The sequence below is a fragment of the Burkholderia sp. AU30198 genome, assembly GCF_020419825.1.
Lineage (GTDB): Bacteria > Pseudomonadota > Gammaproteobacteria > Burkholderiales > Burkholderiaceae > Burkholderia.
Window position 1 is genome coordinate 451725 of the sequence record NZ_JAIZSA010000002.1, and the last position, 230686, is coordinate 682410.

The following is a 230686-nucleotide window of genomic DNA, read 5'->3' on the forward strand; positions in this document are numbered from 1 at the left end:
CTGCGCGCCAACAACGACCTCGCGATCGCGGCGATCCGCGTGTACCGCGCGCAACTGCAGGCCGGCCTCGCGGATACGAACCTGACGCCCAGCGTGTCGCTCGGCGCGAACGGCGCCGTGTCGCGCACGCTCGATACGCACCAGATGAGCCGGTCGAGCGGCATAACCGGTTCGCTCAGCTATGAAATCGACCTGTGGGGCCGGCTGGCCGCGCTGCGCGACGCCGCGCGCTGGGAAGCCGACGCGACGGCCGCCGATCTCGAAGCCGCGCGGCTGTCGTTGATCGGCACGACCGCATCGCTGTACTGGCAGATCGGCTATCTGAACCGTCAGATCGCGCTCGGCGACGCGAACATCGCGTATGCGGTACGCACGCTCGCGGTCGTCCGGTCACGACACACGGCCGGTGCCGTGTCGGGGCTCGACCTGGCGCAAGCCGAACAGAGCCTCGCCGCGCAACGCGCCGCCCAGACCCGCCTGATCCAGCAACGCACCGAGAACCGTCACGCCCTCGCGATCCTGTTCGACCGGCCGCCGCAGCAACTCGTGGCCGAACCGTCGGCGCTGCCCGTCGCGGCACCGCCGGAAGTGGCGGCCGGCCTGCCGGCCAGCCTGCTCGGCCGGCGCCCCGACCTGCGTGCGGCGGAATTCCGGCTGCGCGAATCGCTCGCGAACGTCGACGCGACACGCACGAGCTTCTACCCGACCTTCACGCTGACCGGTCAGGCCGGCACGTCGAGCACGAGCCTCGAGCGCGTGCTGATGAATCCGGTCGGCACGCTCGGGCTCGGCCTTGCCCTGCCGTTCATCCAGTGGAACACGATGCAGTTGCAGATCAAGGTGTCGAAAACGCAGTACGAGGAAGCGGTCGTCGGGTTCCGCCAGAAGCTCTACACGGCACTCGCGGAAGTCGAGAACGCGCTGTCGGCACGCGTGCAGCTCGAACGCGAAGCCGAACAGCGCGCGCTGTCGCTGGCCCAGGCGCAGCGCGCCGAGCGGCTGGCCGCCACGCGGTTCGCGGCCGGCGCGACCGCCGTGCAGCCGTGGCTCGACCAGCAGCAGCGGCTGCGCGACGCGCAAAGCGCCGACGAACAGACGCGGCTGGACCGGCTCAACAACCAGATGACGCTGTACCGCGCGCTCGGCGGCGGGATGTCCTGACTGGCGCGCGTGCAGGGCCGGCCACGCCAGCCGCACCGGCCACGCACGCCGTCATTCGCACACGGGCGCCCTGCGCCGCGCCGGCGCAAACGCCACCACGCTCGCCGTCGCGAGCACGGCCACGCCTGCCGCGCCGTACACCATCACCCAACCGAACCCGTGCACGAGCGCCGCATGCAGCGCCGCGCCGGTCGGGTCGGCCTGCGCGAGCGCCGGGGCGATCTCGTGCAGCCCGTCGGTCCGCCCGGATGCAATCTCCTGCGCAAGCCGGCGCAGCGCCGCGTCGCCGATCGTGCCCGCGACACCGGCCTTCAGGCTCGCGACGATCCCCGCGACCAGCACGAAGCCCATCGCCGCGATGTTCAGCGCAAGCGAGATCATCCGCGCGCTCATGTCGATGCCCGACGCCATCCCGGCCCGCGAGCTCGGCACCGCGCCCGTCGTCGTGTTGGTCACGGGCGTGTTCGTGAGCCCGAGCCCGATGCCGGCGATCACGCAGCCGGGCAGCATCGTGATCCAGCTCGCATGGTCGGCCGCGCTGCCGATCCGCATCAGCGCGAAACCCGCCGCGATCGTGAACAGGCCGCCGGGAATCACGACGCCCGGCCCGTAGCGCAGCGCGAGCCGTTCGCCGAACGGCGGCGCGACCAGCGTCGGCAACGTGTACGCGAGCAACGCGAGGCCGGCCGTCACGCTGTCGTAGCCAAGCGCGACCTGGAACCAGATCGGCAGATAGATCATGAACGGCCAGAAGCTGAAGTTCATCCCCATCGAGCCGAAGATCGCGCCGGTGAACGCGCGGATCCGGAACACCGAGAAGTCGAACATCGGCCGTGCGCTGGCGCGTTCCGCGACGACGAAGCCGACCAGCGCCAACACAGTCGCCCCGAGCACGCCGAGGCCGGCGGCGCTGGTCAGCCCGAGTTCCGCGCTTTGCGTGATGTAGAACGCCAGGCCGAGCACCGCCAGCGACAGCGTGACGATGCCCGCCACGTCGAGCGAGCCCGCGTGCGGATCGCGCGACTCCTGCACCGCGCCGCCGATCAGCACGAGCGCGACGGCCGCGAGCGGCGCATGGACGAGGAACACCCACGGCCAGCTTGCCAGCGCGACGATCGCGCCGCCGACGATCGGCCCGAACCCGAGCCCGATGCCAAACACGATTCCCCAGATCCCGAACGCGCGGCCGCGCTCGCGGCCCTCGCGGAACTGGTGCGACAGCACGGCAATCTGGCAGATCAGCATCGCGCCGCCGCTCGCGCCCTGCAGCAGCCGGCCCGCGACGAGCACCGGCACGTTCGGCGCGAGCCCGCACAGCAGCGACGTCGCGCCGAACAGCACGGTGCCGATCACATACACGCGCTTGCGACCGAACCGGTCGGCGAGCGTGCCGGCCGCCATCAGCACGGTCGTGCACGCGATCGTGTATGCATTCATGATCCACTGCATGCCGTTGAAATCGCCGTGCAGCACGTGTTCGAGCGTCGGCAGGATCACCGGCACGCTCGAGATTTCGAGGCCGAACATCAGCGACGTGAGACAGACGGCCGCGAGCGCGACCGCATTCCTGCGGGAGTCGGATAGCGTCATGCGTATTGCGCCGCGGCCCGGCAACGGGCCGTGCGCCTCCAGATGAGAAGGATTCGCCGCGTGCGGCCGGCGACGCACGCTGGACGGGAATCGGTACTATAGTGAGAATTCCCATCCCCATTGACGCACGCATTTCTCCAGACTGGGGAACTGCAGGACTCAATCACCCCACCCTCCCATGACCGACAGACTCGACGGCGTGACGACCTTCGTCCAGGTAGTGGAATCGGGCAGCTTCGCGCTCGCCGCGGAGCGGCTCGACATGACGCGTTCGGCCGTCGGCAAGGCGGTCGCGCGGCTCGAGAAGCGGCTCGGCGCGCGGCTGCTGCAGCGCACGACGCGCAGCCAGAGCCTGACCGACGACGGCCAGGCGTACTACGACCGCTGCGTGCGCGCGCTCGCGGAACTGGACGCGGCGGAAGCCGACCTCGACTGCGGCCGCAACGAGCCGCGCGGCAAGCTGCGCCTGAGCGTGCCGCTCGCGTTCGGGCACCACTGCGTGACGCCCATCGTGCTCGACCTCGCGCGCACCTATCCGCATCTGCGGATCGACGTGTCGATCACCGACCGCTTCGTCGATCTCGTCGAGGAAGGCATCGACCTCGCGGTGCGGATCGGCACGCTTGCGGACAGCACGAGCCTCGCGGTGCGGCGGCTCGGCACGCAATACGGCAGCCTCGGCGCGGCGCCGTCGTATCTCGCCCGCTACGGGATGCCGAAGACGCTCGACGATCTGAAGCACCACCGGACAATCGCGTATTCCCGCTCGGGTGTGGTTCACCCGTGGGACTTGCGCGCGCCGGACGGGTCGACGGTACGGATCGACATGCCGCACCAGCTCAGTTTCGACGACGTGCAGGCGATCGCGACGGCCGGCGCATCGGGGTTCGGGATCGCGTGGCTGCCGAGCTGGCTGCTCGATCATTACGTGACGCGCGGCGAGATGACGGTCGTGCTCGACCGTTGCTTCGTCTGCGAAGGCGACATCCACGCGATCTGGCCGAAGACGCGCTACCTGCCGCGCAAGACGCGCTGCGTGATCGACGCGTTCGCGCAGGCGATTCCGCCGATGATCGAGCGGTAGGCGGGACGGCGCACGGCGCCGGGGATCGCGCCGCGCCCGCACGGGCGCGGGCGACATGTCCGCCCTGTCCGCGCTATTTCGCGTCGCCGCCGTCGATCGCCAGCATCCGCCGGCGGCGCGCGCGGGCGAGTGCCGCCGGCGCGAAATGCAGCACGACCAGCCGCGTCAGATGATGAGACAGGACGAACACGACGTTCAAGCCGCCGCCGTAGGCGACGATCGTGATCGTCTCGATGGCGCCAGGCGCATACGAGAGCCACAGCGGCAGCACCCCGTAGCCGGACAGCCGCGCCATCCCCCACGCGAACGCACCGGCCACCATCAGCATCAGCGCGATGCATGCAACGCCGGTTCGGCCGTATCGCAGCCCGTCCGCCAGCGTGATCTGCCTGAACTGCGCGCCGATCAGCGCGCCCAGGATGACCGACGCCGCATCGACACACCACGCCGGCACCTCGACGTCAGGCAGCCACCCCGCTCGCACGAACACGCCGGTCAGCACGATGGCCGTGATCATGAACGGTGCCGGAATACCGAATCCGAGCAACGTCCGCCCGACCAGCACGCTCAGCGCCACCAGCCCCGTGAGCGCCAGCACCGTCGCGACCGGCAGCGCAGCGACGGCAACTTGCTGCGGCGCGCCCACCTGCGCCGGAATGAAACAACTGACCAGCACCGTGATCGACACGAGCCGCACGAGATGCACGACGATCACCTTGGCCGACGCACGCTCGGATTCCAGCAGGTCGAATACTGCGGCGAGTGCGCCGGGATAGACGGCCAGCAGTGCATCGGCCCGGTTCCAGCGCGAGACGCGGGACAGCCAGAGACTGCCGACCACGATCTGCGCGGCCAGGCACAAGAGCAGGACGCCCAGGCTCGGCACGATCGCGACGACCATCTGCGTGTCCCACGACCTGAACATCAAGCCGGTCGCCGTGCCGAGCACGATCTGCACGAACTCGAGGCCGAAGCGCAACCTGGGCGCGAAACCGAACCGGCTGGTCGCGATCGTTGCGGCGAGAATCGCGCCGAGCAGCAGGCCATGCGGAACGCCCGCATACCGCAGCACCAGCCCGACCGCGGTCAGGCCGGCAAGATACGCGAGTGTCTTCATCGGGCAGCGCCCCGACCGTCTGCCACGCTCCGGCCAATCCACATGGAAATGTAATTAGAAGGAGTTGAAATGAAATGTCAAACTCAAAAACAGAACATTCGATTATTTCAGATTCAATCATCCATCATTCACGCATCCAATCAAGACGCGACGAAACACATGTCAACTCACGCTGAAACACCGGATGCGTAACGAATTCTTCTGAAAATGCAGTTGAAGCACGACTGCCGCCAATCGAGCAGCAGCCACGCGCCCGGACGCAAACCGACGCCCTGACCGATGGCCGAACGCCTGATTCATCTCGCGGAATCCGCGCAACCGGCACGACTCAGCAAGCCAACCCGTGCACCATGGACGGGCGGCCACGGTGGCGTTGCCAGTACGCCCCATTGGAACGTCCAGTCGCAGGCAACACTGCACCCTGCCCGGAATAGTCCCTTTGCCCCATGCTTGCCTCGGATTTTTATCGAATAGCGGCATTTTCATACGCGCTTTCGATAAGGCGACTTTAAATTATCGAACCGGCAATCAAATTTTGTTTGATGATATTAAAGGTTTTGCCGATTCCATGGCAAGCAGAAACCCTCGTCCGTCGCCCTTGAATCCGGAAATTATTATTGAGATTTTCATCCAATCCCGACGATTGTGATTTAGCGCGGCTGATGGTAATGCGTGTTCTCGCATGTCCGGCACTGGATGCGTGCCGACCTCGAAACAAAAAAGCGGCGCAGCCGAAGCATGCGCCGCCTTGCAGGTTGCTGGCCGCGTGCCGGCCGTTCAATCCGCGCCCAGCGCCGCGAGCGGATGCGCGAACAGCTTCCACGGCGACGTGAGGAAATGCCGCACGCGTTCGGCGCGCAGCTCGACGAGCGACGCGGGCGCCCAGCGCGGCTTGCGATCCTTGTCGACGAGATGCGCGCGCACGCCTTCGCAGAAGTCGCCCTCCTCGATCGCGCGCGCGACGATGCCGAGCTCCATCCGGAACGATTCGGCCAGCGTCATCTGGCGGCCACGCAGCAGCGCCTCACGCGTCACGTACAGCATCGTCGGCGAATGGCCGGTGAGCGCATCGAGCGTCGCCTGCAGCCATTGCCGGTGCTCGCGCGACAGTTCCTCGCGTGCGAGATCCTGCGTGAGCGTCGCGACGATCCGCTCGACGGTCGAGCGCTTGTCGAAGTGACGCACGATCCACGGCATCTGGCTGTCGAGCGCCGCATGCGGCACGACGTTGCACGGCGGCTCGAACACCTTGCGCAGCAGCGGCAACGCATCGCCTTCCCACTTGACGCTTTCGATGCGCGTCTCGAACGTGTCGAGCCACGCGGACGGCACGCACAGATCCGCGAGCTTCGCGGTCAGTGCATCGGCGCCCGACAGCATCGCACCGGTCAGCCCGACGTACAGTTCGAGTTCGACCGGCATACGCGACAGGAAATGCGTCGCGCCAACGTCGGGCACGAGGCCGATGCGCGTCTCCGGCATCGCGATCTTGCTGCGCTCGGTCGCGACGCGCAGCGCCGTGCCCTGTGCGAGGCCCATGCCGCCGCCCATCGTCACGCCGTCCATCAGCGCGACCACCGGCTTCGGGAACGTGTGGATCGCGTAGTCGAGCCGGTATTCGTCGACGAAGAACGGCAGCCAGGTTTCGCGCTGCGCGACCATCCTGTACAGCGCGCGCACGTCGCCGCCCGCGCAGAAGCCCTTCTCGCCGGCACCGCGCAGCACGACCGCGACGATCTGATCGTCGTGGCGGCAGCGCTCGAGGAGCGCGGCCAGCTCGCCGATCATCGCGTACGACAACGCATTGAGCGCGGCCGGCCGGTTCAGCGTGATCAGCGCCACGCGATTCACCACGCGGAACAGCACCTCGGGTGCATGCTCCGCGAATGCGTCGTGATTCATGACCGGCGTGCTCATCGTTGCGACTCTCCATCGGTGTACCACTGCGGCGCGCGCTTGCCGAGGAACGCGGCCACGCCTTCGCGCGGGTCATTCGTCTCGAACAGGTCGACGAAGCGCTCGCGTTCGACCGCGAGCGCCGCGCTGCGCGGCACGCCGCGGCGTGCGAGGCCGATCAGCTCCTTGCTGTACGCGACCGCGTGCGGGCTCTGCCGCACGACGTTGCGTGCCAGAGCCAGCGCCGCATCGCGCGCCGCGCCCGACTCCACGACGTCCTCGACGAGGCCGATCCGCAGCGCCGTGGCCGCATCGACACGCGCACCGGTCAGGATGATCTTCTTCGCCCAGCCTTCGCCGACGAGCCAGGGCAGCGTCTGCGTGCCGAGCCCGCACGGCAGCAGGCCGACCGACGGCTCGGGCAGCGCCATCTGCGCATGCGTCTCCGCGATCCGCAGGTCGCACGCGAGCGCGCATTCGAGACCGCCGCCCATCGCGTAGCCGTTGATCGCCGCAATGGTCACGACGCGCGCGTCGTGCAGCGCCTCGAACGCCGCGCCGAAGCGCGACGCCATCGCGCGTGCAACCGCGCGGTCGCCTTCGGCGAACGTGTTGAGATCGGCACCCGCGCTGAAGAACTTCGGGCCGTCGCCGGTGATCACCAGCGCACGCACGCGCGGGTTCGCATTCAGTTCGGCGACGGTTTCCTGCAATTGCTTCAGCCCGTCGGCGGTAAAGGCGTTCGCGGGCGGACGCTTGAGCGTCGCGCACGCGATCGCGCCGTCGTCGACGTAGTCCAGTTCGATCATCATGCGTCCTTCTTCGTTGCCGGTTGGTACAGGCGGATCACCGCCGAGAAATCGAGCTGGCCGTCGCCACGGCTGCTCATCGTCTGGTACAGCTGCTGCGCGAGCGCGCCGAGATAGACGGGCTGGCGGGCCTGCTTCGCGGCGTCGTTCGCGAGGCCGAGATCCTTCAGCATCAGGTCGGTGCCGAAGCCGCCCGAGTAGCCGCGCGACGACGGCGCGGTGTCGATCACGCCCGGATACGGGTTATAGGTATCCGAGCTCCAGCAGCGGCCCGTCGACGTGTTGACGATGCCGGCCAGCACCTTCGGGTCGATGCCGAGCGCGACGCCGAGCGACATCGCCTCCGACACGGCTGCCATCGAGATGCCGAGCACGAGGTTGTTGCAGACCTTCGCGACCTGCCCCATGCCCGTCGCGCCGCAATGGACGATGTTCTTGCCCATGCCGGCGAGCACGGGCTTCACGCGCTCGAAATCCGCGTCGCTGCCGCCGACCATGAAGGTCAGCGTGCCGGCCGCCGCGCCGCCGGTGCCGCCCGACACGGGCGCATCGACGAACGCGCCGCCGTGCTCGCGCACCAGCGCGCCGAACGCCTGCGCGCTCGCCGGGTCGATCGTGCTCGAATCGATCACGGTCGCGCCCGCGCCGAGGCCGGCGAGCACGCCGTTCTCGCCGGACAGCACCGAGCGCACGTGCGGTGCGGCCGGCAGCATCGTGATGACGAACGTCGCGCCCGATGCGGCATCGCGCGGCGATGCGGCCACCTGCGCACCGGCGTCCTGCAGCGCGCGCAATGCGTCGGCGCTCAGGTCGAACGCATGTACTTCATGGCCTGCTTTCAGCAGGTTCAGCGCCATCGGCGCGCCCATGTGGCCGAGGCCGATAAAACCGATTTTCATGTTCGTGTCCTCCGCCGCTCAATGCAGCCGGATCGTCGTATTCACCGGGCCGGCCGTCGTGTCGTCGTCGAACCAGCGTGCGGTGACCGTCTTGGTCTGCGTGTAGAACTGCACGACCTGCTTGCCGTACGGGCCGAGATCGCCGAGCTTCGAGCCGCGCGAACCCGTGAAGCTGAAGAACGGCACGGGCACCGGGATCGGGATGTTGATGCCGACCTGGCCGATGTCGATCTCGCTCTGGAACTTGCGTGCGGCCGCGCCGCTCTGCGTGAACAGGCCGACGCCGTTGCCGAACGGGTTCGCGTTGACGAGCGCGATCGCGTCGTCGAGCGTGTCGGCTTCCATCACGACCAGCACGGGCCCGAAGATTTCATGCGTATAGACCGACATGTTCGTCTTCACGCCCGAGAAGATCGTCGGGCCGACGAAGTTGCCCTGCTCGTAGCCGGTCACCTGCACGTCGCGGCCGTCGAGTTCGAGCTTCGCGCCTTCCTTCACGCCCGCGTCGATCAGCGACAGGATGCGCTCCTTCGCGGCCTTCGACACGACCGGCCCGACGTCCGTACCGGCTTCCGCGCCCGCATTGACCTTCAGCGCCTTCGCCTTCGCCACGATGTCCGGCAGCCAGTCGCGCGCGTTGCCGACGAGCACCGCGACCGACGTCGCCATGCAGCGCTGGCCTGCCGCGCCGAAGCCCGCGCCGACGAGCGCGTTGATCGCCTGCTCGCGGTTCGCGTCGGGCAGCACGACGGCGTGGTTCTTCGCGCCCATCATCGACTGCACGCGCTTGCCGTTCGCGCTGCCGAGGTTGTACACGTGCGTGCCGACCGCCGTCGAACCGACGAACGAGATCGCCTTCACGAGCGGATGCGTGCAGATCGCGTCGACGACTTCCTTGCCGCCGTGCACGACGTTCAGTACCCCTTTCGGTACGCCGGCCTCGATGGCGAGTTCGACGAGCTGCATCGTGGACAGCGGGTCCTGCTCCGACGGCTTCAGCACGAACGTGTTGCCGCACACGATCGCCATCGGGAACATCCACAGCGGAATCATCGCGGGGAAATTGAACGGCGTGATGCCCGCGCACACGCCGAGCGGCTGGCGCAGCGTGTAGGTATCGACGCCACCCGCGACGTTCTCCGCGAATTCGCCGAGCTGCAGCGAACCGATCGAGCATGCGTGCTCGACCACTTCGAGGCCGCGGAAGATGTCGCCTTCGGCGTCGGGAATCGTCTTGCCCTGCTCGGCCGTCAGCGTCTTCGCGATGCGCTGCTGGTTCGTGCGCACGAGATCCTGGAACTTCAGCATGATGCGCATGCGCGCGGCGATCGGCGTGTTCTTCCACGTCGCGTAGGCGGTGTGCGCAGCCTGCACGGCCGCGTCGACTTCCGCGACCGTCGCGAACGGCACGCGCGCGAGCACCTGCTGCGTCGCCGGGTTGACGATGTCGCGCCACTCGTTCGTGGCGGACTCGACGAAGTCGCCGTCGATCAGCAGCTTGACCGTCGGCACGTCTTTCGAATTCGCGTTCATCGATCCTTGCTCCTTGCAGAGGGCCGCGAAGCGCGATATCGCCGCGCGGCCGGTTCAATTCGGCTGCGGGCAGCGGCCGCGACATGCGGCGCGCGCGGCCCGCGGTCACGTCACTTCAATTCAGCGGCGAAATCTTCTTCCCAGTATTCGCCGGGCATCCGTTCACTTGCATCGTCGCCGCGCTCGATCTCGCGGCGGCGCAGCTCGACGCGGCGGATCTTCCCCGAGATCGTCTTCGGCAGCTCCGCGAACTGCAGGCGGCGGATCCGCTTGTACGGCGCGAGCTTCTCGCGCGAGAAACGGAAGATCTCCAGGGCCAGCGCCGGACTTTCCTCATAGCCCTGCCGCAGCATGATGAAGGTCTTCGGCACCGCCAGCCGCACGGGGTCGGGGCTCGGCACGACGGCCGCCTCGGCGATCGCCGGATGCTCGATCAGCACGCTCTCGAGTTCGAACGGGCTCAGCCGGTAGTCGGACGACTTGAACACGTCGTCCGCGCGGCCGATGTACACGTAGTAACCGTCGTCGCCACGCATCGCGATGTCCGACGTGCGGTAGTGGCCGTCGCGCATCGCGTAGGCCGTCGCGTCGGGATTGTTCGCATAGCCTTTCATCAGCCCGACCGGGCGCGCGACGTCGGCGCCGATCGGCAGCGCGACCTCGCCTTCGGTCACGGGCATGCCGTCCGGGTCGAGCAGCGCGATCCGGTAGCCGGGCAGCGGCCGGCCCATCGAGCCCGCGACGACCGGCTGGCCCGGCGAGTTGCCGATCAGGCAGGTCGTCTCGGTCTGGCCGTAGCCGTCACGGATCGCGATGCCCCACGCCTTCTTCACGCGCTCGATGATCTCGGGATTCAGCGGCTCGCCCGCGCCGACGATCTCGCGCAGCTTCACGTCGAACGACGCGAGCGGCTGCTGCACGAGCATGCGCCACACGGTCGGCGGCGCGCACAGCGTCGTCACCTGGTATTTGACGAGCGCATCGAGCACGACCTTCGGCTCGAAGCGCGCGTAGTTGAATGCGAACACGCACGCCTGCGCATTCCACGGCGCGAAGAAGCAGCTCCACGCGTGCTTCGCCCAGCCCGGCGAGCTGATGTTCCAGTGGATGTCGCCCGGCTGCAGGCCGACCCAGTACATCGTCGACAGATGGCCGACCGGATAGGTGCGATGCGTATGCTCGACGAGCTTCGGCTTCGACGTCGTGCCCGACGTGAAGTACAGCAGCATCGGATCGTTCGCGTGCGTGACCGCGTCCGGCTCGAACGCGGCGCTCGCCGCATAGCCGTCGTTCATGGCGAGCCAGCCCGCGCGTGGCGCGCCGGCGACGATCTTCTGCGCGAGGCCGAGATCGGGCTGTTCGAATTTCGCGGTTTCGTTCTCGTCGACGATCGCGTATTTCGCGCCGCCAATCTGCACGCGGTCGCGCACGTCGTCGGGCGACAGTTGCGTGGTGGCAGGCAGCACGATCGCGCCGAGCTTCATCGCGGCGAGCATCGCATCCCACAGCTCGACGCGGTTCGGCAGCATCAGCAGGATCCGGTCGCCACGCACGACGCCGATCGAACGCAGCCAGTTCGCGATCCGCGACGAGCGCTCGGACATCTGCGCGAACGAATACGGATCGCCCGTGCCGGTCGCCGCGTCGACGATCCACAGCGCGGGCTGGTCATTGCCGCGCGCCATCGGGTCGAAGTAGTCGAGCGCCCAGTTGAACGCATCGAGCACCGGCCATTCGAACTCGCGGTAAGCGGTTTCGTAGTCGGTGCGGTGGCGCAGCAGAAAGTCGCGTGCGTCCAGGAATGCCTGTACCGTCATCGTGTCTTCTCCAGTCTCCATGCCTCGCGGTCAACCGGCGCATGCGCTGCAGCCCATGCCCGGTTCCCTGTTGCGCGGCGCATGGTCACGTCGTTGCGTGCCGCGTTCACCGCGCTGCCCTCGTGTCCTGCGTGATGCTTCAAACGGGGCGACCGTCGCGGCTCAAAGCTGCCGCGCGATCACCATCCGCTGCACTTCGCTGGTGCCTTCGTAGATCTGCGTGATGCGCGCGTCGCGATAGTGACGCTCGACTTCGTAATCGACCAGGTAACCGTAGCCGCCGTGGATCTGGATCGCGTCCGAACACACGCGCTCGGCCATCTCCGACGCGAACAGCTTCGCCTGCGACGCTTCCGACAGGCACGGCAGCCCGGCCGTGCGCAGCTTCGCCGCGTGATGCACGAGCAGGCGCGCGGCGTTGATCTGCACGGCCATGTCGGCGAGCTTCTGCTGGATCGCCTGGTGCTCGGCGATCGGCTTGCCGAACTGCACGCGCTCGCCCGCATAGCGGCGCGCCTTGTCGAACGCGGCGCGCGCGATGCCGAGCGCCTGCGCGGCGATGCCGATGCGGCCGCCCTCGAGGTTCGACAAAGCGATCTTCAGCCCTTCGCCGCGATTGCCGAGCAGGTTCTCTTCCGGAATCGCGCAGTTCTCGAACGTGATCGGGCACGTATCCGACGCGCGGATGCCCATCTTCTTCTCGGGTTTGCCGACGATGAAGCCCGGCGTATCGGTCGGCACCAGGAACGCGGAAATGCCGCGCTTGCCGGCTTCCGGGTCGGTCATGGCAAAAACGATCGCGACACCCGCGCGCTGGCCGTTGGTCACGAACTGCTTCGCGCCGTTCAGCACCCATTTGCCGTCGCGCAGTTCCGCACGCGTGCGCAGGTTGTTCGCCTCGGAGCCGGCATGCGGCTCGGTCAGGCAGAACGCGCCGATCACGCGGCCGGCCGCCATGTCGGCCAGCCAGCGATCCTTCTGCGCCGGCGTGCCGAAGCCGAGGATCGGCCCGCAGCCGACCGAGTTGTGCACGCTCATCATCGTCGCGCACGCGGCGTCGCCGGCGGCGACCTCTTCCATCGCCAGCGCGTAGGCCACGTAGTCCGTATACGAGCCGCCCAGCTCCTGCGGCACGATCATCCCGAGCAGGCCGAGTTCGCCGAGCTGCGCGACGATCGCGTCGGGCAGGTGCGCGTCGTGGTCCCATTGCGCCGCGTTCGGTGCCAGCATCTCGGTGGCAAACGCGCGTGCGGCATCGCGGATCATCCGTTGGTCTTCGGTGTAAAGCTCGTCCATGGTGCTGCTGTCTCCCGCGGCCGCCGGGCGCGACCGTCCTTGCGTTTCGATGCAACAAGTGTAGGCAAGCAGGCGCGACTGTTCGATGCTCGCGTCGCTCATTTACACTGAGCGTTTTTGCCACACCGGCGGCACGGATGAAGCAGGAAGACAAGGGAACCGTCGCGATCAGCCTCGTCGCTTACAGCGTCGCGCTCGCCACCCGGCGCGGCGTCGCCGCCGACCCGCTGCTCGCGCAGGCCGGCATTACGCCCGCGCTGCTCGGGCAGCCGCGCGCACGCGTATCCGCGCAGCAATACGGTGCGCTGTGGAACGCAATCGCGCGCACGATGGACGACGAGTTTTTCGGGCAGGATCGCCACCCGATGCGCAGCGGCAGCTTCATCGCAATGAGCCAGGCGGCACTGTCCGCGCGCGACGGGCTGCACGCGATGGCGCGCGCGGTGAACTTCATGCACTGCGTGCTCGACGACCTGCACGCGGAACTCGACGCGAACCCGCAGCGCGTGCGGCTGCGCTTCGTGCACCGCAACAACGGCGCGACGCCCGCGATGTTCACGTACGCGACCTATTTCATCATCGTGTACGGGCTCACCTGCTGGCTGATCGGGCGGCGCATCCCGCTGCTGCACGCGAGCTTCCGCTGCGACACGCCGCCCGCCGACCACGAATACCCGTCGATGTTCTGCGACGACATGCGGTTCAACGAACCCGATTCGTATGTCGATTTCGATCCCGAATTCGCGACGCTGCCGGTCGTACAGAACGCGAAGACGCTGAAGACGTTCCTGCGCAACGCGCCGGCCAGCTTCATCGTCAAGTACCGCAACCCGAACGCGCTCGCGCAGCGGGTGCGCGCGGTGCTGCGCGGGATGCCGCCCGCCGCATGGCCGGGCGCGGGCGGAATGGCCGCGCGGCTGCACGTGGCCGAGGCGACGCTGCGCCGCAAGCTGCACCAGGAAGGCCACGCGTACCAGTCGATCAAGGACACGCTGCGGCGCGATCTCGCGTTCGAGGCGCTGGCGGACCCCGCGCGCACGATCGCCGACGTCGCGGCTGCCACCGGTTTCGCGGAACCGAGCGCGTTCTACCGCGCGTTCCGCAAATGGAGCGGACGCAGCCCGGCCGACTATCGCGACGAAGTGCTCGCGCGGGGCGGCAGCGCGGGCTGACGCCGGCCGGCACGGTCGTCGCTTCGCGCTTTCCGCTGAAACCGCCTAATCTTTAAGCATCGGGCTCACGCCCTTTCCGCCAGCCGGACGGCACGCGGCCGCGCGCCGCCCGGACGTCTCGATGCACTTTCACCGTCACGGGCCGTCGCCGGCGCCTGCCACGCCCGGCGGCCACCCTCGTCACCCGCTGTCCGCGCGGGTCGCGCGCGCCGCGCTGTTCGCGGCGCTGCTCGTCGTGTGTGCCGCGGTCGCCGCGCCGCCGCCCGCCGAAGCACCCGCCGCCGCCCGCCCGGTCGTCGTGATCCCGATCAACGGCGCGATCGGCCCGGCCAGCGCCGATTTCATCGTGCGCTCGCTCGACCGCGCGGCACGCCAGCACGCGCCACTCGCGATCCTGCAGCTCGACACGCCCGGCGGCCTCGACACGTCGATGCGACAGATCATCAAGGCCATCCTCGGCTCGCCCGTGCCGGTCGCCGCGTTCGTCGCGCCGGGCGGCGCGCGGGCCGCGAGCGCGGGCACCTACATCGTCTATGCAAGCCACTTCGCGGCGATGGCGCCCGGCACCAATCTCGGCGCGGCGTCGCCCGTGCAGTTCGGTATCGGCGGCGCCACGCCGCCGGGCGGGAACCCCGCCGCACCGCGGCCGCCGGCCGGCACCCCGGGGGCGTCAGGGGCGTCCGACGCGGCCGCCACGGCGACCGCGCTGCCGACCGATACGCAATCGACCGAAATCCGCAAGGCGATGCAGGACGCTTCCGCGTATATCCGCGGCCTCGCGCAGCTGCGCGGGCGCAATGCCGCCTGGGGCGAGCGCGCGGTGCGCGAAGCTGTCAGCCTGTCGGCAAACGAGGCGCGCGCGCAGCATGTGGTCGACCTGATCGCGCTGGACCCGGCCGACCTCGCTCGCCAGCTCGACGGCCACACCGCGACCACCACCGCCGGCACCGTGCGGCTCTCGACCGCGCATGCGCCGCTCGTCGTGCTCGAGCCCGACTGGCGCAGCCGCTTCCTGGCGATCATCGCCGACCCGAACGTCGCGCTGATCCTGCTGACGATCGGCATCTACGGCCTCTTCTTCGAATTCGCGAACCCTGGCTTCGTGCTGCCGGGCGTCGTCGGCACGATCTGCCTGCTGGTCGGGCTGTTCGCGATGCAGTTGCTGCCGATCAGCTATGCGGGCCTCGGCCTCGTGCTGCTCGGTCTCGGTTGCCTGGTCGCCGAGGCGTTCCTGCCGACCTTCGGCGTGCTCGGGTTCGGCGGGATCGTGTCGTTCACGATCGGCGCGCTGATGCTGATCGACACCGACGTGCCCGGCTACGGGATTCCGTGGCCCGTGATCGCGAGCCTCGCGCTCGGCGGCGGGCTGCTCGTGGCGGGTGTGTCGAGCGTCGCGCTGCGCGCGCGGCGCCGCCCGGTCGTGACGGGTGCCGAGGCGATGGTCGGCAGCATCGGCGAGGTGCTCGACGACGGCCTGCTGGCCGACCAGCCGCACGGTGCGGCCGGCGCCGCGCCGTCCGCCGCCGGCTGGGCGCGCGTGCGCGGCGAGCGCTGGCGCGTGGCCAGCAGTGCGCCGCTCGCCGCGGGCTGCCGCGTGCGCGTCACCGGCCGCCACGGGCTGCTGCTCACCGTCGCCCCGCTCTACGACATGCCGGGGCAAGAACAACACCAAGGAGAACCGTCATGATCGGTTACACGTTCGGCTTCAGCAGCGTCCTGATCGTCTTTGCCGTCGTGCTCGTCGCGTCGTCGATCCGCGTCTTCCGCGAGTACGAGCGCGGCGTGGTGTTCATGCTCGGCCGCTTCTGGAAGGTCAAGGGGCCGGGGCTCGTGCTGATCATCCCGATCGTCCAGCAGGTCGTGCGGATCGACCTGCGTACCGTCGTGTTCGACGTGCCCGCGCAGGACGTGATCACACGCGACAACGTGTCGGTAAAGGTCAATGCGGTCGTGTATTTCCGCGTGGTCGATCCGGAGAAGGCCGTGATCCAGGTGGCGCGCTTCTTCGAGGCGACGAGCCAGCTCGCGCAGACGACGCTGCGCGCGGTGCTCGGCAAGCACGAACTCGACGCACTGCTCGCCGAGCGCGAGCAGCTGAACGCCGACATCCAGAAGACGCTCGACGCGCAGACCGATGCGTGGGGGATCAAGGTATCGACGGTGGAGATCAAGCACGTCGACCTGAACGAGACGATGATCCGCGCGATCGCGCGGCAGGCCGAGGCCGAGCGCGAGCGGCGCGCGAAGGTGATCCATGCGGAAGGCGAACTGCAGGCGTCGGAGAAGCTGCTGCAGGCCGCGCAACGGCTCGCGCTGCAGCCGCAGGCGATGCAGCTGCGCTATCTGCAGACGCTGACGACGATCGCGGCGGACAAGAACTCGACGATCGTGTTTCCGCTGCCGGTCGATCTGCTGGGGGCGTTGCTGGAGCGGTTGGGAGGGAAGCGGGAGGGGTGAGCTGGCCGATCGAATGGCACACCGCTTCCGGCAGTCGCGGCATCTGCCAAATGGGATAAACGACACCACTGTCGATGCGATGCGCGTATATATAAGGGCCCCATCCGCATCGCAGTCTTCCGTTTTCCAACGCAAACCGGCGAGCTGTCCATCCCCCTCTCGGCGGGAACCGACGGCGAGCGGCCGTTGAAATTCGGAGCACGCGCCCCTCGACATGCATGAAGCGCCTACCTCCGAATCCATCTACCGCGAAACGCTGCACGACCTCGTCAAGCTGCTGGAACAAGGCCGACAAGCGGCGGCACGCAGCGTCAACACACTGATGACGGCAACTTACTGGCGGATCGGACAGCGCATCGTCGAATCGGAACAACGCGGCGAAGCTCGTGCGACCTACGGCACGGCGTTGCTGCGGCGCCTCGCGCAGGACCTGACCGACCGCTTTGGCCGCGGCTTCGGCGTCGACAATCTCGAATTGATGCGGCTGTTCTACGTCGCTTATCCCTCGATCGAGATTTCCGAGTCACCGATTCGGAAATTGCCGCGTACCGACCAGCCTCAAAAATCCGATTCAACAACTCGGATTTCGCTACCGCAACTGGCTGAACGTTTTCCGTTGTCATGGACACACTATGTCCACCTGATACGGCGAACTCGCTCACCGGAAGAGCGGCGTTTCTACGAAACGGAAGCATTGCGCGGCGGCTGGAGCGTGCGTCAGCTCGACCGGCAGATCGGCAGTCAGTTCTACGCGCGCACCCTGATGTCCACTGACAAGCGCGCGATGCGCGAACAGGGCCCCGAGCCACTACCGGACAAGGATGGCGTGACTCCGGAAGCCGCCATCAAGGATCCGTACGTACTCGAATTCCTAGACTTGAAGGACGCGTACTCGGAAACACAGCTCGAGGAAGCCCTGATCCACCGTCTCGAAGATTTCCTGCTCGAGCTCGGCCGAGATTTTGCGTTCGTCGGGCGGCAACGGCGCCTGCGGATTGGCGACAGCTGGTTCCGGGTCGACCTGCTCTTCTTCCATCGCCGCCTCCGATGCCTCGTCATCATCGACCTCAAGCTGACCGAACTCACGCATGCCGACGTCGGGCAAATGCACATGTATTGCAACTACGCGAAAGAACACTGGACGCTCGAGGACGAAAACCCGCCAGTGGGGCTGATCCTGTGCGCCCGTACCAACGCCGCGATCGCGCGATACGCACTCGACGGCCTGCCCAACAAGGTCCTCGCGGCCGAATATCACATGCTGCTTCCAGACGAAGCAGTCCTGGCCGAAGAGCTGGCGAAAACACGTCGGGAATGGGAGGCGCAACGACCGCGCAAGCCCACCCCCGATCGCCCTGAGCGCTAGACCGCAGCGAACGGCGCTGCAGCGGCGCCATCTAGAGCCCTTTCTCGGTTATCCCCTTCCATTAGGACAAATCCTCACTCCCCGGCATCCGGAACCGCCTATGATCATTACATCGCACAATGACACATTAAATGCTGACTGAATAACCCGCGACGGTGACGCCGGCGGACGCATTCCGGATCAGCGCCCCTTTGGAGACGCATCATGGCCGACCACCATCCGCTGCCGGAAGTCCACCTCGACGAGCTGCCGCAATTCCGCGCGGTCCAGCAACTGGCGTACCGCTGCGTCGAAACCGTCGGCGCGATGCTCTACCCCGGCATCACCGAGAAGGAAGCCGCGCGCCTGCTGACCGAATGGCTGCAGGACAACGGCGTGCACGACTGGCTGCACAAGCCGTTCGCGTGGTTCGGCGACCGCACCGCATTCGAGGGCTTCTCGGGCCTCAAGCACATGGGCGGCTTCAATCTCGCGTTCTTCCCGAGCAACCGGCAGCTCGAGACCGACATGCCGGTGATCCTCGACGTCGCGCCGGTGCTCGACGGCATCGTCGCCGACGTCGGCTACGCGCACTGCCTCGGCCACAACCCGATCCTCGAACAGCTGCAGGACGACCTGATGGACCATCGCGACATGATCGTGCGGCTCGTGAAGGAGCGTCGCTCGATGGCCGAAGTCGCGCAGGAGGTCGACGCGCTGTGCCGCCGCCAGGGCGTCGAGCCGCGCCACAAGGCCTATCCGTTCAAGGTGCTCGCGCACCGCGTCGCGAAGATCCACAAGCTGTCGAAGCCGCGTTTCGTCGCGCGCTTCGGGCTGAATGCGACGCGCAACCTGCTGCTCGACCAGGGCCGCGCGGCGAAACAGCAAGGCTGGTCGCCGCTGTGGTCGATCGACCGTCGCTCCGAGCATGCACCGGTGCCCGGCCTGTGGGCCGTCGAGCCGCATCTCGGCTTCTCTGGCGTCGGCGCGAAATTCGAAGAGCTGCTGGTCATCACCGAAGACGACGCGTACTGGCTCGACGAAGACCTGCCGCACGTGCGCCGCTGGCAGCGCCGCCAGGCCGAGCGGACGCAGGCCGTCGCGACCGTGCCGGCCGCCGCCTGAAGAAAACGCGCCCCTCCTCCCGAATCCCTGAACGACGGACTCACGATGCAGCCTCTTTCCGACGAAGCGCCGCTGGCCCTGTTCGAATCGGTTCATAGCGAAACGGCGGTCGCCTCCGGCGACCTGACGCTCGCGGTCAAGACCTGGGGCGACCCGGCCCGCTCGCCGGTCGTGCTCGTGCACGGCTATCCCGACGACAGCAACGTCTGGCAGCACGTCGCGCCGCTGCTCGCGCGCAAGCACTACGTGATCGCGTACGACGTGCGCGGCGCGGGCCTGTCCGGCGTGCCGAAGCGCACGGCCGACTACCACCTCGCGAAGCTGACCGACGATTTCGTCGCGGTGATCGACGCGCTCTGCCCCGGCCGCGCCGTCCACCTGATCGCGCACGACTGGGGCTCGATCCAGGGCTGGGAATTCGTCACCGATCCGCGCCTCGCCGGCCGCATCGCGTCATACACGTCGTGCTCGGGGCCGTGCCTCGACCACGTCGGCTTCTGGCTGCGCGAACGCGTGCTGCGCCCGACGCCCGCGTCGCTCGCGAAGCTCGGCGGCCAGCTCGTGCGCTCGTGGTATGTGTACCTGTTCCACCTGCCGTTCATCCCCGAGCTCGGCTGGCGGCTGTGGCTCGGCCGCGCATGGCCGCGCCTGCTGCGCCGGCTCGAGAAGACGCCCGCCGCACCGCGCCCGACGCAGGCCGACGACGGCGCGCGCGGCGTGCGCCTCTACCGCGCGAACTTCATCCGCTGCCTGTTCGCGCCGCGCGAACGCTACGCGCATGCGCCGGTGCAGACGATCGTGCCGCTCGGCGACAAATACGTGAGCCCCGCGCTGTCCGAGAACCTGTCGCGCTGGGTGCCGCAGTACTACCGCCGCGAAGTCGCGGCCGGCCACTGGCTGCCGCTCGCCGATCCGGCGCGCTTCGCCGATCTCGCCGGGCAACTGATCGACGCGGTCGAAGCGGGCAACGAACCGCCCGCGCTCGCGAACGCGCGCCGCCGCGCAACGAGCGGCCGTTTCAGCGGCAAGGTAGCGGTGGTAACCGGCGCGGGCAGCGGCATCGGCCGCTGCGCGGCGCTCGCGTTCGCCCGCGAAGGCGCGACGATCGTTGCGTGCGACATCGATCTCGCGAGCGCCGAACGCACCGCGCTGCTGATCGGGCTGACCGGTGCGCAGGCCCATGCGAAACGCGTCGACGTCGGGTCCGCCGACGACATGGAAGCGCTCGCGACGTGGGTCGGCAGCGAACTCGGCGGCGCGGACGTCGTGATCAACAACGCCGGGATCGGCATGGCCGGCGGCATCCTCGACACCAGCACGCGGCACTGGGAGCGCATCCTGCACGTGAACCTGTGGGGCGTGATCCACGGCTCGCGGCTGTTCGCGCAGCAGATGGCCGCGCGCGGCACCGGCGGGCACATCGTCAACACCGCGTCGGCCGCCGCGTTCGGGCCGTCGCGCGACCTGCCCGCGTATGCAACCACGAAGGCCGCCGTGCTGATGCTCAGCGAATGCATGCGCGCGGAACTCGCGGAGCAAGGCATCGGCGTAACGGCCGTGTGCCCCGGCTTCGCGGAAACCGGAATCATGGCGTCGACGCAATACGCGGGCGCCAACGCGCAGGACGAAGCGCGGCTGCGCAAGCGCGCGACCAAGCTGTACCAGATGCGCGGCCTGAAGCCCGAGACCGTCGCACAGGCGATGGTCGACGGCGTGCTGCGCAATCGCCCCGTCGTCGCGGTCGGCGGCGAGGCGCACGCGATGCGCTTCGTCGGCCGCTTCATGCCGTGGCTCGGCCGGATGATCGCCCGCGTCAGCATGGCATCGCATTGACGGCGCACGACGCCGCACAGGGAGACAAAGATGACCGATACCGCCGACTATCACAAGATCAAGGCCCGGCACGTGAAGTTCGACTTCAGCGACACCCCGATTACCTGGGTGCCGAACGATCCGGCCAGCACGCACATCATCAACACGCTGAACCTGCTGTTCCCGGAAGGCGAGCTGTGGTTCTGCCGCGTCTACAACAAGGCATTGCCGCTGATCACCGATGCGCGCCTGCGCGACGAGGCCGAAGGCTTCCTGCGGCAGGAAGCCGTGCATTCGCGCTCGCACGGCGGCGTGCTCAAGCACTACTACGACCGGCACGGGATCGACACGAAGCCGTTCACGCAGAAGCTCAACCGCCTGTTCACGCGCGTGCTCGGCGAACAGCCGCTCGGGCTGAAGATCGGCCACACGCGGTTCTGGCTGCGGCAGCAGCTCGCGGTGATCGCGTCGCTCGAGCATTTCTTCGGCTATCTCGGCAACTGGGTGCTCAACGCGCACGGGCTCGACGAAGGGAAAGCCGACCCGACGATGGTCGACCTGCTGCGCTGGCACGGCGCGGAGGAAGTCGAGCATCGCACGGTCGCGTTCGACATCTACCGGCACATGGGCGGCACCTATCCGGAACGCTGCGTGCACATGGCGTTCGTGATCCTGCTGCTGCTCTACTACATCACGACGGGTGCGAAGTTCATGTACCGGCGCGACCCGGACGCCGGCCGCTACCCGGGCTTCGTGCGCGCGTGGTGGCACGGCTCGCGGCGCGGGCACCTGCCGTCGTTCTGGAAGGTGATCGGCGCGGCGCTGCGCTATTTCAAGCCGGGCTATACGCCGCACCACGAAGGCTCGACCGAACAGGCGCTCGCCTACCTCGCCCGCTCGCCGGCCGCGCAGGCGGCCGCGCACGGCGGCAACTGGGGCACGGCGAAGGGCGCCTGACCGGGTTTCCTGCCGGTTCGGCGGGCGGCGCCCGCCGAAATGCGTACAATCGCGGCTTCATTTCCCGGAGGTGCCGCGATGGCCATGAAGAAAACCGATCTCGAAAAGAACAAGGCGCTCAAGCTGACGCACGCGCTGAAGCAATCCAGCTCTGCGCGTTTCGGCAAGGGTGCCGACGACGCAGCCAAGCTCGACCGCCGCGCGCAGCGCAAGCTCGACCAGGAACAGGGCCTCGTGCCGTTCGCCTGCAAGCTGAACGCCGATCTCGTCGAACAGCTGAAGGCACGTGCGGCCACGCACCCGGAAGGGATGACGGGCCTGCTGTCCGAGCTGCTCGTGAACGGGCTCGCGCAACGCGACGCGTGACCGCCACGTATCTCGAAATTTCCGTTGACATTGCCGTGCGGCGACGACACACTCGTTCGCATGCCTACGCTCAAGCCCGCCGCCATCGCGCATAAAACACCAGTGAACGCCCATACGTGGCGATCACCGGGGGCGCTTGTGCGTTAGCATCGAGATTCAGTTGCGCATGTCACAAGGCCTCGCCGGAAACGGATGAGGCCTTTTTGTTTTGGTGCGCGTCATCCCGCCCGGCTCAACGGATGGAGATGACGATGGACCAAGCAAGCCGGCTGGTTGTCTGCCCCGATCGGTGCCGCCGCGATGCGATTGCATTGCCGCGGGTCGTGATGCAATTCACGGTCGCGCCGCGCAAGACGCTGACATGGCGCGCGCAACACGACGCCGAGATCCGCGTGCACGACGCGACGCTGTGGGTCACGCGGCTGGGCAGCGTCGACGATTACTGGATACGCACCGGCGACGTGCTGCGCGTGCAGCGCGGCGATCGCATCTGGATGAGCACCGACGACGACCGTCCGGCCGAAGCATCGATCACGACCGCGTACGCGATGACACGCGGCGCGTGGCTGGCGCGTGCGCTCGTGCGAATACGCAGCGTGCTGCGCGAGCGATGTCGAAGTCGATCTTGACGAAAGCGCCGCTGCGCACTGCATACGGGTACGCAGCGGCGCCACGAAATTCCGCGCGCGCACGTCGAGGTATCACGCTCGCCTATCCCGAAAATTGTCGTTGACAACGCCGTTCCACGCAGACAAACTCGTTCGCATGCCTACGTACACGCTCGTCGCCGTCGCGATTCATCGATCGATGAACCTTCGAAAGAATGGTTCACGGGAGGCGCGTGTGCGTTAGCAATCGAGCAGTACCGCATGTCACACAAGGCCTCACCGGAAACGGATGAGGCCTTTTTGTTCTGGTGCGCGTCATCCGTCCGGCTCACTGAATGGAGAAGACGATGGACCAGGCAAGCCCGTTGTTTGACCGTCCCGATCGGTGCCGCGCCGGCACGATCGCGTTACCGACTGTCGTGATCCGCTTCGCGATCGCGCCGCACGCGACGCTGACATGGCGCGCGCCGCAGGACGCGGAACTCCGCGTGTATGGCGCGGCGCTGTGGGTCACGCGCCCGCCGAACGTCGACGATTGCCGCGTGCAGCCCGGTGACGTGTTGCGCATCGCACGCGGCGAGCGCATCTGGCTCGGCACCGATGCCGATCGGTCGGTCGAAGCGACGATCACGACCGCGTACGTGCGGCGCGGCGAACGCTTCAAGCGCACGCTCGCACTCGTGCAACGTTTGCTCTTCGGGGCAGGGAGAAGGAGCGGATGAGCGACGCGCCGTCAGGCGCGCGAGACGTGAAACGGTCGCGACCGGAAACGGACGCACCTGCGGCGTAACGCGCCGCAGGTGCGCATCGAATGACGCGGCACGCCGGTGCGTGCCGCGCGCGATCGCGCGCCGTGCGCAGCGACGGGATGCAACAGGGGCATCAGGTGCTGGCGGCGAGACGCGGGCCCGTGCTTCGGGGAGTGGAATCAAGGTCGGGGCGTAGCGCTGCCTGCGAGGTCACCCACGGATCGATGCCCTGCTTCTGCACCTCCTCGAGGAATGACACACGTGCGCGCCAGTAATCCGCTTGTAATTTCGCGTCGATGACGCGCTGTTCGGCAGAGAACAGTTCCATGCGCGCCGTCACGAGCATCGACGCAGCGGTTTTTTCCGGCGTGGGGGCGTGTCGCATCGCCCAACGGCTGATCCAGTTCAACATGCTGACCTCCGTGATTTACGGACGAACCCGCATCGGGCAATCGCAATCGGCCGTGCCTGCCCGAACGCGCAACGGCCTTGACCGCACTTCACCGCCCGGCCTGCACGGACTGCGACTCCCCCGCGTCGGCAATTACCGGCCGGCGTGTGCATGCGCGGTGTATCTATCCTAGAAAGACTTGCCGGTTTACGCGATGGGGTCTTGCAATCTTTTACACAGAAACCACAGTCGCCCCCGCATCGAAAAATGACAGTTGCGGGCGGGACGGCTTCGGCGCACGATAGCCCGATATCTGCAACCGCTTGGACTGACGAATGGCCGCTGCACGCCGCTGCCGGGCATCCGCACCGGCCGCGCAGGTGCGTTTGCGCGCACGCGCCGCCCACCCCGCATTCGTGCAGCATGCGGGCGCTCCGTTTCAGTTGGATGTCATCCCGCAACCGCCACGCGCGATCCGCCGTGCGTGCCGTGTTGCATGCCGTTGCGCACGCATCGGCCGGCCTCGTTCGCGTGTCCCGCTCCCGTTTCCGCCATTTCTTCCGGTTCGCTCCGCCCGAACCGGTAAAATGCGCGCCTTCGCCGCGCGGCCGGGCTGCCAGACCGTTCGCGCGCAGGCAGCCCATCGATCGTGCGATCGTGCCCTCCAACTATATCGTCCGAGCTATCCGCGCTATTACAATCCGCCGATAGCCGGGCAATAGTGGCTGGGTACAGTAAGCCGGCCGCGCGCTGCCTTTACAACAATTCGGCACAACAAGCAACACGACAACCCGACCGGAGAAACGCCTTCATGGAATCCATCAAGCGGTATTTCGGCTTCGCTGAAGCCGGCACCGACTTCCGCACCGAAATACTCGCGGGCGTCACCACGTTCCTGACGATGGCCTACATCATCTTCGTCAACCCCGCGATCCTCGGCGATGCCGGCATGCCGAAGGAATCCGTGTTCGTCGCGACCTGCCTCGTCGCGGCACTGGCATCGCTCATCATGGGGCTGTACGCGAACTACCCGATCGCGTGCGCACCCGGCATGGGCCTGAACGCGTATTTCGCGTACACGGTCGTCAAGGGAATGGGCTTCCCGTGGCAGGCCGCGCTCGGCGCGGTGTTCATTTCCGGCTGCCTGTTCCTGCTCGTCACGCTGTTCCGCGTGCGCGAGGCGATCGTCAACGGCATTCCGAAATCGTTGCGGATCTCGATCACCGCGGGTATCGGCCTGTTCCTCGGCATCATCTCGCTGAAGACGTCGGGCGTGATCGTCGGCAACCCGGCCACGCTCGTCACGCTGGGCGACCTGCACAAGCACGACACGATCCTCGCGATCATCGGCTTCTTCACGATCGTCACACTCGACCACCTGCGCGTGCGCGGCGCGATCCTGATCGGCATCATCGGCGTCACGGTCCTGTCGTTCTTCTTCGGCGACAACCAGTTCCACGGCGTGTTCTCCGCGCCCCCGTCGATCGACGCGACGCTGTTCAAGCTCGACATCGGCGCCGCGCTGTCGACCGGCATCATCAACGTGATCCTCGTGTTCTTCCTCGTCGAGCTGTTCGACGCGACGGGCACGCTGATGGGCGTCGCGAACCGCGCGGGCCTGCTCGTCGAAGGCAAGATGAACCGGCTGAACAAGGCGCTGCTCGCCGACAGCACGGCGATCGTCGCAGGCTCGGTGCTCGGCACGTCGTCGACCACCGCGTATATCGAAAGCGCATCGGGCGTGCAGGCCGGCGGCCGCACGGGCGTGACGGCCATCACCGTCGCGGTGCTGTTCCTCGCCTGCCTGTTCATCGCGCCGCTCGCCGGCGTCGTGCCGGCATACGCCACGGCACCGGCACTGCTGTACGTGTCGTGCCTGATGCTGCGCGAGATGGTCGACGTACCGTGGGACGACGCAACGGAAGCCGTGCCGGCCGCGCTGACCGCGCTGCTGATGCCGTTCACGTACTCGATCGCGAACGGTGTTGCGTTCGGCTTCATCGCTTATGGCGGCCTCAAGCTGCTGACGGGCCAGGCCCGCACGGTCAAGCCGATCGTGTGGGTCATCGCGGCCGTGTTCCTGTTCCGCTTCTTCTATCTCGGCAGCGAATGACGGTGGCGCTTCGGCGCGATGCACGATGAAAAAACGCCACCTTCGGGTGGCGTTTTTGCTGTGCGTGACATGCCGCCTTGTCCGCGCGGACTACGGTGTCGCGACGCCCTTGAGCTCCTCGTCGTACAGCCGCTGCGCCAGCGTCGGATCGAGCGTCTTGACGCGGCGATACAACTGCACCGCGTCATCGACCCGCCCGGTGCGGCGATAAGCGACCGCCAGGTTGGCAATGACTTGCGCGTCGCCGGGATACGTGCGATTCAATTCCTCGAAGATCCCGACCGCCGCGTCGGGCCGCTTGCCGCGAATCGCCGCGATGCCCATCGCCTCCCGCGCCAACCGGTTCGATGGATCAAGTTTCAATGCATGCGCAGCCGCGGCCGACGCTTCGTCGGGCTGCCCGACCTGGTTCAGCTCGCCCGCGAGCACCACCCACCCGGCCGCCAGCGATTCGTCCAGCGCAACCGCGCGCCGGAACGACGCGACGGCCTGCGCATGCTGGCCCAGTTGCGCCAGCGTCACGCCGTGCATCCGCCATGCCCTCGCGTCGCCGTCGTTCAGCTTGATGGATCGGTCGAGCGCGCTCAATGCATCGACGTAGTTCGACTGCGTCATGTACAGCGCGCCGAGCCGCAACCAGTATTCGGCATTGTCCGGCGCCGCTTCAACCGCACTGTGCATCGCACTGGACGCGTTGCCGGACTGGCCTTGCAGCGCATATGCCTGGGTTAGCGCGCCCTGGATGAGCGCGGTCGCGGCGGGATCGCCGCCCTTCTGCGCGCTCAGCGCGTGCTGGTAACTGGCGATCGCGTCCGCCAGGTGGCCGAGATCGTATTGCGCACGGCCGAGTGCGTACCAAAGCCGCGCATCGTCGGGAAAGGCCTTCAACCCGTCGTGCAGCACGCCGATGGTGGCCTGCGCATCCGGCTGCGTCGAAGCCAGCAGACTCCACGCATCGGCCTGGCGCGAACCGGACAGCGCATGTACGCCCCGTTCGAACAACGGTCGCGCATCGGCCTTGTCGCCGCGCCGCAAATACGCGATGCCGAGATTCATCGGCAGCATCGCGTCCGACGGATCGGCACGCATGCCGGCATGAAACGCGTCGAGTGCGCGATCCATCTGCCCCAGCTCGGCATAGGTGTTGCCGAGCGAAGTCCATCCAAATGCGTATGACGGATCGCTTTCGACCGAACGTAGATAGGCGGCCAGGCTGAGCGCGCCGCGATCGGGTAGCCGGCTCGTACGATAGGCATTGCCGAGGTTGTTCCACGCCCAGGCGCTTTGCGGTCGCGCTGCCGTCCATGCAAGGTCATGGCGAATCAGTCCGTCGACATCGTTCGCGACCGCGTATGCGCGCGCCTGGCTCATCCAGGCGGTCGCTTCGAGCGGCAGGTCGACGGCCGGCATCCGCGCCGCCACGGTCGCAATCCACTCGACCGGCAGCACCATGTAGAGCGACGCGGCGTTGTCCGCGCGGGCGCCCACCATGCCGATCAGATTGCCCTGCTCGTCGTAGACGCCGGCCCCTGGTTCGGGCGGCGGCGCCGGAATCGCCGACGCGAGCACACCGGAATGGATGCCGCCGTCCGCCGCCCAGGCATGGCAGCACACGCGCAGCGCAACGGGATCATGACGGCCGAATCGCGCGCCCGCCAGATAGGCGGTCGTGGCCGATTCCGGACTTCGCGCCGTCAACGGCACGGCGGCGACGTCGAGATCCGTCGCTTCGACGATGCAGATGTCCCGATCCTGGTTGCCCGCGACGAGACGCGCGGGACGACGGCGGCCATCGGCCGATGCGATGTCGAATGCCGGCCGGCCTGCGAGCCGATGACACGGCGTCGCAACGCGACCCGGTGCCACGACGATGCCGCCGGTCGTGACGTCGCCCGCGACAATGTTGACCTCACCTGGCGCGCTCTGGCCGATCGCATCGTCATCCGATCGAACCGCCGCATCAGCCATCGACATGCCGGCTGCAAGCAACCATGCGCCTGCCAGCAGGCGGCGCGCCTTCCCCCATCCCGAACGAGTATCCACGTGCGGTGCCCTCTTTTTATTGTGTTGGTATTCGAATGATTTTCTCTGCGATCCTGACGAATCGAGACGCCGGTTCGTGTCGGCACACTAGCAGCCGCGCCGGTGCAGCAGCAATCCGGTGCGGCCCGCATACGAAAATGCCGCCCGGCCCGCCGAACGGCATTGCGTGAAAGGCAACGTCTTCGCGTGCGCAGCGTTCAGCGCCGCGCGCTGCAAGACGAGCGTCGTGTCATCCGCGCCAGTTGGCCTCGTAGAAGCGTACGTAGCCGCTGCGCAGCGTCACGCATTGCGCGCGCGTCTCCGACAGCAGGCGCCGTGCGGCCGCCTCGATACGATCGCGGTGCTGGTCGAATGCGCCGACCATGTCCTCGAAGCGCGGCGACGCCGCGCCGAAGTGATCTTCCAGCGCCTCGGCGGTGATCTGACATTGAACGCGCTCGCCATTGACCAACGCCGTGAACGCAAGCATCAGGTCGCGCCCCGAATATTCGGGCTTCTCGTTCGTGAAATGAATCTGCATGGGAGCCGCCTCGACCGGTAGAAAACGAATGACCGCGTCCGTCGTCCGCTACCGGCCGGACGAAATGTACGCGGGCTCGCCGACGGAGGCACGGCCCGCGGGGATAGGCGCGGACAATGCATGCCGGTTGATTTCCACTTTAGACGGTTTCGCGCAGGAGACAAATTTTCCGGCGTGCGTCGTTCCGACGCGCATTTCATCTGATCAGCGCGGCATCCGGCACCGTTTCGGAAACCGGCGTCAGTGCGGATCGGTCGGCCAGACGTTGAGCGTGATTGCAGCCGTCGTGGCGCCCACCGCAATCGCGGCCGCCCCGTATCGCACCGCATCGGTCAGATCGAACAGCAGCCCGTGGATCGCCACGGCGATGCCGCCCAGCATGATGAAGGTGGCGATGGCCGCCAGCACGACTCTCAGTTCCGTCCGAACCATGATGCGTCTCCCGAACGGATGCATGTCGCGTCGCATGCATGTTGCAATGCGGAACACGGCGCGTGCGTGCTCCATTTCCATCATTGCAGGCGGCCGTTTAAAAGCAAGTGGATTTTGTTCGCGGTCGCACATCGTACGCGGCGCTTGTATGATGATGCGTACCCGGATGGCCGGCGTTCGCACATCGATGGTGCGCCGCACGCGGAGGTGGGGATCGGTAGCGGAATTCCGCGAGAGTGCGTGCGCCGGATCGGCCAATTTCGAAGAGCATCAGGGCTGGGTGAGCGTTGAAGTGCTAACTGGGGTCGACCGCGAAGGATAGGGGCCGAGTAAGCACTAAAGCGCTAACCGGAGCCGACCGCGAAGCATGGGGCTTGAGTAAGCGCTAAAGCGCTAACCGGGCCGACCGCGAAGCATGGGGCTTGAGTAAGTGCTAAAGCGCTAACCGGAGCCAACCGCGAAGCATGGAGCCCGAGTAAGCGCTAAAGCGCCAACTCAGGCCGACCGCGAAGCATGGGGCCCGAGTAAGCGCCAAAGCGCCAACTCAGGCCGACCGCGAAGCATGGAGCCCGAGTAAGCGCTAAAGCGATAACTCAGGCCGACCGCGAAGCATGGGGCCCGAGTAAGCGCTAAAGCGCTAACTCGGGCCGACAGGAGACAAGTCATGCCGCAACCCTTCGTGCTGCCCGCCACCGCGGGTCGCACCGACCTGCTCGCACAGGCGCATGCGCGTTCGACCGCGGTCGGCCTGCGCGCGCACGAACGCCCCGATTTCTCGCCGCTGTCGCGCATCGCGCTGCGTGAACTGCTCGACACGAATCACGCGCTGTTCTCGCACGCCCGCCCGGTGATGGAGAACCTCCACGCGCAAATCGCCGACACGCAAAGCCTCGTGCTGCTGACCGACGCCGACGGCGTGATCCTGCACAGCATCGGCGACCCGGACTTCATCGAGAAAGCCAACCGCGTCGCGCTGTGTACGGGCGTCTCGTGGGCGGAAGGCGCGCGCGGCACCAACGCGATCGGCACCGCACTCGCATCGGGCCAGGCCGTCGCCGTGCACGGCGACGAACATTTCCTGCACGCCAACCATATCCTCACCTGCTCGTGCGCGCCGATCTTCGATCCGTTCGGCCGCACGCTCGGCACGCTCGACGTCAGCGGCGATCCGCGCGGCTCGAGCCCGCATACGCTCGCGCTCGTGCGGATGTCCGCACAACTGATCGAGAACCACCTGTTCGCGAACCAGTGCGCGGAAGCCTTACGGCTGCGCTTTCATGCGCACGAGGAATGCGTCGATTCGCTGTTCGCCGGGCTCGTCGCATTCGGCCCCGACGGCGGGCTGATCGCCGCGAACCGCAGCGCACAATTCCAGCTCGGCGCGACGTTCGACGCACTGCAGCATCAGGCCAGCGACGCACTGTTCGGCATGCGCTTCGGCCAGCTCGCGCAGCAGGCGGCACGCGCCCCCGGCGCGATGTTCCGCCTCACGCTGTCGACCGGCGTACGCGTGCTGGCGCGCTGCGAATTCGCGGAAGCGCACAAGACCACCGTCGCCGTCACGCCGCCCGCACCCGCCGCACGCGTGCGCACGCCGGATCCCGACGCGATCACGTTCGCGACGCTCGACACGGGCGACGCGCGCATGGCCGCCGTGCTCGAACGCGTCGCGAAGATCCGCGGGCGCGACCTGCCGCTGCTGATCCTCGGCCAGACCGGCACCGGCAAGGAATGGCTCGCCCGTGCACTGCACCAGGCATCGCCGCGCGCGGACGGCCCGTTCGTCGCGGTCAACTGCGCGGCGCTGCCCGATTCGCTGATCGAGGCCGAGCTGTTCGGCTACGAGGACGGCGCGTTCACGGGCGCGCGCAAGCGCGGCAGCCCCGGCAAGATCGTGCAGGCCGACGGCGGCACGCTGTTTCTCGACGAAATCGGCGACATGCCGCTCGCGCAGCAGGTCAGGCTGATGCGCGTGCTGCAGGAACGCGCGGTGATGCCGCTCGGCGGCGCGCGTGCCGTGCCGGTCGACGTGCGCGTGGTCTGCGCGACCCATCGCGACCTGCGCGCGATGATCGCGGAAGGCACGTTCCGCGAAGACCTGTTCTACCGGATCAACGGGCTCGCGGTCACGCTGCCGGCGCTTGCCGCACGCACCGACCTGCCCGCGCTCGTCGAGCGGATTCTCGCGCGGCTCGCGCGCAGCGAACCGATGCCGTGCCGCATCGCCACCGACGTGCTCGACGCGTTCACGCGCCACCGCTGGCCCGGCAACCTGCGCCAGATGACCAACGTGCTGCGCACGGCCGGCATGCTGGCCGAAGACGAAGCGGAAATCACGCTCGCCCATTTGCCCGACGATTTCTGGCTCGACTGCGAGGACGCACCGGCGGCACCCGCGGCGCCGGCCACCGCAGCGCCAGCCGCATCGGCCGGCGCGCGCAAAGGCACGACGCTGCAAAGCCATCAGGCCGCAGTGATCGATGCCGCGCTCGCGCGGCATGGCGGCAACGTATCGGCGGCCGCGCGCGAGCTCGGTCTCGCCCGCAATACCGTGTACCGGCACCTGCGCCGCCATTGACGCCAGCGGCCGGCCGGCGCCGGCCGCCCGCCCGTTCGGGTATGCTTGGCGCGTTGCCGCCGAACCGCCGCCCGCCTCTGCCTCCGCCATGACCGATCCGGAACACCCTCCCCTCGTGCGCATCGAGCCGCTCGGCGCGACCTTCGATGCGCCCGATTCGCTGACGCTGCTCGAAGCCGCCGCGTTCGCGCGCGTGTCGCTGCCGCGTTCGTGCCGCAACGGCACGTGCCGCAGTTGCCTTTGCCGGATCGTCAGCGGCAGCGTACGCTACACGATCGAATGGCCGGGGCTGAGCCGCGAGGAAAAAGCCGACGGCTATACGCTGCCGTGCGTGGCTGTCGCGACGTCGGACCTCGTGCTCGACGTGCCCGACGCGGTCATGCTCGACTAGACGCGGCGCGCGCTCGCGCGTGCCGTCCTGCCAAGGTTGATCCTGTGTGGAGAACGTCATGACCCAGCAAACCGATCGCATCGAAAAGCAGGCCCTGCTCAATGCATCGCCCGACCGCGTGTGGGAAGCCGTCAGCAACTCCGGCGAATTCGGCCAGTGGTTCGGCGTCACGTTCGACGGACCGTTCGCGGCCGGCCAGCCGCTGTTCGGCCGCATCACGCCGACCCGCGTCGACGATGACGTCGCCAAGGCACAAGAGCCCTATGCGGGCACCGTGTTCGAAATCGTCGTCGATCGCGTCGAGCCGAAGCACCTGTTCTCGTTTCGCTGGCATCCGTTCGCGATCGACCCGAATTTTGACTACACGTCCGAGCCGATGACGCTCGTCACGTTCGCGCTCGCCGCACAGGCCGGCGGCACGCTGCTCACGGTCACCGAAACGGGCTTCGATCAGTTGATCGAAGCGCGCCGCGCGAAGGCGCGCGAGATGAACGATCACGGCTGGGCCGCGCAGATGACGCTGATCACGAAATACCTGGCGAAGCACGCGTAGCGCGCCGCCACGCCGCATGTCCGTGTCGACATGCGAATCGACGTGCGTGGCATAATCCGCTCCATCGTCGTCCAACCGTCGCCGCGCATCGCATGCTGAGTCGTCGCCTCCGAAAGATCGGCAGTCTGATCGGGATGCTCGCCATCCTGATGACGGCGCTCGCGCCGACGATCTCGCAGGCACTGACGACGCAGCAGCGCGTCGATACGCTGCTGGCCGGCTACTGCACGGCCGCGCCGGCCACCGGCGAGCACGCCGCCGATTCGGCGCAGAAGAGCCTGACGGCCCACCTCCAGGCATGCGGCTATTGCAGCCTGCTTGCCCATACACCCGCACTGCCCGCGCCCGAACTGACGTTCGCGGCCAACGTGCACGTCATTCAGCATCGCGAAGCGACCCGCTTCGAAAGCCTGCGCCGCGCGCTGCCGCTCACGGCCGCGCAACCGCGCGCCCCTCCGTTCGCGTCCTGATTCGTCGTCAACGCCCGTGATGCCATAACGCATCGCGTGGTTCGCGCGCGCCACCCGCGCGCGTGACGTGTCACGTTTCGAAGGACGATCATGTCTCACCGTGTTGCGCGCGGCATCGTGCCGTGCGTGCGGCTGGCTGCTTCCGGCCCGGACTGTCGCGCCGACATTCGCTCGCGGGCGAACGTCCGGCCGCGCATGTTCGCGCCGGCATCAGCCGCCATCGGTGCTGCCGCGAGGGTGCGCGTGCATCCGTCCGTCGAATCCGTGTTGCGCCATCCGATTCACCACTCGCACATTCGACCATGAACACCACTACTTTCGTTCGCGGCGCGCTCGCCGCACTCGGCTTCGTCGTCATCCAGGCCGCCCACGCCCACGCGCTCCCGAAGACGCAGGAGCCGGCCCCCGACGCCACGCTTTCGACCGCGCCGCACGCCGTCACGATCGGCTTCAGCGAAGCGCTCGAGCCCGCTTTCAGCTCGATCGCCGTCACCGACAGCCACGGGCAGTCGGTCGTCGACGGGAAATCGTCCGTCGATGCCGGCAACCGGAAACGCATGCAGGTCGCGCTAACCAGCCTGACGGCCGGCACGTATAAGGTCGCGTGGATCGCGGTGGCCAGCGACGGCCATCGCACGCACGGCCACTACGCGTTCACGCTGAAATGAGGTTCGCGATGCGTATCGGCGTGCCGCGCCGGTCGCGTCGCGGCCTATACCCTGCATCCACTGCATACACCCATAAGGAGAACCAACCATGAAACGCTCGATTCCGACCGCCCTGCTGTTCGCGCTGCTGGCGCTGCAAACCCCCGCCACCTTCGCGGCGCCGGCCGTGCAGGCAGAAAACTGCTGGATCCGCGCGATGCCGGCGACCGTGCCGTCGTCCGGCTACTTCACGCTGAAGAACGACGGCGACGCCCCCGTGACGCTGACGGGCCTCGACACGCCCGCGTACGGGATGGCGATGCTGCATGAGACGCAGACGAACGGCAGCACCGCGAAGATGGTTCACGTCGACGCCGTCGAAGTCCCCGCGCACGGCACGGTGACCTTCAAGCCGAAGAGCTATCACGTGATGCTGGAGCAACCGCGCCAGGCCGTCGCACCCGGCGCGAAAGTGCCGTTCCGGCTGCATTTCGCGGACGGCTCGACGGTGTCCGTGACCTGCGACGCGAAGGCACCGGCTTACGCCGGCCAGTAACGCCATCCTCCCCCGATCGAAGGAGACGCACATGAAACACCGCCTGCCGCTGGCCGACCTGATCGTCCGCTACCGGACGCCGCTGAACGTCGCCGTGCTGATCGTCTGCGGGATGTGGGCCGGGTGGATCGCGTGGATGACGCGACCCGCCGCGATCGATACACCACCGTCGATCCCGGCGTACTGCATGCGCGACGCAAACTGACACACGCGACGGCACGGTTCCGGCGCAAGCCTGCGTCAATTATTGGCGTGGCATCATCGCTTCATCCCGACCGCCGGAACCGCCTCTCGGAGCGCCGCATGTCCCTTCAGACCTGGATGCTGTTTGCCGCAGCCTATCTCGCCACGACGCTGTCGCCGGGGCCCAACGTGCTGCTCGTCATCCGCAACACGGTGCGCTACGGCACGCACGGCACGGCCGCGACGATCGCGGGCAACCTCGTCGCGCAGGGCGTGGTCGTGCTGCTCGTCGCGCTTGGCGTCGGCGCGGTGCTGGCCGCGATGCCGCCGCTGTTCGTCGCAATGAAGGTGGTCGGCGCCGCGTACCTGATATTCCTCGGTGTCCGGCAACTGCGCGGCGACCGCAAGGCCGCCGCTTCGACCGGGGCGGCGGAGATCGCCGTGCCCGACCGCAGGAAACTGTTCCGCGAAGCGCTGTTCGTCTCGGGCAGCAATCCGAAGACGATGATCTTCCTGTCGGCGTTCATGCCGCAGTTCATCGTGCACGACCGCCCGCTCGCGCTGCAGTTCGTCGTGATGTACGCGACGATCGCGTGCACCGTCGTGGTCGTTCACAGCGTCTATTCGGCCGGCGTGCGCCGGTTCCATCGCGGCTTCGGCATGAGCCGCGCGGTGCGTGCGCTCAAGCGTGCCAGCGGGCTGCTGTTCGTCGGGCTCGGGATCAAGCTGCTGACTGCGCGGCAGGCGTAAGAAGCCGCGCGCCGGTCAGCGTGCGTGCGCGGCCAGCTCGGCCGCGATCTCGCCGAACGACGGCCGCGCATCGATGTCTTCGTTCAGGCAGGCCACCGCGAGCGCATCGAGCGCGTTCCTGCCGGCCCACGTGCGCGGCTCGCATCGCTCGAGCAACTCGCCGAGCAGATGGCCGAACGCCCGCACCTCGAGCCGTTCGAACCCTGCGCCGCGCGTGCGATCGTTCGCATCGTAGAGCGACGCTGCGCCGAAATCCCCGAGCAGCGCGCCACCTTCGCCATCGTGCAGGATGTTGTGCGCGTACAGGTCGCCATGCATGATGCCGCGTGCGTGCAGATGGCCCGCCACCGACGCGATGCCGTGCGCGATCCGCATCGCTGCCGCCGGCTCGAATCTCGCGTCGGCCGCATACACGTCGCGCGTGCACGACGCGAAGCTCGGCGGCCCGGCGAGGTTCGTGAGCGCGGGATCGACCAGTTCCATCACGAGGCCGTGCGTGCCGTCGGGATGCCCGCTCACCTTGCCGATCACCGGGATCATGTTCGGGTGGCGGCCGGCGTGCAGGCACGCGGCCATTTCGCAATCGGGCAGGCCATCACTCGTCACCGCGCCCTTGAACAGCTTGACCGCGACCGCCCGTGGCGGATGCCCGTCCACGCGCCACTGCGCGCGGTAAATGACGCCCGACGCGCCCTCGCCCAGCTTCTGCTCGCAGGCCAGCGACGCCCAGTCGATATCCACGACCTCGGGCCCGGCCGACGCCGCGGCTTCCGGCGCGGCACCGAACGGGTTGCCTGCGGTGGCGAGCCACGCGAGGCGCGGCAGGCGCAGCAGCCAGTCGGGCAGTTCGTCCAGCCGGTTCGCCGACAGCCGCACCAGTTCGAGTGCGCGGCACGCGGCCATTTCCGCCGGCAGCGCGCGCAACCGGTTGCCCGCGAGCATCAGCTTCTGCAGCCGCGAGCAATCGCCGATGTCGGCGGGCAATGCGTCGAGTGCGTTGTCGGTAAGGATCAGCCAGCGCAGCGCGCGCGGCAGCGATCCGCGCGGCACCGTTTGAATCCGGTTCGCCTTGAAGCCGATCATGTCGAGCTGCTCGCACGCGCCCAGCACGCCGGGGAACGCGGTGAAGCGGTTGCCGGACGCGAACAGGATGCGCAGGCGGCGCAGCCGCGGCAGGTCGTCCGGCAGCGCGGACAGCGCATTGCCGGTCAAATCGAGCACTTCGAGCGTATCGGCAAGATCGAAGATCGCGCGCGGGAATTCCGTCAACCCGCATGCGAGCTTGAGTTGCCGTGCGCCGGCGAGTTGCCCGGCCTGCAGTTGTTCGAGGGTGTCTGTCACGCGGAGAAAACAGGTGGCGGTTGCGACGATCGTCGGGTCGATCGCCCGAATTCTACCGGGATCGCCCGCGCGCAACCGTCGATCGTGTCATACCCCCTTCACAAACGCGCAACGTCGCGCTAGAATTGCGCCCCTTGCAGTGCCGACGTGGTGAAATTGGTAGACACGCTATCTTGAGGGGGTAGTGGCGAAAGCTGTGCGAGTTCGAGTCTCGCCGTCGGCACCAAATGATGCGCTCCAGCCCGTAAAACACGGGCCGGCAACGCGCCATCCCTTCCGCAGTATTCTGTTGCACACTCCCGTTCGCTGGACTCTCGACAGATTCCGCAGGACTTGCTCCAGCGGGAAATTGACGCAGTCGCGACCTCGCCTCCAGCCGTACCCGTTCTCGAACACCTCGATTGCGCGAAACACCGCGTGGCGGACGAGAAAGTCGTGCACCGCGAGCACCTTCCTTCGCCAACGTCTCTCCCGCCCCCAACGCGATCGCATCAGTCTTCGCGCGCACGCCACCCCGATCGCGCTGCGCGCCTACTGCATATACTGCTCGTTACCCATCAAACCGATCTTCGTCGCGCCCACGCGCTGCGCGGACGCCAGCACGGCGGCGACGTCGCGATACGGCGCCTGCCGGTCCGGCCGAAGCCTGATCTCGGCCTGCACCGGTTCGGCCGCGACCTGCGCGAGCTTCGCTTCGAGCGTCGCGCGATCGGGCAGCCGTGCGCCGTTCCACGACGCCGCACCGTCGGCGGCCACGTCGATCTGCACGATCTCCGGCTGCGTGGCCGGTGGCGCGTCGCCCACCGGCAGATTCATCTTGACCGCATGCATCTGGATCGGAATGGTGATGATCAACATGATCAGCAGGACCAGCATCACGTCGATCAGCGGCGTCGTGTTGATGTCCACCATCACGTCCGGCTCGGTGCCCGACGAAACGTTCATGCCCATGACTGTCTCCTAGCTGCCGCGCGCGGGCGGCTCCGTGATGAACGACACCTTCTCGATGCCCGCCCGTTCGCACGCCACGATCACACGCCCGACGAATTCGTAACGCGTGCTTTCATCACCGCGCACGTGCACGTCCGGCTGCGGCGATTGCCCTGCCACGCCTTTCAGGCGCACGAGCAACGTCGGCGCATCGACCGGCACCGCGTTCCAGAAGAACGCGCCGCGCCGATCGACCGCGATTTCGATACTCGCGGGCTTGCTCTGCAACGGCTGCACGGTCTCCTTCGGCAGATCCACCGGAATCGTGTGCGTCACCACCGGAATCGTGATCAGAAAAATGATGAGCAATACCAACATCACGTCGACGAGCGGCGTCGTGTTGATCTGCGCGATGACCTCGTCGTCATCGTCCTGACGGACACTGATGCCCATGGCCGCCCCCGCTCAGTCGACCAGCGACGGCACGCGCGCACCGTCGCGCTGGGGCCGTTTGCCACTAGCCAGCACCACGACGTGGAGCTGCGCGCCGAATGCGCGCACCCGCTCCATCACCGCCTTGTTACGACGCACCAGGAAGTTGTAGCCGAGCACTGCGGGTACGGCCACCGCCAGGCCGATCGCCGTCATGATGAGCGCCTCCCCCACCGGCCCCGCGACCTTGTCGATCGACGCCTGGCCCGCGACGCCGATCGCGGTCAGCGCATGGTAGATGCCCCACACCGTGCCGAACAGGCCCACGAAAGGCGCGGTCGACCCCACCGTGCCGAGAAACGCGAGACCATCCTGCAGGCGGTTCGACACGTTGGTCACCGCCCGCTCGACCGACGTGTCGATCCACGTATTGCGGTCGACCGCTTCGAGCAGCACCTCGTCGTGATGCTCGCCGGCCTCGATCGCCGTCTCGGCAATGAAGCGGAACGGCGACGACGGGTCGAGCTGCTGCACGCCCTCCGCGAGTGACGGCGCGGCCCACAGCTGCGCATCCGCCCGTTTCGCGCGTCGGTTCGCACGATACTGCTCGAAGAACTTGGTCACCATGATGTACCAGCTGCCCATCGACATCACGACCAGCAGGATCAGCACGAAACGCGCGACGAAGTCGCCGCCGCGCCACAACGCATCGAGTCCATAGGGATTGGTTGCGGCAGGCGCCGCCTGCGGCGCGGCACCGGCGACGGCCGGGGCGGTTGGCGCTGCCGGCGGCCCGGCGACGGCGCTCGCGACCGGTGCCGCCACGGTGCTCGTCTCGGCCCGCGCGTCCTGCGGCGCGACGAGGACCCCTGCCGTGCCGACGGCAATCATCATGCTGGCCGCGAAAGCGGCGATAACTTGCTTCGTCATGTCTGCTCCATTGATCGATCTGATTAGGCATCCGGCAGCCTGGCTGCCGGTTTTCTGGCGGCGCACCGCTCAGTTCAGGTTGAACGAGAACGGCACCTGCACGCGCACCGCCTGCCCCTGCGAAATACAACTGAATCGCCTCACCGCCGCGAGCGCGGCCCGATCGAGGATCGGGTCGGCGGACTGCGCGATGCGCTCGCCCGACACGCGGCCGTCGGCATCGACGACGAACTCCACCAGCACGTTGCCGACGATGTTGTTTTCCAGTGCCTCGCGCGGATAACGCAGCGACGCGCGCACCTGATCCGAATTCGGGCATACGACGCCCACTTCGTGGCTCGGCGCAGCCGGTGCCGCAGGTGCGGCCGGTGCCGGCGCGGAGACCACGGGTGCGGACGTGTGCGCCGGCGTCGGCTGCGACTGCGCCTGAACCGGCACCTCCGGCGGCGGCACGAACATCCGCGCCGGCGGCGCGACCTTCGACGGCAACGCCTTCACGATCGGCTTCGGCGGCGGAGGGGGCGGAGGGGGCGGCGGCGGCGGCTTGACCGGCTCGATGATCCGTACGTCGACCGGATGCTGGACGATCTCCGTCACGCGATTGGCAAGACCGTTCAGCAACGCGTAGATCAGCGCCGCGTGCAGCAGCAGGACGGCCGCGATACCGCCGTAGCGGCGCACGGGATGGCGGCTGGTCTGCCGGAACGGGCGCGGTTGTCCGGCAAGCCTGCGGGCCGGGGCGGAATGCGCAAACATGGAAGCTCCTCGAATCGTCCGCGCGTCAGAACGGCGCGCTCAGTTGCACGCCGATCGTGCGCGGCTGGATCACCGATGCCCAGACGTTGCCGCCCAGCGGCACATAGCTCGTATTGGCGGACAGCAGCCCTTCGCGGTTGAACAGGTTCCTGACGAAGAACGACAGGCTCGCGTACCGCAGGTCCACGCCCAACTGGAGATCCGTCACCGCGTAGGCGGGCAGGATGAAATCGGGCGAGCCCGTGGCGCCCGCGAAGCTCGCATGACGCTCGCCCACGAAGCGCTCGGCGGCACTGGCCGTGGCCGACCATTGGCCGAGCGGGAAACGCCAGCTCGCACCCAGCGACGCCGCGAACTTCGCGGTGTTCGGCAGCCGGTCGCCCGTGCGCGCACCGACGCTCGGCGCCCCTTCCGTCAGGTACGCGTCGATCGCGGCAAGCGACGCATTGAACGACAGCGCCGACGTCGGCCGCACCACGCCCGATGCCTCGAGGCCCTTGATCCGCGCATTGCCCGCGTTGACGAGCTGCGCGACGCCGTCCACCGCGCCGTATTGCTGGATGTCGTGCCATTCGATGTCGTAAGCCGACAGCGCGACCGAGACGCGGTTGTCGAACAGATCCGCCTTGTAGCCGATCTCGTAGTTCCACAGCGTGTCGGGCTTGTAAGTGGGATTGCCGGCGATCAGTTGCCCAGTCACCGCGCTGACCGCCATGCTGTTGGGGCCGCCCGGGCGATAGCCGCTCGCGACGCGCGCATAGACGTTGCTGGTCGGCGTGAGCTTGTAGCTGGCGGTGAACATGTACGTCTTGCTCGTATCCGACGACGTGCCCGGCGCGGACAGCGGCGTCGGCACGAGCAGGCCGGACGTCTCCTGCCGGTAGTCCTGGCTGTTGTGGGCGATCCGCATGCCGGCCGTCAGCGCGATGCGCGACGTGGGGTTGTAGGTGACGTCGCCGTAGGCCGCGAACTCCTGGTAACTGCCCGCAAAGCCGAGCCGCTCCAGATCGCCGAGCGGGCGGCCGCCCGCCGTCGCGCGGTACACCTGCAACGTGTTGCTGTGCTCATGGTCGTAGTAGAGGCCCGCGACCCACTCCAGCGTGCGGTTGCCGGGCGAAGTCAGCCGCAGCTCCTGCGTCACCTTGTTGGTGCCGACGGTGGAACTGGGCGTGACGGTGCTGACGTCGAGTCCGCCCGCCGCCAGAATCGGCGCATAGAACGGCGTGAAATCGAGCGTCGTCGACGTGCGCAGCGACTGGTATGCGGAAATCGCATTGAGTCGCGCCCAGCCGAAATCGTATTCGGCATTTGCTGTGTAGAACTGATTGCTCTGGTGATACGGTTCCTGCGAATCCTGCAATTTGGTCAGCGCGCCGTACGCGGGCCGGCCATTCATCCCGTAGTCGACGTAGTTCTGGCCGTTGCTGTTGATGTTCTGAAGCGTGGCCGTGAAGCGGAACGTGAGCTTGCGGGTCGGCGTCACGAGCAGCGACGCACGCACGCCGGTGGTGTCGCTCCGGTTGATGCGCGTGCCGGCGGCCGCGCCCGTCGCATCGACGTAGCCGCCATCGTGGTTGTTGAAGGCGGCGATGCGCAGCGCGGCGACGTCGGATTTCAGCGGCACGTTCAGCACGACGTTGGTCGTGTTGTTGAGGCCGCCGTGCCAGGTCGACGAAAACATCGTCCCGACGCTGCCGAAAAAGCTCTCGGTATCCGGCTGGTTGGTCACGTATTTCAGCAGGCCGCCCATCGCGCCCGCGCCATACAACGTCCCTTGCGGCCCGAACAGGATCTCGATGTGGTTCAGATCGAGCAGGCCCATGTCCAGGGCCAGCGCGGCCCCGCCGCCCGACACGGTGTTCGAGCCGAGCGGCGTATCGTCGACATACACGCCCACGGTCGGCCCGACGTCCTTGCCGGCCGTCACGCCGCGCATCGAGATCGTGCCCTGGCCCGGGCCGCCGCCGCTGTTGAAACCGACCCCCGGCTGCGTCGACAGGTAATCGCTCAGCTTCGTGGCACCCGACTTCTGCAGCGCATCGCTCGACAGCGTGTCGACCTTCATCGGCACTTCGCGCGCCGGCTCGCGACGCCGGTTGGCCGTCACCTCGACGGAATTGAGCGTGATCGCCGCACCGCCTGCGCGACCTTTGGTGCCGGCATTCCCGTCGCGATCCGTCCCGGGCACCGCGCGCTCCGTGGCGGCGGCGGGCGGCGGCGTACCGGCACCGGGCTGTGCGGGCTCGGTCTGCGCGCACGCATCCGATGCGGCGAGAAACATCCGCATCACGGTCACGGCAACCAGCGTCCGCCTGAAGATCGTCGACTCCGCTGCGATCCCGCCCTTCTTGCTTGCCATCTGCGACTCCCCTTGTCTGTCTGAACGTGAGCGGCCATGTCCGTCTTCCGATGCAGTCCCGCTTGCGGACCACCCGCCCGAATGACTCCAAGGTAAGCAGCCAAATCGGCCGGTGCTTTTGCGAAACGCCGAAAAACATTGGCTACCGTCCTCGGCTGTCGACGCGCGGCAAACTGCGCGCAACGAACCCTCGGGCACGTACAACGCACCGCCGGAACACACGGTAACCAGAACGGGATGCGGGAGAAAGTTAACGACGCGCGCCTTCCGTGCGTGAGTTCGCACGGAAGGCGCGTCAGTGGCAGAAGAAATGCGCGTGGCGGCGCTAAAGCGCCTGCGCACCGACTTCGCAGTGCGGTTCGAAGCGCGTGCGGAAGGTACGCAACACGAGACCCAGCAGGATCACGCTGAAGACGGCGGCCGGCACGCCGAGCCAGACGATCCCTTTGAGCAACGCGTACGGCGCGCCGTCGAGGGCATCGGATATCGCGCCGACGGAAGGCACCGACATCGCCTGAAACGCGTAGGTGACGAGCGACGAGGTGCCGACGACGCGCCCGCGCAAATGCGGCGGCGCGATGTCCTGCAACAAGGTTGGCGTCAGTGCCGCGCCGGCGATATAGGCGGCGATGATGCCGATCATGCAGGCAAGCAGCATCGCCGTGCTCGTCGCGAACGACAGCATCAGCAGCAACAGCGCGGCCAGCAGCGCCATCGCGCAGCCGATCACGACCGGCAGCAGCCGGCCCCAGCGCGCGCGCAGGCATCGCACGGCCACCACGCTCGCCAGCAAGCCGAGTGCAGAACCACCGCCCACCGCGATGCCGCTGTACAACCCCGAGCGGGCGACGTCGACATGAAAGTCGCGGATCAGCGACACCGGCGCCCAGCCCAGGATCGCGCCCACATAGAAGGCCGCCATCGCATAGCCGACGATCAGGCACGCCAGCATCCCGCCCGAGCGCCGCCAATAATGCGCAAGCGTCTCCTGCGCACGTTCATGCTGGTCGGCCGTGCCGCCGCGCGGCGGATGCCCGACCAGCGCGAACAAGCCCGCGACGACCGGCCCGGGGATCGCGACGAGCAGGAACGCGAGCCGCCAGGGTTCGATCGACAGCGCATGCGCGAGCGGCGCGGCCACGCTGAAGATCGCGCCGGCGCCCGCGATCCCGAGCCCGGCGCCGAACAGCGCAACCGCGAAGAAGATCGTGTTCGCCGCCGTGCGCAGCGCCGGCGGAAACAGGTCCGGCAGCATGCTGTAGACGACCGGCCCGAGCCCCGCCTCGCCCACCGCGAGCGTCAGCGTGCAGAGGAACAGCATCCAGCCTTGCGTGACGAGGCCGCAGAGCGCCGTGCCCGCGCTCCACACCAGCACGCAGGCGACGAGCAGCCAGCGCCGGTCGACCCGGTCCGTGAGCCAGCCGAGCAGCGGCGACGCCAACGCGCCGAACAGGATGGGGCCGAAGCCGACGATCGCGCCCAGGCTGGTATCGCTGAGCTGGAGGTCGCGCTTGAGCGGCTCGACGGCGAGCGTCAGCATCTGACGGTCGGTGATGCCAAGTATCGCGGCCAGCGCGAGCACGGCCAGCGCGAACCACGCACGTGACAACGACGGCGATCCCCCGGTGATTTCATTACGCACGCTGCGCCTCCTGCGCTGACGATCCTGCCTGCCCGGCCGACGCCGGGCTCATTCGCGGCCGGCCGCGAAAGCCGGCCTTCAGACGATAGCCGCTCGACGGCGGCGAAACTTTCGCGGACGGCCGGAATAGTTCTGCCGGCGTCCGCGCGACTGCCCGACGAGCGGGCCGGATCAGACCGCGATTTCGTCGAACGGCCACATCGGGCGCGTCAGGCGTGCGTAATCGTCGACCCTGAAATCGAGACTCAGCGAACCCGGCGTGTCGCAGTAGTAGACCGCGCGCGCCAGCGGGCCGAACAGCGCCTGGAAATGCTGCGTCGACTTCACCACGACGGCCCGGCAACGCCGGAGGTCGACGCCGAGATCGAAAAAGCAGCTCGGGCTGTAGGTCTGCTGCCGGACGGAGTTGACCACCACGAGTACGCCGTCGACGTCCAGCACGGCGGACAGGCCCAGGCCGGGCCCCGGAAACTTGAACGTCTCGTCGTGCTGCGCCAGCCCCTCTTCGACCGCCAGGACCCGCGCGACCACGTCGAGCGGGCGGCCCGCGCGCGGGCCGCTCTTGCCGCCGAGACGCAGCTCGATCGTCGCGCCCACGCCGGCGTCGCGCGCGAACACCGCCGCGACGGGGTCCCACATCATGCCGATCGCCACCTCGCGCAGACCGCGCTCGAGGACAGCCTCGAGGATGAAGGTGGAATCGGAGCCGGCACCGCCGCCCGGGTTGTCGGCCGTGTCGGCAATCACGAACGGCCGGCCCGACGCGTCGGGCGGCGTCGCTTCGATCTCGTCGAGAATGCGTGCGATCGGCAGACGCAGCGCATGCGTCTCGTCGCGCACGGCCACGAAGCCGCGCGCCAGTTCGCGGGCATGCGCGCGGGCCGCGCCGGCATCGCCGTCGCTCACCACCAGCACGCCCGCACCGGTATCCGGGAAGTCGGACCACGGGAATCCGTGGATCAGCGACACCGACAGGACTCCGTCGCGCCCCTCCCGATCCATCGCGTCCTGGTTGAGTTGTGCCATGCGTGGTTCGGTCGTGAAGAACATGCCGAGCATCGGCACGCGTTCGAAGTGCATCGTCGGCCGGATCTCGCCACGCGCGGTGCGTTCGGCAAGATCGATCAGGTCGACCGCCCGTTCGTCGAAGTCGATGTGCGGATAGTGCTTGCACGCCAGCAGGATGTCGCAATGATCGAGCATCGCACGCGTGACGTTGGCGTGCAGGTCCAGCTCGACACCGATCACGACGTCGGGGCCGACGAGCGCGCGCGTCTTCGCCAGCAGGTCGCCCTCGCAATCGTCATACCCTTGCGCCATCTGCGCGCCGTGCAACAGATACAGCACGATGTCGACCGGCTGCGCGGCGCGCAACCCGTCCAGGATCTCGTCGCGCAGCGTTTCATAGTCCTGCTTCGAGCAGGGCGCGCCCGGTTCGGCGAACGCGAAGATCGATGCGCTCACCTCGTGGCCGCGTGCGCGCGCCTCGCGCACGAACGTGCCGTAGCCGACGAGTTCGTCCGCCTGCCCGTCGGGCACACCGCCGGCCGGCCGGTACAGCGTGCGTTCCTCGAACGAGTGCAGGCTGGTTGGAATCGGGGAAAAGCTGTTGGTTTCGTGCGCAAGCGCCGCAACGAAGATACGCATGGTTACTCCTGCTCGGGTTTGTAAGATCGGTCGACAACACGCGCTCCGACGAGCGCGTGGATTGCACGATCGCATCGACGCCGGTTGACCAGCCGTCGACACAATTTGCATAACGAAGCAATTTCGCTCCACTGGAGCTATCAGCTTGCGTGTGTCGCAGTGGAACGGTGTCCGCCCGAAGGCGCGTCAGCCCTCTCGGCGCAGATAGCGCAGGCGCGTATGCACGCCGTGCGGCCGGTCACCGTCGCCGCGGAAGGACACGAGCGCCAGCCGCCCGTTGATGCCGCACAGCTGCGCATCGGAGGTGCCTGGCGGCGCGAACAGGTCTTCGGCCAGCGGCGCCAGGTCGAGCACGTAGGTCGAGCCGCCGTCGAACGCATAGCGGGTCTCGCCGTCGCCCGTTTCCACGCCGCCGCTCGGCCACAGCATGGCCCGCCGGCTATCGGCGTCCATCTCGGTCCAGTACGCTTCGACCGAAAGCCGCTCGTTGCGCGCCTCCGATGCGAGACGCATCGGATAGTGCCGGTAACCGCCGGCATACCGGGACAGTGGCCGGCTCGACGTCCCCCGCTCGAACGGCATGACGGCCTCGTGCCCGAGATGTGCGAGCGTCGCAAGCAGTACCTGGTCGTGCAACGCGTTGGCGCCCGGGCCCGTACCGGCGGTAAATACCACGAGATCCAGTTCGGGGCAGACTGCGAAGCTCGACGTGGTGCCATACGTCGTACCGCCATGCCAGTACACGGTCACGCCGCTCACCGGCACCTTCCACCAGCCGACGCAGATCGGCGGTACACACGGGCGCCCCGCATCGAAGGTCACGGCCTGCATGGCCGCGACCGTCTCCGGCGCGAGGATCCGCGTGCCGTCGATCGCGCCGCCCGCCAGATGCATGCGCCCGTACGCGAGCATGTCGCGCACCGTCGAAATCGGGGTCGACCCGGCGCCCGCCAGCGACGGCGGCAACAGATACGCACGCGTGGCCTGCAGCTCCCCGCTCGTCGCGTTCGCGAACACGCCCACCGCATGACGATGCAGGATCGCCTGCTCGGCCGACGTGCACGACTCGTTCATTCCGCACGGACGAAACAGCGTTTCTTCAAGCACCTGGTTGTATGGCTTGCCGGACAGCACTTCGATCAGCCGCGCGGCAACCACGAAGCCGGCGTTCGAATAGTGGATCGTCTCGCCCGGTTCGAACAGCGTCCCGAAACCGGTCAGCCGCTCCACGAAATCGCGGGTCGCGCCCGCGCCGGCTTCGGTCATCGGGCTGAAGCTGTCGGCGTCGATGCCGTTCGTGTGATTGAGCAAATGCCGCACACACAGGCGCTGCGCGTGGGCCGGATCGGCCAGCGCAAACGACGGCAGATGCGCGACGACCGGATCGTCGAGGCCGATACGCCCCGCCTCGACGTAACGCATCAGCAGATGCGCCGTCATCACTTTGGTAACCGAACCGATCTGCAAGCGCGTATCGACGGTCATCTCGGCGCCCGTGTTCAGGTTCGCGATGCCGCGCGCCAGTTCGATCTGTTCGCCGCGGTGCCAGACGCCGGCGACATAGCCGGCCGTGGCCGGACCGGCCACGGCGTTCGCAAGCAGGTCGTCTAGCTGGTGCCTCAGGATTTGCATAGCCGGATTCCATGGTAAGAAGATGGGCGTCGCCGGGCGCCGCGACAGCAATCGCGGCCGGCACGCCTGTCGCCAATGTAACGGCGTTCCACCCTGCATCCTTTTGCCAGCGGCCGGAATGCTTTTGCGTGCGACTGTCGCTCGTGTGCCCGACGCACGCCGCGGCCACCGGTCGCCCGCGTTGCAGACACGCGGCGCCGAGATGCGCGACAGCGCGGAGGCACGCGACAATTCCCCGGCGGACGGCGAAAGCGCGCCATCCATGCGTCGGGTATGGTGTGAAGTCCATCGGACGGCTCGCCATCACGCGTCGCCGTTTCTTCATGTACTGGCGGAATCGGGGAATTCCAATGTTCAAATGGCTTCCGGCCTTCCTGAGCCGCGACTGGGCAGGCCTGCCCATCGCGTTCGCGATCGGTGTCGCGGGCGGCGGGCTCGCCTGCGCCGGCCTGCCCGTGCCGGGCGGCATCCTGCTCGCCGCCGGCGTCGCGCTCACGGCCGGCGCGCTCCATCACCTCGCGTTCCTGGCCCGCTTGCGTAAGGCCTGCCCGCCGCCAGGCCAGCTCGTGGACGTCGGCGGCCATCGCATCCACGTCCTCGCGGAAGGCCGCGCGGACGACCTGCCGCCGGTCGTCTGGATGTCGGGCGCGCACATGGGCGGCCTCGTCCTGCATCACCTGCATCTGGCATTGCGCGACACGACGCGCTCGATCCTGATCGACCGGCCCGGCAGCGGCTGGAGCGACGCCGGCCCGTATCCGCGCTCGACCGCGCGCGAAGCGGAGGAAGTGGCCGAAGCGTTGCACCGCGCAGGCGAACGCGGGCCGTTCGTGTTCGTAGGGCATTCGTTCGGCGGCCTGCTCGTCGCCAATCTCGTGCGTCGCCATCCGCATCTCGCCTGCGGCCTCGTGCTGCTCGACGCGACCCATCCCGACTTCTTCAACTACGCGCCGCCGTGCCTGCGCCCCACCGCCATGACGGTGGCCGGCAACCTGAGCGGCCTGCTGCATCTGTTCGGCATCCACATCGATCTCGTCGACGTGCTGGGCCGTCGCCAGCCCGCTGTCAAGCGGTTGCTCGACCTCGTCGAGAGCCGGCTCGCCGAGGCGCTGGCGCTGGGCGCCACGCGCATCGAGATGCATGCGCGTGCCGGGTTCAGCGCCGCGTCCAGCCTCGCCGAACTGGGTGTCGCGCGCAGCCCGCTCGCGGGCTTCGACACGCTGGTTCACGACGGCGAGCTCGGCGAGCTGCCGGTATTCGTCGTCACCCCGCGCGACGCGTCGGAGATGCGGCCCGAGCAGGCCACCGAGAAACACAAGCTGTATCGCCGCATGGGCGTGGACGAAGCCGGCTTCGAGCGCTATCTCGCGCTGATGACCGCATCGCGCAGCCGCTATGTGTCGACGTCGTCGCGAAGCGAGCTGATCCACGCGCCGGCCGGCGACGGGCACAATTTCCCGTACGAATCGCCGGCATTCGTGGTGCAGGTGGTCGACCGCATGCTGCGCATGCGCTCGCACGTCGCCTGACGCACGCGCATCGCCGTTCAATCGATGGTCGACACGCGGTCGGCCATCACCGCCCCGCCGCGCGCGCGCAGTTCGCGCGGCGACATGCCGAAGCGTTTCTGGATGGCGACGGAGAAGCTGCTCGGATGGTTGTAGCCCACCGCGTACGCAACGTCGGTGACCGGCACGCCCGGCTCGCGCAGGAGTCGCAGCGCCTGCTGCATACGCAGTTCGTGCGCGTATTCGTGCACGCTCTTGCCGAGCAGCGCGCGAAATCCCGCGCACAGGCTGCTGCGGCTCAATCCGACCTGGCGCGACAGCACATCGAGCGAAGGCGGCGCCGCGAAATGCTCCTGCAGCACCGTCTGCGCTTTCGACACCGCACGCCGCGTCATGCGGCTCACTTCGCCGTGGCCGGCTTCGTCGCCGGCGTGGCGCGTGGCATCGGATACCGAATCGATTGCGCGCGCCACGATCTCGAGGCTGCGCCCGTGCAGATAGATCGACCGGCTGCGGCCGTCCAGCGAGCAGTCGCCGATGTCCCGCAGGCACTCGAACAGCGCCGGTGAAATCGGCCCCGCATGCATGAACGATTCCGTCAGCGTGCCCTCGACGAAATGTCGCAACGGCACCGGCAGCGCCTCTTCCGCCCCGGCATAGAGCGCGCTGAGCGCACTGCGATGCAGGCAAATGCTCGTCACCTGATGATGTCCGCGCTCGGTCACGTCGCCCGCCGGCATGCCATCGGGTTCGGCGACCAGCACCATCGACGGGCCATCGAGGCTGATCTCGCGCCCGTTCACCGCATACGACGCCGCCCCGCTTCGACCGACGCGAATGCGCAACGTGTTCTGTCCGCGCGTGCGCCGCCGCACCACGCCCGCGAAGCGGACGTCGACGGAGGTCATCCAGAAAGCCGGCGATTGCGCGTGGAATTCGGTCTGACCGTCCGCATACGTGTTCGCGTATTCGACGCGATAGTGATGCCCGTTGCCGATCTGGCGGATCACCGTGGACGGGAAATCCGGCACCGACGGATTCGCGGGCGGCACGGCCAGATCGCGACTCAGCGAATCGTAATCGAGGTACGGGGAATAGAGGTTCTGCAACATCGGTGCGGGACTCCGGTGGCTGCCCCGCCTCCGGCCCGGAAGCGAGGCGCGATTCTCACGATCGCGACAACGCTCCCTTATATCAAGCCGGAAATACCACGCAAAGAACATGTTTACCCCCGCATCCGGCCGCTACCGGCCCGTCGGCGAAAGCGGCCAGCCGGGTCGATACGCGACGCGGAAGCCCGCCATTCAGCGCCAACGCGCCACTACGCAAGCACGTCGCCGGCCACCCCACGCTGCGCCGCCTCCCGCCGCCGCAACCGCATCGCGATCAACACGGCACACACCGCCAGTGCCGCACCGGCCAGAAACCCGCCCGTGTACCCCACCTTCGCGGTGAGCGACAAAATCGTCGACGACGCAATGAGCTCGCCGAGATCGCGCGTGCTCTGCACGGCCGTCACGTCGGTGCCGGCCTGGTCGCTGCCGCCCGCGAAGCGCATGCCGGCCGTCATGATCGACACCGACGTGATCCCGGTCGCCAGCGAACCGAGTACCGTGCACAGCCATGCCCATGACGGCGACACCGGCAACCACCCGCTAGCCTGCGCAAACCACAGCAATGCCGCCGCGCCCGCAAAGCTCACGCCGGCCGTAAACGCAGGCCACAACCCGAGCCGCCTGACGAGCCACGCGCCGCCGCCGCACCCGAGCACGACCGTCACGATGCCGCCGGCCATCCCGAGTTTCCCGATCGCGTCGAGCGTCCAGCCCGCATCGTTGAGAAACAGCTTCGACAGGCCGAAGCCCGATACGGCCGTCATCGCCGACAGCAGCGCGAGCGACAGCAGCGACCACGAACGCGGCCGCTTCGCGAAGCGCACGAGGCTCGCGTTGTGTTCGGCTTGCACGCGTGCGCGATCCGCATCGCGCGGCAGCACCCACAGCACGCACGCGAGGCTCGCGAGCGGCACGGCGGCCAGCGCGAGAAACGCGGCACGCTGGCCGAACAGGCCGATCAGCGTCAACGTGCCGGCGCCGCCGCCGAAGAAGCCGATCATCACGCCCGCGATCTGGATTGCGTTGATCTTCGCGAGCGTGTCGCCGCTGAAGTGCTCGGCGGCCATCCCGTCGTTCGCGATGTCCTGCGTCGCGCTCGCCAGCGACGCGACGGCCAGCAGGCCGACCGCCCAGCCGGCCGTCGCGACCGTCATGCCGATCTGCGCGAGGCTGCCGAGGCACAGCACGACGAGCGTCTGCATCGGCAGCATCCAGCTGCGCCGCCGGCCGATGCGCGGCGACCAGCGGTTGTCGACGACAGGCGCCCACAGGAATTTCACGACCCATGGCAAACCGACGAGCGGCAGGAACGCCAGTGCGTGAAGCGGCGCGCCGTCGTGGCGCAGCAGGGTCGGCATCGCATCCATCGCAATGCCGATCGGGATTCCCTGTGACAGGTAAAGCAGCGTGATCGTGATGACCAGGCGGCGATGTTCGAGCAGATCGCGCATCGAAGTCTCCAGTTGCATGACATTAAAAAGGTTCGACACCAGCCGGCATGCGCGCGGGCCGCATCGCATCGCGGCGCGGACGGCGCGCGGCGCGCAGCAGCAATGCGCCGAATGCGACGAGCGCCGCGTCGATCGGCCAGTACACGGGTGCGCCCGCGCCGAGCAGCGCGATCGCGCAGTGCGTAACGCCGGCCAGCGCGTATGCGGCGCCGGCCACACACATCAGCCTCCGCAGCCAGGCCGCGCGATCGGCCACACCGGCCGCAAGCGCGACCGCGCCGCCCCACACGGCCCAGAACAGCATCGCGAGCACATGGTCGACGCGCACGCCGTCAGGCAACGCTCGCCCGGCGAGCAGCAGTACGCCGCCCGCGAGCACGAGCCCGCCGCATGTGCCGACGACGACCGCGGCCAGCACGTTCGCGGAGCGATCCTGCTGCGCCCGCCGCCGCTCGATCCACAGATGCAGCCCCGTCGCGCACAGCGCGCACGCGGCGAGCCCCATCAGGAAATGCACGACACGCAGCAAGCCGCCCATCGCACCCACCCAGCCGTATTGCGCAAAGTGCAGCGGCTGCACCGCGATGAATGTGCGCAACCAGAAGCCTCGGCCGCGCGATGTGACATCCGCGAGCCATTGCCCGTCCACCGCGCGGTACAGGTGACGCTCGAACACAGCCGTACTCGGCAGGCCGGCGGTCGTACCGGCAATCTCGACGCGCGCGTTCGCATCGCCCCAGCCATGCAGCACGACGGCTTCACGCCGGAACTCCGGCATGCGTGCCGCGTCGCGCCGCAGCAGCGCATCGAGATCGGGCGCGCGTTGCCACGCGCCGCCGGCTGCGGCGGGTGGCGGCCCGCCGAGCAGGTCGGCGAACGCGCGCTGCGGCTGCCCCGGATACGCGACGCCCGCGAGCGACACCGTGCCGAGCGCGCCGAGCCCCGACAACGCGCCGGTGAACGCGAACAGCACGAGCCATGGCGAGCCCCACAGGCCGATCCATGCGTGCAGGTCGAACAGCGCGGCGCGCAACCCTTTGCCGCGCCGGATACGCGCTGCATCGGGCCAGCGCCGGTGATGCACGATCAACCCCGCAACGATGAGCACGAGCAGCACGATCCCCCACAGGCTCACGAAGATCCGCCCGGGAAAACCGGCAAACAGCGTCTTGTGCAGCGTGACGAGCAACGCCGCGCGTCCGCCGTCGGCCAGCCGCTCGCCGGTCGCCGGGTCGAGCGCCAGCGTGCACGCCTGGCGCGCGTCGCAGAAGCGGATCGCCGGATCGTCCGGCTGCGGCAGCACGATGCGCGCATCGCGCAGCGGTACGCCGAGTGCCGCCGCGCGTGCGACGAGTTCATCAAGCGGCAGCGACGGCCGCGCGACGGCGACCGGCGGCGGCCGCCACCAGCCCTGCATCGAATCGGCCGCGAGACTCCAGGTGCCGCTGAACAGCACGACGAACAGCACCACGCCGAACAGCGCACCGGCACCGCGATGCAGCGCGCGCCAGCGCGAACGCAATGAAGGGTCCATGTCAGCGCCCTCCCCAGAACATCGCGCACGGCACGAGCACCGCGAGCCACGCACCCGCCCGCCACGCGGCCTGCCGCCGCCCGGGCGCGACGAGCACCCACAGCAGCGCGGCGACGCCCGCGGCAAGCGACAGCAGCACGGCCGCATAAAGCCGGTTCAGGCCGTCAGCCGGGTAATGACGGGCCAGCGTGATAGCGAGCGCGACCGTGCCCGGCAGCACGCCGCCGATCGCAAGCGCCGCCCGCGTCCCCCAGCCGCCCGCCATCAGAACTGCCCGCGCACGGTCAGCATCACGTTGCGCGGTTCTCCGTAACGGTTGTTCCAGCCGGGCTGGCTCAGGCTCAGGTAGTACTTGCGGTCGAACAGGTTGTTGACGTTGACGGCCGCGCTCCAGTGCTTGTCATAGCGGTAGCCGAGCCGCACGCTCGTGAGCGCGTAGCCGCCCTGGCTCAGCGTCACGCCGTTCGCCTGCGCCGAGTAATTGCTCTGCACCTGTACGCCGCCACCGACGCTCCAGCGCCGTTCCTGCCACGGCAGGTCGTAGTTGGTCCACAACCGGAACAGGTGGCGCGGGTTCAGCAGCGGCGCGAACGAGCCCGCGTTTGCGAGGTTGTCCGCATAGCTCATCGTGTCGTACGTGTAGCTTGCCCACACGCTCCACCACGGCGTGATGCGGCCGTTCGCCTCGAATTCGAAGCCCTGGCTGCGCACGCTGCCGCCGTTCACGTAATAGCAGTTCGGCCCCGCGCACGGATGCGCGAGATCGACCTGCGGGTTGTTGTCGAGATCGATGCGAAACGCCGCGAGCGACACGTTCAGCTTGCCGCCCGCCAGTTCGCCCTTCACGCCCGTCTCGTAGGTGCGCCCCTTCACCGGCGTCAGGATGCCGCCGCCCCACATCGACTTGGTTTGCGGCTGGAACACTTCCGCATAGCTCGCGTACCACGACCAGTCGCGCGCGAAATCCCAGATCAGCCCGCCGTACGGCGTGAACTGGTGGCCGGTGTTGTAGTGCGCGCCGAGGCTGTCCTGGTTCCACCAGCTCATGCGGCCACCGAGCACGAGCGTGACGGGTTCCGCGAGCTTGATGCGGCCGAGCCCGTACACGCCCTTCTGCGAAACGTCGTTCTGCTGCGACTGCTGGTACGGGCCGACGCCCGGCTCGGGCACGCTGTCCGGGTTCCAGCGGTACACGTTCACCGGCGTGCCGGACACGTCGCCGAGCAGCTGCGCCGACATCTGACCGCTGCTGCTGTTCGCGTAGGTCACGCCGAACATCAGGTCGTGCGTGAGCCCGAACGCATGCACCGGGCCCTGCACGTTCGCATCGAGGCTGCGGCTGTAGGTGCTGAACCGGTACGCGCCGCCCGTCAGCGCGCCGCCCGCGCCGGTCGCCGGGTCGATCGCGCCGAACGAGCCCGCGTACTTCAGGTCGGAGCGCACGCTCTGGTATTCGCCGCTCACCTTCGCCTTCCAGCCGCCGCCAAGCTTCTGCTCGACCGAACCGAACGCGCGCGTCGTGTCCCAGTCGAAGCTGCCCCACGCGGTATCGAGGAACGTCGAGCGCGATAGGCCGAGGCTCGATCCGTCGCGCGCCATCGGCACGCCGGACATGTCGGGCACCGATCGGGTCGTCTGGTATTGCGCGCCGAACGTGAGCAGCGTGTCGCGCGTCACGTCGACTTCCGTGACGCTGTAGATCGACCGCGTATCCTGCTTGGCGTGGTCGTAGAAGAAATGGCGATCCTCATACGCGGCGACGAGCCGGCTGCGCACGGTGCCGGCCGCATTGAGCGGCCCGCCGATGTCGGCTTCCGCGCGATAGCGGTCCCAGCTGCCGACGCTCACGCTCGCATTCGCGGCGAACTGGTACTGCGGCCGCTTGCGCACGAGGTTGACCGTCGCGGCCGGGTTGCCCGAGCCGTGCAGCAGGCCGTTCGCGCCGCGCAGGATTTCCACGCGCTCGTACACCGACATGTCCTGCGGCGCGCTCGCCATGTCGCCGATCACGATCGGCACGCCGTCGAACTCGAACGAATCGACCTTGAAGCCGCGCACGAAATACGCGGTGGTGAGCAGCACGTAGGGCTGCACGGTCACGCCCGCCGATTGCTGCATCACTTCGTCAAGCGAGGACAGGTTCTGCTGGTCGATCCGCTCGCGCGTCGTCACGCTGACCGACTGCGGAATCTCCCTCAACGCAAGCGGCATCTTGCCGACCGTCGCGACCGACGGATCGTCGGTCACGCCGCGCGACGCGGTCACCGAAATCGCCTTCAACTCGCCCGCGGCGGGCTTCACGTCGGTCGTCCCTTCCTTCCGGACTTCTGCGCCGGCTGCCGACGCCGGCACCGGCGCCGTCTCGGCAAACACCGCCGCCGGATGCGCGGCGATCAGCAGGCCGAGATACAGCGACGGACGCCAGCGCCCTCGCCCCAAACGGGCGACGCGCGCGCCCTTCGTCCTTGATCTCCCAGGTTCCAGCACCTCGTACCGCATTCACGCCCCCGTATTTGATAATCGTTCTCATTATCAAATAGAACCGGCGGGCGATTTTTCGATCGAGGGGCTTTTCCTATCGATTCCGGGCACGCCGGATCGCATTGTTCACGTCAGTGTTCGGATTCGACCGGCCGGGCCTCCGTGTCCGTATCGGCCGGCGGTGGCGCGTCGGGCGGCCGCCCGGCCCGGGCGAACGTCGCGTACCACGTATCGCTCTCGACCAGCTGCGCATGCGTGCCGGTCGCCCGCACCCGGCCCGCGTCGAGCACGACGATCGTGTCGGCCGCCGCCGCGAGCGCCGGCTGGTGCGTGACGACGATGCGCGTGCGCTGCCCGCGCAGCGCGACGAGGCTGTCGCGCACGCGACGTGCACTCAGCTCGTCGAGGCTCGCGGTCGGCTCGTCGAACATCAGCACCGGCGCACGCGCCAGCAGCGCGCGCGCCAGGCACGCACGCTGGCGCTGCCCGCCCGACAGCAACTGGCCGCCCGGCCCCACGTCGGATTCGAGCCCGTCCGGCAAGCGCTCGGCGTCGCGCAACAGGCCGACCGCGTCCAGCGCGGCGCGCAGTTCGGCATCGGTCGCGTCCGGTCGGCCCATCCGCACGTTCCACGCGAGGCTGCCGCGAAACAGCCCGTTGTCCTGGAACACGAGGTTGCGCGTCGCGGCAAGCGTCGCCTCGCTCAGGTGCCGCACATCGGAGCGGCCGAGCAGCACCTGCCCGGCGCCCGGATCGTCGAGCCGCGCGAGCAGGCCCAGCAGCGTGCTCTTGCCAGCCCCCGTCGGGCCGACGATCGCGACGAAGTCGCCCGCCGGGCAATGCAGGTCGACGGCGTCGAGCAGCGTCGCGCCGCTGGCCGAGCGGTAGCCGACGCGCACGGCGTCGACACTCGCATCGTGTACCGGCTTGCCGCGCTCGGGGCTGTCGAAACGCGGCGCATGCAGCACCGCGAGCACCGTGTCGAGCGCGCGCCAGCCGCCACGCAGCGCCTGGTCGAGCTGCGTGAGCTGCGCGAGCGGCTCGATGAAGCGCACGAGCAGCACGAGCACCGCCACGGCCGTCGCGGCATCGAGCCGCCCGGCCGACACGGCCCACGCGCCGCCGGCCAGCATCGCGACGAACACGCCCTGCACCGCGCCCGCGAAGCCGAGCTCGATCGGCAACGAGCGCCGCATCTGCGCACGCGTGCGGCGATGCTGTTCGTCGAACGCGTGCTGCAGCGCCGCGCGCGCTTCGCCCTCCTGGCCCGCGAAGCGCAACAGCCCCTGATGCGCGGCGAAGGTCTGAAGCTGCAAGGCCATGTCGCGATCGCCTGACGCGCGAGCCTGTTCGAACGCGAGCGTACGTGTGCCCCCGCGTTCGAGCAGCGCGAACAACAACACGGCCGCGGCCGCGAGGCACAGCGCGATGCGCCAATCGATCCACGCGAGCCCCGCGACGACCGCAAGCGGCGTCACGACCGCGCCGATCAACGGCCCGAGCAGGTGCGCCGGAATCCCCATCGCCTGCATGACCGGCCCGCGCAGCAGCCCGGCCGGATGCGTGTCGCGCACGGCCTGCCATGACGCGATGCGCGGCAGGTGCCGCACGAGGCGTTCGACGAGACCGGCCGCGAGCGCGCCGCCCGCGCGATAACCGCCGCGTTGCGCAACGTACAGCACGAACGCGTGGCACAGCGTCAGCGCGCCAAGCGCGATCGTCCAGTGCAGCATGGCCGCCTGCCCGCCGGCGAACCATGCGCGGATCAATGGCACGAGCAGCAACCCGCAAGCGCCGTCGAGCAACGCGGCGGCCACCGCCCAGCCGACCCCGCGCCACAGCACGCGGCGTGTTTCCAATGGTATGCACTGCAAACGTTTGAGCGACTTCATCATCATGCGGCCTCCCCGCCTGCGGCACCGCGTTCGCTCCATAGCCGCGCATACAGCCCGCACGCGGCCAGCAGCGCCGCATGCGTGCCGCGCTCGACGATGTGGCCGCGATCCATCACGAGAATCTGGTCGGCATGCCGGATCGCGTCGAGATCATGGCTGACGATCACGCGCGTGCGCGCGTCGCCGCGCAGCGCATTGCGCAACGCGCGCCCGGTTTGCGGATCGAGCGCCGAAGCCGGTTCGTCGAGCAGCAGCACCGGTGCGGGCGCCAGCAGCGCGCGAGCAATCGCCAGGCGCTGCAGTTCGCCGCCGGACAGCCGCACGTCGCGCCCGCACACGCAGTCGTAGCCGCCCGGCAACGCATCGATGCGTTCGTCGAGGCAGGCCGCGCGCGCGGCTGCGCGAATCTCTTCACGATCGGCATCGGGCCGGTAAAGCGCGATGTTGGCGGCGATCGACGCGTCGAGTGCGGCGGCCTGCTGGAACACCATCGCCACCTGCTCGCGCCGCGTATCCGACGCGAGCAGCCGCAGCTCGGCGCCACCGAGCCACACCGTGCCGCGGTCCGGATCCATGAAGCGTGCGAGCAGCATCAGCAGCGTGCTCTTGCCCGCGCCCGACGGCCCGACGATCGCGGTGGTCGTGCCGGCCGCGATCGTCACGTCGATATCGCGCAGGATCGGCGTGCTGTCGATATCGACACTCACGCCGCTCAGTTCGATCGACGCATCGCGCGGCACCTGTGCAGCGCCATCGACTGGCTCGGGCAGGCCCGGCTGCGCGAGCAACGCATCGAGGCGTGCGGCGGCCGCGCGCGCTTCGCGCAATGCGTCGGCACCGTGGCCGAGCGCACGCACCGGCGCCGCGACCGCCCAGATCAGCAGTGCGAACGTGCATAGCTCGCCGACCGGCAAGCGGCCGGCCGTCAGCCACATCGCGCCGAACACGACCCACGCGAGCAGGAACGGCGTGCCGAGCAGCACCTGCGTGCAGGCGCCCGGCCCGCCGACGCGGCCGACCCACGCTGAAAACGCCTGTTCGAAGCGCCCGGTCGACGCCAGCGCGGCCGCCTCGATGCCGGCGCCCGGATACTGCCGCACGAGCGCCGGGTTCTGCGCGAGCTGCGCGTAATCGCCCATCAGTTGTTCGAGCGCCGCGTTGCGCGCCGCGACGGCCGGTGCGAACCGCGCCGAACGCATCCAGCGGAACAGCGCGGCGCCCGCGACGAGCGGCACGAGCGCCAATGCGAGCAACACGGGATTCAGGTAAAGCAGGCACGCGAGCGCCGCGCACGGTACGACGATGAGTTGCGTGACGTCCGCCGGCGCATGCGCGACGAGCTGGTGCAGCGCGCGCACGTCCTGGTCGACGTGACGCGCGACGCGATCGCTGCCCGCGCGCGCGAACCAGCCGAGCGGCAAGCGTTGCAGATGATCGGCGAGGCGCCTGCGCAAGCGGTCGGCGAGATCGGCGTCGACGCGGTGCGTCAGGTGCAGCGCGACCGTCTGGCCGCCCAGCCAGCCCACACCGGCCACCACGGCCGCGACGAGCCAGCCGCGCGCCGTCGCGTCGAGCTGCGCCGTCGCGCGCCACGCGTCGGCGACCCGGCCGAGCGCGAGCCACGGCACGAGCGATGCGACACCCGCCAGAGCCTGCAGCACGACCGCCGCCGCGAGCGGCACCGCGAACGGCCGCAACATCGAAAGCAACGGCCCCTTCATGCGGCACGCTCCAGCTGCATGCCGAGCGTGGCTGCGCACGCGTCGCCCGGCGGCGGCTCCGGAAACCCGAGCTGCGTGGCCAGTTGCTGCCAGACGTGCGTCACGTCGATGCTGCACGGATTGCGCGCCTGCAGCGCTTCGCCCGACACGAGCCGATCGGCCGCGCGCACGGCCGCTTGCGGCCAGCTGCGGGCGTGCAGGCACGCGAGTTCGGCCGCGCCCAGCGCATGCGCGACGCGGCTGAAGCGCGGCACGCGGACCGTTTCCGGCAAACGGGCGAGCGGCAGCGCCGCGATCATCGCGACGAACTGCGAGCGAAAGGCAATGGGAGAAAAACAGGAATGGTCGATTCTGGAATCGACAGCGGTCTGGCTCATGAGCACGCCTTGCATGGGTCGTTCGATGGCGGATCCGCGCGGTAGCGGCCACCCGTGGATGAAAATCTATCTCACCCACACCCATGAGCACGGTCGATTGTTTTAGGCTGCCGGTCAGTTGTTTTAGATTGCCGCGCGCTCCGGTTCGACGTCGTCGATCGCGTTCGACGACGCACGAATATCGCTCGGCGAAATGCCGTAGCGCTTGCGGAACGCAATCGAAAAATGCGCGGGGCTGTAGCCGACGCGGTACGCGACGGTCGACACGTTCGCGTCCTCCGCGCACAGCATCGCGTGTGCGGTCCGCAACCGGTATTCCTGCAGGTACGCATACACGCTCGCGCCAAACACCTTGCGGAAACCGGCCGTCAGCTTGCGCGAATTCATCCCGACACGGCCCGCGAGCGCGTCGAGCGTCGGCGGCTGCTGCAGCTCGCGCGTCAGGATGTCGCTCGCCGCATACACGCGCTCGACGTCCGACGACGTGACGCGCACATCGACCGGCGCGAACTGCCGCTGCGTCGCCAGCAACTGCGCGCTCAGCGCGGTCAGCTCGAAGGCCTTGGCCTTCAGGTAGTACTCGCGCACCGCGCCCTCGAACTGGCACGTCGCGATCTGCACCGCAAGCGCCTGCAGCGCCTTCGACGCCGGGCAACTGACGATGCGCGGATCGCCGCCCGTCGGCGCGAGCATCTTCTCCGGCAGCAGGCTCAGGTCGCGGTCGAGCGCGTCGATGCCGAGCTGCACGATCGTGTAACGCAACGGCACATCGCGATCGTAGATCTGGTGCGTCGTGAATTCGCCGTCGTTGGCAATCACGCACAGGCCCGGCCCCTTGATGCATTGCTCGGGCTGGCCCGGCACGCGGCAGCGCAACTGCCCGCTCTGCACGAGGACGAGCTTCAGCCCTTTTTCGAGCGGCTCCTCGTACCAGTCGCGGCTGTCCGAGCACAGCGTGCCGCTCATGAGTTTCATGCCCGCGTCGATGTGCACCACGCCCGGATGATTGCCGGGCACGAGCACCGGCGGGTGACGTCGTGACGAAGCGAAGGAGGTCGAGCTCATCGGAGATCCGTTGGTTAGGCAGCGCGCGCGGCCCGGCACGCGCCGGCGGCAACCGGCCGATTGTCCGGCCGGGCCGGCCAGGCGCCGCGCGCCCGATCAAATGAAATTGCCGCGATATCGAAAGAAACGGCGCGATCGCGGCATTTGTTGCAAATGATAATACCTCTCATTTACATTTTCTGACAACTTGCCGGAACCCAGGGTCAGCGCATGCAATCCTCCCGGCCAACGCACCCGACTGGCCCGACGACTTCGCACGCCGCTGCGCTCGACCACATCCGCGCGCATGAAGGTTTCAATCGTGGCTGGTATGCGGCGCCCGTCGGCTGGATCGACGCGCACGGCAACGGTGACTTCATCGTCGCGCTGTGCTCCGCGCTGGTCGACCGTGGCGCGTGCCGGTTGTTCGCGGGCTGCGGCATCGTCGCCGATTCCGAGCCGGTCAACGAATATCAGGAGACCGAACTCAAGTTGTCGAGCATTCAGGCGGCGATCCGCGTGCGCGATGCGGCGGCGGATGCCAATGCCCGCGGCTCGACACAGCTATCGGCTTCGTCGACGGTCGAATGATGCTTCGGCGCGACGGCCGCGCGCATCACAACAGCGGCAGCGTGAGCCGGATATGCTCGGCGAATGCCGTCGTCAGATGCGACGGCCGCTTGCGATCGAACTTCAGCGCAATGCCCACCGCCGGCAATGGCGGCAGGCGCGGATCGCCGGTGACGATCGCCAGGTCGGCCGGTACCGCTGTCTGCGTCATCACCGCGAACGCCTGCCCCGAACGCACCAGCGCGATCAGCCCCGCGAGACTGCTGCTCGCATACGCGACGCGGTAATCGCGGCCGGCACGATCCAGTGCCTCGCAGGCCGCGAGGTGATCGAGCGTGTCGCGATCGGACAGCGCCAGCGGCAACGGATCGAAATGCGCGGGTTCGAGCCCCGGATAGCCGATCCAGACCAGTTGCTCGCGGCGAATGATGTCGTCGTTCGCGACGTCGTCCGGCAATGAAATCATCGCCAGATCGACCGCGCGTTTCTCCAGCTGCTCGATGAGCCGCGGCGTCGGCCCGCATACGACTTCGACGATCGCCTGCGGATGCTGGCTCGAAAACTGCCGCAGCAGCGAAGGCAGCCAGACCTCCGCGTAATCGTCCGGGCACCCGAAGCGGATCGTCCCCGACAACCCCGTGCCGCACAGGTCGGCCATTGCCTCGTCGTGCAGCCTCAGGATGCGCTGCGCATGCACGAGCAGCCGCTCGCCCGGGTGGGTCAGCACCACGCCGCGGCCGGTGCGCTGGAACAGCGGCTGGTCGACGACCTCCTCGAGCCGCTTCATCTGCTGGCTGAGCGCGGACTGGGTCCGTCCGACACGCGCGGCCGCGCGGCTGAGCGCGCGCACTTCGGCGATCACGACGAACGAGCGCAGCAGGTCGATTTCGAGCGAAAGTCCCAAGGTATTAGCTCCTTTTCTACCTTGCATAAGAACTATTCGTTTCCATCAAACCAGACGCGCGCCTAGACTGCAAGCGCCCCCTACCCCTTGCCCCTTGCCCGGAGACGCCCGATGTCCCTGAACGACGACCCGACCTTCTGGCGCAACGCCAGGCAGCACCTGGTCCGCTACGGCGGCACGTTCGAGCCGATGATCATCGAGCGCGCGCAAGGCAGCTTCGTGTACGACGCGGACGGCCGCGCGATCCTCGATTTCACATCAGGCCAGATGAGCGCGGTGCTCGGCCACAGCCATCCGGAGATCGTCTCCGTGATCGGCGAATACGCGGGCAAGCTCGACCACCTGTTCAGCGGGATGCTGTCGCGGCCGGTCGTCGACCTCGCGACGCGCCTGGCCGACATCACGCCCGCCGGGCTCGATCGCGCGCTCTTGCTCAGCACCGGCGCGGAATCGAACGAAGCGGCGATCCGGATGGCGAAGCTCGTCACCGGCAAGTACGAGATCGTCGGCTTCGCGCAGTCGTGGCACGGGATGACGGGCGCGGCCGCGTCGGCCACGTACAGCGCCGGCCGCAAGGGCGTCGGCCCGGCGTCGGTCGGCTCGTTCGCGATTCCGGCGCCGTTCACGTACCGGCCGCGCTTCGAGCGCAACGGCACCTACGACTACCTCGCCGAACTCGACTACGCGTTCGACCTGATCGATCGCCAGTCGAGCGGCAACCTCGCAGCCTTCATCGCGGAGCCGATCCTCAGTTCGGGCGGGATCATCGAGCTGCCGGAAGGCTATATGGCGGCGCTCAAGCGCAAGTGCGAGGCACGCGGGATGCTGCTGATCCTCGACGAGGCGCAGACCGGCGTCGGGCGCACCGGCACGATGTTCGCGTGCCAGCGCGACGGCGTGACGCCCGACATCCTGACGCTGTCGAAGACGCTCGGCGCCGGGCTGCCGCTCGCGGCGATCGTCACGTCCGCGCAGATCGAGGAACGCGCGCACGAACTCGGCTACCTGTTCTACACGACGCACGTGTCGGATCCGCTGCCGGCGGCCGTCGGCCTGCGCGTGCTGGACGTGGTGCAGCGCGACGGGCTCGTCGCACGGGCGAACGTGATGGGCGACCGGCTCCGGCGCGGCCTGCTCGACCTGATGGAGCGCTTCGACTGCATCGGCGACGTGCGCGGACGCGGGCTGCTGCTCGGCGTCGAGATCGTCAAGGATCGCCGCACGAAGGAACCGGCGGACGGGCTCGGCGCGAAGATCACGCGCGAATGCATGAATCTCGGGCTCAGCATGAACATCGTGCAATTGCCCGGCATGGGCGGCGTGTTCCGGATCGCGCCGCCGCTGACCGTCAGCGAGGAAGAGATCGACCTCGGCCTGTCGCTGCTGGAGCAGGCGATCGCTCGTGCGCTGTAGCGGTGTGCGGCAGCGCGCTGCTCCGCTGCCGTACGTTCCGTCGTGCCGGTTCGACGACCGGCGAGAAGGAAACGAGATCAGGATTCCCGATCGATCGACATGCTTCGGTATCCGCGCAAATCGCGCAAGTCGCGCGTGACGCGCCGGCAGTCACGCGTCGCGCATCACGGGTACGCGCACGCCACTCAGGTACCCGTCGACGTATATTTGCGCACCCCGAACCGCCACGCGACGAAGCACGCGCCCAGGAACACGAACGCGACCGCCGGCGCGAGCGGCAGAAACCAGCTCGGCGCGCCGAGCGGATCGGGCTTGCCGAGGATCGCCAGCACCGGGAAGTACGCGACGCACGCGATCGGCACGACGAACGTCAGGAAATGACGGAGCCAGCCCGCATAAAGACTGATCGGGAACTGCGCGGCCTGAACGCCGCCGTACGTGACGACATTGACGACTTCCAGGCTCTCGACGGTCCAGAACGCGAGCGTGGCCTGCAGCACCATCAGCCCGAAGAACAGCGCGACACCACCGGCGATCGTCCACACGGCCAGCGCGATCGACGTGGCGTTCCAGTCGAAATCGAGCGCGCGCGTCGCGACGACCAGCACGACGATGCCCTGCAGCAGCCGCCCGATCACGCGCAACCGGAAGTCATGGCCGATCAGTTGCAGCGTGGCCGTGCGCGGGCGCAGCAGCAGGCGGTCGAAATCGCCCGTGCGGATGAAGTCGCTGCCGAACACGTCGAACCCGCGGCTGATGAAATCGGCGATCGCGAAGCTGACGCTGACCATTCCGAAGAACATGCAGATGTCGCCGAAGCGCCAGCCCTGCACGTCGCCGAAGCGATCGAACAGTGCCCAGATGCCGACCAGTTCAATGAGGGTCGTCAGGAACGTGCCCGCGCCGAGCATCAGGCTCGAGGCCGGATACTGGAGCTGGGCGCGGATCGAGGTGGCGAAGTAGCGGGACAGCAGGCGGGCGGCATGCATCGGGTCAACCTCCCTGCAGATGAAGCCGCGCCATCACGCGGTGCATCGCCATGCGCCCCAGCGTGACGAAGGCGACGATCCAGAACGCCTGCAGCGCGAGCCCGGCCCACGCGGCGCCCCCGTTCAGCGTGCCGATGTAGATCCGCGACGGGATGTCGAGCATCCCGGCGAACGGCTGGGCGATCAGCAGCGGCTGCAGCCAGTCCGGAAACAGGCCGAGCGGAATCAGGTTGCCCGAGAACAGGATCACGAACGCGGGCGCGAGCGTGTTGATCCCGCGATCGGTCAGCGTCGCGGCGATACACAGGTTGAGCAGCATCACGAACGCGGCGGCGAGCCCGATCATCAGCATCACGGACACGACGAACAGTGCGGCCCGCGCGGCGTCCGCCGGCGGCTGCCAGGCCCATTCGCCGAACCCGGCGAGCGGCAGCGCGATCGCCGCCGCGACGAACATCAGCAGGACCCGCGGCAGCGCCCGCGCGCTCATCCACGCCATCGCCCGCACGTACCACCACGTGTACGTATCGACCGGGCGCAACCGGTCATAGCTGACCGCGCCAGTCCGTACCGCCGCCGCGACATCGGGGTCGCCGGCCCACGGCAGCAGCGCGAACATCGCCTGCGCGATCCACGTGTAGGTCGTCACCTGCTCGAGCGTCATCGACGCATGCGCATGCGTCGCGTGACGATAGAACGCCGCATAGATCATCACCTTGAGCGCGCCCCACCAGCATTGCGTCGTGAAGCCCGCGAGGGCCGCCGCGCGATACTGGAGCAGGGTCTTGAAGCGTGCCGAGAAAGCCGCGGCGTACGGGCGCAGGACGTCCATCGGCTCAGGCTTCCGTCGCGCCATGCAGCCGGTAGAAACGCGCGATGACCTCCTCGATCGCCGGCTGCTCGACGCGGATATCCTCGACCGCATGCTCGGCCGCGATGCGCGCGACGAGCGCGGGCGCACCGATGACGCCCGGATCGAACGCGAGCTCGGCCGTGCGACCCTCGCGTCGCAGCAACTGCGTACCGGCGATGTCGAGCGCCGGTGCTTCGTCCGCGAAGTCGACCAGGATGCGGCGGTCGGACAGCACGCCGGCGCGCAGCGCGTCGAACGGCTGGTCGGCCAGCACGCGGCCATGCCCGATGACGATCACGCGCTCCGCGAGCGCCTCGATGTCGTGCATGTCGTGCGTCGTCAGCAACACGGTCACGCCGCGCTCGCGGTTCAGCGTCTTGACGAATTCGCGCACCGCGAGCTTCGACGGCGCATCGAGGCCGATGGTCGGCTCGTCGAGAAACAGGATCGGCGGCTCGTGCAGCAGCGCCGCGGCAATTTCGGCGCGCATCCGTTGCCCGAGCGACAACTGGCGTACCGGCTGGTCGAGCAGGCTGTCGAGGCGCAGCATCGCGACGAGCGCGTCGCGCGTGCGCCGATAGGCGCCGGGATCGACACGATAGATGTCGCGCAGCAGGTCGAAGCCGTCGATGACGGGCAGATCCCACCACAACTGGCTGCGCTGCCCGAACACCGCGCCGATGCGCGCGACGTGCGCGATGCGGTCGTCGAACGGCACGCGGCCGTCGATGACCACCCGGCCGGAAGTCGGCCGCAGGATGCCGGACAGGATCTTGATGGTGGTCGACTTGCCGGCCCCGTTGGGCCCGATGAAACCGAGCAGCTCGCCGTGCCGCAGGCTGAAGCTGACGTCCTTGAGCGCTTCGACTTCACGCCAGCGGCGGCGCAGCAGCCCAAGCATGCCGGGCTGCCGCTCCGCGATGCGATAAGTCTTCGCCAGGCCTTCGACGATGATCTGGGACATGCGATCCTCGCGGGTTCGTTAGCGGCCCGCGGCCGTCGGGCAGACGGTGCCGGCGCGGAAAGCGCGCGATCTTATCATGGGGCGGCGCAACGGATCGCAGCATGACCGGTTGCGTTGCAGCGGAGAGGGCTACCTGGCGTGACCCGCATCGACGCGTGTGTATCGATTCGGACGGATGGCCCAAACGCAGCCGATTTGACTACGATCGGAGCCGAATCGGCTACACACGTGCTGCAACCGGCAAGCCGCCTGCCATGCGGATGCGCTACCGGACGCGATAGCCACCCGCGAAGTGTTTCGTGCCGGCGATGCGGAGACTCTCCGACCGGTCGGGCTGGCGTCGCATGCGTGAACGCCACCTTGGCCAGTCCGGCGTGCCAGATCAGCGATGCGCGAGCACGTTGACGAGCTTGCCGAACGGATCGCGCACGTAAAACCTCCGCACGCCCCAAGGCTCGTCAGCCGGGCCGTATTCGACCGGAATCCCGGCCGCATGCACACGTGCAAGCGCTTCATCGACGTCGTCGACCTCGATCGACAGATCGGGCGTCGGCGTACCCGCCCCACCCTGCGATGCGAAGCTGATCTGCACGTCCATCTGCTCGTCGTTGCCGTAGGTCGCGATCCAGCCGTGGTCCATCAGCAGGTCGAGGCCGAAGATCCGCTGGTAGAAGCGCTTGGCGTCGTCGACTGAGCGCGTGTCGATATTGGCGACGATCCGTTTGACTTTCATCGGGTTCCTTCACGAGGCGTGACAGTACCGCGACGCTACACCGGAACCGCGCGTTCAACCAGGGGCGTCAGCGGCCGGCCGCCTCCATGTCCGCCCGCCGCGCCCGCGCGGGCCGCTCGCCGTGCTTGCCGGCCAGCCACACGCCGATCGCGACGACGACGATGCCGACATAGGTCGACACCTCGATCCGGTCGCCGAACATCCACGCGGCCCAGGTCAGCGTCACGGGCGGCTCGAGATAGACGAGGGTTGCCACGCGCGTCGCGGGCATGCGCTTGAGCAGCGCCCACAACGACAGGTAGGCGATGAAGGTCGAGAACACCGTCAGCCACACGACGGACACCCACACGTTCGGTTGGGTCGGCACATGCAGGTCACCCGTGACGACCCCGCACACCGCGAACAGCACGAGGCTCACGCAGCCCTGCACGAACAGCGGCAGGAACAGCCCGTCCTCGTTGCTGCGCGCGGCCGTCAGCGCACGACGCCGCTGATAGATCGTCGCGATCGACAGCCCCAGCGCGGACACCAGCGGCAGCAGGTACATGACGAGCCCGACCGACCCGGCCGGCAGCGCATATTGCCCGCCGATCACGATCCCCACGCCGACGAACCCGACGACGAGCCCGGCCCACTGGCGCGCCCCGCTGCGCTCGCTGCCTTCGAGCGCCGTCATCGCGGCCGTGATGAGCGGCTGCAACGCGGCGACGATCGCGGCGATGCCGGGCGGCAGGCCATGCTGAATCGCCACGTACACGCAGGCCAGATAGAGAAACTGCGACAGGAAGCCGATCACCGCGTGATAGCGGAGCTTCTCCCACGTCAGGCGCCCGAGCTGCCGGTTGAGGACGAGCGCCAGACAGAGCGTGACGAGCAGGAACCGCCAGAACAGCAGGTTGAACGCGCCGGCCGTCTCCGCGCCGAGCTTGGCGCCGATGAAGCCGGAACTCCACGACAACACGAACACGAGCTGGAGCAGGAATAGCTGCATGGGGCGACGGTTCTCAGAAGGTTACCGGGGACAGGCGCGGGTCTTCCCGATCCTCCGCGCGAATCGGTTCGAGCCCGAGGCGCCGGCGCTGCAGTTCGGCGTCATCCCTGAGGGCGCGCTGCAGTGCCAGCCAGTTGACGATGGGGCGCGCAATGCCGTCGTCCGACGCGAGATGCCAGAACCCGTTGTCGTCCTCGCGCGGGTACGGACGATGAAACGACAGCACCCGCGACATGCGACGCCCCGACTCGACCGGTGCGACGCCGCGGAACCGCTTGCTGCCGTCGATGAGCCGCGCGTCGCCCGCGCTGTCCAGGTTCGCGGTCTTCACATGCCGGCGTTCGCGATCGTGGCGGTCGAACGTTTCCGCAGTCGATTCGTAGAACAGAATGTTTCAGCCCTCGTCGTCGGCTCGATCAGACAGCACGATATCCGGCACGAAGCGGGTGCCGTCGGCGTGCCGCATGCCCAGCTGTTCCCTGCCGTTGCCTGCCTGTTGACCCGAGAATATGGGATGGCCAATAATTCCGTCAATCGACATTACCTGAATCAATGATTCGGAGAAACCAAATCATGCCGCGTACCCTGGACGTCGACCTGCTGCGCACCTTCCACGCCGTCGCGAAGCTCGGGCGCTTCAAGGATGCGGCCGTACATGTGAATCGCAGCCCGTCGTCGGTCACCGCGCAGATTCAGAAGCTCGAGGAAATGGTTGCGCAGCGCTTGTTTACGCGAAACAACCAGGCCGTCGAACTCACCCAGTTCGGCCACAAGCTGCTGAGCGACACCACCGAGTTTCTGCTGAGCCACGACCGGCTCGTCGAATCGCTGTCGCCGCAGATGCTGACCGGCAAGTTGCGGCTCGGCATCCCCGATTCGTACGCCGCGCACTTCATGGCGGAATTCCTGCCGCGCTTCGCCGCCGATCGGCCGCTGCTCGAACTGACCGTCGAAGCGCGCTCCAGCGAAGCGCTTCAGTCGCTGTTCTCCCGCGGCCAGCTGGACATCACGATCGCCGTGGTGCAGAAAGTGCCGCCGCACGGCGAGCTGCTCGGCAAGACCCATCCGGTGTGGGTGGCCGCGCGGACCTTCAAGTTCAATCCCGACGCGCCGCTGCCGATCGCCGTGCAACTGCAGGGCTGCCCGTACCGCGACACCGCGCTGAACGCGCTGAAGAAAGCGAAGATCGCGCACCGGATGCTGCTCGAGAGCGCCAGCTCGCCGGCAGTCGAAGCATGTATCGCCAACGGCCTCGCGGTCGGCCTCATCGAACACGATCGCGTGTCCGGCAACCTGACGAGCCACGTCGCCGGGATCGTGCTGCCCGATCTCCCGCCGCACCTGATCACCATCCTGACGGACGACAGCAATCGTGCCGCGCTGCATCTGCGCGACATACTGAAAAGCACGTTCAGGATCGGGGTGTGAAGACAAGGCCGGGAACCGGCCTTGCATGAGAGAGCGCAAGAGGACGCGCCGCCGGCCCGTTGCAGGCCGGCGGCATCCGGCGTCAACCGCCGAGGTACGCCTGCTTGATCCGGTCGTTCGCGAGCAGGTTCGCGCCCGTATCGGCGAGCACCACGCGCCCCGTTTCGAGCACGTAGCCGCGATCGGCCACACCGAGCGCCTTGTTCGCGTTCTGCTCGACGAGGAACACCGTGACGCCTTCGTCGCGGATCATGCGGATGATGTCGAAGATCTGCGCGATCACGAGCGGCGCGAGGCCGAGCGTCGGCTCATCGAGCAGCAGCAGGCGCGGCTTGCTCATCAGCGCACGGCCGATCGCCAGCATCTGCTGCTCGCCGCCCGACATCGTGCCGGCCCGCTGCGCCGCGCGCTCCTTCAGGCGCGGAAACAGCTTGAACACGTGCTCGATGCCTTCGTCGATCTCGTGACGGCTCGCGAAGAAGCCGCCCATCTTCAGGTTCTCGAGCACCGTCAGGCTCGGGAACACGCGCCGCCCTTCCGGCGAGATCGCCATCCCCTGCCGCATGATCTGGTGCGTCGACATCCCGGTGATGTCCTTGCCCTCGAACAGCACGCGGCCCGACGATGCGCGCGGCGTGCCGCACACGGTCATCATCAGCGTCGTCTTGCCGGCGCCGTTGCTGCCGATCAGCGTGACGATCTCGCCCTTGTTCACCTCGATCGACACGCCCGCGAGCGCCTCGACCGCGCCGTAGTGCGTATGGACCTGTTCCAGCTTCAGCATCACTCTTCCCCCAGATACGCCTTGATCACGCGCGGATCGTTACGGACCGCTTCCGGCGTGCCGATCACGATCGGCCGGCCGTGCTCCATCACGAGGATGCGGTCGGACACGCCCATCACGAGGCTCATGTCGTGTTCGATCAGCAGCACCGATACGCCGAACTCGCGGCGCAGCTTGTCGATCAGGTGCTGCAGCTCGATCTTCTCCTGCGGGTTGAGGCCGGCCGCCGGCTCGTCGAGCATCAAGAGGCGCGGCTCGGTGATCATGCAGCGCGCGATCTCCAGACGCCGCTGGTGCCCGTACGACAGCGTGCCGGCCGGCCGGTTGGCGACCGACGTCAGCCCCATCCGGTCGAGCCACACCGCCGCGCGCTCGAGCGCTTCCTTCTCGGCACGTCGATACGCGGGCGTCGAAAACAGGCCGGGCAGCAGCCCCGCCTTCACCTTGCGGTGCTGCGCGACGAGCAGGTTCTCGACGACGGTCAGCGACTTGAACAGGCGGATGTTCTGGAACGTCCGCACCAGGCCCTTCAACGCGATCTTGTGGCTCGGCAGCCCCGCGATCGCATGGCCGTCGAGCACGACGTCGCCGCCGGTCGGCTTGTAAAAGCCGCCGACGCAGTTGAACACCGTGGTCTTGCCCGCGCCGTTCGGCCCGATGATCGCGAACACTTCATCGCGACGCACGTCGAAATCGATGCCGTCGACCGCGAGCAACCCGCCGAAGCGCATCTGCAGCCCGGCGACCTTCAACAGTTCTGCATTCGCGCTCATTGCGGCAGCTCCACGTGGGGACGGCTCGCGGGCAGCAGGCCCTGCGGACGCCACATCATCATCAACACCATCACGAGACCGAAAATCAGCATCCGGTACTCGGCGAAGCCGCGCGCGACTTCCGGCAGCACGGTCAGCAGGATCGCCGCGAGAATCACGCCGAGCTGCGACCCCATCCCGCCAAGCACGACGATCGCGAGGATCAGCGCCGATTCGATGAAGGTGAACGATTCAGGATTCACGAGGCCCTGACGCGCCGCGAAGAACGCGCCGCCGATGCCCGCGAACGCGGCGCCGAGCGTGAACGCCGACAGCTTGATGCGCGTCGGGTTCAGACCCAGCGAGCGGCACGCGATCTCGTCGTCGCGCAGCGCTTCCCACGCACGCCCCATCGGCATGCGGATCAGGCGACTCGTGACGAACAGCGTGAAGCCGACCAGCACCAGCGCGATCAGGTACAGGAAGATCACCACGTGGTCGCCGCTGTATTCCAGCCCGATCAGCTCGTGGAACGTCTTCGCGCCTTCGACGCTCGCGCTGCGCGCCATCTCGTAGCCGAACACGGTCGGCTTCGGAATGCCCGAGATGCCGTCCGGGCCGCCCGTGAGGCTCGTCAGGTTGTTCGCCATCAGGCGGATGATTTCGCCGAAGCCGAGCGTGACGATCGCGAGATAGTCGCCGCGCAGCCGCAGCACCGGGAAGCCGAGCAGGAAGCCGAACGTCGCGGCCGCAATCGCGGCGAGCGGCAGGCACTCCCAGAACGTGAGCCCGAAATACTGGTTCAGCATCGCGTACGTATAGCCGCCCACCGCATAGAACCCGACATAGCCGAGATCCAGCAGCCCCGCGAAACCGACCACGATGTTCAGCCCGAGGCCGAGAATCACGTAGATCAGCGCGAGCGTCGCGACGTCCACCGCGCCGCGCGAGCCGAAGAACGGCCACACGAACCCGATCGCGAGCATCACCCATACGATCACGCGCTGCTGCTGCGCGCCCATCGCGGGCACCGCCGGCAGCTTCACGGCCGCTTTCGCGCGCACGAGCCACGGCTTGAACAACTGGAACAGGAACACGGCCGCAACCGCGATCCACACCGGTCGCCAATGCGGCGTGAGCACCACCTGATAGCCGTCGAGCTTCAGTTGCAGCCCGAGCACCGGAATCGTGAGGATCGCCGTCAGGAATGCGGCGGCCACGGCATTCTTCAGCGACTGGCCGACCGACGCGTCGGCGGCCGGGCGGCGAACGGAAATGACTTGACTCATCTGCGTCTCCCTCAAACCTTTTCGATGTCCGACTTGCCGAGCAGGCCGGTCGGGCGGAAGAGCAGGATCAGCACGAGCAGGCCGAACGCGACGACGTCCTTGTACTCGGCCGGCATGTAGCCCGCTGCGAAGGTTTCCGCGAGGCCCAGCAGCACACCGCCGAGCATCGCGCCCGGAATGCTGCCGATCCCGCCGAGCACCGCAGCGGTAAACGCCTTGATGCCCGCGACGAAGCCGATATACGGATTCAGCTTGCCGATCGTCAGCCCGATCAGCACGCCGCCGACGGCGGCCAGCATCGCGCCGAGCACGAACGTGAACGAGATCACGCGGTTCGTGTCGATGCCGAGCAGGTTCGCCATCTTCATGTCCTCGGCGCACGCGCGGCACGCACGGCCCATCCGCGAATGCGAGATGAACAGCGTGAGCGCGATCATCAGCACGACGGTCACGCAGACGATCATCAGGCGCGAATACGGAATGGTCACGTCGAAGTCGCCGCCGAGATGGATGTCGAACGCGCCGGAGATCAGCACCGGCACGGACACGTCGCGCGCACCCTGGCCGATCTGCACGTAGTTCTGCAGGAAGATCGACATGCCGATCGCGGAGATCAGCGGCACGAGGCGCGGGCCGCCGCGCAGCGGCCGATACGCGACGCGCTCGACCGCAAAGCCGTACAGCCCGGTGACGATCACCGACACGATCAGTGCGGCGCCGAGCACGAGCGGCAGCGGATAGCCGGCGGAGATGCCGATTGCGGTGAGTGTGACGAGGCCCACGTAGGCGCCGATCATGTAGATCTCGCCGTGGGCGAAGTTGATCATGCCGATGATGCCGTAGACCATCGAATAGCCGATGGCGATCAGCGCATAGATCGCACCCAGCGTCAGGCCGTTGACCAGCTGCTGGGCGAATTGCGGAAAGAAGTCAGTCATGTGCGGGAAGCTCCCGTTGGCGCCATGTCGCCTGCCGTCGCCGGATCACGGCGGGGCCGCGCGCAACGCACGGTGTCGTCTCGGGCCGCGCCGTGGCCGCGCAATGGGCAGATGCGCGGACAATACGCACCCGCCCCGTCCGGGTCGCGGACAGGGCGGGATGCGCGGGCGGGTACTCCGTATTACTTGGCGGCGGTCTTCGTCGCGTCCTTGTGCCACGTGTAGACGACGAACTTGAACGCCTTCAGGTCGCCCTGGGCGTCATACGCGACCTTGCCGATCGGCGTGTCGAACGTCGTCTTGTGCATGTACGCGGCGACCTTGGTCGGATCGGTCGACTTCGCTCCTGCGATCGAGTCGGCGATGATCTTCACCGCGGCGTATGCCGGCATCTGGAACGGGCCGTTCGGATCGCGCTTCTTGTCCGCGAATGCCTTCACGAGGCCTGCGTTGGCCGGATCGGCCGAGAAGTCGGCCGGCAGCGTGACGAGCATGCCTTCCGAGGCCGGGCCGGCGATGGCCGTCACGTCCTTGTTGCCCACGCCCTCAGGCCCCATGAACGTGGCCTTCACGCCCTGCTCGCGCGCCTGACGCATCAGCAGGCCCATTTCCGGGTGGTAGCCACCGAAGTAGACGAAGTCGACGCCTTGCGACTTCAGCTTCGTGATGATCGCCGAGTAGTCCGAATCGCCGGCATTGATGCCTTCGAACAGCACGACCGGGATCTTCGCGGCTTCGAGGTCCTTCTTCACCGACGACGCGATGCCCTGGCCGTACGACTGCTTGTCGTGCAGCACCGCGACCTTCTTCGGCTTCACGTTGTTGATGATGAAGTGCGCGGCGGCCGGGCCTTGCTGGTCGTCACGGCCGATCGTGCGGAAGATGAAGTGGCGCTTCTTGCCTTCCGTCAGTTGCGGCGCGGTGGCCGACGGCGTGACCATCACGATGCCTTCGTTCTCGTAGATGTCGGACGCGGGGATCGTCGAACCCGAGCACACGTGGCCGATCACGAACTTGATCTTCTGGCTGACGATCTTGTTGGCGACGGCGACGGCCTGCTTCGGTTCGCATGCGTCGTCCATCATCACGACTTCGAACTTGTTGCCGCCCGCACCGCCTGCAGCGTTGACCTGCTCGATCGCGGTCAGCGCGCCGGCCTTCACCATGTCGCCGTATTGGGCGACAGAACCGCTCATCGGACCAGCGATGGCGATCTTCACGGTTTCCGCTTGCGCGGCGGCGGCGCCGGCGGCGAACAGCACGGCGGCGACGGAAATGGACGTAAGACGGGACAGCGTCATCTGGGAGCTCCTCGATGTTGTTTAGTCATACGGGCAAAGGCGGCATGACTTGCGCAATCGAACAGCACCCGGGGCGAGGACATGGGACACGCCCGAGACACATAGAAGACGGAACTCCGGCGGAATGTTGCGTAGCGGGGCCCGGCTCTTGCAGTCCCCAAAGGGGACGTCTGGTTCGGAAAGACATCGTGATGCGTCTTGCATTGCGCAAGCGTTTCGCCTGCCCCGCTTGCCAACCGCTTGATCGGAGGGATGGTCCGACAGCCGTTGGCAAGGCAGTCGAAATTATATGGGCGTTTTTAAATCGTCTGTCAAAAATGCCGGTCGACCGAGGGAAAACACGGAGGTTTTCGGGAGAGGCGGTGGCGATTGGGGCGCAACCTCGCGGGGCGCGAGAACGTTTGCCTGGAGTGCAATTCGGTTGCTATGAAGTGTGTCGGTCTGGCGGGTTGCCTTGCTGCGCCTGGGGTTCAGCGAACGCCGATGCCGAACGTTGCATTTTTGGGCTACTAAGGGTCGGATTGTTCAAAATCAATCGACTGATGATTGATTGAGTGGGCACCAACTCGGGGCGTTCGGCCGAGGCGGTAAATCCTTCTGTTTACAAACAAAACTAAACATCTGGAAGCTGATTGTCATTTTCATGAAATAATACGAATTCGCTTCTGCAATCCAGCCAGCCTTCCTGTGAGTCGCGCACGCCGCGCTTCGCAGACGCTTCAGGGCCGCTTCGACGCCCGTCCGTCGCCCAGCCGCCAGCCAGTGATCTGCCGTTTTTTCTCATCGCATATCACCTGCTTCGGAACGCTGATGAATCACCCCTACCGCTTGTCTTCCGCCGCCGCGATCGCGTGCGCGCTTTCTCTTTCCTTTTCTGTTTCCACCGCCGATGCGTCGGGACGCGATTCGCTGGCCGATCGGCCGGCAGGTGCCAATGTATTTCGCTCGGAGCGGTGGGCTGCTGCTCGGGATGATGGGCATGCGGTGCTGATGACCCACCGCCGCGCGCAGTACGCTGCGCCCGCGGAACGCACGCCGTTCGATACGCCGGATACGCGGCCATTGCGTGTGTCAGGCGATGCGCTTGTGGCACCACCGCCTTTGTCCGAGCACGAGCCCGATTGGGCATTGCCCCCGAACCGCGTCGCGCTCGGCGCCGGCGGCAGCGAAAGTTTTGGTCGCGCGGTGCCTGGATATGAACAGCGCGAGCAGAACTGGAATGAATATCTCCGTGCGAACGGCTCAAGGCCAGCGGGTAATGGCGGTTCGTATGCGCCGCAGCGGCCGTACGACGCAGCGCGTGGTCCGCATGGCGCGCCGAATCCGTTCGATCCTTCGGTGCCGCAGCCGGAGACGCGGACGTTCTATGACAATGGCGCGGGGACGAAGTGCACGGCGACTGGCGGTGCGCGGACGTCGCGGTCATCCTGCAATATCGCCTGGTGATGGGTTGGGGCGGTCTGCAGCGGTTACCTTAGGTGGAAGACACGAATATTTCCCAACCGACGCAGGCTGCGACACGCGTGTGCAAGCCCGAACCTGTTCCCGTCAGCTTTGACCTGGTCGGACTCCTGGACCGGGGCAGGCTCTCGTCAGCGCTTCGTCCAGTCCTACTGCCACTGGCGCAGATGCCTCTTCAAGCCACCCACACGCCAACTGGGCAATGGCATGGGATGACGCGCCTCGAGCACCTCAAAGGTATTCCCTTTTCCTGGTCTGGATCATTTTTTTCGTGGCGTCGAAATCGTCGCCATAGATCAAAATATCCCCAAGGAACAGATGATTGACAAAAAAATCCACCAACGTCACATCGACAAGTTCATCAAACACAATCGATATCAGTGTGCATTCATGGAGAAAGCAAAGGCTTTCCCGAAACTGCAGCCTTATCTCGCGCGGACGCACAAGAACCCGCACCAACCCACCACTTTGCGCGCCCTGGCCGCCCAACTCAACCATCGGCTCGTTCAGCCGTTCGTCGTCTTCGAGGTAGACACACGTTTGAATTGAGAAATATCCATCCGCCAGCCTGAACGTGATCGCGTTCGTATCCAGCTCGTCATAGACAAAATCAACATCTATCGGACGTACCGTGAGCTCCATCACTGCCCCTTTATCTCGAACGTCGGCTTACGCATCGCCGCGTCAGCCAATTTCTGCCTGGCAGGTTTTGCCCATTGAAAAATGACACCCCCTGCCGCTCACTTAATCCTGCGGATCATAGAAATCATCCTTTTCCCGGTAATAGTTGACAGCAAAGATGATATCGGCCACAGATGCCGTAGAGTTTCGACGTCGCTCAAAATCAACTATGCCTCGAAACGTCTCCGTATCGAATAGCTGCCTCATATCTCTACTCTTTGCAATTTTTGGCAAATGAGTTCCCGGAACAACATCTTCGAGCTCATCATCTCCTTCCAGAAGGAGAATTTCCGCATGCCAAGGGTCAGCCGTCCATGCCCCCTGATCAACAAAAAGAGCCGAATCCCAATCGAGACTGTCCAGCTCACCGAGCAGGTCCTGGACCGAGCGATAAGTCTTCATATACCCCTCCCAAATCGATAGGATTTTCCGCCGGCCGTCGTTTAGCTTGCGAACTCGACGGACAAACACACCGCATCCGACGTGTTCGGACGACACACTGAGCGAGTCCGTCATCACCAAGCGCTTTAGGTGCGTGCCGGTCATTGACTCGGAGACGTACGGTCCGCGCGCCGCTTCGGAAACGAGCTCACGGGAGCTTTCGCAACGGCTTATTCACGGGTGCCTTCTGCCAGGCGAGCAATATCCCTGACTCTCCGCACGCGTTGTTCACGCCGAACAACTCCGGCTCCTTGACCGACCAGAGCCACATGCTGTTCGAAATGCTTTCCAATGATCCGCGGGACGCATCAGATCTGATCCACTCCTTCAACGAAAGATCATCGACACGGATCTCCACGTGTTCCTCGTTGAGAACATTCAGGGGATAAACCATCCTGAGCTTCCCGCGCTCGTAGCTCGCCGTTCCCGGCGATCTGCCAGGGAGATCTCTTGTAAAAAGAGACGTATTCTCAAAGGGGAAAATTCGATTCAGATTTACGCCAGTTGCATACTTGGTTGCAATCGACGCATTTTCTGCACCATAAGCGATGGCATATTTGAAGCTCATGAGCATCGCGACATTTTTCAAAAATTCGGCTACTTTTTCATCAATCTCGTGAATTGACATTCCTATCTGAACATCGATGAACGACAGGCCGCCGTACGCTGGGACATTGTAGCTAAATGAAATGGCTGAAGCGCCATCTCTTTCTCCATCGTTGTACACCTGAAATGCGGTGGCCTCTCCGACAGAAATCTTCCCCTCCAAGTCCGCCGGCAACACCTCGTGCTCGCCGACAAACCTCTCCCCGTTCCGGACGACGAATTCCCAAAAGAACGCGTTGGTTGCCTCTCTATCGAATCGGGAAAAGAGATTCCGGACAGCTGCCAGCGCGGAGGCAGCCTGGGCCGGATCGGTCCCGTAAAATACGATTCCCGTGTGCATGGGTGCTACCTCCTTCGGAGTCGCAGTTGCGCGCTCACCTGAGATCGTGGTGCTGACGCGGTTGCCAGGATCGTCGTAGGTATGTGCAAGCCAGTCAGCGCGTACTCGTCGAGTACCTCGCCGTGCGCGTCACACTTCAGGCTGCCCCGATTCTTCAGCAACGGAACGCGAGGGTCAGCGTATCCGACTCGGCACGAACGGTTGACTGTTACCACAAGGGTCCGCCCGTGCCCTCTTGTTCACACTCAACCTGGAATTTGAACAACCAGCAGCGTCTTCGTTCTGGATACCGTTACGCCGGGATCAGCCAGCGTAACGCACAGATCGATGAGTATATCCGTCGCGATAGCAAAGGCTTCAGGTTCCACTGCTTTCAACCGGTCTGAATTTGGCCAGAAGATAGCGATTCGCTCCTGCTCGATTTCATCCAGTCCCGACGACAGAGAATCAGCCAAAGCGTCCCAGCTTCGATTGCTGCACAAGGGCGGATCTAGTGGACATGTGCCACGAATCGCTTCAAAGAACTGCTCCTTGGATGCGACTCCTTCAGGCAGGAAAATAACTAGCCAATCACTGCGACCGCACGCTTCAGCAATGCGATTCGCTTCGGTCGAATCGGTCACATAAAGCCCCGGCCTATCCAGCATCATGAGTCACCCGATTTGAACAAAAACACGACCTTCTACGCCGCGCGCAATGCGCTCACTTTCAACATACTCTGTCGCAGTACGCCGCAGTGCGTCGCGCCCAAAAAATCAATATAACAATCAAATATCGAAAAACCACTCGATGAATTCATTGAATCCACTCCATCGAGCCACCATCTTTCCGCTGACAAACTCTTCCAAAGAATTCCCTAACCCAACATCAAAGACTCCACCCGCTTTCGTGTCGTAGAAATACCCTCGCCCGCCAGGGAACGCGTCCAATGGAACATACGACGCTGGAATTTTAAGAACCTCGCGCGCAACCCTCAATCTACCACCATAGTCAGAATGATTCAAAAACCAGCAGATTTGATATATCTCTCCGTTCCTGGATGTGAAAGTCGGCCCATCTTCCACATGCAAATAAAACTGCGCAAAATCCGATGATATATCAAATCCCATTTTCAAGAGGGAATTTCTATACGCCAGATCAACATCATCAAACCACCATTTCTTATCTTTACAAAAATTGATGATCGCATCTGATAGCAAAATTTCACCTCCTCATATCCGACCCGCTTTATACCTTCACTTCGCCGAGAATACTCGCCATCGACGCATCGCCTTCCCGTCCGGATCGCAGGCCTCACGGCAATACAGACAGCAAGAAAATCTGTGTGCCACCGACTCCGATCAAGTCAACCGCTCAATTAAAAAACAATTCCATTGCGAAACCATCGCCACATCTTTCCTTTCGTCAAAAGGAAGTAGAAAGCCTCGTCACTACCGATGCGAATCCCGACCGACCCGAAATCACCCGCATCTTTTTTCGCATGCGTCCGTGGAAAAGCCACTTTGCCGATCCAAACCACAAAGCTCACTCAGCGAACCGATCATAAAGACGCATCTTGACCTCGATTCAGTCAAGTTGCACCGTACGTCGACGCGGCACGATATTATTTACGAAATCCGAAAACGTTGGCGCGACAGAAACGACATCATCCACATCTCCTTCCGACTCCCACAACACATATTTCACCTCCCCCGTCCCCACATCAATCCAAAAGTCATTATCCCCAGCATCTCCAGCGAATGGAAAATGTGTCCGGCAAAACCTATCTCGCCTCTCGGAATACTTCGCCCTCAGCCCGCGAACCTTCTCTGCGGAACGGAGGTTAACTTCACTCTCATCGAAATATTTTTCACCAATATAGTAAAAACCCTCCACCTCCATCGAGTCGAAGTCGCCAGGAGCCAGATCAAAGAAAACATCCCGATAGAAATACGCCCCACCGTTAAAATATCCACCATTATTTCTTACATAGAACTCCACAAAATCATCCTTCCCGTTAAAACAAGCACCAAGCAGCACCTCCTGCACTATTGCTGCAGACACCGAAGGGCCTTGATCACAAAAATCAAAACCATCACCGCCGAATAAATTCTCAACCAGCATTTATCGACCTCAACAGTTAACGCCCTCTCTTCTCATCCTTCGTGGAGGCGTTGTTTCTCTTGGCCGCCTCTTCGATCGTGACTGCTACCACGAAGACCGGTACGTGCGTTGCTTTGCTTCCCCACACTCAACTCGACTATGCGCACACATCCCCTCCGGTACGTCGCTAGTGAGTTGACATACTCGAACACTCGCGACCATGTATCTCGCCGCGGTCAGTCTATATTCATTTCTCAACACCTCAAACGCAAACTACCCCATCGAGTCCAATTGACACCAATCTCACGTCAATCGAGCACGATCACTTGCGCAACCTTCTTATGTCCTTCATATATATAAAACGACTTATTACTTATCATTCGCTCCCCGGGAGCACCTCTAACAAGGAAATCAACCCTCCCAAGGCTAACCATCCCAACATCATCTCGAAAAGGATCCTCCAACTCAAAAACAACGCTCCATGCATTGTTTTGCCAATCAACATCTTCTGGAAATCGAGAGACCGAATAATATTTCCCGGCTATCGGAGGCTGCTTCCTTCCCCCCTCTTCTTTGGAGAGCCACACTACGCGAACGGAATGCACTTGATACCTCCAATATTAGTCTACAGCCTTGAATACTCGACTCCCTTACCCTGCAGAATCTTAGACCCAAAATCACTTAAATCTTCCAGCACGGCATATTGCACCGACCCAATGCCATCCCGACGGGAATATTTTGTATATTGTTTTCAATTTCGTCTCGCCCCACCCTAACCACTGCAAGGCGATCAACGGAATCTTTTATGGAACAGGTGATTCTCGTTAAGCTGTCTTCGCCGAGCATCAGGCCTGACTTTACCTTACTTTCACGATTCCAAAATCCGACAGCTTGAAAACCATCCAATGCGTTAATTCTCAAACAGATTTGACTAATGCCCTGCGCCCCCAGGTCGCCATTTCACTCTGCCCCGTGAACACTCACATAGACTGTTCAATCGTGACGTACTTACCAGACTTGCCTAAGAATACGTAAACATACGACGTGTCGTGACGAACTTTAGAGACATCAAGCTGACCAACAAAAATCAACGGCTCTCCATCCGAGACAGGCCAAAATTCATCCTGAATCCATTTTGGAGGCTTACTCAAGCAAACAAAACGCCGCTCCATTTCACCCTTCATAAATGAAATAAGCTCAGCGCCGGCCAATCCGGCCGCACTCTGTCGAATCTCGCCATACATCTCGTCAGAGATTCGCAACCATTTTGGCAGAACCTTACGCATTTCTCCCTTCTGGCTTTGGATCTTGTTTGATGGCATCACGCTTACCCCACGCGCGTGCAGAAACTGATGTACCGCATCTTGAGCATCCCAAATGGCACCCAAAGATCGGTAGCTACTAGATACCAAAAACAAATAGAGCCCTCCCTCTTCCGCATAAGGAGGAATCGGAGGGCTTTCGGATAATATGTCTTCCAAATTCTTATCTACACAAAGAATTTTCTCAAACTCTAGTGGGCTCATTTCTCCGGAGACAAACTTCTTCAAAACATCCATCGAGTTCATTGTCAGAAATTCCTGTATGGGCCCGTTGCCGGGGGCCACTCCCGGTCACTTCGCACACGTTTTTTACGCACTCGTGAAGCGCCATCTGACCCAAGCAGGGGCAGTCGGGCCGCGTGCGACTGGAAACTCGCGAGCGTGCCGTCGGCGATCGCCTGCCGCTTTCCAATAAGTCATTTATCAAAATCGCTCGTCAAACGGAACGGGTACACCCATGCTTCGTAAATTCCCCTCTTCAGCTCTTCACTCATCTCCTTCCCGTCACGAGCCTCAATTTCGCCCATCCTTGAAAGCACATACCTCTCGTTTTCCTTGCTACCCTTCTGGTAAAACTTGACCTCCATCTCACCGAGATCATCCGCACTAATAAGGCTTTCAAATGCCCCGTTAATTAGCGGGCTGGCTGCAAAAATATCAGCCTCCGCATCCGTGCAGGAAAATTTCAAGTACATTATTGCCTTCTTCAGAGCAATGATTTCACCTACTTTTAAAGAGACACTTTTTCTCGGCTCATCGCGATCAGTCATTTTCACCCCTCTTTCTAGAATTTATCCGACGGCCAGTCATACTCAATCGCTCCTTATATGGCATACCCGGCAAATTTCCACAAGGATTCTTCCGTACCTAGAGCGGCTCGACTTTCCGTTGTCGATGTGCTCGACCGATCCACACAATCGGCGCATAGCTGTTGGACTCGTACAAGTAGGTCCGTGCTCCTTTGCCCCTGACGGTCGTGGTACGTCTCCTGCACGAAACGCATGCCATTCCACAAGAAATCCGTACTAGCGTAGCCTCCCCATTGAGCTTACGAGGCTTTCGGCCCGCCGTATCGCATCCAAATCATTGCTTGCATCGACATCAACACCTGCCTATTCCACTCCTCAATGGTAATTTTGTCTTTCATTGCGATGCCCAGCAGAACTTGGAGATGCAGTCATATCGAAAACTACCGCTTCACCGCCTCTTGTTACTGCGCTGCCCTTTAAACCGAAGTGCGACCGCATCCGCCTTGTCATTACATGCATTTATCCCATCCACCCACCATTTCATCCCCTCCTTATCGATAATCGACTTAACCAGCCGCGAATTCCATGGCACCCCCTTATCTACATACCCAGAAAGATGCAAATTTATACGCCTAACAAGTTGCGGATTTGAGTATATCGTCATATCTTCTAGATTTCTTCGAACCCCGCTCTGCTCCGAAAATCGCTCGTCCCCTTTGTAATAGATCCCCAACTCTTCATACGACGCCCCCTCAAACTCTATCTCCGAAAAATCCGAATGACTGGGCGCATAGTCAGGATCAGCCAATAGCACTGGCCACTTCACCAAACCAAAATATTTCCCGAAATCAAAAGATGCAAGAATTGGATTGAATAGACGAGACTTTTCAGAAGAAATCCTAGATCTCACATCTTCTGTCGTTATATCGAAGTCAACACTAAAATCATCAAAAACCTCAATCCAATTGGTCACCCCAACCACAATTGCCCTAGACAGTACAAACCCCCACTCACCATTCATCTCCGACGGGATCGCAACAACATCACCGGGTTTTACTTTCAACAATGCCATATCACCACCCTCCGCAGTGACTCAGTCCGATTTCTTTACCTCGCCTCTTAAGCAGATGATTGAGGCACATAATTACTCCGCGCCACATCAGGATTACGTCAATTGCCTTCTTAAAATTACCGCCATTGGCATTCTTCGACGAGCAGCGAGTGATAGTTTGCCCTCATTTATTCCATGAATTTCCTTCGGGCACTTCTGGTTCTTCGATGTCGACACCCTGAACGACGGATCCATGAGTACCTCAAGGCACGCAATTAAAATCAATTACAAAGATTTAAACACGGTACAAGTCAATTTATAGTACGAAAAAATTTCAGCAATTTCATCTAAAATGACGTCCCAACTTCCTCCACCGAGTCCGGAGCCGATCATTGGCATTTGCACGGAAAGTCGATTGAGCAACGCGAACTCGCAAACTTGAGTGAGGCAATTCCTGAGATCAGGGCGTGAAATGCATTGAGCATCAATCACGTCATTTTCATAAATTCCATCTTGAGAAACCATGTTTGCGGCGTATATTTGCTTTCCGCCATCCACCGACAGAAACTGAACCATCCCGAGTGGAGGCCGTTGTCCTTCTAGAAACATATCGAGATAACTATCTCGTGCGACCGCGTATTTTTCCCCAAGGGAAATCTCGAAGCCACGCCCCCATTTCCCGCGATTATTTACCACGTGAGCAATGAGGGTCGAATTCTGCTGCGGCACGACTGCGTCGCCAGCCTCGTAGATGATCGATTGTCCTTGCGGAGAATTACCCACGGCAATCTTCCAGCAACTCTCGAAATCTTCCTTTTTAATTTCATCGTTTGGCGAAATATCAAGCTCATCCTTCATTCCGTCAAACAATAGAAAACCCACATCTTGATTCCAGTCCTGGACAGATGAAGATGCGTAGAACACGCCATTGTCGGGATGGTTAATCTGGCGAGTGGCCACACCGTTAATAAACTCCGTCAAAATTTCCCCCACGCCACACGGAAATTCTGTCTTGGAGTGAAAATATTCTCTTTTCACGAGCAACTCCATCGGCTTCTCTTTACGTGATCTCAAACATCAAACGTCCATGAATCGCGTGAACCAGGAGAGAATGATACTCGCAAAGGAAGCTATGCAATCGGAAGCGTTAATATGCGCCCTCGCATTTCAATACTAGCCGCCCACGCTCATTTTCCAAGTGCATCGGACAGATAATTTATTTGGACGATTTTGCTACGAAATAGGCGAGCGTGTTGTTAGTAAGATAGTTCCCTTCCGATCCGTCGAACATCACTGCTGCATCCGGCCCAGCAAAAAATCTGGTTTCCGGCTTACCTCTAACCACGCCAGTCTCACGATCAATCAAGAACGTCTTCATCGCAAATTTCTTGAATATTTTCCAAACCATCTTAACAAACTGATCCGTTGCCGCATCCAATTCTGGGTCATAGGATGCCGCCAAGCGACCATCTCGCAGGCTACCCGGTGCGTATTTAGCTTCACGTGACCGTAGAAACTGAATCGCCCCCGGCCCCTCCATAGATCCAATGTAGCCAGACCCGCTCGGATGAGGAGCAACGAATTCAGACGTATAGCGCTCCACAGTACAAATCGCTTCGTCGAGAATCACGACATCGGAGAAGGACTGCCCGCCACACTCGGACATGTTGCGATGTACAGGGGGAACGGGTGAATTCCATATGTACGAGTCGATAAATTTGACATGAGGAATATGCGTTCTCAGCAATTCAGAGAAAACTGCTTCGTCAACACGCGTCATGAAGGTTTGCAACGTCGGCATCTTAGCGATCAAAATTGCCCCCTTTCTTTCGTCGGGTAGTGGTAGTTTGGGGTGTCGTTATCGCCGTATTCAAGTCTCTCAGTCGCGAGGTCCATCCCTTAGCCTGATGACAATCGCACTCGGATCCTGTCGCGCGATGCGATTAGTGCTCGCTCACTCCCGTTGAGACGTTCAGTGCACTGACCCAGCGTCTACCGTCTGGATATGAACAGGATTGGCTTGGACATCTCTGAATGTTATGTCTATATAGAGACTGTCCTGTCACCCATTTCCGTTGAACGGTGACGAATTTGTCTCTCGATGTGCCTCGCCTGTAGGTGCGTCACGTCCCCGCACAACGTGTCGGTTAGTCGGACCACCAGCAAGATTCTGATCCCTGACGCCGTTCATGCGGTCCTTGGTCGCTTGGTTACCCAGGCACCCCTCTGTGTCTGTGAACTCTCAGCATACGCATATAGATCATGCCCACCGTTCAGGCCGATCTCATCGGGGTTGATGAAACGATCGATATCGGGATCATAGAGCCCGAGCGGGTTGTAGTGGACTCCGATTTGACGATCCGGGCATTGTAGTTGGAAGCGTAAGTTTTGCCGCCGTGGCGCGTGGACAGACGTCGCAGAAGCTAATTGCACCTCACCCCATCCTGGCACCGGCAGCTACCGAGCCTGCACGACCCGCTCCTCGTGAGCCTCGCTACCCTAAACCACTCGATGGACGTGCCAGATCGACTTGTCGTTCGCGCTGGCCAGTGCTTCCGACCATCCTTTTACGCTGTTATAAAGGTCCTGTACGTCAGCATCGCGCCACAAGCGCGCCCTGGTCATACAGACGAGCGGCACGGAGCTATCCAGCTCTCCGACTCGGGTAACATTTAAAAACGAATCAATTCCGAAAAACTAAGACTTAAATTGATCATTTTCACGATAATAATTTACCTCATCAACAAACCACTTTACATCCGACGCACTTCCGGCCTTATTTTCTAAAATATAGCCCAGCTGATTTACCAACATCCAACACCTCAAATTATACGACTCGACCGCCTTCGGCATCTCCATATCTTCATCATCCAGATAAATTTCATCATCGTCCAGATTCTGAATATATTCCCACGGGATATGGAAGAATCTCGAATCCTCTGGATTAATTTTCCAATAATCCAAGTTGACATAAATCCAGTCTCTTCCTGGCAACAATGGGATACCTTCTATCAACTCAACCAGAGAATTGTAAGATTTCATATCCTCACTCACATGAATCATCTAAAATCACTACCATTTTCAAAAATGGCACCGCGCTGCCTTAAAAATTTCGCAGCGAGCCTGTCAAACAAATTAGTCTACAGTACCACTCAGCTTATTCGACATTCTCAAATCGTCGTCGTGAAAATAGTAAACCGCATCTCATGCATTGGCGTTGCTAGCTGCGACCTTACCCTGGTCAATGCGCGCACGCGGCACATCGGATGAGGATGCGTAGATCATTGCGTTATCAGGGGGAATCTAGCGACACGCGAATCTGTCGATAAATTCCGGAGACATGTCTTTCGATTCACACGAAGACGCCGCACTGAAACAAATCTCCTTCTCAAGAGACACCTTTCGGTCCATCCCAGTATTTTGCTCCTTGATGATCCACCAGCCTTTCCAAAAAAATCTTCAATGAATCAGCCACTCGTGGCCAATTACATCTCCCATCCAAAGGCAAACTGACGTAAACAGCCCCCTCCGAATCCATCAACAACAATTCAGAATCCCCATAGAACCGAGCGAAAACAACATCACCATCCAGAAACTCCCGACCACGAATTAGCTTTTGCTTCAAAGTCGCCTCAACTGCCTCCCGAGGCGGCAATACCTCGATCCCCCATTGTCCAAACCCAACATCTTTGAACAGATCTGCGCGACCAGAAATTCGCCAAAGTGTTACAAGCTCATATGCAGAATTCGGAATATCATCGATCGCGACATCGCCTGCTATACCGTCAAATATGCAACATTTTAATAAGAATGGGCATTCCCGACCAAAGTGGATGGCCTTTCGCTCAACCGACCACTCCAACTTCATCCTCTCAAAAATGGCGTGCAAATCTTGACAGTTGGTCAAAACCCCTCCGGAATACACCGATTGCCGCATGACACACTTATTTTCAAAATGAATACACCCACAACTCATTAAAAATAAATTTCCGGTCCAGAAAGTCAGTCAACTTCTCGAAATCGTCAAATTCACCCGGCAACGGAAGACCCACTCCCTTTATGCCATCAACCTGAACGAATCCACACCATGCCATCTGCGTTTCTGTCATTTTCAACACGTCACCAACAGTCATCCCGGGCCACAATTTCCCCTGACACCTGCCCTGAAATTCCGCATTACACGCTAGATTTTCTATACACCCGCTCTCAGAGTCATGGTAGATGGTAATTACTCCGCCATCAACCTTCAAAGTATTTTCATTCAAATACTCAATCAGATGCATCTCACTCAGTCTATCTACAACTTTTTCAACCTCCTCGCCGAGAAGAATTCCTCCCAGCGATCTTCCCGGAACAATTATGTTATTCAGCATTCCCCTTCCCTCATCGTGAGCTGCGCGGTCGTATTGGCCTGAGGTCGATGATGAATCTTGCTATACCCGGTTCGTCACAGCTATCGCGGGCAAGGCAAGTCACCGGAATCTGGCGTATTTGCCGAAGCAGCCCGCTTCAACCCGGCCATGGCTTGCGCACATCGACCTAGGTTACTTGGATGATCGAGCTACAAAATACGCGAACGCGTTGTTAGTTAGATAGTTCCCGTTCGAGCCACTGAACTGCACTGCAGCATCCGGCCCGGCAAAAAACCGGGTTTCCGCGTTTTCGCTCACTGTTCCAGTGGCCCGGTCGACCAAGTATGTCTTGTAAGCAAATTTCTTGAACACTTTCCAGACCGTCTTAACAAAAACGTCCATTGCCTGCTCAGCGTTCGGGTCGTAGGATGCCGCCAGCCTGCCGTCACGTAGAGACCCAGGAGCATAGTCAGCCTTTCTCGATCGCTGAAACTGAATCATTCCCGGGCCCACGTTCCCCCCCAAATAGCTACCGCCTCCTGGATGAGGCCCAACAAACTCTCGCGCATACCGCTCGACGGTGCAGATCGTTTCGTCAATGATCACGACATTTGAGAATGGATGCCCACAACATTCCACCATGCTGTCATAAACCGGAGGGATCGGCGAACTCCAGAGAAATGAGTCGACGAACTTGACACTCGGTATGTGTACTTTCAGCAGGTCCGAGAACACCGATTCATCGACAATGGTCATGAAGATCTGCAATGTCGGCATCTTTATGGCCAAAAGCATTCTCCTTTCTCTCTTTCGTCGAGTAGCAATAGTTCCATGCTCTATCGGCGCTTTGTTCGAGGCGCCGGATTCCGAAGTAGTCCCTTTCACGGCCGTGACAGTATGCCGGCATACCCCGTCGGGTAGATGTTGGTTTCATCTGAATCGAAATTATTCGATAACCTCGACATCGAGATTTAACTTCTTAAAAATACCTATAGCCACCGATCCGATATTTGAAATCGAACGAATTCCGCACGGCTCAAATTTTTCGCAAATCACATTATTTTCATCAACATAACGCCTCCTCAATCGATCATGAAAACAATGATTCGGAAAAACATCCATATCGGAATTATCGAGACTCCCGACATTTTCGAATCCTCCCTTTGCTCTCCAGTCCATCGTCGTAACAAGCTCAGGAGGAACAATCAAGTTGCTCTTATCCAAAATAAATTTTGAACTCTTCTCATCCGAAATTTCGTTGTATAAATAAATCACACAAAGCCGCTCCGCGCCATACTTGAAATTGTCCTTTACTACGAGACCCGGTATGAATCCAACTCCCCTCATAAACATGACAAACAGGTCTCCATTTTTAGGATTCGACTTTTTCCCACCCTCCAGGAGATCAAGCACTTCCTTCATTTTCACTTTCTTCATTAGAGCAGTTCCCTATCCGTTATCCGGTAACTACCGTCAACTCCACGCTACAGCATACGCTACACAATGATCGACGCGAATCAATACCATCGCCAATACGCGAGAATTTACCGTACTTTGCGTCAGTTATCGCCTGCCCAACTGTGCTCGCTGGATTTATCGGAAGCCCTACCTCATCTGTAAACGAGCCGAGGTTGCAACCAGGATTTTGGGCTTGCCTCACAGACTTGTCTTTCGTTATCTGGAGATAATTTGGCACTTGCCTCCTTGCACATCTCAGATACACGTCAGCCTTGCCACGGCTACGCGCCATGCAATCCTCAAACGATCCGAACGTGGAGTTGCTTGAGCACGGAGACAACCCGAACGGGTCGATCCATGAGATCGGGTTGAGCGTATATTGATAGAGACTAGTTTTGTCCATCAACCAGATGGGGTCCTGGTTGATAAAGCGCCCGATGTCCGGATCATAGAACCTGACCGTGTTGTAACCCTTTCTCGCAGTTCAGGTACTGCTCCCGGAAACACGGATTGTGTGCCCGGTGCACATTAGTTGGCACTGGCGCCACTACTCGAACATCCCCCACTCCAGCGTTGGCTGCTGGCGCGCCCACGCGATCCACGCCTCCGGGAGCGTGCTGCTCCTTACTTTGTACCGGGCATGCCAGATCAGTTCGCCATCCGCGTCGGTCAGTTCGCCCGAAAGCCCCGACTCGTCATTGCGAAGATGGTCGTCCTCCAACAAACGGTCTGAGTGGGTCCCGATTAATAAATTCAAGATATCCGCACCCGAGACTCAGAAAGATTTATATTATCTAATTAATTTTTACAAGATCAACGAATATCCAGTGACAGCCATCTCAACTAAATCATTGTATTGCCCAACTGATCATCAGACGGACGATTCCCGATAAACTTACAACCAACCAAAGATCCATTATGAAATTCCGCGCCATCGAAGGTACACTCATTGAATGTACAAGCAAGGAGTACAGCCTTTTTCATGTTTGCTCGATCAAATGAGCACTTTGCGAAGAAGGCTCCTCTGGCCATCACATCGATCATGTTCGCACCGGAGAAATTGCAATTTAAAAAAGATGCCGATCCTAGAGCCGCGTTTTTCAATGACACCTTTTCAAAATCACAATCTTCAAATAAAACCCCGACAAATCTTCCGTCAAATTTAGCACCAGAAAACCTACTCCGCATGACACTACAATTATTCAACGCCCCAGCCAAAAGACAGATGGAGTGAGAAAAATCAACATCAGAAATCGCCATCCGCGAAAGCTGAACCTTTAGTGGAAAGCCACGAAAGTCGGCAAGCCCATCCTCCGTTCTATCGAACGGCGACGATGGTAGGGCGCTGTGCCTTTTCACCGCGAGCGCTATTTCTTGGTTTGTTGATTGGGATAATTTTTCATCCCACCGGAGTTGCTTCTTAATTTCGTCTCTCATGTTCACCGATCTCGAATTTTCTATGATTTTTTTCATCGATCAATTTTACCCAGCCCATCCAAAAATCACCACCCATCCAATTTAAAAATTCCTTTTCAGAACATCTCCATCAAACGATTTATTCACCGATATTTTCCTTCCCAGAATAAAATCAACATCGAGCTCACCCAGCCCAATGCCATTTTTCTTCGCTGCAAAAACGATGGTCAAAAATGGATATGAATAGTATCCGGGGTTCTCCATTACATCGCGAATCAAACCCGGCTTACCCGCCACCACATCGATCACCCTAGGCAAATAAATATTCGTCACCTTTTCGCATATCCACCGACACGTCGGCTCAACCTCCATCTCATTCCTCGGAAAATCAACTGCGCCACCGATATTAGGAGAGAACAACTTTACCGTTTCCATGGATGTATTCATCGCAAGAACGAAACCTGTCGGTATTTTTGACTTATATGGTGGATTGCTATTTTTATAAAAATCTTGTAGTTCACGAGAATCAGCGGAGGCAGAAAGGATATAGCCATTGGTATTCTTCAGAAACCGGAATCCAATACGCCCTCTACCCTCCTCTTCCTGGCCAACAAGAATCTCACCCCTCGATACTTTTACACCACTCTCGCAAATATTTTCCGTGAGAACTTCCTGCAACCTCTTTTCAAAAATTTTCTTTAACTCAACATTCATCTTACACACCCCGATATTTCAACATATGGAATATTGCGTCATAAGAAACGCCTCGGGCCCCAAGCACCTCTCCTATATCTTTATTGCCGGTTGCGTACGCAGAACTTCCCGATGCAAATCATCACGCTCGATGTCTGCAATTGCTGTACCGGTCAGCGCTAGTCAACTCCTCCGGCAACCCCGACACGTCGTTGTGGAAATAGTAGACCGCGTCCCGTGCATTGGCGTCGTTAGCAGCCGCCTTACCCTGATCGATCCGTGCCAGCGGCACGTAGCTATTCGACTCATACAAGTACGTGAGCGCTTCCTCGCCCTGACGGTCGTGGTACGTCTCCTGCACGAGCCGCATGCCGTCCCACAGGAAATCCGTACTCGCGTAACCCCCATTGAGCTTACGAATCCGCCGACCGAACGCGTCGTATTCGAAATGCGTCGTCCCGACACCAAGCCGGTCCTTCGTCACAACGGTCTTCAACTGGTTCCAATCGTCGTACTCAAGCGCCAGCTCTTTGGCCGGCCCGTGCCCACTCAACTTGCGAACCAGCCGCCCATAAACGTCGTACTCGAAGCGCTTGTCCTCGAACATCTTGAGCCGGTTGTGCTCTACGAAGCCTCCCGGGTGATCGCTCGACACCAGGTTCGCCGCCGCGTCCCAGCGAAACACTTCCGACGGCAATCCCGGCCCGGCCGCCTGTTCAATGCGATCAGTCCTTCAACGAAATCGGACCTGAGTACATATTGATAGAGAGTTATCTCTCCGTGAGTATCTTTTGGACAAGATCAAACCCACACACGTCCATCGTTGTGTATTTTGCGTAATCTGAAACAGGAATGCGCTCTATCTCTTCATCCCCATTGAATAGTCCACCCGCATAATTAAAAATCTTCATTTTCAATTTTTCATCAGATAAACCATAATTCCCGATAATTGGCCACTCGCCTTTTGCAATAAACTGATTACCAGAAAATATAACTCGGACCTCCTTCTTGAATTTCAGGAAAGTTATCGGGGGGAAGTCATCAATTCTATCGAGATTAAAATCTCGCCCCTCCTGAATTGACAAAACACAAAAAGCAAATGCTTTTTTAAATTTACCTTGAGAGGAAAAAACTATCTGGCAGACGGCAAACCTCCCATCATTCAACTCAATGGTAAAAATATCTCCCTCTTTGCATGCAACATTCATAGTCCGCGACCTTGTAAAACAGAAAGTGTATCGTTCAATATTTTCTGCCCCCATCCAGCACTATGCCCCGCGATATCACAGGTGCTCGCATTAGGATTTTGGGGGCTATACGAACGAATCTGATTAAGAAGATTCGTTAGCGGATTGGTGGATTGTGCACCACCATTCAAGTCCATAATCTTCTGCTCCAAAAATTTCGCTTCAGATTTCGTCAAATTATTATCGAAAATAGTCAACTGTGCCAACTGGGACTTACCTGGCGTATTGGCATGAATTCCCAGTCGCGAAGGCGCATCGCCTCTACCGACGTACAAGATTTTCTGTCCATCATGCAAAACATAAAGTCCCTGTCCGTCGACTCGATCATAACTAGATCCAGTACCACCGGACTTACGTGTTGACGGCAGACCACGGCAGGGCGTCAAACCCCAAGGATCAACCCAGCTTATCGGGTTGGGCGCATATTGATAGAGGTTGATCCCGCCGCGCAATGAGATTGGGTCGGGGCTGATGAACCGTCCTATGTCCGGATCATAGAACTGGAACGTGTTGTAGTGCAGCCCGGTTTCCCGATCCAGGTATTGCCCTTGGAAGCGCAAGTTCTGCGGCCGTGGCACGTGGGCACGTGTTGCAGAAGCCAGTTGCACCTCGCCCCATTCCGGCACCGACTGCTGCGGAGCCCGCGCAATCCACTACTCCTGCACCGCATTGCCCCAAACCTTGTAACCGGCCTGCCAAATCAACTCGCCCTCGGCGTTGGTCAGTTCCTCCGGCAACCCAGACACGTCGTTGTGGAAATAGTAGACAGCGTCCCGCGCATTGGCGTCATTAGCCGCCGCCTTACCCTGGTCAATCCGTGCCAGTGGCACATAGCTATTCGACTCATACAAGTACGTCAGTGCTTCCTCACCCTGACGATCGTGATACGTCTCCTGCACGAGCCGCATGCCATCCCACAGGAAGTCCGTACTCGCATAACCCCCATTGAGCTTCCGAATCCGCCGGCCGAACGCGTCGTATTCGAAATGCGTGGTCGCGACACCAAGCCGGTCCTTCGTCACGACGGTCTTGAGCTGATTCCAATCGTCGTACTCGAGAGCCAGTTCTTTGGAAGGCCCGTGACCACTCAACTTGCGAACAAGCCGCCCATAAACGTCATACTCGAAGCGCTTGTCCTCGAACATCTTGAGCCGGTTGTGCTCAACGTAGCCCCCGGGGTGATCGCTCGACACCAGGTTCGCCGCCGCGTCCCAGCGAAACACTTCCGACGGCAACCCCGGCCCGGACGCCTGTTCAATGCGCCCCGTCGGATCATATCGGTAGCTCGTCGCGCCATAGCGCAGATCCCGCTTCTGGATCACATCGCCCGCAGCGTCGTATTGCCATTGCTTCGCCAGCAACTCATCCGCCGACCGGCCTCGCTGCGCAACGTGTCGAGCACGGCGGCCAACAGCGTCATACCCGAAGTGACTCGTCAGCTTGCCTTGCGTTCGCAGAACTTCCCGATGCAGATCGTCGCGCTCGATGTCCGCAACGGCAGCACCGTCAACGCGGATCTGGTGCACGTGCCCCGAACCGTAATGCAGCCAGTCGATCGTGCGTTCGCCCGAGATCGTCGTGCTAACACGGTTACCAAGCTCATCGTAGGTATGCGCAAGCCAGCCCGTCGGCGTGTACTCCTCGACGACCTCACCGCGTGCACCGTACTTCAGGCTGACTCGATTCTTCAGCGACGGACCACGAGCTGCCAGCGTGTACAACTCCGCCAACGCGATTCGGCTCGCCTTGTCGTACAGGTACTCACAACGCTCATGCGCGGCTTGCTTCGCCGTCAACCGCCCGATCGCATCGCGCTCGTATCGCGTCTCGATCAGTCCATCGCGTACGATCGTTCCTTGACCGCACACGTCGTACTCCTAAGTGCGAATGTGGCCATCAAGCCCGATCTGCTCAGCAACCAGATCGCGACGGTCATACTGGAAGCGATACGACTCACGATTTTCGTTGGTCAAGCTCGCGAGCCGGAACGCATCGTCGTACCCGAATCGCACCACACGATCAGCAGCATCCGTACGAGACAAGAGCAGCCCACGCGGATTGAGCTCATACCGCGTGGCGCGCTGATTCGCATCAACAACTTCAACAAGACGCCCAGCCACGTCATACCGGAACGCCTGACGAGCACCATCCGCCGTCCCGATCCCCGTGACCCGCCCCATCGCATCCGATTCGTACACGGTAGACTGCCCGGCCGCATCGGTCACACGTGCGAGCGCACCACGTGCGTCATACGCAAACCGCGTAACCTTGCCGGAGCAATCCGTATACGAGATCAACTGCGCACGGCCATTCCACTCGAGGAACTTGTACGCACCCCGCGCAATTCGAACCGAACAACGATTTCTAGGCTGCGCTACACCTTGCACAGTTTGCCAGGGGGCATGCGTTCGGCGTCGATCATTAGCTCATCACACGACAGGCGAGGCGCTCGGTGGTAACCGACGTCGGCAATTCAATCCCCGTCGTAGGTGAGGTCGTGCCAGCGTTGCGAAGTACCACCACCGGACCCGAGTTGGCCTCGCGGAAATCGCTTGACGGCTATCGCATGGAGCGCTCGCTCGTCGCGCGCGGGATCACCGCAGCTACGCCGCACTTTCAGATCGCGGACGCGACCGTTTTCGTCGAGCCAAACACGGACAAGCACATTTCGGTTGGCGTCGCTCGATCGCGGGACGGCTCGAGACAACATGCGATCAATCAATGACATGGGCGTTCTCTTTGCTAGCGGACCTGATTGGACTTGTACCGGCGTTATGCGTCGATGCTATAACCAACTACAGGCCCTCGTACTTGGTCGGAGCGGCAGGAGTTGCCCGTGATCCTGATCCCAACCCCGACGCACAACCGGACTGCGCTACGCGCCGAACGATCGGACGGACACATTCAGCTCGAGCTGCCGACAGTGATTAAATAATTCCCCGACCTAAGCTCCGATTTTTTTAACAACACCTCAAAAGATGTTCCTTTTGGCGGGATAGCACTTGACAAATCACAGTCATCAAATGCCACGTATTCTCCCAATATAGCACTGGAAAAATCAACTCCTGTCATAGAATTAAATCTGGCCCCTTCCGTCAAATCATCCGTGTATCTACCCCGAAAAACGACGTCCTGCAGCTTACCCGAGAATTTACAACGCTCCAGGTAGCTCGCTTTAAAATCTACCCCCTTCCACTTGCAGTTTGAGAACGAGCACTCAATGAATTCCGGACGGAAAAACATCCCACCACGGAAATCACATTTGTCAAATTTACATTTTTCAAAAATACCACCCCTAGCCCCCAATGTTATGGTTCTCAGATCAACACCCAAGAATGAGCAATTTCGGAATACACATCCATATGTCCTGGCGTCATTCAGAATAGAACGAACGAAAACGCAATCGTTGAATTCAACGCGATCGAAAACCGGATGATTAAAATCGGTCTCCGAAAAGTCAAACCCGTCAAATTTCTCATTGGAAATAGACGTCTTAAAATCCCACCCAACCCCTTTAAATCTTTCGTCCATTTTATCGGTCCCAGAATAATCCCGACCCACCATCTCCATACTTAGCCTGGTGCATGCCCCTGCTCCAATCATTTTCCGTTGTTAGATCCCACCAGCTCCCTGTCTTTCGATTTACGACGTCGGCGCCGAACTGCCCAGACTTCGTCACTGTGAGATGCGCCAATGACGGATCGTTGGCAACTCGCATCTCAAATTCTGCGTCCATTCGCTGTCCAACATACAACCGCTCTTTTGTTGCGGCCCTCGTGAGATGGAGTGCCCTGCCTTCCTCAGTTGTAGCTGTTTTCGCTCGGTCCAACGATCTCTCTATCGACGCTAGCTGCCGGTCGGTCATGCCATTGTTCGCGCGCGCCAACACTGCACTCCTTGTATCTTGCGCGTGCTTCGTCAGTGCGGCGGTGTCCGCACATGAAAGCCCCCAAGGATCGATCCATCCGAGTGAATTCGGCGCGTACTGGAACAGGTTCGTGCCGCCGGCGAGCCCGATTGGATCCGGGTTGATGAACCGCTCGATGTCCGGATCGTAGAACCGGAAGGTGTTGTAGTGTAGCCCCGTCTCGCGGTCCAGATACTGCCCCTGGAAACGCAGGTTCTGCGGCCGCGGTACGTGCGCCGGCGCTGCCGCTGGCTGCATTTCGTCCCATACCGGCGGCGGCCGCTGCGGTGCTCGTGCGATCCATTCCTCCTGGACCGCATTGCCCCACACCTTGTAGCGCGCCTGCCAGACCAACTCGCCGTCGACGTCGGTCAGTTCTTCGGGCAGCCCCGACACGTCGTTATGGAAATAGTAGACCGTGTCACGCGCGTTGGCATCGTTCGCCGCTGGCGTCGCCTGATCGATCCGCGCGAGCGGCACGTAGCTATCCGGCTCGTATAGGTACGTCAGCGCCTCTTCGCCGAGGCGGTCGTGATAGATCTCCTGTACGAGTCGCATGCCGTCCCACAGGAAATCCGTGCTCGTGTAGCTGCCGTTGAGCTTGCGGATCCGCCGGCCGAACGCATCGTATTCGAAGTGTGTGGTCGACACACCGAGCCGGTCCTTGGTCACGACGGTCTTCAGTTGATTCCAGTCGTCGTATTCGAGCGTCTGCTCTCTGGCGGGGCCGTGGCCGCTCAGCTTGCGCACAAGCCGCCCGTACGCGTCATACTCGAAGCGCTTGTCCTCGAACATCTTGAGCCGGTTGTGTTCGACGTAGCCACCCGGGTGGCCGCTCGATACCAGGTTCGCGGCGGCATCCCAGCGGAACACCTCGGACGGCAGGCCTGGCCCCGTCGCCTGCTCAATGCGGCCGGTTGGGTCGTAACTGTAGTTCGTCGTCCCGTAGCGCTGATCGCGCTTCTGGACGACGTCGCCAGCCGCGTCGTACTGCCACTGCTTGGCCAGAAGCGCGTCCGCCGATGCACTGCGCTGCGCTGCCGCTCGCGCGCGGCGGCCGACGGCGTCGTAGCCGAACTGGCTGGTCAGCTTGCCCTGCCTGCGCAGTACCTCGCGGTGCAGATCGTCGCGCTCGATATCGGCGATCGCCGTGTCGTCGACGCGGATCTGGTGCATGTGACCGGAGCCGTAGTGCAACCAGTCGATCGTCTGCTCGCCCGAAACGGTCGTGCTGACGCGATTGCCGAGCTCGTCGTACGTCTGCGCCAGCCACCCGGCCGGTGTGTACTCCTCGAGCACCTCGCCGCGCGCGCCGTATTTCAGGGTGACGCGGTTCTTCAGTGATGGACTGCGGCCGGTCAACGCGTACAGCTCGCCCGATGCGATCCGGCCCGCCTTGTCGTACCGATATTCGCAGCGCTCGCGGGCAGCTTGCTTGGCGACAAGCTGACCGATCGCGTCGCGCTCGAACGTGGTCTGGAGCTTCCCCTCGCGCAGCGCGATGCCCAGCCCGCGCACATCGTATTCGTACGCGCGTGCGTTGCCGTCGAGCCCAACTTCCTCGACCAGCAGGTCGCGGCGATCGTAGCGAAAGCGATAGGTCTCGCGGTTCTCGTTCGTCAGGCTCGCTAGCCGGAATGCATCGTCGTAGCCGAAGCGTACGACACGATCGACCGCGTCGGTGCGCGACAGCAGCAGGCCGCGCGGATTCAGTTCATAGCGCGTGCGGCGCTGGTTCGGATCGACGACTTCGACGAGCCGGCCGGCGTCGTCGTAATGGAACATCTGGCGGGAGCCGTCGGCCGTCGTGATCGCCATGACGCGGCCCATCGCATCGGCTTCATACACGGTGGCCTGGCCGGCGGCATCGGTCACGCGCGCGAGCACACCGCGCGCGTCGTACGCGAAGCGGGTGGTCTTGCCTGAACAGTCGATATAGGCGGTCAACTGCGCACGCGCGTTCCATTGAAGGAATTTGTAGCTGCCACGAGCGTCGCGGATCGTGTGCACAAGGCCGCGCTCGTCCCGGTGATACTCGGTCGCAAAGCCAGCCGGATCGCGCGTCATCGTCAGGTTGCCGAGATCGTCGTAACGGTAAATCCAGCGCGAACTCGCCGGATCGGTTTCCGCTACAGGCAGGTCGTAGTACCCATTCCACTCGGTCCGCTCAACCTGCCCAAGGGCATCGATGCGCTGCGTCTGACGCCCGCGCTCGTCATATTCGAAGCGGGTCGTGTTCCCGGCCGGATCGGTCGTGCTGATCAACTGCCGCTTTGCGTTCCACTCCAACTGCCACACATGGCCTTCTGCATCCGTATGGCTCGTCGGCTGCCGATCCTCGTTCCACGTCCAGCGGGTAACGCGACCGAACTGTTCGGATTCAAACCCGGCGAGCGCGTCTACCTCTCCTTCGACTTTCGCTATCGCCAGATCTTCATCGGCCCAGACTTCGGATGAGCATGCGTGGCTCTTGAAGCGCAAACTAGACGAACAAAGGACCGCGGCCAGCGGTCCTTTTTCTTACATTGGATAGTCCGTTGACCCGGAGTCAACAAACTCTTCCAAATTCAATCGTTCTCTTTCAAGGAATTCATTCAAATCAGATACTGAAGAGATATCAATATAGGAACCAACCTTGTCATAGTTAGGATCGAACCCGTTATCAATATCACTCTTTAAAAAAATTGCATATCGAATCTTGAATGATGCATTTTCAGGCGCACAAACAGGCCTAAATTCTGATCCACCAAGCATTGCATTAGGCGGAGTTCTCAACGGGTAAGGCGCCTGAGAATTTTCACTTAATTTAATTTCAATCCATTTCCTTTCCAATGGATTTTCCGAGGCAAGCTCTTTAACAAGAATTTCCCCTTGCAAAAGCTTCTTGAATTTTCGAGAGTCAACGTTCATCGGCTTCACCACGGAAAGAAAATATGAATAACATCACCATCCAACTGGTGGACCTGCAAGTGCGGTAAAGCTCCATCCGGATTATCTGGACCGTGCCCCATAACTCGACCGGGGTTGTTCGGGTCCTTGACATCATCCCAATGGTAAGTTCCATTTTTCGTGGCTTTACCAGTCTGATACTCCATTATATTTTTTGTCGATGGCCCACTTTCCCCCGTCATATTCTTGTAATCATGGCCGAGGTAGCGTTCCATAAACAATTTTTGGGCTTCGGAACGAGATGAAACGGTAACCTTTTTTGCACCAGCATCTAATTCCCGGTTCGCCTGCTTTGCGCTTCCTCCGCATGCCGCCAACCCCCACGGATCAATCCACGCAAGCGGATTGCCATTGGCGTACTGATACAGGTTCAGCCCGCCCGCTAATCCGATGGGGTCCTGGCTGATATAGCGACCAATGTCGGGATCGTAATACCGATGCAGGTTGTAGTGCAACCCAGTCTCACGGTCCAGGTACTGCCCCTGGAAACGCAGATTTTGCGCCCGCGGCACATTAGCAGGCACTGGCGCCATCGCTTGCACATCACCCCATTTCGGTGTTGGCTGCTGCGGCGCCCGCGCGATCCACTCCTCCTGCACCGCGTTGCCCCACACCTTGTAGCGAGCCTGCCAGACCAGTTCGCCGTCGACGTCGGTCAGCTCTTCGGGCAACCCCGACACGTCGTTATGGAAATAGTAGGCGGTGTCGCGCGCATCGTCATCGTTCGCCGCGGGCGCCGCCTGATCGATCCGCGCCAGCGGTACGTAGCTGTTGGACTCATACAAATACGTCAGCGCTTCCTCACCCTGACGATCGTGGTACGTCTCCTGCACGAGCCGCATGCCATCCCACAGGAAGTCCGTACTCGCATAACCCCCATTGAGCTTCCGAATCCGCCGGCCGAACGCATCGTATTCGAAATGCGTCGTCGCGATGCCAAGCCGGTCCTTCGTCACGACGGTCTTGAGCTGATTCCAATCGTCGTACTCGAGAGCCAGTTCTTTGGAAGGCCCGTGACCACTCAACTTGCGAACCAGCCGCCCATATACGTCGTACTCGAAACGCTTGTCCTCGAACATCTTGAGCCGGTTGTGCTCAACGAAGCCCCCGGGGTGATCGCTCGACACCAGGTTCGCCGCCGCATCCCAACGAAACACTTCCGACGGCAACCCCGGTCCGGCCGCCTGTTCAATGCGCCCCGTCGGGTCATACCGATAGCTTGTCGTGCCATAGCGCAGATCCCGCTTCTGGATCACTTCTCCCGCAGCGTCGTATTGCCATTGCTTCGCAAGCAACTCATCCGCCGACCGGCCTCGCTGCGCAACGTGTCGAGCACGACGGCCCACCGCGTCATACCCGAAGTGACTCGTAAGGTTGCCTTGCGTCCGCAGAACTTCCCGATGCAGATCGTCGCGCTCGATGTCAGCAATTGCGGTACCGTCAACGCGGATCTGGTGCACGTGCCCCGAACCGTAATGCAGCCAATCGATCGTGCGCTCGCCCGAGATCGTGGTGCTGACGCGGTTACCAAGCTCGTCATAGGTATGCGCAAGCCAGCCCGTCGGCGTGTATTCCTCGAGCACCTCACCGCGCGCCCCGTACTTCAGGCTGACCCGATTCTTCAGCGACGGCCCACGAGCAGCCAGCGTGTACAACTCGGCCGACACGATTCGGCTTGCCTTGTCGTACAGGTATTCACATCGTTCATGCGTGGTTTGCTTCGCCGTCAGTCGTCCAATCGCATCGCGCTCGTATCGCGTCTCGATCGTTCCATCCCGCACGATCGTACCTTGGCCGCACACGTCGTATTCGTAAGTGCGCTTGTGCCCGTCGAGCCCGATCTGTGCAGCCACCAAGTCTCGACGGTCATACTGAAAGCGATACGACTCACGATTCTCATTGGTCAAGCTCGCGAGCCGGAACGCATCGTCGTAGCCGAACCGCACAACTCGATCAGCCGCATCCGTGCGAGACAACAACAATCCACGCGGATTGAGCTCATAACGCGTGCTGCGCTGATTCGCATCAACAACTTCGACGAGACGCCCAGCCACGTCATACCGGAACGTCTGACGCGCACCATCCGCCGTCCCGATCCCCGTGACCCGCCCCATTGCATCCGTTTCGTACACGGTCGACTGTCCGGCCGCATCGGTCACACGAGCGAGCGCACCACGCGCGTCATACGAAAACCGCGTGACCTTGCCGGAACAATCGGTATACGACGTCAACTGCGCGCGGCCATTCCACTCGAGGAACTTGTACCCACCCCGCGCATCGCGAATCGTATGCACCAGCCCGCGCTCGTCCCGGTGATATTCGGTCGCAAAACCCGCCGGATCGCGCGTCATCGTCAGGTTGCCGAGATCGTCGTAACGGTAAATCCAGCGCGAATTCGCCGGATCGGTTTCCGCTACAGGCAGGTCGTAGTACCCGTTCCACTCGGTCCGCTCAACCTGGCCAAGCGCGTCGATGCGCTGCGTCTGACGCCCACGCTCGTCGTATTCGAAGCGCGTCGTGCTCCCGGCCGGGTCGGTCGTGCTGACCAACTGCCGCTTTGCGTTCCACTCCAACTGCCATACATGGCCTTCGGCATCCGTATGGCTCGTCGGCTGCTGATCCTCGTTCCACGTCCAGCGCGTAACGCGACCGATCTGATCGGTAATCGTCACCGAACGCTGCGCGAGGTCCGCATCGAATGTGTACGCTTCGCCGTCGTTGGTCCAGTGGCGCACGACGCGCGCATCGCGACCAACACCCTGCCACGCATAGAAACACTGCAGGCCGCCACGCAGCGTGTGCTGGACCATCAGTCCATGCTCGTATGCAAAGCGTCGCCCGATATGGCCGCTACGATCGGTAACGGCCACCAGTTCGCCGGTATGGCTGTACGCGTACCGCACCAGCGTGTCGGGTTGTTCACCGTCAACGCCACGGGTCAATTCGATCGCGGCAATACGTTGCGGATGCAACTTGTCGTAGGACAGTGTCAGCAAGCGACCGGCGCTATCGTGCAACCGAACGGGCCGCACGACGTCATCGTGAGCTTCTTGCTCCACCTCGATCCAGTTACCGTTGCGATCCTCGAGACGCCTCAGCTTGAGCGCTTCGCTACCCGCATCGGTACGAGCACGGCCGAAATCGCGATACACACCGTCGACCGTTTCGACCACATAGTGGCCACCCTCGGTGCAGATCAGGTAAATGCCTTCAGGCACGCTGAAATGGCTCTCACCCGGCGGCACCGCCGGAAACACGATATCGCGCCCCTGCTCGTCCCAGTACGTGATCGATGCAACTTCGTCATGTTCGCGCGCGAGCCGCAACTCGACGCTGATCGGCACGCTCCATCCCGTCCCGAACAGGCTGTCGGCACGATCATCGAGGCTGCTATAGAAGCGCTGCCAAACGATCGGCAGCGGCCCGGGCAGCACGAAGTCGGTATCGTCCGTGCCATCGAGAACCTTGCTGCCGGTGATGACGTTAACCGGATGCCCCGCCGAAGGCCGCGCCAGACTACCCAGCCAGGTACCGAACGCACTCGCCGCAAAATTGACTGCAAGACACGGCACCTTGCTCTTCAGAAAGTCGCCCCAGCTCATCTTCCCGCGGCCACACACCGCGAGCGCAATACCGAGCGCCGCCCCCAGCCACCCGAGCCGCGTGGCCGACTTCACGTCCCGCACCCGCTGCGTCCCACCGCCGATGAAGACGTTGTCCGAGCCTTCGGCAATCGTCCCGTCGCACGTCGTCTTGTCGCCAACCCGCGCAGCCGGCTGATCGTTGATATAGACGCTGCCCGACCCGTCGGCAATCATCTGCGGCCCGGGATGATCGGTACACGCAACGGTATCGAGATCGCCCGGCTTCGCCGCCCGTGAAGCCGGCTTGTTGTTGACGTAAACGTTCCCCGACCCGCTCGCGATCTTGCCTTTGATCACGGGCGGCACGATCGAATTGGCCAGCGCCTTCGCGCCGTCGTCGATGGCCTCGTTCATACCGCTCGCTTCCATCAGCGCGCCGGAGCCGACCGCCACGCCCACGCCGATCGCAATCACGAGCGGTGTCGCCAGCCCCATCGTGCCGATCTCGAGCGCAGCGAGGCCGGCGAACACCAGCCCTTCCATCGCCTCCGCCACCAATGCACCGACGATGGCGCCGCCGACCACGGAGCCGACCGTGCCGACAAGCTCACCCATGAACGACGTGTGCTGGATCGGATCTTCGAAGCGAGCGGCCGCGAAGTTTTCCGCGCTCACGACGCGTCACCCGGCCCGAGCAGGGACGGCCGCGCCGCGCGCGGCTGGAAACTGGCGAGCATGCGCTCAGCGATCGCCTGCTGTTCTTCGGTCAGCGGTGCGGCGCTGGTCAACGTCATCACCAGCACGCGGCCGGCGTCGTCCGACGGAAACATCGTCTGCACCTGGTGCCAGAGCCTGCCGTCCCGTTCAAGCGTGGAATCGATCTGAATGCCGGCTCGGGAACCGACCGTCACCGGCCGACGCGCCGTCTCGGTCAACATCTTCGCGTCGCGCGACGCCACTTCCCATTCGCGCGCGACGAACGCGTCGAGATTCTCCCCGTCACGCAACCGCCCGCGGGCGATCACGAGATTGAGGCCGCCGGGGCCGGCGTTCATCATCAGGATGTTGACCGTACGGTCGAGCGCCGCGTCCGGCAGTTCGAAGGTGCCTTCGTGGATTGCGTAGTGCATGGCTGGTTTCGTTCGTTTTATTTGTTGAGATCGATGCGCTGGCCGTTGACCATCACGCCGTCGTCGGTCATCAGGATCACGGAGCCCTTGTGCTCGAGGCGAATGCCTTCCGGCGCGAGCGAGATCGAGCTGTCCATCACCTTCAGCAGGATGCCGCGTTCGGCCACGTAGACCTGCGTACCGCCGCCCCCATCCTTGGCCGGCGTCATCACCTCGACGGTGGTCGCGGTCGTGCTGCGCTTCTCGGCGATCGTCTCGGTCAGGTTGCCCTGCGGAATCTGCTTCTCTTCGCTGCCCGTCGCCACCAGCACGGTACGCATCGGCCCGAGCACCTTGTGCGTCTCGTTGTTCTCGACGACGGTGTTCATGTCCTTCTGCGCGTGCATGAAGAATTCCTGCATGCCGTTCGTGTCGGTCATGCGGATTTCGTTCGACCCCTGCCCCTTGTGCGTCTGGCTCTTGATCCCCATCGTCTGGCCGGCCGCACCGTGATACGGATTACCTTGCTCGCCGTTGAACACGCGGCCGACGATCACCGGGTTATCCGGATCGCCCTGGTTGAACGCGACCAGCACTTCCTGCTTGATCCGCGGAATCGCGGCCGCGCCCCAGCCGTCGCCCGCCCACGGTTGCGAGACGCGCACCCACATCGAATCGGAGCCATCCTTCTTGCCGCGCCGGTCCCACGGGAAGTGCACCTTCACGGCGCTCCCGTTGGTATAGATTTCCTCGCCTTTCGGCCCGACGACGATCGCCGACTGCGTGCCGTGAATCACCGGCTTCGGCGTGCCGCGCGACGCGCGATACGGCACCTTCTTCGGCAGCAACGCGAAGCTGTTGCGGTACGGCAGTTTGGCGCTGTGCTGCGTGTAGTCGTTCACCGCCTCGTGACGCACCTGCAGGATCACGTATTCCTGGTTGTTCGCGAGTACCGGGTGATTCGCCACGGTGACGGCTCCGGCCGTGGTCATGCGCCACGCATAGCCGCCGCCGGTAAAGCGATGGGCCTGCGCCTCCTCGGCCTCCATCGCGAAACGGGCGTAGCGGTTGCCGTCGTCGCCATGGTCATACAGCGACTGGTGCTCGAACCGCTCGGTCGCGTCGAGCCGCGCGTGCTTGAGGTTCTGCGACCCGGCCTCCACCAGCATCAGCGGCGACGAAGGGTTCTGGTGGTTGAAGTCGCGGAACGTGACCTTGCCGACGCCAAAGCGCCGGCCTTCGTGCAGCTGGTCAATGCCGCTGTCCTCACTCGCCTCGGTGGCCGCGAACGGCACCGTCGCGAGCCCGTCGATCGGGCGGAACAGCAGATTCGAATCGCCGATCACGAGAACGTGCCTGTCCTTCTCGTAGCGGTGCGTCCAGACCAGCCCCTCCTGCTCCATCAGCCGCGCGCAGAAGTTGTAGTAGCTCTCCTGGTACATCACGACATACTCGAGCGGCTTCTCGTTCGTCCGGATATCGAACACGAAGTCGGAAAAACCGTGCTCCTGGAAAATCTCGGTGAGGATGTCCTGCGCGGTCTTGTTCTGGAAAATCCGGCAGTCGGTCGAGCGCGTCAGGAACCAGAACCACGGCACCGCCGTGAGGTGATACTGCGTGACGTTCCCGGGATTGCCGGCCCGGTCGAACGACGCCACATAGCCGTCGAAGTACCGGTCGTTGTCGACGGCGCCCGACGCGACGACGCGCTCGAGCGTCGACAGGCGCGCCTGCTGGTCGAACCGGATCTTCACCTGCTGGCCGATCAGGTCCTCTGGGCGCAGGTCGTGGCGATGCGACAGCAGGTCGAGGTGGATCTCCGGCAACCGGTTCACGTGCTCGTCGACGACGGCCGCGCTGACCAGGAGAACGTCCGGGCCGAGCGGCGTATCGAGCGTCACGTAGCGGTTGAGCTGGGTCAGGCGCGCGGGATTGGCGGCGCCGTTGATCGCCTCGGCGATCGCGCCGGGCGTCTTGTCCATCAGCGAGAAGCCAGTCTGCGCGAGCTGCATCGCGCGCTGGACGGTGTCGACGTGCCCGGCCAGGCCCGCGAGCGGCCCGAGGCTGCCGGCGACACTCGACGCAACCGGGCCGGCGAGCCCGCCGAGCGCGCTCAACGAGCCGAACGCACTGCCGCCCAATCCAGTGGGAATACCCCCGTTCGGAGCGAAACTCATTCTTGTTCCTTCTTGTGTTCTCAGGTTCCAGATGCCGGCTGACCGGCCCGAAGCCCCGATAATGTAGGACAAAACCCGGACGCGTGAAAGACGCCCGCAAACGTTTCCGTTCGGGCCCTCGATAATACAAAAACGCGGACTGGCGGCTGGCCGACCAAACGCGGCTGCCCATGCCGAAGCACCGCGCCGGCACGCGCGGAACACGACACAATCTGCATGAGACGTGTGACAGATCCGTACGGGGCGACGCATCGCCCCCTGTCACGATGAAATTGAGCGGACTCCCGGGAAGGAACCGGGCGCACGAAGGCGCGGCGGTGCGGCGACACTCAATCGATCAACGCGTTCGATAGCGTGATTTCCGCCGCTGGCAACCGCCCGCCTCCCCGATCGAGGCAACCGCCCCGTCACCGCGGCGACACCACGATCGCCGCCCGCCGGTTCTGCGCGCGGCCTCCCGACGTCTTGTTGTCCCCGACCGGATCGCTCTTGCCCTTTCCGACGACCGCGATGCGCTTCGCATCCAGCCCGACGTCGATCAGTTCAAGGGAAACGACCTCCGCCCGCCGCCTGGACAACTCGAGGTCATACTCGTCCACGCCTTCCTCATCCGAGTAGCCATAGACCCGTACGCCGTTGATTCCGGCGGACCTGAGCGTGCGACCGATCCTTTCGACGATCCGCCGCACATCGGGCTTGAGGTTGTAGCGATCGAAATCGAACAGGATCGGCCCGGTCGAGCCGAACTCGAAACCCTGCTCGGTTTCCTGAAAGCCGGCCGACTTGAGCGCCGTGACCTGCGTCTGCGTCAACCCACGATGAAGCGGCGGCGCCTTGCAACCTCCGAGCAGCATGCACAAAAGCAGCGCGCTGCCGACGCACAAGCGCCCAATGCCCACCGGAAACATGTTGTTCATCATTGACCCCTTCGATTGCACCCGCATCGCGAGCGCTCTTTCAACCCACTGCCGCGGCCTCGCCCGCAGCGTGAAACGATGAACCTCAAGCCGCCCCCGCGACCCCTTCCGCCAGTTGCCACGAGCCTGGCCGGGCGCGCTTGGCGCGGTACATCGCGGCATCCGCCGCCCGCAGCAAGCCGCTCGCATCCGACGCGTGATCGGGATACAGCGCAACGCCGGCACTCATCATGGTGGCCACCACGCGGCCGTCGGACAGCTCGATCGACGGCGCCATGCCGGACAATATCTCGTCAGCAATACGACACACGCTACCCGCTTCGCGCACGGCCGGCAGCATCACCGCGAATTCGTCGCCGCCCAGGCGGGCGACCAGGTCGGCTTCGCGCACCTGCTTGCGCAGCCTTGACGCGATGCCGATCAGCACCGCATCGCCGGCGTCATGGCCGAGGCAGTCGTTGATTTCCTTGAAGCGGTCGCAGTCGAGATACAGGATCGCGACCCGCTGCCCCGTTACGCCGGCTTCGCCGAGGGCGAGCGCGAGCCGCGACTCGAACTGCACGCGGTTGGGCAGCCCCGTGAGCGCATCGTGCGTCGCCTTGTGTTCGAGCGATGCATTCTCGTCGCGCAGCGTGTTCTGCCAGTCTTCGAACTCGTCGAGCAGTGCATTGAAGTCGTCGCCAAGCTGGTTGAGCTCGGCAATCGCCACGGGCTCGACGCGCTGCGCGAACGCACGCTCGCGGCGCACCGCGTGGGCCACGCCGGCCAGCGCGCGCAACGGCGAAACGATGTTGCGCAGCAGGCGCTTCGAGCTGATATAGGCGCCGATCACGCTGACGGCGAGGCAGCCGAGAATGCCGCCCACGCCGCCCAGCAGGAATCCGAAGAACTGATGGCCGCGGCCGCGCACGACGACGTGCCCGACGACGATACCGTCATGCACCACCGGCGCCGTCACGGGCCCGGGCAGCGCAAGGTCGGCGACGCCGCGCTCGAGCCGCGCGATCCCGCTGCCGGCGGGCAGCTGCCACGTCGCGAACGGCTGGCCCTTGCTATCCGTGACCACGACCTGCGCGACGTCTTCATCGCTGGCGATCAGCCCGATCGCCTCGGCCGCCGCGACGCGGTCGCCAAACACGAGCGCCGCCTCGACCGTATAGCCGAGCGAGCGGGCCAGCAGGTTCAGGTTGTTGCCGGCATACGCGCGCAATGCGATCACGGCCACCACGATCAACGACACGGCGGCCATCGCGACGGCGACGAACGCGAGGCGCAGGTGCGCGCGGCGCAGTACGCTTTGCAGCGTCGGGCGCGGCACGCGCGACAGGGAAACGGGCGGGGCGTGCCGTGTCATGGTGCCCCCGGCCGCCGCGCGAGATTGAGCACGTTCGGATGCACGCGCACCCCGCTGCGGGCAACGGCGTCGAGATTGATGTCGAACGACACGCGTTCGCCGTCGACGTTGAGGCAGAACATGCCGCCCGCGGTGCAGGATGGATCGTGTTCCGAAATCGTCAGCACCGGATGGCCGGCCACCGCAGCTCTCACGCGCGCTCTCTCATCTGCGCTCAGGTTGCCGAGATAGACGACGTCGCAGGCGATACCGAGCGCGGGATCGTCGAAGCGCACACGCTGCACGTCGAGCAGCGTCGAGCCGGCCTGCAGTGTGTCGGTCAGGCCGCGCGCATAGTCGGGCCGGCCCGTGACGCACAGATGCAGGCGAACGGGTGTCGTCGGCCAGTGGGTGAAGCTGATGATGCCCAGCACGACCTGACGCACGGCCGTGTCGTGTGACGCCATGGCGGGATCAGCAGGGCTCGCGGCGGCAACGATGCGCACCGTGTCGACCGGATCGTCGGCGCCGGCGGTAGCGCCGGCGAGCATGGCCTGTGCCGCTCCCAGAACGCAAACGATTGCGATCAGCGCGTGGCGCAGCGGTGCGGTTCGGCCGGGGTGGCCGGGCGCCGCTCGCGCGGCGATTGCCGCCGCGCCCGCTGGCGTCGCTGCAGTCACGAGACTGGCAGCCGACGCGCACACTTTCGCATCCATGATGGCAACATCCGCTGGCGTCGCTCCGGCGCTGCCTCCCGCCTCCCTCCATGCGCGTGCAGGCACCGAATTACGCGCATGATGGCTTCATCTTAGGTAAAAATTCGCATGACCAACCAGTGGGAAACACCCGCGAGAAACGCTGGAAAGTATGCGGAATCGGCGCTGGGCGCGCGAACGTGTTTGCCGATGTCGATCCGGTGTCGACGTCGGGAAATTGATCAGCGGATTGGACGCTCAGGGACGCCAAACTTCATACGTTCCGTCGTGCGATGTCGCCGCCGACACATCGCATTGAAAGCGTCGGGCAGGAATGACGCGCGTCGATATACACGCACTCGCGCGGTGGGGACGTTGTTCGCGATGACTTGAAGACGCGGTGAACGACTACCGCCCGTCAGCTTCCTCGACGAAAATCTCAAACCATGCGTTCATCACGGCCCAGAAGTCCACGTGCTCAAGCTCGGTCGGACGTTCGTGCCACGCTATCCATCCCATCGGGTTGCCATCATCGGCCCCTTCACTCGAATCGACGCACAGCCAATCGCCGCTGCCGTTATGAAACACGGTCCGCACGCGATCCGGGTTCATGCCGAGCTTGCGGGTCTCGGCAGATGTCAGGTCAAGCTTGTCCGTCAGCGCCGCCTGATCGGCGAGCGGCAGCGGCCCCATCGAATTCGCGGGAAAGAACGTCCAGCCGTCATGCACGGTTTGATGGAAAAGCCGCAGCGCCTCGGGCAGTGCGGCCCAGAACGGCGCATCAACCGGCACCGGCCCACGCAAGGGCGCACGACCGATGAAGAAATTCAGGTCGTCGTGCTCGATCGTGTACGGATACAGCAGCACGACGTCGCCACCGTCGTGGCGGAACACGGCCGGACGCGCGAGCTTGTCGCGAAAGAATTGCGCGACGGCCGGCAATCGTTCGATGATGCCGGCCCACATCTGCATGAGCGTATCCGCCAGCACGTCGTCCGACGCGGCGAGTAACGCGCGCCAGGCAGGCGGCACATCGACATCGGCCGGAATCTCGTGCGCCGCGAGCCAGACGCTGCCGCTCGCACGGAAGCGCTTCAACTCCGCCGCATATACCGGTGCGGTCAACTCGATCATTGCGTGTCACCCTCGAATGCCGGAACCCGCGCATTCTACTGCCCGCGTCGTCACATCGATCGCGCATGGCCTGCGCCCGGGCCACCTGCCATGCGCAGGCCATACGCGTCTTCTTGGTGCCACACGCCACCGCGAGTATGCTTGCAGTTCGCTAACCGTCATTCACCACCACCGATGGATTTCGACGTCATCGTTCTAGGCGCAGGCATCGTCGGCGTCTCCGCAGCACTGCACCTGTAGGATCGCGGCCGCAAGGTCGCCCTCGTCGGTCGCGGCGCACCCGGCGAAGGCACGAGCTTCGGCAACGCAGGGCTGATCGAGCGCTGCATCGGCGAGCACGACGCGCTGATCGCGCGGGCCGGCGCCGGCGAGCTCATCCGCGCAAACGGCTGGCTGGAAGCGTTCCGCACGCCGGCCGCATTCGAGCGCGGCGTGGCCGACGCCGGACTCACCGCGCGCCGTCGTGGGCTCGGCATCACGCCGCTCGATGCCGCCGCGCTGCACTGGCTCGATCCGAAAAGCGTCGTCGACCCGTCGGCGCTCGTCAAAGCGTACGCGCAACTCTTCGTGCAAGGCGGCGGCACGCTGCTGACGACCGGTGTCGAAATCGCCCGCCGCGGCGTGCCGCCCACCGGCGTGCAACTCGAACGCGCGGAACGCGTCGCGCGGCCGGTGTTCGGTTTCGGCGAGCGGCTCGACCCGCAACCGTGGCTCGGCTTCCGGCCGTGCACGCCCGCCCAGTCACGGTTGCGTGCCAGACAAATCGAGCGCAGCAGCCAATTCGTCACGCAACGCAGGCCACAATTCAGCAAACACGCGCAGGCCTTCATCGCGAACGACTTGCTGCAGTCCGGCACACAGCTCGGCGAGCACGCCGTGCCCAACCGACAGGAAACCACCGCTCAGGCCGTGTAGTTCGCGTACGACGGTCTCCGCATCCTGCCCCCCCAGCGCGCGCTCGATCGACGCGAATGAAGCCAGTGTCACCTTGCGCATCGCAGCCATCATGGACGTCGGCAACGGCCGGTCATCGTGCCCGACGGGCGTCGACAGGCTCTCGCCCACCTCATCGACAACGACACGAAACGCCCGCTGCAACGCGTGCAGCGACACCGGCTTCGGCAGCAACGCGCGAATCGACGTGGCCACGCGGCGCTGCTCCTCCAGCGGCCCCGCATGCGCCGTCATCGCCAGGACAGGCAACTGCGCATCGCGCGCGTGAATCGTGGCCGCCAGCGTCCAGCCGTCCATGTCGGGCAGGCCGAGATCGGTCAACACGACGTCGAAGCCGCCGCGCGCAAGCGTGGCCAGCGCCTGCTCGCCGTTTTCGACAATCGTCACGTCAATACCGAGTTCGAGGCACTGATCGGCCAGCAGCAACCGGCTCGCGGGATGATCCTCGACGGCGAGCACGCGCAGCGGTGCGGCATCGTGCCCGACCAGCGGCGCCAACGCGTCCCGCACATCGGCCGCCGGGCCGGCTGCCGGCGGGTTGACCGTCACCGGCAACGGCAGGCCGACACGGAACGTGCTGCCCTCGCCGGCCGCGCTCGACACCGTAAGCTCGCCACCCATCGCGTCGACCAGGCGACGGCACAGCGCAAGACCAAGCCCCGTGCCGCCGAACTTGCGATGCGTCGAGTCGTCAGCCTGCCGGTACAACTCGAAAATCGCCGCATGGGCAGACGGCGGAATGCCTATTCCCGTATCGACGACACGGATCTCGACCGCATCGTCTCCGCCCGCGAACAACATCACGTTGCCGGCCTCGGTGAACTTGATCGCATTGCCGATGAGATTCGAGACGATCTGGCGTATCCGGATCGGATCGCCGACGCGGAACGGCGCAAGGTCTGACGCGATGTCGCAGCCAAGCCGCAGCCCTTTCGCCCCGGCGAGCGGCCGGAACGACTCGACGACATCGCGCAACAGTGCCGCGCAGTCGAACGGCACGGCATCGATGCGCAACTGCCCGGCTTCGACCCTCGACAGATCGAGCACGTCGTTGAGAATATGCAGCAACGCGGACGACGACGAATCGGCAATCTCCAGGCGCCTGCGCTGTGTCTCGGCGAGCGGCCCGCGCTTCATCAATTCGAGGTTGCCCATCACGGCGTTGAGCGGCGTACGGATTTCGTGGCTCATGGTGGCGAGGAACACCGACTTCGCCCGGTTCGCCTGGTCGGCCGCTTGCCTGGCCTCGACGAGCGACTGCTCGGCCAGCTTGCGCGCGGTGATGTCGTTGACGGTCGCGAGCAGCGCATTCGCGCCGCGATATTTGACGCGCGCGACGTTGACAAGCAGATGCGTGTCGTCCTCTCCGGCGCCGGCAGCTGCTAGCGTGATTTCGTGACCGCTCGCCACGTGACGGCGCGTGTTCGGACTCGCCTCCGCCGACTGCGAGAACTGCCTCCAGATGCGCCGCGACAACGGTTCGTCGGATGCGTAGCGCGCCATCGCTTCATTTCGCAGCAGCACCGCACCGTCGACTTCGCCGATCAGCGCCAGGCCGACCGGTGCGGTGCGGATCAGCGTGCGGTTGAGCCGCTCGCTTTCCTGCAGACGCGATGCACGCCGATAGGACGGCACGAGAATACGACGGTTGATCAGCACCACACCGCCGAGCAGAAATACGAAGCCGAACAACGCGGCACCGGCGATTTCGAGCAGACGGGCCGCGACGCCGCGTATCACGGCGCTGACGGGATAGACATAGAGCAGCGTCCAGTCCGTGCCCGGAATCGCATCGCTCGTCGCGAAGCGCCCGTCGCGATACGTCCGTTCGATCGCAGTCGCGCGCTGGCCCGCCAGCGAATGCGCCGCACGAGTCAGGTCGGTTTGCTGTTCCGACGACAACAGGATGCGACCGTTGCGGTCGACAACGGCGAACGCACCACCGCGGGCGCCGTCGTCAAGCGCGGCGACAAGACGCTCCGGGCGAACCGTATGGATGACCAGAGCCACCGGTCGGCGGTCTCGGTCGAACGACCAGGCTTCGACGCGCAAGGCCGGCTCGTCCGTCAATGGATCGTCGCCCGGCGGCACCCAGATCAGGTTCTCCGGCGCTTGCCCGGGGGACACCGCCGCGTCGCGCACCAGCATTGCGACATCGGGCCACGCGCGCAACAGCAATCCTGGCAACTGCTCCGCGCGTGCGCGCGATACGCGTTGCGTCGTGCCGGGTCGAAAGAGCTGCGACACCATGACGAAACGGCCGGTCGCACCGATGACGTACATCGCGCTTACCAACGGACGCGTCACCTTCACCCATTTGCCGCCCTCGCCAAGACGTTCGCCCAGCACCAGTAGTGCGCGATAGTCGGCCGCGGGATGCTTCGCGTCGACAACCCCCGCCACCGCGTAGGCGCGATCCATTTCAGGGCGCTCAAACAGAAACAGGCCCTTCTGCGCGACGAAAGCGTCCTCGAACATGCGATCGGGAAGCGCATGTTCGTCCCACGCGCCTTCCACGGTGGCCACCCCGCGCTTCAACAACTCACTGTTCTCCGACATGCGGATCAGCAGTTTCGCCCGGGTCTCCCTGAAATGCCCGCTCATCCCGGCCTGGAAATCGCCGATCTCACCGAGCGCAACCGCGCTCGCGCAAAGCAGGATAAACAGGCCGAGCACGCCGCCGCCGCCATAGAGCAGCCGGCGCTGATACGCGCGCATCCATTCGGGGTCGAACCGCTTTCGGCGAGCCGGACGATTCCGGCGACGCAGCCACCCGCGAAACGGGCTCATCCAGGTGCGACTCAATCAGCCGCGCCGGTGCCGCCGGACTTCGACGCGTCAAGCGAACCGTCGTACGTGAACAATTCGGCGTCTCGGGTAATACCGAGTTTGCGCATCGCGGCGAGCTTCTGCGCGCTGATGGTTTTCTTGCTGCGATGGAGTTTTTCGGCGATTTCGGTCACCTTGTATCCCTCGCGAAACAGTCTGACGATTTCCGATTCCCGGCTAGACAGCGCACCGCCGCCGTCGGCATCGGCCTTCTCGAGCAGCGATGCGATCGTCGGCGACAGATACTGTCCGTTCGAAAAAGCCGCATGCACGGCAGCCACCAGGTGCGACATCGGATCGGATTTGCTCGCGATGCAGTTCACGCCAAGCTGCTGAACGGCGCGAAAAACCGCGGGAGAATTCAGCATCGTCACCGTGACGATACGCAGTTGCGGATAACGCCGCCGCAGGAATGCGATCAGCGCCTGACCGTCGCCGTATTGCCCGGCCGGCATCACGTAGTCGAGCACGAGCACGTCGCACGGCGTCGCATCGAGCGCCTCGACCAGCGCGGTCGTGTCCGGAACGATGCCGACGACATCGATGGTCGGCATGCCGCCCAGCCCGTGCGCGATGCCGTGCCCCGTCACCGGATGATCGTCCGCAACGATCACCCGAACCGAAAATTCATTCATCGTACCCGCTCTCCGGAAGGCAACACCGATCAGCCTGGCACTGCGTTCATCTCGTTTCCGTTTCGAGCGAATTATATCCTTTCATCTCACAAATATGCCTTGCTTCAAGAGGCACCTTCCATGAAGGTCGATTTGCCGAATTCGACCAAACATGCAATCTCGATAAAAACGCCGCTAGTTGTAGTTGACGGTCACGGCAAGCTGGCCGTCCGCGCTTCCCGGCGTGATCTTCGCCGCGCTCTGGTAGTAGGACGCCCGCAGCGCAATCGTATGATCGGCCGCGCCCTTCGTGTCGAAGGTGTTCATCGTTTCGAGCGCGACAGGCGTGCCGTCGGCCCGCGTGACGCGGATGCCGATGCCTTTCGCGGACGAATTCGACGACAGCTTGAACACACCGTTTTTCGCATCGATCGAGCCTGCGGGAGAAACGAGCTGATAGCCGATCCGGGCGACTTCGGCGGGACAATTTCGAAACGCGAGATCGAAGCCGACGGGCGGCGTCGTATAGCCGATGCCCGTGAATTTGTCACCCCGGTTACGCGTGCCGAGATCGACTGCCACGTCGGAGGTCTGGCATGCCGCCGATCCGAATTCGACGCTTCCGGTCGCGGCTATGCGAACGAACGTGTTCCCATCGAGGACTTGCTGGGCGGTCGGCACATCCACGGAAGACACCGTCCCGGCGGAAATCGGGCCGGTCTTGACAAACGCGTACGTTACGACATACGCCGGCGATCCCCATTGAATGTTGTAGGAACTCAGCGTCCACGAGGATGGCGCGAAAACCGCCTCGCTGTAGATCGACAGCTTGACACCGACTCCCTGCACGCCGGTCGGAAAGACCTTGTCTGTCGCGGCGCCATGCGGCGTCGATACCGGCAGGAACGACGCCGGAAAACTGCTTGAACATTGCGAAAGAATACGCTCGTTCGCATCGAACCCGGTATTGAACGAGAACTTGGCGATGACGGTTCCGATCGGTGCATCGCGCGGCACGTTGAACTTGCCGGACAGGGCAACCTTCGCCTGATACGGGGAACTGTAATTGGGATTGACCCAACCGCAGCTCGCCGCACTCGCTTCCATCGAGCAGGCAACCAGCGCCAGCAGCGGCAAACATTTCAGCACGCGAAAAAAGATCTTCATGTCGCTTCCTGTTCCGGTACGCAATAGACCGGTCCTTACGGGTTGATAGGGATACGCCGTGCCCACCGAGTGCGGTGTGCGCCGGAATCACGACTTCGGGGAGACCGCCCGCGTCGACACCATCGGCGCATAGTCGGCAGCCCGCCCCGGGATGCAAGGCAGATCGAGGCGTTGCGGCGGCTGGTATTTCGCGGTGCGCTTGCGCATCGGCAGCGAATACGACAGCTTGCAGATCGCCGCGTCGTTGCCGGCTTCCCACCGCATCGTCAGTTCGCCCTGCTCGGCGAGCCCGCGGGCGAGCAGCTTGCCGCCCTGCCCGACAACGCCGACATCCTTGCCCTGCTCGTCGGCGACGGTGGCGCCGAACGGCACCGGCGAGCCGTCGGCCGTCCGCGCGTGAATCACCGCGGACCGGCCGTACGCCGTCTTGAACACGACGATCGGCACCGCACCGGCGACCGGCGCGACGCGCCGGCTCGTTTCCTTCAGCTCGACGTCCGTCGACAGCCCCTTCGGATCGATGCCGATGTCATTCAGCGCGAACGGTGTCAGGTAAGGCACGATCGCGTAGCCGCGTCCGTCGATACGCACGCCGGACATGTTGGTGATGCGCGCCCCGGCCGCATTCGGCGCCTCGACGATCGCGAAGGTTTCCGCCAGCGGCTGCGACAACGTCACGCCGCCGCGATGCGCGACGAGCGCGCCGCGTGCACCGAACGAATACTGCTGATAGTCCGTGCCAGCGCCGACACTGCCCGACAGCTCCGCGCCCCGGCCGCGGTACATGATGTTCGCGCCGCCGCTCGTCTGCGCGCCACCCGACCGGCGGCTGTGGTCGACGTTGACGCCATACGACAGATCGTTGTCGACGCCGAGCGCGCCCGACAGGCTCGTCTGCATCTGCGTCGCGCCGCGCGTGTCGTGATTGAAGCTCGTCGACACCGTCGCCGGCCGTGTCTTGCCGAGCGGAATCGATACGCCGACGAAGTAAAGCGTGCTCGACGTGCCCCATGCGTCGCGCTGCCGGGTCGCCGACACGTTGTACGACAGGTTGCGGAACGTGTTGCTGTAGCCGAACGAATAATTGACATCCGAGCCGCGCCGGTTCCAGTAGGTCGCTGCCGATGCGGTGAGGCTCAGGTTGCCGCCGCGCTCGCCGAGCCGCTGGCTCATGGTCAGCGACGCGCGGTTGCGCTGGCGGTAGAGCCCATCCGACGGAATGCGGACTTTCGCCTGATCGCGCGCGTACATTGCGTCGTTCAGCGCGAAGAACCCGTTCGTCGAATAGCGGTACGCGGCGATCGACACGTTCGTGCCGGTTTCCGCGAATGCCTTGGCGTAGCTGATCCGGAAACTCTGTCCGGAATAGCGCCGCTCGCCGGGAATCTGTGTCACGGCCTGCGTCACGTCCGCGCCGAACGCGCCCCACGACGTGTTCAGCACGCCACCGACCATCGCGGACAGATAGCCTTGCGCGAACGTCGCGCCGCCATACCCGGTCAGCAGGTTCGTGACGCCGCGTTGCCAGGTCGCCTGCGCGAAATACGGCGTCGTATTCTCGAGGTTGCGCACGACACCCGTCGTGAAGCTGTAGCGATTCTGCCCCGGGCGCAGTGACAGCGGCACCGACGCATACGGCACGGAGAACGTGTGCACCGAGCCGTCGGCTTCCTGCACTGACACCTGCAGATCGCCGCCATAGCCGGTCGGATACAGATCGTCGATCACGAACGCGCCCGGCGCGACCGTCGTCTCGTACAACCGCATGCCGTTCTGCGCGATCGTCACTTTCGCGTTGGTAGTCGCGATGCCGCGCACGATCGGCGCATAGCCGCGCTGCGACTCCGGCAGCATCCGGTCGTCGGTGAACACGCGCACGCCGCGAAACGACGTCGCATCGAACAGCTCGCCGGACGTATACGAATCTCCGACGACGAGCTGCGACGACCAGGCGCCCAGATCGCGTTGCGCATAGGTCGCGATGTTCTGGTACTGCCGACGGCCGCGGTCGTCCCAGTTGAACGCGCCGCTATGCCGGAAATGCCAGCGCCCGTAGTTGAAACCGCCGTCGACGCCGACGAAGCCTTGCGTGCTCGCCGATCCGCCGCCGATGCGCGAATGGTAGGCGTTGACGTTGTAGCCGAGCATCGCGACAGGCGCGCCCTCGGTCCATTGATCGGGGCTCACGTAGCCGCGCGCGTGGCGCACCAGCGAGATCTGCGGGATGCTCAGGTCGAGCCGCTGCTCGTTGAAGTCGAAGCCGACCGACGCCTCGGGAATCAGTTGGCCGATGCGCATGCAGGCGCCGTCGACGAGAATCTGCTTGGCGAGGTCAGCGGGCAGTTTAGCCAGGTCGACGCCCACTTTCCGCAGCAGATGCTCGTCAAAACACGGTTGGGCATCCAGGGTGTTCGGCGCGGATTTGAACGGCACCTCGGCCCGCCCGATCCAGCGGTCGCCGACATAGATATCCGGGCTGTACGTGCCGACCCGCACGACATTGCGCCGCGCGAAGCGCGATACGTCGATCGCGCCGCCCTGCTGGTTCAGAAAGCCGCCCTCGAACTCGACCTGCGCGAATTCGGTCTGCGCGAGCTGCATATACCCCGGTTCGAGCCGGGCGAGCTGCTGTGCGCCGGTTCCGATCCGTTCGACAGGCGTCGAGCCCGCATCGGCCCGCGCATCCGCATACGCATACACATGCCATCCCGCACCGATCGTGAGGAGCAGCGCGCAAATCGGCCTCAACCTCAGATGGGGTGCCATCCGCATACTCGTTTGTCGCCGCTCCAACATGCAACCTTCCCTCGTCATTGTTGATTTGATTGCAGGAACCGAAACAGCCCGGCACCGCGATGCCCTCATCCGCTCATTTGCCGACCGTTGCCTGATTGGCGTGGTTTCCGCCCCAGTCGTCGAAGCTGCTGTACACGACCGTGCCGCCCGTGATGCCTGCGCCGGCCGCGCCGGTCAGCGGAAACGACGCCGTTTCGCCGGGACGCACGAAACCCACTCCGGCTTCGAACGTCGCGCCATTCGCGCGCAGCGCCACGCCGCCGAGGTTGACGACGTAGGGCGTCGGATTGGCGGCCTTCAGCACGATCCCGTGCTTCGCATCGGCGGCGAGCGACCACACGAGTCGCCCCGGCGCATCCGTCGCATTGCCGGGCAGGCCCTCGGGCCGATACATCAGCTTCACGCGCGTGCGAAACGCGATCTGCAGGCGGTTGCGGTCGTCGTCGGCCGCTGCTTTCGGCGGAACGTCGAGCACGTTCAGCCAGAACAGCGATTCCTTGTCGGCCGGCAGCGGTTCGCCCGTGTAGAAGATCCGCAGCGTCTGCCCCCTGCCGGCCTCGAGCCGAAACACCGTCGGCGTGATCACGAACGGCACATCGATCCGGTCCGGCGACGCCAGTTCGTCGCCATGGTCGATCCAGGTCTGCACGAGCGCCGGCAGTTTCCCGTCGTTCGCGAGTTGCACCGTGACTTCCTTTTCGTTCGCCGAAAACACGACGCGCGTGCCCGACAACGTCACGCTCGCCTGCGCGCACATGCCATGCAGGACCAGCGCCGTCAGCGCAAACATTCGATACAGCGTGGCGATTTTCACGATCGTCATCTCCTTATGATTCGCAATCCGAAACGATGGCCCGCAGAACATGCCCGACCATCGTTTCAACCGACGCCTCGCAGGCGCCGGCTGCATCACTCAAAGCGGGATGTGCTCAGGGATAGATCAGCGAGTACGTGACGAACGAGTTCGCCGAACCGCCGGTCGCGGCGCCGGTCGCGACATACTCCGCCGTGTACTGAAGCGTCGCGGTGCCAGCCGTCGTATCGATGTCCGCGACCTGCGAGTTCTGTCCCGTGCTCTCCGTACCGACCTTGATCGCCTCGTACTTGTCGTTCAGGATGGCGATTTCGACGTTCTTCGCCGCATCGGCGCCCGTCAGCATCAGGCGGCCCGTTGCCAGGTTCACGCTCGACCCCGGCTCGAACGCCACCGACACCTTTTTCACGGGCGCCGGAACGACCGTCTCACCTTCGGTCTTGTCCGTCGTACATCCCGTCAGCGTCAGCTTGAACGGCGTCCGGCCTGCGGTCGCGCCGGCTTGCGTAAGCTGGTTGGACGACGCCTTCGGCAGCGTGACCGTCAGATTGTTCGTACCGCCGTTGATCTTGCAGGTCGACGCGACCACGGAACCCGTGAAGTTGATCGTACCGTCCGATGCGTGCGCGGCATTCATGGCCGCAAACGAAAGACCCGCGAGCGACAGCAACATCGTGATTTTTTTCATATCTGATTTAATTCTCATGTGACAAGTTAATGCCGTAAATTGAAATTCCGGCCATAAAGGAAAACCGATTCGGCAACCTTTGAAATATCCTCTTAAATTTATCTCTCGCATTCCCCCAATAAAATTCAGACAAAACTTCCCCCGCCCGGCCATTCGGTCGGGTCCGATTAATTCCCTTCAATCCCGCTAACAGTCGAAGCGACTCGCGCTCGATTCGTCGATCAGGTCAAGACAGGTCGCGCAGCGGATCAGCTCGATGTCGCTCTTCACCCCGAGTTTTTTCATCGCGCTCGTCTTCTGCGCGCTGATGGTCTGCTTCCCGCGCTTCAGGCGCTCGGCGATCTTGATAACGGACAGCCCGGACAGGTAGAGCCGGATCACCTCGATCTCGCGCGGGGACAGCTTCGCCGCCCGCCGGTTGCCGCTCACGTCTGCCGCTTCGAGCGACCGCGAAATCAGCGGCGACAGGTAGTTACCGCCCCCGTAGCACACGTGAATCGCGGTAACGATGTGACCAATGTCGTCGAACTTGCTGACAACGCTAGCGACGCTCCGGTCCAGGATCGAGCTGATGATCACTGGATTCTCGTGCGTCACCAGCGTGACGATGCCGATCTTCGGATAGGTGCGCCGCAGATAACCAAGCAGCGCCAACCCTTCCATCTGCCCGTTGCCGCGCATTGCGTAATCGACCACCACGACATCGCATCCCGCATGCGTAAGCGACGTGATCAATTCATCCGCGCTCCTGCACACGTAAATCAGATCGATTGCGTTGGCGTTGCCCGCGATATGCTCCATGCCCGCAAGCGACAATGGCCGGTCACTTGCAAATGCCGTCCTGATGCTGAACCGTCCCATTTGAAATTCCTGCCGATCATAAAAATGCCGTCATTCGCCTTCGACACCCAGTATTTAAATACTCGATACCATCAAGCTAGATTCCATGATTGATATTTTAAAAATTGCTTACAGAAATGAATATGAGACCAATGCCTGATCTAGAACCCCGCCATTAGGATTAGTCTTATATTTGACAAAATGTGACACTTGGACGGATGAGCGATCACGCCGGCCCCGGTTCGGCTCACGGCTTGGTACGCCGGGTCGTCCCGAGTATCCTTCGATCATGCGCGTAGCCAGCGACACGCGCCTTCCTTCTACACACGCGTACATCACCACCCATGGATTTCGACGTCATCGTTCTAGGCGCAGGCATCGTCGGCGTCTCCGCAGCACTGCACCTGCAGGATCGCGGCCGCAAGGTCGCCCTCGTCGATCGCGGCGCACCCGGCGAAGGCACGAGCTTCGGCAACGCGGGGCTGATCGAGCGCTCGTCGGTCGAACCGTATCCGTTCCCGCGCAGCCCGTTCACGCTGATGCGCTATGCGCTGAACCGCTCGACCGATCTCTACTGGCACAGCGCGTCGCTGCCCGCATTCGCGCCATGGCTTGCACGTTTCTGGTGGGAATCGGCGCCGCTGCGTCACGCGGCAGCGTCGCGCGACATGCTGCCGCTGATCGAGCGCTGCATCGTCGAGCACGACGCGCTGATCTCGCGGGCCGGCGCCGGCGAGCTCATCCGCGCAAACGGCTGGCTGGAAGCGTTCCGCACGCCGGCCGCATTCGAACGCGGCGTGGCCGACGCCGGACTCACCGCGCGCCGCCACGGGCTCGGCATCACGCCGCTCGATGCCGCCGCGCTGCGCGTGCACGAACCGAGCCTCGCGCCCGGCTTCTGTGGCGCGCTGCACTGGCTCGATCCGAAAAGTGTCGTCGACCCGTCAGCGCTCGTCAAAGCGTACGCGCAACTCTTCGTGCAAGGCGGCGGCACGCTGCTGACGGGCGACGCCGCAAGCCTCGAAGCGCGGTCGCCGGGCTGGCAGGTCAGGACGCAGGACGGCATGGCCGCCGCGCCGGCCGTGGTCGTCGCGCTCGGGCCGTGGTCCGACACGGTGTTCGGCAAGTTCGGCTACAAGATCCCGCTACGCGAGAAGCGCGGCTATCACATGCACTACGCGCCGTCCGCGCGCGGCGTGCCGTCGGCGCCGATCGTCGATCGCGAATACGGTTACGTGATCGCCCCGATGAAGCGCGGGCTGCGGCTGACGACCGGTGTCGAAATCGCCCGCCGCGGCGTGCCGCCCACCGGCGTGCAGCTCGAACGCGCGGAACGCGTCGCGCGGCCGGTGTTCGGTTTCGGCGAGCGGCTCGACCCGCAACCGTGGCTCGGCTTCCGGCCGTGCACGCCCGACATGCGCCCGGTGATCGGCCCCGCACCCGCGCATCGCGGGCTGTGGTTCGCGTTCGGGCACAACCATCACGGGCTGACACTCGGCCCCGTCACGGGCCGCCTGCTGGCCGAGATGATGACGGGCGAAGCGCCCTTCACCGATCCGGCGCCGTATCGCGCGGATCGCTTCTGACCAGACAACAGGCACCGCATCAACGCGCGCTCAGTCGAGCGCGCGGCCGAAGATGCGGATCACTTCGTCGAGATGTTCGGCCATCGCGCGGCGCGCGGCGTCCGGGTCGCGTGCGCGGATCGCGTCGAGGATCGCGCGATGTTCCTGTTCCGACCGGTGCGGCATGTCGTTCGGCATGTACAGCGACTGCAGCCGCTGGAACATCAGGTCGTACTTGTGCGCGAGCAGCTGCTTGATCATCAGCGCATACGCGGCGTTGTCGCTCGCTTCCGCGATGCGGATATGAAACAGCCGGTCGCCCGGATGCGTGAGCGAGCCGCTGCGGTTGTCTTCCTGGTTGCGCAGGAACGCCTCGTGGATCCCTTCGATCTGCTCGTCCGAGCCGTGCTTCGCAGCCAGCGACGCGGCTTCCGGCTCGATCAGCCGGCGCGCCTGCAACAGCGCGAACGGCGGGATTTCGGTATCGAGGTCGAGTGCGATGCCGAGCTCGGGATCGATCTCGATGATCGTGAACGGCGCCGCCTTCTCCGCAAGGACAGGCGCGGGTTCGGGTGCGGCGGCCGTTTCGGGGTGGCGCACCTTCACGCCGTCGCCGACGCGCACGCTCACGAGGCCGCTCACTTCGAGCGCGATCAGCGCCTCGCGCACCGACGTGCGCGACACGCCGAACTGTTCGGCCAGTTCGCGCTCGGGCGGCAGATAGCTGCCCGGCGGAAAATCGCCGGACTCGATCATCGCACTGAGCTTGTCGGCGATCTGCTGGTAGAGACGGCGGTTCTGAATCGGCTGGATGGACATACGTTGATGCAGGTGATCGGTTTCGTTCCGGACGGTCTGACGAATCGAACAGACCGTTCGCGCCTATTTTATATGCCGCGCTTCACCGCGCCCGGCGGCACCGCGTAGCAACGCGCGGCGGTACCGCCCCACAGCGCGTGGCGCTCGGCCGCCGACAGCCGCGACTCGGCCCAGCGCTCGACGATCGACGCGACTTCGTCATACGACGCGGCCAGCAGGCACACGGGCCAGTCCGACCCGAACATCAGCCGCTGCGGGCCAAACGCGTCGAGCGCCGCGTCGAGACACTGCTCGATATGTCGGACGTCCTTCCCGCGCAGGCCGCGCCGCCAGTCGGCCTCGGTCACGAGCCCCGACAGCTTGCACGCGACATGCGGCAGCGCGCCCAGCTCGCGCAACGCGGCACGCCAGCGCGCGAGTGCGGTGTCGTCGCGCTCGAAATCGGCAAGCGCGGGCTTGCCGACATGATCGAGCACGAGCCAGTGCGCGTCGTGCCGCGCGCAGAAGGCCTGCACGTCCGGCAACTGGCGCTCGAACACGAGCACGTCGTACACGTAGCCGTGCGCCTGCAGCCACGCGACGCCGCGGTTGAAGCCCGGCTCCGCGACGAACGCGCCAACATCGGCTTCGTCCTGCACCTGGTGGCGGAAGCCGCGCAGCTTCGGGCTGCGCCATTCGGCGATACGATCCGCGAGCTGCGGTGCCGCGAGATCCTCCCAGCCGACCACCGCCGCGATACGCGCATCGTCGCGTGCGAGTTCGAGCAGGAATGCCGTCTCGTCGCGCCCGGCGCGCGCCTGCACCGCGATCGACGCGCCGAGCGCCTGCGCATGCATCAGCGGCCACAGCGCGTCGGGCAGGTAGTCGCGTGCGAGCACCCCCATCCCGGCGCCGATCCACGGGTAATCGGCGGCGCGATAGCGCCAGAAGTGCTGATGCGAATCGATGCGCACTGCGCCCATGATGCCCTCGTGTCCGGTCGCGACGGCGGCGGCGGCGCGCGCCACCGCCGCTCGACGCAACGTTCAGTCGTACAACACCGCCGCGATCTTCGGATCGTCGATATTGGTCTTGTCGTACCAGTAGAAACCGGTATCGATGACCTTCGGCAGCTTCTCGCCCTTGATCGCCTTCACGGCCGCCTCGACCGTCTTGTAGCCGATCCCGATCGGGTTCTGCGTGATCGCGCCGGCCATCAGCCCGCTGCGGATCGCATCCTTCTGCTGCTTGCCGGAATCGTACCCGACGATCACGACCTTGCGCTTCATCTCGCGCACGCCGTTGACCACGCCGATCGCCGAGCCTTCATTGGTGCCGAACAGCCCCTTGAGCTTCGGATACGCCTGCAGGATCGACTTCGTCACCTCGGTCGACTTCAGCTGGTCGCCTTCACCGTATTGCACGGTCACGATCTGCACCTTCGGATGCGCCGCTTTCATCCGTTCGAGAAAACCGTCGCGGCGGTCGATCCCGGTGCGGCTCGTCTGGTCGTGCGCGACCACGGCCACCTCGCCTTCGTCGCCGATCAGCGCGGCGAGCTTGTCGGCGGCAAGCGACGCGGCGGCCTTGTTGTTGGTCGCGGCCGTCGTCACCGGGATGTCGCTGTCCACGCCCGAGTCGAACGCGATCACCGGGATCTTCTCGGCCTGCGCCTTTTTCAGGAGCGGCAGCGCAGCCTTGCTGTCGAGCGCCGCGAAGCCGAGCGCGGCCGGCTTCTTCGCGATCGCGGCCGACAGCATGTCGATCTGCTTGTCGACCATCGCCTCGGTTTCGGGGCCTTCGAACGTCACCTTCACCTTGTAGTCCTTCGCGGCCTGCATCGCGCCCGCTTTCACGGCCTGCCAGAACTGATGCTGGAAGCCCTTCGAGATTAGCGGGATGTAGGTTTCCTGCGCGTGCGCGCCGGCCGTGACGCCGACGGCGAACGTCAGCCCGACGATCGCGTTCAACACCTTGCTCCTGATCACTTCGCGTCTCCTTTTTTCGTATCGACTGGAACGACTGGAACACCGGCCGGAACCGGCTTTGAAGCGCATGCCTGCGCGGGTGCGTGTATCAGCGGCGGCGCCGGCGCAGGATATCGACGTAGACGGCCAGAATGATGATCACGCCCGTCACGACCGTCTGCCACTCCTGCGCGACCGACATGATGCGCAGGCCGTTCGTCAGCACGCTCATGATGAACGCGCCGATGATCGTGCCGACGATGCTGCCTGCGCCGCCCGACAGCGACGTGCCACCGATCACGACGGCCGCGATCGCATCGAGCTCGTAGCCCTGCCCGAGCGCGGGCTGCGCGGAATTCAGCCGCGACGCGATCAGGAGCCCGGCGATCCCGCACACTGCGCCGCTGAACGTGTAGACCGCGATCTTCCACGCATCGACGTTCACGCCCGACAGCCGCAGCGCTTCCTCGTTGCTGCCGAGCGCGAACGTGTAGCGGCCGAAGATCGTGCGGTTCAGCACGATCGACGCGCCGATCGCGACGAGGAACAGGATCAGCACCGCGTTCGGAATCGGCAGCGCGGGAATCAGGTTGCCGATCAGCGAATCCTGCGCGATCGACGTGAAGCCCGGCGTGTCGTTGAAGTAGATCGGCCGCGTGCCCGAGATCACGAGCGACAGCCCCTTGAGCAGCATCATCATGCCGAGCGTCGCGATGAACGGCGGCACCTTCATCTTCGCGATCACGAAGCCCGACACGCTGCCCGACAGCGCGCCGAAGCACAGCGCGGCCAGGATCCCGAGCGGCAGCGGCATGCCCCACTTCGTCAGCACGACGCCAGCCATCACCGCGCAGAACGTCATCAGCGTGCCGACCGACAGGTCGATGCCCGACGTGATGATCACGTAGGTACAGGCGACGGCCAGCACGCCATTCACCGCGGTGGCCTGCAGGATCGCGACGAGGTTGTCGACTTCGAGGAAGTTCGGCGACGCGAAGCTGAAGAACACGATCAGCAGTACGAGGCTCGCGAACGCGAGCAGCTTCTGGCGCGCGGCCGGGTTGAAGAAGCGCGACTTCAGGCTCGATGCACCGGCCGGCGTGTCGCCGGAAGCAAGGGGCGGGACGGGATGCGTATCGTTGGACATGATCGTAGGGGCTGAATCAGGACAATACGGTCGACTCGCGCTGCGTCGCGAGCTGCATGATCTTTTCCTGCGTGGCGTCGGCCGCGCGCAATTCGCCGGTCACGCGGCCTTCGCACATCACGAGAATCCGGTGGCTCATGCGTAGCACTTCCGGCAACTCCGACGAGATCATCACGATCGCCTTGCCGTCGGCGGCGAGCGCGTCGAGCAGCTTGTAGATCTCGCTTTTCGCGCCGACGTCGATGCCGCGCGTCGGCTCGTCGAAGAACAGGATGTCGCAGTCGCGCAGCAGCCACTTCGCGATCACGATCTTCTGCTGGTTGCCGCCCGACAGCAGCCGCGCCGGCTGCGCGACCGACGGCGTGCGGATCGCGAGCTGCCGCACGTACGACTGCGCGGTGTCGCGCAGCGCGCGCGCATCGAGAAACACGCCGCGGCGCACGAAGCGGCGCAGGCTCGACAGCGCGATGTTGTTCTGCACGTCCATCCCGACCGCGAGCCCGAAGTGCTTGCGATCTTCGGACAGGTAGCCGATGCCGTGCTTCACCGCATCGGCCGGCGTGCGGATCGTCACGGTCTTGCCGTGCACGCGGATCTCGCCCGCGTCGACCGGATCCGCGCCGAACACCGCGCGCGCGACCTCGGTGCGGCCTGCGCCCATCAGCCCCGCGAAGCCGAGGATCTCGCCGCGCCGCAGCGTGAAGCCGACATCGCGGATCGCGCGGCCGCGCGACAGCCCGCGCACTTCGAGCGCGACGTCGTTCGCGGACGTATCGGGCGGCGTGCGGGATTCGGTGGCGAGCTGGCGGCCGACCATCATCGCGATGATCGCGTCCATCGACGTGTCCGCCATCGGCACGGTCGCGACGTACTTGCCGTCGCGCATCACGGTCACACGATCGGCGATCTGGCGCAGCTCGTCCATCTTGTGCGAGATGTAGACGATGCCGACACCGTGTGCACGCAGGTCGCCGATGATGCGGAACAGCTCGGCGATCTCCGCGTTGTTGAGCGCGGCGGTCGGCTCGTCCATGATCAGCACGCGCGAGTCGAACGACAGCGCCTTCGCGATCTCGACCATCTGCTGCTTCGCCACCGTGAGCCGGCCGACCGGCGTGCGCGGGTCGAGATCGAGCCGCATCCGCGCGAAGATCGCGGCCGCGTCGCGGTTGAGTGCCGCTTCGTCGACGAACACGCCGAAGCGGCCGCGCGGCTCGCGGCCGATGAAGATGTTCTGCGCGACGCTCAGGTGGTTCATCAGGTTCAGTTCCTGATGGATGATGCCGATCCCGAGCGCCTGCGCGGCGCGCGGATCGGCGATCTCCACCGCGCGGCCGTCCATCCGGATCTCGCCTTCGTCGCGCGGGTAGACGCCCGCCAGGATCTTCATCAGCGTCGACTTGCCCGCGCCGTTCTCACCCATCAGCGCATGCACTTCGCCGGCACGCAGGTCGAAACGGCAGTCGTCGAGCGCCTGCACGCCCGGGAAGCGCTTGCCGATGCCGGTCAGCACAATCAGCGGCGGCGTATTCGGGTTCAGGTCGGGTTGCATGGATCGCCGCCCTTAGCCGATCGCGCGGTCGAGATGCGTATAGCCGCCGTCGACGAACAGCCACTGGCCCGTCGTGTGCGAGGCGCGTTCGGACAGCAGGAACACGGCCGTATCGGCAATTTCCTCGGCCGTCGTGAAGCGCTTGCCGAGCGGCACCTTGCCTGCGATGGTGGCGAGCTTCGCGTCGGGATCGTCGAAGCCGGCGAGCCAGTTCCGGTACAGCGGCGTCATCACCTCGGCCGGGATCACCGCGTTCACGCGCACGCCGTCGTCGCGCAGCGCGACCGCCCATTCGCGCGTCAACGCGAGCTGCGCGCCCTTCGATGCGCAATAGCCGCTCGTGTTGCCCTGCCCGGTCACGGCTGTCTTCGACGAAAGGTTGACGATCGCGCCGCGCGCCGCCTTCAGGTGCGGCACGCAGTAGTGCGCCATCACGTAGTAGTGGATCAGGTTGCGTTCGAGCGACGCGACGAACGCATCGCGACCGGCATCGAGCCCGATGCTGTCGTTGACGCCCGCGTTGTTGACCAGGCCGTCGAGGCGGCCGAAACGCGCGATCGCTTCCGCAACCGCGTCGCGGCACTGCGCATCGTCCTGCAATTCGACCGAGAGGCACGCGGCCTGCGGTTGCTTCTGCACGAGTGCACGCCAGAACGCATCGTCGGGCGCTTGGCGCGCGAACACCACCGGAATCGCGCCTTCGTCGGCCAGCCGCATCGAGATCGCGGCGCCGATACCCGACGCGCCGCCGGTCACGATCACGACCTTGTGTTGCAGATTCAAATCCACGTCGCGTCTCCGTCGTTCATGTTGTCGGCGCGCATGACGCGCGCCGCGTGCGGCCGTACTTCAGCCGCGGAACCGGTATTGCTCCAGCGATTCGGGCTTCATCTCGATCGAGAAACCGGGCGCCGTCGGCGGCATGTACGCCGCGCCGCGCACCACGCACGGCTCGACGAAATGCTCGTGCAGATGATCGACGTACTCGGTCACGCGCCCTTCCTTCGTGCCGGAAATGCACACGTAGTCGATCATCGACAGATGCTGCACGTACTCGCACAACCCGACGCCGCCTGCATGCGGGCACACGGGCAGCCCGTACTTCGCGGCCATCAGCATCACCGCGAGAATCTCGTTCACGCCGCCGAGCCGGCATGCATCGATCTGCACCACGTCGATCGCGCCGCGCGCGATGAACTGCTTGAACAGCACGCGGTTCTGGCACATCTCGCCGGTCGCGACCTGCACCGGCGCGATCGCGTCGCGAATCTTGCGATGCCCTTCGACGTCGTCGGGGCTGGTCGGCTCCTCGATGAACCACGGCCGCGCGAACGCCAGCTCGCGCACCCAGTCGATCGCTTCGTCGACTTCCCACACCTGGTTCGCGTCGATCATCAGCTGGCGGTCCGGGCCGATCACCTCGCGCGCGATCGTCACGCGGCGAATGTCGTCTTCCAGGTTCGCGCCGACCTTCAGCTTCACGTACTCGAACCCGGCTTCGACGGCTTCGCGGCACAGCCGCCGCAGCTTGTCGTCGCTGTAGCCGAGCCAGCCGGCCGACGTCGTGTAGCACGGGTAGCCGTCGCGCTCGAGCAGCGCGATCCGTTCGGCCTTGCCCGGCGCCTGCCGGCGCAGCAGGTCGAGCGCTTCGTCCGGCGTCAGGCAGTCGGTCAGGTAGCGGAAGTCGATCGCGCGCACCAGTTCCTCGGGGCGCATGTCGGCCACGAGCCGCCACAGCGGCTTGCGTTCGGCTTTCGCCCACAGATCCCACACCGCGTTGACGACAGCACCCGTCGCCAGATGGATCGCGCCCTTGTCGGGGCCGATCCAGCGCAACTGGCTGTCCGACGTGACGTGGCGCCAGAAGCGGCCCATGTCCGCGCGGATCCAGTCGAGGTCGAGGCCGACGACGAGGTGACGCATCGCGTCGATCGCCGCGCAGCAGATCTCGTTGCCGCGCCCGATGGTGAACGTGAGCCCGTGACCTTCGAGCCCGTCACGGTCGGTTTCGAGCACGACGTAGGCCGCCGAATAATCGGGGTCCGGATTCATCGCATCGGAGCCGTCGAGCTGGCGCGAGGTCGGGAAGCGCACGTCGAGGACGCGCATCGATCGAATGATAGGCATGGCGAACCGTCCGTTAAAGGAAATCAGGCCTGCACGGTGCGCTGGCGTTGCTCGCCGAGCCCGTCGATGCCGAGCGTGATCACCTGTCCGGCGCGCAGATAGACGGGCGGCTTCTGCCCGAGGCCGACGCCCGGCGGCGTGCCGGTCGAGATCACGTCGCCCGGCTGCAGGCTCATGAAGCGGCTCAGGTAGCTGATCAGGTGCGGCACGCGGAACACCATCGTCGCGGTCGTGCCGTTCTGGTAGCGATGGCCGTCCACGTCGAGCCACAGCCGCAGCCCATGCGGATCGGGCACGTCGTCGGCCGTCACGAGCCACGGGCCGAGCGGCCCGAACGTGTCGTTGCCCTTGCCCTTGTCCCACGTGCCGCCGCGTTCGAGCTGGAATTCGCGCTCCGACACGTCGTTCACGACGCAATAGCCGGCGACGTGCGACAGCGCGTCGGCTTCCGCGATATAGCGGCCGCCCTGGCCGATCACGACGCCGAGCTCGACTTCCCAGTCGGTCTTCTCCGAGCCGCGCGGAATCTCGACGTCGTCGTTCGGCCCCGAGATCGCACTCGTCCACTTGCCGAACACGACGGGCTCCTTCGGTACGTCCATCCCCGATTCGGCCGCGTGGTCGGAATAGTTGAGCCCGATGCAGATGAACTTGCCGACCCGGCCGACACACGCGCCGAGCCGCGGCGTGCCTTCGACCCGTGGCAGCGACGACGGCGGAATGTCGCGCAGCCGCGCGAGCGAGGCCGGCAACAGCGCGTCGCCGGCAATGTCGTCGATCACGCCGGACAGGTCGCGGATCTGGCCCTGCGCATCGAGCAGGCCCGGCTTTTCATGGTGTTTGTCGCCAAATCTGAGCAGTTTCATGTCGTCTTGAGCGGAACCGGAAAGTGAAAGGAAGGCCTGGTCAGTTTGACCAGCCGCCGTCGATCAGGTGAATCGCGCCGGTCGTGAACGACGCTTCGTCGGACGCGAGGTACAACGCGAGCGCGGCCACTTCTTCCGCGCTGCCGATGCGGCCGATCGGCTGGCGCGCGACGAACGCCTGGCGCACCTCGTCGGTCGACACGTGGCGCGTGCGCGCCTGGTCGGCGATCCGCTGCTCCAGCGACGGCGATTCGATCGTGCCCGGGCAGATCGCATTGCAGCGGATGCCCCGCTCGACGAAATCGGCGGCGACCGCCTTGGTCAGCCCGATCACGGCCGCCTTGGTCGTGCCGTACACGAAGCGGTTCGGCACGCCCTTCACGCTCGACGCGGCCGATGCCATGTTGACGATCGACGCGCCGCCGGCTTCGAGCATCGCGGGCAGCAGCGCGCGGATCAGCCGGTACATCGACGTGACGTTCAGGTTCAGCGAGAACGCCCATGCGTCGTCGTCGCAGTCGAGGATCGAGCCGTGGTGCACGAAGCCCGCGCAGTTGAACAGCACGTCGAACGCGCGTTCGCTCGCCGCAAGCGCCGCGACGTCCTGCGCATCGGTCACATCGAGCCGCCGCGTGGTCAGCCGGCCGCCCGCGCGTTCGGCGTCGGCCTCGAGCCGCACGAGCGCGGCTTCGTTGATGTCGGTCGCCAGCACGTTGGCGCCCTCGCTCGCGAACCGCAGCGCGGTCGCGCGGCCGATGCCCTGCCCGGCCGCCGTCACCAGCGCGCGTTTGCCCTGCAATCTCATGAGCAACTCCCCCGAAAAAGCCGGCCAGCCGTCGGCCGATTGGCACAAAGGACTAAAGGTCCAACCAATCATAGGAAGTGATTTCGCGTTTGTCACGGAATCGGGATTCAGTATTTACCCGGGCGGGGAAATCGGGCGGTTGAGCAGAGATTCGGCGTTCGACGGTGCCCGGGAGCGCGTCCAGGGATTCGTACAATCCCAATACCGGCGGGCTTCCTGGCCGGTTGACAGCACACGCCCGGCGCGGCAGCCCGCCAAACTGACAAAAAAGTCATGTTCTCGTCAGGGTCTCAACGGGGTGCGCACGCCATCATGACGTACCGGACTGCGCTTCCGGTCCATCGCCACCCCGCCCGCGTTCGATCCCTGCGGGCACCTCCGTCCCCCGGCGATGGGCTCCGTGACTGGGCGAGCAGACACGGCGCGCAGGCCGATTTTCCGCCCCGGACTTCGTGTCCGGGGCGTTTTTGTCTGTGGTTTCCAAAGAAAATAAGCGTGGATTGTTTCTAAATCGGCAAAAGGTAATTTGAGCCAGACAGGATGTTTTTTCCGGTCACAGACGCTTACATTTAGCGCACCACTCATGGAAACCGCTACGGATTCGCCATCGGGTAGTGACATCCACTGCCACGGCCGAACCGCACGAGCTTTAGGAAACGGCAAAATGAAGGCCTCCAAATCCCTGCCTGCGCTCGATCCCGCCGACGTCCACGTCGAAATCCTCGAACGTTCCGATACGCTGCTCGTCGTCCGCTGGGTCGAACCCGGCCGCTGTCACTACGGTGAACAGCGCTGGCGCCGCCGCTTCGCGCAACGCACCGGCACCTGCGCGCTGTCGCGCCAGGTGATCCACCGCGGCGACGAAGTGTTCCGCCCGGCCGAACGCCCGGCACCCGCGAACGCGGCCGCGATGATCTCCGCCGCCGAAGTGCTCGCGCTGGCCGGCGGCAGGTAAATCCTGCCGGCCGCGCGTCAGCGCACGCGGCACCACACGATGCGCCGGCCCTAGAAGCACCGGTCTAATTCCCCCGCTTGTCTGCCACGCCCGCGCACACTATCGTTACACCACTCAATGTAACGATTACGCGCCGCGGCCGCCCGGTCGCGCCGATGGAGGCAGACATGCATGCATGGAGCGCGCGCCACGTCCCGGCGCAAGGCGGCAAGGTTGCGGTCGTGACCGGCGCCAACAGCGGGCTCGGCTGGCAACTCGCGGAAACGCTGGCCGCGAAAGGCGCGACGGTCGTGATGGGCTGCCGCGACGCCGGCCGCGCCGCGCAGGCGGCCGACGCGATCCACCGGCTCCATCCCGATGCCCGCGTCGAAGTCGACGCGCTCGACCTCGCCGATCTCGCGTCGATCGCACGCTTCGCGGCAGACGTGGCCGAACGCCATGGCCGCGTCGACATCCTCTGCAACAACGCCGGCGTGATGTTCCTGCCGCGGCGTCAGACGCACGACGGCTTCGAGATGCAGTTCGGCACCAACCACCTCGGCCATTTCGCGCTGACCGGCCATCTGTTGCCCGCGCTGCGCGCCGCGCGCCGGGCGCGCGTCGTGACGATGTCGAGCGGCTTCAACCGCGGCGGCCGGATCCGCGTCGACGACCTGCGCGCCGAGCACCGCTACAACCGTTATCTCGCCTATTGCGACAGCAAGCTCGCGAACCTCGTGTTCGCGATCGAACTGCAGCGCCGGTTCGAGCGCGCGGCATTCGCCGGGATCAGCGTGGCCGCGCACCCCGGCTATGCGGCGACCAACCTGCAGTTCGCGGGCCCGGCGATGGACAGCTCACCGGCGCGCGCCGCACTGATGCGCGCCGCGAACCGTTATCTCGCCCAGCCGGCCGACCAGGGTGCGCTGCCCGCGATTCATGCGGCAACCGCGCCCGATCTCGCGGGCGGCGCGTATCTCGGGCCGTCCGGCTGGTTCGAGTCGCGTGGGCTGCCGGCGCCCGCGAGCGTGCCGCGTGCGGCGCGCGACGTGGCCTCGGCGGCGTTGCTGTGGGAAGCCTCGGAAGCCGCGACAGGCGTGCGTTTCCTCAGTTCGGGCGCGCCGGCCGGACGCTCACCGGGACGACCTTTCGACACGACAGCCGAGGCGCGCTGAAACACGCATCGTCCCCCGTCATAATCGTCACACTTATTACGCCAACCGAAAAGAAAGCCAGTTGAAAGCCTGATTTGACGCGCCACTGTTACCACCCAGGAAACAATCTATCGTCAAAATCAGCGTTTACCCTGAACCCTCCGATGACTAACATTTGATCAATCGCTTAAGACATGGTGTCGCGAGCGAACTCAATAAAACACCGGAGGTCATCATGAAATCGCTCGTTTCCGCAGTCGTTGCCGCTGCCGCCCTGTCCGCTTCGTTTGGCGCATTCGCCCAAAGCACCGTGACCCGCGCTCAAGTGCGCAACGAACTGGTTCAGCTCGAAAAGGCCGGCTACAAGCCGGGCCTGGCAAGCCCGTACTACCCGAACGACATCCAGAGCGCCGAAGCGCGTGTTCATGGTGCCGACACCAGCGGCTACGGCGCACAACCGGCTCCGGCCGTCCACTCGGGCGCCCCGGCTGCAACGTCGTCGAACGCTCGCGACTCGATCTTCTTCGGCCAGTAAGCCGATGCGCCCTCGGCGGGCGCCGCGCGTCGCGCGATGAAGAAATACCCGGACGAGCCCCCTTGCGGGGCTCGTCTTTTTTATGAAACGCATACCTCCGCCGCCCGGCAACGGGTGGCTTCGCCCGGGCGCCTGGCGTCCGGGCGCTTTTTCATTTGCGAGGGATGCGTGCGAGCACGATGAAGCCGCGCACGCCCGTCAGCGCGGCCCGGCCGCGGCAGGCGCCGAACGCGACAGCACGCGCCACCGCGACAGCAGCTCATCACGATCGACGTAGCAGCCCTGCAGGTGCCGGCGGCCGGTAGACGGATCGAACTCGGTGCGCGCATGCATCACGCGCCGGTTGTCGAACGCCCACATGTCGCCCGCCCGCAGCCGGCGCTGCACGCGAAAGCGCGGCTCGCGCGCGAGCGCGAGGAACCGCCGATACGCACGATAGACGGCCGCGACCGAGCCGGCCGGCGCATCGAGCGGCCCGCGCAGGAAGTTCGCGACGCGCACCTCGGTGACGTTGCCGCGCGCGTCGAGCCCGATCACCGGCGCCGAGCAGCGGTAGTCGCTGTTCGCACTCTTGTTCCAGAACTCGAACGGCGTCGACGCGAGCTGTTCAAAATCGGCCGGATGCTCGCGCCGCAGCGCATCCGCCAGCGCGAAGCCGTCGAGGAAGACGCTGTCGCCGCCGGTCGCGTCGTTCGCGAGGCAATGCAGGAATTGCACGCCCGGCTGCAATTCGCGGGTCGGCAGATCGGTATGCGGCGGCAGGTTCAGCGACGTATACGCATTGCTGTCCGGACGCGGCTTCGATTCGACGTCGAACAGCACGCCGAAATTGCTCTCGCGGATCAGGCCGATGCGGCGCGCGATCTCGTCGACGCGGCCGCGCTCGGCCGGCACGCCTTCGACGAGCGTCAGCCCCGTGCGTTGCAACGCGGCGAGCCACGCGAGCAACGCGCGGTCGTCCTCCATCACGTCGCGCCACGCGAACACGCCGATGGCCGTCGCATCGTCGCCGGCCCACACGTGCCGCCCGTGCGCGGCCTGGCGCTCCGCGCGCGACGCGTCGTCATACGCATGCGCGCGCAACCAGCCCGGCGACCATGCGCTGCGATGCCCGTCGTTCCACTCGACATGCAGCGCGCCGTCGGTTTCGACGTGCACCGTGAGCGCGGCGAGATCCTCGCGCGCGTCGGCGATCTCGAACACCTGTTCACGTGTGACGGCATGCACGCACGCGGAACACGCGCAGTTGTCGCGCAGCCAGTCGAAATGAAATGGCGATCGTCGCGTGTCGCTCCACTCGACGTCCACCGCGCCATCGGCGATCGTCGCCGCCGCAATGGCCGCGTCGGCCGAAAACGTCCGCCAGTCCTCGATACGGTGTTGCGCTGCCTGCATCGTTGCCTCCCGGAAACGCCCGCTACGCGTGTGGTGCGAGCAGAAACCTGCCGACTGTCCGGTGCATCCGCGCCGCCTGCGGGCTCGTTCCGAGCGCGCGCCAGCAGCCGTGCACCAGCCCCTCTCCCATCCAGTAGTGCGCGGCGCCGCCGGCCGCGCGAATCCGTTCGACGTACACGCGCGCGTCGTCGCGCAGCGGATCGTGTTCCGCGCCGATCGCGAGCACGGGCGGCAAGCCGTCGAAACACGCCGCCGCGAGCGGTACCGATGCGCGCAACAGCGGGTTGCCGTCCCCCAGCGCATCGAGCAAGCCACCTTCCCAGTACAGCGCGCGATAGCGATGGACGTCGTCGAGCGTCAGCATCGGTGCGTGCGCTTCCGTTTCGCGCGCGGGCGATTGCGGTTCGAACCCGAGCATCGGATAGACGAGCGCGATACCGTCGACACCGCCTTCACCCGCATCGCGCAACGCAGTGGCCACGGCCGCCGCGAGCATGCCGCCCGCGCTGTCGCCCGCGAGCGTCAGCGGCTGCACGCACGGCCCGAACGGCCAGCGCGCATCGCGCGCCGCGCGCGTGACATCCAGGCAATCTTCAAGTGCAGCCGGCGCGCGATGCTCGGGCGCCAGCCGGTAGTCGACCGCGATCACGTCGAGCCCCGTATCGGCCGCCAGTTGCGCGGTGATCAGCGCATGACTGTCGAGCGAGCCGACCACGTAGCCGCCACCATGAAAGAACAGCACCGTGCCGCGCGGCGTGCCGTGCGCGGACGTGTAGCGCCGCAGCGCGATCGCGCGGCCGTCGGGCGCATGCCAGACGGCGTCCTGCTGCACGATCCCGGGCGGCAGCGCGGCCGGAGTCCATTCCGCCGCGAAGCGGTCGTAGAGACGGCGCTGCTCGCTGGCCGAGCGTGCCGCCGCGTCGGCCGGATACCACGCGTCGACGGCTGCAACGAACGTCGCGATTTCCGGTTCGAGCATCGGGTGCGCTCCGCGGTCGAGGGTTCGCGCCGGCTAGCGGCGCGGCGGCAGCCCGATCACGCGCCCCGCATACGCGGGTGCCGCGCAATCGCGCTGCAACGCATGCAGCTCGGCCACACGTACGGCCACGTCGTCGTCGAACGGCGCCGACTTCGTGCCGTCGCGCGTATCGACGTGCAGCAGCATCTGCTCGCTCGCCGATACCGCGTCGTCGTGCCCGGCCGCGAACAGTTCGAGATACAGGTGCAGCCGCTTCGCATCGTGCGCGAGCACGCGCGCATCGACGCGTACCTGCGTGCCCTCCCTGATCTCGTGCAGGTAGTTCACATGCGCTTCGAGCGTGTAGACCGAGCGGCCCCGCTCGCGACGCGCGGTGTCATCGAGGCCGATGCGATCCAGCAGCGCATCGGTCGCGAAGCTGAAGATCAGCAGGTAGAACGCATCGCGCAGGTGGCCGTTGTAGTCGACCCATTCGGGCCGCACGACGTCACGGTATATCGTCAGCGGGGTATCGCCGGTCATCGTCTCTCGTCCTTAGTCTTCGAATCGCATTCCGTGCCGCGCCTTCACCGCGGCGATCGACTTCAGCACCTCGGTGATGCACTCGTCGCGATAACGCTCGAGCTCCTTGATGCTGCGCGTGCCCTGCTGCTCGGTCGTACCTTCGACGACGCTGTCGATCAATGCATCGGTGAGCGTGGGCGCGACCAGCTTCGTCCACGGCAGTTCGAGCGCGGGGCCGAACTGCTGCATGAAGTGTCGCATGCCCGCGTCGCCGCCGGCGAGCGTGTAGGTCAGGAACGTGCCCATGAACGACCAGCGGATGCCCGCGCCGAAGCGGATCGCATCGTCGATCTCGCCGGTCGTCGCGACGCCTTCGTTGACGAGATGCAGCGCCTCGCGCCACAACGCTTCGAGCAGGCGATCGGCGATGAAGCCCGGCACCTCCTTGCGCACGTGCAGCGGCCGCATGCCGAGCTTGCGATAGATCTCCATCGCGCCTTCGACCGCTTCCGGCGACGTGCGCGCGCCGCCGAGCACCTCGACGAGCGGCAGCAGGTAGACGGGATTGAACGGATGGCCGACCACGCAGCGCTCCGGATGCGTCGCCCGTGCGTAGAAATCCGTCGGCAGCAGGCCCGACGTCGACGACGCGATGATCGCATCGGGCTTCGCCGCGCGGCTGATCTGCTCATGCAGTTCGAGCTTCAGCGCCTCGCGCTCGGGCGCGCTTTCCTGGATGAAATCCGCGTCGGCGACGCATGCCTCGATCGTCGAGACGAAACGCAGCCGAGCAGGATCGGCGCCCGGCGCGAGGCCGACGCGTTCGAGCGCGGGCCACGCGTTCGCGACGTTTGCGCGCAACCGCTCTTCCGCGCCCGGCGCGGGGTCCCAGACGACCACGTCGAGACCGTGCGCGAGCGCGCGGGAAATCCATCCGCTGCCGATCACGCCGGTGCCGATGGCGGCGAACGTCTTGATGTCGGTCTTCACAGCCATGTCAACGCATCCTTCAAATCAGGGGGAATCGGTGGGCGGCCGCGCCTGTGCGTGCCGCCGTGTCATGTCAATCAGTCGGCGCAACCGCTCACGCGAACTCGGCGATCGCACGGCGTTCGAGCGGACGCTCGCCGCGCGCCGGCAAGCCGAGCTTGCGACGGCCTTCGGCCGGCGTCAGCACACGGGCGCCCAGTCGTTCGATGATCTCTCTCGCGCGCTCGACGAGCGTGCCGTTGGTCGCGTGCACGCCGCGATCGAGCCAGATGTTGTCTTCGAGGCCGACGCGCACGTGGCCGCCGAGCAACATCGCCTGCGCGACCATCGGCATCTGCATGCGGCCGATCCCGAAGCCGGCCCAGTGCGCGCCCGGCGGCAGGTTGTCGACCATCGCCTTCATCGTGCCCGTGTCGGCCGGCGCGCCCCACGGGATCCCGAGACAGAGCTGGAACAGCGGCGGATCGTCGAGCAGCCCTTCCTTCAGCAACTGCTTCGCGAACCACAGATGGCCCGTGTCGAAGATCTCCAGTTCCGGCTTCACGCCGAGTTCCTGGATGCGCTTCGCGCCGGCGCGCAACTGCGCGGGCGTCGACACATAGATGTAATCGCCGTCGCCGAAATTCAGCGTGCCGCAGTCGAGCGTGCAGATCTCGGGCAGCAGATCCTCGACGTGCGCGAGGCGCGTGAGGCCGCCGACCAGGTCGGTACCCTTGCCGAAACGCATCGGGTCCTCGCCCGGGCCGATCTCGAGATCGCCGCCCATGCCGGCCGTCAGGTTGATGATCACGTCGACGTCGGCCGAGCGGATGCGGTCGACCACTTCGCGATACAGGTTCGGGTCACGGCTGCCGCGCCCCGTCTGCGGATCGCGCACGTGGCAGTGCGCGACCGTCGCGCCGGCTTTCGCGGCCTCGATTGCGGCGGCTGCGATCTCCTTCGGCGTGACCGGAATCGCCGGATGCTTGCCGACCGTATCGCCCGCGCCGGTGACGGCACAGGTGATGATGACTTCATGGTTCATGCTGGTTGCCTCGCTTGAATCAGGTTGTGTCGCAATGCGGATGTTTCGTCAGGGCGCGCCGGGTACGGCGCGCAAGCCGTCACAGGCCGAGATACGCCTTCACGGCCGGCAGCCCGTCCTTGCCGTCGAACGTCTTGACGCCCGCGAGCCACGGATCGAGCACCTGCGGGTTCTTCTTCAGGTACGCCTTCGCGGCCTCGGCCGGCTTCGTCTTGTTCATCACCGACTGCATCAGCTGGTTCTCGAGCTGCGTCGAGAAGCGCAGGTTCGTGACGAGCTTGCCGGCGTTCGGGCAGCGCGAGATGAAGTCGGGCGCGGTGAGCGTGTACACGCGCGCTTCGCCGTAGTTGGGCCCGAACGACGCGTCGCCGCCAGAGAGATAGTTCATGCTGAGCTGGATGTTCATCGGATGCGGTTCCCAGCCGAGGAAGACCACCCACTTCTTCTCGCGGATCGCGCGCTCGACCGTCACCAGCATCCCGGCCTCGCTCGATTCGACCAGCTTGAAGCCGCCGAGCCCGTACTGGTTCGTGTCGATCATTTTCTGGATCGTCGCGTTGGCGCTGCTGCCCGGCTCGATCCCGTAGATCTTGCCGTCGAGTTCCGCGCGATGCTTCGCGATGTCCTCGAAGGTCTTCAGGCCGGCCTGGTATTCGTAGCTCGGCACCGCGAGCGTCGCCTTCGCGCCCGACAGGTTCGGCGGTTCGACGACGTTGATCGACTTGTTGTCGAGGAACGGCTGGAGCTGCTTCTGCTGCACGGGCCACCAGTAGCCGAGCGACACGTCGAGCTGCTTGCTCTTCAGGCCGGCGAACGAGATCGGCACCGACGCGATCGTCGTGGTCGGCTTGTAGCCAAGCGCCTCGAACACGGTCGACGCGAGCGCCGTGGTCGACGTGATGTCGGTCCAGCCGATATCCGCGAAACGCACGGTACGGCACGTAGCGGCATCCGTTTCGGCCAGCGCCGCTTGCGTGAACGCGCCGGTCGCCAGCACGGCCGCGGCAAGCGCGGCGATCTTCGTCGACTTCATGGTTCGTTTCCTCCCGGTTGGGCTCGCGGCAGCCGGTGCGCGGGGTGTGCCCGGCCTGCATCGTGGGAGTAAAAGTAACGAGCCATATTGGCCGCGAGAAGACCGGCGGCGACCTGTTCTTGACTATTTGCGACTATGAGTGGAAACCACTAGGTTTCTTGAGAGGCTTGATGGGCGGGGTTCTTACGCATATTCACGATTGAATCGGCTTGTCCGCTTGCGGCGCGATGCGTTCGATTCCGCAGGGCAGGAACCGGGTGCCGGTGCGGCGTCGGGCCCTGGGGGCGCGCGCCGCACCGACGAACGGGTGTCATGGGCGCGTGTGAAGCTGGCCCGGCCCCCAGCAGCCGAAAGCGCGTTTCGCATTGCGGAATCCACGTCGAATTCCCGCGCCGCCGCCTTTTCGTCGCTTGAAAACATGTTTTGCATTGCAAAAATCGCAACGTATCTCATTGAAAAACAAGAAAAAATAATGTCTTATGTCTTATATAAGACATCACCACAAGCCCGATGGGCGGCGTTACTATTTATCCCATGCAGTTCGCTTCGACAGACGTAGCGGGCACGCTCAACCAGTTACTCAAACGCGCTTTGCTCCCAGGAGATTGACATGGCCCAGTATCAAGACGACATCAAGGCAGTTGCCGGTTTGAAAGAAAACCACGGCAGCGCGTGGAATGCGATCAGCCCCGAGTACGCCGCCCGCATGCGTGCCCAGAACAAGTTCAAGACGGGCCTGGACATCGCCAAGTACACCGCCAAGATCATGCGTGCCGACATGGCCGCCTACGACGCCGATCCGGCCAAGTACACGCAGTCGCTGGGTTGCTGGCACGGCTTCATCGGCCAGCAGAAGATGATCTCGATCAAGAAGCACTTCAACAGCACCGAACGCCGCTACCTGTACCTGTCCGGCTGGATGGTCGCTGCGCTGCGCTCCGAGTTCGGCCCGCTGCCGGACCAGTCGATGCACGAAAAGACCTCGGTCAGCGCGCTGATCCGCGAGCTGTACACGTTCCTGCGCCAGGCCGACGCCCGTGAACTCGGCGGCCTGTTCCGCGAGCTGGACGCCGCCAAGGACGCTACCGCGAAGGCCGCGATCCAGGACAAGATCGACAACCACGTCACGCACGTCGTGCCGATCATCGCCGACATCGACGCCGGTTTCGGCAACGCGGAAGCCACGTACCTGCTGGCCAAGCAGTTCATCGAAGCAGGCGCATGCTGTATCCAGATCGAAAACCAGGTGTCCGACGAGAAGCAGTGCGGCCACCAGGACGGCAAGGTCACCGTGCCGCACGAGGACTTCCTCGCGAAGATCCGCGCGATCCGCTACGCGTTCCTGGAACTGGGCGTGGACGACGGCATCATCGTCGCCCGTACCGACTCGCTAGGCGCCGGCCTGACCAAGCAGATCGCCGTGACCAGCACGCCGGGCGACCTGGGCGACCAGTACAACGCGTTCCTCGACTGCGAAGAACTGTCGGCCGACCAACTGGGCAACGGTGACGTCGTCATCAAGCGCGACGGCAAGCTGCTGCGTCCGAAGCGCCTGCCGAGCAACCTGTTCCAGTTCCGCGCCGGCACGGGCGAAGCACGCTGCGTGCTCGACTGCATCACGTCGCTGCAGAACGGTGCCGACCTGCTGTGGATCGAAACCGAAAAACCGCATATCGCACAGATCGGCGGCATGGTCAGCGAGATCCGCAAGGTCATCCCGAACGCGAAGCTGGTGTACAACAACAGCCCGTCGTTCAACTGGACGCTGAACTTCCGTCAGCAGGCGTACGACGCGCTGAAGGCCGAGGGCAAGGACGTGTCGGCCTACGACCGTGCGCAGCTGATGAGCGTGGAATACGACGAGACGGAACTGGCCGCGATCGCCGACGAAAAGATCCGCACGTTCCAGGCCGACGCAGCCCGTGAAGCAGGCATCTTCCATCACCTGATCACGCTGCCGACGTACCACACGGCTGCACTGTCGACCGACAACCTGGCCAAGGAATACTTCGGCGACCAGGGCATGCTCGGCTACGTGGCTGGCGTGCAGCGCAAGGAAATCCGCCAGGGTATCGCCTGCGTGAAGCACCAGAACATGTCCGGCTCGGACATCGGTGACGATCACAAGGAATACTTCAGCGGCGACGCAGCGCTGAAGGCGGCAGGCAAGGACAACACGATGAACCAGTTCTGATACCGGTCATCTCCAGGCGAAAAGCCAACCCTTCGGGGTTGGCTTTTTTTTTATCCGGCGCAATCGCGCGCCGCGTGCTCGTCAAACGTCGACCTGCGCACGTCCCGCGACCACGCGCGCGAACGCGTCCGCCAGCACCGTCGGCTCGGCCGGCAACACCAGCGCGCAAAACGATTCGGCGTCTTCATCCGCAATCGGCACGAAGACGACCCCGTCGATCCCGAGGCTCGCCATCCGTTCCGGCACGATCGCGACGCCTTGCCCGGCCGCGACGAGATTCAGCATCGACGTCTTCGGCGACACGATCCGGGCGGTAGCCGGTACGAAGCCGCGCTTCAGGCAAAGATCGATCACGACGCGCGCGAGCCCGCCCCGCTCCCGATACACGGCCGACACGAACGGCTCGTGCCGCAACCGCGAGATCGCCGTGCGCTGGCGGCCCGCCAGCGGATGATCGGCCGGCACCGCCACGCACAAACGCTCGGCCGCAAGCTCGACGAAGCGCACACGCGGATCGCGGCGCAACACCGGCAAACGAACGATCCCGATATCGGCGTTGCCGTTCGCGATCTCCAGGACCTGATCCTCGGACGACGCGCGGTCGAGATCGATCCGCGCGCCCGGACATGCGCTCATGAAGCGCTCGAGCACCGGCATCAGGCTGCCGACGGGAACGGTACTGGAATGCAGGAGCCGCAATACGCCCGCTTCGCCGCGCGACAACTGCGCGCCCTCCTCGGCCGCGGCGGTCAGGGTCGCCGGAATCGACGCCACGCGATCGCGATAGATCGCGCCGGCCGGGGTGAGCCGCACACCCCTCGGTTCCCGGTCGAACAGCAGGAAGCCCAGCTCGTCTTCCAGTTGACCGATCTGCCGGCTGAGCGCCGACTGCGCGACGTGAAGCGCGCCCGCGGCCGGCGTGAAGCCGCCGAGATCGGCCACGGTCAGGAAATACTGGATTTGCCTCAGGGATGGCATGCCGAAAAGAGATGGATAAGTGTCCGATTTGATATTTGCGTTATACCGTCGCGCTTCCCAGAATGGAAGCCTGCCGTGCTGGAACCACCGTCACGGCCACCTCGCCGGAGCCTCCCTCGTCGTGACGACTCTCCTGTCCTATCTGCTGGTCGTTGCCGCCGGCGTCAGCGTGGCGTTGCAACAGGTGCTGAACGCCAACCTCCGTGCGCAGCTCGGCTCGCCGTGGTGGGCCGGGTCGGTCAGCTACCTCGTCGGCCTGGCCGCGATGCTCGCCGTCGCGCTCCTGTCCCCGCATCCGCGCGTGAGCGGCACCGTCACCGGTGCCGGGTCGTGGTTCAGCTGGACCGGCGGAGTCTTCGGCGCGCTGTTCGTCGGCATTGCGATCCTGATGGTGCCGCGACTGGGCGCCGCGACGACGCTCGCGCTGATCGTCGTCGGGCAGATGACCGGCGCGCTCGCGTTCGACCACTTCGGCGTGCTCGGCATCCAGCAGCATTCGACCAGCCCGATCCGCATGGCCGGCGCCGCGTGCCTCATTCTCGGGGTCGTGCTGGTCCGCGCGTGACGCGATCGTCACGTTCGCGGCACCCGCCGCGTCCGCGCGATCAGAAGTTGTGCTTCAACCCGGCCGTCACCGCCAGCTGCCGGCGGCTGGTCGAGTTCGGCAGGTTCGGAATCTGCGCGTAGTTCGCCGAGCCGCCCGTCACAGGATCGGTGCCGATGCCGTGCCCCGCCGCCTGCTGAAAGATGCCGACGGTATAGAGCGTCGTCTGCTTCGACAGGTTGTAGGTCATGCCCAGGTTCGCCTGATGAAACTTCGGCGAGCCGTTCGCGTCGGTCTTCATCGCGTTGTAGATATACGCGGCGCCCAGCATGAGCGCCGGCGTGACCGAGAAAGTCGCGTTGACCTCGACGATGTCGAATCGCGCGTCGGCGCCATGCGGATGCGTGGTATCGGCGAAGTACAGGCTGCCGTCGAGCGTCGTATGCGTATAGACGACGCCGACCGTCGCGGGCCCGATCGCATACGAGCCGCCTGCGCCGATCGCCCGCAACGCGCGCGCGTTCTGCAGCTGGCAATACATGGCCGCCGGATTCGAACACGTGAAATCGCCGATATAGCCTTGCGCGCCGCCCAGCGCCGCATCGAGCGGATGATTCAGGTCGAGCACGCCGACGCCGAACGAGAACGGCGCGTGGTTGTAGCTCGCCGCCAGCGCCCAGCCGCGTTGCCGCGAAAAATCCCCGGCGACGCCACCGAACGAAAACGTGCCGCTGAACGCAAACCCCGCCACGGTGGGGCTCGCGTACTGCACCGCGCTGTTCAGGTTCAGCGCCGCATTGAGGTTGTCGACGTCGCCGATATGCGCGCCATACAGCGTCGCCCACGGAATGCTCGACGCATAAGGCGCGAGCGTCGTCGTGTAGGAATCGAACTGGCGGCCGATCGTCAGCGTGCCGTAGCGATCGTTGGCCAACGCAATCCATGCATTCTGGTTGAACAGCGTGCCGGCCTGCAGGAGACTGCCGTTGTTCATCCAGAAGCTGTTCTCGAGCTTGAATGCGATCGCCGTACCGCCGCCGAGCTCCTCGTTGCCGGTCAGGCCGATGCGCGGCGGCGCGAGGTTGCCGCCCGTCACCTGAACGTTGCGGCCGCCGCGCACCGCACCATCCGCGCCCGTCGTCTGCTGGTTGTTCGTGTACGTGATGCCGGCGTCCACATCGCCATACAGCGTGACGCTGCTCAACGCATGCGCCCCCTGCGTGACGGCGAGCGCCGCCACCGCCGCCGCGATCCTGCGCGGCGTCGTCAGATCCTTCATCGGTCGTCTCCCCCTGATACGTCGTGTCCGCGTCGCGGCGCGTGCCGGAATCGGCGTGCGCCGGCCTGTCCGCATGCGTGCGTTGCCGAGATACCGGCCACGCACGCACCCGCCGCTACGCTCATGCGTAGTTCATCATCACCGACTTGCTTTCCGTGTACTGGTCGATCACCGCCCGCCCCAGCTCGCGACCGAAACCCGACTGCTTCATCCCGCCGAACGGCATCGCGTTGTCGAGCAGCGAGTGGCAGTTGACCCACACCGTGCCGGCCGTGATACGTGGAATCAGCTTGTGAATCGCGGACAGGTCGTTCGACCAGATGCTCGCGCCGAGGCCGTAAGGCGTGTCGTTGGCGAGCTGCACGGCCGTGTCGACGTCGTCGAACGGCATCGCGACGAGCACCGGCCCGAAGATCTCCTCGCGCACGACGCGCATCGCTTGCGTCGTATCGACCAGCACGGTCGGTTCGACGAAGAAACCAGGGCCGTCGATCGCGCGGCCGCCCGCGGCGGCGCGGGCGCCCTCGCCGAATCCCGAGTCGATATAGCCGCACACGCGCTGGCGCTGCTTCGCCGAGACGAGCGGGCCGATCTGTGTCGACGGATCCATCCCGGGGCCGATCTTCAGGCTCGCGGCGATCTTCGCGACGCGCTCGATCACGTCGTCGAACACCTTCGTATGGATATACGCGCGCGAGCCGGCCGTGCACACCTGCCCCTGGTTGAAGAAGATCGCGTTCGCCACACCCAGGGCGGCCTTGTCGGGATCGACGTCGGGCAGCACGATCACCGGCGACTTGCCGCCGAGTTCGAGCGACATCCGCGTCATGTTGTCGAGTGCCGAGTGGCCGATCGTCTTGCCCGTCTGCGTCGAGCCCGTGAACGCGATCTTGTCGATGCGCGGATCGCGCGACAGCGCGGCGCCGGCCGTGTGACCGTAGCCGGTGACGATATTGACGACGCCGTCCGGAAAGCCGGCCGCCTGAATCAGCTCGCCGAGCCGCAACGCGCTGAGCGGCGTATCTTCCGCGGGTTTCAACACCACGGTGCAGCCCGTGGCCAACGCGGGCGCAAGCTTCCACGCGGCCATCAGCAACGGAAAATTCCACGGAATGATCGCGCCGACCACGCCGACGGGCTCCTTGCGCGTATAGGTGAAGATCTCGCTGTCCGGCATATACGGCATGCCTGCGTCGATCACGCTGCCTTCGATCTTCGTCGCCCAGCCGGCCATGTAGCGGAAGCACTGCGCGGCCATCGCGACATCGAGCCCCTGCGCCACCATCACCGGCTTGCCGTTGTCGAGCGACTCGATCTCGGCCAGCTCGCGCGCATTCGCGTCGATCAGGTCGGCAAGCGCCAGCAGCAGACGCTCGCGGTCGGTGGTCTTCGCGGTGCGCCACGGCCCCGCGTCGAATGCGCGCCGCGCGGCGGCGACGGCCTGCTGCACGTCGTGCTCGTCCGCTTCGGGCACACGCGCGAGCACGGTGCCGTCGGCCGGGTTCACGACGTCGAGCTGGCGGCCCGACGCCGCGTCGCGCCACTCGGCACCGATCAGCATCTTCTTCGGCTTCGCGAGAAACGCGCGCGTGGCGTCGAGCAGCGGGAAAGTTTCGTTCGTCTCCATCTTCGATCTTCCTCGAATTCCTGAATGGGTCGGTCAGTAGCGATCCGTAACGCCGTCGATCCCGCGTGCCTGCAACGCGCGAACGAGGCCGGCGCGCACGGTCGCGACGTCGGAAAAGGCAGGACGGCGGTGCGCGGCGACTTCGGCGGCCGTATAAGGCTTGAAGTCGCGCGGCAGCGCGTCGTGGTTCATGGTCGTGAGTACCCAGTTGAGCACGTCGGCGAGGTCCTGGTCCGACAGCGCCGAGTTCGACGCGCCGGGCACACGCATCACGTACTCGCGCCCGGCCGGCAGATGCGTGAAATAGCCGAGCGAGTTCGCGAGCGGCGGCACCTTGCCGGGGATACCGCCGCCCGTCGCCGTGTGGCAGCCCATGCAGTTGAGTACCCAGTGCTGCCGTGCGAGCGCTGCAGCGGCGGCGCCGTCGGCATGCGCAGGTGCCGCGGTCAAACCGACGACCGCCCCGGCAAGCATCAGCAACGACGACAGGCGACGCGACACGCCGCCGAGCCACGGCGACCCCGCGCACCGCGTGAGCGATGCGGCGTCGCCAACACGGGACGCGCGGGCGAGCTTCACAGGCCGAGCCCCTTGATGACGACGTCTCGTTGCGCATGAACGGCCGTGCCATCCATCGCCTTCGCGCGCGCCGCACGGATATCGGCCGCCGTGAACGGCTTCGCGTCGCCGTGCTGCGCGTTGAGATCGAACACGACGTAGTTGAGCACGTGCGCGATATCGTCGTCGCTCGCGCTCGCAAACGACGGCATCTTGAAGTTGTAGTGCTTGTCGTGCACCTTGATCTCGCCGAACATCCCGTGCAGCAGCGTTGCGACCAGTTGCGCGCGCCCCGCCTCGGCCGTCGCGTACTTGCCCGGATACTCGGTCAGCGGCGGCGCGAGGCCGTCCTGCCCCTTGCCGCCCGCCTGGTGGCACACCGCGCACTGCGCGTCGAACACGCTCTTGCCGGCCGGGTAATGCACGACTTCCTGCGCGCCGGCCGCGCCCGCCAACGCGAAGGCGGCCACGGCCGTCATGCATGCGACGGCGATCTTTCCCGCTTGCTTCCCTTTCATTGCTTTGCCGCTCCCAGCAGAACCGAAACCGAACAGTGATAGTTCGAATTACCGTTGGCCATGCACCAGTTGATGTCGTTGTTCAACGACAGCTTGTACAGCGGCTTCTCGCGCTCGTTGCGGTTGCAGAAGCACTTGCCGCACGACGTCTTGCCGCAGCAGTCGTTGTACGACACGATGTAGTCCGAACCGTCGTGCGGGTTTCGGCACGTGCCGATCCACGTGATCGGCGAAGGCGTCGTGCCCGGCGGGCAACTGCTCGACGTGCCGCCGCAGCAACTGCACAGCCAGCCGTCGATCGCGCAGTATTTCCAGTAGTCGCAGCTCATCGGATCGTCGCTTGCACCCGATGCGGCGGCGCCTGGCGCCGCCGACGCCGCATCGGCCGCATATGCGGTGCGATCGACCGGCAGCAGCGGCAGCATCGCCGATCCCACCAGCACCTTGCCGAGCTTCGCCATCGCGCTGCGCCGCGAACTGTGCTGCGCGACGCCGCGCGCCGACCGCTCGAACCATGAATCAAACAGGCCCATGTCGTTGTTCTCCCTTGACGTTGAAAGAGGGTCGGCCGGTCATGCGTGCTGCGCGTGCGCGTCGTGGTCGTGGCTGTGATCGCCATGCACGAACTGCTGCAGCGATGCGACGCCGCGCTCCTTCGCCTCGAACAGGCTCTCGAGATGCTCACGCGTGTTGACGAGCCCCTTCGCGCGCACCGTGCCGGTTTCATCGAGCAGCACCGCATACGGCAGCTTGCCGATCTGGTATGCGAGGCCGAGCTCCTGCGACAGCACGTACGGGAAGCGCCCGAGGTCGTGCTTGCGCGCGAAGCGCGTGTGTTCGTCGACCTCGCCATCGCTCGCGAGCACGATGTTCACCGGCGTCGCCTCGCTCGCCTGCAGCGACGGCAGCAGCGGCAGCAGCTTCTTGCAGACGGGGCACGTCGGCGACAGGAAGAACAGCAGCGTCGCCTTGCCCGACGCATCGAAGCCGCCGACCTTCACCTGCGAGCCGCGAATGTCGGTCAGTTCGAACGTCGGCGCGATCGCGCCGACCGCCGGCCCCTTGTCGATCATCAAGGCACCGGCCGGCATGATGCGTTCGTACAGGATGCCGATCTGGCGCACGAGCGCGAGGCAGATCGCGCCGAGCGCGAGGACAGCCACCCACAGCAGGGCGGTGGAAACGGTGAGAGCGGTTTGCATCATGAATTCCTCAGGTGGGAAAGGCGCGGTACGTTGGCGAGCAGCACGTCGACGGTGAGCAGCGCGCAGACGATCAGCAGCACGGAGAAGAACAGCGTCAGGTAGTCGAACCACACGACCGCGCGTGCGCCCGGCTCGACGAGCGCGGTCGCGGCCAGCGCGGTGAGCAGCAGCGCGCGTCCGACATGCAGCCAGCCGATGCCGCGCGGCGCATCTGTGCGCGCGGCCGCGAAACCGGAACAGCCGCAGTCGATGTCGGTGTGGCCGCGCAGCAGATTGATCGCAATCGCGGCGGCGAACGCCAGGAGCAACGCGATCAGGCCGAGCGCGCCGGCCGTGCGCGTATCGGGAAACAGCAGCGCCGCGGCAGCGACGACTTCCGCGAGCGGAATCGCGAACGCGACGGGTGCGGTCAACGCGTCGGGCAGCAGCCGGTAGCCGGCCAGCGCCTGGCTGAACGCGGCGGGCCGGCGCATCTTCGCGACGGCGCCGAGCAGCACGACGACGGCAGCGCCGGCCTGCGCGCTGGTGGCAAGGACGGGATCGAGTGTCATCGCGGCCTCACGGGTTGACGAGCAGCGACGACGTATTGCCGATCTGCTTCTCGACGTGCTGCAGCTTGCCCGTGCGCGCATCCATCACGACGAGGTCGGACGTCGCCGTCAGCCCGTAGAACAGCGGCTTGTCATCCTCGCTGACCTGGATCGACACGAGCGGATCGATCTTCTGCTGCGCGAGATCCCAGCGCGCGACGCGCTGCTTCGACTTCAGGTCGACCACCCACACCTGCGTGCCGGGATCCTTGTGCGAGCCGTCGCCGCCCTTGTGCATCAGCACGTAGTAGCGGTTCTGCCGGGCCTGCACGGCGGTCTGCTGCATGCCGCCCGGGCGCCAGCCTTCGGCGCGCTCGGCCTCCGTCAGCAGCGGCCACGGCTTGCCGAATACCGGCTTGTCGCCGCTGAAATCCGCGCTGAGTACGTTGCCGCCGTAGGTCGCGAACAGATAGTCGCCCTTGTAGCGCGATGCATTCACGAACGCCGGATCCTTGTCGACGTCGATGAACGCATCCGACATCGCACGCTTCGTTTCCTTGCCGTTCGCATCGAGCGTGACGGTCAATGCCTTGCCGCTTTCGCACAGCGCGGTGAAGCGATCGTTGCCCGATGGATACGCGAGCACGCAGGCCGCCGTGTCGATCTCCGACAGCACCTTCTTCGACACGGCATCGATCACCGTCACCGATGCGGCCGGCGTGATGTTCGCGACGTACAGCCGCTTGCCGTCCGCGCTGAACGCCGTGTTGTACGGCGACGGCACATGCTGCGCATGCTTCGCCGGAATCACGATCTCGCCTGCGTGATCGAGCGTCGTGTTGTCGGTCATCTCGACGACGTCGGTACGCGTGCCGTGCGAGCCGCGCGAAAAGTAGGTCGTCGCGACGAAGCTCGTCCGGTGATCGGGCGAAATCGCGAAGCCGGGGCCGAAGCCGCCGTCGATCTGGCCGAGCAGCTTTTTCGCATCGGCGTCGTACGCGTAGATGCGCCCGTCGGTCATCGACGGCATCGAGATGTCGACGATATAGACCTCGTGCGGATGCCACGGCGGCATCTTCTGCACGACCAGTTCCTCCGGCTGTTCCGTCGCGTTCGCGCTGCCGATCCATGTCGTCGCGAACGCCAGCGTCGCCGCGAGCGCCGCGGTTCGTCGCCTTGTCCTCATGTCGCCTCCAGTTGGGGAATCACGTGATGTGGGGCGACTGTAGTTCGACAATAAATCCGGTCAGCACCCGGACCGGCACCGCGTGCGTGCCGATTCGGGATATTGGAAAACCGCCTGAAAGCCGCGCCGGCCGGAGGCTTCCGACCCTCTGACGAATGTGTCCGGAATAGCGCTCCCCCTTATTGCGCCGACCGCGCGGTCGGTTTAATCTTGCGCGGTCCTGATCGATGCACCTGGAGGCGCTGTGTTCGTGTTTCACGAGAGGTTCGACAACGCGGACCGGCATGCCGAGGCGCTGCAGGGCTGGAACCAGCGTTACGACCAGATCGGCTCCGGCGCGTATCGCAGCGCGATCAAGCATGCGGTGCTGGACGGCATGCAGCTGTTCCAGGAAGCCGCCAACGTTCGCATCATCCAGCGCGGACGCTTGCCGCACGACCATACGGTGTTCGGCATGCCGCTCACCGGCTCGGGTGCGTTCGCATTCGGCGGCGTGCGCATCGAACACGGCACGATGGTGATGGCGCGCGGCGGTGCACCGTTCGAGCTGCACTCGCCCGACGACATGTCGCTGATCGGCGTCGTCGCCGATGGCGAACTGATGCAGCAGGTCGAGGACGCGGCCGATGTCCACCTCGACGAAGCCACGTTGCGACGCGGTGTCGTCGACATGCCCACCGCCGTGCTGATGCGCGCGAGTGTGCAGATCGCCACGCAGCTCGAGCGCGTGCTGTCGGCACCCGATACCTACCGCGACGCACGCGCGCAGCGTGAACTGCGCGGCGAGATCGGCAACGTGCTCGTCGATCTCCTCACGTACCGGATTCCCGAACCGTCGAATCGTCTCACGCACGCCTGCCGCGCCGACATCGTGCGCCGCGTGCACGACTTCGTGATCGGCCATCCCGAAGCACCGGTCGACGTGCTGAGCCTGTGCGCGCAATTGCGCGTGAGCCGGCGCACGATGCAGAACAGTTTCCAGTCGGTCGTGCAGACCAGCCCGCTGCATTACGTGCGTTCGCTGCGCCTGTCGCAAGTGCGGCGGATGCTGCTCGATACACGGCAGGCCGACTTGCCGATCAGCGACGCGGCCGCGCGCTGGGGCTTCATCCATCTCGGCCATTTCGCGAACGCGTACAAGGCGCAGTTCGGCGAGTTGCCTTCGACCACCGCGCGCCGTTCCGTGCGCGGCGCAAAAACGCGCTGACGCCGCGCAAAACCCGCGATAATCTCCCGCTGACCGTTCGGCGCGCGCGAGCCGGCCGCAACACCTGCCCGCCTGCTCGCCACCCCGTGCGATGCGTGACGACCACCGGATTCCATCCCCTGCCCCGATGCCCGAGGATTTCCACTTCCTGCTGCTGCCCGGCTTCTCCGCGCTCGGCTTCATGTCCGCGGTCGAACCGCTGCGCGTCGCGAACCGCTTTCGCACCGAGCTTTATCGCTGGCACGTGATCAGCGCCGACGGCGCGCCCGTCGCTGCGAGCAACGGCATTCCGGTCGCCGCCGAAGCCGCCTGCGCGGATGTCGCGCAGGTCGATACGGTGTTCGTCGTCGCAGGCTTCGATCCACTGACGTGCTACACGCGCGCGATCGGCGACTGGCTGCGCCGCCAGCACCGTCATGGTGCAACGCTCGGCGGCATCGACACCGGCAGCTTCGTGCTCGCGGAAGCCGGGCTGTTCGACGCATCGCAGCCGCTCACGCTGCACTGGGAAGCGCTGGCCGCGTTCCGTGAGCGCTACCCCGGCCTGAACGCGACGCAGGAGCTGTTCGAGATCGACGAGCGGCGCATCACGTGCGCGGGCGGCACCGCGTCGATCGACATGATGCTCGACCTGATCGGGCGGCGGCACGGTGCCGATCTCGCGGCGGCGATCTCCGAGCAGTTCGTCGTCAGCCGGATCCGGCAGCGCTCCGACAGCCAGCGGCTCGAGATCGCCGCGCGCTACGGCGTGCACAACCGCAAGCTGATCCAGGTGATCGGCACGATGCAGCGTCACATGGAAAACCCGCTCGGCTCCGACGCGCTCGCGCAGGAGGTGTCGATCACGCGGCGTCAGCTCGAACGGCTGTTCAGCGCGACGCTGAACGACACGCCGACGCATTTCTACCTGAACCTGCGCCTCGATCGCGCACGTGAACTGCTGCAGCAGACCGACATGAGCATCACCTCGGTATGCGTCGCGTGCGGATTCGAATCGCCGTCGCATTTCTCGCGCACCTATCGCACGCGATTCGGGTTGAGCCCGCGCAACGACCGTCGCGCGACGCGCTGATCGTCGCGGGTTTCAAGCACAATCCGGCGCGGTATTGCGCGTTCCGGCAGCGATTCCCGCCGCTCGCTGAACAATGCCGGCGATTGATCGACGGACCGAAGCGATCATCGAAAATAAATTGGAATGTCACTGAAAATGTTCTGTAACATACCAAAAAAAGTTAGATAGGCAGCCTAACGACATGCGTGCTGCATCTCGACGCATGTCGAGCGCCGCAGGCTGCCAACCAATATCGATCCGATCCGAGGGGTATGACATGACGATGCTCGATTCGCCGTCGCCGCACCTGCCTGCCGTTCGCTTCTTCCCGCGCCTCTCCCCCTGTTCGCCCGCCTGTTTCTTTTCGACCTGACATTTAGGGTTCCTTAGTCAGTCGACACTCCCAACACCGCTTCGCCGCACCGGCTCCATCGAGCCGGCGCGCGGGCCGTGTCGTGCCTGCGCGCCACGAACGCGCGGGCGTGTCCAACCGTTGAGATGAGGATCACGTATGCAGACATCACGCAAAGCACTGCCGCTCGCCCTGGGTCTCGCGCTCGGTTTCGGCATCGTCGGCGGCACCGCAGCCGATACGAAAGTCTCGAATCCGCAAGCAACGAGCCTGCGCGAAAGCCTGACACGCGGCGTCGCGCCGCCGGCCGCCAAGGCCGATACGGCCGCCGGGCAGTTCCGCGCGGACGGCGTCGCCGTCACGCTGTACACCCCCGCGTATCGCGCGAAGAAAACCGCCACGACGCCCGCCGCCACCGCACGCGACTTCGTCGCGTCGCAGGCCACGCAGCTCGGGCTCGATGCGACCGCGCTCGCGAGCCTCGTCGTCACGTCGGAGCGCAGCGATGCCGATTTCACCGTCGTGCGCCTGCAGCAGCAGGCAGCCGGACTGCCCGTGTACGGCAGCGATATCGCGGTGACGGTCGCGAAGGACGGCCGCATCCTGTACGTTGCGAGCAACACGATCAACGGCGTGGTCGCGACGTCGCGCAAGTCGCAGGCCGTCGACCAGCAACAGGCGTTCGACCGCGCCCGCGCGTATCTCGGCGTGAGCGGCTTCACGAACCTGGATGCGCAACTCGTCGCCTTCGTCGACAAGGCCGGCACGCATACCGCGTGGAAAGTGCGCGGCCGCCCCAACGACGGCCCGAAAGGCGACTGGGAACTGCTGATCGATTCGGGCAGCGGCGAAGTGCTGCGCGCCGAGGACAAGGCGTTCTACGCGACCGACGGCACGGGCTTCGTGTTCCGGCCCGACCCGCTGTCGCCGACCAGGAGCAGCTATGGCAGCACGGGCTACAAGGACAACAACGACGCCGATTCGTCGCAGCTCACCGCTGCGCGCGTGCGCGTGACGCTGAAGGATCTCGCGCAGTCGGGCGGGCGCTACTTGCTTTCGGGCCCGTATGCGGTATGCGTCGATTTCGATGCACCGCTCGACAACGCGTGCCCCGTGCAGTCGACACCCGCGTTCGAGTTCACGCGCGGCAACCTGTATTTCGAGGCCGTGAACGCGTACTACCACATCGACACGTTCCTGCGTTACGTGAATCAGACACTGGGTATCAAGGCGATGCCGTACCAGTACACGGGTGGCGTGCAGTACGACCCGCACGGCGAATCGGGCGACGACAACTCGTCGTATTCGTCGAGCAGCGGCCGGCTGACTTTCGGGCAAGGCGGCGTCGACGATGCGGAGGATGCGGACGTCGTGATCCACGAGCTCGGGCACGGCATCCACGACTGGGTGACGAACGGCGGCCTGTCGCAGCAGGAAGGGTTGTCGGAAGGCACCGGCGACTATCTCGCCGCCGCGTACAGCCGCGATTTCAACCAGTGGAGCCCGTCGGACGCGCAGTACCACTGGGTCTACAACTGGGACGGCCATAACGAGTTCTGGGGCGGCCGCGTGACCAACTGGAACGTCGGGCGCACCTATGCGCAGGCACGCGGCGCGGAGATCCATACGGCCGGCCAGTACTGGGCCTCGTGCAACCTCGTCGCGCGTGACGCGATCGGTGCGCAGGCGATGGACAAGGCGTTCCTGAAGGGGCTGTCGATGACCAACGGCTCGACCAACCAGAAGGCCGCCGCGCAGGCCGTGCTGACGGCCGCCTCCGCGCTGGGCTACAGCAGTGCGCAGCTCACCGCGATCGGCAATGCGTACAACCAGAGCTGCACGTACGGCGTGACCGTACCGAAGAAGTCGTAACTCCGCAGCAGGCGGGGGCGCATCGCACGACCTGCGGCGCGCCCGCTTCCTCGACATCGCCATCCTCACGAGATCGAACATGCCTACTCTGAAACTGACCCGCCTGAGCATCGTGCTTGGCGGCATGCTGCTGACCGCCGCCGCGCACGCGACGCCGGTGTGGATCACGCTCGGCGACGCGGCGTTCCGCCAGTTGCAACGCATCGACGCGAGCGCCACCGCGCAATACAGTACGACGCTCGAAGCCGGCAAGACGGCCGACGGCGCCGCGCGCCGCGAAACCGTCCACGTCGTCGAAATCGACGATTCACGGCTCGGCGAACTGGCCCACGCCGTCCACCATACGCGCGGCCACGGGCCCGGCTATGTCGTGCACGATTCGTTCGACGAAGCACGCCAGGCATTGCAGCCGCTGCCGCCGACGCTCGCGAAGCAGGCCGCTGCCTCCGTGTACAAGGTCTCGAACGCGCCGCAGATCGGCACGTGGATCCAGCAACTTCAGGCCAGCAACATCGTCGGCACGATCACGTCGCTGTCCGGCTTCACCAATCGCTACTACACGACGTCGCACGGCGTCGCCGCGTCGGACTGGCTCGCGTTGCAGTGGAAGCAGCTGGCGGGTTCGCGCACCGACATCACCGTCGAGCAGTTCGCGCACACGGGCTTTCCGCAGAAATCCGTGATCCTGACGATCCGTGGCAGCGATCCGGCTGCGGGCACGATCGTGCTGGGCGGCCACCTCGATTCGACGGTCGGCCGCACGACGGAGAACACGCGCTCGCCTGGCGCGGATGACGACGCGTCCGGTATCGCCAGCCTCACCGAAGCGCTGCGCGTACTGCTGGCGAACAACTACAAACCGAAGCGGACGATCAAGTTCGTCGGGTACGCGGCCGAGGAAGCCGGCCTGCTCGGCTCGAAAGCGATCGCGAAGCAGTTCCGCACGCAGAATGCGAACGTGGTCGGCGTGCTGCAACTCGACATGACGAACTACAAAGGCGATCCGAAGGATATCTACCTGATCACCGACTACACGAACGCGTCGCAGAACACCTACCTGACGAATCTGGCGAAGACCTACCTGCCGGAACTCGCGATCGGCACGTCGCAGTGCGGGTATGCATGCTCGGATCACGCGTCGTGGAATGCGCAAGGGTACCCGGCGTCGTTCCCGTTCGAGGCCGACCAGAACGACAGTCCGTATATCCATACCGTGAACGACACGCTGGAGAATTCGGACCGCCAGGCGAATCATGCGTTGAAGTTCGGCAAGCTGGCGCTGGCCTACGCAGTCGATCTCGGTGGCGATGGCGGCACGACTGCGAAGCCCTGACGGCACGCGGCCGGGAAGGAGGCGGCTGTATGCGCTTCCTTCCCGGCGACCTCGGCCAGATTCAGACGATCTCGTCCAGCGTCCCGTAGAGACGCATGCCCACCGCCTGCGCAACTGCCGCGGAAGCCGGATTGTCGAGCTGGCACCGGTACTGCGGCTCCAGCCCTTCGCGACAGGCCGCGACACTCATCGCGCGCACGACGCCGCGCGCGTGGCCGTTGCCCCTGAATTCGGGCAGCGTCAGCACGCCCATGTCGGCCACGCAGGAATTCCACCACGCATACACGCTGCCCGCGCATACCAGCCGATCCCGCTCGAATGCCCCGAAGACGCGCCAATGGTCGAGCTCGACGCTGGCCGTATCGAGGTCCTCTGCCGGCATCGCGGCGGTGAACGCATCGAATGCCGGTCGATCTGCCGGCGTCAGCGCCCTGATCGTCGCGGGAATCGCGTGATTCGGCAGATCGGCCAGGGCCGGCGCGCAATAGTAGAAAAGATTGTCCGCGCCACACAGGCCCCCGCCCGATGCCGACAGGCGATCGACGAACGCGGCCATTGTCCACGCAGCCGTTTCGTCAACGCGCAGTGTGCGTGCAACCTTCTCCTGCACGACGATCCGGTTTTTCCCGTCGCTCGGCACGAGGATCATGCCCTGCTCGTCGTCGAGCGCAGAACTGACGGCGATCCGCAGATCGTCGCTGTCATAAACGCACCGGTCGCCTGAAAATTTCTGCTGCCAGAACGCGTTGATACATTCGTTAAACACTGCCCGCCTCTCGATTGTGTGACCAGCGGCCTCGCGATACCGCGAAACGCTCATCGCCGGCTTCGTGCGCGCGTCCGGATAGAATCATCGTTCGACCACTCTGCTACCCAGGTTCCGCCATGACCGATACCAGCCGCTCCTTCGACGATCTGTCGCCCGCTCGCGTCACGACGGCTTTCGACCTGCCCGGCCACACGACCGTCCGCTCGCTCGGCGTCGCGCAAGGCATCATCGTGCGCTCGCGCTCGATCGTCGGCTCGTTCGGCGCCTCGCTGCAGACGATCTTCGGCGGCAACATCACGCTCTATACGTCGCTGTGCGAGAAGGCACGCCAGCACGCCTTCGACAAGATGCTCGCCGATGCGCGCAAGCTCGGCGCGAATGCGATCGTCGCAATGCGCTACGACTCGACCGAGATCGGGTCGGGGGTGACCGAAGTCATTTGCTACGGCACGGCCGTCGTCGTCGAAGCGACATGATGCCCGACGCCGGCGAACCGCGTTGACCCGTTCAGCCGGACCCGCCGGCCGGGTGCCGCCCGCTGTCCCGAAATTGTTTCGGCGCATCGCCGGCAGCGCCCGATCGCACCCGGGCAACCCGCCGGCGAAGCCGCGTAAAACGCGTGCGAAGTTTTCGATTGACGCGCCGCGCGGTTCCCTCTTACCATCGCACTCGTTTTCATTCATGGAGGCTTCTGTGCCTACCGATGCGAGTTGTAGTTGGTCCTGTACCAACCTGACTGCCGCCTGAGGAAGCTTCGCAGAGCCTTGTCTTCTGCCGCATCCCGGGATAGCAGGATGCGGTGTCTTTCAGGATCGGCATGCCGTCGATCCGAAGTTCCCGTACTCGACCATTCAGTGGCCGCTCGACACCCGGGCGGCGTCCGTACGTGACCCGCGTCGCGTGCGTGTGTCCGGCCGCATGCCCGCGCGTGTGCAGCCCAGGTTCACGTACGTGTTTCGCAAATAGACAGGAGTTCGAAATGGACGACGACAGTAGCCGATTAAGCTGCGCCGGCGCGCGTTCGCACGCCATGCCGGCGAACACCCGATTCCCAGCCTCTTATCAGCCGATCGCGCCCGACGCGGCGCGGCGGGAAGCGCTCGTCCGTCGTTGACGTCATGGCGCTCCCGCCGTGTGCCTCTGGCGCCTGGAGCACCCATGACACGACTCGATATCTCCGCTCAGTCGAACCGGCAACACCGGTTCACCCACGACAGCCGCAAGGACGCTCTCCCGCGTCGCCCCCTCCTCATACGTCATTTGCGTCGCTCCGATGCCACTCCGTCACGCGCTCCGCGATGACGCCGACCGGATCGCGCACACCACGACCCGCCTTCTCATGTGCCCGCAACGCGGCAATGCCCGCCTTTCGGCACCACGCCATGTCCGATGTACCGGGAGAACACCATGCAAAACCGTATGAAACTCCATGCCAGCCGCCTGATCCGCGACAGCTACGTCTACTTCAAGATGCCGTACGCGCTGCTCATGCATTTCGAGCGGCTCGCAGCAGCCTATGACCAGCTGGATCGCAAGCAAAAGCTCGCGTTCTCGTTTCCCGACCAGACCGACGGCTTCCTGCCGTTCGGGCTCGAATACTCGCATACGCCCGACCGGCCTGATCTGTGCGACCGGTTCTGCTACTGGGTCGCACGGCGCGACGCACATCACGGCTTTGCACTGGCCAAATCCGCGTTCTATCGCGAGATGGCCGCCTACGAAGCCTGTATCCACGCAATCGCGCAGGACCTGCTCGATGCGGTATGCGAGAACCTCGGCGGTACACCGCAGGCGCCGGTCCGGCACAGCTCATACCTGCAGTTCTGCGCATACGACCCGCATCACGGCAGCCACGACCGCGCGTATCTGCAGGATCCGCACGAAGACGGCCACCTGCTGTCGTTCATCCGGCCGACCGCCCCCGGCCTGATCCTGCTACCCGACTCGTCGCCGATTTCGGCGCTGCCGCGGCCCGACGAAATGATCGTACTGGCCGGCTCGCTCCTCGAGGCGCTCACCGACGGCGAAGTACCGGCAATGCAGCATGCCGTCGAACGCCCGCGCACGCGCGCACCGCGCAAGTCGCTGATGTACTTCGTCAATCCCGACCTGTCGGCCGGGCACGCCAGCTCGATCGTCAACCAGCGGCCGCTGGACTTGCGCTCGCTCGCGGAGCGTCGACACGTCGCATTCGGCAACAGCACGCTGTGCCGCCCGTGCGCAGCCTGACCCGGCTCAGCCCTTCCACCTTTTCCCCGGAGAATCCATGCTTGGACGCTTCCTTCCCGTCGAAAACCGGTTTTTCGACCTCTTCGACACGCATGCGCAGCACATCGTGCTGGCTGCGTGTGAGGTTCAGATGCTGCTCGACAATCTCGACGATGCCGAGCTGGCCATGGCCAACGTCCAGACCACCGAACGAACCGGCGACAAGCTCGCGCACGACGCGATCGACCTGCTGCACAAGACCTTCATCACGCCGCTCGATCGTGACGAAATCCACAAGCTGGTCACGACGATGGACGACATCCTCGACCTGATGGAGGACGTCGCGACCACTGTCGTGGTCTACGACCTGAAGTCCGTCACCGAGGAGGCCAGCGAACTCGCGGATATCGTCGTGCAGTCGGCGCTGCAGGCGCAAATCGCGGTGAACCGGCTGTCCGACATGACGGAGTCGGCACAGATCCTCAAGGCTTGCGAAGAGATCGACGCGCTCGAAACCCGCGCCGACCGCGTGCTGCGATCCGCGATATCGAAACTCTTTCGCGACGACATCGACGTGAAGACGCTCATCAAGCTGAAGGGCGTCTACGACCTGCTCGAACGCATTACCGACAAATTCGAGGATGTCGCGAACATCGTCGAAGGCATCGTGCTGGAAAACGCCTGAGCGAATCAACAAGATGCATTCGATACAACTCGCCCTATGGATGGTCGCGACGCTGGTGCTCGTCGCACTCGTATTCGACTTCATGAACGGCTTTCACGACGCGGCGAACTCGATCGCCACCGTCGTGTCCACCGGGGTGCTGAAGCCCCAGCAGGCCGTCGTGTTCGCGGCGGCGTTCAACGTCATCGCGTATTTCATCTTCCACCTGAAAGTCGCGCAGACCGTCGGTAAAGGCACGATCGATCCCGAGATCGTCGACCACTACGTCGTATTCGGCGCACTGGTCGGTGCGATCGGCTGGAACGTGATCACCTGGTACTACGGGATTCCGTCGAGCTCGTCGCACGCGCTGATCGGCGGCCTCGTCGGCGCGGCGCTCGCGAAGTCCGGCTGGGGTTCGCTGAACATCGACGGGCTGCTGAAGACCATCGCGTTCATCTTCATTTCGCCGCTGCTCGGCTTCATCCTAGGCTCGCTGTTCATGCTCGGCGTGTCGTGGCTGTATTTCCGCACCGCGCCCAGCAAGGTCGACCGGCGCTTCCGCCGGCTGCAACTGCTGTCGGCCGGGCTGTACAGCCTCGGCCACGGCGGCAACGACGCGCAGAAGACCATCGGCATCATCTGGATGCTGCTGATCGCGTCGGGCTATGCGTCGGCGACGGCCGATGCGCCGCCCGCGTGGGTGATCGGCGCGTGCTACCTGTCGATGGGCCTCGGCACGCTGTTCGGCGGCTGGCGCATCGTGCGCACGATGGGCCAGAAGATCACGAAGCTCAAGCCGGTCGGCGGTTTCTGTGCGGAAACCGGCGGTGCGATGACGCTGTTCCTCGCATCGTTCCTCGGCATTCCGGTGTCGACCACGCACACGATCACCGGCGCGATCGTCGGCGTCGGCGCGACGCAAAAGCTGTCGGCCGTGCGCTGGGGCGTGGCCGGCAATATCGTGTGGGCATGGGTGCTGACGCTGCCGGCGGCCGCGCTGTTCGCGGCCGGCGGTTGGTGGCTCGGCCACCGTATCTTCTGACTGCTGCGGCGCGACCGTACGCGTGGCGCTCAGCGCTCGGCGCGTCACACGTCACGCGTCGCGCTCGAGCGACTTCATGTTCGTGAGCTGAGGAAACAACCGCATCCACGTGAGCGCGACCAGAATCGTCGCCGTACCGCCGACGACGATCGCGGCCGGCGCCCCCCACCATGCGGCCGTCACGCCCGATTCGAACTCACCAAGCTGGTTCGACGTACCGATGAACAGCGAATTGACCGCGCTCACGCGCCCAAGCATGTCGTCGGGCGTGCGTAGTTGCACGAGCGACAGCCGCACGACGACGCTGACTACGTCCGACGCGCCGAGCGCGGCCAGCGCGACGAGCGACAGCGCGAAGTGCCGCGACAACCCGAACACGATCGTCGCGATGCCGAACGCGATCACGCCGCCGAACATCGCGCGGCCCGGTCGTCCCCTCAACGGAAAGCGCGTGAGCCACAGCGTGCCCGCGAGCGCGCCGACCGCGGGCGCCGCACGCAGCGCACCGAGCCCCCACGGGCCAACCTGCAGGATGTCGCGCGCGTAGATCGGCAGCAGCGCGGTCGCGCCGCCGAACAGCACCGCGAACAGGTCGAGCGACAGCGCGCCGAGAATCGCCGGCTCGCGCCGGATGAACGCGATCCCCGAAAACACCGAGCGCAGCGTGACCGGCTCGCGGGCCGGCGGCGCACTGCGCAGCGGAATCGTGCCGCTCAGCACCGCCGCGATCGCGAATGCGACGACGCTCGTGCCGAACGCGGCGGGCGCGCCGACACCGTACAGCAGCCCGCCGAACGCGGGCCCGAGAATCTGCGCGGCCTGGTTCGCGGACGTCGACAGTGCGGTCGCGCGCGGCAGGTCGGTGCGCGGCACGACGGCCGGCAGCAGCGACGACACCGACGGCGACTCGAACGCTCGGGCCGTGCCGACGATCGCCGCGAGCGCATACACCGCCGGCGCGGCCAGCCACCCTTGCATCGCACCGAGCAGGAACACGCCAGCGGCCAGCGCCTCGACGCCCTGGCAGATCGTCGCGATGCGCCGGCGATCGTAGCGGTCGGCCACCTGCCCGACCACGAGCGTCAGCGCGAACATCGGCACGAACTGCGCGAGGCCGACGAGACCGAGCGCGAACGCGCTGTGCGTGAGTGCATAGACGTACCAGCCGATGGCAACCGACAGGATCTGGAAAGCCAGGGAAGACATGACGCGCGTGCCCCAGAAGCGCTGGAACGGGGCATGGCGGAACAGGTTGGCGGGTAACGGGGATAAAGGACTGGGGTCAGGCACGGAGTCGGTCATCGAGGTCTCGGCGGTCGGCGCTGCGCACCGGTACCGTTCGGGGAGCGACTGCACACGCCGGTGCATGCGCGCGACAACGGTGCGGGCGCGGCCAAATCGCGATGATATGCCAAGCGCGGAAAACGGACCGTGGACGTGGGTGCCGACGACTCCGGCGGCCGCGCTGGTCGCGGCCGCCGGGTGGTGGCTGGGTTAAAGGATCGTCCGATACAGGCGGCCCGCGCGCTTCACCGCGACGAGTCACCCGTATCGTTCGAGCCCGCGGCGATGCAGAACAGACGCTGGCCTTCCGGCGTGTCCTCGACTCTCCAGCCCTCGGCGCTCAACGCGGCGCGGATCCGGTCGGCTTGCGCCCAGTCCTTGTCCGCCCTCGCGCGCTCACGATCATCGAGCAACACGCGGACGTGTTCCGGAATATCGAACGCAACCGGCCTCCATTCGCGCAAACCGAGGCCAAGCACGGCGTCGAAGCTGTCCACGGTCGCTTTCAGGGTCGCAGGCGGCAGATTGCTCCTGACCAGATCCCACAGCACCGCGAGCGCCCTGGGCAGATTCAGGTCCTCGTTCACTTCGGCGTCGAATCGCGCAGCGAAATCCGCATCGACACGCCCGCCGTCCGGCCAGCCGGCATAGGCATGCCGAAGTCGGTTCAGCGCGGTGTGTGCCGCATCGAGCGACGCCCACGAGAAACGCAGCTTGCTTCGATAATGGGCCGTCAGGCACAGGTAACGGTACGCGAGCGGATCGACACCCCGGCTCTGCAAGGTCTGCAGACGGACGAAATCGCCACTCGACTTCGACATCTTCGCATCGGCATCGGCATCGGCATCGGCATCGGCATTGAGCGTCAGAAAGTGCCCGTGCATCCAGTAATTCGCGAGCTGCGTGCCGTGGGCCGCCCGCGTCTGCGCGATCTCGTTGCTGTGATGCACGGCGATGTGATCCTCGCCGCCGCAATGGATATCGAACAACGTCCCGAGATACTTCGCCGACATCGCCGAGCATTCGATATGCCAGCCCGGAAAGCCGCGCCCCCACGGGCTGTCCCATTCCATTTGCCGCTTGACGTCGGCCGGGCTGAACTTCCACAACGCAAAATCCGTGATGCTCCGCTTCTCGCCCAGCGCCACCCGCTTGCCCGCCTGCAACCCCGCGCGGTCCAGCCGCGCAAGATAACCGTAGTCATCCTGCCGGCTGGTGTCGAAGTAGAGGCCATCGTCCGTCCGATAGACGTAGCCGGCCCGGTCAAGCGTTTCGATGAACGCGATCTGTTCGGCGATGTGATCGGTGGCGCGGCACCAGACCGTCGGTTCGAGCAGGTTGAGCGCGCGCCAGTCCCGGACGAACGCCTCGGTGTAGCGCCGCGCGATGGCCCACGCCGATTCACCGGTTCGACGGCTGCCCTTCTCCATCTTGTCTTCGCCTTCGTCCGCATCCGAGGTCAGGTGGCCGACGTCGGTGATATTGACGACGTGCCGGACCTCGTAGCCGTTGCGCTCCAGCACGCGGCGGAGAAGATCCTCGAACACGTAGGTTCTCAGGTTCCCGATGTGGGCATCGTCGTAGACCGTGGGGCCGCAGCAATACATGCCGACCTGTCCGGCCCGGATTGGCGTGAACGGGCGCACGGTACGCGACCAGGTGTCATACAGCGCAAGCGACATCGAGTTTCTCCATCCCGAAGGTGTAGGCCCAAAAACAAAAAGGCCGCCTGTTTTGCATCACAGGCGGCCGGAAGGCGATTGCTTGAATGTTTAGCGAGTTCGCTAGACGCAACTTCCCCCTGGCATGTTCTGACAACATGCGCGGATGAACGAGGAGGGGGAAATGGCGCGATTCAGCATGTGGACGATGCTAGCGCCTATAGACGGCAATGGTCAATACCGTCGGGCGGCCATTCCCGGTGACGATCCCGGGATGGTAGCCGGGCGGCCGGCACTGGCCGGACGCATTTCATGCCCGCTCACCCCCGTCAAAAAAAAAGCGCGAACCTCGGTTCGCGCCAAAGAGAGACCTCTCGCTGAAGACGTCGCTGCCCCACACCACCTTGCTCAGAACGAATGCCGCATCCCGATCCGCACGTCGGCCTGCGTCTGCGTCGTCGACGGCGTGAAGCTGTAGCCGACCACCGCATCCACGCCTTGCGACGCGCGCAGGTAATCGCCGGAGAGGTACACGTCCGTGCGCTTCGACAGCATGTAGTGCAGGCCCGCCGTGCCCTGGTTCCAGTGATGACCTTCGAAGCGCGTGTGCTGGTAGCCGGCGATCAGGCTCAATGCCGGCGTGAACTGGTACGAGCCGCCGCCTTCATAGACCTGCATGTGCGACGACTGGCCGAAGCCCTTGATCGTCGTGTACGAGAAGTTGCCGTCGAGCGTCAGCTTGCCGATCGTGTAGCTCGTGCCGATACCGAAGGTGCCCTGGCTGTCGACATCCATCGGCGTGTTCGCAAACAGGTCGGTGCGTGCGCCGGTCGCCGGATCGACGGTGACGGTCTGCTGGCCGAGGAACGTATGCGTGCCGATCATCGCGTACGGGTCGAACGCATAGATGCCGTTCGGGTTGTTCAGGCGCGTGTACGCGGCACCGATCGAGAAATCGCCCTTCGTGAAGCTCGCGCCCGCGCTCCATGCGCTGTTGCGGTGGAAGTTGCCCGCGACGTTGCCGAACGAGTACATCGCGCCGAACTTGAAGCCGCTGAGGTCGTTCGACAGGAACTTCACCGAGTTCGGCAGGCGGTCGCCGTTGAAGCGGTCGAAGTCGCCCTGGTGGATCGCGTAGCCGCTGCCCCAGGCGGAGATGTTGTAGATCGATACGAGTTCGTTCGTGATGTCGAGCTGGTTACCGAACGACAGCGTGCCCCAGTCGTTCTGCAGACCGACATAAGCCTGCCGGCCGAATTCGGCGCCACCGAAGCCGAGTTGCCCGTTGCCGAGGCGGAAGCCGCTCTCGAGGGTGAACACGGCCTTCAGGCCGCCACCGAGATCTTCCGTGCCCTTGAGGCCGAAACGGTTCCCGTACGCGACGCCGTCGTCGAACTTGACCACGTGCGAGCCGCCCGTGTTGTTCACGTACGTGATGCCCGCGTCGAGAATCCCGTACAGCGTCACACTGCTCTGCGCATGCCCGATGGCGGGTACACAGGCCGCGCATGCAAGCGCGGCGGCTACGGCAACTTTCGTATGCTTCATTATCGACCACCCTCCCTGAACCGTTCGATGGAAAGAACCTCGTCCCGGCGCGCACCGCGATGCGCCGGTGGATTCGAATTCAGTACGCCCGCTGGCTTTGGTATTTCGTTTTCCGCAATAACGCAGCCATTGGCGAAAAATACAAACCCATATTTCACGTCACCCGTCTGAAGGCGACACCAAATGGTCACGATGCGACCCGGTCGGGAAAACACGTAGACGGGCGGCACGGTAAAAACCGGCCGCCACGAGGGCGGAAATCAGTGACTGTCGAGGGCTGCGCGCACGGCCGGCAGGCCCGGTGCGCCGGCCGCCGTCGTCACGCCGTCCAGCCAGCCGGCGACCAGCGCCGGGTCGGCCTTCAGCGCATGCTGCGCCGCGAGCGCGGGCGACGTCTTGTGATCGAGCATGTCGGCGATCATCCGGTTCTCGACGTCGACGGAAAACGTCATCTGCCGGAACAGCCGCGCGAGGTTCGCGCACTGGCCGGCGAACCCGGCGCGCGTGACCGTATTGACCGTCGCACCGCCGTAGTTCGGGCCGAAATACGCGTCGCCGCCCGACAGGTAGGTCAGGTGGAACTTCGTGTTCATCAGATGCGGTTCCCACGCCAGAAATACGATCCAGCGCTTGTCGCGCACCGCGCGCTCGACCTGCGTGAGCATGCCCGTCTCGCTCGATTCGACGAGCGACCAGTTCGCCGGGCCGAGCGCATGGTCGGACAGCAGCCGCTTGATGTTCTGGTTCGCGGGCGCCCCGGGCTCGATCCCGTAGATCTTGCCGCCGAAGCGGTCCGCGTAGCGTGCGAGATCGGCGAACGTGTGCACGCCGGCGGCCGCCACGTAGTCGGGCACCGCGAGCGTGAACTTCGCGCCGCTCAGGTTCGCGTGCAGCACGTCGATCGATTTCTCGTCGACGAACGGCTTCACGAGCGGCGCCTGCGCGGGCATCCAGTTACCGAGGAACACGTCGACCTGCCCTTTCTTCAGCCCCTGGTACGTGATCGGCACCGACAGGTTCGCCACGTCCTGTCGATAGCCGAGTGCCTTCAACACGACGCCCGCCATCGCGTTCGTCGCATCGATGTCGGTCCAGCCGGGCGCCGCCATCTTCACGTCGCCGCATGTCTGCGGGTCGGCCGCATGCGCGGCCTGCGTCGTCATCAGGCACGCGGCCGCGGCGAGCGCCGCACCGATCCGGATTGCTGCATTGCATTGCCGTTCCATCGTCCGCTTCCTCCGTCGTTCGTCAGTGATCGCGATGCGGGACGCTCAGCGCCCGACGCGCGGAAAACGTGCCATCGCCTCGAGCGTGTCGAGTTCGATGTGATTGCGCATGTAGCGCTGGCTCGCGTCGGTGAACGGCTGCCAGTCCCACGCGTGGATACGGCCCTGCGTCGTCGCCGCGTAATGGAAGCGCCGGCGCCGCTGGCTCGCGCGCACCTGCCGGTCCAGTTCGGGCAGGTTCCAGCGCTGTGCGGCTTGCGCGCGGAACGCGGCGAGCACGTCGGCAGCCTCCGGCGTGCCGGCGAGGTTCGTCAGCTCGCGCGGGTCGTCGGAGAGGTTGTAGAGCTGGTCGGGATCGGCCGGGCAATGCACGTACTTCCAGTCGCCGCTGCGGATCATCACGACCGGTGCGACCGCGCCTTCCGCGAGGTATTCGCCGAGCGCGACGTCGTGCGCGGGCGTGCCGTGCAGGTGCGGCACGAGACTCGCGCCGTCGACCGGGTCGGGCCAGCCGCCGGCCGGCGCGGCGCCGGCCAGGTCGACGAGTGTCGGCAGCAGGTCGACGTGCGACACGGGCCCGCGCACGCGCGCGGCATCGAAGCGGCCCGGCGCATGGACGATCAGCGGCACGCGGCAGCCGCCTTCGAAGAACGTCATCTTGTACCAGAGCCCGCGTTCGCCGAGCATGTCGCCGTGGTCGGACGTGACGATCACGATCGTGTCGTCGGTGAATCCGCACTGTTCGAGCGCGGCCAGCACGCTGCCGAACTGCGTGTCGACGTAGGACGTCGCGCCGTAGTAGGCGCGGCGCGCGGCGCGGATCTGCGCGTCGGTAGGCGGCGTGCGGTCGTTCTCGCAGACGAAGCGCAGCCGTTGCGAATGCGGGTCGCTTTCCGCCGCGTCGAGGCGCACGGCCGGCAGGTCGATCTCGTCATCGCGATAGAGATCCCAGTAGTCGCGCGTGATCGCATACGGGTCGTGCGGATGGGTCAGCGACACGACCATGCAGAACGGACGCGCATCGTGCCCGGCCGCACGCTCGCGCGCGACGTCGTACAGCTTCTGCTTCGCGGCGAACGTGACTTCGTCGTCGAAATCGAGCTGGTTCGTGCGCACGCACGGGCCGGCCTCCAGCACCGAACTCATGTTGTGATACCAGCTCGGCCGCTCGGCCGGGCTGTCCCAGTCGGGCACCCAGCCGAAATCGGCCGGATAGATGTCGGTCGTGAGTCGCTCCTCGAAGCCGTGCAGCTGGTCGGGCCCGCAGAAATGCATCTTGCCGGACAGCATCGTCCGATAGCCGCCCGCGCGCAGGTAGTGCGCGAACGTCAGCGTTTGCGCCGGCAATTCGGCGGCGTTATCGTAGGCGCCGATCCCCGACGGCAACTTGCCCGTCAGCAGCGAGAAGCGCGACGGCGCGCACAGCGGGCTCGCGCAATACGCGGCGTCGAACACCACGCCTTGCGCGGCGAGACGGTCCAGCGTCGGCGTGCGCGCGACGCCATTGCCGTAGGCCGGCAGCGCGAACGGCGTGAGCTGGTCGGCCATCAGGATCAGGATGTTGGGTGTCGGGTTCGTCATCGGCTTTCGTGGGGAAAACGGTGTTCGAATGGAACGGCGCGCCGCTCGCGCAGCGAGACGTCCGGCATGACGGAAGCAGCACGAAGAAAGTGCCGCACGTGCGGCCCGCGACTGGCTAGAATCGCGGAATGCCTTGTGCGGCGGCCGTGAAGCGGGGTGTGACGCGGGATGCGAAGCGCGCGTGCCGTACCGTCCGATGCACTATCGCCCGCCCGAATTCGCGCGGGTAGGCGTCCGGCGCTTATGGGGCCATTAGAGAGACTTATGTCGAAATCCGAACCGTTACCGTCGATGCAGGCGCTGCGCGCGTTCGAATCGGCCGCGCGGCTCGCGAGCTTCACGGCCGCCGCGCGCGAGCTCGGCTCCACCCAGCCGGCTGTGAGCCAGCAGGTGTTCCAGCTCGAGGCCGAACTGGGCGTGCCGCTGTTCGAGCGCAGCCCGCGCGGCGTCACGCTGACGGCCGATGGCCAGTGCCTGTACGAAGCCGTGCGGCTGAGCCTCGACACGCTGCGCGGCGCGACCGCGACCCTGCGTGCGCGCCGCGAGCACGGCGCGCTCACGATCGTCACCGACTTCGGCTTCGCGACCTACTGGCTGATGCCGCGCCTGGCCGGGCTGAAGCGCGTGATGCCGGATGTCGACGTGCGTGTCGTCACGTCACAGGATTACGACGCGCAGCGCGACCACGGCGACATCGCGATCCTGTTCGGCGACGGCCACTGGCCGTCGTGCACGGCCGCCCGCCTCTTTCCGGAATCGGTCACGCCCGTCTGCTCGCCCGCGTTCCGCGACGCGCACCCGCACGTCGCACGGGCCGAGCACCTGCTCGCGATGCCGCTGCTGCACGTGCAGCCGACGCGCCCCGAGCGCTGGCTGTCGTGGTCCGGCTGGTTCGACGCGCACGGCCTCGATACGGCCGCCGCCGCGCGCGGCGTGACCTTCAACAGCTACGCGCTCGTGATCCATGCGGCGCTGCTCGGCGAAGGCGTTGCGCTCGGCTGGTCGCCGCTCGTCGACGAACTCGTCGCGTCCGGGCAGCTCGTGAAGCTCGTCGACGCGCCGGTCGTCACGTCGCGCGGCTACTTCCTGGTGCGGCCGCCGCAGCGGCCCGAGCCGGACGCTACCCACGTGTTCCGGCGCTGGCTGCTCGACGCGTGCGCGAGCGCCTGACGCGCCCTGCCCGCCCCCGCGCGCTGGCGCGCCGATACCAGCCACACGGCGCGTTAGTTCTATCCGCCCCAAAATCGTCCTGATTTACTTGAGCCTCCCGCTACCCGCGCGGCGCAGCGCTTTCGTGCGCCGCCGCACGGCCGTGCGCCCATGCCACCCGAGGAGTCTCATGACCGCCGAGCACCGCCCCGATCAATTCGTCCTGACACTGTCGTGCCCGAGCGCGGCCGGCCAGGTCGCCGCCGTCGTCGGCTTTCTCGATCGCCATCGCTGCTATGTCGATGCGCTGAACGTGTTCGACGACGATCTCAGCACCCGCTTCTTCGTGCGCTGCGTCTTTCATCCGACGGATGAAACGCTGCAGATCGACGCGCTGCGCCAGGAATTCGCGCCGATCGCGGCCAGCCTCGGCGGCCAGCAGGGCGACATGCAGTGGGCCATCCACGACGTGAACGCACGGCCGAAGGTGCTGATCATGGTGTCGAAGCTCGAGCACTGCCTCGCGGACCTGCTGTTCCGCTGGCGGATGGGCGAGCTGAAGATGGACATCGTCGGCATCGTGTCGAACCATCCCGATTTCGAACCGCTCGCCGCGCAGCACGGGCTGCCATTCCGCCACTTCCCGATCACGGCCGATACGAAGGCGCAGCAGGAAGCGCAGTGGCTCGACTTCTTCGAGTCGAGCGGGGCCGAGCTCGTGATCCTCGCGCGCTACATGCAGGTGCTGTCGCAGGAGACGAGCGCGAAGCTCGCGAACCGCGCGATCAACATCCATCATTCGTTCCTGCCCGGCTTCAAGGGCGCGAAGCCGTATCACCAGGCGCATGCGCGCGGCGTGAAGCTGATCGGCGCGACCGCGCACTTCGTCACCGACGATCTCGACGAAGGCCCGATCATCGAGCAGGTCGTCGAGCGCGTCGATCACGCGTTGCGCCCGGAGCAACTGCTCGCGGTGGGGCGCGATGTCGAATCGCTCACGCTGGCGCGCGCGGTGAAGGCGTTCATCGAGCGGCGCGTGTTTCTGAACGGGGATCGGACGGTGGTGTTTTCGTAAGGCGCGAAGGGCGCGACGCTCATGTGGACGCCGACGGCACGCGCGCGGGCGTCGTGCCGATTCGACGCGCCCTGCGCCGCAGGTACAGGTTGTTCAGGATCAGCGCCGCGCCCGTCAGCGCGGCGCCAGCGATCTGCGCGTGATTGGGCACGACGCCCGTGAATGCGGAAACGACGAATGCCGTGATCGGCACGATGTCCATGAACAGCGTGCCGTTCATCGGCCCGAGAATCCGGTTGCCCGTCATCCACAGCAGGATCGCGCCGAAGCCGGCTACCGGCCCCATGTACGCGAGATGCGGCAGGACCGCGTGCACCGCGGCGAGTGACGGTGCCGCGATCCGGTGCGTGACGATCAGCAGCAGATTGACCGCGACGATCGTGGTCAGTCCGAGCCAGGTCGTGAAGGTCGTGTATTTCAATGCCGACCAGCGGGTGAAGCGCGCCGCGCCGAACGTATAGACGACCCAGCACAACGCGCCGACGATGATCAGCGCGTTGGCCGCGTAGTGCTGCGGCGCGTGCAGCGCGGCGCTCACGTCCCCGCGCGTGATGACGAGCGCCACGCCGGCAAAGGACAGCACGACGAACAGCACCGACACCGGCGCGGGCGCGATACGCCGCACCAGTGCGTTGAGCAGCAGCCCCATCATCGGCTGCGTGGCCATCATGATCGACGCGGTCAGCGCCCCTTCGTCGCCGGCCAGTTGCTGGCCCAGGAACACGAACGACCCGAATCCGCAGAAGCCGATCGACCCGAGCAGCCACGCGAGTGCCACGGGCTCGCCGGCCGAACGGAACGCACCGGGCCCTTCGACGAGCCGCAGCAACCCGATGAAGCCGATGCCGGCGATCAGATAGCGCAGCGACGTGAACGTAAAGGGATCGATGTACCGCAACGCATCGGTCATCACCGGAAACATCACGCCAATCAGGATCGTCGCGGTCACACATGCCACGACGCCTTTCCCGTACGCGTTCGCGGCGGGCGTTGCGAGTGTTGCGTTATTCATGACTGATCATTCCCAAATTAATTGAACAATGATGCCGGTGCGGCTGCGCGCAGCGGCCGTGTCACATCAACTTCCTTGCCGTCCTTGCCTGCCCTTCACGGTCTCGACGCGGGCACCCGGAATGCCTCACATTTGAAACCGATCATTCCCAAAATAATCAAAAAAAATCAGGTCAGCGCCCGCATCGCGATATCGACGATCGATGCCAGTTCCGCCTCCGATGCGCTCGACTTGCCCAGCACGCGCATCCCCTGGATCAGGCACAGCAGGAACCGGCCCACCTCTTCCGGATCGAGATTCCGGTCGAAATCGCCCGACTGCTGGCCGCGTGCGATGGCCAGGCTGAATTGCGTGCCGATGCGCAGCAAGGTCGATTCGATGTACGGGCGCAATGCGTCGTCGCCGGGCAGGAGTTCGACGGCCGAATTCGTGATGAAGCAGCCGCGTCGCTCCGACAGCCGCACACCGATTTCCGTGTAGTACAGCAGTGCATCCCGGAGGGCCTGCCGCGGCGGCAGATCCGCCGCGAGACGCTCCTTGAGCCGGGCGATCGCGCCTTCCGCATAGCGGTCGAACGCGGCGACCAGCAATCCGTGCTTGTCGCCGAACGTGCGGTACAGGCTGCCGCGAAAGACGCCGGTCGCCTCGCACAACGCGTCGATCGACGTCGCGTGATACCCCTGCTCCCAGAACACGCGCGCTGCCGCGTCGATCACCTCGTCGGTGTCGAATTCGCGTGGGCGCCCCCTGTCACGGGTGCCGGAAGATGTCGAGGTCGGGCTCATGGAAGCTGATATTAGAACCGATCATTCTCAAAATCAAGCTGCCGCGCCCGGTTGCATGACCTGACTTCCGGAATGGGACACGCCGGCCCGGTCACGGGGCCGACGGATCGAAGCCGGGAAACTGCTGCCCGGCGTCGCCGGACGAGAGGTAGGAAATCGCGCGCTCCAGCGCGCCAGTCCGGATCAACTGACCGCACGCGCGGCAGCGATAAAGCTCGGACTGCATGGGTTCATTCACCGCCACCTCATCGTAGTTCGATGTAGGTAACGGGAATTTCAGGCATGTGGAACACGGCATCACGATTTCCCGGCGGGCATCCTGTCACGCCGGCATTGTCGCGCATGACGTGCCGCGGTCGCGCGACGGCCCCGTGTGCGGTTTCCGGAGCCATCGCGTGCTGCGGCACGCACGCATTACCGCGTCACTTCACCCACGCAAAGTAATACGACAGCCAGATCGTCAGCCCCGCGCCAACCAGCGCCGCGTAAGGCATCAGGTTCAGCCACATCGCACGCTTCGGCACTTCGAGTTCCATGTCGCGCTGCATCTGCGCGGGGAAGCGGCCACGATCCTGCCAGTAGTGGCGGAACAGGAACACCGGCACGATCAGCAGCATCGCGATCAGGCCGTTGCGCAGCGTACCGTCGCCCTGCAGGTTCGCACCCGCGCCGACATACACGAGGTTCGCGTAGCCGCAGATCGAGCCACCGACGAGCAGCCACGTCGGACAGCGGAACGGCCGATCCCAGTTGCCGCGATCCATCCGGTGGATCCAGCCCGACTGAAGATTCAGGAATACGAACAGCATGTAGCAGACGTTCGAGATCGACAGCACCGTCATGTAGTCCGACATCATCAGCAACACGAGGTTGAAGCCGAGATCGGTCCACATCGCGCGCGTGGGCGAGCCGTGCTCGTTCACGTGCGACAGGTACTTCGGCAGCCAGCCGTCGACCGATGCCTGGTACAGCGTGCGCGACGAGCCCATCATCGACGTCATCACGATCAGCAGGATCGACAGCATCAGCATCACGACGACCGCATTCGCGACCCATGCCCCGCCGCCGACGATCTTCGCCATCGCGGCCGCGACGCCGGTGCCGTCGCCGATCGACGGATCGAGCATCGCCTGCGTGCCGAGCGCACCCTGGAACGCCAACGGCACGAGCGTCATCACGACGAGACACAGTGCGCCCGACCAGAAGATCGCCTTGGCGGTATCGCGCCGCGGATCGCGGAATTCACGCGTGTAGCAGACGGCCGTCTCGAAGCCGTACGACGCCCAGCCGGCCATGAACATCGCGCCGAGCGCCATCGTGACGCCCTGCCCGTTCCACGAGCCGAACGTCGCGGCCGTGAGATTGCCGTGCGCGTCGTGACCGAGCGGCAGCAGCGGGAGCAGGTTCGACATCGGCACGTCGCCCGTGATGAACGGCACGATGCCGACGATCAGAAGCGGCGTGAGCGACGCGATACCGAGAATGCGCTGCGTGCGCGCAGCCTTCGATGCACCGCTGTGCTGAAGCTTGAACGTAATGAGAAGCAGGATCGTCGCGATGATGAACGTCGCATTGATCCGCAGGGACAGACCCGGCTTGATGAACCCGAGATCCGCAACCTTGAGCTGCCAGTGCAGCACCGCCGCGTCGGCGGGAAAGAGACTCGTGAGCGCATAGCTTGCCGCGAGGCCGCAGCCGAGCGCGAGCATCGGCGACCACGCGAGCCAGTTGCACCACACGGAAACCGGGGCAATCAGCTTGCTGTAACGGACCCAGCCGATCGCGCCATACACGGACGCGCCGCCCGATTTATGGGGAAATAGTCCCGATATTTCCGCATAAGTCGCGCTTTGAACCAGCCCCATCGTGATCGCGGCGATCCAGATCGCCCACGCGGGCTGACCGATCGTCGCGCATACGCCGCCGATCGTGAACAGCACGCCTGCCGGCACGCCGCTCGTCACCCAAAAAGCGTCTTTCCAAGTCAGGCCACGATGCAGCGTGTGGCCCGTCGAATCATGTGAGATGGTTGCCTCAACATCACTGGTGCTGTTCGCACGCAGTCCTGCCTGACTCATCCAATTCCTCCTGTGATGACTCCGCACAAGGGCCGTAGTGTAACAATTTACGGGCTTTCTTGCAGAATCAAAAAAATAATTCCGGGATATGACCGCATCGCAGTGCGATTGTTTCGGTATCCTGCTGATCAATCCCGGACTGTCTCTTCATGTTTTTATTGCGGCGAATCGTCGCGCTTTACTGCGCGCCTTCCGTCCACGCATTCACGCGATCCGCGTGTGCGGAGATCCACGCATCGGCGGCCGCATCGGGCTTCGAGCCGTTCTGGATCGCGAGCATCACGCTGTCGATTTCACCCGGCTTCCACTGGAATTTCTTCAGGAACGCGACCACCGGCTTCGCCTTCGTTTCGAGCGCCGGATTCACGACGCTGTCGACGTGCTCGGCGTCGCCGTACACCTTCTTCGGATCCTCGAGGAAGCGCAGCTTCCACTTCGCGAACATCCAGTGCGGCGCCCAGCCGGTGATGATGACCGGCTTGTTCGCATGGATCGAACGCGCGAGTTCGGCCGTCATCGCGCTGCCCGAACTCGGCATCAGCGTGTAGTTCAGCCCGTAGTTCTTGATCGCGTCGTCGGTCTTGCGCATCACGCCGGCACCGGCGTCGATGCCGACGATGCGGCCGCCGAAATCGCTCTTCTCCGCGTTCAGGTCGTCGATGCTCTTCGCCTTCACGTAGGCCGGCACGATCAGGCCGATCTTCGCGTCGGGAAAGTTGGTGCCGAGATTGACGACCTTGGACTTGAACTGCTCCCAGTACGCGCCCTGCGTGACCGGCAGCCAGGCAGACAGCGTGCCGTCGAGGTCGCCGCGCGCGACGCCCTGCCACATCACGCCGGCTGCGACCGGCACGAGCTGGACCGGATAGCCGAACTTCTTCTCGATGATGCGTGCCGCGACGTTCGACGTCGCCACGCTGTCGTCCCAGCCTTCGACGTAACCGATCTTCAGCGTGGGCTTCGTATCGGCGAGCGCCGATGCGCTCAGTGCCACCATTGCCGACAGTGCGCCGGTCCACAACAGTTTTCCGAACAGCTTCATGGTCGATCTCCTTGATGTGCGCACCGTGCGCGTTGTCTCTCTAGGTTCTTCAACCACAAATCCGCGGTATCGTTGTTTTCCGACGGATGCTTGTCCGGGCGCGACGCACCCGGACAACCGATGGCGTGATGCGACTACTTGTCGATCACGAGATCCGACAGCGGCTTGCTGCAGCACAACAGCACCATGCCCTGGTCGATCTCGCGCTGGCGGATGCCGCCGTTGTGCTTCATTTCAACCTGCCCCGACACGAGCTTCACCTTGCAGGTGCCGCACATGCCCTGCGTGCACGAGGCCGGCAGCCGCACGCCCGACTGGCGTGCCGCGTCGAGCACGTGCTGCTCCGAGCCGCACGAAATCTCGCGATTGCTCTTTGCGAAGCTGACCGTGTACTGCTTCGTGTCGGTGTCGGCGCCTTCGGCCGGCGGGGCGAGATCGGCGAGCAGTTCGTCGCTTGCAGTTTGCGCGAGCGTTTCGAACGAGAAGCTCTCCTCGTGATACTGCTTGCGATCGAAGCCGGCTTCGTCGAGCAGGTCGCGCACGGCCTTCATGTACGGCGCGGGGCCGCACGTGAAGATCTCGCGCTCCATGAAATCCGGTGCGATCAGCTTCAGCAACGGCAGCGTCAGGAAGCCCGTGACGCCTGGCCAGTTCGTCCGCGCACCCAGCCGCTCGACGACGAACGACGTGCGGAAGTTCGTGTGGTTCGACGCGATCAGGTCGAGCTCGCGCGCGAAGATGATGTCGTCCGGCGTGCGTGCGCTGTGCACGAACAGGATGTCGCGATCCTCCGCGAGATCATGGTGTGCGCGGCTCATCGACATCAGTGGCGTGACGCCCGAGCCGGCCGACAGGAACAGGTACTTGCGCGCCGGATGCCGTGCGCACGTGAACTCGCCGGCCGGGCCGAGCACGCGCACCGGTGCGCCCGGCTGCAGGTTGTCGTGCAGCCAGTTCGACACCTTGCCGCCCGGCACGCGCTTCACGGTGATCGACACCGTGTGCGGCCGCGCCGGCGACGACGAGATCGTGTAGCAGCGGTTGATCGTCTCGCCGTCGATGTCGAGCTCGAGCGTGAGGAACTGCCCGGGCTCGAACGAGAACGAACGGCCTTGCGGCGAACGGAAGAAGAAACTCTTCACGTCGTGCGTTTCCTGCCGCACGTGGCAGCACACCAGCGTTTCCTCGACGTCGCTCGTCCAGCGCTCGGGAAGGGCGTTCCAGAACGCCGGGTGCGTCACCCGGCTGTCCGTCGGCTCGAAGTTGGCCGCATCTCGCATCATGTCTAACTCCGCTTGTACGCTGCTGTACGCTTATTCGCCGGTTTTTTCGGCGAGCCGGCCGATGTACCAGGCCGAGAATTTTTCGACGAGACCTTCCGTGAACGGCGAATACGGGCCCGGCTCGTACGCGCTGCTGGTCGCGCCGCGCTGCGAGAATTCGACGAGCGCGCGATCCTGGTCGTTGGTCGCATTCCACACGGCCGTGAGGTTCTTCACGTCGTAGTCGATGCCTTCCTTCGCATCCTTGTGCACGAGCCACTTCGTGCGCACGAGCGTCTTGCCGGCCGACAGCGGGATCACCGAGAACGTCACGATGTGATCGCTCATGAAGTGGTGCCACGAGTTCGGCTGCGTCCAGAACGACAGCCCGCCGAGGTCCGCCTTGTCGAAGCCGCCAAGCAGCTTCTTCGACGCGACCTTCGCATCGAGCGTCTGCGATTCGCCGTGGCGATCGAGCGGCAGGCGCTGCGTGCGGAAACCCGTCACGTCGAGCAGCTTCTCGATCTCTTCGGACGGCAGGCCCATCTCGGCCCACTCCTTGCCGCGGCGCACGCATGTTTCAGCGAACGCGTCCATGCCTTCGGCGTTCGCGTCGGAGCGCTGGTAGCCGAAGCCGTATTCGTACAGCGAGATGGTGAGCTCCGGATGGTTCGCGACGCAGTGATAGCACTCGCGGTTGTTCTCCATCGTGAGCTTCCAGTTGCCTTCCTCGATGATGTCGACCTGCGCGGCGATCTTCGTGCTCGGCAGATCGTGCGGCAGCAGGTACGGCTCCATCTCGGCGCGCAACTGCGCGAAGTCGGCGGGCGGCTCGTCGGCGAGGCAGACGAAGATCAGGCCCGCGAGATTCTCGACGTGCACCGACTTCAGGCTGTGCTTGCAGCGGTCGAACTTCTCGCCCATGTGCTCGGCGAACATCAGCTGGCCCGTCAGGTTGTAGGTCCAGCTGTGGTACGGGCACACGATGTTGCCGACCGAGCCCTTGTCTTCGTTGCACAGGCGCGCGCCGCGGTGACGGCACACGTTGTGGAACGCGCGGATCGCCATGTCGTCGTCGCGCACGATCAGGATCGAATCGCTCCCCAGCTCCACGGTCACGTAGTCGCCCGGCTCCGGAATGTCCGGTTCGACCGCCACCTGGATCCAGTGCTGGCGGAAAATCGCCTCCATGTCGAGCGCGAAGATGTCCTCGCTCGTGTAGAACGGCGCTTCGAGGCTGTGCCCTTCCTTGCGCCGCTCGATCAATGCACGAATGTCTGCCGATACTTTCATCGTTTGCTCCGGATTCCTTGCATCCCTGGGTTCTTGCCGACAGGCATCAAAATCAGTAGTCGATGAGCTGATGCTCGCGCAAATACGCGAGGATCACTTGTGCTTTTTCGACCGAACTCCCTTCATTTACGACGTTGCCGCCACGGCTTTCGGTCGTCGTCGCGGACAGCATCCGGGCATGCCCGGAGCGCTTCTCGGCGGCGACCAGCTTTACGGGTTTACGCTCGATCGGGCCGACCTTCCACGCGGCCGCGTCGGCGTCCGCGCCGGGCGCCGCGAGCGCGGGCCGGATCGCGCCGGCACGCAGCCGCGCATACGCGTAGCGCGGCTCGGCATTGGCGAGCGGATGGACGGCGACGACAGCCGGCAGCGCCGCGTCGACGCGCCGCCGCAGCCCTTTCGGCAAAAATTGCCGGACCGCTGCGCGGCCGCCTTCGACCGTCACGTCGACGGCCGAGCCGACGAGCGGATAGCCGAGCGCCGCGGCGATGCGATACGGCAGCATCCCGGTGTCGTACGCGCCCTCGGCGCGCGTGCCGGTCAGCACGAGGTCGTAGTCTTCGACACGCGCGGCGAGCGCATGCACGGCATCGTCGCCGTCGCGGCAGGCCAGCACCTCGACCTCCCGTGCGCCGAGCGCGAGATATTCGGCAAGCGCCGCATTCGCGGGGTCGCCCGCATGGATCACGTCGAGCTTCGCGCGATGCCGCTCCGCGAGCTGGCGGCCGGTTTCGAGCGCGGCCGCGTCGTTGCGGCTATAGCGCGCGACGCCGCTGACCGGGTGGCGTCCGACGGACACGAGCACCGCGATGCGTTGCAACTGTCGGGGGGCGTTCATGCGGCAACTCCTTCCGGTTCACGGGTGCCGACCGCGGCCGGCGATTCGCCACGCGCGGCGCGCGCGGCCTGCACCTGTTCGATCAGCGCGGCGATCGTGCCCTGCGCGTCGCCGACCACCGTCAGGTTCGCGCGCTTCGCGATCGGCGCACTGCCGTCGAGGTTCACCGCGATCACGTGGCGGCAGTCCTTGATCCCCTGCAGGTGCTGCACCGCGCCCGAGATGCCGAACGCGATGTACACGCTCGCCTCGACCGTCTTGCCGGTGGCACCGACCTGCTTGTCGCGCGTGAAGTGACCGTTGTCGACCGCGACGCGGCTCGCGCCGATCGCCGCGCCGAACGCGCCGGCCAGCCGCTCGAACGCGCCGATGTCGGACACGCCGTTACCGGCCGACACGATGAAATCGGCTTCCTCGAGCGCCACCTGCGCCGCATCGATCTCGTCGAGGCCGAGATCGCGGTACGGCTGCGCGGCGTCGGGCGTCGGGCGGATGAAGTCGGCGGCGAGACGCTCACCCGCGCCGACGAACGGCAGCTTCGCGTCGACCGCGTTCTGCGCGAGCAGGATCACGTCGGGCAGCGCGCGGGTGGCAAACGCGCGCCCGGCCTGCGCATACGCGCCGACATGCTTGGCGTCGATCTCGACGACGTTCGTCGCGACGCTCGCGCCGGCGGCGGCCGCGTAACGCCGGCCGAGGTCCCCGTCGCCCGTCGCGTTGTCGGGCACGAACACGTGTTTCGGCGCGAGTGCCGCCACGCAGGCCTGCAATGCTTGCAACTCACTTTCAGGGTCGAACGCACGGCGATCGAAACCGGCGAGTTCAAGCAGCTTGTCGACGCCCAGTTCCGCCACGTCGTCCTTCAGTTCGCCGAACGCGAGCAGCGCGACTTCGGTCTGCCCATCGGCGAGCAGCGCGGCGGCGGCGATCGCCTGCCGCGAATGATCGTCGAGCGCGCCACGTTCGCTGTGCGCGACCACCAGCATCACGTGCTTCGGTTCCTGCACCGCGCGGCGTGGCTTCGCGGCCGCGGCGCCATGGCCGTGCGCGGACCAGTTCGCGGCGTTCGCGTCAGCACTGCCTGCCTCGCCGAGCGTGATGCGCTTCAGGCCAGCCGGCGTGATGATGAACGGCCGGCGCGGATCGATTCGTTTGATCGTATTCATCGATTCACTCCAGCGAGGCGGCAACGAGTTCGGCCACGTCGAGCACGTCGGGGCGCGGGCCCACGACGCCTTCGAGCATCGCCGTGCAGTTCGGGCAGGCAACCGCGACCACGTCCGCGCCGATCGTGCGCGCGTCGGCGATGCGGATGTCGGGAATGCGCTGCTTGCCGGGGATGTCGGTCAGCGGCGCACCGCCGCCACCGCCGCAGCAGCGGCCGCGCATGCCGTTGCGCTCCATCTCGACGACCTGGATGCCGATCGTCTTCAACAGCTTGCGCGGCGCTTCCGTCTCGCCGTTGTAGCGGCCGAGGTAGCACGGGTCGTGATACGTGGTGCGCTTCTCGCGCAGCGCTTCGACGGCCTTCGGTGCGATCTTGCCGCTCTCGGCCAGTTCGGCGAGGTAGGTCGTGTGATGCTTGACCGTCACGCGCAGCCCGAGCGCACGGTATTCGTTGCGCAGGCTGTGCATCACGTGCGGGTCGGCCGTCACGATCTGCTTGTACGACAGCGTGCCCAGCGTGCCGATCAGGCGCTTCGCCATCTGCTGGAACGTCGCTTCGTCGCCGAGCCGGCGTGCGACGTCGCCCGTGTCGGTTTCGGTCGAGCCGAGCACCGCATAGTCGACGCCCGCCTTGTTCAGCACCTTGACGAACGCGCGCAGCGTGCGCTGGTAACGCATGTCGAACGCGCCTTCACCCGCGACGAACAGCACGTCGACCGGCTTGCCGGGCTGCGCGACGGGCGCGCTCAGGTCGACCGACCAGTCGTAGCGCGCGGCCGTGTCGTAGCCGCCCATCGTGCCGGTTTCACGCAGGTTCGCGAGCACTTCCTGGCCCTTTCCCGGCACCGTGCCGTGCACGAGCGTGCGGTTGCGGCGCATGTCGACGATCGCGTCGACGTGCTCGATCAGCATCGGGCATTCCTGCACGCACGCGCGGCAGGTGGTGCACGACCACAGCGTCTGTTCTTCGATCAGGCCCGACACGATCGGGCCGTTCGGCTCGCCGCGATGCTGGCCGACCGCGAGGCCCGGCGACGGGCTGCCCGCGTACGCCGCATCGGTGCCGCCCGCCATCCCGACGACGAGATCCTGGATCAGCTTCTTCGGGTTCAGCGGCTGGCCCGACGCGAACGCGGGGCACGCGGCTTCGCACTTGCCGCACTGCACGCACGCATCGAAGCTCAGCAGCTGGTTCCAGCGGAATTCGACCGGCTTCTCGACGCCGTACTCCTGATGCTCGATGTCCGGCAGTTTCAGCGCGGTCGGCGGCGTGGCCGTACCGTTGCCCGTGAACGATTCGCGGGTGGCCGCGAAGCGCTCCTGGCGCGGGTGGAAGGCCAGGTGCAGGAGACCTGCGATCGCATGCTTCATCGGGCCGCCCTTCGCGGCACCGACCGTCATCGTGAAGGCACCGACACCGATCAGCACGGCGCAGAGCACCGCGAACGCGCCCGACATCGCGCCGGTCGGCACCAGCATGAACAGCACGAGGCCGAGCGCGAACGAGCCGAGCAGCCAGGGCAGCGTATTCCACGGGCCGCGCGACAGGCGGGCCGGCACGTCTTTCGCCGCGCGCCGGCGCCACACGAACACCGCACCGACCAGCATCGCGAGCGCCGCGAGGAAGATCAGCTTGTCGAGCCACGGCGAGTAGATCGCGAGGCCATAGTTGATGAACACCAGCGCGAGCGCGCCGATCGCGCCGCCGGCCGTCGCGACGTGCGTCTTCGCGATGTACGGATCGCGGGCGACCACGTGGTGCAGGTCGACGAAGTAACGCTTCGGAATCGCGAACAGGTTGGCGATCCCGAACGTGCCGGGCGCGGTGGCCCGGCCGAGACGCCAGTAGGACGAGCGCTTCGCGACCGCGAACGCGAGCCCCGCCACCGACAGCCACAACAGGGCGGTAATGAGGAAGGACGGGTTCATCGTTTAGAAATCCTTCACGAGACGCAGCGAGTCGTAGATCGCACCGTGGACGTTGTGCATCGAAATGCAGTCGCCGACACGGAACAGCAGGAAACGGCCGTTGCCGAGTTCTTCCGACAGGCACGGCTGCGGCTCGGCCGCGAACAGCGTGTGCGGATCGATCTGGCCGCGGTTCACCGATTCCGGCTTGAGCTTCCAGTACAGCTCGTCGTTCGGCGACGAACCGTTCTCGATCACCACCTGGTCGACCGCGCGCTCCTCCAGTTCTTCCGTGTACTCGTTGCGCAGCACGGCGATCAGCTTGCCGTCCTCTTCATAGACGCGATCGAGCATCGTGTTCGGCGTCGGGATCACGCCGAACGCATACAGGCGGCGATAGAAGATCGGGAACGTCGTGCCGCCGCAGTCGTCGGCCACCTTCACGTCGGGCGTGACGACCTCGACCTTCGAGCCGCGGCTCGCCATGAAGTCGGCCACGCCGGCGCCCGCATGCGTGCTCACGCCGTCGAACAGCAGCACGTTCTGCTTCGGCTCGACCTTGCCGGTCAGGATGTCCCACGAGCTGACAGCGAGGCCCTCGGCCACGCCCCAGCCCGGCACCTGCCACGTGAAGCTCGACCCGCCCGTCGCGAGCACGACGATGTCCGGCTTCTCGGCCATGATCATCTTCTCGTCGGCGGCCACGCCGAGACGGCGATCGACGCCCAGGCGCTTCGTTTCCATGTCGAACCAGCGGATGATCCCCGACATCTGTTCGCGTTGCGGCGCCTTCGCGGCGATCATCACCTGGCCGCCCACTTCGGCATTCTTCTCGAACAGCACCACGTCGTGGCCGCGCAGCTTCGCGACCCGCGCCGCTTCCAGGCCCGCGGGGCCCGCGCCGACCACCACGACCTTGCGCTTCGGGCCGCGCGATTTCTCGATGATGTGCGGCATCGTCGCTTCGCGCGACGTCGCCGCGTTCTGGATGCACAGCACGTCGAGGCCGTTGTACTGGCGGTCGATGCAGTAGTTCGCGCCGACGCACTGCTTGATTTCGTCTTCGCGGCCGTCGCGGATCTTGATCACCATGTGCGGATCGGCGATCTGCGCGCGCGTCATGCCGACCAGGTCGATCATGCCGGTCGCGAGCAGGCGCTCGGCCTGGCCCGCATCGCGGATGCTCTGCGCGTGCATCACCGGAATCTTCACGACCGACTTGATGCCGGCCGCGAGGTGCACGAACGGCTCCGGCGGCAACGCCATCGGCGGCATGCAGTTGGCGATCGTGTTGTGCGTATCGCCGCCCGAGCCGACCACGCTCAGGTAGTCGATCAGGCCCGTCTCCGACATCGCCTGCGCGATTTCCTTCAGCGCTTCGTGATCGAGGCCGTCTTCGTGGAATTCGTCGCCGCACATGCGCAGGCCGACGCAGAAATCCTTGCCGACCGCCTCACGCACGGCCGTCAGCACCTCGATACCGAAGCGCAGGCGGTTTTCGAGGCTGCCGCCCCATTCGTCGGTGCGGTGGTTCGAACGCTTGCTCCAGAACTGGTCGATCAGGTGCTGGTGCGCAGCCGAGATTTCGATGCCGTCCATGCCGGCCGCCTTCACGCGTTTCGCGGCTGCCGCGAAATCACCGATGATGCGGCGGATTTCCTCGATCTCGATGATCTTCGCGTTACCGCGGTGCACGGGTTCGCGCACGCCCGACGGCGACATCAGGTGCGGCCAGTGCTCGCCGTGGAACGACGAACGGCGGCCCATGTGCGTCGCCTGGATCATGATCTTCGCGCCGTGCTTGTGCATTGCATCGGCGAGGCGCGTGAGCGGATCGATGATCTTGTCGTTCGACAGGTTCACCGATTTCCACCAGCCCTGCGGGCTGTCGATCGATACCGGGCTCGACCCGCCACAGATCGCGAGGCCCACGCCGCCCTTCGCCTTTTCTTCGTAGTAGCGGATATAGCGGTCGCCCGGCAGGCCGCCCGGCTCGGCATACACCTCCGCATGCGCGGTGCTGACGATCCGGTTGCGCAGCGTCAGCTGGTTCAGCTGCATGGGTTTGAACAGGTGGGGATAACGCATCGCTGGCGACCTCTGGCGTTCGAATGTCTCGTGTTGCGGGTGTTGTTTTGTGTCGGTGATTCAGTGCATCAGGGCATCAGTGCGCGATCGGCGACACTTCGAACACGCAGTGATCGTGATGCTCGGCCGCACATTGCACTTCCTTCGATTGCGCACGCGGCGCGCCCTTGCCTTCCGGCGTCGTGTCGTTGACCCAGTCCATCGCGCCGGCGAACCAGCCCGCGAACATGTAGCAAAGCTTGCCTTCCTTGCCCGGCTGCTGGAGCACGAACGACGAGTGGCGCAGCTCGATCTTTGCGCGCGCGCTGACCGGATCGGCCTCGATGATCGAGAACAGGCCCCAGCCGCGCTGCGACAGGCGCTTCAGGTAGTGCTCGAATACCGCCATGCCGGTCAGGCCGTGCAACTTCGCTTCCTTGTCGCACCAGTGGTATGCGGACTTGTAACCGGCCTTGTAGAGAATCTCGGCATACGCTTCGACGCCGAGCGCTTCCTCGACGGCGACGTGGTTGTTCGTGAAGAAGTGGCGCGGCACGTACAGCATCGGCAGCGCGTCGGTGGTCCAGACGCCGGTATCGGGATCGACGTTGATCGGCAGTTGCGGTTGCATCGTGTGACTCCGTGAGGAAAGTGGCCGCGCGGCTCAGTGCGCAGGCGCGACATCGTCCGCGTGCCCGCGCGGCTTGCGCGGGCACGTCCCGATTTCTTTTAATGTTGAATCGCTGGCGGTGGTTCGGCGGTCGCGGCGCTTATGCGCCCCACACGTCCTTGAACACGCGCACCCAGTTCTCGCCCATGATCTTGCGGATACGCGACTCCTTCCAGCCGTGGCGTTCCATCGCGGCGGTCAGGTTCGGGAACTCGCCGATCGTGCGGATGCCGTCCGGGTTGATCACCTTGCCGAAGTTCGTCAGCTGGCGATAGCGGCCCTTGTCGTGCGTCAGCATGTCGAAGAATTCCTTCGCGAAATCCTGCGTGAAGTCCGTGCCGATGCCGACCGCGTCTTCGCCGATCAGGTTCACGACGTATTCGATCGCCTCGATGTAGTCGTCGATGTTCGCTTCGATCCCGCGCTTCAGGAACGGCGCAAACATCGTCACGCCGACGAAGCCGCCCGCATCGGCGATCTCCTTCAGTTGCTCGTCGCTCTTGTTGCGCGGATGCTCCTTCAGGCCCGACGGCAGGCAGTGCGAGTAGCACACCGGCTTCTTCGAGAACGCGATCGCTTCCGACGACGTGTTGCCGCCCACGTGCGACAGGTCGACCATGATCCCGACACGGTTCATCTCGGTGATCACTTCGCGGCCGAAGTCCGACAGCCCGCCGTCACGCTCGTAGCAACCGGTGCCGACCAGGTTCTGCGTGTTGTAGCAGAGCTGCACGACGCGCACGCCCATGTCGGCGAACGCTTCGATGTAGCCGAGGTTGTCCTCGAACGCATGCGCGTTCTGGAAGCCGAGGATCACGCCCGTCTTGTTTTCCTTCTTCGCGCGGAAGATGTCTTCCGTCGTGCGCACCAGCGTCAGCAGCTCGCCGTTGTCGCGGATCTTCTTCTTCATCACGCCGATGTTGTCGACGGTCTTCGTGAAGTTCTCCCACACCGACACCGTGCAGTTCGCGGCGGTGATGCCGCCCTTGCGCATGTCTTCGAACACCGGCTTCTCGAACTTCGAGATGTTCAGCCCGTCGATGATGATGCTGTCTTGATGCAGCGTGCTCATGTGTTGCTCCAGTATTGTCGGGACGGTGGGATCAATAGATCGGGAAGCGTTCGCACAACGCGAAGATCTCGCGGCGCACGCGCTGTTCGGTCGCGTGGTCGCCTTCCGGGTTCGCGCGCAGCGCGTCGAACACTTCCAGGATCAGGCGGCCCACTTCGCGGAATTCCGCGACGCCGAAGCCGCGCGTCGTGCCGGCCGGCGTACCGAGGCGGATGCCCGACGTGACGGTCGGCTTCTCGGTGTCGAACGGAATGCCGTTCTTGTTGCAGGTAATGCCAGCGCGTTCGAGCGCCTGCTCGACCGGCGCACCCTTCAGGCCCTTCGGGCGCAGGTCGACCAGCAGCAGGTGGTTGTCGGTGCCGCCCGTGACGAGATCGACGCCGCCCGCCTTCAGCACTTCGCCGAGCGCCTGCGCGTTCGCGAGCACGTTGTCGATGTAGGTCTTGAAGTCCGCATGCAGCACTTCGCCGAACGCGACGGCCTTGCCGGCGATCACGTGCATCAGCGGGCCGCCCTGCAGGCCGGGGAACACGGCCGAGTTGATCTTCTTCGCGATGTCCTCGTCGTTGGTCAGCACGAAGCCGCCGCGCGGGCCGCGCAGCGTCTTGTGGGTGGTCGACGTGACGACGTGCGCGTGCTCGACCGGGTTCGCGTGGCGGCCCGCGGCGATCACGCCGGCGATGTGCGCCATGTCGACCATCAGCTTCGCGCCGACGCTGTCGGCGATCGCGCGGAAGCGCGCGAAGTCGAGCGCGCGCGGGTATGCCGAGAAGCCGGCAATGATCAGGTTCGGCTTGTGCTCGTGCGCGAGTGCCTCGACCTGGTCGTAGTCGATCAGCATCGTGTCGCGGTTCACGCCGTACTGGACCGCGTTGAACCACTTGCCCGACAGCGCCGGCTTCGCGCCGTGCGTCAGGTGGCCGCCCGCGTCGAGCGACATGCCGAGCACCGTGTCGCCCGGCTTGGCCAGCGCGAGCATCACCGAGCCGTTCGCCTGCGCGCCCGAGTGCGGCTGCACGTTCGCATAGCCGGCGTTGAAGATCTGCTTGACGCGCTCGATTGCCAGCGCCTCGACTTCATCCGCGAACTCGCAGCCACCGTAGTAGCGCTTGCCGGGATAGCCTTCCGCGTACTTGTTGGTCAGCACCGAGCCCTGCGCCTCGAGCACGGCACGCGACACGATGTTTTCCGACGCGATCAGTTCGACCTGCGACTGCTGACGCTCGAGTTCCTTCAGGATGGCGCTGCGCACCGGCGCGTCGCGCTCGGCCAGGGGCTGCGAGAAGAAAGGCTGGGTGTTCGACATAGTGCGTCCGTGACGAAGAATAAGGGGCTGAAACCGAAGCTCAAGGCCCGCCCTGCCTGGGTTTCCCGCTTGCCCAGTGCAAGGCTGCCGACGGCTCTATTCTTGTCGTTCGGATTTTCGGCGGATTGATGAATTTAGACGCGTTCTTTGCCTTTTCCGCCATCCGCGTCCGTTTTATACAAGTGACCGGTCGTGCTTTTTCGGATGACCAAGCAAACCGCCGTCGGCAGTTCACCTATGAACAGGCACGCCAGCGGTGCGATTGCCGCCCGGTCGGGGTGCAACGCGTCCCGGATACGGTGCAGTGCAGCATGCCGCTTTCGGCCAGACAACGTATGGATCTAGGGTTTAGCCGTATGGCACGCTTGTTGCGCTGGCTCACACAATATCGCAGCCCGTCCGTGCCCCCCGGGCGTAAAGCTATTAGAGATTCAAGGAACACCCCCCATGTCGCCCGACCGCACAGCGTCGCTGTCCCACTTCGCGTTCATGCCCTTGCCGAATTTCACGATGATCGCGTTCACCAATGCGATCGAGGTGCTTCGGATGGCGAACTACCTGAGCGGCCAGCCGCTCTACCGCTGGTCGGTCATCAGCCCGGACGGCGGCCCGGTCACCGCGAGCAACGGCCTGACGGTCGACACGGGCCCGGCCGAATGCGTGGGGCAACCGGACATCGTGTTCGTGTGCGGCGGCGTCGACGTGCAGCGCGCGACCACGCCCGCCCATCTGTCGACGCTGCGCCGCTTCGCGCGCGCGGGTATCCCGCTCGGCAGCCTGTGCACGGGCACCTATGCGCTCGCGAAGTCGGGGCTGCTCGCGGGCTACGCGTGCGCGATCCACTGGGAGAACATGTCGGCGCTGAAGGAAGAGTTTCCGGACACGCGCTTCCTGAAGGAACTGTTCGTGATCGACCGCGACCGCATCACGTGCACGGGCGGCGTCGCGCCGCTCGACATGATGCTGAACCTGATCGCCGCGCGCGTGGGCACCGCGCGCGTCACGCAGATCGCCGAGCAGTTCATCGTCGAACACGTGCGCGACACGAGCGCGCAGCAACGCATGCCGCTCGTCGCGCGCCTCGGCTCCGCGAACAAGTCGCTGTTCGAAGTGATCTCGCTGATGGAGAACAACATCGAGGAGCCGCTGTCGCGCGAGGAGCTCGCGCGGCTCGCGAACATGTCGCAGCGGCAACTGCAGCGCCTGTTCCGCGAACACCTCGGGATGACGCCGACGCACTATTACCTGACGCTGCGGCTGCGCCGCGCGCGCGAACTATTGCTGCAGACCGACATGTCGATCATGCACATCACGATGGCATGCGGCTTCCAGTCGGCGTGCCATTTCAGCAAGAGCTATCGCGACGCGTTCGGCGTCGCGCCGACCCGCGAGCGCCGCAAGCAGGTCGCGCCGCTTGCGCAGGGCACGGCGAGCGCCGGCCCCGCGTTTCCGGCGCATGTGCTGCATGCGTGACGCGCACCGCGACTGACCCATGAAAAAAGCGACCTCGAAGGTCGCTTTTTTCTTTGCGCTTACGATCCCCACACCTGCATTTCGTCGAGCGAATAGCCCCACTGCGTCGCGCGCTTCGTGCCATACATCCGCACGTAGCGGCCATGCCCGTTCAGGTTCGGCAGCGTCACGTGGCCATATGACACCCCGTTGTTCGTCGAGTAGATCGTCGTCCAGTTCACGTTGTCGTTCGACGTCTGGATCTGGTACACGAGCGCGCCCGCATCCCAGTAGAGATCGATGCTGCTGATCGTCTTCGTCGCACCGAGATCCACCGAGATCCATTGCGGATCGACGCCCGCACCTTCCGGCGAATCCCAGCGCGTGCTCGTGGTGTTGCCGTCGAACGCCTTGTCGGGCGTGAGCGACGCGTTGTAGCTCGCCGATGCGGCAGCCGGGTGGCCTTGCGACAGCAGCGTGATCTGGTTCGCCGCCGGGCCGCCGTAGTAGCTCGACCCGAGCTTGGCCTTCGTCGTGTCGGCGTTCACGCCGAATTGCGACAGGCTCCAGCGCTGGCCGGTCGTCACGTCGCCCACGTAGAGCTGGTAGCCGCCCGCCGTCGTCGACGAGAAGAACAGGTAGTTCGTGCCGCTCACCGGCGCGGGGTCGGAGTTGTTGCTGATGCAGTCGTTGAGCGCCAACTGATTCGGCGTCGATGCCGGATCCGCGGTCTTCGAGTAGATCTGGTCGAGCTGGCTCGTGTCCTTCCAGCGCGCGTAGAACACCGTGCCGTCCGCACGCACGATCGGATAGTAGGTCTGCAGTCCCGCCGGATTATCGAATACGGCCGTGGCGCCGGTCGCGAGCGTGCGCTTCATCAGGCCCATGTTCGCGCCGGTGCCGCTCGCGTAGTAGACGGCGCTCGCGTCCGGCGCGAGGAACGGCATCGAGTATTCGGCGCCGGCCGGCGCGTTGGTCAGGCTCACGACCGACGTGAACACCGGGCCCGCGCTCGTGTACGACAGCGTGGCCTGCTTGACGTCGCCGTTCTGCTTGAACACGAGGGTCTTGCCGTCCGCGCTGAATTTCGGGTCTTCGTTGCGGGTGGCGCCCGTGCTGTTCGTCATGTTGATCGGCGCATTGCTGGTGCCGAGCTGAACCATGAACACGTTCCATGCGTTGTTCTTGATGCCCATGAACGCGAGCCACTTGCCGTCGGGGCTGAACACGCCGTTCATCGGATCGGTGATGCCCCATGCGCTCTTGCTCAGTTGCGTCAGCGTATGGGCCGAGAAGTCGTAGAGGAACAGCTGGCTCGTGCCGTCGCCGTACTTGACGTAGCTGTGATAGACGAGCTTGCCGGTCAGTGCGGCGGGAAACGTCGTGCTGGATTGCGCCGGCGGATTGCTGATGCAGGCGGCCTGCGCGGCGCCGCCGAGCAGGTTGAGGGCAAGGCCGGCCACGAGGCCCGCGACGAGAGTGTTCGATTTCACGCTGAAGGTTTCCGGTTAGGGTCATGACACCGCTGACTAGACCTCGCACGCACCGGCGCACGGGCCACGGATCAGCCGGCGGACAGCGTGAATTCCGTATCGGTCAATGTCGGGAACAGAGATTGCTCGAGGGGCGACAGCATGCCAGCGAGTCGCGCAGAAAAACAGGATCAGAGCCCGTGAAAAACAAGCGGATCACGGGATAACGAGGCCTGTCGCGCAGCGCGCGCCGTGCTACTCTTTTTTCGGCACAAAGCTGCTCGACTTGAGGCACGCATGAAGCGTTATGCGATGCTCGCCCGGACGATTTCCGAGTCGATCCGGCGTGGAGATCTGGCCCCCGGCGCGCGCATCCCGACCGTGCGTGCCGCGTGCCGCGCGTACCAAGTGAGTCCGTCGACCGTGTTTCGGGCGTACTACGCGCTCGAAAGCGAGGGACTGATCGTCGCGCGCCCGCGCTCCGGCTATTTCGTCGCGAACTTCGACGACCAGCGCCTGCGCTTCACGCACGATCCGCCGCGCAAGCCCGCCGTATCGCACACGAGCGTCGACGATGCGCTGTTCCGGCTGCTGGACTCGATCCGCTGCCAGGACGTCGTGCCGCTCGGCTCCGCGTTCGCCAGCTACGCACTGTTTCCGATGAGCAGCCTGTGGCGCTACGCGACCGCGGCCACCCGCAACATGGACCGCGCGACCCTGCTGTCCGGATTCCCGCCCGGCGACGACACGCTGCGCCGCCAGATCGCGTTGCGCTACCTGAACGCGGGCGCGGCATTGCCGATGGATGAAATCGTCATCACGACCGGTGCGCTGGAAGCGTTGACGCTGAGCCTGCAGGCGCTGACGCGCCCCGGCGAAGTCATCGCGATCGAGCGCCCCGCGTTCCACGCCGTGCTGCAGGCTGTGCAGCGCCTGCATCTGAAAGCCGTCGAGATTCCGGTCGACCCGCGCACGGGGCTCGATCTCGACGCGCTCGCCGAAGCGCTCGACACGCACCCGGTGCGCGCGTGCTGGTTCATGACCTCGCTCCACAACCCGACCGGCGCGACGCTGTCCGACGAGCGCAAGCGCGCGCTGATCGACCTGCTCGCCGCGCACCGCGTGCCGCTGATCGAGGACGACGTGTACAACGAACTGCAGTTCGGCACGACACCCGCGCGCCCCGCGAAGCTGTACGACGACAGCGGGCTCGTGCTCCATTGCGGGTCGTTTTCGAAATGTCTCGCGCCCGGCTTCCGGATCGGCTGGGTCGCGGCGGGACGCTACGTGCAGCAGATCCGGCAGGCGAAATGCGTCGGCGCTCCGGCCGCCGACATACCCGCGCAACTCGCGATCTCGAACTACCTGCGCGACGGCGGATACGACCGCTTCCTGCGCAAGCTGCGGCTCAACCTCGCCGCGCACCAGGCGCAGATGCTCGCCGCCGTGCGCGCGTATTTTCCGGCCGGTACCGAAGTGTTCGCGCCGCACGGCGGGTATTTTCTGTGGATCGAGCTGCCGCCGCGCGTGGATGCGATGCACCTGTTCGGCGATGCGATGGAAAGCGGCGTCAGCATCGCGCCGGGGCCGATCTTTTCCGCGACCGGCGGATTCCGCCGCTATCTTCGGCTCAATTACGGCCGGCCGTGGACGCCGGCCGTCGAGCACGCGATGCAGACCATTGGAACGCTCGCGGCCCGGCAGCGGCAGGACGGCTAGCGTGGATCCGACGAATCGCGGCGGCCTGCTTGCGCCTTGCGTTTCACGTGGCGCCGACCAAGAATGAAGCGGAAGGCCATCGCGGACGAACCTGTTCCGCGCACCCGACGTCATGGAGAACTTCATGAGCACCGTATGCGAACGACGGTCGACGACGCACGCTCCGCCGGATTCCGGCGTGGGCCGATCGGCTGCCTTGCAGGACAGGATCATGACGACCGGCGAACGTTCGCCGCGTTGACGGTGCCCGCCCGCTTCCAGCGATGCGAGTCCTGACCAACCGGACAAGCCGCGCGCGCGACGACTGGCGTGCGATCCTGAACGCGCGAGCCGAAACACGACGCACCGCCGGCTGCCGCTGCAGGGCGTGCGGATTCGTGGCCTTCCGCGCACTCGAGCACTGCCCCGTCTGCGGTCGGCGGAACTGGCCGTTCGATCCGGTTCGCCAGGCATCGGACGACACGCATGCCACACACGCGGCGCCCTCCTTTCACACGTGGTCGTCGCGCGTCGCACGGGCGCTTCGCAACGCGGCATTCCGGCGGCCGCGCGCATCGAGCGCACCGATCCTGAGCATCCTGACGCTCGTGCTGCTGGTCGGCGGCTACGTGACGGTCGACCGGACGTGCAAGGCCGATCCGGTCTGTCGCGGTTCGAATGGTTCGGGCGCGACGGCCGGCGATGCCGGCCCGTACGCGTCGACCGATCCCGTGCTGCCGGTCTTGCCGGCGCCCGTCTATCCGTTTCATTCGACTGACGGAACGCAGGTGGCGGCCGCCCGACAACGCAGCCCGGATGCCGGCGAATCCGCCGGACCGACGGCGCTCGCGCGGGCGGTGCCGGCCATGCGTGCGCGCGACCGGTCACACCCCACCGCCACAGCGCGCCTGGCGGACTGGAAAACCAGTCGCGGTGCCGCGCATCGTGCCCACGCATTCCACCGCGTGAGCGTGCACACCGCGCATGCGCGACGCGCCGCCGCCAGCAATACGCAAATCGCGCAGCTCTATCGCGGCCACTGAACGCGCATGCGCCATCCGGGCCTGCGGGTCCGTCGATTCATTTTTCTAAACCGCCCTTCACAAAACCTCGTTTGCGCCGCAAGCGACGCATGACGTTCAATGGGTCATTCGCCCGCGCCGGCGCGTAACGCGTTCCGGCCGGTCGCCCGATCCACCGAACGGAGTCGTCGATGAATGCACTACAGCTCGTGACCCTGGCTGCCATCTGGGGCGCGTCCTTCCTGTTCATGCGCATGGGCGCGCCGGAATTCGGTGTCGTCCCGCTGATCGCGCTGCGCGTCACGATCGCGGCCGTGTTGTTATCGCCGGTACTGCGCAACGCGCAGGCGCGACAGGAATTCCGCTCGCACGCGGTGCCGCTGTTCGTCGTCGGCATCGCGAACTCGGCGCTGCCGTTCTGCCTGCTGACCTACGCGGCGCTGTTCGTGTCGGCCGGCACCGATTCGATCCTGAATGCGACGACGCCGCTTTGGACCGCGATCGTCGCGTACGCGTGGCTGCGCGCGCCGCTGACGAAACCGCAGGCGGCCGGTCTCGCGCTGGGCTTTGCCGGCGTCGTCGTGCTCGCCGGTTCGGCGGTCGGTGCGGGGACGCCCGGCGCACCGCGCGCGATCGCCGCCGCGATGCTCGCGACGCTGTCGTACGGGTTCGCCGCGCACTACTCGAAGCGCAAGCTGGCGAACGTCAGGCCGTTCGTGTCGGCCTTCGGCAGCCAGTTGTTCGCGGCGGTCGCGCTCGTGCCGCTCGCGCTGCCGATGTGGCCGCACGGCCCCGTTCACCCGTCCGCGTGGATCGCGGTGGTGCTGCTCGGCGCGATCTGCACGGCCGTTGCCTACCTGCTGTATTTCGGGCTGATCCGCCATGCGGGCGCGCAATATGCCGCGTCGGTCACGTTCCTGATCCCGATCTTCGGTGTCGTATGGGGCGCGATCTTCCTGCACGAGACGATCTCGGTGCAGACGGTCGCCGGGTGCGCGATCATCCTGCTCGGCACCGCGCTCGCGACCGGCAAGCTCAAGGGTTTCGCGGCCGCCGCGGTGCGCGGGTCACGCCAGTAGATCGCGCGGGCCGTCGTCGCCGCTGCCGATCTCGCTCGCGAGCCAGTCGCGGAACGCGGCGATCTTCCACTCGTGCTGGCGCGCTTCACTGCACACGACGTAATAGGACAGTTCGGTCGGCCAGGGCCGTGCGAGCACGCGAACCAGCCGGCCGGCCGCGACTTCGTCACGCGCATAGATGTCGCGCACCAGCGCCATGCCCTGCCCGGCGACCGCCGCCTTGATCAGCAACGCATCCTCGCTGAAGCTCGCGCCGCGCGGCGCACGGGCGTCCTCGATCCCCTGCGCGCGCAGCCACAGCGCCCAGTCGGCGCGGTCCGCGTCCTGCAGCAGCGGGTACGACAGGCAGTCGGCCGGTGTGGCGATCGGGCGGGCAGGATCGAGCAGTCGCGGGCTGCAGACGGGCCACAGCTCGGGTGTCCAGATGCGGAATGACGCGTGCCCGGGATAGCGGCCCAACCCGTGCCGGATCGCAACGTCGACATAGTCGCGCCGCAAGTCGACCAGTTGCCCGCGCGTCTCGACGGTGATTTCGATGTCGGGATACGCGGCATTGAACGCGCCGAGGCGCTGCACGAGCCACGTGTTCGCGAACGAGGCGGTGGTCGTCACCGCGAGGCGGACGACGCGCCGGTTAGCGCCGTGCACGTTCGCCCACGCGGCCTCGATCGCGTTGAAGCCGCCGGCGAGCTGGTCGAACAGCACGCGGCCCGTGCCGGTCAGCTCGAGTTCGCGGCCGGTGCGCTCGAACAGGCGCACGGCGAGGCGATCCTCGAGATTGCGGACATGCTGGCTGACGGCGCCCGGCGAAATGCAGAGCTGGTCGGCCGCCTGTTTCATGCTGCCGCAACGCGCCACTTCGACGAACGTGTGCAACGCTGCGAGGGGAAGTGACTTGGCCATCCGTGGATGCGCCACCGGACGGCGGCGGAGGGGTCGGGAACGGGCGATGATTATCGCAGCAATTTCGTGCGGTCGGGATCGCGGGGCACCGGCGTTCCGGGCCGCGCAGGGCGTGTGCGTGACCTGCCCTTCCCCGCACCTCCACTGCAAAAACGGGCAGCCCGTTTCCGGCACAGCTCGCTTTGCATAATGCGTTGCGTGTGTCGAACGCGCGTCGAACTAGCGCATCACGCGTCGCGCCGGCCGGCCACGTGATTTCCATCCTTGCGCGTCAACTACGGCCGACCGTGGGCGCCCGCGGTCCAACACGCGATGCAGACCAACGGTGCGCTGGCCTCGCGGCAACGGCACACGCACCCGCCCTGGCACGGACGATGCCACCCGAGCGCGTGCGCAATCAGGCGCGGCACGCGCCTTGCGTTCTGGCCGGTGCGCGACAAAGAATGAAATCGGAAGGCGGCGTGACGATGTGACGAAGTGAACAGCGAGCGGCCGGCACGGCCGCGTGGCGGTTTCAGAGGAGGAATTCCATGAGCACCGAGAGCACACTCCAGGCGACGATCCAGGCACTCGTCCAGGATGGCAAAGGCTTGCTGGCGGCCGACGAAAGCGGGCCGACCATCGCGAAGCGCTTCAAGACGATCGCGGTCGAATCGACCGAAGAGAACCGCCGCGCATGGCGCACCCTGTTGCTGTCGACGCCGGGCCTCGGTGAATTCGTCAGCGGCGTGATCCTGTATGAAGAGACGCTCGGGCAATGTGCGGACGACGGCACGCCGTTGCCCGAACTCGCCGCTCGCCAGCAGATCGTGCCCGGCATCAAGGTCGACGCGGGCAAGATTCCGCTCGCGCTCGCGCCCGGCGACGAAATCACGCAAGGGCTCGACGGGCTTGCGGCGCGCCTCGACGGCTACCAGCGGCAAGGCGCGCGGTTCGCGAAATGGCGCGCGGTGTACAACGTGTCCGCCACGCTGCCGGGCCATGCGGCGATCAAGGCAAACGCCGAAGCGCTGGCGCGCTATGCGGCGATCTGCCAGGAGGCCGGCGTCGTGCCGATCGTCGAGCCGGAAGTGCTGATGGACGGCGATCATTCGATCGGCCGCTGCGCGCAAGTGACCGACGCCGTGCTGCACGCCGTGTTCGACGCGCTGCACCGGCACCGGGTCGTGCTGGCGCACATGTTGCTCAAACCGAGCATGGTCGTCGCGGGCAGCACGCACACCGCACAGCCGGCCCCCGCCGAAGTCGCGGAGGCGACGGTGCGCCTGTTGCGCAGCACCGTGCCGGCCGAAGTGCCCGGCGTCTTCTTCCTGTCCGGCGGACAGACGCCCGAGGAAGCGACAGCGCATCTCGACGCGATGAATCGCGTTGCCGGGCGGCCGTGGCTGCTGAGCTTTTCATATGGACGGGCGCTGCAGGAGCCGCCGCTGGCCGTGTGGAAGGGAAAGGCGGCCAACGTGCGCGCCGCGCAGGATGCGCTGCTGCTGCGCGCACGCCTGAACGGTGCGGCCTGCCGTGGTCAGTACGACGCCTCCATGGAGCGCACCGCGTGAACGGAGCCGGGCGAATGTCGCCCGGTCGATCGTTCACGCGTGAGCTTCTCATCCGGCGCTATCGCGGGCACTGAGCACGCGCTTCCCGAACGCACAAAGGGCCGAGGCGCTTGAACGCCCCGGCCCCTTCGATTACCGCGTGGTAGTCGGTCGCGTTACGCCGCCAGCAACCCGTGCGGGTCGATGACGAATTTGCGCGGCGCACCGCCGTCGAACTTCTTGTAGCCTTCCGGCGCCTGGTCGAGCGAGATCACTTCGACGTTGACGATCTTCGCGATCGGCAGCCGGTCGAACAGGATCGCCTGCATCAGGTTGCGGTTGTACTTCAGCACCGGCGTCTGGCCCGTGAAGAACGAGTGCGACTTCGCCCAGCCGAGGCCGAAGCGGATGCTCAGGCTGCCGTGCTGCGCGGCCTTGTCCTTCGCGCCCGGATCGTCCGTCACGTACAGGCCCGGGATGCCGATCGCGCCGGCCGGCCGCGTGATTTCCATCAGCGAGTTCAGCACCGTCGCGGGCGCTTCTTCCGAGTGGCCCGACGAGCCGTGGCCATGCGCCTCGAAGCCGACGCAGTCGACCGCGCAGTCGATCTCGGGCACGCCGAGGATCTGCTCGATCTGCTCGCCGAGCGACGCATCCTTCGACAGGTCGACCGTCTCGAAGCCCATCGCCCGCGCATGCGCGAGGCGTTCCGCGTTCATGTCGCCGACGATCGTCACGGCCGCGCCGAGCAGGCGCGCCGATGCGGCCGCCGCCATCCCGACCGGGCCCGCGCCCGCGATATACACCGTCGAGCCCGGCTTCACGCCCGCGCTCACCGCACCGTGATAACCGGTCGGCAGAATGTCGGACAGGCAAGTCAGATCGCGGATCTTCGACATCGCCTGGTCGCGATCGGGGAATTTCAGCAGGTTGAAATCGGCGTACGGCACCAGCACGTACTCGGCCTGGCCGCCGATCCAGCCGCCCATGTCGACGTAACCGTAGGCGCCGCCTGCACGCGACGGGTTCACGTTCAGGCACACGCCCGTATGCGTGTCCTTGCACATCGCGCAGCGGCCGCACGCCACGTTGAACGGTACCGACACGAGATCGCCGAGTTTCAGCGTCTCGACGTCACGGCCGATCTCGACCACCTCGCCCGTGATCTCGTGACCGAGCACGAGGCCGACCGGCGCGGTCGTGCGGCCGCGCACCATGTGCTGGTCGGACCCGCAGATGTTCGTGCTGACCACTTTCAGGATCACGCCGTGGCCGATCGCGCGGCCGGTCGGATCGACCATCTTCGGATAATCGATTTTCTGCACTTCGACCTGGCCCGGCCCAAGATAGACGACACCTCGATTGCTGCTCATCGTATTGTCTCCATGTCTCGTTGGATGGCGCCGCGGCGCGCCGGCCCATGCGGCGCACGCGCAACGTGCTGTTCGAGAGTAGTCCCGGAGGCAGGGGCGCCGATGTCTCAAACGCGACATGCGTTTGAACGGCGCCGACATCGATGGCGGAAAACCGAAAGTCGGGCGGGAAACGACGGGAAGGTTTGGCGCGCGGTGTGACCCGCGGCATGGTGCGCTGGAGGGCGCCGTGACGCGCTGGAGGGCGGGCCGATCCCGGCGACCGACCTTCCCTCTCCCGGGCAGGCGTTACCCGCCCTGATTTTCGCGAATGTTCGCGGCGGCGGCGCGTTCCGCGTCGCTCGCGACACCGTCGTGCACGCGCGTGCTGACGGCCGGCGTCGGCGGCTCGCTGTCGAGCGCGTGGCCGTTGCGGTCGTGCGTGTCGACCGTCGCGCGCATCGACAGCCCGACGCGCAGCGGATGCGCGGCGAGATCGCGCGGATCGATCGCGATCACGACCGGCACGCGCTGCACGACCTTGATCCAGTTGCCGGCCGCGTTCTGCGACGGCAGCATCGAAAATGCGCTGCCGGTGCCCGCCGAGAACCCCTGCACGCGGCCGCGATAGCTCACGCGCGAGCCGTACAGATCCGACACGATCTCGACCGGCTGCCCGATGCGCATGTGGCGAATCTGCCCTTCCTTGAAATTCGCCTCGATCCACAACTGATTGAGCTGCACGATCGACATCAGCGGCACGCCGGGCCCGACCTGCTGGCCGACCTGCACCGAACGCTGCCCGATCGTGCCGTCGACCGGGGCGACGATCGTCGTGCGCTTCAGGTTCCGGTACGCGAGCTTGAACTGCGCGGCCGCCTGCACGACAGCCGGGCTTTCGTCGACGGGCAGTTTGGACCCGAGCGCGCGTGCCGCATCGAGCTGCGCCTGTGCGGCCGCGAGATTCGCCTGCGCGCCGGCGACCGCCGCGCGCGCACGCGCGAGCTCCTCGGGCGCGACGATCTCGACCGACGCGCCCGAGCGCGCGGCGAATGCGCGCTGCGCGAGCGACAGGTCGGCGCGCCGCGCGTTCACGGCCTCGACGTACATCGTGTTCGAGATCTTCGCGTTCGCGACCTGGCGCACGGCCTGTGCAAGCTGCGCCTTCGCCTGCGCGAACGCGACCGACGCCTCGGTGTCGTCGAGCTTCACGAGCGTCTGGCCGGCGCGCACGGCCTGCGTATCGGCGACCACGACGTCGGTCACCGATCCGGGGATCTGCGCGGCGACCTGGACGATGCTGCCGGCCACGTACGCGTCGTCGGTGTCTTCGTAGTAGCGATCGCTCAGCAGCCAGTACGCGATCCATGCAAGCGCGGCCACCAGCACGACCGCGAAGAACACGATGAAGCGCTTGCGGCGCGTCGCGCGGCGCGCGTCGAGTGCCGGGTCGTTCAGGGCGGCCGGCGGCGCGGCGGTATGGAGGTTGTCGTGGTGCATCAGTCGCTTTGCGTAACGATCAGACGATCGTGCTGGAACAGGGGGATCGGCGGCATGACCGACGGGCTCGGCGCCGGATTCGCCGCTGCCGTGCGCGCGAGAACGGGGGTGCCGCGAGTGGTAGCGCCGACAGCCGGCGTGCGTGCCACGTCGTCGCGTCGTGCGGCCCCCGCATTCGATGCTGCGACGACCTGCGGCACGGCCACGCTCGCCGCCCGCGCATCGGCCGACGGCCCCGCCACCGATCGGCTCGCGGCAGCGGCAGCGGTCGGTGCGGGTGGTGCGGGTGGTGTGGGCGCAACGGTCGCCGCAGCCACGGCGGGCGCTGCGGGCGCGACCGTCGAAGCGCCTCGCTTCGCCGCCCCGCCACGCGCCCGATGCACGGCCGGCGCCTGCGCGACCGTTGCGCCCGCATCGAACCCGCCGCCCAGCGCGCCGATCAGCCCGACGCGCAGCGTCCGCTGCCGGCCAAGCAACGCGATCATCTGCGCGCGCTCGTCGATCAGCGTGAGATCCGCGACATCCACGTCCTTCTGCATCAGCACGCCGCGCCGGTGCCGGTCGGTCGCGATCTCCACGATCTTCTGCGCGGCCAGGACCGCGTCCTGCTGCTGCGCGACGAGCGTCTGCGACGTCTGCAACGACGTGACGAACTGCGCGACCTGCCCGAGCGCGTCGTCGACGGTCTTGTTGTACAGCCCGATCGCGACGTCGGCTTGCGCGACATCCGAACCGAGCTTGGCCTTCAGCCGGCCGCGATCGAAGATCGGCAGCGAGATCGCCGGGCCGATGGAACCGGCGAGCGCATCGCGCGAGAACAGCGACGCGGGCGTCAAGGCGAACACGCCGCCGAGCGCGACGAGGTTCACGTCCGGATAGAACTGCGCGCGCGTCGAATCGGCATTCGCGAACGCGGCTTCGACACGCAACCGCGCGGCGACGATGTCGGGCCGGCGGCCCAGGAGATCGGCCGGCAGCCGCGCGGGCAGCGCGCCGCCCGCGAACGCGCCCACGCGCGGCCGTTGCAGCGCGAGCCCGCGCTCGGGGCCGCGACCCGACAGCACGCCGAGCTGCAGTTGTGCGAGCTTGATCTGCTCGTCGTTCAGCGCGATCTGCGCGAGCAGCTTGCTACGCTTGATCGATGCATCGCTCGCGTCGTACGCGTTGTCGAGCCCGCGCGCGGTGCGCTCGCGCAGCACGGTCGTCACGCGCTGACTGACCTTCAGTTTCTGCTGCAGCAGTTCCTGCGTCGCATACGCCTGGTCGAGCTGGCAGTACACGGTGACGATCGCCACCGCCAGCGTGAGCCGCACCTGCTCGGCCTCGACCCGTGCCGCTTCGCGCAGCGACATCAGGCTCTTCGTCGCGGCCCGGTTCTTCCCCCACAGGTCGAGCTGGTAGGTCAGCCCGACGAACACCGACGATGGCGAGGTGTTCGGATCGCCGAAGATCTCGACGGGTACACGATAGCCGCCGGCCGATACGTCGGCGACGTCGTTGCCCGGCTTCGGCATCCGCGCGCGGCTGACCGTCGCGCCAGCCGTGCCCGTCAGCCCCGTCAGCGAATCGAACTGCTGAAGCTGCGCGTGCGCGATCCGCAGCCGCGCCTGCGCGACCTGCAGGTCGGGGTTGTGCTGCGATGCCTCGGCGACGAGTGCGTCGAGTTGCGGATCCCGCAGCTGCTTCACCCAGTCGGGCGCGGGCCACGCGCCGTTCACGCCGGGGCCGGCCGTGTGCGCGAGCGCATCGTCGGCCGGCGCACGCAACGACAGCGACGGCAGGAAGCCCGACGGCACGCATCCGCTCAACGCCAGTGACACCGCTGCGGCGACGATCGTCATTGCGCCGCTCTTCAAGCCATGCGGCAGACTCGCCGCTTTATCCACACGCCGCATCGCGCCCCTCATCCCTGCTGAACGCGCTGCGCACGCGCGGCCAGACGCGGCCGCGTGCGTTCGAGCGGGCCGAGCCGGCCGAACAGGCCATCCGCGATGCCGAACAGGATGCCGGCGAGCTTCGCGCGCTTGTCGCGTTCGACAAGCGCGATCTGCACGACCTGCCACACGGTCAGCAGGTTCGGCACGATCGCCACCGGGAAGCGCAGCCCGTACTGCATCCCGAGCTGTACCGCATTGCGTGCGCTGTAGTAGCGCCGTTGCCACGAGTGATTCATCGACGTCATTTCAAAAGGGCCGATCGCGTGACGCTGCTTCGCGCCGATCCGGTGCGGCAGCACCAGCGACGGCACGACATAGAGCGGCACGTTGCGCGCCAGCGCGCGAAAGCTGTATTCGGTATCGACGTGATCGATGAACAGCGTCTCGTCGAAGCGGCCGAGCACGTCGAACGCATCGCGCGACACGACGCAGCCCGACGAAATCAGGAATGCGCAGCGCTGCAGCGGCGCGCCCGGTTCGATGCGCAGGCGGCGCAGGCCGATCCCGTTGGTCGAGAGTTCGGGCAGGAAGCTGCGCGCGTTCTCGTCGAAGATGCGCGGGCCGGCCAGGAACGCGCGCCCGCCAAGCCCCGCGCAGACATCGCGCATCGCGGGGAAATACGCGGCCGGCACCGACGAATCCTGGTCGAACAGCGCGACGGCATCGATGCGGTCGCGAAACAGCGCCGCGAGCCCCGCGTTGTACGCGCCCGCGATCCCGCAGCGATTGCCGTGATGCAGCAGCGCGATGCCTTCGCGCGCGCACAGCTCGCTGGCCCGCGCGTCGGGCTGCGGCGTGTTGTCGACGACGAGCAGTGCATCGCACGCATGCCGCCATGCGCGGAGCGCGTCGAGCTGCGCGTCGCTCGGGTGATACAGGATCACGAGTGCGCCGAGTGTCGTCATGTTCTTCTCCTCAATGCCCGAACGACGCCGCCGCGCCGCGCTTCGGCCGCGTCAGCCACATCATTGCCGCGAGCGCGAGACACGTCATGCTCGCCATCCAGAACATGTCGTTGGTCGCCATCATGTACGCCTGCTGCATCACGACCTGGTGCAGCGTGGACAGCTCGCGCACGCCGTCCACGCCCATCCCGTTCAGCGTATGCACGAAGCGCTGCGTATTCGCCGATGCGTGCGTGACGGATTGCGACACGACGTCGTAGTGATAGGTCGCGCGGTTGTCCCATAGCGTCACGCTCATCGCCGTGCCGAACGCGGCCGACAGCGTGCGCAGGAAGTTCGACAGGCTCGACGCGGCCGCGAGCTGGTCGTCCGGAATGCGCGACAGCGTCGCGGCGGTCAGCGGAATGAAGAAGCACGGCAGCCCGATCCCCTGGATCAGCCCCGGCGCGGCGATCTGCGCGAACGTCATCTTCAGCGTGAAATGCGCGTCCCACGCGAGCACGGCCGCGAACACGAGGAAGCCGAAGGTCGCGAGCACGCGCGCGTCGAAGCGGTGCGCATGGAGCCCGACGACGATCGAAAACACCAGTGCGAGCACGCCGAGCGACGCGGTGGCGAGCCCCGCGTGAAACGCGTTGTAGCCCATCACGGCCTGCATCCACAGCGGGAACACGACGCCGACCACCGAGAAGCTCATCATCCCGAGCGAGATGATCAGCACGCAGAACGAGAACGTGCGATCGCGGAACAGGCTCAGATCGACGACGGGATGCGCTTCGCCCGACTCCCAGATCAGCAGCGACACGATCGACAGCCCCGCGACCACCGCGAGCGTGACGATCAGCGGCGAACCGAACCAGCCGCGATCGTGGCCGAGATCGAGCATCGCCTGCAGCGAGCCGACGCCGATCACGAGCAGCACGATGCCCGGCACGTCGATCGGGCCGGCCGCGCCGCGTTGCGCATCCGGGCGCAGCATCGCGGTGCAGACCGCGAACGAGAACAGCCCGATCGGCAAATTGATCAGGAAGATCCACGGCCACGAGAAGTTGTCGACGATCCAGCCGCCGACCACCGGCCCGAAGATCGGCGCGAGCAGCACCGTCATCGCCCACAGCGCGAGCGCGATCGTGCGCTTGTCCGGCGGAAACGTGCGCAGCAGGATCGTCTGCGACAGCGGCACCATCGGCCCCGAAAACAGCCCCTGCAGCGCGCGGCAGATCACGAGCACATGCAGGTCGCGCGCGAGCCCGCACAGCAGCGACGTCAGCGTGAACAACAGCACCGCGCCGACGAACAGCCGCAACTCGCCGACGCGGCGCGCGAGCCAGCCCGTCAGCGGCACCGCGATCGCGGCCGCGACCGAATACGAGCTGATCACCCACGTGCCCTGGCTGTTCGAAACGCCGAGACTGCCGGAGATCGCCGGCACCGCGACGTTCGTCACGGTCGAATCGAGCACCTCGATGAACGTCGCGAGCGACAGCGCAAACGTCAGCAGCGCGAGCCGGATGCCCCGCACCGGCTGCGCGGCCGGCGCGGGCGCCGGCACGTCGAACGCGGACGGCGCGACGGGCCCGTCGCGAAGCGGCGACGCGGTGCTCATGCGCCGGCCACCGCGGCTTCGGCCCGCGCGGCGGTCTGCCTGCGCGCCGGCACGAACCGTTCGATGAAATCGGCCGCGGCTTCACAACCGTCCCGCTCGGCCGCCAGCAGTGCGCGCGTGCGCGCCGCATGCGTGGCGAACGCGGGGTCGCCGAGCACGCGCGCGAGCGCCGTGCCGAGACGCGCACCGTCGATCGGGCCGTCGATGCGTACGCCGCAGCCGCTCACGGCGACCCGTTGCGCGTTGTCGAACTGGTCGTGCGCGAACGGCGTGACGACTTGCGCGATTCCCGCTTCGAACGCGAGCGCCGCCGTGCCGATCCCGCCGTGATGCACGAGCGCGCGGCAGCGCGGCAGCAGCGTGCGCATCGGCACGAAGCGGCGCACGAGCAGCCGGTCACTGTCCGGCGCCGCATCGTGCGGTGTCAGCAGGATCCCGCGCGCGCCGGTCGCGCGCAGCGCGTCCGCCACCGCGCGCGCATAGGCCGCGTGATCGACGCGTGTCGAACCGGCCGTGAACACGACCGGGGGCTCACCGGCCGCGAGATACGCATCGAGTGCCACATCGTCTTCGGGGGTCGCAATATCGTTGAACAGCGGGAAGCCGCTTTGCAGATGATTCGACGGCCAGTCCGGCTGCGGCGCGGCGAACCAGCCGGGAAACAGGCACAGCACGCCGTCGGTCGAATGCAGCCAGCGGCCCAGCACGCGCCGCGCGGGCGCGAGCCCGAGCGCGCGGCGCACCGCGTTGAGCGCGGGGCCGCAGGTGCGATCGAGCACCTGCCGCTCGATCAGCGTCATCAGCGCCGCCTTCACCGGCAGCGGCCAGCGCGCGGGAATCGTCAGGCGCGGGTGGGTCGGCGGCGCATGCGCGGACAGCAGCGTCGACGGCGACACCTGCACCGACACGTACGGCGTGCCGTGCAACTCCTGCATGAAGCGCGCGGAAAACGCCCACAGCGTGCCGACGAGCACCGTATCGCCGTCGGTCAGCGCACGCAGCGCGTCGTAATGCGGGCGCAGCGTCGGCGCGATCACCTGCCACAGCGTGCGAAACGACGTGCGCGCATCCCACAGCGCGGGATTCGCCATCGCGGCCTCGTATTCGGCCGCGGTGCCGATCGGCACGAACGCGAACCCGCAACGGCGCACGACCGCCTCGAACGGTGCGTGCGTGCAGAACACGACGTCGTGACCGCGCGCCGCGAGCGTGCGCGCGACGCCGAGCAGCGGATGCACGTCGCCTGCCGAGCCGATCGCGGTCACGATCATCTTCGCCATCGCGCGCCTCGCGGGGTTCAGTAGAAGCCGGGAATCAGCGCCGCGACCTCGCGGCGGTACTGCGTATACGCCGGCCCGAAATACCCGGTCAGCCAGCTCTCCTCGACGCGCACCTTGTACGCGAGCGACGCGAACACGAGCAGCACGCCGATCGCGCCGCGCCATTCGCCGCCGATCAGTGCGGCGCCGACGAGCGCGATCAGGCAGCCCGTATAGATCGGGTGACGCACGAGCCCATACGGCCCCGTGCGGACGAGCTCATGGTCTTCCTTCAGCGTGACCGATACGCTCCAGTTCGTGCCGAGATGCAGCCGCGCCCACACCGAGAACAGCAGCCCGGCCACCAGCACCGCGAGCCCGCCCTGCGCCTGCAGGCCGAAGTGCTGCCAGTCCGGCACGAACGCCTGCCACGACGGATCGGGCAGGATGATCAGCGCGCCGCCGACGATCAGCGGAATCGACTGCAGCGTGCGCGAGCGCGACGCTTCCTTGCGCACGGTCGTCTTCACGCCTTGCGAGGTGGCGATCCAGTAGGCGAGCCACACGGCCCACGGAACGACGATGGCGATGGTCTGAACGATATTCACGGCTGGCCTGCCTCGTTGGGATGGGAATTCGGATGCGCCGCGCGTACCGGCCGCCCGGCGTGCTGTGTCACGACGACAGCGCGTGCATCGGTGCGGGCACGCGCGCCTGCGCGGCGGCGAGCGCGATGCCGGCGGCAAGCGACGACCCGCCGCAGAAAAAGTCGAGCAGTGCCGAGCGCGTGTATTCGCGCTGCGCGCGGCCTTCGATGTCGAGGAAATGGCCGGCGTCCGGTACCGTCCCGAACCGCGCGCGCGGCACGTGCGCGCCGAGCTGGCGCACGTCGGCGGGCGTCGTGTATTCGTCGCGCTCGCCGTTCAGGAACAGCAGCTCGCAGCCGATGTTCGAGAACTCGCTGAAGTAGCGCGCGGGCTGCAGCGACAGGATCTGGTCGACGTGAAACGCGACCTGGTCCTGCTCGTCGCGCGGCAGGCGCGTGAGATAGCGGTAGTTGTACAGCTTCATGATGCGCGGCAGATAGCGGCCGACGGTATCGTTCAGCAGCTGCGCGGCCTTCAGGTTCTCGCCGGCCGCGATGTGGTCGCGGGCGCGCGTCACGTAGTCGACCATTGCGTCGTTCAGGAACGGCGAGAACGAGCAGATCGCCGCGCGCCGTACGCTCGGGCAGCCACGTGCGAGCGCGAACAGCGACGCGACGCCGCCCCACGACACCGACACGAGGTAGGCCGGCGCGAAGCGTTCGACCAGATGCTGCAGGATCGCGGCTTCGTCGTCCTTCGTCAGGATGAAGCAGCCCGGGTTGTGCTGGCGCGACTGCCCCGCATACGGCAGGTCGAAGCAGATCGTGTTCATCCGCTCGCCGAGATACTGGACGGTCTGCCCGAACGACGCGGTCGTCGCGAGCGCGCCGTTGACGAGCATCGCCGTGTCGAACGCCGGGTCGAACACGTTCCGTTCGACGTAGACCTTCAGACCATTCGGCAGCGGGACCACGTGTTTTTCGGTCAGCATCGTCGTTCTCCGGTGGATGCGGCGTCTCGACGTCGCGGCATGCTGCAGGTGCGCAATGACTGCGCCGGTTGTTTGCGCGCAATCCGAATCGCGCGATTGGCCAATGCACCGCGGCAATACCGGCGGCATCGATTCATTCCTCGTAGTGCGGCGCCATACTAATACGGACAATATTACTGACTCAAGTCATTCCAACGATACCCTCTACTCTGTTAGGAAATTCGGCAGATTCAAATTATTTCCGCATTTTTTATGGTAAGCGGAGTGCTTTTGAGCGCGACGGCAATCGTTTGCGAAACGGCGACAGACACCCACTTAATTATCCAATACTCATTTAATATCAATGATCTACCCCGTTTAATTCGCTTATTTGAAACGGATTTTCATGAATGAATCGTGACGCCGTTTCGCAGGCCGACATTCCTATTTCATCGAATATCACATAGCTCAATACTCTTTCATTCCGTAATCGCTTCGGCACCCGCAACGATTAACCAGATTGATCGCCCGCTTCAGAATGCGTTTTAAACAAACTCCAGTTTTTTTAATCATCTTTCAATTATTTTTCTGCACCCGCACAACGCGCGCCCTGGGGGCCGCGCTCGCCTGCCGGACACACGCCCTCGCCGTCAGACCCCGATTTTTTATTGATTGAACGATCAATAAAAAACCGCTAAGCTCTCGACTTCCATGGACGGCCCGTCCGGGCGAAGGGAGTCGCGATGCCGAAAGTCGGAATGCGGGAGATTCGCCGCGCACAGTTGATCGACGCCACGCTGCGCTCGATCGACGAGGCGGGCCTGCCCGGCACGACGCTCGCCTCGGTCGCGCAACGCGCGAACATCTCGACGGGCATCGTCAGCCACTACTTCGGCGACAAGGACGGCCTGCTAGAAGCGACCATGCGGCACGTGCTGCGCGACCTGTGGTCGGCCACCACGCGCCGCCGCGTGGCCGCACGCAAGGATCCGCGCTCGCGGCTGCGCGCAATCGCCGCCGCGAACTTCGACGACACGCAGGTCAGCGCGCCCGTGATGAAGACCTGGCTCGCGTTCTGGTCGCAGAGCATGCACGACCCGATGCTCAAGCGCCTGCAGCACGTCAACACGCGGCGCCTCCATTCGAACCTGTCGGCCGAATTCGCCAAGGCGCTGCCGCGCCTGCAAGCACGTGAAGCCGCCAGCGGCCTCGCCGCACTGATCGACGGCCTGTGGCTGCGCGGCGCGCTCGCCGGCGGCCCGATCGACACCCGGGCTGCATTGAAGCTCACCCACGACTACATCGACCTGCTGCTCGCGTCCGCCTGACGCGGCGCGCAGTCGCCCCCTAGGAGATCCTCATGTCCGTATTCGGTTTGCAGCGCCTCTACATCGGCGGCGGTTACGTCGACGCCACGAGCGGCAAGACTTTCGACACCTTCGATCCCGCCACCGGCGAGCTGCTTGCGCAAGTGCAGCAGGCGAGCGCCGCCGACGTCGACCGCGCGGTCGCGTCCGCGCAGGAAGGCCAGCGTGAATGGGCCGCAATGACCGCAATGCAGCGCTCGCGCATCCTGCGCCGCGCGGTCGACCTGCTGCGCGAGCGCAACGACGAACTCGCCGCACTGGAAACGCGCGACACGGGCAAGCCGATCGGCGAAACGCTCGCGGTCGACATCGTCACCGGCGCGGACGTGATCGAGTACTACGCGGGCCTCGCGACCGCGATCGAAGGGCTGCAGGTACCGCTGCGCGCCGAGTCGTTCGTCTATACGCGCCGCGAGCCGCTCGGCGTGTGCGCGGGCATCGGCGCCTGGAATTACCCGATTCAGATCGCATGCTGGAAGACCGCCCCCGCGCTCGCCGCAGGCAACGCGATGGTATTCAAGCCGAGCGAAGTCACGCCGCTCACCGCGCTGAAGCTCGCGGAAATCTATACGGAAGCCGGCGTGCCGGCCGGCGTGTTCAACGTCGTGCAGGGCGACGGCTCGGTCGGCGCGCTGCTGACGGGCCACCTGGACATCGCAAAGGTGTCGTTCACCGGCGGCGTCGAGACCGGCAAGAAGGTGATGTCGCTGGCCGGCGCGTCGTCGCTGAAGGAAGTGACGATGGAGCTCGGCGGCAAGTCGCCGCTGATCGTGTTCGACGATGCGGACCTCGACCGCGCGGCCGACATCGCGGTGACCGCCAACTTCTTCAGCTCGGGCCAGGTCTGCACGAACGGCACGCGCGTGTTCGTGCACCGCTCGGTCAAGGATGCATTCACGCAGCGCGTGCTCGAACGCGTGAAGCGCATCCGCGTCGGCAAGCCGACCGATGCCGATACCAACTTCGGCCCGCTCGTGTCGGCCGCGCAGCTCGACAAGGTGCTCGGCTTCATCGAGAGCGGCAAGGCGGAAGGCGCGAAGCTGCTCGCCGGCGGCACGCGCCTGACCGACGGCCACTTCGGCAGCGGCCAGTACGTCGCGCCGACCGTGTTCGGCGATTGCCGCGACGACATGAAGATCGTCCGCGAGGAAATCTTCGGGCCGGTGATGAGCATCCTCGATTTCGAATCGGAGGACGAAGTGATTGCCCGCGCGAACGACACGCACTACGGCCTGGCGGCCGGCGTCGTGACCGAGAACCTGTCGCGCGCGCACCGCACGATCCATCGCCTCGAAGCCGGCATCTGCTGGATCAACACGTGGGGCGAATCGCCGGCCGAGATGCCGGTTGGCGGATACAAGCAATCCGGTGTCGGACGCGAGAACGGCATCACGACGCTCGAGCACTACACTCGAATCAAGTCGGTGCAGGTCGAACTCGGCCGCTACAACCCGGTGTTTTAAGAAAGGAGATTGACCGTCATGACGACACGCGAATACGACTACATCATCTGCGGCGCAGGTTCCGCGGGCAACGTGCTCGCAACGCGCCTGACGGAAGATCCGGATGTGACGGTGCTGCTGCTCGAAGCCGGTGGCCCCGACTACCGCTTCGACTTCCGCACGCAGATGCCGGCCGCCCTCGCCTATCCGCTGCAAGGGCGCCGCTACAACTGGGCATACGAAACCGACCCCGAGCCGCACATGGACAACCGCCGGATGGAATGCGGGCGCGGCAAGGGGCTCGGCGGCTCGTCGCTGATCAACGGGATGTGCTACATCCGCGGCAACGCGCTCGACTACGACAACTGGTCGACCCACAAGGGCCTCGAGAACTGGACGTATCTCGACTGCCTGCCGTACTTCAAGAAAGCCGAGACGCGCGACGTCGGCCCGAACGATTATCACGGCGGCAACGGCCCCGTGTCGGTCACGACCAGCAAGCCGGGCGTGAACCCGCTGTTCGAGGCGATGGTCGACGCGGGCGTAGAGGCCGGCTATCCGCGCACCGACGACCTGAACGGCTATCAGCAGGAAGGCTTCGGCCCGATGGACCGTACCGTCACGCCGAAGGGCCGTCGCGCCAGCACCGCGCGCGGCTATCTCGACCAGGCGCGCGCGCGGCCGAACCTCGAGATCGTCACGCACGCGCTCGCCGACCGTATCCTGTTCGACGGCAAGCGCGCATCGGGTGTCACGTACCTGCGCGGCAGCGAACGCGCGACCGCGCATGCGCGCCGCGAAGTGCTCGTGTGCAGCGGCGCGATCGCGTCGCCGCAACTGCTGCAGCGCTCGGGCGTCGGCCCCGGCGCATGGCTGAAGGAACTCGACATTCCGGTCGTGCTCGATCTGCCCGGTGTCGGCCAGAACCTGCAGGATCACCTGGAGATGTACATCCAGTACGAATGCAAGGAGCCGGTGTCGCTGTACCCGGCGCTCAAGTGGTGGAACCAGCCGAAGATCGGCCTCGAATGGATGCTGAACGGCACCGGCCTCGGCGCGAGCAACCACTTCGAGGCGGGCGGCTTCATCCGCACGCGCGACGACGATCTGTGGCCGAACATCCAGTATCACTTCCTGCCCGTTGCGATCAATTACAACGGCTCGAACGCGATCGAGATGCACGGCTTCCAGGCGCACGTCGGCTCGATGCGCTCGCCGAGCCGCGGCCGCGTGAAGCTGCGCTCGCGCGATCCGAACCAGCATCCGAGCATCCTGTTCAACTACATGGCCGAAGCGCTCGACTGGCGCGAGTTCCGCGATGCGATCCGCGCGACGCGCGAGATCATGCGGCAACCCGCGCTCGACCGCTATCGCGGCCGCGAGCTGAACCCGGGCGCGGACTGCAAGTCCGACAAGGAACTCGACGCGTTCGTGCGGGCCCGCGCGGAGACCGCGTTCCATCCGTCGTGCTCGTGCAAGATGGGTTATGACGACATGGCCGTGGTCGATGAAGAAGGCCGCGTGCACGGGCTCGAGGGCCTGCGGGTCGTCGATGCGTCGATCATGCCGATCATCACGACCGGCAACCTCAATGCGCCGACGATCATGATCGCCGAGAAGATCGCGGACAAGATTCGCGGGCGCAAGGCGCTTGCGCGGGTGGATGTGCCTTATTTTGTCGCGAATGGGGCGATGGCGAGGAATGTCGCGAAGGCCGTGCGGCAGCCGGAGACGGTTTGATAACGGCGGGCCTGCTGCCCGCCCATCGATGCGCCGACGAAACGCCGCCGACAGTCATTGTCGGCGGCGTTTTGCATGCGATCGTCAGCCGCTGTTCACTTCGCGCTTCAAACGCTCGACGTCGACGTTTTTCAGGTAGTTCGTGATGTTCTGCCAGATCGGATGGAACCCATACCCACCATGCTGCAGTTCATCGAGCGCCTGCTCGCGTGTCCAGCCCTGGTACACCACCCGGTACAACGCCGACACCAGGCCGGTACGATCGGCGCCGTGCTGGCAGTGGATCAGCACCGGGCCGTCCTGGTCGGCCGTCCGCAGCGCCCTCAGCGCGGTGACCATGTCTTCGTCGCGGATGTCCCACGTGTTGATCCGGATGCGTTGCATCTTGATCTGCGTGCCGGCCAGGATGCTGTCGTCCGCGTGAAACGAACGGAAGCTGATGACCTTGCGGATCCCGAGCTTCTGCAACTCCGGCACGTCGCTGCGCGACAGCTGCGCGCTGCGATACAGCGACGGCGTGATGCGATGCAGGTTGTTCACATGCGCATCGGTCACGCTCTGCGCCCATTTGATCGGCCGGGCGGACACCTCGGAGGCCGGGTCCGCGCAGGCCGGCTGAACGAGCCCGGCAAGCGTGACGGCGATCGCGGCAATGATGGCGAGTTTCATGTCGGCTCAATAAAATGCGCGCTTGCGCTCGCGTGAAAGAATGAACAGCACGATCGCGGCGGCGCTCATCGTCCAGTAGTCGGTCGGCGCCACGCCGAGCCAGTGGATATGCCAACGCACATTGGCCGGATTGAAACGGGCCAGGCCGTATGCCGGGTTCAGCACGAACCACAGGAAATCCTCGGTCAGCCAGAACACCATGATGCACGCGACGATGCGCGCCTCGATGCGCCACGACCACCGCCCGTTGAACACGGGCGGCAAGTGAAAGAACAGCGCGACGAACGGGAACACCCACGCGTGGTAGCCGGTCATCGGCCGCCCGCCCCAGAAGATGTCGAGCAGCCAGTGATGCTCGATGCGCCAGGTCGGCAGGTTGGCGGCCCAGCCCGCGCTGCCTTCGATCTGGATCTCGACGTTCGCGAAGAAGAACGCGAGCAGCACGACCCACGCGACGACGAACAGCGTATGACGCGTGGGCACGAAACGGGCCACGCTCATGCGGCGGGCTCCAGGCCCAGCACGCGATCGAGCACGAAGCGGCCGGCAAGCGGCCGCCCGAGCGGCGCGAGACGGCGACGCATGTCGGCGAGACGCTCCGGCGTCTGCAGCAACGCGCGGATCCGGTAGACGAGCGCATCGTCGTCGATCGCCTTCAGCGCGACACCCTGTTCGAGCAGGAAATCCGCATTGCGCTCTTCCTGGCCCGGAATCGGCGAATTGACGATCATCGGCAGCTGCATCGCGAGACATTCGGACGTCGTCAGGCCGCCCGGTTTCGTGATGACGAGATCGGCGCAGGCCATCAGGCGTTCCACCTGCTGCGTGAAGCCCTGCGGAAACAGCCGGCCGGGATGCTGCGCGGCCAGTGCCTGCAACGACGCCAGCATCGCCTGGTTCTTGCCGGCCAGCGCGATCAGCTGGAAGTCGGCATCCATCTCCAGCAGGCGCGCGGCCAGCACGTCGAGCCCGCCGAGGCCCGCGCCGCCGGACATCATCAGGAAGGTCGGGCGCGCGGGATCGAGGCCGAATTCGGCTGCGCAGGCCGCGCGATCGAGCGGCTGGCCGAACGCCGGCATGATCGGGATGCCGCTGACATGCACCGTGTCAGGCGCCATGCCGCGCGCATGCATGCGCCATGCGATCTCGTCGTTGGCCGCGAAATAGCCGCGCATGTTCGGCACGACCCACATGCTGTGCAGGTCGAAATCGGTGACCTGCACCCACACCGGCGTATCGACGCGTCCCTTGCGAATCTCGCGCGACAGCAGTTCAGCCGGCAGGAAGTGCGTGCAGATGATCGCGTCCGGACGCTGACGTTCGATCTCCGCGAGCAGCGGCCGGCAATTGAGCCGCTCGATCGCGCGCCGGATCTTCTGCGATGGCGCGGCGGGATCGACTTCGTCGGTCTTCTGGTACAGGTAGCCCCACAGCGCCGGCTGGCTGCTGACGAGCTTGATGTAGAGATCGGTGTACAGCTTGCGGAAGCCGGTGGACACGAAATCCATCACGTCCAGGTGGGTGGCTTCGACGCCGGCGGGATGGTGGTCGGCGAACGCGCGGATCGCTTCGGCCGCGCGGGTATGGCCGGCGCCGGCGCTCACGCTCAGGAGGAGAATCTTCTTGTTTTGCTTTGACATCTGACTGACCGTTTCGATGAAGGTGGCCCGGATACGGGTTCGCGGCGGCGCTCTCACGCGGCGGCGGTTCGTGTCCGGCTTACAACAAGCTTGGCAGATCTTCGGCGGTGCGGGCGGGCGGGTACAGCGGCGCGATCGCCGGCATCGTCTGCGGAATCATACTGCGTTCGGTCGATGGCGCCCGGATCGGGGTGATGCGCAGTCGGTCAGGCAGTCAGGATGGCGTGGCGTGGCGTGGCGTGCGGCCCGTGTAGACGCCGACAGCATGACGTCGTGGCGTGCCGCCGCCTGACGCCCGTTCGCGCGTGCGAACGGGGCCCGGCATTTCGGCGCGAACCAGGGGGTTCGCGCGCAGGTCGTTTGGAATCCTTGCGTATCGCTTCGGTAAAGGCGGTGCATCCGCCCGCCTTGTCCCCGTGTTCGCCGAATCAGGGCGTCACAACGGCCCGCTTCCCCATCCGTTTCCCGCGGACGATCGGATTCCATCGCGACGTCAGGCTCATTGCGCCGCGCAGGCGCTCGAACGCGGCGTCCTCCTTCGGCCCGAAGCGGCTGACTGCCGGCCAGGCGAGCACGTGATCGAGCCACGCCTGCCACTCGTCGCCATGAAAGCGGCCACCGATTTCCCGCACGGCCTCCGGGGCGGCGATCACGATGCCCGCCAGCAGGTAGCAAGCCCAGAAACTGCCGCCACCGACGAGTTGATCGAGCCTGCACACCGCGAGCGCCGCAAGCAGCCCGTCCACCGACGCGAGATCGGCGCGATGCGTGCGGATCGCCCGTGCAACGAGGTTGTGCTGACCACCATACGCGGCAACGGAGGTCCCGTTGCCGGCGGCGAGCACGGCCGAGAACGTCGCGAGCGCAGCCATTTCGTCGATGCGCGATGCATCGTCGCGCGGCCCGCACGCGCGCAGCACGATCGCATCGATGACGGCGCCAGGCATGGCCGACGTTTCCCCACTCGCCGCCGCGACGACGGCCAGCCTGTCTCTCAGGTTCTTCGCAGGCGGCGTGTCGCCCTGCGCGCCTATTTCAGGTGCGGTGCGTTCGCAGCCATCGTCCCCGCTACGTTCGACCCCGCCGGCAATCCGCTCGAGTGCGGCCCAGCCGACATCGGGGTCATCGAATGCGCATGCGTCGATCACGCCGTGCGCGGTGTCGAACACGGCGCGCGAACCGGGGCAGCTGCGTTCGGCTTCGTCGAGTTGCTGCATCGAAGGCACATGCGAGCACGCACCGAACGGGTCGGTCAGGTCGCATGCGCAGGCACCGCCGTCCGATGCGATCCACGGCGCGAGCCGGTAAAGAACGGCCGCTGCGTCGCGAGACAGATTCGCGCCTGTCCGCATACGTATCGCCTGTGACTCGGCGACGGTCGTGTCGCCAGCGTCAGCCGTTATCGCTGCGCAAGCGGCAGCGTCGAGTCGTTCGATCAGGTACTGCAACCACGCGGCCGTGCGCAGCCGGTCAGGCGTCGCGCCGCGGGCATCTCCATACTTTGCTGGATCGGTAAGCATGGGTCTTCCGGGAGTGTTCTGGCCAATTGGAATTGTGTTGTTTCAATCGAATCGGACAGCGCGGCACGCCGCGCCATCCCTGCATGTCCACCCGGATCGGATCGCGACACGGGCGGTCAGCCGGCCGTCGCGCCGATACGCGCGACGACACGAATGCAACGAGAAATGGGGAGTCCGCCATACATATCGCACGGCCCTCGTGCGCAACGGGAACCTGTGTCGATTCGCGAGGCTCTTACTGCACGTGGAGCTTCGGCGTCGCCATGAGCGTGCCGGTCAGCCTGCAGTCGGGTGTCCAGTCGGCATTGTTGAACGCGAGCGACGAATTCGAATCGTTCCATGCCGCCACGAGCTTGCTCGACTCGCAAACTCCGAGCACCATGAAGTCCACCTGCGCGTTGTTGATCGAAAGCTGTGTCGCGCTATCCAACTGCCCTGTCCATGGCGAAGCGCTGCTCGCGCTAGCGCTGACCAGCCGACACAAGCTGCCCCCGTTGAACTGCACCGACGCGATATTGACGATACCCGCCGGCGTAATCGTTCCGTTGAACGTCACCGAGCAATTCGCGACGATCGCCTTTTTGCTGAGGTTCGTGAGCCCCGTCGCCGAAAACGGCTCACCGTTCGGATTCATCGGCTGCCCATCCGCGCGCGACACCGTCACCGCAAAAGCAGGCGCAGCCGAAATCGCAGTGAACACCACTGCAGCAACAAGCGATGCGATTTGACGAATTTTCATCTGTACGGCCCTCTCTCTTGATATGTGGCGGCCTTACGCGAGAAACGAGACCGCTCTGCCGAATGAACCGGCCGCCGCGCCGATACACGCGACGGCACGAACCCATCGAAACCACGGAAACCCGCCGCACATACCGCACGGCCCTCGTGCGCGGCGGGCACCCGCTTCGATCCGCGACGCTTACTGCACGTGGAACTTCGGCGACGTCAGCACCGTACCGCCGACCGTGCAATCCGGCGTCAGCACGGCGCTGTTGAACGTCAGCGACGAGTTCGTATCGCTCCACGCCGTTACTACCTTGCTCGGCCCACAGGCGCCGAGCAGCGTGACGTTCACCTTGACGTTATTGATCGTCAACTGCGTCGTGCTGTCGGCCTGCCCCGTCCACGGCGACGCGCTGCTCGCGCTGCCGTTGATCAGCCCGCACGTCGCGCCGCCCGAGAACGTCGTCGACGTGATGTTGACGATGCCGGTCGACGTGATCGTGCCGTTGAAGGTCGCGTTACAGGCTGCACTGATCGATCCCTTGCTGAGGTTCGTGAGCCCGGTCGCCGAGAACGGCTCGCCGTTCGGGTTCATCGCCTGGCCATCGGCCCGCGTCACGGTGACTGCGAAAGCAGGCGCGGCGGAAACCGCGGTGAAAGCCACTGCAGCAACAAGCGACACGATTTTGCGAATGCTCATTTGAACTGCCCCCTCTCTTCACAAATGGCGGCACGCCGCCAGGAACGCGATCGCCCGGCCGGAAGGGTCCGGCCAGCCGGTCGCAGGAAACCGCCAGCGCGCCTCGTGCGCGCCGGACGGCTCAAAACTTGTAGGAAATCCCGACGAACGTGATCAGCGGATCGGCCTTCAACCGCGTGCGCGTGGTAGCGAGTGTCGAGCCGTCGGCCGCCTTGATCACCAGCGACGAGTAGGTCTTCAGCGGCATGTAGGTCAGCGTCGCCGTTACGCCCCAGTGCTTGTCGATCGCATAGCTCGCGCCGACGTTGTAGACCGGCGTGAACGACGACGACGCCTTGCCCTCCACCGACGTCGCTCCGGGCTTGCCGGCGCCGGCCGCGAGCACGCTGCCGAGGTTCTCGTTGATGTCCTTCGCGAAGTTGCCGTTCAGTTCGATGTTGCTGAACCAGCTGTAGGCCACGCCGATCCCGACGAACGGGCGGAACCGCGCCGTCGGCGAGTTGAAGTAGTACTGCAGGATGACCGTCGGGCTCCACTGCCGCGCGTTCTTCACGGCCGGCTGGTTCGCCGTCTTGTCCATGTCGACGTTGCCGAGCGCGCCGGCCGGGCCCGGCGGCTTGATCACGCCGTGGCCGGTCAGCGTGAACTCGGGCGGCACGCCGAGCACCGACGTGACCGCGATGTGGTCGGTGAAGAAGTGCGTGAGCGTGAGGCCGACGGTATCGGCGTTGTTGACCGTCAGGCTCGTGCCCGGCGACGTGAACGAACCGGGCAGGCGCAGCGGCCCGTTGATCGGCATGCTCGCGAGATTCGTCGTCAGCCCGTTGGTCGAATCCTGCGGCATGATGTGCAGCCAGCCCAGCGTCGCGACGTTGTCGCCCGCCTGCTGGGCCGATGCGAGCGTCGACACGCCTGCGACGACACCCGCGACAATCAGCTTCTTCATGAAGTCTCCCCCTCATTCTGTCGGGGCGCCGCGCATCCGCGCGCGGCGCCGCCGTGTCTCCATCCACACGCGGTCACTGCACGAACGCGCCGACCGTGAAGTACGGGTTGCTCGTATCGACCATGTCGAGGAACCCGAACACGCCGCCCGTGAACACGAACTTGCCGGTTGCCGGCCCCGACGCCGCGTCCGCATGCACGGTCGTCACGACGCCCGGCACCTTCTGCGTGTAGTCGAGGTTCAGCGCGCGCGTCAGCGCGGCCTGCGACGCGTTGAACGGGTCGAGCAGCGTGGCCTGCGCGCCGATGAGCGCGGTCGCGCGGTAGTTGAACGCGCTGTCGACGCCCGTGTACTCGCCGTCCTGCGAGCCTTGCGCGATCGCTGTCTGCGGGCTCAGGAACGAGATGCCCGATTCGTCGTCCGCGCTCGGCGGGCCTTGCGTGAGGTCCGCGTTGGCCGCACCCGTGCGGATGAAGATCGGCACGAGCTGGTTGCGCAGCTTGCCGACGATCAGGATCCCCTTGCCGGCCTTCGCCGGATCGACCGCCGCGAGCGTCGGCGGAATCTGCGGCAGGTAGTTGAGCGACTGGAACGCCGGCGCATCGGGCCGCAACGTGAACGGCTGGTTCACGGTCGCGCTCGACGCAAGCGGCTGCCCGCCGTTCTTCTTGCCGAAGTTGTCGGTCTCGACGTAGCTGCCGTCCGCGTTGATCGTCACCTGCTGGTCGAGCGCCACCGGCTGGAAGTTCTGCGACGGCACCTGGTGATAGCCGAGCTGGTTGTACTTGCCGGCAATCTTCGTCAGGTCGGTTTCCAGCGACGAAAAGCTGATGAACGGGTAGTACGGGAACGTCGTCTTCGGGATCTTGCCGACGCCGATCACGCCGTCGAACTGGATCGTCGCACCGGGGATCGCGCCGCCCAGCACGCCTTCGCCGAGGAACAGCCGCGCCGGCCGGCTCGGGTCGAGGCTCGCGTTCTGCATCCGGAACGTGCACTGGTTCAGCTTCACCGTCGGCAGCCCCGTTTCGTCGGCCAGCGTGCCGTCGACCACATTGGCGGGCGCCGTGTCGCGCGTCGGCTGCACGGTGCCCGCGGCGGTGGGCACCGGCGATGCGAGGTAGGTCATCCGGTACGTCATCTTCGTCGTGTCGAGCTGCACCTTCACGAGCTCACCCGACCCCGACCCACCGATGAACACCGTGTTGTAGTCGATCGTCTGCGGGCACAGCCGGACCACCGGCGCGGGCGGCGGGTCGCCGTCGCCGCCGCACGCGGCCAGCACGGGCGCGAGCGACGCCGCGGCCATCCATTGTTTCAAATTCATAGGAATCCTCTTGAAATTCGATTCGCCGGCGGCGACGCATGCGCCGCCGGTGTTACCTGTTCAATGCAGCGTTACTGGACGAACGCGCCGACCGTAAAGAACGGGTTGACCTTGTTGTTGTTGACGACCATCGCGTAGACATTGCCGGCCGTCACGAGCCAGCCCGTGTCGCCCTTGCTGAAGATCGCCACGTTGCCGTTCGCGCCCTTCGCGTTGAAGTCCTGCGTGGCCGTGACCTTGATCCTGCCGGGCGTGGCCTGCGTATAGTCGAGCGCGAACTGCGAGGTCACCGACGACGTCTGCGGGTCGATGAACGCCGCGGTATTGCCCTGGAACAGCGTGGACGTATAGTTCGCGGCCATCGTCGACACGGCAGTGCCGTCGTTACAGGTTCCTGCTTCCGTCAGGAACGTGCCATTGACGAACTGGCCAGGCAGATCCGGGTGCGGCACGTTCGGATTGAAGCTCGGGCCTGGCGACGGGATGAAGCTCGCCGTGCCGGGAGACGTCACGAGGCCGCATGCGGATGCACTGGTCGCGCCGATGTAACCGCCCTTCAGCGAATTGGCGGCAATCGCGGTGGCCGACGACAGCATCGAGATCCCGACTTCGGCATCGGCGACCGACGCGAGCGGATTGGCCGGATCGACATACGTGTAGCCGACACGAATCACGACCGGTATCCGCACCCCGTTCAGCTTGCCGACGATCATGATGCCTTTGGCCTGGCTCGACGCAAGGAGGATGAGCGACGACCCCTGCCCCGCGATCGGATACGAGACCACGCCAAACGCATTCGGCAGCCCGTTGCTCACGAACACGTTGTCGGCCGACCCGTCCGCATTCTTGCGCAGCGCCCAGGGGGTCCCGGTCGTCTGGCACGAGTAGTCGCTGCCTTGCGTGATCGTGCATGAACCGTCCGCATTGAGCGTCTGGTTCCAGTTGACGACGTCCGGCTCCCAGCCGATTGGCCCCGGCGTGCTCTGCCCGCCCCCGCCGAGCGGTGACAGATGGATGCCGACCTCGTTGTAATTGCCCGCGACCTTCGAAAAGTCGGTTTCCGTTTCGATGAAGCCGATGAACGGATAGAAATCGAACGTCCGCGACGGCACGTAGCCGATGGGCGTGGGGGCCCCGAGGTCGATACCCTTGTACGCAATCGTCGCCCCCGGAATCCCGCCACCCACCACGCCATTGCCGACGAACAGCATCGGCGGATCGGCACGGTTGATCGTCACCGCATACGCACCGTTGCTCGTCGCGCCGTTGTCGAGCACGAACGCGCAGCGGTTCTGCTCGGCGGTCGGGAGCGTGGTCGGATGATGGAACGACCCGCTGATCGTCAGGCCCGCGCGGGTATTGTTGACCTGCCCTGCCGACGTCGGCACCGACGATTCGAGGAACTGCATCTGATAGGTGAGCTTCGTCGTATCGAATTTCACCTTCACGTACTCGCCGCTGCCCGCGCCGCCCGTGTAGGTCGTCGTGTAATCGAGCGCGTCCGGACACAGCTTCGTCACGACAGGCGGCGTCGTTTCAGCACCGCTCGGCCCGCATGCGCTCCCCGAGCACTGCGGCACGGTGATCGGCCCCGGATCGTCGCCGCCGCCGCAACCGGCGACGAACGGCACAACGACGACCGCGCATGACAGGATCGCTTTCCGCCACTTAGGAATGCAAATCATCAACCCCTCCTTTTCAGGTACGACAAGTCTCGTCCGGACAGGCTGCATGGCCCGCCGGTTGGTATCGCGCCGCCGCACGAACGCGCGGCGCATGACGGTGTGCGCAAGGCGGCCGCGATGCCATGCATGGCACATGCGGCACACGCCGCGGCAGACAAGCGCGCTCCCGCGGCGCCGTCATGCGGCACGGCGCCGTCGGAACGATCGAAACGGGAAGTGGTTCGCCGCTACACGGCGAAATGACAACGCAGGGACGCGATCTGCATCGCGCCTGCATTCAGCGAAAAAACGGGAAACGGCAGTCCGACTGGCCCCGCGGATACGCGTCTCATGTATTGGTCTCCGTACGTACGCTTGATTCGTTATCGTGATGCGTCGTTTGTGGAAACTATGATCGGACGATACCCACAAGTAAATGGATGCAGAGTTCCAAACGACCGAAACCGCGCAATCCTAGCGCGTGCAGGGGATTTGACAGTTTTTCAAACAGCCTTCGATTTATTTGCTCAGACAAATACACGGCCCATCCAACGCGCGTTTGAACAACGACGGCCAACCCGCGCCCGGCCTTGCCGGCCGGCCCGCGACGGGCCGTATCGATGCTGCGGCGCAACCTTACACGTCGATAATCGCGAGCGTGCCGTGGCTGCCCGGCAGCACCGCGTGAAGGGTGCCGGCAAGCGCTAGGTACATCTGCCCGGCCTCGACCACGACCGTCTCGCCCGCGACCTCGAGCATCATCCGGCCGTCGAGCACCAGCAGCCCCTCGTTGTAGTCGTGCACTTCCGCTTCGTAAGCCTGCGCATCCATGCGCAGCACCTTGATCCTGGCCGGCCCGACCTCGCCGACGATCGTGGATTTCCATGCGATGGCCTGCGCAGCCGCCACGGATTTGAAGTCGATCAAAGACATGCGCCCCGCTCCATGAACGATGAAAGGAACGCATTATCGCGAGCGCCACGCATGCCGTCCCGGTACGGCGTGACGGCGTTCGGGCGGCACAGTCGGCCGGCCGGCCGCGCCGCCGGCGCGCGGGAATGCAATCGCTGCCCGGTTCGCCAAAAACGGGGCAAATTGTTCATGCATCGCAAATAAAGCACTGCGTTATTAATCGATGCGCGGTCAATTCGCGCAAATCCGACACCGGCAACGCACGCCCTTTCCACGAGAATGCATTTCCATCTACCGATTGCTAATATGGCGATCCCGCGATCCCGCACCACAACGCCGTTCGACATGACGCCCGTTCGCCATGCCGTCCCCGGTCCCGGCCGCTTCGCAGCGGCGGCGGCGCCGGGCACGCGCGGCGCACCCCGTCGCGCCGGCCGGCCATGCCATCCGTGAGCATGCAACCGATCCTTTCCGTCTCCGACCTCTCCAAGACTTACGCGTCCGGCTTCCAGGCGCTGAAGCACGTGACCCTCGACATCCGCCCCGGCGAGATCTTCGCGCTGCTCGGGCCGAACGGCGCCGGCAAGACGACGCTGATCGGCTCGATCTGCGGCATCGTCACGCCGACCGAAGGCCGCGTGACGGTCGGCGGCCACGACATCCGCGATCAATACCGTGCGGCCCGCGAAATGATCGGCCTCGTGCCGCAGGAACTGACGACCGACGCGTTCGAGACCGTCTGGGCGACCGTGTCGTTCAGCCGCGGCCTGTTCGGCAAGGCGCCCGATCCCGCCCATATCGAGAAGACGCTGAAGGCGCTGTCGCTGTGGGACAAGCGCGACAACAAGCTGATGACGCTGTCGGGCGGCATGAAGCGCCGCGTGATGATCGCGAAGGCGCTGTCGCACGAGCCGCGCATCCTGTTCCTCGACGAACCGACCGCCGGCGTCGACGTCGAGCTGCGCCGCGACATGTGGAAGCTCGTCGATTCGCTGCGCGAGAGCGGCGTGACGATCCTGCTGACCACGCACTACATCGAGGAAGCCGAAGAAATGGCCGACCGGATCGGCATCATCCTCGGCGGCGAGCTCGTGCTCGTCGAGGAAAAGCACGAGCTGATGCGCAAGCTCGGCAAGAAGCAGCTCACCGTGCAGCTCGAACACCCGCTCGCCGACGTGCCGACCGCGCTCGCGCCGTTCGGGCTCGAACGCGCGGACGATGGCGCCGCGCTCGTCTACACGTACGACTCGCAGCGCGACGACGCGAGCATCGCGAAACTGATCAACGCGCTCGGCTCGGCCGGCATCGGCTTCCGCGACCTGCACACGACGCAGAGCTCGCTCGAAGACATCTTCGTCAGCCTGATCGACAACCGCCGCAACGGCGTGCAGCAAGGAGCCTGACGCATGAACCTGCATGGAATCCGCGCGATCTACCGCGCAGAAATGGCCCGCACGCGCCGCACGCTGATGCAGAGCATCATCGCGCCGGTGATCTCGACGTCGCTGTATTTCGTCGTGTTCGGCTCGGCGATCGGCTCGCGCATCAGCGACGTGAACGGCATCGGCTACGGCTCGTTCATCGTGCCGGGCCTCGTGATGCTGTCGCTGCTGTCGCAGAGCATCTCGAACGCGTCGTTCGGCATCTACTTCCCGCGCTTCACGGGCACGATCTACGAGATCCTCTCCGCACCCGTGTCGTACTGGGAGATCGTGATCGCGTACGTGGGCGCGGCCGCGTCGAAGTCGATCCTGCTCGGCGTGATCATCCTCGCGACGGCCGGCCTGTTCGTGCCGCTGCACATCCTGCATCCGTTCTGGATGGTGCTGTTCCTCGTGCTGACGGCGGTCACGTTCAGCCTGTTCGGCTTCGTGATCGGCATCTGGGCCGACAGCTTCGAGAAGCTGCAGCTCGTGCCGCTGCTGATCATCACGCCGCTCACGTTCCTCGGCGGCAGCTTCTATTCGGTCGACATGCTGCCGCCCGCGTGGCGCATCGTCACGCTGTTCAACCCGATCGTCTACCTGGTCAGTGGCTTCCGCTGGTCGTTCTACGGGATCGCCGACGTGCACGTGGGCGTCAGCCTCGGCGCGACGTCGCTGTTCCTCGTGATCCTGCTGGCGATCGTCGCGTGGATGTTCCGCACCGGCTACAAGCTGAAGAATTGACGCACGACGGCCTCACCCCGCGCCGCCGCCGATGACGCATTTGAGCAAGCAGGCGGCGCTTTTCCTCTGATGCGGCAGTTTGTGGTCGCGTCTACTGAATACCGAAGCATCGGGGCCCTGGAGCATGCGCTGCGAGGCCCCTTTTCATTTCAGAGGACGCCATGCCCGCCGCCACCGCTCCCGCCTCCGCCGCCGCCCGGCTCGAACGCCTGCCGTTCTCCGGCTATCACAAGCGGATCTTCTTCATCATCGCGATCGCGTTCTTCTTCGACTCGGTCGACCTCGGCACGATGACGTTCGTGCTCGGCTCGATCCGCAAGGAGTTCGGGCTGTCGACCGCGGCCGCCGGCCTCGTCGCGAGCGCGAGCTTCTTCGGGATGGTGCTCGGCGCGGCCGTCGCCGGCCTGCTCGCCGACCGCTTCGGCCGCCGGCCCGTGTTCCAGTGGAGCATGGTGCTGTGGGGCGCGGCCTCCTACCTGTGCTCGACCGCGCAGAGCGTCGACGCGCTGATCGTCTACCGCGTGCTGCTCGGGATCGGGATGGGGATGGAGTTCCCGGTCGCGCAGACGCTGCTGTCCGAATTCGTGCCGACCGAGAAGCGCGGCCGCCTGATCGCGCTGATGGACGGTTTCTGGCCGCTCGGCTTCATCACGGCCGGTATCGTCGCGTACTTCGTGCTGCCGCAGTTCGGCTGGCGCACGGTGTTCGCGCTGCTCGCGATTCCCGCCGTGTTCGTGCTCGTCGTGCGCCGCATCGTGCCGGAATCGCCGCGCTGGCTCGAGCATGCGGGCCGGCACGCGGAAGCCGACACGGTGATGCACACGATCGAGGCGAAGGTGATGCGCTCGGCCGGCGTGACGACGCTGCCGCCGCCGTCGCGGCTCGCCGAGCCGGTCGTCGCGCGCGGCCACGGCGCGCTGCGCGAAATCTGGAGCGGCGTGTACCGCCGCCGCACGGTGATGGTGTGGCTGCTGTGGTTCTTCGCGCTGCTCGGCTTCTACGGCCTCACGTCGTGGCTCGGCGCACTGCTGCAGCAGGCCGGCTTCGAGGTCACGAAATCGGTGTTCTATACGGTGCTGATCTCGCTCGGCGGCGTGCCGGGCTTCCTGTGCGCCGCGTGGCTCGTCGAACGCTGGGGGCGCAAGCCGACCTGCATCGCGTCGCTGCTCGGCGGCGGCGTGATGGCCTATGCGTACGGCCAGAGCGCGCTGTACGGCGGCAGCACGACGCTGCTGATCGTCACGGGCCTCGCGATGCAGTTCTTCCTGTTCGGGATGTGGGCCGCGCTGTACACGTACACGCCCGAGCTGTACGGCACCGGCGCGCGCGCGACGGGCTCGGGCTTCGCGTCGGCGATCGGGCGCGTCGGCTCGCTGATCGGGCCTTACGTGGTCGGCGTCGTGCTGCCGGTGTTCGGCCAGGGCGGCGTGTTCACGCTCGGCGCGCTGTCGTTCGTCGCGGCGGCGATCGCCGTGTGGACGCTCGGGATCGAAACGAAAGGGCTCGCGCTGGAGCAACTGGCGGCAGGCGACGAAGCAGGTGGCGGCGGCCGGTACACGGCGGCGGCGGACAAGCTGTCCTGAGCGCCGGGTCAGCCCGGGGGTTCCTGACGGCCGGGACGGCGCTCAGCGCCGTGCCCGGCTGCTGCGTGAACTGACAGGATTCGCGCGTGGACCGACGCTGCTAGACTGCGTCGAGGCTCCGTGTCGCGCGCCCCTGGTGCATCGCGGCGATCGCGCGACGCGCGGTGAGCCGCCCCCACTGCCCGCGCAAGGATCGCATCGATGGACCACGCCCGTATCGAAGAAATCCGCAGCGGCCTGTTTCGCGCAACGACCTATATCGACAAGCTGAAGCTCGGCTTCAGCCAGTTCTTCGTCCGCTCGCCGAACGGCGACGTCGTCTGCATCGAAACGGGCACGCGTTCCAACTTTCCGCAACTGACCGCGAGCCTCGCGACCGTCGGCATCACGCCGTCGATGGTGAGCAGCGTGATCGTCCCGCATTTCGAAGTCGACGAGATGGGCGCCCTGCCCGATTTCCTCGCGGCCAATCCGGCGCTCGTCGCGTATGCGCATCCGATCTGCACGCACGGGCTGGCCGATATCTTCGGGGTGCGCGCGAAGCCGCTGAAGGACGGCGAGCCGACGACGATTTCCGGCATCGACGTCGTGCCGATCTTCACGAAGCATGTCCATCAGTGGGATGCGCTGGTCGTGTATCTGCCGGCGTACAAGGCGCTGCTGTCGTCGGACATCCTGATGCGCTTCGGCGACGAAGCGACGGACGACCCGCTGCCGGCGATCCTCGATTCGATTCGGCGCTCGGACTACCTGCCGTCGCTCGCCCACCTGGCGAGTGCGCTGCGCCGGATCGAGGCGCTCGATCTCGACGTCATCCTGCCGATGCACGGCCCGGCCATCACGCACGATATCCCGCGCGTGCTCGCCGGCGCGATCGCGCATTGCGACGCGGCGGCCGCGTAGCGGGAAAAGAGGCGGCAAAAACCACCGCGCGCGGGCCGGTTCGCCCGCGCGGCATCGAATCGGGATCGACAGGAAAAGCCGCTTGCGCGCCCGCCAGGCGGCCGCGCAAACGACGATGGCGCGGCCTAGGCGCCGGTGACGACGAACTCTTCCGCCGCCTTGCGCTGGATCGCGGCCATCTTCGCGAGTTCGCGCTTGCTGCGCGGCTCGCTGGACGCGACGCCCGTCGCCTGCTTCGCCTTCGCACCCAGCGGGTAGAAAGCGAACGACGCGCCGGCCGGGGCATCCGGCTCGGCGCGCAGGCGTTTGTTCAGGATCTTCAAGTACTTTTTCTTCGAGACTTCCTTGGCTGCCATGGCACCCTCCCGCGTGAACGTGGTGCGATCAGCATACCAGCTTTGGCCGTGGCCCCGGAACGGCGTTTGCGCCCCAATCCCGCGCGCCGCCGGAACGGCCGCCGCCCGGCAGCACACGCGTCAGGCCGCCGGCGCCCGGTGACGCATCACCGGCGCCGCCCACGATTGCGACCGGTCGCGGCTCGGCGGGCATCCGAACCGCGACTTGTACACGCGCGAAAAATGCTCGATCGATTCAAAGCCCGTCGCCGCGGCCACCTGCGATACGCTCAGCTCCGTCTGCTGCAGCAACTGATGCGCCGTCGCCACCCTCAGGCTCAGGTAGTACTGCAATGGCGCGGTCGCCATATGCCGCTTGAAGTGACGCTCGAGCTGCCGCTTCGACAGCCCGACCGCCTGTGCAAGCGATTCGCACGACATCGGCTCCGCCATCGACTCGCGCATCAGCCTGACCGCCTTCGCCACCGTCGTGCTCGTCGAGGCCGGCGCGGCCTCGCCCTCCGCGAGCTGCAGCGCGTCCGCGCCGCGCAGCTTCACATGCAGCAAGTGACGGGCGATCTCCCGGGCGAGCTCGACGCCCTCCGCCCGGCCGATCCATTCGAGCATCATGTCGATGATCGCCGTGCCGCCCGCGCAGGTGATGACGCGCGGCTCGATCGTGTAGAGCCGCGTGGTGGCGCCGACCTTCGGATAAGCCTCCTGGAAGCCTTCGACATTGTCCCAGTGCACGGCCGACGGATGACCCTGCAGCAAGCCGGCCGCCGCCAGCAGTTCGGTGCCCGTCTCGATGCCGCCGATCTGCGTGCCGAAGGCCATCTGGTTCTGCAGCCAGGTCTTCACGCCGCGATGCTTCGCGTGCCGCTGCGCGTCGAAACTCGCGATCACGAAGATCGTCGTGAACCCGCCGCGGGCATCACCGATCGGCCGTGTCGGCGTCCACATGCCGTTCGTGGCATCCACGGGTTCGCCGTCGACCGACAGGACGGTCCACTCGTAACACACGCGCTGGGCCAGCCAGTTGGCGAGCGACATGGCCTCGATCACGAGTGCGAGCCCGAGATGCGAGAACTGGGGCATCACCAGCAGCCCCACCCGATGCGGCGCGGTTGCCGCCGCCGCTTGCATGTTCCGTGAAGTCATCGCGATACCGATCCGGGCCGGGCAGGCCGGCCGATTGAGCGAGGTTCGCGGGCACACTCCCGCGACCCTCGCGAACCACTACTCTGCCGCGCGCGACGGGCCGGAACTTGATGAAAAGCGACATCGCCATGTCGCTTTGTGCCGGCTTTCCGTCGCCCCGTTTCATACCGTCCGAATCGGCCGGACCGGCCCGTCATGGCCGTGCAAGTGCGTCGCGCGCCGTCGCATTCGATCAAGCGAGCGGCTCGGGGCAATCTTATATTCAGCTCGCGTTCCGCCCCGCACGGGCGGGGCACGCCGATCTTCCGACTCCGTGGAACCAGCACATGCACATCAAACAGCTCTACATCGACGGCGCCTGGCAACCCGCCGCCGCAGGCGGACAGCGCACCATCGTCGATCCTGCCACCGGCGAAACGATCGCACGGGTCGCCTACGGCTCGGCCGTCGACGCCGGGCACGCGATTCGCGCGGCGCGCGCTTCCTTCGACGCGGGCGAGTGGCCGCACCTGCCCGCCGAAGCACGGGCGGCCTGTCTGCGCCGCCTCGCGAACGCGCTGCGTGACGAAGCGTCCGCACTCGCCCGCATCGAAACCGCGAACACCGGCAAGACACTCGCCGAATCGTCGTCCGACGTGCACGACGCCGCGGCGGCATTCGACTACTTCGCGAGCCTCGCGGCCACCGAGACGGGCAGCATGAATGCGGCGAAGCCGCACGTGCTCAGCGTCACGCTGCGCGAACCGGTCGGCGTCTGCGGTCTCGTCACGCCGTGGAACTACCCGCTGCTGCAGGCGGCATGGAAGCTCGCCCCGGCGCTGGTGGCCGGCAATACGGTCGTCGTCAAGCCCGCGTCGCTGACGCCGCTGTCGACGCATCGGCTCGTGGAACTCGCGCATGACGCGGGCCTGCCCCGTGGGGTCGTCAATCTCGTGACGGGCGGCGCCGACGTGGGCGACGCGCTCGCGGCGAGCCCGCAAGTCGACCTGATTTCCCTGACCGGCAGCAACGCGGCCGGCGCCAGCGTGATGCGCGCGGCCGCGGGCAATTTCAAGCGCGTGTCGCTGGAGCTCGGCGGCAAGAATCCGAACCTCGTGTTCGCCGACGCCGATTTCGACACCGCGCTCGATTACGCGCTGAACGCGGCCTTCTTCAATGCCGGCCAGATGTGCTCGGCAGGCTCGCGCCTGCTGGTCGAACGCACGCTGCACGATGCGTTCGTCGATGCACTCGCCGCGCGCATCGCGGCCATCCGCGTCGGTCGCGGTGACGACGATGCCACCCGGATGGGCCCGGTGATTTCCGCGCAGCAGCGCGACCGCGTGCTCGCGCTGATCGGCGAGGCCGCCCGCGACGGCGCGCGCGTCGTGTGCGGCGGCCGCGTCCCGGCCGGCGACGCGTTCGCGACCGGCTTCTGGGTCGAACCGACGCTGATCGCGGACGTCCGGACGACGATGGCGATCGCGCGCGAGGAAGTCTTCGGCCCGGTGCTGACCGTCGAGGCGTTCGACAGCGAAGACGAAGCCGTGGCCCTGGCCAACGACACGCCGTTCGGGCTCGCGGGCGCCGTCTGGACCCGCGACTTCGCGCGGGCGAACCGGGTCATGCGCCGGCTGCGGGCGGCGACGGTCTGGATCAACGACTACAACGTCACGCTGCCGGGCGCGCCGTGGGGCGGCTACAAGGCCAGTGGCATCGGCCGCGAACTGTCGCGCAGCGGCCTCGACGAATACACGGAACTCAAGCACGCGTACCTCAACTTCGAAGCCAGCCCGCAACGCTGGTTCTGATCCTCCTCGCAACGGGAGTCCGACATGCTTACCGCCACGCAACCCGACCAGACGCATCGCGCGACCCGCGCGGACCTCGCCTGCGCGCTCCGCTGGACCGCGCGCCTCGGCATGCACGAATCGATCGCCAACCATTTCAGCGCCGCCGTCTCCGACGACAACCGGCAATTTCTGATCAATCCGCGTGGGCGCCATTTCTCGCGGATCCGTGCGAGCGAACTGCTGCTCGTGAACGCCGACGACCCGGAGACGATCCGGCGCGACAACGCGCCCGACCTCACCGCGTGGGCGCTTCACTCGGAAATCCACAAGCGCCACCGGCGCGCGCGCTGCGTGCTGCACGTGCATTCGACGTACGCGACCGTGCTGTCGTGCCTCGCGCAGCCCTCGCTCCCGCCGCTCGACCAGAACTGCATGCGCTTCTTCGAGCGGGTCGCGATCGACACCGGCTTCGACGGCATGGGGCTCGGCGACGAGGCGTGCCGCGTCGCCGACGCGCTCGGCGACAAACCCGTGCTGCTGATGGGCCAGCACGGCGTAATCGTCGCCGCCTCGTCGGTCGCGCAGGCGTTCGACGACCTGTACTACTTCGAGCGAGCGTGCCAGACGTATGTGACCGCGCTGCAAACCGGCCAGCCGCTGCGGTTCGCGACCGACGCCGTCGCGCGTAAAACCATGCTGCAGTGGCGCGACGACTATGCGGGGTTCGCGGAGCAGCATCTGGCGGAACTCCGGGCCATTCTCGACGAGGAAGCACCGTCGTACGCGTGGTAGCCGCCGGACAGCGCGGCCCGGCAGGGCTGCGCCGTCCGTGCGAACGCGTGCATTGCCGACGTGCCGGGCAGCCGCGCAGCGCAACTTGCTTCAACACGACACCGCGCTCGCCGCCACGCGCGCTACCGCGCAGTCAAGCCGCCATCCACGAGGATCGACGTCCCGGTGACGAAACTGCTTTCGTCCGAGGCCAGGAACAGCGCGACGTCCGCGACCTGCTCGGGTGTCCCCATCCCCAGCGGCTGAACCTCGCCGAGCAGCGCGTCCATCGCGCCGCGCCCGCCGAGCGCGTCGATGAACGGCGTATTCATCGGGGTATCGATCCAGCCCGGACAGACGGCATTGGCGCGGATGCGATCCTTCGCGTGCTCGATCGCCGCGCAGCGGGTCAGCATCAGCACCCCGCCCTTCGATGCGCAATAGGCCGCATGAAGCGGTTCGCCGACGAAGCTGCTCGTGGAGCCGATATTGACGATCGACCCGCCGCCGGCGCGGATCATCGCCGGAATCGCGTACTTGCAGCCGAGGAACACGCCCTTGAGGTTGACGTCCAAGACGGCATCCCAGTCCGCTTCGGTGGTGTCGACGAGCAGGGCCTCGCGAATCACGCCCGCGTTGTTGCACATGACGTCGAGCCGGCCGAACCGGTGCTCCACGAAGTCGATCAGCGCCTCGACCTGCTCCGCCGATCCGGCATCGGCCTGCCTGGCGACGATGACCCCGTCGCGTGCCAGGCGGCAGGTCTCGTCGAGTTGCGCGGTGTTGCGGCTCGTCGTCGCGACCACGCTGGCGCCTTCGTTCGCGAATCGCAGCGCGATGCTCCTGCCGATTCCGCTCGCGGCACCCGTCACCACGGCGACTTTCCCGGCCAGCCGGCCGGTGCGGTTGTGGCTCATCGTCGTTTCTCCTGGAAAGGACCGAGGCAAGGATACCGCGCCCCGGCCCGCGGGAGCACAGCGCTCACGCCGCCGCCGGTATGGCGGCGGCCGCTGCGCCCAG

Annotated in this window: 205 protein-coding genes, 1 tRNA gene and 4 pseudogenes (1 of these 210 running past the window's edge); 58 read left to right on the top strand and 152 right to left on the bottom strand. The window is 65.3% G+C overall.

Features of this window, described 5'->3' with window-relative positions:
• Positions 1 to 1161 carry the 3' portion of an efflux transporter outer membrane subunit gene (locus tag LGN19_RS07650; protein ID WP_226213810.1) on the top strand. The gene continues 213 nt to the left of window position 1, outside the view, so 1161 of the gene's 1374 nt are visible here — the last part of the coding sequence; its start codon lies off the left edge, out of view; its stop codon occupies positions 1159 to 1161.
• 51 nt (positions 1162 to 1212) lie between these two features.
• On the opposite strand, the gene LGN19_RS07655 is transcribed toward LGN19_RS07650, so the two are convergent.
• Entirely contained in the window at positions 1213 to 2751 is a 1539-nt protein-coding gene (locus LGN19_RS07655; protein ID WP_226213812.1) for an MFS transporter, read from the bottom strand.
• A 178-nt stretch (positions 2752 to 2929) separates the two neighbouring features.
• Between LGN19_RS07655 and LGN19_RS07660 the strand changes: the two genes are divergently transcribed.
• Positions 2930 to 3835, top strand: a complete 906-nt coding sequence (locus LGN19_RS07660; RefSeq protein WP_226213814.1) for a LysR family transcriptional regulator — start codon at positions 2930 to 2932, stop codon at positions 3833 to 3835.
• A gap of 73 nt (positions 3836 to 3908) precedes the next feature.
• Here the strand turns inward: LGN19_RS07660 and LGN19_RS07665 are convergent, their stop codons facing one another.
• From LGN19_RS07665 to LGN19_RS07695, 7 genes are all read right to left on the bottom strand, one after another.
• Positions 3909 to 4952 carry an AbrB family transcriptional regulator gene (locus LGN19_RS07665; RefSeq protein WP_122947738.1) on the bottom strand — a complete coding sequence of 348 codons (1044 nt, stop codon included), beginning with the start codon at positions 4950 to 4952 and terminating at the stop codon, positions 3909 to 3911.
• 777 nt (positions 4953 to 5729) lie between these two features.
• Positions 5730 to 6869 (bottom strand): enoyl-CoA hydratase/isomerase family protein, encoded by a 1140-nt coding sequence (locus LGN19_RS07670; protein WP_226213816.1) that lies wholly within the window; start codon positions 6867 to 6869, stop codon positions 5730 to 5732.
• Positions 6866 to 7657 (bottom strand): enoyl-CoA hydratase, encoded by a 792-nt coding sequence (locus LGN19_RS07675; protein WP_226214035.1) that lies wholly within the window; start codon positions 7655 to 7657, stop codon positions 6866 to 6868. The genes LGN19_RS07670 and LGN19_RS07675 overlap by 4 nt, the downstream gene beginning before the upstream one ends.
• Positions 7657 to 8556 carry a 3-hydroxyisobutyrate dehydrogenase gene (gene mmsB, locus LGN19_RS07680; protein WP_011354325.1) on the bottom strand — a complete coding sequence of 300 codons (900 nt, stop codon included), beginning with the start codon at positions 8554 to 8556 and terminating at the stop codon, positions 7657 to 7659. Before mmsB ends, LGN19_RS07675 begins: the two co-directional genes overlap by 1 nt.
• Before the next feature lie 18 nt (positions 8557 to 8574).
• Positions 8575 to 10089 carry a CoA-acylating methylmalonate-semialdehyde dehydrogenase gene (locus tag LGN19_RS07685; protein WP_226213818.1) on the bottom strand — a complete coding sequence of 505 codons (1515 nt, stop codon included), beginning with the start codon at positions 10087 to 10089 and terminating at the stop codon, positions 8575 to 8577.
• 110 nt (positions 10090 to 10199) lie between these two features.
• On the bottom strand, positions 10200 to 11906 hold the full coding sequence (locus LGN19_RS07690) for an AMP-binding protein (protein WP_226213819.1): 1707 nt from the start codon (positions 11904 to 11906) through the stop codon (positions 10200 to 10202).
• A 162-nt stretch (positions 11907 to 12068) separates the two neighbouring features.
• On the bottom strand, positions 12069 to 13202 hold the full coding sequence (locus tag LGN19_RS07695; RefSeq protein ID WP_023477775.1) for an acyl-CoA dehydrogenase family protein: 1134 nt from the start codon (positions 13200 to 13202) through the stop codon (positions 12069 to 12071).
• A gap of 137 nt (positions 13203 to 13339) precedes the next feature.
• Between LGN19_RS07695 and LGN19_RS07700 the strand changes: the two genes are divergently transcribed.
• From LGN19_RS07700 to LGN19_RS07745, 10 genes are all read left to right on the top strand, one after another.
• A complete protein-coding gene (locus tag LGN19_RS07700) occupies positions 13340 to 14374 on the top strand; it encodes an AraC family transcriptional regulator (RefSeq protein WP_226213820.1) in 1035 nt (344 codons plus the stop codon).
• Between the two features lie 121 nt (positions 14375 to 14495).
• Positions 14496 to 16061 carry an NfeD family protein gene (locus tag LGN19_RS07705; RefSeq protein WP_226213821.1) on the top strand — a complete coding sequence of 522 codons (1566 nt, stop codon included), beginning with the start codon at positions 14496 to 14498 and terminating at the stop codon, positions 16059 to 16061.
• Positions 16058 to 16831 (top strand): slipin family protein, encoded by a 774-nt coding sequence (locus LGN19_RS07710; protein ID WP_226213822.1) that lies wholly within the window; start codon positions 16058 to 16060, stop codon positions 16829 to 16831. Before LGN19_RS07705 ends, LGN19_RS07710 begins: the two co-directional genes overlap by 4 nt.
• A 214-nt stretch (positions 16832 to 17045) precedes the next feature.
• Complete coding sequence (locus LGN19_RS07715) at positions 17046 to 18197, top strand: PDDEXK nuclease domain-containing protein (protein ID WP_174955938.1); 1152 nt, start codon at positions 17046 to 17048, stop codon at positions 18195 to 18197.
• 204 nt (positions 18198 to 18401) lie between these two features.
• Positions 18402 to 19301 (top strand): M24 family metallopeptidase, encoded by a 900-nt coding sequence (locus LGN19_RS07720; RefSeq protein WP_043180198.1) that lies wholly within the window; start codon positions 18402 to 18404, stop codon positions 19299 to 19301.
• Between the two features lie 45 nt (positions 19302 to 19346).
• Positions 19347 to 21134: an SDR family oxidoreductase gene (locus LGN19_RS07725; protein WP_226213824.1), complete on the top strand. Its 1788-nt coding sequence runs from the start codon at positions 19347 to 19349 to the stop codon at positions 21132 to 21134.
• A 30-nt stretch (positions 21135 to 21164) separates the two neighbouring features.
• Positions 21165 to 22070, top strand: a complete 906-nt coding sequence (locus LGN19_RS07730; protein WP_122947749.1) for a metal-dependent hydrolase — start codon at positions 21165 to 21167, stop codon at positions 22068 to 22070.
• 78 nt (positions 22071 to 22148) lie between these two features.
• Positions 22149 to 22436, top strand: a complete 288-nt coding sequence (locus tag LGN19_RS07735) for a hypothetical protein (protein WP_011354315.1) — start codon at positions 22149 to 22151, stop codon at positions 22434 to 22436.
• A 251-nt stretch (positions 22437 to 22687) separates the two neighbouring features.
• Entirely contained in the window at positions 22688 to 23065 is a 378-nt protein-coding gene (locus LGN19_RS07740; protein WP_122949588.1) for a DUF2917 domain-containing protein, read from the top strand.
• 326 nt (positions 23066 to 23391) lie between these two features.
• A complete protein-coding gene (locus LGN19_RS07745; RefSeq protein WP_175220030.1) occupies positions 23392 to 23766 on the top strand; it encodes a DUF2917 domain-containing protein in 375 nt (124 codons plus the stop codon).
• A 160-nt stretch (positions 23767 to 23926) separates the two neighbouring features.
• On the opposite strand, the gene LGN19_RS07750 is transcribed toward LGN19_RS07745, so the two are convergent.
• Positions 23927 to 24205, bottom strand: a complete 279-nt coding sequence (locus LGN19_RS07750; RefSeq protein ID WP_226213825.1) for a hypothetical protein — start codon at positions 24203 to 24205, stop codon at positions 23927 to 23929.
• Between the two features lie 790 nt (positions 24206 to 24995).
• On the opposite strand from LGN19_RS07750, the gene LGN19_RS07755 reads away from it, so the two are divergent.
• On the top strand, positions 24996 to 26297 hold the full coding sequence (locus LGN19_RS07755; RefSeq protein ID WP_122947750.1) for an NCS2 family permease: 1302 nt from the start codon (positions 24996 to 24998) through the stop codon (positions 26295 to 26297).
• A gap of 90 nt (positions 26298 to 26387) precedes the next feature.
• Here LGN19_RS07755 and LGN19_RS07760 read toward each other — a convergent pair whose 3' ends face one another.
• The 3 genes from LGN19_RS07760 to LGN19_RS39760 form a co-directional block, all read right to left on the bottom strand.
• A complete protein-coding gene (locus LGN19_RS07760) occupies positions 26388 to 28340 on the bottom strand; it encodes a tetratricopeptide repeat protein (protein ID WP_226213826.1) in 1953 nt (650 codons plus the stop codon).
• Between the two features lie 229 nt (positions 28341 to 28569).
• The gene (locus LGN19_RS07765) at positions 28570 to 28860 is read right to left on the bottom strand and encodes a DUF1488 domain-containing protein (RefSeq protein WP_039366385.1); all 291 of its coding nucleotides are present in this window, start codon (positions 28858 to 28860) and stop codon (positions 28570 to 28572) included.
• Positions 28861 to 29100: 240 nt separating this feature from the next.
• A complete protein-coding gene (locus LGN19_RS39760; RefSeq protein ID WP_122949590.1) occupies positions 29101 to 29292 on the bottom strand; it encodes a DUF2964 family protein in 192 nt (63 codons plus the stop codon).
• Between the two features lie 664 nt (positions 29293 to 29956).
• On the opposite strand from LGN19_RS39760, the gene LGN19_RS07775 reads away from it, so the two are divergent.
• The 8 genes from LGN19_RS07775 to LGN19_RS07810 all read left to right on the top strand — a co-directional run bounded on the left by LGN19_RS07775 (position 29957) and on the right by LGN19_RS07810 (position 35420).
• Positions 29957 to 31870, top strand: a complete 1914-nt coding sequence (locus LGN19_RS07775) for a sigma-54-dependent Fis family transcriptional regulator (RefSeq protein ID WP_226213828.1) — start codon at positions 29957 to 29959, stop codon at positions 31868 to 31870.
• A gap of 88 nt (positions 31871 to 31958) precedes the next feature.
• Positions 31959 to 32261 carry a 2Fe-2S iron-sulfur cluster-binding protein gene (locus LGN19_RS07780; protein WP_031398745.1) on the top strand — a complete coding sequence of 101 codons (303 nt, stop codon included), beginning with the start codon at positions 31959 to 31961 and terminating at the stop codon, positions 32259 to 32261.
• 58 nt (positions 32262 to 32319) lie between these two features.
• A complete protein-coding gene (locus LGN19_RS07785; RefSeq protein WP_122947753.1) occupies positions 32320 to 32814 on the top strand; it encodes an SRPBCC family protein in 495 nt (164 codons plus the stop codon).
• A gap of 92 nt (positions 32815 to 32906) precedes the next feature.
• Positions 32907 to 33284, top strand: a complete 378-nt coding sequence (locus LGN19_RS07790) for a DUF2946 domain-containing protein (RefSeq protein ID WP_174955953.1) — start codon at positions 32907 to 32909, stop codon at positions 33282 to 33284.
• 302 nt (positions 33285 to 33586) lie between these two features.
• Positions 33587 to 33952: a copper homeostasis periplasmic binding protein CopC gene (copC, locus tag LGN19_RS07795; RefSeq protein WP_226213829.1), complete on the top strand. Its 366-nt coding sequence runs from the start codon at positions 33587 to 33589 to the stop codon at positions 33950 to 33952.
• Between the two features lie 88 nt (positions 33953 to 34040).
• Positions 34041 to 34487 (top strand): copper chaperone PCu(A)C, encoded by a 447-nt coding sequence (locus LGN19_RS07800; protein WP_122947757.1) that lies wholly within the window; start codon positions 34041 to 34043, stop codon positions 34485 to 34487.
• Between the two features lie 31 nt (positions 34488 to 34518).
• Positions 34519 to 34692 (top strand): hypothetical protein, encoded by a 174-nt coding sequence (locus tag LGN19_RS07805; protein WP_164462703.1) that lies wholly within the window; start codon positions 34519 to 34521, stop codon positions 34690 to 34692.
• 98 nt (positions 34693 to 34790) lie between these two features.
• Positions 34791 to 35420 (top strand): LysE family translocator, encoded by a 630-nt coding sequence (locus LGN19_RS07810; RefSeq protein ID WP_226213830.1) that lies wholly within the window; start codon positions 34791 to 34793, stop codon positions 35418 to 35420.
• Positions 35421 to 35435: 15 nt separating this feature from the next.
• Here LGN19_RS07810 and LGN19_RS07815 read toward each other — a convergent pair whose 3' ends face one another.
• Positions 35436 to 36761: a leucine-rich repeat-containing protein kinase family protein gene (locus tag LGN19_RS07815; RefSeq protein WP_175220018.1), complete on the bottom strand. Its 1326-nt coding sequence runs from the start codon at positions 36759 to 36761 to the stop codon at positions 35436 to 35438.
• 141 nt (positions 36762 to 36902) lie between these two features.
• Between LGN19_RS07815 and LGN19_RS07820 the strand changes: the two genes are divergently transcribed.
• Positions 36903 to 36987 (top strand) — tRNA-Leu (locus LGN19_RS07820).
• A gap of 305 nt (positions 36988 to 37292) precedes the next feature.
• Here the strand turns inward: LGN19_RS07820 and LGN19_RS07825 are convergent.
• From LGN19_RS07825 to LGN19_RS07860, 8 genes are all read right to left on the bottom strand, one after another.
• Entirely contained in the window at positions 37293 to 37712 is a 420-nt protein-coding gene (locus tag LGN19_RS07825) for an ExbD/TolR family protein (protein ID WP_122947759.1), read from the bottom strand.
• Positions 37713 to 37721: 9 nt separating this feature from the next.
• Positions 37722 to 38144 carry an ExbD/TolR family protein gene (locus LGN19_RS07830; RefSeq protein ID WP_226213832.1) on the bottom strand — a complete coding sequence of 141 codons (423 nt, stop codon included), beginning with the start codon at positions 38142 to 38144 and terminating at the stop codon, positions 37722 to 37724.
• 12 nt (positions 38145 to 38156) lie between these two features.
• On the bottom strand, positions 38157 to 39053 hold the full coding sequence (locus tag LGN19_RS07835; RefSeq protein WP_226213833.1) for a MotA/TolQ/ExbB proton channel family protein: 897 nt from the start codon (positions 39051 to 39053) through the stop codon (positions 38157 to 38159).
• 69 nt (positions 39054 to 39122) lie between these two features.
• Positions 39123 to 39809 (bottom strand): energy transducer TonB, encoded by a 687-nt coding sequence (locus LGN19_RS07840; protein ID WP_226213834.1) that lies wholly within the window; start codon positions 39807 to 39809, stop codon positions 39123 to 39125.
• 25 nt (positions 39810 to 39834) lie between these two features.
• Positions 39835 to 42168: a TonB-dependent receptor gene (locus tag LGN19_RS07845; RefSeq protein ID WP_226213835.1), complete on the bottom strand. Its 2334-nt coding sequence runs from the start codon at positions 42166 to 42168 to the stop codon at positions 39835 to 39837.
• Positions 42169 to 42493: 325 nt separating this feature from the next.
• A complete protein-coding gene (locus tag LGN19_RS07850) occupies positions 42494 to 43810 on the bottom strand; it encodes an MFS transporter (RefSeq protein ID WP_175220010.1) in 1317 nt (438 codons plus the stop codon).
• A gap of 171 nt (positions 43811 to 43981) precedes the next feature.
• Positions 43982 to 45457, bottom strand: coding sequence for a M81 family metallopeptidase (locus LGN19_RS07855; RefSeq protein ID WP_226213837.1), 1476 nt, complete (start codon positions 45455 to 45457; stop codon positions 43982 to 43984).
• Positions 45458 to 45643: 186 nt separating this feature from the next.
• On the bottom strand, positions 45644 to 47089 hold the full coding sequence (locus LGN19_RS07860; RefSeq protein ID WP_226213838.1) for a serine hydrolase domain-containing protein: 1446 nt from the start codon (positions 47087 to 47089) through the stop codon (positions 45644 to 45646).
• 350 nt (positions 47090 to 47439) lie between these two features.
• Here LGN19_RS07860 and LGN19_RS07865 point away from each other — a divergent pair, with 350 nt between their 5' ends.
• On the top strand, positions 47440 to 48618 hold the full coding sequence (locus LGN19_RS07865) for an alpha/beta fold hydrolase (protein WP_226213839.1): 1179 nt from the start codon (positions 47440 to 47442) through the stop codon (positions 48616 to 48618).
• Positions 48619 to 48635: 17 nt separating this feature from the next.
• On the opposite strand, the gene LGN19_RS07870 is transcribed toward LGN19_RS07865, so the two are convergent.
• The 9 genes from LGN19_RS07870 to LGN19_RS07910 all read right to left on the bottom strand — a co-directional run bounded on the left by LGN19_RS07870 (position 48636) and on the right by LGN19_RS07910 (position 60236).
• On the bottom strand, positions 48636 to 49820 hold the full coding sequence (locus LGN19_RS07870) for a helix-turn-helix transcriptional regulator (RefSeq protein WP_175220001.1): 1185 nt from the start codon (positions 49818 to 49820) through the stop codon (positions 48636 to 48638).
• A gap of 98 nt (positions 49821 to 49918) precedes the next feature.
• Positions 49919 to 51163: a RhtX/FptX family siderophore transporter gene (locus tag LGN19_RS07875; protein WP_226213840.1), complete on the bottom strand. Its 1245-nt coding sequence runs from the start codon at positions 51161 to 51163 to the stop codon at positions 49919 to 49921.
• Between the two features lie 22 nt (positions 51164 to 51185).
• Complete coding sequence (locus tag LGN19_RS07880) at positions 51186 to 52697, bottom strand: PepSY-associated TM helix domain-containing protein (protein WP_226213841.1); 1512 nt, start codon at positions 52695 to 52697, stop codon at positions 51186 to 51188.
• 1 nt (position 52698) lies between these two features.
• Positions 52699 to 52962: a hypothetical protein gene (locus tag LGN19_RS07885; protein ID WP_226213842.1), complete on the bottom strand. Its 264-nt coding sequence runs from the start codon at positions 52960 to 52962 to the stop codon at positions 52699 to 52701.
• Positions 52962 to 55196, bottom strand: a complete 2235-nt coding sequence (locus LGN19_RS07890) for a TonB-dependent siderophore receptor (RefSeq protein WP_226213843.1) — start codon at positions 55194 to 55196, stop codon at positions 52962 to 52964. Before LGN19_RS07890 ends, LGN19_RS07885 begins: the two co-directional genes overlap by 1 nt.
• 113 nt (positions 55197 to 55309) lie before the next feature.
• Complete coding sequence (locus tag LGN19_RS07895) at positions 55310 to 57073, bottom strand: ABC transporter ATP-binding protein (protein WP_319000636.1); 1764 nt, start codon at positions 57071 to 57073, stop codon at positions 55310 to 55312.
• On the bottom strand, positions 57073 to 58794 hold the full coding sequence (locus LGN19_RS07900; protein ID WP_226213844.1) for an ABC transporter ATP-binding protein: 1722 nt from the start codon (positions 58792 to 58794) through the stop codon (positions 57073 to 57075). The genes LGN19_RS07895 and LGN19_RS07900 overlap by 1 nt, the downstream gene beginning before the upstream one ends.
• Entirely contained in the window at positions 58791 to 59171 is a 381-nt protein-coding gene (locus tag LGN19_RS39875) for a hypothetical protein (RefSeq protein WP_226213846.1), read from the bottom strand. The genes LGN19_RS07900 and LGN19_RS39875 overlap by 4 nt, the downstream gene beginning before the upstream one ends.
• A 123-nt stretch (positions 59172 to 59294) precedes the next feature.
• A complete protein-coding gene (locus tag LGN19_RS07910) occupies positions 59295 to 60236 on the bottom strand; it encodes a helix-turn-helix transcriptional regulator (protein ID WP_174955978.1) in 942 nt (313 codons plus the stop codon).
• 255 nt (positions 60237 to 60491) lie between these two features.
• Here LGN19_RS07910 and LGN19_RS07915 point away from each other — a divergent pair.
• Positions 60492 to 60806 (top strand): annotated as a pseudogene (locus LGN19_RS07915) (chorismate-binding protein); the annotation flags it as partial.
• A 25-nt stretch (positions 60807 to 60831) separates the two neighbouring features.
• Here LGN19_RS07915 and LGN19_RS07920 read toward each other — a convergent pair.
• On the bottom strand, positions 60832 to 61716 hold the full coding sequence (locus tag LGN19_RS07920; protein WP_226213848.1) for a LysR family transcriptional regulator: 885 nt from the start codon (positions 61714 to 61716) through the stop codon (positions 60832 to 60834).
• 84 nt (positions 61717 to 61800) lie between these two features.
• Here LGN19_RS07920 and LGN19_RS07925 point away from each other — a divergent pair, with 84 nt between their 5' ends.
• On the top strand, positions 61801 to 63102 hold the full coding sequence (locus tag LGN19_RS07925) for an aspartate aminotransferase family protein (protein WP_174955980.1): 1302 nt from the start codon (positions 61801 to 61803) through the stop codon (positions 63100 to 63102).
• Positions 63103 to 63287: 185 nt separating this feature from the next.
• On the opposite strand, the gene LGN19_RS07930 is transcribed toward LGN19_RS07925, so the two are convergent.
• The 6 genes and pseudogenes from LGN19_RS07930 to LGN19_RS07955 form a co-directional block, all read right to left on the bottom strand.
• A complete protein-coding gene (locus LGN19_RS07930; RefSeq protein ID WP_226213853.1) occupies positions 63288 to 64091 on the bottom strand; it encodes an ABC transporter permease in 804 nt (267 codons plus the stop codon).
• A 4-nt stretch (positions 64092 to 64095) separates the two neighbouring features.
• Positions 64096 to 64923, bottom strand: a complete 828-nt coding sequence (locus LGN19_RS07935) for an ABC transporter permease (RefSeq protein ID WP_226213858.1) — start codon at positions 64921 to 64923, stop codon at positions 64096 to 64098.
• A 4-nt stretch (positions 64924 to 64927) separates the two neighbouring features.
• Complete coding sequence (locus LGN19_RS07940; protein ID WP_122947777.1) at positions 64928 to 65908, bottom strand: ATP-binding cassette domain-containing protein; 981 nt, start codon at positions 65906 to 65908, stop codon at positions 64928 to 64930.
• 382 nt (positions 65909 to 66290) lie between these two features.
• Positions 66291 to 66641 (bottom strand): VOC family protein, encoded by a 351-nt coding sequence (locus LGN19_RS07945; RefSeq protein WP_089452088.1) that lies wholly within the window; start codon positions 66639 to 66641, stop codon positions 66291 to 66293.
• A gap of 67 nt (positions 66642 to 66708) precedes the next feature.
• Positions 66709 to 67632 (bottom strand): DMT family transporter, encoded by a 924-nt coding sequence (locus tag LGN19_RS07950; RefSeq protein ID WP_226213859.1) that lies wholly within the window; start codon positions 67630 to 67632, stop codon positions 66709 to 66711.
• Positions 67633 to 67645: 13 nt separating this feature from the next.
• A pseudogene (locus tag LGN19_RS07955) lies at positions 67646 to 68119 on the bottom strand (2OG-Fe(II) oxygenase); the annotation flags it as partial.
• Between the two features lie 86 nt (positions 68120 to 68205).
• Here LGN19_RS07955 and LGN19_RS07960 point away from each other — a divergent pair.
• Complete coding sequence (locus tag LGN19_RS07960; RefSeq protein ID WP_174955983.1) at positions 68206 to 69060, top strand: LysR substrate-binding domain-containing protein; 855 nt, start codon at positions 68206 to 68208, stop codon at positions 69058 to 69060.
• 82 nt (positions 69061 to 69142) lie between these two features.
• Here LGN19_RS07960 and LGN19_RS07965 read toward each other — a convergent pair whose 3' ends face one another.
• The 5 genes from LGN19_RS07965 to LGN19_RS07985 form a co-directional block, all read right to left on the bottom strand.
• Positions 69143 to 69844 carry an ABC transporter ATP-binding protein gene (locus LGN19_RS07965; RefSeq protein ID WP_122947780.1) on the bottom strand — a complete coding sequence of 234 codons (702 nt, stop codon included), beginning with the start codon at positions 69842 to 69844 and terminating at the stop codon, positions 69143 to 69145.
• Entirely contained in the window at positions 69844 to 70617 is a 774-nt protein-coding gene (gene livG / locus LGN19_RS07970) for a high-affinity branched-chain amino acid ABC transporter ATP-binding protein LivG (protein WP_122947781.1), read from the bottom strand. The genes LGN19_RS07965 and livG overlap by 1 nt, the downstream gene beginning before the upstream one ends.
• Positions 70614 to 71885, bottom strand: coding sequence for a high-affinity branched-chain amino acid ABC transporter permease LivM (locus LGN19_RS07975; protein WP_226213861.1), 1272 nt, complete (start codon positions 71883 to 71885; stop codon positions 70614 to 70616). Before LGN19_RS07975 ends, livG begins: the two co-directional genes overlap by 4 nt.
• A gap of 11 nt (positions 71886 to 71896) precedes the next feature.
• Positions 71897 to 72823: a high-affinity branched-chain amino acid ABC transporter permease LivH gene (gene livH / locus LGN19_RS07980; protein WP_085038717.1), complete on the bottom strand. Its 927-nt coding sequence runs from the start codon at positions 72821 to 72823 to the stop codon at positions 71897 to 71899.
• Positions 72824 to 73005: 182 nt separating this feature from the next.
• Positions 73006 to 74124: a branched-chain amino acid ABC transporter substrate-binding protein gene (locus LGN19_RS07985; protein WP_043180283.1), complete on the bottom strand. Its 1119-nt coding sequence runs from the start codon at positions 74122 to 74124 to the stop codon at positions 73006 to 73008.
• 810 nt (positions 74125 to 74934) lie between these two features.
• Between LGN19_RS07985 and LGN19_RS07990 the strand changes: the two genes are divergently transcribed.
• Positions 74935 to 75570: a hypothetical protein gene (locus tag LGN19_RS07990; protein ID WP_226213863.1), complete on the top strand. Its 636-nt coding sequence runs from the start codon at positions 74935 to 74937 to the stop codon at positions 75568 to 75570.
• Between the two features lie 246 nt (positions 75571 to 75816).
• Here LGN19_RS07990 and LGN19_RS07995 read toward each other — a convergent pair whose 3' ends face one another.
• The 36 genes and pseudogenes from LGN19_RS07995 to LGN19_RS08170 all read right to left on the bottom strand — a co-directional run bounded on the left by LGN19_RS07995 (position 75817) and on the right by LGN19_RS08170 (position 109660).
• Entirely contained in the window at positions 75817 to 76227 is a 411-nt protein-coding gene (locus LGN19_RS07995; RefSeq protein ID WP_226213864.1) for a hypothetical protein, read from the bottom strand.
• Positions 76228 to 76329: 102 nt separating this feature from the next.
• Positions 76330 to 76668 carry a hypothetical protein gene (locus LGN19_RS08000; RefSeq protein ID WP_226213866.1) on the bottom strand — a complete coding sequence of 113 codons (339 nt, stop codon included), beginning with the start codon at positions 76666 to 76668 and terminating at the stop codon, positions 76330 to 76332.
• A gap of 187 nt (positions 76669 to 76855) precedes the next feature.
• On the bottom strand, positions 76856 to 77653 hold the full coding sequence (locus LGN19_RS08005) for a hypothetical protein (RefSeq protein ID WP_226213868.1): 798 nt from the start codon (positions 77651 to 77653) through the stop codon (positions 76856 to 76858).
• A gap of 245 nt (positions 77654 to 77898) precedes the next feature.
• Positions 77899 to 78303: a barstar family protein gene (locus LGN19_RS08010; protein ID WP_226213870.1), complete on the bottom strand. Its 405-nt coding sequence runs from the start codon at positions 78301 to 78303 to the stop codon at positions 77899 to 77901.
• Positions 78304 to 78420: 117 nt separating this feature from the next.
• Entirely contained in the window at positions 78421 to 78852 is a 432-nt protein-coding gene (locus LGN19_RS08015; RefSeq protein ID WP_226213872.1) for a hypothetical protein, read from the bottom strand.
• A 367-nt stretch (positions 78853 to 79219) separates the two neighbouring features.
• Positions 79220 to 79756 carry an SMI1/KNR4 family protein gene (locus LGN19_RS08020; RefSeq protein WP_226213874.1) on the bottom strand — a complete coding sequence of 179 codons (537 nt, stop codon included), beginning with the start codon at positions 79754 to 79756 and terminating at the stop codon, positions 79220 to 79222.
• A 959-nt stretch (positions 79757 to 80715) separates the two neighbouring features.
• Positions 80716 to 81303, bottom strand: coding sequence for a hypothetical protein (locus LGN19_RS08025; RefSeq protein ID WP_226213876.1), 588 nt, complete (start codon positions 81301 to 81303; stop codon positions 80716 to 80718).
• Positions 81304 to 81473: 170 nt separating this feature from the next.
• Positions 81474 to 81827 (bottom strand): hypothetical protein, encoded by a 354-nt coding sequence (locus tag LGN19_RS08030; RefSeq protein WP_226213878.1) that lies wholly within the window; start codon positions 81825 to 81827, stop codon positions 81474 to 81476.
• Between the two features lie 427 nt (positions 81828 to 82254).
• Entirely contained in the window at positions 82255 to 82878 is a 624-nt protein-coding gene (locus tag LGN19_RS08035; RefSeq protein ID WP_226213879.1) for a hypothetical protein, read from the bottom strand.
• A gap of 264 nt (positions 82879 to 83142) precedes the next feature.
• Positions 83143 to 83907 (bottom strand): hypothetical protein, encoded by a 765-nt coding sequence (locus LGN19_RS08040; protein ID WP_226213880.1) that lies wholly within the window; start codon positions 83905 to 83907, stop codon positions 83143 to 83145.
• A gap of 166 nt (positions 83908 to 84073) precedes the next feature.
• Complete coding sequence (locus LGN19_RS08045) at positions 84074 to 84658, bottom strand: hypothetical protein (RefSeq protein WP_226213881.1); 585 nt, start codon at positions 84656 to 84658, stop codon at positions 84074 to 84076.
• A gap of 386 nt (positions 84659 to 85044) precedes the next feature.
• Positions 85045 to 85308, bottom strand: coding sequence for an RHS repeat-associated core domain-containing protein (locus LGN19_RS08050; protein ID WP_226213882.1), 264 nt, complete (start codon positions 85306 to 85308; stop codon positions 85045 to 85047).
• A 246-nt stretch (positions 85309 to 85554) separates the two neighbouring features.
• Positions 85555 to 85899 carry a hypothetical protein gene (locus tag LGN19_RS08055; protein WP_226213883.1) on the bottom strand — a complete coding sequence of 115 codons (345 nt, stop codon included), beginning with the start codon at positions 85897 to 85899 and terminating at the stop codon, positions 85555 to 85557.
• 346 nt (positions 85900 to 86245) lie between these two features.
• On the bottom strand, positions 86246 to 86764 hold the full coding sequence (locus tag LGN19_RS08060; protein WP_226213884.1) for a hypothetical protein: 519 nt from the start codon (positions 86762 to 86764) through the stop codon (positions 86246 to 86248).
• A 43-nt stretch (positions 86765 to 86807) separates the two neighbouring features.
• Positions 86808 to 87230 (bottom strand): hypothetical protein, encoded by a 423-nt coding sequence (locus LGN19_RS08065; protein ID WP_226213885.1) that lies wholly within the window; start codon positions 87228 to 87230, stop codon positions 86808 to 86810.
• Positions 87231 to 87401: 171 nt separating this feature from the next.
• Positions 87402 to 87965 (bottom strand): hypothetical protein, encoded by a 564-nt coding sequence (locus tag LGN19_RS08070; RefSeq protein WP_226213887.1) that lies wholly within the window; start codon positions 87963 to 87965, stop codon positions 87402 to 87404.
• Between the two features lie 189 nt (positions 87966 to 88154).
• The gene (locus LGN19_RS08075; protein ID WP_226213888.1) at positions 88155 to 88646 is read right to left on the bottom strand and encodes a hypothetical protein; all 492 of its coding nucleotides are present in this window, start codon (positions 88644 to 88646) and stop codon (positions 88155 to 88157) included.
• A gap of 19 nt (positions 88647 to 88665) precedes the next feature.
• Positions 88666 to 89124 (bottom strand): annotated as a pseudogene (locus LGN19_RS39880) (RHS repeat-associated core domain-containing protein); the annotation flags it as partial.
• A gap of 386 nt (positions 89125 to 89510) precedes the next feature.
• Positions 89511 to 90104 carry a pentapeptide repeat-containing protein gene (locus LGN19_RS08085; protein WP_226213890.1) on the bottom strand — a complete coding sequence of 198 codons (594 nt, stop codon included), beginning with the start codon at positions 90102 to 90104 and terminating at the stop codon, positions 89511 to 89513.
• Between the two features lie 81 nt (positions 90105 to 90185).
• Complete coding sequence (locus tag LGN19_RS08090; protein ID WP_226213891.1) at positions 90186 to 90797, bottom strand: hypothetical protein; 612 nt, start codon at positions 90795 to 90797, stop codon at positions 90186 to 90188.
• A gap of 121 nt (positions 90798 to 90918) precedes the next feature.
• Positions 90919 to 91461, bottom strand: coding sequence for a hypothetical protein (locus LGN19_RS08095; RefSeq protein WP_226213893.1), 543 nt, complete (start codon positions 91459 to 91461; stop codon positions 90919 to 90921).
• Positions 91462 to 91546: 85 nt separating this feature from the next.
• On the bottom strand, positions 91547 to 91984 hold the full coding sequence (locus tag LGN19_RS08100; protein WP_226213894.1) for an immunity 26/phosphotriesterase HocA family protein: 438 nt from the start codon (positions 91982 to 91984) through the stop codon (positions 91547 to 91549).
• Entirely contained in the window at positions 91981 to 92631 is a 651-nt protein-coding gene (locus LGN19_RS08105) for an RHS repeat-associated core domain-containing protein (RefSeq protein WP_319000627.1), read from the bottom strand. Before LGN19_RS08105 ends, LGN19_RS08100 begins: the two co-directional genes overlap by 4 nt.
• Positions 92632 to 92676: 45 nt before the next feature.
• The gene (locus LGN19_RS39770) at positions 92677 to 93891 is read right to left on the bottom strand and encodes an RHS domain-containing protein (RefSeq protein ID WP_226213896.1); all 1215 of its coding nucleotides are present in this window, start codon (positions 93889 to 93891) and stop codon (positions 92677 to 92679) included.
• A 9-nt stretch (positions 93892 to 93900) separates the two neighbouring features.
• The gene (locus LGN19_RS08115; protein ID WP_264172950.1) at positions 93901 to 94320 is read right to left on the bottom strand and encodes a hypothetical protein; all 420 of its coding nucleotides are present in this window, start codon (positions 94318 to 94320) and stop codon (positions 93901 to 93903) included.
• Positions 94321 to 94496: 176 nt separating this feature from the next.
• Complete coding sequence (locus tag LGN19_RS39885; protein ID WP_080741494.1) at positions 94497 to 94751, bottom strand: energy transducer TonB; 255 nt, start codon at positions 94749 to 94751, stop codon at positions 94497 to 94499.
• A gap of 176 nt (positions 94752 to 94927) precedes the next feature.
• Positions 94928 to 95554 (bottom strand): pentapeptide repeat-containing protein, encoded by a 627-nt coding sequence (locus tag LGN19_RS08125; RefSeq protein ID WP_226213898.1) that lies wholly within the window; start codon positions 95552 to 95554, stop codon positions 94928 to 94930.
• A 1-nt stretch (position 95555) separates the two neighbouring features.
• The gene (locus tag LGN19_RS08130; RefSeq protein WP_226213900.1) at positions 95556 to 98411 is read right to left on the bottom strand and encodes an RHS repeat-associated core domain-containing protein; all 2856 of its coding nucleotides are present in this window, start codon (positions 98409 to 98411) and stop codon (positions 95556 to 95558) included.
• Between the two features lie 39 nt (positions 98412 to 98450).
• Positions 98451 to 98840 carry a hypothetical protein gene (locus LGN19_RS08135; protein ID WP_143331071.1) on the bottom strand — a complete coding sequence of 130 codons (390 nt, stop codon included), beginning with the start codon at positions 98838 to 98840 and terminating at the stop codon, positions 98451 to 98453.
• Positions 98841 to 98845: 5 nt separating this feature from the next.
• Positions 98846 to 103138, bottom strand: coding sequence for an RHS repeat-associated core domain-containing protein (locus LGN19_RS08140; protein ID WP_226213901.1), 4293 nt, complete (start codon positions 103136 to 103138; stop codon positions 98846 to 98848).
• Positions 103135 to 103593 (bottom strand): DcrB-related protein, encoded by a 459-nt coding sequence (locus LGN19_RS08145; protein ID WP_174956003.1) that lies wholly within the window; start codon positions 103591 to 103593, stop codon positions 103135 to 103137. The genes LGN19_RS08140 and LGN19_RS08145 overlap by 4 nt, the downstream gene beginning before the upstream one ends.
• A 17-nt stretch (positions 103594 to 103610) precedes the next feature.
• A complete protein-coding gene (locus LGN19_RS08150) occupies positions 103611 to 105749 on the bottom strand; it encodes a type VI secretion system Vgr family protein (RefSeq protein ID WP_226213905.1) in 2139 nt (712 codons plus the stop codon).
• A 407-nt stretch (positions 105750 to 106156) separates the two neighbouring features.
• Positions 106157 to 106666 (bottom strand): OmpA family protein, encoded by a 510-nt coding sequence (locus LGN19_RS08155; protein ID WP_122949599.1) that lies wholly within the window; start codon positions 106664 to 106666, stop codon positions 106157 to 106159.
• 85 nt (positions 106667 to 106751) lie between these two features.
• Positions 106752 to 108020: a diguanylate cyclase domain-containing protein gene (locus tag LGN19_RS08160; RefSeq protein ID WP_122947797.1), complete on the bottom strand. Its 1269-nt coding sequence runs from the start codon at positions 108018 to 108020 to the stop codon at positions 106752 to 106754.
• Positions 108017 to 108715, bottom strand: coding sequence for a YfiR family protein (locus LGN19_RS08165; protein WP_226213907.1), 699 nt, complete (start codon positions 108713 to 108715; stop codon positions 108017 to 108019). Before LGN19_RS08165 ends, LGN19_RS08160 begins: the two co-directional genes overlap by 4 nt.
• A 387-nt stretch (positions 108716 to 109102) precedes the next feature.
• Entirely contained in the window at positions 109103 to 109660 is a 558-nt protein-coding gene (locus LGN19_RS08170) for an SMI1/KNR4 family protein (RefSeq protein WP_226213908.1), read from the bottom strand.
• Positions 109661 to 110002: 342 nt separating this feature from the next.
• Here LGN19_RS08170 and LGN19_RS08175 point away from each other — a divergent pair.
• Positions 110003 to 110563: pseudogene (locus LGN19_RS08175) on the top strand (NAD(P)/FAD-dependent oxidoreductase); the annotation flags it as partial.
• 6 nt (positions 110564 to 110569) lie between these two features.
• On the opposite strand, the gene LGN19_RS08180 reads toward LGN19_RS08175, so the two are convergent.
• From LGN19_RS08180 to LGN19_RS08210, 7 genes are all read right to left on the bottom strand, one after another.
• The gene (locus LGN19_RS08180; RefSeq protein WP_226213909.1) at positions 110570 to 113500 is read right to left on the bottom strand and encodes an ATP-binding protein; all 2931 of its coding nucleotides are present in this window, start codon (positions 113498 to 113500) and stop codon (positions 110570 to 110572) included.
• An 83-nt stretch (positions 113501 to 113583) separates the two neighbouring features.
• Complete coding sequence (locus tag LGN19_RS08185; protein ID WP_226213910.1) at positions 113584 to 114246, bottom strand: response regulator; 663 nt, start codon at positions 114244 to 114246, stop codon at positions 113584 to 113586.
• 174 nt (positions 114247 to 114420) lie between these two features.
• Positions 114421 to 115392 carry a fimbrial protein gene (locus tag LGN19_RS08190; protein ID WP_226213911.1) on the bottom strand — a complete coding sequence of 324 codons (972 nt, stop codon included), beginning with the start codon at positions 115390 to 115392 and terminating at the stop codon, positions 114421 to 114423.
• 87 nt (positions 115393 to 115479) lie between these two features.
• Positions 115480 to 118158, bottom strand: a complete 2679-nt coding sequence (locus LGN19_RS08195) for a fimbria/pilus outer membrane usher protein (RefSeq protein ID WP_226213913.1) — start codon at positions 118156 to 118158, stop codon at positions 115480 to 115482.
• Between the two features lie 103 nt (positions 118159 to 118261).
• Positions 118262 to 119011: a molecular chaperone gene (locus LGN19_RS08200; RefSeq protein ID WP_413227198.1), complete on the bottom strand. Its 750-nt coding sequence runs from the start codon at positions 119009 to 119011 to the stop codon at positions 118262 to 118264.
• Between the two features lie 106 nt (positions 119012 to 119117).
• Positions 119118 to 119690, bottom strand: coding sequence for a fimbrial protein (locus tag LGN19_RS08205; RefSeq protein ID WP_226213915.1), 573 nt, complete (start codon positions 119688 to 119690; stop codon positions 119118 to 119120).
• 186 nt (positions 119691 to 119876) lie between these two features.
• Positions 119877 to 120551 carry a response regulator transcription factor gene (locus LGN19_RS08210; protein WP_226213917.1) on the bottom strand — a complete coding sequence of 225 codons (675 nt, stop codon included), beginning with the start codon at positions 120549 to 120551 and terminating at the stop codon, positions 119877 to 119879.
• Positions 120552 to 120874: 323 nt separating this feature from the next.
• Between LGN19_RS08210 and LGN19_RS08215 the strand changes: the two genes are divergently transcribed.
• Positions 120875 to 122116 (top strand): NAD(P)/FAD-dependent oxidoreductase, encoded by a 1242-nt coding sequence (locus LGN19_RS08215; RefSeq protein ID WP_226213919.1) that lies wholly within the window; start codon positions 120875 to 120877, stop codon positions 122114 to 122116.
• A gap of 30 nt (positions 122117 to 122146) precedes the next feature.
• On the opposite strand, the gene LGN19_RS08220 is transcribed toward LGN19_RS08215, so the two are convergent.
• The 9 genes from LGN19_RS08220 to LGN19_RS08260 all read right to left on the bottom strand — a co-directional run bounded on the left by LGN19_RS08220 (position 122147) and on the right by LGN19_RS08260 (position 131357).
• A complete protein-coding gene (locus LGN19_RS08220; protein WP_174956007.1) occupies positions 122147 to 122914 on the bottom strand; it encodes a FadR/GntR family transcriptional regulator in 768 nt (255 codons plus the stop codon).
• A gap of 68 nt (positions 122915 to 122982) precedes the next feature.
• Entirely contained in the window at positions 122983 to 123876 is an 894-nt protein-coding gene (locus LGN19_RS08225; protein WP_226213920.1) for an amidohydrolase family protein, read from the bottom strand.
• Between the two features lie 63 nt (positions 123877 to 123939).
• Positions 123940 to 124881 (bottom strand): ABC transporter substrate-binding protein, encoded by a 942-nt coding sequence (locus tag LGN19_RS08230; RefSeq protein ID WP_174956009.1) that lies wholly within the window; start codon positions 124879 to 124881, stop codon positions 123940 to 123942.
• Between the two features lie 88 nt (positions 124882 to 124969).
• Positions 124970 to 126007 (bottom strand): ABC transporter permease, encoded by a 1038-nt coding sequence (locus tag LGN19_RS08235; protein WP_226213922.1) that lies wholly within the window; start codon positions 126005 to 126007, stop codon positions 124970 to 124972.
• A 16-nt stretch (positions 126008 to 126023) separates the two neighbouring features.
• Positions 126024 to 127559, bottom strand: a complete 1536-nt coding sequence (locus LGN19_RS08240) for a sugar ABC transporter ATP-binding protein (RefSeq protein WP_226213923.1) — start codon at positions 127557 to 127559, stop codon at positions 126024 to 126026.
• Between the two features lie 12 nt (positions 127560 to 127571).
• A complete protein-coding gene (locus tag LGN19_RS08245) occupies positions 127572 to 128348 on the bottom strand; it encodes an SDR family oxidoreductase (RefSeq protein WP_226213924.1) in 777 nt (258 codons plus the stop codon).
• A 60-nt stretch (positions 128349 to 128408) separates the two neighbouring features.
• Positions 128409 to 129686, bottom strand: a complete 1278-nt coding sequence (locus tag LGN19_RS08250; protein WP_226213926.1) for an L-fuconate dehydratase — start codon at positions 129684 to 129686, stop codon at positions 128409 to 128411.
• A gap of 23 nt (positions 129687 to 129709) precedes the next feature.
• Positions 129710 to 130552: an ureidoglycolate lyase gene (locus LGN19_RS08255; protein ID WP_122947807.1), complete on the bottom strand. Its 843-nt coding sequence runs from the start codon at positions 130550 to 130552 to the stop codon at positions 129710 to 129712.
• A 40-nt stretch (positions 130553 to 130592) separates the two neighbouring features.
• Positions 130593 to 131357 carry an SDR family oxidoreductase gene (locus tag LGN19_RS08260; RefSeq protein ID WP_174956013.1) on the bottom strand — a complete coding sequence of 255 codons (765 nt, stop codon included), beginning with the start codon at positions 131355 to 131357 and terminating at the stop codon, positions 130593 to 130595.
• Positions 131358 to 132021: 664 nt separating this feature from the next.
• Between LGN19_RS08260 and LGN19_RS08265 the strand changes: the two genes are divergently transcribed.
• From LGN19_RS08265 to LGN19_RS08275, 3 genes are all read left to right on the top strand, one after another.
• Entirely contained in the window at positions 132022 to 132312 is a 291-nt protein-coding gene (locus LGN19_RS08265; RefSeq protein ID WP_039366241.1) for a DUF3331 domain-containing protein, read from the top strand.
• A gap of 167 nt (positions 132313 to 132479) precedes the next feature.
• On the top strand, positions 132480 to 133466 hold the full coding sequence (locus tag LGN19_RS08270) for an oxidoreductase (protein WP_226213928.1): 987 nt from the start codon (positions 132480 to 132482) through the stop codon (positions 133464 to 133466).
• 214 nt (positions 133467 to 133680) lie between these two features.
• The gene (locus LGN19_RS08275) at positions 133681 to 133980 is read left to right on the top strand and encodes a DUF4148 domain-containing protein (protein ID WP_122947809.1); all 300 of its coding nucleotides are present in this window, start codon (positions 133681 to 133683) and stop codon (positions 133978 to 133980) included.
• Positions 133981 to 134178: 198 nt separating this feature from the next.
• Here the strand turns inward: LGN19_RS08275 and LGN19_RS08280 are convergent, their stop codons facing one another.
• From LGN19_RS08280 to LGN19_RS08305, 6 genes are all read right to left on the bottom strand, one after another.
• Positions 134179 to 135375, bottom strand: coding sequence for a TauD/TfdA family dioxygenase (locus LGN19_RS08280; protein WP_226213929.1), 1197 nt, complete (start codon positions 135373 to 135375; stop codon positions 134179 to 134181).
• Between the two features lie 22 nt (positions 135376 to 135397).
• Positions 135398 to 136354, bottom strand: coding sequence for an alpha/beta hydrolase (locus LGN19_RS08285; protein ID WP_226213931.1), 957 nt, complete (start codon positions 136352 to 136354; stop codon positions 135398 to 135400).
• A gap of 33 nt (positions 136355 to 136387) precedes the next feature.
• The gene (locus LGN19_RS08290; RefSeq protein WP_226213933.1) at positions 136388 to 136876 is read right to left on the bottom strand and encodes a thioesterase family protein; all 489 of its coding nucleotides are present in this window, start codon (positions 136874 to 136876) and stop codon (positions 136388 to 136390) included.
• 12 nt (positions 136877 to 136888) lie between these two features.
• Positions 136889 to 137854 (bottom strand): L-carnitine dehydrogenase, encoded by a 966-nt coding sequence (locus tag LGN19_RS08295; protein ID WP_011354221.1) that lies wholly within the window; start codon positions 137852 to 137854, stop codon positions 136889 to 136891.
• Between the two features lie 88 nt (positions 137855 to 137942).
• Positions 137943 to 138872, bottom strand: a complete 930-nt coding sequence (locus LGN19_RS08300) for a 3-keto-5-aminohexanoate cleavage protein (protein ID WP_039366557.1) — start codon at positions 138870 to 138872, stop codon at positions 137943 to 137945.
• Between the two features lie 79 nt (positions 138873 to 138951).
• Positions 138952 to 139905, bottom strand: coding sequence for a choline ABC transporter substrate-binding protein (locus tag LGN19_RS08305; RefSeq protein WP_122947813.1), 954 nt, complete (start codon positions 139903 to 139905; stop codon positions 138952 to 138954).
• A 610-nt stretch (positions 139906 to 140515) separates the two neighbouring features.
• Between LGN19_RS08305 and LGN19_RS08310 the strand changes: the two genes are divergently transcribed.
• Positions 140516 to 142099, top strand: a complete 1584-nt coding sequence (locus LGN19_RS08310) for an isocitrate lyase (protein ID WP_226213935.1) — start codon at positions 140516 to 140518, stop codon at positions 142097 to 142099.
• An 81-nt stretch (positions 142100 to 142180) separates the two neighbouring features.
• Here the strand turns inward: LGN19_RS08310 and LGN19_RS08315 are convergent, their stop codons facing one another.
• Entirely contained in the window at positions 142181 to 143077 is an 897-nt protein-coding gene (locus LGN19_RS08315; RefSeq protein WP_226213936.1) for a LysR family transcriptional regulator, read from the bottom strand.
• Positions 143078 to 143198: 121 nt separating this feature from the next.
• Here LGN19_RS08315 and LGN19_RS08320 point away from each other — a divergent pair, with 121 nt between their 5' ends.
• A complete protein-coding gene (locus LGN19_RS08320; protein WP_226213937.1) occupies positions 143199 to 143642 on the top strand; it encodes a DMT family transporter in 444 nt (147 codons plus the stop codon).
• Between the two features lie 40 nt (positions 143643 to 143682).
• Here the strand turns inward: LGN19_RS08320 and LGN19_RS08325 are convergent, their stop codons facing one another.
• From LGN19_RS08325 to LGN19_RS08360, 8 genes are all read right to left on the bottom strand, one after another.
• A complete protein-coding gene (locus tag LGN19_RS08325) occupies positions 143683 to 144900 on the bottom strand; it encodes a porin (RefSeq protein WP_226213939.1) in 1218 nt (405 codons plus the stop codon).
• A gap of 121 nt (positions 144901 to 145021) precedes the next feature.
• Entirely contained in the window at positions 145022 to 146527 is a 1506-nt protein-coding gene (locus tag LGN19_RS08330) for an aldehyde dehydrogenase family protein (RefSeq protein ID WP_226213941.1), read from the bottom strand.
• Between the two features lie 33 nt (positions 146528 to 146560).
• Positions 146561 to 147001 carry a c-type cytochrome gene (locus LGN19_RS08335; RefSeq protein WP_226214044.1) on the bottom strand — a complete coding sequence of 147 codons (441 nt, stop codon included), beginning with the start codon at positions 146999 to 147001 and terminating at the stop codon, positions 146561 to 146563.
• A gap of 101 nt (positions 147002 to 147102) precedes the next feature.
• A complete protein-coding gene (locus LGN19_RS08340; protein ID WP_226213942.1) occupies positions 147103 to 147603 on the bottom strand; it encodes a c-type cytochrome in 501 nt (166 codons plus the stop codon).
• On the bottom strand, positions 147600 to 148136 hold the full coding sequence (locus tag LGN19_RS08345) for a methylamine dehydrogenase light chain (protein ID WP_226213943.1): 537 nt from the start codon (positions 148134 to 148136) through the stop codon (positions 147600 to 147602). The genes LGN19_RS08340 and LGN19_RS08345 overlap by 4 nt, the downstream gene beginning before the upstream one ends.
• A gap of 39 nt (positions 148137 to 148175) precedes the next feature.
• Positions 148176 to 148808: a methylamine dehydrogenase accessory protein MauD gene (mauD, locus tag LGN19_RS08350; protein WP_122947823.1), complete on the bottom strand. Its 633-nt coding sequence runs from the start codon at positions 148806 to 148808 to the stop codon at positions 148176 to 148178.
• The gene (locus LGN19_RS08355; RefSeq protein WP_226213945.1) at positions 148805 to 149359 is read right to left on the bottom strand and encodes a MauE/DoxX family redox-associated membrane protein; all 555 of its coding nucleotides are present in this window, start codon (positions 149357 to 149359) and stop codon (positions 148805 to 148807) included. Before LGN19_RS08355 ends, mauD begins: the two co-directional genes overlap by 4 nt.
• 7 nt (positions 149360 to 149366) lie before the next feature.
• Entirely contained in the window at positions 149367 to 150524 is a 1158-nt protein-coding gene (locus tag LGN19_RS08360) for an amine dehydrogenase large subunit (RefSeq protein WP_226213946.1), read from the bottom strand.
• 244 nt (positions 150525 to 150768) lie between these two features.
• Between LGN19_RS08360 and LGN19_RS08365 the strand changes: the two genes are divergently transcribed.
• The 4 genes from LGN19_RS08365 (at position 150769) to LGN19_RS08380 (ending at position 156339) form a co-directional block, all read left to right on the top strand.
• Entirely contained in the window at positions 150769 to 151731 is a 963-nt protein-coding gene (locus LGN19_RS08365) for a helix-turn-helix domain-containing protein (protein WP_226213948.1), read from the top strand.
• A 127-nt stretch (positions 151732 to 151858) separates the two neighbouring features.
• A complete protein-coding gene (locus LGN19_RS08370; RefSeq protein WP_122947827.1) occupies positions 151859 to 152803 on the top strand; it encodes a GlxA family transcriptional regulator in 945 nt (314 codons plus the stop codon).
• 490 nt (positions 152804 to 153293) lie between these two features.
• On the top strand, positions 153294 to 155006 hold the full coding sequence (locus tag LGN19_RS08375; protein ID WP_226213949.1) for a M36 family metallopeptidase: 1713 nt from the start codon (positions 153294 to 153296) through the stop codon (positions 155004 to 155006).
• 79 nt (positions 155007 to 155085) lie between these two features.
• Complete coding sequence (locus tag LGN19_RS08380; protein ID WP_226213950.1) at positions 155086 to 156339, top strand: M20/M25/M40 family metallo-hydrolase; 1254 nt, start codon at positions 155086 to 155088, stop codon at positions 156337 to 156339.
• A 61-nt stretch (positions 156340 to 156400) separates the two neighbouring features.
• Here LGN19_RS08380 and LGN19_RS08385 read toward each other — a convergent pair whose 3' ends face one another.
• A complete protein-coding gene (locus tag LGN19_RS08385) occupies positions 156401 to 157105 on the bottom strand; it encodes a GNAT family N-acetyltransferase (RefSeq protein WP_226213951.1) in 705 nt (234 codons plus the stop codon).
• Positions 157106 to 157224: 119 nt separating this feature from the next.
• Here LGN19_RS08385 and LGN19_RS08390 point away from each other — a divergent pair, with 119 nt between their 5' ends.
• The 4 genes from LGN19_RS08390 to LGN19_RS08405 all read left to right on the top strand — a co-directional run bounded on the left by LGN19_RS08390 (position 157225) and on the right by LGN19_RS08405 (position 161025).
• Positions 157225 to 157584 carry a YbjQ family protein gene (locus tag LGN19_RS08390; RefSeq protein WP_174956028.1) on the top strand — a complete coding sequence of 120 codons (360 nt, stop codon included), beginning with the start codon at positions 157225 to 157227 and terminating at the stop codon, positions 157582 to 157584.
• A 943-nt stretch (positions 157585 to 158527) separates the two neighbouring features.
• The gene (locus LGN19_RS08395; RefSeq protein WP_174976805.1) at positions 158528 to 159337 is read left to right on the top strand and encodes a 2OG-Fe(II) oxygenase family protein; all 810 of its coding nucleotides are present in this window, start codon (positions 158528 to 158530) and stop codon (positions 159335 to 159337) included.
• A gap of 37 nt (positions 159338 to 159374) precedes the next feature.
• Positions 159375 to 160001, top strand: a complete 627-nt coding sequence (locus tag LGN19_RS08400; protein ID WP_122947833.1) for a DUF47 domain-containing protein — start codon at positions 159375 to 159377, stop codon at positions 159999 to 160001.
• 13 nt (positions 160002 to 160014) lie between these two features.
• Positions 160015 to 161025 carry an inorganic phosphate transporter gene (locus tag LGN19_RS08405; protein WP_226213954.1) on the top strand — a complete coding sequence of 337 codons (1011 nt, stop codon included), beginning with the start codon at positions 160015 to 160017 and terminating at the stop codon, positions 161023 to 161025.
• A gap of 51 nt (positions 161026 to 161076) precedes the next feature.
• Here the strand turns inward: LGN19_RS08405 and LGN19_RS08410 are convergent, their stop codons facing one another.
• The 5 genes from LGN19_RS08410 to betC form a co-directional block, all read right to left on the bottom strand.
• The gene (locus LGN19_RS08410; RefSeq protein ID WP_122949602.1) at positions 161077 to 162327 is read right to left on the bottom strand and encodes an MFS transporter; all 1251 of its coding nucleotides are present in this window, start codon (positions 162325 to 162327) and stop codon (positions 161077 to 161079) included.
• 227 nt (positions 162328 to 162554) lie between these two features.
• Positions 162555 to 163991, bottom strand: a complete 1437-nt coding sequence (gene cysS / locus LGN19_RS08415; protein WP_226213955.1) for a cysteine--tRNA ligase — start codon at positions 163989 to 163991, stop codon at positions 162555 to 162557.
• Between the two features lie 387 nt (positions 163992 to 164378).
• A complete protein-coding gene (locus LGN19_RS08420) occupies positions 164379 to 165518 on the bottom strand; it encodes a porin (protein ID WP_122947835.1) in 1140 nt (379 codons plus the stop codon).
• A gap of 260 nt (positions 165519 to 165778) precedes the next feature.
• On the bottom strand, positions 165779 to 166744 hold the full coding sequence (gene choX / locus LGN19_RS08425) for a choline ABC transporter substrate-binding protein (protein WP_174931275.1): 966 nt from the start codon (positions 166742 to 166744) through the stop codon (positions 165779 to 165781).
• Between the two features lie 45 nt (positions 166745 to 166789).
• On the bottom strand, positions 166790 to 168325 hold the full coding sequence (gene betC / locus LGN19_RS08430) for a choline-sulfatase (RefSeq protein ID WP_226213956.1): 1536 nt from the start codon (positions 168323 to 168325) through the stop codon (positions 166790 to 166792).
• 264 nt (positions 168326 to 168589) lie between these two features.
• Here betC and LGN19_RS08435 point away from each other — a divergent pair, with 264 nt between their 5' ends.
• Together LGN19_RS08435 and purU are read left to right on the top strand one after the other, a co-directional pair.
• Positions 168590 to 169495: a choline sulfate utilization transcriptional regulator gene (locus tag LGN19_RS08435; protein WP_041493195.1), complete on the top strand. Its 906-nt coding sequence runs from the start codon at positions 168590 to 168592 to the stop codon at positions 169493 to 169495.
• Between the two features lie 169 nt (positions 169496 to 169664).
• Positions 169665 to 170549 (top strand): formyltetrahydrofolate deformylase, encoded by an 885-nt coding sequence (gene purU / locus LGN19_RS08440; RefSeq protein WP_122947838.1) that lies wholly within the window; start codon positions 169665 to 169667, stop codon positions 170547 to 170549.
• 19 nt (positions 170550 to 170568) lie between these two features.
• Here the strand turns inward: purU and LGN19_RS08445 are convergent, their stop codons facing one another.
• The 14 genes from LGN19_RS08445 to LGN19_RS08505 all read right to left on the bottom strand — a co-directional run bounded on the left by LGN19_RS08445 (position 170569) and on the right by LGN19_RS08505 (position 187049).
• Entirely contained in the window at positions 170569 to 171561 is a 993-nt protein-coding gene (locus tag LGN19_RS08445) for a DMT family transporter (RefSeq protein WP_226213957.1), read from the bottom strand.
• A 167-nt stretch (positions 171562 to 171728) separates the two neighbouring features.
• Positions 171729 to 172346, bottom strand: coding sequence for a TetR/AcrR family transcriptional regulator (locus tag LGN19_RS08450; RefSeq protein WP_122947840.1), 618 nt, complete (start codon positions 172344 to 172346; stop codon positions 171729 to 171731).
• 91 nt (positions 172347 to 172437) lie between these two features.
• Entirely contained in the window at positions 172438 to 172572 is a 135-nt protein-coding gene (locus tag LGN19_RS39555) for a hypothetical protein (protein WP_264172952.1), read from the bottom strand.
• A 196-nt stretch (positions 172573 to 172768) separates the two neighbouring features.
• On the bottom strand, positions 172769 to 174424 hold the full coding sequence (locus tag LGN19_RS08455; protein ID WP_122947841.1) for an APC family permease: 1656 nt from the start codon (positions 174422 to 174424) through the stop codon (positions 172769 to 172771).
• A 178-nt stretch (positions 174425 to 174602) separates the two neighbouring features.
• Positions 174603 to 175466, bottom strand: coding sequence for a glycine betaine ABC transporter substrate-binding protein (locus LGN19_RS08460; RefSeq protein ID WP_122947842.1), 864 nt, complete (start codon positions 175464 to 175466; stop codon positions 174603 to 174605).
• Positions 175467 to 175600: 134 nt separating this feature from the next.
• Positions 175601 to 176749, bottom strand: a complete 1149-nt coding sequence (locus LGN19_RS08465; protein ID WP_122947843.1) for a hybrid-cluster NAD(P)-dependent oxidoreductase — start codon at positions 176747 to 176749, stop codon at positions 175601 to 175603.
• Between the two features lie 30 nt (positions 176750 to 176779).
• A complete protein-coding gene (locus LGN19_RS08470) occupies positions 176780 to 178021 on the bottom strand; it encodes an aromatic ring-hydroxylating oxygenase subunit alpha (RefSeq protein ID WP_122947844.1) in 1242 nt (413 codons plus the stop codon).
• Positions 178022 to 178073: 52 nt separating this feature from the next.
• Positions 178074 to 178859, bottom strand: coding sequence for an electron transfer flavoprotein subunit beta/FixA family protein (locus LGN19_RS08475; protein WP_122947845.1), 786 nt, complete (start codon positions 178857 to 178859; stop codon positions 178074 to 178076).
• Complete coding sequence (locus LGN19_RS08480) at positions 178856 to 180025, bottom strand: electron transfer flavoprotein subunit alpha/FixB family protein (protein WP_226213958.1); 1170 nt, start codon at positions 180023 to 180025, stop codon at positions 178856 to 178858. The genes LGN19_RS08475 and LGN19_RS08480 overlap by 4 nt, the downstream gene beginning before the upstream one ends.
• A 4-nt stretch (positions 180026 to 180029) precedes the next feature.
• Positions 180030 to 181955 (bottom strand): (Fe-S)-binding protein, encoded by a 1926-nt coding sequence (locus LGN19_RS08485; RefSeq protein WP_226213959.1) that lies wholly within the window; start codon positions 181953 to 181955, stop codon positions 180030 to 180032.
• A gap of 3 nt (positions 181956 to 181958) precedes the next feature.
• On the bottom strand, positions 181959 to 184022 hold the full coding sequence (locus tag LGN19_RS08490; RefSeq protein ID WP_043180448.1) for an NADH:flavin oxidoreductase: 2064 nt from the start codon (positions 184020 to 184022) through the stop codon (positions 181959 to 181961).
• Between the two features lie 76 nt (positions 184023 to 184098).
• Positions 184099 to 184632, bottom strand: coding sequence for a DUF5943 domain-containing protein (locus LGN19_RS08495; protein ID WP_226213960.1), 534 nt, complete (start codon positions 184630 to 184632; stop codon positions 184099 to 184101).
• A gap of 139 nt (positions 184633 to 184771) precedes the next feature.
• Entirely contained in the window at positions 184772 to 185743 is a 972-nt protein-coding gene (locus tag LGN19_RS08500) for a dipeptidase (protein ID WP_043180452.1), read from the bottom strand.
• A 31-nt stretch (positions 185744 to 185774) separates the two neighbouring features.
• Positions 185775 to 187049: a serine hydroxymethyltransferase gene (locus LGN19_RS08505; protein WP_043180455.1), complete on the bottom strand. Its 1275-nt coding sequence runs from the start codon at positions 187047 to 187049 to the stop codon at positions 185775 to 185777.
• A gap of 447 nt (positions 187050 to 187496) precedes the next feature.
• Here LGN19_RS08505 and LGN19_RS08510 point away from each other — a divergent pair, with 447 nt between their 5' ends.
• Positions 187497 to 188522, top strand: a complete 1026-nt coding sequence (locus tag LGN19_RS08510; protein ID WP_174956038.1) for a GlxA family transcriptional regulator — start codon at positions 187497 to 187499, stop codon at positions 188520 to 188522.
• 59 nt (positions 188523 to 188581) lie between these two features.
• On the opposite strand, the gene LGN19_RS08515 is transcribed toward LGN19_RS08510, so the two are convergent.
• On the bottom strand, positions 188582 to 189994 hold the full coding sequence (locus LGN19_RS08515; RefSeq protein WP_226213961.1) for a discoidin domain-containing protein: 1413 nt from the start codon (positions 189992 to 189994) through the stop codon (positions 188582 to 188584).
• Positions 189995 to 190270: 276 nt separating this feature from the next.
• Between LGN19_RS08515 and LGN19_RS08520 the strand changes: the two genes are divergently transcribed.
• The 3 genes from LGN19_RS08520 to LGN19_RS08530 all read left to right on the top strand — a co-directional run bounded on the left by LGN19_RS08520 (position 190271) and on the right by LGN19_RS08530 (position 193772).
• Entirely contained in the window at positions 190271 to 191692 is a 1422-nt protein-coding gene (locus tag LGN19_RS08520) for a PLP-dependent aminotransferase family protein (protein ID WP_226213963.1), read from the top strand.
• A gap of 263 nt (positions 191693 to 191955) precedes the next feature.
• Positions 191956 to 192714, top strand: coding sequence for a hypothetical protein (locus tag LGN19_RS08525; protein ID WP_226213964.1), 759 nt, complete (start codon positions 191956 to 191958; stop codon positions 192712 to 192714).
• Positions 192715 to 192884: 170 nt separating this feature from the next.
• Entirely contained in the window at positions 192885 to 193772 is an 888-nt protein-coding gene (locus tag LGN19_RS08530; RefSeq protein ID WP_226213965.1) for a DMT family transporter, read from the top strand.
• On the opposite strand, the gene LGN19_RS08535 is transcribed toward LGN19_RS08530, so the two are convergent.
• Entirely contained in the window at positions 193761 to 194675 is a 915-nt protein-coding gene (locus LGN19_RS08535; protein WP_226213967.1) for a LysR substrate-binding domain-containing protein, read from the bottom strand. The two genes, LGN19_RS08530 and LGN19_RS08535, sit on opposite strands and share 12 nt — an antisense overlap.
• 530 nt (positions 194676 to 195205) lie before the next feature.
• Here LGN19_RS08535 and LGN19_RS08540 point away from each other — a divergent pair.
• A complete protein-coding gene (locus LGN19_RS08540; RefSeq protein ID WP_226213969.1) occupies positions 195206 to 196228 on the top strand; it encodes a class I fructose-bisphosphate aldolase in 1023 nt (340 codons plus the stop codon).
• Positions 196229 to 196383: 155 nt separating this feature from the next.
• Here LGN19_RS08540 and fdhA read toward each other — a convergent pair whose 3' ends face one another.
• The 8 genes from fdhA to LGN19_RS08580 all read right to left on the bottom strand — a co-directional run bounded on the left by fdhA (position 196384) and on the right by LGN19_RS08580 (position 206344).
• A complete protein-coding gene (fdhA, locus tag LGN19_RS08545) occupies positions 196384 to 197580 on the bottom strand; it encodes a formaldehyde dehydrogenase, glutathione-independent (protein ID WP_043180475.1) in 1197 nt (398 codons plus the stop codon).
• Positions 197581 to 197868: 288 nt separating this feature from the next.
• Positions 197869 to 199059 carry an efflux RND transporter periplasmic adaptor subunit gene (locus LGN19_RS08550; protein ID WP_226213971.1) on the bottom strand — a complete coding sequence of 397 codons (1191 nt, stop codon included), beginning with the start codon at positions 199057 to 199059 and terminating at the stop codon, positions 197869 to 197871.
• Entirely contained in the window at positions 199059 to 200900 is a 1842-nt protein-coding gene (locus tag LGN19_RS08555) for an efflux transporter outer membrane subunit (RefSeq protein WP_413227199.1), read from the bottom strand. Before LGN19_RS08555 ends, LGN19_RS08550 begins: the two co-directional genes overlap by 1 nt.
• 62 nt (positions 200901 to 200962) lie before the next feature.
• A complete protein-coding gene (locus LGN19_RS08560; protein WP_226213975.1) occupies positions 200963 to 201901 on the bottom strand; it encodes a glycosyltransferase family 2 protein in 939 nt (312 codons plus the stop codon).
• A 10-nt stretch (positions 201902 to 201911) separates the two neighbouring features.
• A complete protein-coding gene (locus LGN19_RS08565; protein WP_226213976.1) occupies positions 201912 to 203507 on the bottom strand; it encodes a DHA2 family efflux MFS transporter permease subunit in 1596 nt (531 codons plus the stop codon).
• Positions 203504 to 204787: a glycosyltransferase gene (locus LGN19_RS08570; RefSeq protein WP_226213978.1), complete on the bottom strand. Its 1284-nt coding sequence runs from the start codon at positions 204785 to 204787 to the stop codon at positions 203504 to 203506. Before LGN19_RS08570 ends, LGN19_RS08565 begins: the two co-directional genes overlap by 4 nt.
• 17 nt (positions 204788 to 204804) lie before the next feature.
• Positions 204805 to 205374 carry a methyltransferase family protein gene (locus tag LGN19_RS08575; protein ID WP_226213980.1) on the bottom strand — a complete coding sequence of 190 codons (570 nt, stop codon included), beginning with the start codon at positions 205372 to 205374 and terminating at the stop codon, positions 204805 to 204807.
• Positions 205375 to 205441: 67 nt separating this feature from the next.
• Positions 205442 to 206344, bottom strand: coding sequence for an alpha/beta fold hydrolase (locus LGN19_RS08580; protein ID WP_174956050.1), 903 nt, complete (start codon positions 206342 to 206344; stop codon positions 205442 to 205444).
• A gap of 722 nt (positions 206345 to 207066) precedes the next feature.
• On the opposite strand from LGN19_RS08580, the gene betI reads away from it, so the two are divergent.
• The 3 genes from betI to betA are packed head-to-tail and all read left to right on the top strand — an operon-like array spanning position 207067 to position 210872.
• Positions 207067 to 207651 (top strand): transcriptional regulator BetI, encoded by a 585-nt coding sequence (gene betI, locus LGN19_RS08585; RefSeq protein ID WP_122947865.1) that lies wholly within the window; start codon positions 207067 to 207069, stop codon positions 207649 to 207651.
• Between the two features lie 32 nt (positions 207652 to 207683).
• Complete coding sequence (gene betB / locus LGN19_RS08590; protein ID WP_226213982.1) at positions 207684 to 209153, top strand: betaine-aldehyde dehydrogenase; 1470 nt, start codon at positions 207684 to 207686, stop codon at positions 209151 to 209153.
• 18 nt (positions 209154 to 209171) lie between these two features.
• Positions 209172 to 210872 (top strand): choline dehydrogenase, encoded by a 1701-nt coding sequence (gene betA / locus LGN19_RS08595; protein ID WP_226213983.1) that lies wholly within the window; start codon positions 209172 to 209174, stop codon positions 210870 to 210872.
• A gap of 84 nt (positions 210873 to 210956) precedes the next feature.
• Here the strand turns inward: betA and LGN19_RS08600 are convergent, their stop codons facing one another.
• The 10 genes from LGN19_RS08600 to LGN19_RS08645 form a co-directional block, all read right to left on the bottom strand.
• A complete protein-coding gene (locus LGN19_RS08600) occupies positions 210957 to 211541 on the bottom strand; it encodes a dual specificity protein phosphatase family protein (RefSeq protein ID WP_226213984.1) in 585 nt (194 codons plus the stop codon).
• Between the two features lie 6 nt (positions 211542 to 211547).
• Entirely contained in the window at positions 211548 to 212042 is a 495-nt protein-coding gene (locus LGN19_RS08605) for a hypothetical protein (RefSeq protein WP_226213985.1), read from the bottom strand.
• Positions 212039 to 213181, bottom strand: a complete 1143-nt coding sequence (locus tag LGN19_RS08610; RefSeq protein WP_226213986.1) for an MGDG synthase family glycosyltransferase — start codon at positions 213179 to 213181, stop codon at positions 212039 to 212041. The genes LGN19_RS08605 and LGN19_RS08610 overlap by 4 nt, the downstream gene beginning before the upstream one ends.
• A 428-nt stretch (positions 213182 to 213609) precedes the next feature.
• On the bottom strand, positions 213610 to 214701 hold the full coding sequence (locus LGN19_RS08615; RefSeq protein WP_226213987.1) for a hypothetical protein: 1092 nt from the start codon (positions 214699 to 214701) through the stop codon (positions 213610 to 213612).
• Between the two features lie 235 nt (positions 214702 to 214936).
• Positions 214937 to 215440, bottom strand: a complete 504-nt coding sequence (locus LGN19_RS08620) for an activator protein (RefSeq protein ID WP_122947878.1) — start codon at positions 215438 to 215440, stop codon at positions 214937 to 214939.
• Positions 215441 to 215620: 180 nt separating this feature from the next.
• The gene (locus LGN19_RS08625) at positions 215621 to 216124 is read right to left on the bottom strand and encodes an activator protein (protein WP_122947879.1); all 504 of its coding nucleotides are present in this window, start codon (positions 216122 to 216124) and stop codon (positions 215621 to 215623) included.
• A gap of 121 nt (positions 216125 to 216245) precedes the next feature.
• A complete protein-coding gene (locus LGN19_RS08630) occupies positions 216246 to 217070 on the bottom strand; it encodes an OmpW/AlkL family protein (protein ID WP_089448240.1) in 825 nt (274 codons plus the stop codon).
• A 73-nt stretch (positions 217071 to 217143) separates the two neighbouring features.
• Positions 217144 to 218397, bottom strand: a complete 1254-nt coding sequence (locus LGN19_RS08635; RefSeq protein ID WP_226213988.1) for a DUF2957 domain-containing protein — start codon at positions 218395 to 218397, stop codon at positions 217144 to 217146.
• A 71-nt stretch (positions 218398 to 218468) separates the two neighbouring features.
• Positions 218469 to 220082 carry a DUF2957 domain-containing protein gene (locus tag LGN19_RS08640; protein WP_226213989.1) on the bottom strand — a complete coding sequence of 538 codons (1614 nt, stop codon included), beginning with the start codon at positions 220080 to 220082 and terminating at the stop codon, positions 218469 to 218471.
• Between the two features lie 615 nt (positions 220083 to 220697).
• Positions 220698 to 220994 carry a cupin domain-containing protein gene (locus tag LGN19_RS08645; RefSeq protein ID WP_226213990.1) on the bottom strand — a complete coding sequence of 99 codons (297 nt, stop codon included), beginning with the start codon at positions 220992 to 220994 and terminating at the stop codon, positions 220698 to 220700.
• Between the two features lie 434 nt (positions 220995 to 221428).
• Between LGN19_RS08645 and LGN19_RS08650 the strand changes: the two genes are divergently transcribed.
• The 4 genes from LGN19_RS08650 to LGN19_RS08665 all read left to right on the top strand — a co-directional run bounded on the left by LGN19_RS08650 (position 221429) and on the right by LGN19_RS08665 (position 225627).
• Positions 221429 to 222376, top strand: a complete 948-nt coding sequence (locus LGN19_RS08650) for an ABC transporter ATP-binding protein (protein ID WP_226213991.1) — start codon at positions 221429 to 221431, stop codon at positions 222374 to 222376.
• A gap of 3 nt (positions 222377 to 222379) precedes the next feature.
• A complete protein-coding gene (locus tag LGN19_RS08655) occupies positions 222380 to 223141 on the top strand; it encodes an ABC transporter permease (protein WP_122947883.1) in 762 nt (253 codons plus the stop codon).
• Between the two features lie 161 nt (positions 223142 to 223302).
• The gene (locus LGN19_RS08660) at positions 223303 to 224724 is read left to right on the top strand and encodes an MFS transporter (protein WP_226213992.1); all 1422 of its coding nucleotides are present in this window, start codon (positions 223303 to 223305) and stop codon (positions 224722 to 224724) included.
• Positions 224725 to 224925: 201 nt separating this feature from the next.
• Positions 224926 to 225627 carry an MBL fold metallo-hydrolase gene (locus tag LGN19_RS08665; RefSeq protein WP_174956061.1) on the top strand — a complete coding sequence of 234 codons (702 nt, stop codon included), beginning with the start codon at positions 224926 to 224928 and terminating at the stop codon, positions 225625 to 225627.
• A gap of 125 nt (positions 225628 to 225752) precedes the next feature.
• Here LGN19_RS08665 and LGN19_RS08670 read toward each other — a convergent pair whose 3' ends face one another.
• Both LGN19_RS08670 and LGN19_RS08675 read right to left on the bottom strand, forming a co-directional pair.
• Positions 225753 to 225983, bottom strand: coding sequence for a hypothetical protein (locus LGN19_RS08670; RefSeq protein WP_041493471.1), 231 nt, complete (start codon positions 225981 to 225983; stop codon positions 225753 to 225755).
• A 120-nt stretch (positions 225984 to 226103) separates the two neighbouring features.
• On the bottom strand, positions 226104 to 227123 hold the full coding sequence (locus tag LGN19_RS08675) for a GlxA family transcriptional regulator (protein WP_226213993.1): 1020 nt from the start codon (positions 227121 to 227123) through the stop codon (positions 226104 to 226106).
• A gap of 110 nt (positions 227124 to 227233) precedes the next feature.
• Here LGN19_RS08675 and LGN19_RS08680 point away from each other — a divergent pair, with 110 nt between their 5' ends.
• Together LGN19_RS08680 and LGN19_RS08685 are read left to right on the top strand one after the other, a co-directional pair.
• The gene (locus LGN19_RS08680; RefSeq protein WP_226213994.1) at positions 227234 to 228913 is read left to right on the top strand and encodes an aldehyde dehydrogenase family protein; all 1680 of its coding nucleotides are present in this window, start codon (positions 227234 to 227236) and stop codon (positions 228911 to 228913) included.
• A gap of 24 nt (positions 228914 to 228937) precedes the next feature.
• A complete protein-coding gene (locus LGN19_RS08685; RefSeq protein ID WP_226213995.1) occupies positions 228938 to 229687 on the top strand; it encodes a class II aldolase and adducin N-terminal domain-containing protein in 750 nt (249 codons plus the stop codon).
• A 122-nt stretch (positions 229688 to 229809) separates the two neighbouring features.
• Here LGN19_RS08685 and LGN19_RS08690 read toward each other — a convergent pair whose 3' ends face one another.
• A complete protein-coding gene (locus tag LGN19_RS08690) occupies positions 229810 to 230583 on the bottom strand; it encodes an SDR family oxidoreductase (RefSeq protein WP_174956062.1) in 774 nt (257 codons plus the stop codon).
• Between the last annotated feature and the right edge of the window lie 103 nt (positions 230584 to 230686).

Bases quoted from the DNA above. Each gene is read 5' to 3' on its own strand.
- LGN19_RS07655 (WP_226213812.1), bottom strand. From the start codon at position 2,751: ATGACGCTATCCGACTCCCGCAGGAATGCGGTCGCGCTCGCGGCCGTC.
- LGN19_RS07660 (WP_226213814.1), top strand. From the start codon at position 2,930: ATGACCGACAGACTCGACGGCGTGACGACCTTCGTCCAGGTAGTGGAA.
- LGN19_RS07665 (WP_122947738.1), bottom strand. From the start codon at position 4,952: ATGAAGACACTCGCGTATCTTGCCGGCCTGACCGCGGTCGGGCTGGTG.
- LGN19_RS07670 (WP_226213816.1), bottom strand. From the start codon at position 6,869: ATGAGCACGCCGGTCATGAATCACGACGCATTCGCGGAGCATGCACCC.
- LGN19_RS07675 (WP_226214035.1), bottom strand. From the start codon at position 7,657: ATGATCGAACTGGACTACGTCGACGACGGCGCGATCGCGTGCGCGACG.
- mmsB (WP_011354325.1), bottom strand. From the start codon at position 8,556: ATGAAAATCGGTTTTATCGGCCTCGGCCACATGGGCGCGCCGATGGCG.
- LGN19_RS07685 (WP_226213818.1), bottom strand. From the start codon at position 10,089: ATGAACGCGAATTCGAAAGACGTGCCGACGGTCAAGCTGCTGATCGAC.
- LGN19_RS07690 (WP_226213819.1), bottom strand. From the start codon at position 11,906: ATGACGGTACAGGCATTCCTGGACGCACGCGACTTTCTGCTGCGCCAC.
- LGN19_RS07695 (WP_023477775.1), bottom strand. From the start codon at position 13,202: ATGGACGAGCTTTACACCGAAGACCAACGGATGATCCGCGATGCCGCA.
- LGN19_RS07700 (WP_226213820.1), top strand. From the start codon at position 13,340: ATGAAGCAGGAAGACAAGGGAACCGTCGCGATCAGCCTCGTCGCTTAC.
- LGN19_RS07705 (WP_226213821.1), top strand. From the start codon at position 14,496: ATGCACTTTCACCGTCACGGGCCGTCGCCGGCGCCTGCCACGCCCGGC.
- LGN19_RS07710 (WP_226213822.1), top strand. From the start codon at position 16,058: ATGATCGGTTACACGTTCGGCTTCAGCAGCGTCCTGATCGTCTTTGCC.
- LGN19_RS07715 (WP_174955938.1), top strand. From the start codon at position 17,046: ATGCATGAAGCGCCTACCTCCGAATCCATCTACCGCGAAACGCTGCAC.
- LGN19_RS07720 (WP_043180198.1), top strand. From the start codon at position 18,402: ATGGCCGACCACCATCCGCTGCCGGAAGTCCACCTCGACGAGCTGCCG.
- LGN19_RS07725 (WP_226213824.1), top strand. From the start codon at position 19,347: ATGCAGCCTCTTTCCGACGAAGCGCCGCTGGCCCTGTTCGAATCGGTT.
- LGN19_RS07730 (WP_122947749.1), top strand. From the start codon at position 21,165: ATGACCGATACCGCCGACTATCACAAGATCAAGGCCCGGCACGTGAAG.
- LGN19_RS07735 (WP_011354315.1), top strand. From the start codon at position 22,149: ATGGCCATGAAGAAAACCGATCTCGAAAAGAACAAGGCGCTCAAGCTG.
- LGN19_RS07740 (WP_122949588.1), top strand. From the start codon at position 22,688: ATGGACCAAGCAAGCCGGCTGGTTGTCTGCCCCGATCGGTGCCGCCGC.
- LGN19_RS07745 (WP_175220030.1), top strand. From the start codon at position 23,392: ATGGACCAGGCAAGCCCGTTGTTTGACCGTCCCGATCGGTGCCGCGCC.
- LGN19_RS07750 (WP_226213825.1), bottom strand. From the start codon at position 24,205: ATGTTGAACTGGATCAGCCGTTGGGCGATGCGACACGCCCCCACGCCG.
- LGN19_RS07755 (WP_122947750.1), top strand. From the start codon at position 24,996: ATGGAATCCATCAAGCGGTATTTCGGCTTCGCTGAAGCCGGCACCGAC.
- LGN19_RS07765 (WP_039366385.1), bottom strand. From the start codon at position 28,860: ATGCAGATTCATTTCACGAACGAGAAGCCCGAATATTCGGGGCGCGAC.
- LGN19_RS39760 (WP_122949590.1), bottom strand. From the start codon at position 29,292: ATGGTTCGGACGGAACTGAGAGTCGTGCTGGCGGCCATCGCCACCTTC.
- LGN19_RS07775 (WP_226213828.1), top strand. From the start codon at position 29,957: ATGCCGCAACCCTTCGTGCTGCCCGCCACCGCGGGTCGCACCGACCTG.
- LGN19_RS07780 (WP_031398745.1), top strand. From the start codon at position 31,959: ATGACCGATCCGGAACACCCTCCCCTCGTGCGCATCGAGCCGCTCGGC.
- LGN19_RS07785 (WP_122947753.1), top strand. From the start codon at position 32,320: ATGACCCAGCAAACCGATCGCATCGAAAAGCAGGCCCTGCTCAATGCA.
- LGN19_RS07790 (WP_174955953.1), top strand. From the start codon at position 32,907: ATGCTGAGTCGTCGCCTCCGAAAGATCGGCAGTCTGATCGGGATGCTC.
- copC (WP_226213829.1), top strand. From the start codon at position 33,587: ATGAACACCACTACTTTCGTTCGCGGCGCGCTCGCCGCACTCGGCTTC.
- LGN19_RS07800 (WP_122947757.1), top strand. From the start codon at position 34,041: ATGAAACGCTCGATTCCGACCGCCCTGCTGTTCGCGCTGCTGGCGCTG.
- LGN19_RS07805 (WP_164462703.1), top strand. From the start codon at position 34,519: ATGAAACACCGCCTGCCGCTGGCCGACCTGATCGTCCGCTACCGGACG.
- LGN19_RS07810 (WP_226213830.1), top strand. From the start codon at position 34,791: ATGTCCCTTCAGACCTGGATGCTGTTTGCCGCAGCCTATCTCGCCACG.
- LGN19_RS07825 (WP_122947759.1), bottom strand. From the start codon at position 37,712: ATGGGCATGAACGTTTCGTCGGGCACCGAGCCGGACGTGATGGTGGAC.
- LGN19_RS07830 (WP_226213832.1), bottom strand. From the start codon at position 38,144: ATGGGCATCAGTGTCCGTCAGGACGATGACGACGAGGTCATCGCGCAG.
- LGN19_RS07835 (WP_226213833.1), bottom strand. From the start codon at position 39,053: ATGACGAAGCAAGTTATCGCCGCTTTCGCGGCCAGCATGATGATTGCC.
- LGN19_RS07840 (WP_226213834.1), bottom strand. From the start codon at position 39,809: ATGTTTGCGCATTCCGCCCCGGCCCGCAGGCTTGCCGGACAACCGCGC.
- LGN19_RS07845 (WP_226213835.1), bottom strand. From the start codon at position 42,168: ATGGCAAGCAAGAAGGGCGGGATCGCAGCGGAGTCGACGATCTTCAGG.
- LGN19_RS07855 (WP_226213837.1), bottom strand. From the start codon at position 45,457: ATGCGTATCTTCGTTGCGGCGCTTGCGCACGAAACCAACAGCTTTTCC.
- LGN19_RS07860 (WP_226213838.1), bottom strand. From the start codon at position 47,089: ATGCAAATCCTGAGGCACCAGCTAGACGACCTGCTTGCGAACGCCGTG.
- LGN19_RS07865 (WP_226213839.1), top strand. From the start codon at position 47,440: ATGTTCAAATGGCTTCCGGCCTTCCTGAGCCGCGACTGGGCAGGCCTG.
- LGN19_RS07870 (WP_175220001.1), bottom strand. From the start codon at position 49,820: ATGTTCTTTGCGTGGTATTTCCGGCTTGATATAAGGGAGCGTTGTCGC.
- LGN19_RS07875 (WP_226213840.1), bottom strand. From the start codon at position 51,163: ATGCGCGATCTGCTCGAACATCGCCGCCTGGTCATCACGATCACGCTG.
- LGN19_RS07880 (WP_226213841.1), bottom strand. From the start codon at position 52,697: ATGGACCCTTCATTGCGTTCGCGCTGGCGCGCGCTGCATCGCGGTGCC.
- LGN19_RS07885 (WP_226213842.1), bottom strand. From the start codon at position 52,962: ATGGCGGGCGGCTGGGGGACGCGGGCGGCGCTTGCGATCGGCGGCGTG.
- LGN19_RS07890 (WP_226213843.1), bottom strand. From the start codon at position 55,196: ATGCGGTACGAGGTGCTGGAACCTGGGAGATCAAGGACGAAGGGCGCG.
- LGN19_RS07895 (WP_319000636.1), bottom strand. From the start codon at position 57,073: ATGATGAAGTCGCTCAAACGTTTGCAGTGCATACCATTGGAAACACGC.
- LGN19_RS07900 (WP_226213844.1), bottom strand. From the start codon at position 58,794: ATGAAGGGGCCGTTGCTTTCGATGTTGCGGCCGTTCGCGGTGCCGCTC.
- LGN19_RS39875 (WP_226213846.1), bottom strand. From the start codon at position 59,171: ATGAGCCAGACCGCTGTCGATTCCAGAATCGACCATTCCTGTTTTTCT.
- LGN19_RS07910 (WP_174955978.1), bottom strand. From the start codon at position 60,236: ATGAGCTCGACCTCCTTCGCTTCGTCACGACGTCACCCGCCGGTGCTC.
- LGN19_RS07920 (WP_226213848.1), bottom strand. From the start codon at position 61,716: ATGCAAGGTAGAAAAGGAGCTAATACCTTGGGACTTTCGCTCGAAATC.
- LGN19_RS07925 (WP_174955980.1), top strand. From the start codon at position 61,801: ATGTCCCTGAACGACGACCCGACCTTCTGGCGCAACGCCAGGCAGCAC.
- LGN19_RS07930 (WP_226213853.1), bottom strand. From the start codon at position 64,091: ATGCATGCCGCCCGCCTGCTGTCCCGCTACTTCGCCACCTCGATCCGC.
- LGN19_RS07935 (WP_226213858.1), bottom strand. From the start codon at position 64,923: ATGGACGTCCTGCGCCCGTACGCCGCGGCTTTCTCGGCACGCTTCAAG.
- LGN19_RS07940 (WP_122947777.1), bottom strand. From the start codon at position 65,908: ATGTCCCAGATCATCGTCGAAGGCCTGGCGAAGACTTATCGCATCGCG.
- LGN19_RS07945 (WP_089452088.1), bottom strand. From the start codon at position 66,641: ATGAAAGTCAAACGGATCGTCGCCAATATCGACACGCGCTCAGTCGAC.
- LGN19_RS07950 (WP_226213859.1), bottom strand. From the start codon at position 67,632: ATGCAGCTATTCCTGCTCCAGCTCGTGTTCGTGTTGTCGTGGAGTTCC.
- LGN19_RS07960 (WP_174955983.1), top strand. From the start codon at position 68,206: ATGCCGCGTACCCTGGACGTCGACCTGCTGCGCACCTTCCACGCCGTC.
- LGN19_RS07965 (WP_122947780.1), bottom strand. From the start codon at position 69,844: ATGCTGAAGCTGGAACAGGTCCATACGCACTACGGCGCGGTCGAGGCG.
- livG (WP_122947781.1), bottom strand. From the start codon at position 70,617: ATGAGCGCGAATGCAGAACTGTTGAAGGTCGCCGGGCTGCAGATGCGC.
- LGN19_RS07975 (WP_226213861.1), bottom strand. From the start codon at position 71,885: ATGAGTCAAGTCATTTCCGTTCGCCGCCCGGCCGCCGACGCGTCGGTC.
- livH (WP_085038717.1), bottom strand. From the start codon at position 72,823: ATGACTGACTTCTTTCCGCAATTCGCCCAGCAGCTGGTCAACGGCCTG.
- LGN19_RS07985 (WP_043180283.1), bottom strand. From the start codon at position 74,124: ATGACGCTGTCCCGTCTTACGTCCATTTCCGTCGCCGCCGTGCTGTTC.
- LGN19_RS07990 (WP_226213863.1), top strand. From the start codon at position 74,935: ATGAATCACCCCTACCGCTTGTCTTCCGCCGCCGCGATCGCGTGCGCG.
- LGN19_RS07995 (WP_226213864.1), bottom strand. From the start codon at position 76,227: ATGGAGCTCACGGTACGTCCGATAGATGTTGATTTTGTCTATGACGAG.
- LGN19_RS08000 (WP_226213866.1), bottom strand. From the start codon at position 76,668: ATGAAGACTTATCGCTCGGTCCAGGACCTGCTCGGTGAGCTGGACAGT.
- LGN19_RS08005 (WP_226213868.1), bottom strand. From the start codon at position 77,653: ATGCACACGGGAATCGTATTTTACGGGACCGATCCGGCCCAGGCTGCC.
- LGN19_RS08010 (WP_226213870.1), bottom strand. From the start codon at position 78,303: ATGATGCTGGATAGGCCGGGGCTTTATGTGACCGATTCGACCGAAGCG.
- LGN19_RS08020 (WP_226213874.1), bottom strand. From the start codon at position 79,756: ATGCTGGTTGAGAATTTATTCGGCGGTGATGGTTTTGATTTTTGTGAT.
- LGN19_RS08025 (WP_226213876.1), bottom strand. From the start codon at position 81,303: ATGAACTCGATGGATGTTTTGAAGAAGTTTGTCTCCGGAGAAATGAGC.
- LGN19_RS08030 (WP_226213878.1), bottom strand. From the start codon at position 81,827: ATGACTGATCGCGATGAGCCGAGAAAAAGTGTCTCTTTAAAAGTAGGT.
- LGN19_RS08035 (WP_226213879.1), bottom strand. From the start codon at position 82,878: ATGGCATTGTTGAAAGTAAAACCCGGTGATGTTGTTGCGATCCCGTCG.
- LGN19_RS08040 (WP_226213880.1), bottom strand. From the start codon at position 83,907: ATGGAGTTGCTCGTGAAAAGAGAATATTTTCACTCCAAGACAGAATTT.
- LGN19_RS08045 (WP_226213881.1), bottom strand. From the start codon at position 84,658: ATGCCGACGTTGCAAACCTTCATGACGCGTGTTGACGAAGCAGTTTTC.
- LGN19_RS08055 (WP_226213883.1), bottom strand. From the start codon at position 85,899: ATGAAATCTTACAATTCTCTGGTTGAGTTGATAGAAGGTATCCCATTG.
- LGN19_RS08065 (WP_226213885.1), bottom strand. From the start codon at position 87,230: ATGCTGAATAACATAATTGTTCCGGGAAGATCGCTGGGAGGAATTCTT.
- LGN19_RS08070 (WP_226213887.1), bottom strand. From the start codon at position 87,965: ATGACCATTGTCGATGAATCGGTGTTCTCGGACCTGCTGAAAGTACAC.
- LGN19_RS08075 (WP_226213888.1), bottom strand. From the start codon at position 88,646: ATGAAGAAAGTGAAAATGAAGGAAGTGCTTGATCTCCTGGAGGGTGGG.
- LGN19_RS08085 (WP_226213890.1), bottom strand. From the start codon at position 90,104: ATGAGAGACGAAATTAAGAAGCAACTCCGGTGGGATGAAAAATTATCC.
- LGN19_RS08090 (WP_226213891.1), bottom strand. From the start codon at position 90,797: ATGAATGTTGAGTTAAAGAAAATTTTTGAAAAGAGGTTGCAGGAAGTT.
- LGN19_RS08100 (WP_226213894.1), bottom strand. From the start codon at position 91,984: ATGAATGTTGCATGCAAAGAGGGAGATATTTTTACCATTGAGTTGAAT.
- LGN19_RS39885 (WP_080741494.1), bottom strand. From the start codon at position 94,751: ATGTCATTGATTGATCGCATGTTGTCTCGAGCCGTCCCGCGATCGAGC.
- LGN19_RS08125 (WP_226213898.1), bottom strand. From the start codon at position 95,554: ATGGACGAAAGATTTAAAGGGGTTGGGTGGGATTTTAAGACGTCTATT.
- LGN19_RS08135 (WP_143331071.1), bottom strand. From the start codon at position 98,840: ATGAACGTTGACTCTCGAAAATTCAAGAAGCTTTTGCAAGGGGAAATT.
- LGN19_RS08145 (WP_174956003.1), bottom strand. From the start codon at position 103,593: ATGCACTACGCAATCCACGAAGGCACCTTCGAACTGCCGGACGCGGCG.
- LGN19_RS08150 (WP_226213905.1), bottom strand. From the start codon at position 105,749: ATGAGTTTCGCTCCGAACGGGGGTATTCCCACTGGATTGGGCGGCAGT.
- LGN19_RS08155 (WP_122949599.1), bottom strand. From the start codon at position 106,666: ATGAACAACATGTTTCCGGTGGGCATTGGGCGCTTGTGCGTCGGCAGC.
- LGN19_RS08160 (WP_122947797.1), bottom strand. From the start codon at position 108,020: ATGACACGGCACGCCCCGCCCGTTTCCCTGTCGCGCGTGCCGCGCCCG.
- LGN19_RS08165 (WP_226213907.1), bottom strand. From the start codon at position 108,715: ATGGATGCGAAAGTGTGCGCGTCGGCTGCCAGTCTCGTGACTGCAGCG.
- LGN19_RS08170 (WP_226213908.1), bottom strand. From the start codon at position 109,660: ATGTGGGCCGGCATCATCGAACGATTGCCGGCCGTCGCGCAATTCTTT.
- LGN19_RS08180 (WP_226213909.1), bottom strand. From the start codon at position 113,500: ATGCGCGCGTATCAGCGCCGGCTGCTCTATGGCGGCGGCGGCGTGCTC.
- LGN19_RS08185 (WP_226213910.1), bottom strand. From the start codon at position 114,246: ATGAATGAATTTTCGGTTCGGGTGATCGTTGCGGACGATCATCCGGTG.
- LGN19_RS08190 (WP_226213911.1), bottom strand. From the start codon at position 115,392: ATGAAGATCTTTTTTCGCGTGCTGAAATGTTTGCCGCTGCTGGCGCTG.
- LGN19_RS08195 (WP_226213913.1), bottom strand. From the start codon at position 118,158: ATGGCACCCCATCTGAGGTTGAGGCCGATTTGCGCGCTGCTCCTCACG.
- LGN19_RS08200 (WP_413227198.1), bottom strand. From the start codon at position 119,011: ATGACGATCGTGAAAATCGCCACGCTGTATCGAATGTTTGCGCTGACG.
- LGN19_RS08205 (WP_226213915.1), bottom strand. From the start codon at position 119,690: ATGAAAAAAATCACGATGTTGCTGTCGCTCGCGGGTCTTTCGTTTGCG.
- LGN19_RS08210 (WP_226213917.1), bottom strand. From the start codon at position 120,551: ATGGGACGGTTCAGCATCAGGACGGCATTTGCAAGTGACCGGCCATTG.
- LGN19_RS08215 (WP_226213919.1), top strand. From the start codon at position 120,875: ATGGATTTCGACGTCATCGTTCTAGGCGCAGGCATCGTCGGCGTCTCC.
- LGN19_RS08220 (WP_174956007.1), bottom strand. From the start codon at position 122,914: ATGTCCATCCAGCCGATTCAGAACCGCCGTCTCTACCAGCAGATCGCC.
- LGN19_RS08225 (WP_226213920.1), bottom strand. From the start codon at position 123,876: ATGGGCGCAGTGCGCATCGATTCGCATCAGCACTTCTGGCGCTATCGC.
- LGN19_RS08235 (WP_226213922.1), bottom strand. From the start codon at position 126,007: ATGTCCAACGATACGCATCCCGTCCCGCCCCTTGCTTCCGGCGACACG.
- LGN19_RS08240 (WP_226213923.1), bottom strand. From the start codon at position 127,559: ATGCAACCCGACCTGAACCCGAATACGCCGCCGCTGATTGTGCTGACC.
- LGN19_RS08250 (WP_226213926.1), bottom strand. From the start codon at position 129,686: ATGCCTATCATTCGATCGATGCGCGTCCTCGACGTGCGCTTCCCGACC.
- LGN19_RS08255 (WP_122947807.1), bottom strand. From the start codon at position 130,552: ATGAAACTGCTCAGATTTGGCGACAAACACCATGAAAAGCCGGGCCTG.
- LGN19_RS08260 (WP_174956013.1), bottom strand. From the start codon at position 131,357: ATGAGATTGCAGGGCAAACGCGCGCTGGTGACGGCGGCCGGGCAGGGC.
- LGN19_RS08265 (WP_039366241.1), top strand. From the start codon at position 132,022: ATGAAGGCCTCCAAATCCCTGCCTGCGCTCGATCCCGCCGACGTCCAC.
- LGN19_RS08270 (WP_226213928.1), top strand. From the start codon at position 132,480: ATGCATGCATGGAGCGCGCGCCACGTCCCGGCGCAAGGCGGCAAGGTT.
- LGN19_RS08275 (WP_122947809.1), top strand. From the start codon at position 133,681: ATGAAATCGCTCGTTTCCGCAGTCGTTGCCGCTGCCGCCCTGTCCGCT.
- LGN19_RS08280 (WP_226213929.1), bottom strand. From the start codon at position 135,375: ATGCAGGCAGCGCAACACCGTATCGAGGACTGGCGGACGTTTTCGGCC.
- LGN19_RS08285 (WP_226213931.1), bottom strand. From the start codon at position 136,354: ATGCTCGAACCGGAAATCGCGACGTTCGTTGCAGCCGTCGACGCGTGG.
- LGN19_RS08290 (WP_226213933.1), bottom strand. From the start codon at position 136,876: ATGACCGGCGATACCCCGCTGACGATATACCGTGACGTCGTGCGGCCC.
- LGN19_RS08295 (WP_011354221.1), bottom strand. From the start codon at position 137,854: ATGGCTGTGAAGACCGACATCAAGACGTTCGCCGCCATCGGCACCGGC.
- LGN19_RS08300 (WP_039366557.1), bottom strand. From the start codon at position 138,872: ATGAACCATGAAGTCATCATCACCTGTGCCGTCACCGGCGCGGGCGAT.
- LGN19_RS08305 (WP_122947813.1), bottom strand. From the start codon at position 139,905: ATGAAGTCGACGAAGATCGCCGCGCTTGCCGCGGCCGTGCTGGCGACC.
- LGN19_RS08310 (WP_226213935.1), top strand. From the start codon at position 140,516: ATGGCCCAGTATCAAGACGACATCAAGGCAGTTGCCGGTTTGAAAGAA.
- LGN19_RS08315 (WP_226213936.1), bottom strand. From the start codon at position 143,077: ATGCCATCCCTGAGGCAAATCCAGTATTTCCTGACCGTGGCCGATCTC.
- LGN19_RS08325 (WP_226213939.1), bottom strand. From the start codon at position 144,900: ATGAAGGATCTGACGACGCCGCGCAGGATCGCGGCGGCGGTGGCGGCG.
- LGN19_RS08330 (WP_226213941.1), bottom strand. From the start codon at position 146,527: ATGGAGACGAACGAAACTTTCCCGCTGCTCGACGCCACGCGCGCGTTT.
- LGN19_RS08335 (WP_226214044.1), bottom strand. From the start codon at position 147,001: ATGCTTGCCGGGGCGGTCGTCGGTTTGACCGCGGCACCTGCGCATGCC.
- LGN19_RS08340 (WP_226213942.1), bottom strand. From the start codon at position 147,603: ATGAAAGGGAAGCAAGCGGGAAAGATCGCCGTCGCATGCATGACGGCC.
- LGN19_RS08345 (WP_226213943.1), bottom strand. From the start codon at position 148,136: ATGGGCCTGTTTGATTCATGGTTCGAGCGGTCGGCGCGCGGCGTCGCG.
- mauD (WP_122947823.1), bottom strand. From the start codon at position 148,808: ATGATGCAAACCGCTCTCACCGTTTCCACCGCCCTGCTGTGGGTGGCT.
- LGN19_RS08355 (WP_226213945.1), bottom strand. From the start codon at position 149,359: ATGACACTCGATCCCGTCCTTGCCACCAGCGCGCAGGCCGGCGCTGCC.
- LGN19_RS08360 (WP_226213946.1), bottom strand. From the start codon at position 150,524: ATGAGGACAAGGCGACGAACCGCGGCGCTCGCGGCGACGCTGGCGTTC.
- LGN19_RS08370 (WP_122947827.1), top strand. From the start codon at position 151,859: ATGCCCGAGGATTTCCACTTCCTGCTGCTGCCCGGCTTCTCCGCGCTC.
- LGN19_RS08375 (WP_226213949.1), top strand. From the start codon at position 153,294: ATGCAGACATCACGCAAAGCACTGCCGCTCGCCCTGGGTCTCGCGCTC.
- LGN19_RS08380 (WP_226213950.1), top strand. From the start codon at position 155,086: ATGCCTACTCTGAAACTGACCCGCCTGAGCATCGTGCTTGGCGGCATG.
- LGN19_RS08390 (WP_174956028.1), top strand. From the start codon at position 157,225: ATGACCGATACCAGCCGCTCCTTCGACGATCTGTCGCCCGCTCGCGTC.
- LGN19_RS08395 (WP_174976805.1), top strand. From the start codon at position 158,528: ATGAAACTCCATGCCAGCCGCCTGATCCGCGACAGCTACGTCTACTTC.
- LGN19_RS08400 (WP_122947833.1), top strand. From the start codon at position 159,375: ATGCTTGGACGCTTCCTTCCCGTCGAAAACCGGTTTTTCGACCTCTTC.
- LGN19_RS08405 (WP_226213954.1), top strand. From the start codon at position 160,015: ATGCATTCGATACAACTCGCCCTATGGATGGTCGCGACGCTGGTGCTC.
- LGN19_RS08410 (WP_122949602.1), bottom strand. From the start codon at position 162,327: ATGACCGACTCCGTGCCTGACCCCAGTCCTTTATCCCCGTTACCCGCC.
- cysS (WP_226213955.1), bottom strand. From the start codon at position 163,991: ATGTCGCTTGCGCTGTATGACACCTGGTCGCGTACCGTGCGCCCGTTC.
- LGN19_RS08420 (WP_122947835.1), bottom strand. From the start codon at position 165,518: ATGAAGCATACGAAAGTTGCCGTAGCCGCCGCGCTTGCATGCGCGGCC.
- choX (WP_174931275.1), bottom strand. From the start codon at position 166,744: ATGGAACGGCAATGCAATGCAGCAATCCGGATCGGTGCGGCGCTCGCC.
- betC (WP_226213956.1), bottom strand. From the start codon at position 168,325: ATGACGAACCCGACACCCAACATCCTGATCCTGATGGCCGACCAGCTC.
- LGN19_RS08435 (WP_041493195.1), top strand. From the start codon at position 168,590: ATGTCGAAATCCGAACCGTTACCGTCGATGCAGGCGCTGCGCGCGTTC.
- purU (WP_122947838.1), top strand. From the start codon at position 169,665: ATGACCGCCGAGCACCGCCCCGATCAATTCGTCCTGACACTGTCGTGC.
- LGN19_RS08445 (WP_226213957.1), bottom strand. From the start codon at position 171,561: ATGAATAACGCAACACTCGCAACGCCCGCCGCGAACGCGTACGGGAAA.
- LGN19_RS08450 (WP_122947840.1), bottom strand. From the start codon at position 172,346: ATGAGCCCGACCTCGACATCTTCCGGCACCCGTGACAGGGGGCGCCCA.
- LGN19_RS39555 (WP_264172952.1), bottom strand. From the start codon at position 172,572: ATGCAGTCCGAGCTTTATCGCTGCCGCGCGTGCGGTCAGTTGATCCGG.
- LGN19_RS08455 (WP_122947841.1), bottom strand. From the start codon at position 174,424: ATGAGTCAGGCAGGACTGCGTGCGAACAGCACCAGTGATGTTGAGGCA.
- LGN19_RS08460 (WP_122947842.1), bottom strand. From the start codon at position 175,466: ATGAAGCTGTTCGGAAAACTGTTGTGGACCGGCGCACTGTCGGCAATG.
- LGN19_RS08465 (WP_122947843.1), bottom strand. From the start codon at position 176,749: ATGATGCGAGATGCGGCCAACTTCGAGCCGACGGACAGCCGGGTGACG.
- LGN19_RS08470 (WP_122947844.1), bottom strand. From the start codon at position 178,021: ATGAAAGTATCGGCAGACATTCGTGCATTGATCGAGCGGCGCAAGGAA.
- LGN19_RS08475 (WP_122947845.1), bottom strand. From the start codon at position 178,859: ATGAACGCCCCCCGACAGTTGCAACGCATCGCGGTGCTCGTGTCCGTC.
- LGN19_RS08480 (WP_226213958.1), bottom strand. From the start codon at position 180,025: ATGAATACGATCAAACGAATCGATCCGCGCCGGCCGTTCATCATCACG.
- LGN19_RS08485 (WP_226213959.1), bottom strand. From the start codon at position 181,955: ATGAACCCGTCCTTCCTCATTACCGCCCTGTTGTGGCTGTCGGTGGCG.
- LGN19_RS08490 (WP_043180448.1), bottom strand. From the start codon at position 184,022: ATGCGTTATCCCCACCTGTTCAAACCCATGCAGCTGAACCAGCTGACG.
- LGN19_RS08495 (WP_226213960.1), bottom strand. From the start codon at position 184,632: ATGCAACCGCAACTGCCGATCAACGTCGATCCCGATACCGGCGTCTGG.
- LGN19_RS08500 (WP_043180452.1), bottom strand. From the start codon at position 185,743: ATGAGCACGCTGCATCAAGACAGCATCATCATCGACGGGCTGAACATC.
- LGN19_RS08505 (WP_043180455.1), bottom strand. From the start codon at position 187,049: ATGTCGAACACCCAGCCTTTCTTCTCGCAGCCCCTGGCCGAGCGCGAC.
- LGN19_RS08510 (WP_174956038.1), top strand. From the start codon at position 187,497: ATGTCGCCCGACCGCACAGCGTCGCTGTCCCACTTCGCGTTCATGCCC.
- LGN19_RS08520 (WP_226213963.1), top strand. From the start codon at position 190,271: ATGAAGCGTTATGCGATGCTCGCCCGGACGATTTCCGAGTCGATCCGG.
- LGN19_RS08525 (WP_226213964.1), top strand. From the start codon at position 191,956: ATGCGAGTCCTGACCAACCGGACAAGCCGCGCGCGCGACGACTGGCGT.
- LGN19_RS08530 (WP_226213965.1), top strand. From the start codon at position 192,885: ATGAATGCACTACAGCTCGTGACCCTGGCTGCCATCTGGGGCGCGTCC.
- LGN19_RS08535 (WP_226213967.1), bottom strand. From the start codon at position 194,675: ATGGCCAAGTCACTTCCCCTCGCAGCGTTGCACACGTTCGTCGAAGTG.
- LGN19_RS08540 (WP_226213969.1), top strand. From the start codon at position 195,206: ATGAGCACCGAGAGCACACTCCAGGCGACGATCCAGGCACTCGTCCAG.
- fdhA (WP_043180475.1), bottom strand. From the start codon at position 197,580: ATGAGCAGCAATCGAGGTGTCGTCTATCTTGGGCCGGGCCAGGTCGAA.
- LGN19_RS08550 (WP_226213971.1), bottom strand. From the start codon at position 199,059: ATGCACCACGACAACCTCCATACCGCCGCGCCGCCGGCCGCCCTGAAC.
- LGN19_RS08555 (WP_413227199.1), bottom strand. From the start codon at position 200,900: ATGACGATCGTCGCCGCAGCGGTGTCACTGGCGTTGAGCGGATGCGTG.
- LGN19_RS08560 (WP_226213975.1), bottom strand. From the start codon at position 201,901: ATGACGACACTCGGCGCACTCGTGATCCTGTATCACCCGAGCGACGCG.
- LGN19_RS08565 (WP_226213976.1), bottom strand. From the start codon at position 203,507: ATGAGCACCGCGTCGCCGCTTCGCGACGGGCCCGTCGCGCCGTCCGCG.
- LGN19_RS08570 (WP_226213978.1), bottom strand. From the start codon at position 204,787: ATGGCGAAGATGATCGTGACCGCGATCGGCTCGGCAGGCGACGTGCAT.
- LGN19_RS08580 (WP_174956050.1), bottom strand. From the start codon at position 206,344: ATGCTGACCGAAAAACACGTGGTCCCGCTGCCGAATGGTCTGAAGGTC.
- betI (WP_122947865.1), top strand. From the start codon at position 207,067: ATGCCGAAAGTCGGAATGCGGGAGATTCGCCGCGCACAGTTGATCGAC.
- betB (WP_226213982.1), top strand. From the start codon at position 207,684: ATGTCCGTATTCGGTTTGCAGCGCCTCTACATCGGCGGCGGTTACGTC.
- betA (WP_226213983.1), top strand. From the start codon at position 209,172: ATGACGACACGCGAATACGACTACATCATCTGCGGCGCAGGTTCCGCG.
- LGN19_RS08600 (WP_226213984.1), bottom strand. From the start codon at position 211,541: ATGAAACTCGCCATCATTGCCGCGATCGCCGTCACGCTTGCCGGGCTC.
- LGN19_RS08605 (WP_226213985.1), bottom strand. From the start codon at position 212,042: ATGAGCGTGGCCCGTTTCGTGCCCACGCGTCATACGCTGTTCGTCGTC.
- LGN19_RS08610 (WP_226213986.1), bottom strand. From the start codon at position 213,181: ATGTCAAAGCAAAACAAGAAGATTCTCCTCCTGAGCGTGAGCGCCGGC.
- LGN19_RS08615 (WP_226213987.1), bottom strand. From the start codon at position 214,701: ATGCTTACCGATCCAGCAAAGTATGGAGATGCCCGCGGCGCGACGCCT.
- LGN19_RS08620 (WP_122947878.1), bottom strand. From the start codon at position 215,440: ATGAAAATTCGTCAAATCGCATCGCTTGTTGCTGCAGTGGTGTTCACT.
- LGN19_RS08625 (WP_122947879.1), bottom strand. From the start codon at position 216,124: ATGAGCATTCGCAAAATCGTGTCGCTTGTTGCTGCAGTGGCTTTCACC.
- LGN19_RS08630 (WP_089448240.1), bottom strand. From the start codon at position 217,070: ATGAAGAAGCTGATTGTCGCGGGTGTCGTCGCAGGCGTGTCGACGCTC.
- LGN19_RS08635 (WP_226213988.1), bottom strand. From the start codon at position 218,397: ATGAATTTGAAACAATGGATGGCCGCGGCGTCGCTCGCGCCCGTGCTG.
- LGN19_RS08640 (WP_226213989.1), bottom strand. From the start codon at position 220,082: ATGATTTGCATTCCTAAGTGGCGGAAAGCGATCCTGTCATGCGCGGTC.
- LGN19_RS08645 (WP_226213990.1), bottom strand. From the start codon at position 220,994: ATGTCTTTGATCGACTTCAAATCCGTGGCGGCTGCGCAGGCCATCGCA.
- LGN19_RS08650 (WP_226213991.1), top strand. From the start codon at position 221,429: ATGCAACCGATCCTTTCCGTCTCCGACCTCTCCAAGACTTACGCGTCC.
- LGN19_RS08655 (WP_122947883.1), top strand. From the start codon at position 222,380: ATGAACCTGCATGGAATCCGCGCGATCTACCGCGCAGAAATGGCCCGC.
- LGN19_RS08660 (WP_226213992.1), top strand. From the start codon at position 223,303: ATGCCCGCCGCCACCGCTCCCGCCTCCGCCGCCGCCCGGCTCGAACGC.
- LGN19_RS08665 (WP_174956061.1), top strand. From the start codon at position 224,926: ATGGACCACGCCCGTATCGAAGAAATCCGCAGCGGCCTGTTTCGCGCA.
- LGN19_RS08670 (WP_041493471.1), bottom strand. From the start codon at position 225,983: ATGGCAGCCAAGGAAGTCTCGAAGAAAAAGTACTTGAAGATCCTGAAC.
- LGN19_RS08675 (WP_226213993.1), bottom strand. From the start codon at position 227,123: ATGACTTCACGGAACATGCAAGCGGCGGCGGCAACCGCGCCGCATCGG.
- LGN19_RS08680 (WP_226213994.1), top strand. From the start codon at position 227,234: ATGAAAAGCGACATCGCCATGTCGCTTTGTGCCGGCTTTCCGTCGCCC.
- LGN19_RS08685 (WP_226213995.1), top strand. From the start codon at position 228,938: ATGCTTACCGCCACGCAACCCGACCAGACGCATCGCGCGACCCGCGCG.
- LGN19_RS08690 (WP_174956062.1), bottom strand. From the start codon at position 230,583: ATGAGCCACAACCGCACCGGCCGGCTGGCCGGGAAAGTCGCCGTGGTG.